Source organism: Microbulbifer mixtoriginis (SeqCode) (genome assembly GCF_052467515.1).
Window position 1 is genome coordinate 1,207,672 of sequence record NZ_CP174314.1, and the last position, 230,686, is coordinate 1,438,357.

The 230,686-nt window shown below is 49.8% G+C and carries 197 protein-coding genes, 4 tRNA genes and 3 pseudogenes (1 of these 204 cut by a window edge); 135 read left to right on the plus strand and 69 right to left on the minus strand.

The annotated features are described in order from the left end of the window. On the minus strand, positions 1-602 hold the 5' end (the start) of the coding sequence (locus tag ACJJIT_RS05135; RefSeq protein ID WP_444886835.1) for an ATP-binding protein. 775 nt of this gene lie to the left of the window's left edge; 602 of the gene's 1,377 nt are visible here — the first part of the coding sequence; its start codon is at positions 600-602; its stop codon lies beyond the left edge, outside the window. Positions 603-613: 11 nt separating this feature from the next. Continuing rightward, positions 614-1,318 carry a response regulator gene (locus ACJJIT_RS05140; RefSeq protein ID WP_444900186.1) on the minus strand — a complete coding sequence of 235 codons (705 nt, stop codon included), beginning with the start codon at positions 1,316-1,318 and terminating at the stop codon, positions 614-616. Between the two features lie 168 nt (positions 1,319-1,486). Between ACJJIT_RS05140 and ACJJIT_RS05145 the strand changes: the two genes are divergently transcribed. From ACJJIT_RS05145 to ACJJIT_RS05160, 4 genes are all read left to right on the plus strand, one after another. Then, positions 1,487-1,954: a Spy/CpxP family protein refolding chaperone gene (locus ACJJIT_RS05145; RefSeq protein ID WP_444900187.1), complete on the plus strand. Its 468-nt coding sequence runs from the start codon at positions 1,487-1,489 to the stop codon at positions 1,952-1,954. Positions 1,955-2,170: 216 nt separating this feature from the next. Beyond that, positions 2,171-2,722 carry a flavodoxin gene (locus ACJJIT_RS05150; protein ID WP_444900894.1) on the plus strand — a complete coding sequence of 184 codons (552 nt, stop codon included), beginning with the start codon at positions 2,171-2,173 and terminating at the stop codon, positions 2,720-2,722. 6 nt (positions 2,723-2,728) lie between these two features. Continuing rightward, positions 2,729-3,106 (plus strand): hypothetical protein, encoded by a 378-nt coding sequence (locus ACJJIT_RS05155; protein ID WP_444900188.1) that lies wholly within the window; start codon positions 2,729-2,731, stop codon positions 3,104-3,106. 389 nt (positions 3,107-3,495) lie between these two features. After that, on the plus strand, positions 3,496-5,289 hold the full coding sequence (locus tag ACJJIT_RS05160) for a hypothetical protein (protein ID WP_444900189.1): 1,794 nt from the start codon (positions 3,496-3,498) through the stop codon (positions 5,287-5,289). A gap of 80 nt (positions 5,290-5,369) precedes the next feature. On the opposite strand, the gene ACJJIT_RS05165 is transcribed toward ACJJIT_RS05160, so the two are convergent. The 8 genes from ACJJIT_RS05165 to map all read right to left on the minus strand — a co-directional run bounded on the left by ACJJIT_RS05165 (position 5,370) and on the right by map (position 15,680). Beyond that, the gene (locus ACJJIT_RS05165) at positions 5,370-7,430 is read right to left on the minus strand and encodes a prolyl oligopeptidase family serine peptidase (RefSeq protein ID WP_444900190.1); all 2,061 of its coding nucleotides are present in this window, start codon (positions 7,428-7,430) and stop codon (positions 5,370-5,372) included. Between the two features lie 138 nt (positions 7,431-7,568). Continuing rightward, positions 7,569-8,702, minus strand: coding sequence for a succinyl-diaminopimelate desuccinylase (dapE, locus tag ACJJIT_RS05170; protein WP_444900191.1), 1,134 nt, complete (start codon positions 8,700-8,702; stop codon positions 7,569-7,571). 90 nt (positions 8,703-8,792) lie between these two features. Next, complete coding sequence (gene dapD / locus ACJJIT_RS05175) at positions 8,793-9,824, minus strand: 2,3,4,5-tetrahydropyridine-2,6-dicarboxylate N-succinyltransferase (protein WP_444900192.1); 1,032 nt, start codon at positions 9,822-9,824, stop codon at positions 8,793-8,795. A 9-nt stretch (positions 9,825-9,833) separates the two neighbouring features. Next, positions 9,834-10,187, minus strand: a complete 354-nt coding sequence (locus ACJJIT_RS05180; RefSeq protein ID WP_444900193.1) for an ArsC family reductase — start codon at positions 10,185-10,187, stop codon at positions 9,834-9,836. 2 nt (positions 10,188-10,189) lie between these two features. Then, the gene (gene nth / locus ACJJIT_RS05185; protein WP_444900194.1) at positions 10,190-10,858 is read right to left on the minus strand and encodes an endonuclease III; all 669 of its coding nucleotides are present in this window, start codon (positions 10,856-10,858) and stop codon (positions 10,190-10,192) included. A 57-nt stretch (positions 10,859-10,915) separates the two neighbouring features. After that, the gene (dapC, locus tag ACJJIT_RS05190) at positions 10,916-12,094 is read right to left on the minus strand and encodes a succinyldiaminopimelate transaminase (RefSeq protein ID WP_444900195.1); all 1,179 of its coding nucleotides are present in this window, start codon (positions 12,092-12,094) and stop codon (positions 10,916-10,918) included. Positions 12,095-12,124: 30 nt separating this feature from the next. Beyond that, positions 12,125-14,830, minus strand: a complete 2,706-nt coding sequence (locus tag ACJJIT_RS05195) for a [protein-PII] uridylyltransferase (RefSeq protein ID WP_444886829.1) — start codon at positions 14,828-14,830, stop codon at positions 12,125-12,127. A 79-nt stretch (positions 14,831-14,909) separates the two neighbouring features. Then, on the minus strand, positions 14,910-15,680 hold the full coding sequence (map, locus tag ACJJIT_RS05200; protein WP_252082672.1) for a type I methionyl aminopeptidase: 771 nt from the start codon (positions 15,678-15,680) through the stop codon (positions 14,910-14,912). Between the two features lie 287 nt (positions 15,681-15,967). Between map and rpsB the strand changes: the two genes are divergently transcribed. The 16 genes and pseudogenes from rpsB to rnhB all read left to right on the plus strand — a co-directional run bounded on the left by rpsB (position 15,968) and on the right by rnhB (position 32,555). Beyond that, entirely contained in the window at positions 15,968-16,714 is a 747-nt protein-coding gene (gene rpsB, locus ACJJIT_RS05205) for a 30S ribosomal protein S2 (RefSeq protein ID WP_444900196.1), read from the plus strand. Between the two features lie 113 nt (positions 16,715-16,827). Continuing rightward, positions 16,828-17,691 (plus strand): translation elongation factor Ts, encoded by an 864-nt coding sequence (gene tsf / locus ACJJIT_RS05210; RefSeq protein WP_444900197.1) that lies wholly within the window; start codon positions 16,828-16,830, stop codon positions 17,689-17,691. Positions 17,692-17,853: 162 nt separating this feature from the next. Then, positions 17,854-18,591, plus strand: a complete 738-nt coding sequence (gene pyrH, locus ACJJIT_RS05215) for a UMP kinase (RefSeq protein ID WP_444900198.1) — start codon at positions 17,854-17,856, stop codon at positions 18,589-18,591. Then, a complete protein-coding gene (frr, locus tag ACJJIT_RS05220; RefSeq protein ID WP_444900199.1) occupies positions 18,588-19,145 on the plus strand; it encodes a ribosome recycling factor in 558 nt (185 codons plus the stop codon). The genes pyrH and frr overlap by 4 nt, the downstream gene beginning before the upstream one ends. Then, positions 19,145-19,900, plus strand: a complete 756-nt coding sequence (gene uppS / locus ACJJIT_RS05225) for a polyprenyl diphosphate synthase (RefSeq protein ID WP_444900200.1) — start codon at positions 19,145-19,147, stop codon at positions 19,898-19,900. The genes frr and uppS overlap by 1 nt, the downstream gene beginning before the upstream one ends. A 127-nt stretch (positions 19,901-20,027) precedes the next feature. Next, a complete protein-coding gene (locus ACJJIT_RS05230) occupies positions 20,028-20,873 on the plus strand; it encodes a phosphatidate cytidylyltransferase (protein ID WP_252082663.1) in 846 nt (281 codons plus the stop codon). Positions 20,874-20,981: 108 nt separating this feature from the next. Further along, positions 20,982-22,166 (plus strand): 1-deoxy-D-xylulose-5-phosphate reductoisomerase, encoded by a 1,185-nt coding sequence (gene ispC / locus ACJJIT_RS05235; RefSeq protein WP_444900201.1) that lies wholly within the window; start codon positions 20,982-20,984, stop codon positions 22,164-22,166. Positions 22,167-22,224: 58 nt separating this feature from the next. Then, on the plus strand, positions 22,225-23,580 hold the full coding sequence (gene rseP, locus ACJJIT_RS05240) for an RIP metalloprotease RseP (RefSeq protein ID WP_444900202.1): 1,356 nt from the start codon (positions 22,225-22,227) through the stop codon (positions 23,578-23,580). A gap of 112 nt (positions 23,581-23,692) precedes the next feature. Next, positions 23,693-24,970 (plus strand): annotated as a pseudogene (bamA, locus tag ACJJIT_RS05245) (outer membrane protein assembly factor BamA); the annotation flags it as partial. Between the two features lie 63 nt (positions 24,971-25,033). After that, on the plus strand, positions 25,034-27,586 hold the full coding sequence (gene bamA, locus ACJJIT_RS05250) for an outer membrane protein assembly factor BamA (RefSeq protein WP_444900203.1): 2,553 nt from the start codon (positions 25,034-25,036) through the stop codon (positions 27,584-27,586). Between the two features lie 70 nt (positions 27,587-27,656). After that, positions 27,657-28,172: an OmpH family outer membrane protein gene (locus tag ACJJIT_RS05255; protein ID WP_252082654.1), complete on the plus strand. Its 516-nt coding sequence runs from the start codon at positions 27,657-27,659 to the stop codon at positions 28,170-28,172. A gap of 12 nt (positions 28,173-28,184) precedes the next feature. Then, on the plus strand, positions 28,185-29,240 hold the full coding sequence (lpxD, locus tag ACJJIT_RS05260; RefSeq protein WP_444900204.1) for a UDP-3-O-(3-hydroxymyristoyl)glucosamine N-acyltransferase: 1,056 nt from the start codon (positions 28,185-28,187) through the stop codon (positions 29,238-29,240). Positions 29,241-29,325: 85 nt separating this feature from the next. Then, the gene (gene fabZ / locus ACJJIT_RS05265; RefSeq protein ID WP_444886822.1) at positions 29,326-29,763 is read left to right on the plus strand and encodes a 3-hydroxyacyl-ACP dehydratase FabZ; all 438 of its coding nucleotides are present in this window, start codon (positions 29,326-29,328) and stop codon (positions 29,761-29,763) included. A 115-nt stretch (positions 29,764-29,878) separates the two neighbouring features. Beyond that, positions 29,879-30,658, plus strand: a complete 780-nt coding sequence (gene lpxA, locus ACJJIT_RS05270; protein WP_444884183.1) for an acyl-ACP--UDP-N-acetylglucosamine O-acyltransferase — start codon at positions 29,879-29,881, stop codon at positions 30,656-30,658. Positions 30,659-30,772: 114 nt separating this feature from the next. Continuing rightward, positions 30,773-31,921: a lipid-A-disaccharide synthase gene (lpxB, locus tag ACJJIT_RS05275; protein WP_444900205.1), complete on the plus strand. Its 1,149-nt coding sequence runs from the start codon at positions 30,773-30,775 to the stop codon at positions 31,919-31,921. Positions 31,922-31,937: 16 nt separating this feature from the next. Beyond that, the gene (rnhB, locus tag ACJJIT_RS05280) at positions 31,938-32,555 is read left to right on the plus strand and encodes a ribonuclease HII (RefSeq protein ID WP_444900206.1); all 618 of its coding nucleotides are present in this window, start codon (positions 31,938-31,940) and stop codon (positions 32,553-32,555) included. Positions 32,556-32,578: 23 nt separating this feature from the next. Here rnhB and ACJJIT_RS05285 read toward each other — a convergent pair whose 3' ends face one another. Both ACJJIT_RS05285 and ACJJIT_RS05290 read right to left on the minus strand, forming a co-directional pair. Continuing rightward, entirely contained in the window at positions 32,579-33,853 is a 1,275-nt protein-coding gene (locus ACJJIT_RS05285; RefSeq protein WP_444889743.1) for an HlyC/CorC family transporter, read from the minus strand. Between the two features lie 218 nt (positions 33,854-34,071). Then, positions 34,072-34,872 (minus strand): cytochrome C assembly family protein, encoded by an 801-nt coding sequence (locus tag ACJJIT_RS05290; RefSeq protein WP_444889744.1) that lies wholly within the window; start codon positions 34,870-34,872, stop codon positions 34,072-34,074. Positions 34,873-35,077: 205 nt separating this feature from the next. On the opposite strand from ACJJIT_RS05290, the gene ffh reads away from it, so the two are divergent. The 6 genes from ffh (at position 35,078) to ACJJIT_RS05320 (ending at position 39,765) form a co-directional block, all read left to right on the plus strand. Further along, positions 35,078-36,496: a signal recognition particle protein gene (gene ffh / locus ACJJIT_RS05295; protein WP_444900207.1), complete on the plus strand. Its 1,419-nt coding sequence runs from the start codon at positions 35,078-35,080 to the stop codon at positions 36,494-36,496. A 155-nt stretch (positions 36,497-36,651) separates the two neighbouring features. Continuing rightward, positions 36,652-36,891 (plus strand): 30S ribosomal protein S16, encoded by a 240-nt coding sequence (gene rpsP / locus ACJJIT_RS05300; RefSeq protein WP_226648429.1) that lies wholly within the window; start codon positions 36,652-36,654, stop codon positions 36,889-36,891. A 22-nt stretch (positions 36,892-36,913) separates the two neighbouring features. Continuing rightward, positions 36,914-37,453 carry a ribosome maturation factor RimM gene (gene rimM / locus ACJJIT_RS05305; protein ID WP_444886821.1) on the plus strand — a complete coding sequence of 180 codons (540 nt, stop codon included), beginning with the start codon at positions 36,914-36,916 and terminating at the stop codon, positions 37,451-37,453. Between the two features lie 11 nt (positions 37,454-37,464). After that, positions 37,465-38,229, plus strand: a complete 765-nt coding sequence (gene trmD / locus ACJJIT_RS05310) for a tRNA (guanosine(37)-N1)-methyltransferase TrmD (protein ID WP_252082639.1) — start codon at positions 37,465-37,467, stop codon at positions 38,227-38,229. Positions 38,230-38,305: 76 nt separating this feature from the next. Then, on the plus strand, positions 38,306-38,662 hold the full coding sequence (rplS, locus tag ACJJIT_RS05315; RefSeq protein ID WP_286037023.1) for a 50S ribosomal protein L19: 357 nt from the start codon (positions 38,306-38,308) through the stop codon (positions 38,660-38,662). 350 nt (positions 38,663-39,012) lie between these two features. Continuing rightward, the gene (locus tag ACJJIT_RS05320; protein WP_252082637.1) at positions 39,013-39,765 is read left to right on the plus strand and encodes a DsbC family protein; all 753 of its coding nucleotides are present in this window, start codon (positions 39,013-39,015) and stop codon (positions 39,763-39,765) included. Positions 39,766-39,810: 45 nt separating this feature from the next. On the opposite strand, the gene aspA is transcribed toward ACJJIT_RS05320, so the two are convergent. The 3 genes from aspA to ACJJIT_RS05335 form a co-directional block, all read right to left on the minus strand. Beyond that, positions 39,811-41,277, minus strand: a complete 1,467-nt coding sequence (gene aspA, locus ACJJIT_RS05325; RefSeq protein WP_444900208.1) for an aspartate ammonia-lyase — start codon at positions 41,275-41,277, stop codon at positions 39,811-39,813. A gap of 129 nt (positions 41,278-41,406) precedes the next feature. Continuing rightward, positions 41,407-42,219 carry a helix-turn-helix domain-containing protein gene (locus ACJJIT_RS05330; protein ID WP_444900209.1) on the minus strand — a complete coding sequence of 271 codons (813 nt, stop codon included), beginning with the start codon at positions 42,217-42,219 and terminating at the stop codon, positions 41,407-41,409. A gap of 161 nt (positions 42,220-42,380) precedes the next feature. Then, entirely contained in the window at positions 42,381-43,391 is a 1,011-nt protein-coding gene (locus ACJJIT_RS05335) for an asparaginase (RefSeq protein WP_444900210.1), read from the minus strand. Positions 43,392-43,775: 384 nt separating this feature from the next. Between ACJJIT_RS05335 and ACJJIT_RS05340 the strand changes: the two genes are divergently transcribed. From ACJJIT_RS05340 to ACJJIT_RS05395, 12 genes are all read left to right on the plus strand, one after another. Then, on the plus strand, positions 43,776-45,098 hold the full coding sequence (locus ACJJIT_RS05340; RefSeq protein WP_444900895.1) for a homoserine dehydrogenase: 1,323 nt from the start codon (positions 43,776-43,778) through the stop codon (positions 45,096-45,098). Positions 45,099-45,190: 92 nt separating this feature from the next. Further along, entirely contained in the window at positions 45,191-46,603 is a 1,413-nt protein-coding gene (gene thrC, locus ACJJIT_RS05345; protein WP_444900211.1) for a threonine synthase, read from the plus strand. A 49-nt stretch (positions 46,604-46,652) separates the two neighbouring features. Further along, complete coding sequence (gene recJ, locus ACJJIT_RS05350; RefSeq protein ID WP_444900212.1) at positions 46,653-48,380, plus strand: single-stranded-DNA-specific exonuclease RecJ; 1,728 nt, start codon at positions 46,653-46,655, stop codon at positions 48,378-48,380. Positions 48,381-48,457: 77 nt separating this feature from the next. Next, entirely contained in the window at positions 48,458-49,369 is a 912-nt protein-coding gene (locus ACJJIT_RS05355) for a DMT family transporter (protein ID WP_444884194.1), read from the plus strand. Positions 49,370-49,378: 9 nt separating this feature from the next. Continuing rightward, positions 49,379-49,999, plus strand: a complete 621-nt coding sequence (locus tag ACJJIT_RS05360) for a LysE family translocator (protein WP_444900213.1) — start codon at positions 49,379-49,381, stop codon at positions 49,997-49,999. Positions 50,000-50,035: 36 nt separating this feature from the next. Next, positions 50,036-50,482, plus strand: a complete 447-nt coding sequence (locus tag ACJJIT_RS05365; RefSeq protein ID WP_444900214.1) for a hypothetical protein — start codon at positions 50,036-50,038, stop codon at positions 50,480-50,482. A 37-nt stretch (positions 50,483-50,519) separates the two neighbouring features. Next, a complete protein-coding gene (locus ACJJIT_RS05370) occupies positions 50,520-50,915 on the plus strand; it encodes a MerR family transcriptional regulator (RefSeq protein ID WP_444900215.1) in 396 nt (131 codons plus the stop codon). A gap of 100 nt (positions 50,916-51,015) precedes the next feature. After that, a protein-coding gene (gene prfB, locus ACJJIT_RS05375) for a peptide chain release factor 2 (protein ID WP_444900216.1) occupies positions 51,016-52,111 on the plus strand; the annotation gives its coding sequence in 2 pieces (ribosomal slippage) (positions 51,016-51,087 and positions 51,089-52,111; 1,095 coding nt in all). A gap of 72 nt (positions 52,112-52,183) precedes the next feature. Beyond that, positions 52,184-53,668: a lysine--tRNA ligase gene (gene lysS / locus ACJJIT_RS05380; protein ID WP_444886817.1), complete on the plus strand. Its 1,485-nt coding sequence runs from the start codon at positions 52,184-52,186 to the stop codon at positions 53,666-53,668. Positions 53,669-54,014: 346 nt separating this feature from the next. Further along, on the plus strand, positions 54,015-54,704 hold the full coding sequence (locus ACJJIT_RS05385) for a hypothetical protein (protein WP_444900217.1): 690 nt from the start codon (positions 54,015-54,017) through the stop codon (positions 54,702-54,704). A gap of 328 nt (positions 54,705-55,032) precedes the next feature. Next, on the plus strand, positions 55,033-55,353 hold the full coding sequence (locus ACJJIT_RS05390; RefSeq protein WP_444900218.1) for a hypothetical protein: 321 nt from the start codon (positions 55,033-55,035) through the stop codon (positions 55,351-55,353). A 570-nt stretch (positions 55,354-55,923) separates the two neighbouring features. Next, positions 55,924-56,352 carry an MAPEG family protein gene (locus ACJJIT_RS05395; RefSeq protein ID WP_444900219.1) on the plus strand — a complete coding sequence of 143 codons (429 nt, stop codon included), beginning with the start codon at positions 55,924-55,926 and terminating at the stop codon, positions 56,350-56,352. Between the two features lie 1,043 nt (positions 56,353-57,395). Here the strand turns inward: ACJJIT_RS05395 and ACJJIT_RS05400 are convergent. The 5 genes from ACJJIT_RS05400 to ACJJIT_RS05420 all read right to left on the minus strand — a co-directional run bounded on the left by ACJJIT_RS05400 (position 57,396) and on the right by ACJJIT_RS05420 (position 62,898). Then, on the minus strand, positions 57,396-58,748 hold the full coding sequence (locus ACJJIT_RS05400) for a HupE/UreJ family protein (RefSeq protein ID WP_444900220.1): 1,353 nt from the start codon (positions 58,746-58,748) through the stop codon (positions 57,396-57,398). 30 nt (positions 58,749-58,778) lie between these two features. Further along, positions 58,779-60,530, minus strand: coding sequence for a hypothetical protein (locus tag ACJJIT_RS05405; RefSeq protein ID WP_252082608.1), 1,752 nt, complete (start codon positions 60,528-60,530; stop codon positions 58,779-58,781). Between the two features lie 363 nt (positions 60,531-60,893). Beyond that, a complete protein-coding gene (locus ACJJIT_RS05410) occupies positions 60,894-61,505 on the minus strand; it encodes a TPM domain-containing protein (RefSeq protein WP_252082606.1) in 612 nt (203 codons plus the stop codon). Continuing rightward, positions 61,505-62,266 carry a TPM domain-containing protein gene (locus tag ACJJIT_RS05415; protein ID WP_444884204.1) on the minus strand — a complete coding sequence of 254 codons (762 nt, stop codon included), beginning with the start codon at positions 62,264-62,266 and terminating at the stop codon, positions 61,505-61,507. The genes ACJJIT_RS05410 and ACJJIT_RS05415 overlap by 1 nt, the downstream gene beginning before the upstream one ends. Before the next feature lie 17 nt (positions 62,267-62,283). Then, positions 62,284-62,898: a LemA family protein gene (locus tag ACJJIT_RS05420; RefSeq protein ID WP_444900221.1), complete on the minus strand. Its 615-nt coding sequence runs from the start codon at positions 62,896-62,898 to the stop codon at positions 62,284-62,286. A gap of 86 nt (positions 62,899-62,984) precedes the next feature. Between ACJJIT_RS05420 and ACJJIT_RS05425 the strand changes: the two genes are divergently transcribed. The 9 genes from ACJJIT_RS05425 (at position 62,985) to ACJJIT_RS05465 (ending at position 69,753) form a co-directional block, all read left to right on the plus strand. Next, positions 62,985-63,521 (plus strand): YaeQ family protein, encoded by a 537-nt coding sequence (locus ACJJIT_RS05425; protein WP_444900222.1) that lies wholly within the window; start codon positions 62,985-62,987, stop codon positions 63,519-63,521. Positions 63,522-63,535: 14 nt separating this feature from the next. Next, positions 63,536-64,018: a YajQ family cyclic di-GMP-binding protein gene (locus tag ACJJIT_RS05430; RefSeq protein ID WP_252082598.1), complete on the plus strand. Its 483-nt coding sequence runs from the start codon at positions 63,536-63,538 to the stop codon at positions 64,016-64,018. A gap of 11 nt (positions 64,019-64,029) precedes the next feature. After that, entirely contained in the window at positions 64,030-64,965 is a 936-nt protein-coding gene (locus ACJJIT_RS05435) for an esterase-like activity of phytase family protein (protein ID WP_444900223.1), read from the plus strand. Between the two features lie 353 nt (positions 64,966-65,318). Then, entirely contained in the window at positions 65,319-66,254 is a 936-nt protein-coding gene (locus tag ACJJIT_RS05440) for a hypothetical protein (RefSeq protein WP_444884208.1), read from the plus strand. Then, positions 66,255-66,845, plus strand: a complete 591-nt coding sequence (locus ACJJIT_RS05445) for a uracil-DNA glycosylase family protein (protein WP_444900224.1) — start codon at positions 66,255-66,257, stop codon at positions 66,843-66,845. It abuts the gene before it with no gap. Between the two features lie 2 nt (positions 66,846-66,847). Beyond that, positions 66,848-67,570, plus strand: coding sequence for a uracil-DNA glycosylase (gene ung / locus ACJJIT_RS05450; RefSeq protein WP_252082592.1), 723 nt, complete (start codon positions 66,848-66,850; stop codon positions 67,568-67,570). Between the two features lie 333 nt (positions 67,571-67,903). Then, complete coding sequence (locus tag ACJJIT_RS05455; RefSeq protein WP_444900225.1) at positions 67,904-68,410, plus strand: hypothetical protein; 507 nt, start codon at positions 67,904-67,906, stop codon at positions 68,408-68,410. Then, positions 68,368-69,309: an IS1595 family transposase gene (locus tag ACJJIT_RS05460; RefSeq protein WP_444900226.1), complete on the plus strand. Its 942-nt coding sequence runs from the start codon at positions 68,368-68,370 to the stop codon at positions 69,307-69,309. The genes ACJJIT_RS05455 and ACJJIT_RS05460 overlap by 43 nt, the downstream gene beginning before the upstream one ends. A 51-nt stretch (positions 69,310-69,360) precedes the next feature. Beyond that, positions 69,361-69,753 carry a hypothetical protein gene (locus tag ACJJIT_RS05465; protein WP_444900227.1) on the plus strand — a complete coding sequence of 131 codons (393 nt, stop codon included), beginning with the start codon at positions 69,361-69,363 and terminating at the stop codon, positions 69,751-69,753. Between the two features lie 260 nt (positions 69,754-70,013). On the opposite strand, the gene ACJJIT_RS05470 is transcribed toward ACJJIT_RS05465, so the two are convergent. Then, a complete protein-coding gene (locus tag ACJJIT_RS05470) occupies positions 70,014-70,934 on the minus strand; it encodes a LysR family transcriptional regulator (RefSeq protein ID WP_444900228.1) in 921 nt (306 codons plus the stop codon). Positions 70,935-71,018: 84 nt separating this feature from the next. Between ACJJIT_RS05470 and ACJJIT_RS05475 the strand changes: the two genes are divergently transcribed. Then, a complete protein-coding gene (locus tag ACJJIT_RS05475; RefSeq protein WP_444900229.1) occupies positions 71,019-71,348 on the plus strand; it encodes an SDR family NAD(P)-dependent oxidoreductase in 330 nt (109 codons plus the stop codon). A gap of 14 nt (positions 71,349-71,362) precedes the next feature. Continuing rightward, positions 71,363-71,755: an SDR family NAD(P)-dependent oxidoreductase gene (locus ACJJIT_RS05480; RefSeq protein ID WP_444900896.1), complete on the plus strand. Its 393-nt coding sequence runs from the start codon at positions 71,363-71,365 to the stop codon at positions 71,753-71,755. A 178-nt stretch (positions 71,756-71,933) separates the two neighbouring features. Here the strand turns inward: ACJJIT_RS05480 and ACJJIT_RS05485 are convergent, their stop codons facing one another. The 3 genes from ACJJIT_RS05485 to ygfZ all read right to left on the minus strand — a co-directional run bounded on the left by ACJJIT_RS05485 (position 71,934) and on the right by ygfZ (position 74,674). After that, on the minus strand, positions 71,934-72,497 hold the full coding sequence (locus ACJJIT_RS05485) for a hypothetical protein (protein ID WP_444900230.1): 564 nt from the start codon (positions 72,495-72,497) through the stop codon (positions 71,934-71,936). Positions 72,498-72,744: 247 nt separating this feature from the next. After that, positions 72,745-73,302, minus strand: a complete 558-nt coding sequence (locus ACJJIT_RS05490) for a hypothetical protein (RefSeq protein ID WP_444900231.1) — start codon at positions 73,300-73,302, stop codon at positions 72,745-72,747. A 331-nt stretch (positions 73,303-73,633) separates the two neighbouring features. Further along, positions 73,634-74,674, minus strand: coding sequence for a CAF17-like 4Fe-4S cluster assembly/insertion protein YgfZ (gene ygfZ, locus ACJJIT_RS05495; RefSeq protein ID WP_444900232.1), 1,041 nt, complete (start codon positions 74,672-74,674; stop codon positions 73,634-73,636). A gap of 114 nt (positions 74,675-74,788) precedes the next feature. Between ygfZ and ACJJIT_RS05500 the strand changes: the two genes are divergently transcribed. Together ACJJIT_RS05500 and ACJJIT_RS05505 are read left to right on the plus strand one after the other, a co-directional pair. Continuing rightward, positions 74,789-75,034, plus strand: a complete 246-nt coding sequence (locus ACJJIT_RS05500; RefSeq protein ID WP_444900233.1) for an FAD assembly factor SdhE — start codon at positions 74,789-74,791, stop codon at positions 75,032-75,034. Next, complete coding sequence (locus tag ACJJIT_RS05505) at positions 75,009-75,461, plus strand: protein YgfX (protein ID WP_444900234.1); 453 nt, start codon at positions 75,009-75,011, stop codon at positions 75,459-75,461. Before ACJJIT_RS05500 ends, ACJJIT_RS05505 begins: the two co-directional genes overlap by 26 nt. A gap of 29 nt (positions 75,462-75,490) precedes the next feature. On the opposite strand, the gene nadB is transcribed toward ACJJIT_RS05505, so the two are convergent. After that, positions 75,491-77,098 (minus strand): L-aspartate oxidase, encoded by a 1,608-nt coding sequence (nadB, locus tag ACJJIT_RS05510; protein ID WP_444900235.1) that lies wholly within the window; start codon positions 77,096-77,098, stop codon positions 75,491-75,493. Between the two features lie 178 nt (positions 77,099-77,276). Between nadB and rpoE the strand changes: the two genes are divergently transcribed. The 5 genes from rpoE (at position 77,277) to ycjG (ending at position 81,340) form a co-directional block, all read left to right on the plus strand. Continuing rightward, positions 77,277-77,891 (plus strand): RNA polymerase sigma factor RpoE, encoded by a 615-nt coding sequence (rpoE, locus tag ACJJIT_RS05515; protein WP_226647383.1) that lies wholly within the window; start codon positions 77,277-77,279, stop codon positions 77,889-77,891. Between the two features lie 117 nt (positions 77,892-78,008). Then, on the plus strand, positions 78,009-78,713 hold the full coding sequence (locus tag ACJJIT_RS05520) for a sigma-E factor negative regulatory protein (protein WP_252082571.1): 705 nt from the start codon (positions 78,009-78,011) through the stop codon (positions 78,711-78,713). Position 78,714: 1 nt separating this feature from the next. After that, positions 78,715-79,890, plus strand: a complete 1,176-nt coding sequence (locus tag ACJJIT_RS05525; protein ID WP_444900236.1) for a MucB/RseB C-terminal domain-containing protein — start codon at positions 78,715-78,717, stop codon at positions 79,888-79,890. A gap of 5 nt (positions 79,891-79,895) precedes the next feature. Continuing rightward, the gene (locus tag ACJJIT_RS05530) at positions 79,896-80,348 is read left to right on the plus strand and encodes a SoxR reducing system RseC family protein (protein ID WP_444900237.1); all 453 of its coding nucleotides are present in this window, start codon (positions 79,896-79,898) and stop codon (positions 80,346-80,348) included. 44 nt (positions 80,349-80,392) lie between these two features. Beyond that, on the plus strand, positions 80,393-81,340 hold the full coding sequence (gene ycjG, locus ACJJIT_RS05535) for an L-Ala-D/L-Glu epimerase (protein WP_444900238.1): 948 nt from the start codon (positions 80,393-80,395) through the stop codon (positions 81,338-81,340). Here the strand turns inward: ycjG and mpaA are convergent. Further along, the gene (gene mpaA / locus ACJJIT_RS05540; RefSeq protein ID WP_444900239.1) at positions 81,328-82,032 is read right to left on the minus strand and encodes a murein tripeptide amidase MpaA; all 705 of its coding nucleotides are present in this window, start codon (positions 82,030-82,032) and stop codon (positions 81,328-81,330) included. The two genes, ycjG and mpaA, sit on opposite strands and share 13 nt — an antisense overlap. 175 nt (positions 82,033-82,207) lie before the next feature. On the opposite strand from mpaA, the gene ACJJIT_RS05545 reads away from it, so the two are divergent. From ACJJIT_RS05545 to acpS, 8 genes are all read left to right on the plus strand, one after another. Beyond that, positions 82,208-83,602 carry a Do family serine endopeptidase gene (locus ACJJIT_RS05545; RefSeq protein WP_444900240.1) on the plus strand — a complete coding sequence of 465 codons (1,395 nt, stop codon included), beginning with the start codon at positions 82,208-82,210 and terminating at the stop codon, positions 83,600-83,602. A 133-nt stretch (positions 83,603-83,735) separates the two neighbouring features. Next, the gene (lepA, locus tag ACJJIT_RS05550) at positions 83,736-85,541 is read left to right on the plus strand and encodes a translation elongation factor 4 (protein WP_252082557.1); all 1,806 of its coding nucleotides are present in this window, start codon (positions 83,736-83,738) and stop codon (positions 85,539-85,541) included. Between the two features lie 43 nt (positions 85,542-85,584). Then, a complete protein-coding gene (lepB, locus tag ACJJIT_RS05555; RefSeq protein WP_252082555.1) occupies positions 85,585-86,352 on the plus strand; it encodes a signal peptidase I in 768 nt (255 codons plus the stop codon). Between the two features lie 48 nt (positions 86,353-86,400). Continuing rightward, complete coding sequence (locus ACJJIT_RS05560) at positions 86,401-86,841, plus strand: DUF4845 domain-containing protein (RefSeq protein WP_444900241.1); 441 nt, start codon at positions 86,401-86,403, stop codon at positions 86,839-86,841. Continuing rightward, positions 86,834-87,514: a ribonuclease III gene (gene rnc / locus ACJJIT_RS05565; RefSeq protein WP_444900242.1), complete on the plus strand. Its 681-nt coding sequence runs from the start codon at positions 86,834-86,836 to the stop codon at positions 87,512-87,514. The genes ACJJIT_RS05560 and rnc overlap by 8 nt, the downstream gene beginning before the upstream one ends. Positions 87,515-87,627: 113 nt before the next feature. Beyond that, entirely contained in the window at positions 87,628-88,527 is a 900-nt protein-coding gene (era, locus tag ACJJIT_RS05570; protein WP_444900243.1) for a GTPase Era, read from the plus strand. Positions 88,528-88,551: 24 nt separating this feature from the next. Next, positions 88,552-89,301: a DNA repair protein RecO gene (gene recO / locus ACJJIT_RS05575; RefSeq protein WP_444886797.1), complete on the plus strand. Its 750-nt coding sequence runs from the start codon at positions 88,552-88,554 to the stop codon at positions 89,299-89,301. Beyond that, on the plus strand, positions 89,298-89,687 hold the full coding sequence (gene acpS, locus ACJJIT_RS05580) for a holo-ACP synthase (RefSeq protein WP_252082544.1): 390 nt from the start codon (positions 89,298-89,300) through the stop codon (positions 89,685-89,687). Before recO ends, acpS begins: the two co-directional genes overlap by 4 nt. 35 nt (positions 89,688-89,722) lie before the next feature. On the opposite strand, the gene ACJJIT_RS05585 is transcribed toward acpS, so the two are convergent. Beyond that, positions 89,723-92,488: a response regulator gene (locus tag ACJJIT_RS05585; RefSeq protein ID WP_444900244.1), complete on the minus strand. Its 2,766-nt coding sequence runs from the start codon at positions 92,486-92,488 to the stop codon at positions 89,723-89,725. 288 nt (positions 92,489-92,776) lie between these two features. Between ACJJIT_RS05585 and cysM the strand changes: the two genes are divergently transcribed. From cysM to ACJJIT_RS05645, 12 genes are all read left to right on the plus strand, one after another. Beyond that, positions 92,777-93,667 (plus strand): cysteine synthase CysM, encoded by an 891-nt coding sequence (cysM, locus tag ACJJIT_RS05590; protein WP_444886795.1) that lies wholly within the window; start codon positions 92,777-92,779, stop codon positions 93,665-93,667. Between the two features lie 667 nt (positions 93,668-94,334). After that, on the plus strand, positions 94,335-96,581 hold the full coding sequence (gene relA / locus ACJJIT_RS05595) for a GTP diphosphokinase (protein ID WP_444900245.1): 2,247 nt from the start codon (positions 94,335-94,337) through the stop codon (positions 96,579-96,581). A 9-nt stretch (positions 96,582-96,590) separates the two neighbouring features. Next, a complete protein-coding gene (gene mazG, locus ACJJIT_RS05600) occupies positions 96,591-97,418 on the plus strand; it encodes a nucleoside triphosphate pyrophosphohydrolase (protein WP_444900246.1) in 828 nt (275 codons plus the stop codon). Positions 97,419-97,561: 143 nt separating this feature from the next. Continuing rightward, positions 97,562-98,215, plus strand: a complete 654-nt coding sequence (gene adk, locus ACJJIT_RS05605) for an adenylate kinase (RefSeq protein ID WP_444884231.1) — start codon at positions 97,562-97,564, stop codon at positions 98,213-98,215. A 167-nt stretch (positions 98,216-98,382) separates the two neighbouring features. After that, entirely contained in the window at positions 98,383-99,381 is a 999-nt protein-coding gene (gene hemH, locus ACJJIT_RS05610; protein ID WP_444884232.1) for a ferrochelatase, read from the plus strand. Between the two features lie 262 nt (positions 99,382-99,643). Continuing rightward, positions 99,644-100,450 carry a hypothetical protein gene (locus ACJJIT_RS05615; RefSeq protein ID WP_444900247.1) on the plus strand — a complete coding sequence of 269 codons (807 nt, stop codon included), beginning with the start codon at positions 99,644-99,646 and terminating at the stop codon, positions 100,448-100,450. A 165-nt stretch (positions 100,451-100,615) separates the two neighbouring features. After that, positions 100,616-101,314 carry a tRNA (adenosine(37)-N6)-threonylcarbamoyltransferase complex dimerization subunit type 1 TsaB gene (tsaB, locus tag ACJJIT_RS05620; protein ID WP_444900248.1) on the plus strand — a complete coding sequence of 233 codons (699 nt, stop codon included), beginning with the start codon at positions 100,616-100,618 and terminating at the stop codon, positions 101,312-101,314. A gap of 6 nt (positions 101,315-101,320) precedes the next feature. Continuing rightward, positions 101,321-102,118 (plus strand): undecaprenyl-diphosphate phosphatase, encoded by a 798-nt coding sequence (locus ACJJIT_RS05625; protein ID WP_444900249.1) that lies wholly within the window; start codon positions 101,321-101,323, stop codon positions 102,116-102,118. A 5-nt stretch (positions 102,119-102,123) separates the two neighbouring features. Then, positions 102,124-103,005 (plus strand): NAD(P)-dependent oxidoreductase, encoded by an 882-nt coding sequence (locus ACJJIT_RS05630; protein ID WP_444900250.1) that lies wholly within the window; start codon positions 102,124-102,126, stop codon positions 103,003-103,005. A gap of 84 nt (positions 103,006-103,089) precedes the next feature. Beyond that, positions 103,090-104,226 carry a tRNA-queuosine alpha-mannosyltransferase domain-containing protein gene (locus tag ACJJIT_RS05635; RefSeq protein WP_444900251.1) on the plus strand — a complete coding sequence of 379 codons (1,137 nt, stop codon included), beginning with the start codon at positions 103,090-103,092 and terminating at the stop codon, positions 104,224-104,226. A 141-nt stretch (positions 104,227-104,367) separates the two neighbouring features. After that, the gene (locus ACJJIT_RS05640; RefSeq protein WP_444900252.1) at positions 104,368-105,126 is read left to right on the plus strand and encodes a hypothetical protein; all 759 of its coding nucleotides are present in this window, start codon (positions 104,368-104,370) and stop codon (positions 105,124-105,126) included. 426 nt (positions 105,127-105,552) lie between these two features. Beyond that, a complete protein-coding gene (locus ACJJIT_RS05645; protein WP_444900253.1) occupies positions 105,553-106,512 on the plus strand; it encodes a DUF2279 domain-containing protein in 960 nt (319 codons plus the stop codon). Positions 106,513-106,603: 91 nt separating this feature from the next. Here the strand turns inward: ACJJIT_RS05645 and ACJJIT_RS05650 are convergent, their stop codons facing one another. Genes ACJJIT_RS05650 through ACJJIT_RS05660 form a run of 3 tightly spaced genes read right to left on the minus strand, consistent with a single transcriptional unit; the run spans position 106,604 to position 108,978 of the window. After that, the gene (locus ACJJIT_RS05650) at positions 106,604-107,539 is read right to left on the minus strand and encodes a TauD/TfdA family dioxygenase (RefSeq protein ID WP_444900254.1); all 936 of its coding nucleotides are present in this window, start codon (positions 107,537-107,539) and stop codon (positions 106,604-106,606) included. Further along, on the minus strand, positions 107,532-108,302 hold the full coding sequence (locus ACJJIT_RS05655; protein WP_444900255.1) for a class I SAM-dependent methyltransferase: 771 nt from the start codon (positions 108,300-108,302) through the stop codon (positions 107,532-107,534). The genes ACJJIT_RS05650 and ACJJIT_RS05655 overlap by 8 nt, the downstream gene beginning before the upstream one ends. Further along, the gene (locus ACJJIT_RS05660; RefSeq protein ID WP_444900256.1) at positions 108,280-108,978 is read right to left on the minus strand and encodes an iron-containing redox enzyme family protein; all 699 of its coding nucleotides are present in this window, start codon (positions 108,976-108,978) and stop codon (positions 108,280-108,282) included. Before ACJJIT_RS05660 ends, ACJJIT_RS05655 begins: the two co-directional genes overlap by 23 nt. 1,003 nt (positions 108,979-109,981) lie before the next feature. Between ACJJIT_RS05660 and ACJJIT_RS05665 the strand changes: the two genes are divergently transcribed. The 3 genes from ACJJIT_RS05665 to ACJJIT_RS05675 all read left to right on the plus strand — a co-directional run bounded on the left by ACJJIT_RS05665 (position 109,982) and on the right by ACJJIT_RS05675 (position 112,222). After that, a complete protein-coding gene (locus ACJJIT_RS05665) occupies positions 109,982-110,224 on the plus strand; it encodes a hypothetical protein (protein ID WP_252082508.1) in 243 nt (80 codons plus the stop codon). Positions 110,225-110,459: 235 nt separating this feature from the next. Further along, positions 110,460-111,809, plus strand: coding sequence for a 3-carboxy-cis,cis-muconate cycloisomerase (gene pcaB / locus ACJJIT_RS05670; RefSeq protein ID WP_444900257.1), 1,350 nt, complete (start codon positions 110,460-110,462; stop codon positions 111,807-111,809). Then, the gene (locus ACJJIT_RS05675) at positions 111,806-112,222 is read left to right on the plus strand and encodes a nuclear transport factor 2 family protein (RefSeq protein WP_444900258.1); all 417 of its coding nucleotides are present in this window, start codon (positions 111,806-111,808) and stop codon (positions 112,220-112,222) included. The genes pcaB and ACJJIT_RS05675 overlap by 4 nt, the downstream gene beginning before the upstream one ends. A gap of 63 nt (positions 112,223-112,285) precedes the next feature. Here ACJJIT_RS05675 and ACJJIT_RS05680 read toward each other — a convergent pair whose 3' ends face one another. Then, on the minus strand, positions 112,286-115,393 hold the full coding sequence (locus ACJJIT_RS05680) for a cellulose binding domain-containing protein (RefSeq protein ID WP_444900259.1): 3,108 nt from the start codon (positions 115,391-115,393) through the stop codon (positions 112,286-112,288). A 767-nt stretch (positions 115,394-116,160) separates the two neighbouring features. Here ACJJIT_RS05680 and ACJJIT_RS05685 point away from each other — a divergent pair. Next, the gene (locus ACJJIT_RS05685; protein WP_444900260.1) at positions 116,161-118,245 is read left to right on the plus strand and encodes a neutral/alkaline non-lysosomal ceramidase N-terminal domain-containing protein; all 2,085 of its coding nucleotides are present in this window, start codon (positions 116,161-116,163) and stop codon (positions 118,243-118,245) included. Positions 118,246-118,334: 89 nt separating this feature from the next. Here ACJJIT_RS05685 and ACJJIT_RS05690 read toward each other — a convergent pair whose 3' ends face one another. After that, positions 118,335-119,252 (minus strand): haloalkane dehalogenase, encoded by a 918-nt coding sequence (locus ACJJIT_RS05690; RefSeq protein WP_444900261.1) that lies wholly within the window; start codon positions 119,250-119,252, stop codon positions 118,335-118,337. 493 nt (positions 119,253-119,745) lie between these two features. Here ACJJIT_RS05690 and ACJJIT_RS05695 point away from each other — a divergent pair, with 493 nt between their 5' ends. Both ACJJIT_RS05695 and ACJJIT_RS05700 read left to right on the plus strand, forming a co-directional pair. Continuing rightward, the gene (locus ACJJIT_RS05695; protein ID WP_444886779.1) at positions 119,746-120,231 is read left to right on the plus strand and encodes a hotdog fold domain-containing protein; all 486 of its coding nucleotides are present in this window, start codon (positions 119,746-119,748) and stop codon (positions 120,229-120,231) included. A 242-nt stretch (positions 120,232-120,473) separates the two neighbouring features. After that, positions 120,474-120,956, plus strand: a complete 483-nt coding sequence (locus tag ACJJIT_RS05700) for a hypothetical protein (RefSeq protein ID WP_444900262.1) — start codon at positions 120,474-120,476, stop codon at positions 120,954-120,956. A 123-nt stretch (positions 120,957-121,079) separates the two neighbouring features. On the opposite strand, the gene ACJJIT_RS05705 is transcribed toward ACJJIT_RS05700, so the two are convergent. From ACJJIT_RS05705 to ACJJIT_RS05730, 6 genes are all read right to left on the minus strand, one after another. Beyond that, positions 121,080-121,589, minus strand: coding sequence for a 6-carboxytetrahydropterin synthase (locus tag ACJJIT_RS05705; protein ID WP_444900263.1), 510 nt, complete (start codon positions 121,587-121,589; stop codon positions 121,080-121,082). A gap of 269 nt (positions 121,590-121,858) precedes the next feature. Then, the gene (locus ACJJIT_RS05710) at positions 121,859-122,446 is read right to left on the minus strand and encodes an endonuclease dU (protein ID WP_444884251.1); all 588 of its coding nucleotides are present in this window, start codon (positions 122,444-122,446) and stop codon (positions 121,859-121,861) included. 3 nt (positions 122,447-122,449) lie between these two features. Further along, on the minus strand, positions 122,450-123,007 hold the full coding sequence (locus ACJJIT_RS05715) for a DUF1415 domain-containing protein (RefSeq protein WP_444900264.1): 558 nt from the start codon (positions 123,005-123,007) through the stop codon (positions 122,450-122,452). Positions 123,008-123,015: 8 nt separating this feature from the next. Beyond that, the gene (locus tag ACJJIT_RS05720) at positions 123,016-123,549 is read right to left on the minus strand and encodes a DUF2058 domain-containing protein (protein ID WP_252082489.1); all 534 of its coding nucleotides are present in this window, start codon (positions 123,547-123,549) and stop codon (positions 123,016-123,018) included. 144 nt (positions 123,550-123,693) lie between these two features. Continuing rightward, positions 123,694-124,788, minus strand: a complete 1,095-nt coding sequence (locus ACJJIT_RS05725; protein ID WP_252082487.1) for a PaaI family thioesterase — start codon at positions 124,786-124,788, stop codon at positions 123,694-123,696. A gap of 119 nt (positions 124,789-124,907) precedes the next feature. Continuing rightward, complete coding sequence (locus ACJJIT_RS05730) at positions 124,908-126,380, minus strand: alpha/beta hydrolase (protein WP_444900265.1); 1,473 nt, start codon at positions 126,378-126,380, stop codon at positions 124,908-124,910. Positions 126,381-127,165: 785 nt separating this feature from the next. On the opposite strand from ACJJIT_RS05730, the gene ACJJIT_RS05735 reads away from it, so the two are divergent. Further along, a complete protein-coding gene (locus ACJJIT_RS05735; protein ID WP_252082484.1) occupies positions 127,166-127,681 on the plus strand; it encodes an RNA polymerase sigma factor in 516 nt (171 codons plus the stop codon). Positions 127,682-128,290: 609 nt separating this feature from the next. Further along, entirely contained in the window at positions 128,291-131,302 is a 3,012-nt protein-coding gene (locus ACJJIT_RS05740; RefSeq protein WP_444900266.1) for a TonB-dependent receptor, read from the plus strand. Between the two features lie 317 nt (positions 131,303-131,619). Here the strand turns inward: ACJJIT_RS05740 and ACJJIT_RS05745 are convergent, their stop codons facing one another. Further along, a complete protein-coding gene (locus ACJJIT_RS05745) occupies positions 131,620-132,102 on the minus strand; it encodes a hypothetical protein (RefSeq protein WP_252082480.1) in 483 nt (160 codons plus the stop codon). 1,138 nt (positions 132,103-133,240) lie between these two features. Here ACJJIT_RS05745 and gndA point away from each other — a divergent pair. Beyond that, a complete protein-coding gene (gene gndA, locus ACJJIT_RS05750) occupies positions 133,241-134,761 on the plus strand; it encodes an NADP-dependent phosphogluconate dehydrogenase (RefSeq protein ID WP_252082477.1) in 1,521 nt (506 codons plus the stop codon). A 104-nt stretch (positions 134,762-134,865) separates the two neighbouring features. Here the strand turns inward: gndA and rdgC are convergent, their stop codons facing one another. The 5 genes from rdgC to ACJJIT_RS05775 form a co-directional block, all read right to left on the minus strand. Continuing rightward, positions 134,866-135,858, minus strand: a complete 993-nt coding sequence (gene rdgC, locus ACJJIT_RS05755; protein ID WP_444900267.1) for a recombination-associated protein RdgC — start codon at positions 135,856-135,858, stop codon at positions 134,866-134,868. Positions 135,859-136,552: 694 nt separating this feature from the next. Further along, positions 136,553-136,891, minus strand: a complete 339-nt coding sequence (locus ACJJIT_RS05760) for a hypothetical protein (RefSeq protein WP_444900268.1) — start codon at positions 136,889-136,891, stop codon at positions 136,553-136,555. Positions 136,892-136,901: 10 nt separating this feature from the next. Continuing rightward, a complete protein-coding gene (locus ACJJIT_RS05765; RefSeq protein ID WP_444900269.1) occupies positions 136,902-137,405 on the minus strand; it encodes a hypothetical protein in 504 nt (167 codons plus the stop codon). 90 nt (positions 137,406-137,495) lie between these two features. Continuing rightward, positions 137,496-138,596, minus strand: a complete 1,101-nt coding sequence (locus tag ACJJIT_RS05770; RefSeq protein WP_444900270.1) for a hypothetical protein — start codon at positions 138,594-138,596, stop codon at positions 137,496-137,498. A gap of 423 nt (positions 138,597-139,019) precedes the next feature. After that, complete coding sequence (locus ACJJIT_RS05775) at positions 139,020-139,418, minus strand: VOC family protein (RefSeq protein ID WP_444900271.1); 399 nt, start codon at positions 139,416-139,418, stop codon at positions 139,020-139,022. A gap of 463 nt (positions 139,419-139,881) precedes the next feature. On the opposite strand from ACJJIT_RS05775, the gene ACJJIT_RS05780 reads away from it, so the two are divergent. The 3 genes from ACJJIT_RS05780 to ACJJIT_RS05790 all read left to right on the plus strand — a co-directional run bounded on the left by ACJJIT_RS05780 (position 139,882) and on the right by ACJJIT_RS05790 (position 142,795). Then, positions 139,882-140,943, plus strand: a complete 1,062-nt coding sequence (locus ACJJIT_RS05780) for a linear amide C-N hydrolase (protein ID WP_444900272.1) — start codon at positions 139,882-139,884, stop codon at positions 140,941-140,943. A 74-nt stretch (positions 140,944-141,017) separates the two neighbouring features. Beyond that, complete coding sequence (locus tag ACJJIT_RS05785) at positions 141,018-141,890, plus strand: GNAT family N-acetyltransferase (protein ID WP_444900273.1); 873 nt, start codon at positions 141,018-141,020, stop codon at positions 141,888-141,890. Next, positions 141,890-142,795 (plus strand): polysaccharide deacetylase family protein, encoded by a 906-nt coding sequence (locus ACJJIT_RS05790; protein ID WP_444900274.1) that lies wholly within the window; start codon positions 141,890-141,892, stop codon positions 142,793-142,795. Before ACJJIT_RS05785 ends, ACJJIT_RS05790 begins: the two co-directional genes overlap by 1 nt. A 500-nt stretch (positions 142,796-143,295) precedes the next feature. On the opposite strand, the gene ACJJIT_RS05795 is transcribed toward ACJJIT_RS05790, so the two are convergent. The 3 genes from ACJJIT_RS05795 to ACJJIT_RS05805 all read right to left on the minus strand — a co-directional run bounded on the left by ACJJIT_RS05795 (position 143,296) and on the right by ACJJIT_RS05805 (position 147,661). Then, the gene (locus ACJJIT_RS05795) at positions 143,296-143,598 is read right to left on the minus strand and encodes a hypothetical protein (protein WP_444900275.1); all 303 of its coding nucleotides are present in this window, start codon (positions 143,596-143,598) and stop codon (positions 143,296-143,298) included. 506 nt (positions 143,599-144,104) lie between these two features. Beyond that, entirely contained in the window at positions 144,105-145,577 is a 1,473-nt protein-coding gene (locus ACJJIT_RS05800) for an aminoacyl-histidine dipeptidase (protein ID WP_444900276.1), read from the minus strand. Between the two features lie 116 nt (positions 145,578-145,693). After that, positions 145,694-147,661 (minus strand): VacB/RNase II family 3'-5' exoribonuclease, encoded by a 1,968-nt coding sequence (locus ACJJIT_RS05805; RefSeq protein WP_444900277.1) that lies wholly within the window; start codon positions 147,659-147,661, stop codon positions 145,694-145,696. A 350-nt stretch (positions 147,662-148,011) separates the two neighbouring features. On the opposite strand from ACJJIT_RS05805, the gene ACJJIT_RS05810 reads away from it, so the two are divergent. Both ACJJIT_RS05810 and ACJJIT_RS05815 read left to right on the plus strand, forming a co-directional pair. Then, a complete protein-coding gene (locus ACJJIT_RS05810; RefSeq protein WP_252082454.1) occupies positions 148,012-149,100 on the plus strand; it encodes a Glu/Leu/Phe/Val dehydrogenase dimerization domain-containing protein in 1,089 nt (362 codons plus the stop codon). A 250-nt stretch (positions 149,101-149,350) separates the two neighbouring features. Beyond that, positions 149,351-152,170: a M16 family metallopeptidase gene (locus tag ACJJIT_RS05815; protein WP_444900278.1), complete on the plus strand. Its 2,820-nt coding sequence runs from the start codon at positions 149,351-149,353 to the stop codon at positions 152,168-152,170. A gap of 135 nt (positions 152,171-152,305) precedes the next feature. Here ACJJIT_RS05815 and ACJJIT_RS05820 read toward each other — a convergent pair whose 3' ends face one another. After that, a complete protein-coding gene (locus tag ACJJIT_RS05820) occupies positions 152,306-152,917 on the minus strand; it encodes a glutathione S-transferase family protein (protein WP_252082433.1) in 612 nt (203 codons plus the stop codon). Positions 152,918-153,007: 90 nt separating this feature from the next. On the opposite strand from ACJJIT_RS05820, the gene ACJJIT_RS05825 reads away from it, so the two are divergent. Beyond that, positions 153,008-154,369 carry an amidohydrolase family protein gene (locus tag ACJJIT_RS05825; RefSeq protein WP_444900279.1) on the plus strand — a complete coding sequence of 454 codons (1,362 nt, stop codon included), beginning with the start codon at positions 153,008-153,010 and terminating at the stop codon, positions 154,367-154,369. A gap of 60 nt (positions 154,370-154,429) precedes the next feature. Here ACJJIT_RS05825 and ACJJIT_RS05830 read toward each other — a convergent pair whose 3' ends face one another. The 3 genes from ACJJIT_RS05830 to ACJJIT_RS05840 all read right to left on the minus strand — a co-directional run bounded on the left by ACJJIT_RS05830 (position 154,430) and on the right by ACJJIT_RS05840 (position 157,584). Further along, on the minus strand, positions 154,430-155,140 hold the full coding sequence (locus ACJJIT_RS05830; protein ID WP_444884270.1) for an SIMPL domain-containing protein: 711 nt from the start codon (positions 155,138-155,140) through the stop codon (positions 154,430-154,432). 400 nt (positions 155,141-155,540) lie between these two features. Continuing rightward, positions 155,541-156,287: an aspartate/glutamate racemase family protein gene (locus ACJJIT_RS05835; protein WP_444900280.1), complete on the minus strand. Its 747-nt coding sequence runs from the start codon at positions 156,285-156,287 to the stop codon at positions 155,541-155,543. Positions 156,288-156,387: 100 nt separating this feature from the next. Beyond that, positions 156,388-157,584, minus strand: a complete 1,197-nt coding sequence (locus ACJJIT_RS05840) for a hypothetical protein (RefSeq protein WP_444900281.1) — start codon at positions 157,582-157,584, stop codon at positions 156,388-156,390. Positions 157,585-157,659: 75 nt separating this feature from the next. Between ACJJIT_RS05840 and gloA the strand changes: the two genes are divergently transcribed. The 8 genes from gloA (at position 157,660) to ACJJIT_RS05880 (ending at position 167,004) form a co-directional block, all read left to right on the plus strand. Beyond that, complete coding sequence (gene gloA / locus ACJJIT_RS05845; protein WP_252082423.1) at positions 157,660-158,100, plus strand: lactoylglutathione lyase; 441 nt, start codon at positions 157,660-157,662, stop codon at positions 158,098-158,100. 60 nt (positions 158,101-158,160) lie between these two features. Beyond that, positions 158,161-159,267, plus strand: coding sequence for a hypothetical protein (locus tag ACJJIT_RS05850; RefSeq protein WP_444889820.1), 1,107 nt, complete (start codon positions 158,161-158,163; stop codon positions 159,265-159,267). After that, complete coding sequence (locus ACJJIT_RS05855) at positions 159,264-159,935, plus strand: GntR family transcriptional regulator (protein WP_444900282.1); 672 nt, start codon at positions 159,264-159,266, stop codon at positions 159,933-159,935. Before ACJJIT_RS05850 ends, ACJJIT_RS05855 begins: the two co-directional genes overlap by 4 nt. 350 nt (positions 159,936-160,285) lie before the next feature. Next, entirely contained in the window at positions 160,286-161,692 is a 1,407-nt protein-coding gene (locus tag ACJJIT_RS05860) for an aspartate aminotransferase family protein (RefSeq protein ID WP_444900283.1), read from the plus strand. 123 nt (positions 161,693-161,815) lie between these two features. After that, complete coding sequence (locus tag ACJJIT_RS05865) at positions 161,816-163,201, plus strand: glutamine synthetase family protein (protein ID WP_252082416.1); 1,386 nt, start codon at positions 161,816-161,818, stop codon at positions 163,199-163,201. Positions 163,202-163,802: 601 nt separating this feature from the next. Beyond that, a complete protein-coding gene (locus ACJJIT_RS05870; RefSeq protein ID WP_444900284.1) occupies positions 163,803-165,146 on the plus strand; it encodes a glycosyltransferase family 4 protein in 1,344 nt (447 codons plus the stop codon). Then, positions 165,146-165,898: a class I SAM-dependent methyltransferase gene (locus ACJJIT_RS05875; RefSeq protein ID WP_444884278.1), complete on the plus strand. Its 753-nt coding sequence runs from the start codon at positions 165,146-165,148 to the stop codon at positions 165,896-165,898. Before ACJJIT_RS05870 ends, ACJJIT_RS05875 begins: the two co-directional genes overlap by 1 nt. Then, positions 165,895-167,004, plus strand: a complete 1,110-nt coding sequence (locus ACJJIT_RS05880; RefSeq protein WP_444900285.1) for a prenyltransferase/squalene oxidase repeat-containing protein — start codon at positions 165,895-165,897, stop codon at positions 167,002-167,004. Before ACJJIT_RS05875 ends, ACJJIT_RS05880 begins: the two co-directional genes overlap by 4 nt. On the opposite strand, the gene ACJJIT_RS05885 is transcribed toward ACJJIT_RS05880, so the two are convergent. Continuing rightward, positions 166,939-167,556 (minus strand): class I SAM-dependent methyltransferase, encoded by a 618-nt coding sequence (locus ACJJIT_RS05885; protein WP_252082408.1) that lies wholly within the window; start codon positions 167,554-167,556, stop codon positions 166,939-166,941. The genes ACJJIT_RS05880 and ACJJIT_RS05885 overlap by 66 nt on opposite strands. Positions 167,557-167,663: 107 nt before the next feature. Here ACJJIT_RS05885 and ACJJIT_RS05890 point away from each other — a divergent pair, with 107 nt between their 5' ends. Both ACJJIT_RS05890 and ACJJIT_RS05895 read left to right on the plus strand, forming a co-directional pair. Continuing rightward, positions 167,664-168,386, plus strand: coding sequence for an acyltransferase (locus ACJJIT_RS05890; RefSeq protein WP_444900286.1), 723 nt, complete (start codon positions 167,664-167,666; stop codon positions 168,384-168,386). Between the two features lie 44 nt (positions 168,387-168,430). Continuing rightward, complete coding sequence (locus tag ACJJIT_RS05895) at positions 168,431-168,943, plus strand: shikimate kinase (protein ID WP_444900287.1); 513 nt, start codon at positions 168,431-168,433, stop codon at positions 168,941-168,943. A gap of 59 nt (positions 168,944-169,002) precedes the next feature. Here ACJJIT_RS05895 and ACJJIT_RS05900 read toward each other — a convergent pair whose 3' ends face one another. Then, a complete protein-coding gene (locus ACJJIT_RS05900; RefSeq protein ID WP_152452743.1) occupies positions 169,003-169,473 on the minus strand; it encodes an Lrp/AsnC family transcriptional regulator in 471 nt (156 codons plus the stop codon). 277 nt (positions 169,474-169,750) lie between these two features. Between ACJJIT_RS05900 and ACJJIT_RS05905 the strand changes: the two genes are divergently transcribed. After that, the gene (locus tag ACJJIT_RS05905; RefSeq protein ID WP_444900288.1) at positions 169,751-173,308 is read left to right on the plus strand and encodes an indolepyruvate ferredoxin oxidoreductase family protein; all 3,558 of its coding nucleotides are present in this window, start codon (positions 169,751-169,753) and stop codon (positions 173,306-173,308) included. Between the two features lie 50 nt (positions 173,309-173,358). Here ACJJIT_RS05905 and ACJJIT_RS05910 read toward each other — a convergent pair whose 3' ends face one another. Together ACJJIT_RS05910 and ACJJIT_RS05915 are read right to left on the minus strand one after the other, a co-directional pair. After that, entirely contained in the window at positions 173,359-174,669 is a 1,311-nt protein-coding gene (locus tag ACJJIT_RS05910; protein ID WP_444900289.1) for an OprO/OprP family phosphate-selective porin, read from the minus strand. A gap of 250 nt (positions 174,670-174,919) precedes the next feature. Then, on the minus strand, positions 174,920-175,810 hold the full coding sequence (locus ACJJIT_RS05915; RefSeq protein WP_444900290.1) for a TraB/GumN family protein: 891 nt from the start codon (positions 175,808-175,810) through the stop codon (positions 174,920-174,922). A gap of 186 nt (positions 175,811-175,996) precedes the next feature. Here ACJJIT_RS05915 and ACJJIT_RS05920 point away from each other — a divergent pair, with 186 nt between their 5' ends. Next, on the plus strand, positions 175,997-177,124 hold the full coding sequence (locus ACJJIT_RS05920; RefSeq protein ID WP_444900291.1) for a glycosyltransferase: 1,128 nt from the start codon (positions 175,997-175,999) through the stop codon (positions 177,122-177,124). Between the two features lie 6 nt (positions 177,125-177,130). On the opposite strand, the gene ACJJIT_RS05925 is transcribed toward ACJJIT_RS05920, so the two are convergent. Both ACJJIT_RS05925 and ACJJIT_RS05930 read right to left on the minus strand, forming a co-directional pair. Continuing rightward, entirely contained in the window at positions 177,131-177,715 is a 585-nt protein-coding gene (locus ACJJIT_RS05925) for an acyloxyacyl hydrolase (protein ID WP_444900292.1), read from the minus strand. 147 nt (positions 177,716-177,862) lie between these two features. Next, positions 177,863-179,011 (minus strand): sigma-70 family RNA polymerase sigma factor, encoded by a 1,149-nt coding sequence (locus ACJJIT_RS05930; RefSeq protein ID WP_252082396.1) that lies wholly within the window; start codon positions 179,009-179,011, stop codon positions 177,863-177,865. A gap of 794 nt (positions 179,012-179,805) precedes the next feature. Here ACJJIT_RS05930 and ACJJIT_RS05935 point away from each other — a divergent pair. Beyond that, a complete protein-coding gene (locus ACJJIT_RS05935; protein ID WP_444900293.1) occupies positions 179,806-180,114 on the plus strand; it encodes a hypothetical protein in 309 nt (102 codons plus the stop codon). 63 nt (positions 180,115-180,177) lie between these two features. Here ACJJIT_RS05935 and ACJJIT_RS05940 read toward each other — a convergent pair whose 3' ends face one another. The 4 genes from ACJJIT_RS05940 to ACJJIT_RS05955 all read right to left on the minus strand — a co-directional run bounded on the left by ACJJIT_RS05940 (position 180,178) and on the right by ACJJIT_RS05955 (position 183,926). Beyond that, positions 180,178-180,936, minus strand: coding sequence for a YciK family oxidoreductase (locus ACJJIT_RS05940; RefSeq protein ID WP_444889836.1), 759 nt, complete (start codon positions 180,934-180,936; stop codon positions 180,178-180,180). Positions 180,937-180,987: 51 nt separating this feature from the next. After that, positions 180,988-181,647, minus strand: coding sequence for an HAD family hydrolase (locus tag ACJJIT_RS05945; RefSeq protein WP_444900294.1), 660 nt, complete (start codon positions 181,645-181,647; stop codon positions 180,988-180,990). Between the two features lie 12 nt (positions 181,648-181,659). Beyond that, positions 181,660-182,361, minus strand: coding sequence for a bifunctional 2-polyprenyl-6-hydroxyphenol methylase/3-demethylubiquinol 3-O-methyltransferase UbiG (gene ubiG / locus ACJJIT_RS05950; protein WP_444900295.1), 702 nt, complete (start codon positions 182,359-182,361; stop codon positions 181,660-181,662). A 239-nt stretch (positions 182,362-182,600) separates the two neighbouring features. Continuing rightward, complete coding sequence (locus tag ACJJIT_RS05955; protein ID WP_444900897.1) at positions 182,601-183,926, minus strand: TRZ/ATZ family hydrolase; 1,326 nt, start codon at positions 183,924-183,926, stop codon at positions 182,601-182,603. A 187-nt stretch (positions 183,927-184,113) separates the two neighbouring features. Between ACJJIT_RS05955 and gyrA the strand changes: the two genes are divergently transcribed. The 13 genes from gyrA (at position 184,114) to ACJJIT_RS06020 (ending at position 200,271) form a co-directional block, all read left to right on the plus strand. Continuing rightward, complete coding sequence (gyrA, locus tag ACJJIT_RS05960; protein WP_252082387.1) at positions 184,114-186,675, plus strand: DNA gyrase subunit A; 2,562 nt, start codon at positions 184,114-184,116, stop codon at positions 186,673-186,675. A gap of 166 nt (positions 186,676-186,841) precedes the next feature. Beyond that, positions 186,842-187,921, plus strand: a complete 1,080-nt coding sequence (serC, locus tag ACJJIT_RS05965) for a 3-phosphoserine/phosphohydroxythreonine transaminase (RefSeq protein WP_444900296.1) — start codon at positions 186,842-186,844, stop codon at positions 187,919-187,921. A gap of 41 nt (positions 187,922-187,962) precedes the next feature. After that, positions 187,963-189,066 carry a prephenate dehydratase gene (pheA, locus tag ACJJIT_RS05970; protein ID WP_252082383.1) on the plus strand — a complete coding sequence of 368 codons (1,104 nt, stop codon included), beginning with the start codon at positions 187,963-187,965 and terminating at the stop codon, positions 189,064-189,066. Beyond that, positions 189,066-191,297 carry a bifunctional prephenate dehydrogenase/3-phosphoshikimate 1-carboxyvinyltransferase gene (locus ACJJIT_RS05975; RefSeq protein ID WP_444900297.1) on the plus strand — a complete coding sequence of 744 codons (2,232 nt, stop codon included), beginning with the start codon at positions 189,066-189,068 and terminating at the stop codon, positions 191,295-191,297. Before pheA ends, ACJJIT_RS05975 begins: the two co-directional genes overlap by 1 nt. A gap of 66 nt (positions 191,298-191,363) precedes the next feature. Further along, positions 191,364-192,053, plus strand: coding sequence for a (d)CMP kinase (gene cmk / locus ACJJIT_RS05980; protein ID WP_444900298.1), 690 nt, complete (start codon positions 191,364-191,366; stop codon positions 192,051-192,053). Positions 192,054-192,226: 173 nt separating this feature from the next. Beyond that, a complete protein-coding gene (gene rpsA / locus ACJJIT_RS05985; protein ID WP_252082377.1) occupies positions 192,227-193,906 on the plus strand; it encodes a 30S ribosomal protein S1 in 1,680 nt (559 codons plus the stop codon). A gap of 140 nt (positions 193,907-194,046) precedes the next feature. Further along, the gene (ihfB, locus tag ACJJIT_RS05990) at positions 194,047-194,355 is read left to right on the plus strand and encodes an integration host factor subunit beta (protein ID WP_252082375.1); all 309 of its coding nucleotides are present in this window, start codon (positions 194,047-194,049) and stop codon (positions 194,353-194,355) included. Between the two features lie 115 nt (positions 194,356-194,470). Then, positions 194,471-194,779, plus strand: coding sequence for a lipopolysaccharide assembly protein LapA domain-containing protein (locus ACJJIT_RS05995; RefSeq protein WP_252082373.1), 309 nt, complete (start codon positions 194,471-194,473; stop codon positions 194,777-194,779). A gap of 1 nt (position 194,780) precedes the next feature. After that, positions 194,781-195,971 carry a lipopolysaccharide assembly protein LapB gene (lapB, locus tag ACJJIT_RS06000; protein ID WP_444900299.1) on the plus strand — a complete coding sequence of 397 codons (1,191 nt, stop codon included), beginning with the start codon at positions 194,781-194,783 and terminating at the stop codon, positions 195,969-195,971. A 47-nt stretch (positions 195,972-196,018) separates the two neighbouring features. Then, positions 196,019-196,729 carry an orotidine-5'-phosphate decarboxylase gene (pyrF, locus tag ACJJIT_RS06005; RefSeq protein WP_444884297.1) on the plus strand — a complete coding sequence of 237 codons (711 nt, stop codon included), beginning with the start codon at positions 196,019-196,021 and terminating at the stop codon, positions 196,727-196,729. A gap of 141 nt (positions 196,730-196,870) precedes the next feature. Continuing rightward, on the plus strand, positions 196,871-197,173 hold the full coding sequence (locus tag ACJJIT_RS06010; RefSeq protein ID WP_252082368.1) for a ComEA family DNA-binding protein: 303 nt from the start codon (positions 196,871-196,873) through the stop codon (positions 197,171-197,173). 204 nt (positions 197,174-197,377) lie between these two features. Continuing rightward, complete coding sequence (locus ACJJIT_RS06015) at positions 197,378-198,256, plus strand: MraY family glycosyltransferase (RefSeq protein ID WP_444885900.1); 879 nt, start codon at positions 197,378-197,380, stop codon at positions 198,254-198,256. 65 nt (positions 198,257-198,321) lie between these two features. Continuing rightward, positions 198,322-200,271: a polysaccharide biosynthesis protein gene (locus tag ACJJIT_RS06020; protein WP_444900300.1), complete on the plus strand. Its 1,950-nt coding sequence runs from the start codon at positions 198,322-198,324 to the stop codon at positions 200,269-200,271. 166 nt (positions 200,272-200,437) lie between these two features. Here ACJJIT_RS06020 and ACJJIT_RS06025 read toward each other — a convergent pair. Next, positions 200,438-200,513, minus strand: a tRNA-Asn gene (locus tag ACJJIT_RS06025). Between the two features lie 46 nt (positions 200,514-200,559). Then, a tRNA-Asn gene (locus tag ACJJIT_RS06030) sits at positions 200,560-200,635 on the minus strand. Positions 200,636-200,876: 241 nt separating this feature from the next. Here ACJJIT_RS06030 and uvrB point away from each other — a divergent pair. From uvrB to tnpA, 15 genes are all read left to right on the plus strand, one after another. Continuing rightward, a complete protein-coding gene (gene uvrB / locus ACJJIT_RS06035) occupies positions 200,877-202,883 on the plus strand; it encodes an excinuclease ABC subunit UvrB (protein WP_444900301.1) in 2,007 nt (668 codons plus the stop codon). A gap of 150 nt (positions 202,884-203,033) precedes the next feature. Next, positions 203,034-203,110: transfer RNA gene (locus ACJJIT_RS06040), tRNA-Val, on the plus strand. Between the two features lie 107 nt (positions 203,111-203,217). Next, the gene (gene thrS, locus ACJJIT_RS06045) at positions 203,218-205,146 is read left to right on the plus strand and encodes a threonine--tRNA ligase (protein WP_252082365.1); all 1,929 of its coding nucleotides are present in this window, start codon (positions 203,218-203,220) and stop codon (positions 205,144-205,146) included. Between the two features lie 27 nt (positions 205,147-205,173). After that, entirely contained in the window at positions 205,174-205,713 is a 540-nt protein-coding gene (gene infC / locus ACJJIT_RS06050; protein ID WP_252086004.1) for a translation initiation factor IF-3, read from the plus strand. Between the two features lie 146 nt (positions 205,714-205,859). Beyond that, on the plus strand, positions 205,860-206,054 hold the full coding sequence (gene rpmI / locus ACJJIT_RS06055) for a 50S ribosomal protein L35 (protein WP_020413351.1): 195 nt from the start codon (positions 205,860-205,862) through the stop codon (positions 206,052-206,054). A 36-nt stretch (positions 206,055-206,090) separates the two neighbouring features. Next, on the plus strand, positions 206,091-206,450 hold the full coding sequence (gene rplT / locus ACJJIT_RS06060; protein ID WP_252082363.1) for a 50S ribosomal protein L20: 360 nt from the start codon (positions 206,091-206,093) through the stop codon (positions 206,448-206,450). Positions 206,451-206,654: 204 nt separating this feature from the next. Next, complete coding sequence (pheS, locus tag ACJJIT_RS06065) at positions 206,655-207,668, plus strand: phenylalanine--tRNA ligase subunit alpha (RefSeq protein WP_252082361.1); 1,014 nt, start codon at positions 206,655-206,657, stop codon at positions 207,666-207,668. 131 nt (positions 207,669-207,799) lie between these two features. Further along, a complete protein-coding gene (gene pheT, locus ACJJIT_RS06070; protein ID WP_444900302.1) occupies positions 207,800-210,175 on the plus strand; it encodes a phenylalanine--tRNA ligase subunit beta in 2,376 nt (791 codons plus the stop codon). 130 nt (positions 210,176-210,305) lie between these two features. Next, positions 210,306-210,611, plus strand: coding sequence for an integration host factor subunit alpha (gene ihfA / locus ACJJIT_RS06075; protein WP_108733837.1), 306 nt, complete (start codon positions 210,306-210,308; stop codon positions 210,609-210,611). Then, entirely contained in the window at positions 210,592-210,960 is a 369-nt protein-coding gene (locus tag ACJJIT_RS06080) for a MerR family transcriptional regulator (RefSeq protein ID WP_152452791.1), read from the plus strand. The genes ihfA and ACJJIT_RS06080 overlap by 20 nt, the downstream gene beginning before the upstream one ends. Before the next feature lie 114 nt (positions 210,961-211,074). Continuing rightward, positions 211,075-211,151 (plus strand) — tRNA-Pro (locus tag ACJJIT_RS06085). A gap of 937 nt (positions 211,152-212,088) precedes the next feature. Then, the gene (locus ACJJIT_RS06090) at positions 212,089-213,219 is read left to right on the plus strand and encodes a hypothetical protein (protein ID WP_444900303.1); all 1,131 of its coding nucleotides are present in this window, start codon (positions 212,089-212,091) and stop codon (positions 213,217-213,219) included. Further along, positions 213,216-214,004, plus strand: coding sequence for a hypothetical protein (locus tag ACJJIT_RS06095; protein WP_444900304.1), 789 nt, complete (start codon positions 213,216-213,218; stop codon positions 214,002-214,004). Before ACJJIT_RS06090 ends, ACJJIT_RS06095 begins: the two co-directional genes overlap by 4 nt. Before the next feature lie 1,368 nt (positions 214,005-215,372). After that, a complete protein-coding gene (gene csrA / locus ACJJIT_RS06100; protein ID WP_444900305.1) occupies positions 215,373-215,552 on the plus strand; it encodes a carbon storage regulator CsrA in 180 nt (59 codons plus the stop codon). Between the two features lie 446 nt (positions 215,553-215,998). Continuing rightward, on the plus strand, positions 215,999-216,202 hold the full coding sequence (gene tnpA, locus ACJJIT_RS06105) for an IS66 family insertion sequence element accessory protein TnpA (protein WP_444900898.1): 204 nt from the start codon (positions 215,999-216,001) through the stop codon (positions 216,200-216,202). Positions 216,203-216,225: 23 nt separating this feature from the next. On the opposite strand, the pseudogene ACJJIT_RS06110 reads toward tnpA, so the two are convergent. The 4 genes and pseudogenes from ACJJIT_RS06110 to ACJJIT_RS06125 all read right to left on the minus strand — a co-directional run. Further along, positions 216,226-216,369 (minus strand): annotated as a pseudogene (locus tag ACJJIT_RS06110) (YtoQ family protein); the annotation flags it as partial. Positions 216,370-216,510: 141 nt separating this feature from the next. Further along, positions 216,511-216,603, minus strand: a pseudogene (locus ACJJIT_RS06115) (hypothetical protein); the annotation flags it as partial. Between the two features lie 208 nt (positions 216,604-216,811). Then, positions 216,812-217,267: a nuclear transport factor 2 family protein gene (locus ACJJIT_RS06120; protein ID WP_444900306.1), complete on the minus strand. Its 456-nt coding sequence runs from the start codon at positions 217,265-217,267 to the stop codon at positions 216,812-216,814. Positions 217,268-218,645: 1,378 nt separating this feature from the next. Next, positions 218,646-219,233: a hypothetical protein gene (locus ACJJIT_RS06125; protein WP_252082349.1), complete on the minus strand. Its 588-nt coding sequence runs from the start codon at positions 219,231-219,233 to the stop codon at positions 218,646-218,648. 1,598 nt (positions 219,234-220,831) lie between these two features. On the opposite strand from ACJJIT_RS06125, the gene ACJJIT_RS06130 reads away from it, so the two are divergent. After that, positions 220,832-221,959 (plus strand): manganese-dependent inorganic pyrophosphatase, encoded by a 1,128-nt coding sequence (locus tag ACJJIT_RS06130; protein WP_444900307.1) that lies wholly within the window; start codon positions 220,832-220,834, stop codon positions 221,957-221,959. 730 nt (positions 221,960-222,689) lie between these two features. Here the strand turns inward: ACJJIT_RS06130 and ACJJIT_RS06135 are convergent. Beyond that, positions 222,690-223,094 carry a DUF1801 domain-containing protein gene (locus ACJJIT_RS06135; RefSeq protein WP_444900899.1) on the minus strand — a complete coding sequence of 135 codons (405 nt, stop codon included), beginning with the start codon at positions 223,092-223,094 and terminating at the stop codon, positions 222,690-222,692. An 815-nt stretch (positions 223,095-223,909) separates the two neighbouring features. Between ACJJIT_RS06135 and ACJJIT_RS06140 the strand changes: the two genes are divergently transcribed. Next, positions 223,910-225,727, plus strand: a complete 1,818-nt coding sequence (locus ACJJIT_RS06140; RefSeq protein WP_444900308.1) for a DUF885 domain-containing protein — start codon at positions 223,910-223,912, stop codon at positions 225,725-225,727. 171 nt (positions 225,728-225,898) lie between these two features. Here ACJJIT_RS06140 and ACJJIT_RS06145 read toward each other — a convergent pair whose 3' ends face one another. After that, entirely contained in the window at positions 225,899-227,476 is a 1,578-nt protein-coding gene (locus tag ACJJIT_RS06145; RefSeq protein ID WP_444900309.1) for a phytoene desaturase family protein, read from the minus strand. Positions 227,477-228,140: 664 nt separating this feature from the next. Between ACJJIT_RS06145 and ACJJIT_RS06150 the strand changes: the two genes are divergently transcribed. After that, complete coding sequence (locus ACJJIT_RS06150) at positions 228,141-229,424, plus strand: hypothetical protein (protein ID WP_444900310.1); 1,284 nt, start codon at positions 228,141-228,143, stop codon at positions 229,422-229,424. Positions 229,425-230,686 lie beyond the last annotated feature (1,262 nt).

Sequence of the window (230,686 nt, forward strand, 5' to 3'; positions counted from 1 at the left end):
CGGTAATCCAATCCTCCGGCGGCGACACGCTTGGTGGCGGCGCGCAGTTGTTCTAAAGGTCGGCTCAGGTAGCTGGCCAGCCAATAACAGGCAATGCCTGAGGCAATCATCGAGAGCAGCAGCATGGGCCAGAAGTTGCGCCAAAGGAATCGCAGTAGCAGCCCCTCTTTACTATCTCCGGCAACCAGGGCAATACGTAGAGGGTCGCCTGTGCGCAGTGGCAGGAAGAAGCCCACGGTAGGTTTGTTATCCACCAGCATATGGGCCTCGCGATTACGGTAGTCGAGGCTGTTGATCAGCGGCGCCATGTTCTGTGGCAACGGTCGCCCCAGCAGGTCGTTGCCTTCGCTATCTATTGCGTAAACCCGCCGCTTAACCTTCTTCGGAGCGCGTTCCAGCCAGTGCTGAAATTGCTCGGGCCCGTGGCGGCGAGCGATACGCATATTGCGCATGACCTCTCGAAACAGTGCGGGCCCCTCCCAGCGCTCTTCCTGGCGGGGGTCACCAAACTCGCCAAAATGGGTAATGTAAATGGCGGCAACCACCATCACCATGGCGGTGATCCATGCGCCAAAAAACATTTTCCAGAAGAGGCTGCGCATTTTGATACTACCTACTGCTTGGCCTGGGTGAGCATATAACCGGCGCCGCGTATATTGATAATCAGATCACGGCTGGCGCCTTTGTCCGCGAGTTTCTTGCGAATGTTGCTGACATGTACATCAATGGAGCGGTCGTAGGGCATCAGTTTACGCCCCAGGGCATTCTCGGTGAGTACCTCTTTGCCCACTACATCCCCAGCACTTTGCACTAACACCTTGAGCACAGAAAATTCGGCCCCTGTCAGGGATAGGGCCTGGTCACTCCAATAGGCCTGATGCTCGGTTGGTAGCAGGCGTAACGGGCCGCTGCTAAGGCTGTTGTCGTTATTTTCTACCTCAACCCGACCGCGACGCAAAATTGCGCGCAGGCGCGCCGCCAACTCGCGGGGATTACAGGGTTTGGGTAAGTAGTCGTCGGCACCCATTTCCAGGCCCACGATTCGGTCTACGGTGTCCCCTTTGGCGGTCAACATAATTACCGGCAGGGAGCGGCTGGTGGGAGAAGCCTCCTCGCGCAGCTTGCGCAGTACATCAAAGCCATTGTGCACCGGTAGCATCACATCTAACACCAGGGCATCAAAGTGCTGGCTCTGGGCCAACTCCAATCCGCGGCCACCGTCGTTGGCGGCAGTTACATCAAAGCCCTCTCCGGTGAGGTACTCCCTCAGCAGATCGGTTAATTCTGTGTCGTCGTCGATTAGAAGGATGCGGCTCATGATGTTCTCTCAATTGCTGTGGGGCCATTATATGCAAAGCGTTGGCGCTAGTTATCACAGCTCTGCAGGCTTTTTACCGTTCTTAACAAATGTTTACTGCGGTTTGCCCCTGTTTACACAGGCCCGACTTACTATGAAATCACTGAATACAAACGTGAGGACGGAGTGATGAAAAACTGGAAACTGGTGCTGAGTAGCCTGGCCCTGGCCGGAGTAATGGCTGCCCCTGTAGCTACTATGGCGTTTGGCGCAGAGGAAGGCCATCACAAGCGTGGATATGAGCATATGGCGCGCAAGCTGGAACTGACTGAGGGCCAGAAAGCGCAGTTGAAGGCTAACAGAGACAGCAATAGCGAAAGCAGGAATGCCCAGCGCCAGCAGTTACAAGAGCTGCGCAAGCAAATCCATGCCGCCCTGGAGAGCGGTGCAGACCAGGCCACCCTAGATCAGCTCGGGGCCGAATTGGGTAAGTTGCAGGTGCAAAAAATGCAGAACCACTTCCAACTGCGCCAACAGTTCGAAGCGATCCTCACGGATGAGCAGAAAGCTAAATTTGAAGAGTTGAAAGAGCAGCGCAAAGAGCGCCGCATGAAGTGGCGTGAAGAGCGCCTTGAGCGCCGCGCTACAGAGAGCTGATCTTCCCCAAATCGCAGACTCCTTGTGCGATCCACCGGGCGCACCCTTCCCCAGAGGCCCGGTCGGTTCATAACCCTTTGCCCCCACAATTATGGGGGCTTTTTTGTGTCGAGGTACAGCCTTGGCCAGCTTGCCGTGCCCCGCCTTTGCTGGGAGAATACGCCGCCCCGCCAATAGGTATCTAGTGTGGCCCGGATTGGGCGAAGAGGAATGACTGTGAGCAAAATCGGCTTGTTTTATGGCAGTGACGAAGGCAATACCGAATCTGTAGCCCTGCGCATCCGCGCCCGCATGGGTGAGGAGCGGGTGGACCTGTTTGATATAGCCGATGTCACACAGTTGGACATTGCCAACTACGAGCAGCTGATTTTTGGTATTCCCACATGGGATTTCGGCCAGATCCAATCCGACTGGGAGGAGTTCTGGGAGGATGTGCAGGAAATTGACTTCAGCGGCAAGACGGTGGCCCTGTTTGGCCTGGGCGATCAGTTCGGTTACGGCGATTACTTCCTGGATGCGATGGGCATGCTACATGATGTGATTGTCGGTCGAGGGGCGGCCATTGTCGGCTTGTGGTCGACAGAAGGCTATGAATTTGAGGCTTCCAAGGCGGAAATCGAGGGCGAAGGCAAATTTATGGGTCTTGCTATCGATGAAGACCAGCAGGAAGAGCTGACTGCCGAGCGTCTCAATCTCTGGTGCAAACAGATAGCCGGCGAGCTTAACCTTGAAGGCGGTGCCGCCAATGTCGTCGAGCTGGATGACTAAATCTTCATGCCACAGACGATCCCCTTTAAAGATTTCTGGCCCTGGCTGGCCGAGCATCCCAACTGCATTCTCCGAGCTGGTACTCCAGAGAGCGTCGTTTACGATGATGATGACTACTACTGGCGCTTTGCAGAGGAGGATACCCGTACACTGCTGGTACAAGTGATGCGCGGCAAACGCCCGGTAGCGGAATTTTTTATCGAGCCCTCACATATTGCTTCTGTACAAGTGGGCCCAGGGGAGAGAGGCGAGTTTAACTTCGATCTGATGACAGAAATCCACGGGCAGATGCAGGTCATTTATTATTTTGTGCTGTCACATGGCTTAGACGAGCCAGTGAGTTCAGTCGAGGAGCTCTCAGAAACTTCAGGGCAGCTCCATTAAAAGATCGTTTATCTGATCTTGGATTTGAAGTACCAGTTGATAAATCAACTGGTACTAAGGAGACCGGAGTGGTATTAACTTATTACAGGTTCACAGCTGGGTGTTTTTCTACTGACCCAACACCAATATGCTTATCAATAAAGGCTAAAAGATCTGTATAAGGTTTCATATTCTTCCCCTCAATGTAAAAAGTTATGGCCTTGTTATTATAAGCGAAAATAAGGTTTTTCTAGCTTTTCTTTTCTCTCAAGTGGTACCAAGTTTAAATCGGAGAGTGAGTCTTCAAGTTTATTCGAGGCCCCCGATCTCTTGAGGTTGCTTCTTTGTGGGTCGTTTAATGGGTAGTTTTAAATTTTATTTAACTTTAATAAGGCCTTTAAGGGATCTAAGTGAGCGCCAAAATATTTCACAAGTTCTTATTTTTTAAATCTTTTCCTGCATTTCTTTTCTTTCTTGTTTTCTTTTTTGGAGGGTGTTCTGTTTCTCAAAAATTAATAAGCTCGAATTGGTATGAGGTTGAGACCGAGCATTTTCGTATTGTCACCAATGGGAAGCCGGACAAGGTAGAGAAGTTGGCTGATGATCTTGAAAGACTTAGAGTAGCAGCCACAAAGCATATTAATTTTATTCCAGATCAGCAAAAGTTAACTGTGTATGCTCTTTCAGATAGATTGAGTTTTAAAGGAGTTACTGGTAGGGATGATACCCGGAGAGTTGTAGGTTTATTTCAAAATACCTCTCATGGTAGCTTTGCTTTAGTGAACCTATCTGGAAACCAATATTACCCTGGTAACCCGGCACGCCAGATTTTATTTCACGAATATATACATTTTCTTACTTATGGGCGTAACTCATCCAATCTTCCTTATTGGTTTAGTGAGGGTGTGGCGGAAGTCTTTTCAACTGTTAGTTTTCATGGGGAAGAATATGAGCTGGGGATGATACCAGTAAGTCGAGCAATTACTTTAAGTCATTTGGATGAGTTATCTTTAAAAGAACTCCTTACAGCAAAGAATGGCTCTTTAAATAATAATGAGAGAGAAGCCTTATATGCTAACGGTTGGATGTTGGCGCATAGGCTGCTTTTTGATCCGCATCGTGTTAAAGCTTTGCAGCGGTATTTAGAAGGATATAGTAAGAGCTCAAATGAAGCGCGACCACTTTGGGATGAGTTGGGTATGAGTTTTGAAGAGTTAGAATCTCAATATCTGCGGTTATCAAAGTCTGATTTTGGATACTATACAATGCGCATGCCTAAAATGAATATGGCTAATTTTGCTAAGAGCGTAAGGCAGCTTTCCCAAGAAGATGCAATTTTAGAGATTGCGCAATTTATGGCGGTTTCAGGGCAGAAGTCTAACAAATTAAAAGAATTCATTGATTATGCCAAAGAGCAGGGTGTTCATAGTTATCAGTTAAATTCAGCGATGGCCTCTGCAGAGTTTCAGAGTGGAGATTATCTTCGGGCAAGAGAGTGGTTAAGTTCTATTCCCGTTGAATTTCACGATGAAAAATGGTTCCTGGAAGTTCAGACACGCATAAGGCTAGCTGAAGAACTCTCAAAAGCAGAGAGTCTCAATTTAAGCGTAGTAGCCGATATACGAGATGAGTATATTAAGCTTGTTAATTCCCATGATGATGTGCCTGTTTATTGGTATGAACTTGCAATTGCAATGCAGGTACTAGGGTATCCAAGAGAAAGTTATCTAGAAATGCTGGAGCAGGCTTATTTACGTGCGCCAAGGCACACAGGTATAGCATGGTGGTATGCCCATGAGCTTTATGTTAGCCGTGAGAAAGAATATTTCTCTCAGGTTGTTAGCCCCCTAATGGTACAGCTATCCAATTTGGAAAGGGAGGCTCGCCTAAGTTCAATGCGCAGGGAAATTGAAAATGTTAGCAGCCCTCGTGTATCCGCTAAACCTGTGAAAGAAGGTCTGGGAGAAGGTATTACTAAATACCAGGGTATGTCAGGGGAAAAAGCCTTCGCGTTGGCTTTAGATTTTAGGGGGGCTTTTGTTGTGGGCTTTTCTGAGAAGAATGTTAATCAGGAATCTGCAAATGATGATGCCCTTAATCTCTGCGAGAAATCTCGGCAGCGTTATAAGGTTTATGGAAAATGCCGCCTTTATGCAGAGGGGAATAAAATTGTAGACTCAGGGGTGGCTAATAGGCAACTTTGATTCACCCTTAATTTTGTATTAGATGCATTGGTAGGAAAAGTGTGGGCTTTTTGCCCACATTTTTATTTTAAGATTATTGGCTATTTACTAGCTAAGTTCTCATTTACTCTTTCTCTATCCGACTTATGCTGATCAAACCAGTACAAAATAGAAGCCACTTTCGCAATCATCTGGCTGGGTCTTGCGGCAATACTGTGAGAGGCGCCTGGAATTCGTACCATTGCAGCTTCCACATCGTTCAACTTCAGTGCCTGGTAAAACTGCTCTGTTTCGGACATCGGTGTGCGGTAGTCCTCCTCTCCGGTAAGCAGCATGGTTGGCGTAGTGACATTGCCCACATAAGTTAGCGGCGAGCGGCGGCGATATTCCTCAGGTTTTTCCCAGGGCATACCCGAGAACCAGTATTTGGTAAAGAACCTGGAATAGTCGGCAGTCAAGACGAAACTCTCCCAGTTGATTACCGGCTTAGCGACAACTGCTGCGCGAAATCGATCGGTTTTTCCGATGATCCAGGCCGTTAGGGTGCCGCCGCCGCTGCCGCCGGTAACGAATAATTGCTCCTCATCGATATAACCTTGGTCGATTACTGCATCGACGCCGGCTATTAAATCGTCGTAATCCTGGCTCGGGTAATTGTGATGAATCAGGTTGGCAAATTCATGCCCGTAGCTGGTGGAGCCCCGTGGGTTTGTGTAGAGAACTACATAGCCGGCGGCGGCAAAAAGTTGCACCTCGGCGGCAAACCGGGGGCCATAGTTAGAGAAGGGCCCGCCGTGAATTTCCAACAGCAGGGGATATTTTTTCTTCGGGTCGAAATTGGGCGGGTAGGCGACCCAGCCCTGTATATCGCGGCCATCAAAACTGGACTTGTAATTGATCTCCTCCACGCGGGCCATATTGCGCAGCGGCATTACATCGTTATTGAGGCTGGTCAGCGCTTTTACTTTGCCATTGTTGGCCAAAGCCAGCTCTGCCGGATGTTGCGGATTAGTTTGCGTGTAAGCAATAGCTCCGCGTTTGGATGTGGCAAAGTGAGTGCCCGAGTAGGGCCGCCCCAGCGATAGACCGCCAGCATCACTGGCGACTACAGTGTCACTGCCACCAATTTTTTTAATGGCAATTTTTGTGGAGCCCTGATCGTCGTAGCTGTAAGCGATACGTTTGCTGTCGCCGAGCCAGTCGAAGCTGGAGATGCTGCGGTCTTTAGCGGTTTGGACTTTGCGGGACTTGCCGCTGTCGAGATCGATGATGCGCAGGCTGTGTTGTTGGTACCCGAGCCGTTGATCCTCAAATCCCAGGTAGGCAAGCTTTTTACCATCGGGGGAAATCTGCGGATGGTGATCGGGCCCGAATCTTTCGGTGATCTGCTCGATGTTGCCATCCTTGAGATTTACTCTATAAATTTCAGAGTTCATCAATTCGATCTCGTGATCGGGGTGGCGGTTTGCAGAAAAGTAAATGGCGTCGTTGTTTTTGCTCCAGGCGAGACTACTGCCGTGATCGAACTCACCGCTGGTAAGCTGACGCGGGGTGCCGCCCTCACGGGGGATGACAAATACCTGGGTGTGCCCCTGCTTTAGGTAACCCATGCCGTCCGCACGATAAATACTGCGGTCGATAAACTGGGGTGGTTTTGCCCACTCTGCGCCCTCGGGGGCACCGGGTAGTTCAACCGGGAGCGGTTTGCTCTCGGGCACAAACATGGTGAAGGCAATTTGTTTGCCGTCTCGTGACCACTGAATATTTGAAGGGGATTTTGGCAGGTGGGAGATCTGCAGATTTTGGCCGTTGTCGAGCCACAATAGGTGTATCTGGGGGCTGCCACTGCGGGAACTGATAAAGGCGATTGTTTTACCGTCCGGGGATAGGCGCGGCGAATAATCAGAGTAATCTCCTGAGGTCAGTGGGCGGTGGTCCTTGCCGTCGGCACTGATGCGCCATAGGTTTGCCCGCTTGTTGTCCGCCATTTTGTTCATGGAGTTGCGGACGTAGTAAATACTCTTTCCGTCGTTACTGAACTGAGGGTCGCTGGCATACTCGAGATTGAATACATCCTCATAGCTGAAGTTAGTGGGTTGCTCTTCAGCGAGGGCAGGACTGGCGATTAATATCGCCGCGGCTATTTTCAATAGTCTGTTCATTATCTGCGGGCTCCTCCATTTTGTTATCGGAAGGAGCATACCGCAGAGGCAGTTGGTTAGGAGGCGAATAAGCCGATCCGTGTATTTAGTGGGATAGTCCGTGCAATTAATAAATAATTATCATCTGGGGCAGTAAGCTCAGGTTAGAAGCTCCCTAAGTACTTCCCGATAGATTTCCTTAAGTATATCCAAATCGTCGGCTTTGACTCTCTCATCAACTTTGTGAATAGTGGCATTGATCGGCCCCAGTTCCACTACCTGCGCTCCTGTTGGAGCGATAAAACGGCCATCCGAAGTGCCCCCGGCCGTCGATAACTCTGTTTCCTTTCCTGTGATTTTTTGAATCGCTTGCTCTACAGCGTGGACCAGTGGACCCTCGGCAGTGAGGAAGGGGTGCCCGGACAAATTAAAGTTCGCTTCATATTTTAAGTTGTACTTATCCAGGATTGCTCGGGCACGGGCCTCCAGTTCTTCGGCGGTGGATTCTGTAGAAAAGCGCCAGTTACAGAGCAGATCCACCTCACCGGGAATCACATTGGTTGCTCCTGTGCCTCCGTTGATGTTGGAAACTTGGAAGCTGGTGGCTGGGAAAAATTGGTTGCCCTGATCCCACTCTTCTGCGGCCAGTTCAGCGAGAGCTGGGGCCAAATTGTGAATTGGGTTTTCCGCCAGATGTGGATAGGCCACATGTCCCTGCACACCGAAGACTTTTAATTCAAGGCCCAGGGAGCCGCGTCTTCCATTCTTGATAATATCGCCGACGCGCTCGCTGCTGGAGGGCTCACCGACAATACAGCAGTCTATTTTTTCTCCCTGCTTCTCAAGCCACTCAACGACTTTGACTGTGCCGTTGATTGCCGGTCCCTCTTCGTCGCTGGTGATCAAAAAGGCGATGCGACCTCTGTGATCAGAGTGTTGGTGGATAAACTCCTCGCAGGCCACCACCATTGCTGCCAGTGAACCCTTCATATCGGCCGCGCCGCGACCATACAGAAAGCCATCGTGGATTTTGGGTTCGAAGGGGGGGCTGCTCCAGTTTTCCTCCGGCCCGCTCGGCACGACATCGGTGTGACCGGCAAAGGCAAGCAGAGGGCCTTTGCTTTGCCCGTTGCGCACCGCCCAAAAATTATCGGTATCGCCACGGCGCAACTTTGTCACCTTGAACCCAATTTTTTCCAGCCGCTCAATCATCTGATCCATACAGCCTGCGTCCTCGGGGGTTACGGAGCGACGGCGGATAAGGTCAAAGGCCAGTTGCAGTGTGGGGGTCACGGAATAATCCTTTTAGTTGATCAGGTGCGTTGTTATCGGAATTTATGCAGGTGGAGAGCGGGCGGGGCCGGGGCCCCGCAGGGTCAGGTTTTAATTGCTGTGCAGAGCTGCATTCAACTCAATGGCACTCTTATTCGTTAAACATTCAACGGCGCCATTGGTGGAATTTCTGCGGAACAGGAGGTCGGATTTTCCGGCCAATTCGCGTGCTTTGATGTGTTCGACCAGTTTGCCGCTGTCGTCCAGTAGGGCCACTTTGGTCCCAGCGGTGATATATAAACCCGCTTCCACGGTGCAGCGATCCCCCAGGGGGATGCCGATACCGGCGTTGGCACCCAGCAGGCAGTTGTCGCCCACGGAAATCACTATGTTTCCGCCGCCGGAGAGAGTACCCATGGTGGAGCTGCTGCCACCCAGATCGGAGCCAGCACCGACAAAAACGCCGGCCGAGATGCGGCCTTCGATCATGCCTGGTCCCTCGGTGCCCGCGTTAAAGTTGACGAAGCCCTCGTGCATGATCGTGGTGCCCTCACCGAGATAGGCGCCGAGACGCACACGCGCGGTGTGGGCGATACGGACGCCCGTGGGCACCACGTAGTTGGTCATCTTGGGAAATTTGTCGACACAGGCAACTTCCAAGTGCTCTCCGTTCAGGCGCGCTTCCAGTTGGCGCTGTGGCAGTTCTTCCAGGTCGATCGCGCCCTGATTGGTCCAGGCCACATTGACCAGTTTGCCGAAGATACCTTCGAGATTCGTTTCGTGGGGTTTCACCAGCCGGTGGGAAAGCAAATGTAATTTTAAATAGGCTTCAGGTACTGTCTGTGGCGCCTCGTCGCTGGAAAGTACGGCCACTACCAGAGGTCGGTGGCTGTTGGCGAACTGCTGTAGGATCTCCGCCTGTTCGCCCGCCCCGGCGCTGTGCAGTTTTTCAGTGAGGCTGTGCAGCAGGGTCGCGTCGAGAGGCAGGCTGTGGTTGCCGCTTTCGATATGCAGAGTCTCGGTCACCGCTTTCGCTATTTCTGCACTGGGTTTGAACAGCGGTTTTGGATAGAAGACTTCCAGCCAGTCGCCCTTGCTATTGCAGGTGCCAACGCCAAATCCGATGCTGTAGATATCGCTCATATTTTTCTCCTAGTTGGCTTGGCCGGTAAGTGCGGCGAATTCTTGCTCTTTAAAACCGAAGTGGGTAGTGCCGCCTGAGGTGGTCACCGGGCGTTTGATCAGGGTGGGGGTCTCGATGGCCAGGGTCAAAGCGCTGGCGTTGTCCATTGTGTTTTTCTGCGCTTCGCTCAGGGCGCGCCAACTGGTGGAGCGGCGATTCAGTACTTCCTGCCAGCCAAATTTATTCAGCCAGGCTTTTAGGGGCACATTGTCCATGCCGTCTTCACGGAAATCGTGAAACTGATAGTCGACCCCATTCTTTTCCAGCCATTTGCGGGCTTTTTTTACGGTGTCGCAGTTTTTAATGCCGTACAGAGTAATCACAGTTACGCCTTTTTGGTTTTCTTGGGGTTTTTGCGGTTGGGATAGCAGGTGGTGCAGATTTCGCAGACTGTGCCGTCGCAGCCGCGTGCCGAGCAGTACTCGCGGCCATAAAAAATAATCTGCAGGTGCAATTTATTCCACTTTTCTCTGGGGAATAGCCTTTTTAGATCTTTCTCGGTCTGGGTGACATTTTTACCGCTGGTGAGTCCCCAGCGCTGCGCCAGGCGGTGAATATGGGTGTCCACAGGGAAGGCCGGGTGACCAAATGCCTGGGACATTACCACACTTGCGGTCTTGTGGCCGACGCCGGGCAGGGTTTCCAGGGCGGCCATATTTTCCGGCACTTTACTGTGGTATTCGTTGACGAGAATTTGTGACAGCTTGCTGATGGCTTTGGATTTTTGCGGTGATAAACCGCAGGGGCGGATAACCGCTTGAATTTCCTCCACGGGTACTAGAGCCATATCCTCCGGGTTGTCGGCCAACTGCCAGAGGGCGGGGGTGATCTGGTTTACGCGCTCATCGGTACACTGCGCTGAGAGTAGTACGGCGACTAACAAGGTGTAGGAGTCTTTGTGATCGAGCGGAATCGGGGTCTGCGGATAGAGTTCTTCCAGGCGCTGTAGAATAAAATCCACGCGCTCTTGCTTGAGTAAATTTTTTACTGCCATTCTCGTCTGTGCCTGGGGGGCTCCTGGGTTACGGTGTCTGTTGGATTAGTTCGTCTGTCAGGTTTGCTGGCAAAATTCCTTGATGCGCTCTGCAGCCTCTATGCATTCTTCCAATGTGGCCACCAGGGCCATGCGTACATACTCGCTGCCTGGATTTACTCCCTCGTTATTGCGGGCGAGGAAAGAGCCTGGCAAAACCGTGATATTTTGCTGGCGGTATAGCTCTCTGGCGAACTCCTCCCCGTTGCCGACTCGCGGCCACAGGTAAAAGCTGGCCTGTGGTTTTTGTACTTCTAAGCAGCCGTCGAGAATATCGAGCACCGCGTCGAACTTTTGTCGGTAGAGTGCGCGATTTTCGCGTACGTGCTCTTCATCCTGCCAGGCGGCAATAGAGGCGTATTGGTTGGGTAGCGGCATTGCGCAGCCGTGGTAGGTGCGATAGAGCAGGAACTTGTCCAGCAGCTGAGCGTCGCCGGCGACAAACCCGGAGCGCAGTCCCGCCAAATTGGAGCGCTTCGACAGGCTGTGAAAAACCACGCAGCGGTGATAGTTGCTGCGGCCCATTTGCTCGCAGGCTTGCAGCAGCCCGGCCGGTGGTTCGCTCTCGTCGAAATAGAGTTCCGAGTAGCACTCATCTGAGGCGATGGTGAAGTTGAAGCGGTCTGCAAGCTCGATGAGTGATTGTAAATCGTCGATCCCTAGCAGGGCGCCTGTGGGATTGCCCGGTGAGCACAGGTAGAGCAGTTCACACTGCTGCCACACCGATTCGGGCACCGAGCCGAAGTCTGGTTTAAAACTATTGTCGGCGAGGCAGTTGATAAAGTGCGGCTCGGCGCCGGCGAGCAGGGCCGCCCCCTCGTAAATCTGGTAGAAGGGGTTGGGCATCAGTACTTCACTGCCCGGCGTGACCGTGGCCTGTGCGAAGGCGAATAACGCTTCGCGGGTGCCGTTTACTGGCAGCACCTGGGAATCGGCACTCACCTGTTTGAGTTGGAAGCGGGCGCACAGCCAGTCGGCAATTGCCTGGCGCAGGGGTTCAAGGCCTATGGTGAGCGGGTAGGCGGAGATTTTATCCAGGTGCGCGACTAGCGCTCTCTGTACGAATTTGGGCGGCTCGTGTTTCGGTTCGCCGATGGAGAGGGCGATATGGGGTTTGTTCGCCGGCTGCAGGCCCGCTTTCAGTGCCTGTAACTTGGAAAAAGGGTAGGGCTGCAGCTTGTCCAGGTTTGGATTCATGGCGTTCTTATCCGCTCGTCATTGGTGATATTACGGCGCTGTGTGGTCATCCAGCTCCCGGCAAATGGCCTGCTCCAGAGCGCGGTTGGTCTCGGCATTGCAGAGCGCGCGCCCCTCGGCGTCGGTGATATGGAAAATATCCTCCACCCGCTCCCCGAGAGTGGAGATCTTGGCATTGTGCAGGCGCAGATCGTGTGTGACAAAGGTGCGTGCAATCAGGGCCAGCAGGCCCGGTCTATCAGCACTGGTAATTTCCAGCGTGCTGTACTGATCTCCCGGTTCTGTGGATAGGTGCGCGCGGCTCTCCAGTGAAAACATCTTTAGGCGCCTCGGCGTGCGCCGTTGGATCACCTTGGAGTAATCCTCCACCAGTTCCAGCTCCTCTTGTAGGGTTTCGCGAATTTGCTGCAGGCGCTGGGGTTCGTCGAGCAGGGGCTGTCCAGATTCGTCCAGTACATAAAAAGTGTCTAGGGTGTAACCTGAAGCCGAGCTGTAAAGGCGCGCGTCGTGCACGTTCAGGTTGAGCATATCGAGTCCGGTGACTGCGGCGGCGAACACATTGGCGCGGTCGGGGGTATAGACGAAAACCTGGGTGGCGCCATCGTGCTCACCGGGGCCCGAGTTGCGCGTTAGTACCAGGGTGTCGCTCGGCAGCAGCGGGCTGTTGCTGTGCAGCTCATGGATGGCCGCGGTGTGCCAAACGATGTTGTCGGCGCTCTCGCGTACAAAGTAGTCCTCGCCCATTTGCGCCCAGATATTTTCTATGGAGGCCTCTGGCAGACCGAGGGCGCTCAGCTTTTCCAGTGCCAGGCTGCGGGTCTCCTCGATGATTTCCTCCCGGTCGACGGGATTCTCCAAACCACGGCGCAGGGCGTGTTGGGTGGCCTGGTAGAGCTGGCGCATCAGGCTGGCGCGCCAGCTGTTCCAAAGCTCTGGGTTGGTGGCGTTGATATCGGCTACTGTGAGGGCGTAGAGGTAATCCAGGTGTTCGCGGTCGCCCACCTCGCGGGCGAAGGCATGCACCACCTCCGGGTCGCTGATGTCCTGTTTTTGAGATACCTGGCTCATCAATAGATGCTTTTCCACCAGCCAGCACACCAGGCGGCGGTCGCGTGCCGGCAGTTGGTGGCGTTGGCAGAATTCGGCGGCGTCCACCACGCCCAACTTCGAGTGGTCGCCGCCGCGACCCTTGGCGATATCGTGGTAGAGACCGGCAATATACAGCAGCTCGGGCTGGCGCAACCGCTCGAGGATCTCCGCGGCGATCGGGAATTTCTCCCGTGCTTCGGGGCCGCGAAAACTGCGCATATTGCGCACCACCTGCAAGGTGTGAGCGTCCACAGTGTAGATATGGAAGAGATCGTGCTGCATTTGCCCGGTAACGCGGCCGAATTCTGGCAGGTAGCGCCCGAGAATACCGTAGCGGGTCATGCGCGACAGCTGTGTGGAGAGTCCGCGCGCAGAACGCAGCAGTTCCATAAACAACTCGCTGTTGGCGGAGTCCGCGCGAAAGCGCTCATCGATCAAGTGGCGGTGCTCCCGGATCAGGCGGATAGTTGAGGCACGCACCCGGGTAATCTGCGGGTGCCTGGCCATCAACACAAAGATTTCCAATAGTGCAGAGGGGTGCTGATTAAACACCTGCGGATAGGCGGCTTCAATCGCGCCGCCGCGCAGTTGGAAGCGCTCATTGATGGGGGTGACAGCCTGTTCACCCCCTTGTTGGATCACCTCGCCCAAATACTGCAGCAATACATCGTTAAGCTCGCGTAGGGCCATTACGATGCGATAGTAGTTGTGCATAAATTGCTCAACTGCCAGCTGGGTGTCGCTGTCTTCATAGCCAAATTGTTTGGCTAGCTCCCTCTGGTAGTCGAACAGCAGTCGCTCCTCGGCGCGCCCGGCGAGGAGGTGAAGGCCGTAGCGCACACGCCAAAGGAAACTTTCGCCGGACTGCAGGATGGCGAATTCTTCCTCAGTGAAAAAGGCTTTGCCCTGCAACTGTCTGAGCGTGCGTACGCGAAAAAAGTACTTCGCGACCCAAGAGATAGTCTGGATATCGCGCAGCCCGCCGGGTGCGTTTTTGATGTTGGGCTCGAGAATATATTCCGCTGCCTGCTGGCGGTTGTGGCGCTCATCCTGTTCCGCCAGTTTGGCTTTGAAGAAGTCCTCGGTGGGCCAGAGCTTGCCCCCCTCCATCCCGGCCGCAAGCCGTTCGCCGGGTTTGCTATCACCCACCACAGTACGGGACTCGGTGAGATTGGTGATGACGGTGATGTCCTCGGCGGCCAGCGCTAGGCACTCTTTTACGTTGCGCACTGAGTGACCGATCTCCAAGCCCAAATCCCAGAGGAAAGTAATGAGGCGCTCTATGTTGTCGACTGTTTCATCATCGGCCCGTTCTTCGGTGAGGATCAACAGGTCGATATCGGAATGGGGGTGTAGCTCCCCGCGCCCATAGCCTCCGACGGCCAGCAAGCTGGCGCCCGGTCTCCAGCTGTACTGATGCCAGGCGTAGTGCAACAGGCAGTCGATGAATAAGGCGCGCTCATGCACGAGGGTGGCCACATCTTCCCCCTCGCGAAAACGTTCAGCCATCTGGTGCTCGGCAGCGCCAATCGCATCTTTAAATACTTGCAAGGGCGGTTTTTCACGGGAAGCCAAGTCCCGGCGAAAGCGGGTTTGATCGAAGAAGAACAGGGGGCGCTCGAAGTAAGGGATATTGGCCGGCTGCATGACTGAAGTCCGTTTGGCAGTGTCCCGCCGCGCGGCAGCGGGACTGTGCATCTTTAATTGGAGCGGGGAGAGTTTGCGATTAAAACTTTTCCTCACCGCGTGCGGTCAGTACCTCAACCCCGTTGCTGGTGACCACCATGGTGTGCTCCCACTGCGCCGATAGGCGGCGGTCCTTGGTGACTGCCGTCCAGCCGTCGCCGAGAACGCGGGTTGCGGCTTTGCCGGCATTGATCATCGGCTCAATAGTGAAGGTCATGCCCTCCTGCAAAACTTCGCCAGTTCCGGGCTGGCCGTAGTGCAATATCTGAGGTTCTTCGTGGAAGACATCGCCGATACCGTGACCGCAGAAGTCGCGTACGACGGAGTAGTAATTCTTTTCGGCATGCTGCTGGATCACATGGCCAATATCACCGAGGCTGGTACCCGGGCGCACTATCTCAATAGCCTTGTACATGCATTCTTGGGTTACGCGCACCAGTCGCTCGGCGTGTGCAGCGGGCTTGCCGACAAAGAACATCTTGCTGGTGTCGCCGTACCATCCATCCTTGATCACGGTGACGTCAATATTAATGATGTCGCCCTTTTTGAGGACTTTGCTTTCAGAGGGTATTCCGTGGCAGACCACTTCATTGACCGAGGTGCAAATGGACTTTGGGAAGCCTCGATAGCCGAGGCAGGCGGGAATGGCTTTCTGCACATTGACAATATGGTCGTGGCAGCGGCGGTCCAGTTCTTCCGTTGTGACACCAGGGACCACATATTCGCCAATCATTTCCAGGACCTCTGCGGCGAGGCGGCCCGCGGTGCGCATTTTGGCAATTTGTTCCGGCGTCTTTATGGCTGAGGTCATGCGTGTCCTTAAGTCTATCTGTGAAGGCGGGCATTGTAGCGGATTGCCGGTGGTGGGGCATAGCGTCAGGGCTTGACACTATTCAGCGAGCGAATCGGCGCACTCATTCGCACCATATTTGTCCGCGTCCTTCACTCAGCTGTGCGATTGTGGTATAAAGCGCGCCGCTCCGGAATGCTTCCGGGGTGAAAATGCCGCACACGCATCGACACATGTGTCTGGGTGCCTCGATAGGGGTTGACGCATGGGATGTGTGGAGGACTAACCCGTATATATAGAGGTTTATTATGCCGCAAGTAAGCATGCGCGATATGCTGCAGGCTGGTGTTCACTTTGGCCACCAGACCCGCTACTGGAACCCGAAGATGGGTCAATTCATCTTTGGTGCCCGCAACAAGATTCACATCATCAACCTGGAGCACACTGTACCGGCCTTCAACGAAGCCCTGCAGGTGATCAAGGGGATGGCTGCTCAAAAGAAAAAGATTCTGTTCGTTGGCACCAAGCGTGCTGCACAGAAATCTATCAAAGAGCAGGCTGAGCGCTGTGGCCAGCCCTTCGTCAGCAATCGCTGGCTGGGCGGTATGCTCACCAACTACAAAACCATCCGCGCGTCCATCAAGCGTTTCCGTGAGCTGGAAGCCCAGTCTCAAGATGGCACTTTCGAAAAGCTGACCAAAAAAGAAGCTCTGATGCGCACCCGCATGATGGAAAAGCTTGACCGCTCCATCGGTGGTATCAAAGACATGGGCGGCCTGCCCGACGCGATTTTCGTAATCGACGTTGAGCACGAGCGCATCGCCATCCAGGAAGCTAACAAGCTTGGTATTCCGGTAATCGGTGTTGTCGATACCAATAGCGATCCCGCTGGTGTTGACTATGTAATTCCCGGTAACGACGACGCTATCCGTGCAATCAAGCTGTACACCACTGTTGCAGCTGACGCGGTGCTCGCCGGTGCAGTGGAAGCTGGTAGCGCGGTGAACAAAGACGAGTACGTCGAAGCTAGCGATGACGAAGCTGCTGCAGAGTAATTTGCAGGGCTAAGTGGTGTAACGGAGTAGCGTTACATTGCGAACTTAAAAAGGGGCCCGAATTACGGCCCCTTTTTTCTAATTTTTAGTGACAGAACCCCGAGGAAAAAATCATGGCGATTACCGCGTCAATGGTAAAAGAACTGCGCGAGCGTACTGGCCTGCCGATGATGGAGTGTAAGAAAGCACTTACCGCAGCGGATGGCGATATCGAGAAAGCGATCGAAGACCTGCGCAAAGCCTCCGGCCTGAAGGCTGCTAAAAAAGCTGGCCGCACCGCTGCAGACGGCGTTGTCGCTGCAAAAGTAGCCGAGGACGGCAGCTACGGTGTGTTGGTTGAAGTGAACTCTGAGACTGACTTCGTTGCCCGCGATGAAAACTTCCAGGCTTTTGTTGCCAAGGTGGTCGATAAGGCATTTGCTGAGCGTCAGCAGGACGTAGCCGCCCTGATGGAAGGTGATCTGGAAACTGCTCGCGAAGCACTGGTTCAGAAAATCGGTGAGAACATCGGTGTGCGTCGAATCCAGCTGGTTGAGGCTCCGGTTGTAGGTGCCTACGTACACTCCAATAATCGTATCGCCGCCCTGGTAGCTCTGAGCGCTGGTGAGGTTGAGCTGGCGAAAGACGTTGCTATGCACGTAACCGCGGTAAACCCCCAGGTGAATAAGCCTGAAGATATGCCTGCTGATGTTCTGGAAAAAGAGAAGGACATCATCAAGGCGCAGCCGGATATGGAAGGCAAGCCCGCTGAGATCGTTGAGAAAATGATGGGTGGCCGTATCAAGAAGTTCCTGAAAGAGAACAGCTTGGTCGAGCAGCCTTTCGTTAAGAATCCTGACGTGAGCATTGGCAAGCTGGTTAAAGATGCCGGCGCTGACGTAACTTCTTTCGTTCGTTTTGAAGTGGGCGAAGGTATCGAGAAAGAAGAGGTGGACTTCGCTGCAGAAGTGGCTGCACAGGTTAAGTCCTCTTCTTAATTGATAATAGTGGGTGCCCTGTGCGCTCACTCGCGGTGGGGTGCCTTCGCTGGAGCCTATGTGCTTACAGCGGGGCGCCCCTCTGTGTAAATGACTGAAAGTGTTGTAATGTTCGGCGGCAATACTTGGCCACTAAACAGGTACATTTGAGAGGACCGAAGAATGCCCGGTATTAAAGACCGCAAATATAAAAGAATTCTGTTGAAACTCAGCGGCGAAGAGCTGATGGGTGATCAGGGTTTTGGTATCAGCCCTAAAGTGCTGGACAAAATGGCCCTGGAGATTGGCCAGCTGGTAGGTATCGGCGTTCAGGTTGGATTAGTTGTGGGCGGCGGCAATTTGTTTCGCGGCGCGGCCCTGAGTGCAGCCGGACTCGATCGCGTGACCGGCGATCATATGGGAATGCTGGCTACGGTAATGAATGCCCTGGCCCTGCGAGATGCACTCGAAAGGTCCAATATCTCCTCGCGGGTCATGTCCTCTATTCAGATGAGCGGAATTGTGGACCACTATGACCGCCGCGCGGCCATTCGCTACTTGGAGCGCGGTGAGGTACTGATTTTTGCCGCGGGGACAGGCAACCCATTTTTTACCACAGATTCTGCAGCCTGCCTGCGCGGTATTGAAATTGAGGCTGAGTTGGTGCTAAAAGCCACCAAGGTAGACGGTGTTTACTCGGCTGATCCGGTACTGGACCCTACCGCAACCCGCTATGACCAGCTGACTTATGACGAAGTGCTCGATAAAAAACTTGGCGTGATGGATTTGACTGCGATCTGCCTCTGCCGCGAGCACAATATGCCCGTTCGGGTGTTCCGTATGGATAAAACCGGTGCGCTGCTCAATATTGTCGTGGGCGGCGAGGAAGGCACGCTAATCGAAGAGGAAGTGACATCGTGATTGAAGATATCAAAAAAGACGCTAAGGCTCGCATGAGCAAGGCGCTCGACGCACTGGCCAATAATTTCAATAAGATTCGCACCGGCCGTGCGCATCCGAGTATTCTCGACGGTATTCATGTTTCCTATTACGGTTCAGATACTCCACTATCTCAGGTTGCCAATGTCACAGTTGAGGATGCGCGCACCTTATCGGTGACTCCCTGGGAGAAAAACCTGGTTCCAGACATCGAAAAGGCGATTATGAAATCGGATCTGGGCCTCAACCCAAGCACAGCGGGTGCGGTTATTCGTATACCGATGCCTATGCTGACCGAAGAGACTCGCAAGAATTTTATTCGTCAGGCTCGCGGTGAGGCTGAGACTGCGCGTGTGTCTATCCGAAATATTCGTCGCGATGCGCTGGCTGAGGTGAAATCTTTGGTCAAGGACAAGGAGATCTCCGAGGACGATGAGCGTCGTGCAGGTGATGATGTTCAGAAAATTACAGATCAGTTTGTAGCGGATGTCGATAAGGCGCTCACAGCTAAAGAAAAAGATCTGATGGAAATTTAATGGGTAATAGTGGTACCAGCTTGAGCTCCTCAGTCCCCCGACATATCGCCATTATTATGGATGGTAATGGGCGCTGGGCCGCCCGCAGAGGGCTCTCGCCCTCGGCTGGGCACAAGGCTGGAGTTGAGCGCATACGCGATCTCCTGTCTACGTGTAGGAGTCGCGGTGTAGAGGTGCTGACATTGTTCGCTTTTTCCAGCGAAAATTGGCAGCGCCCTCCTAAGGAAGTGGAGCTGCTAATGACGCTGTTTCATTCCTATCTGCGCAAAGAAGCTAGGCGTATGCGTGATGAAGGCGTGCGCCTGAGAGTGGTAGGGCGCAGGGATCGTTTTTCGCCTCGCTTGCAGCGCGCCATTGCGGAAGCGGAAGAGATTACCCGAGGCTGTACTCAGGGCGACCTGGTTATTGCTGCGGACTATGGCGGTCGCTGGGATATTGCCCAGGCGGCAAAGCAGCTTGCCGAAGAGGTGGTCAATGGCCAGCGGTCCCTTGACTCCATTGATGAGGATGCGGTTGAAAGCCATATACAGCTCGCGGATTTGCCATCGGTGGATCTATTGATAAGATCCAGTGGCGAGCAGCGTATTAGTAACTTTATTCTCTGGCAGGCCGCCTATAGCGAGTTATTTTTTACCGATACGCTCTGGCCGGATTTTGATGAAAGCGCCCTTGATGAGGCGATAAAAGCATTTCAACAGCGCGACCGGCGATTCGGTGGGCGCGCTGAAGGTGATGGCACGGCTGTGCAGGCCTGACGGGGATCGGGCCAAATGCGCGGCCATTTTTTTGTCCGCGAATAAATTTTAGGAATATTACACCGGGGCGTTCAGGCTTGCTGTGCGATAGTAGGCTGAGTGTAGGTCCAGATGAAAGGGGTTTTCGGTGCTTAAACAAAGAATAATTACTGCGCTGGTATTGCTGGTACTTTTCGCTGGAGTTTTGTTCCTGCTACCAATTCAATGGTACACACTGATTTTCGTAGCGGTGATTTTGCTTGGTGGTTGGGAGTGGGCCAATCTTTCCAACCTCAATCGCGCACTGCGTTTTGTCTTTCTCGCCGCACTGGGCGGAACCCTGGTATTCACCGCGGAATATGTTTTTTCCATGGATTTCGGATCCCCGGATATTGATCGGGCTCGTCAAATCCTAGCAGTAGCCTGCGGTTGGTGGGCGCTCGCTTTTCACTGGGTCCAGAGCTACCCCGCCAGTGCCTCGCTGTGGGGCAATCGTTGGGTACGTGGCCTGATTGGGCTAGTGGTTCTGGTGCCCAGCTGGTTGTCGTTGGTGGTTTTACGTGGGCTCGACCACGGGGCCTGGCTGGTATTGTATGTCGTCGCTATTGTTGTCGCTGCCGATGTGGGCGCTTATTTTGTCGGGCGCAAGTTCGGAAAGCGCAAGTTGGCCCGCGAAGTGAGTCCCGGCAAATCCTGGGAGGGTTTTTTTGGCGGTTTGGGAGCCTGCTTGATACTCGCACTGGTTACTTCCTATCTGTTTGATCTTCCTCTGAAAAATACTGTGCTGTTCTCTTTTGGTGTACTGGTAACTGCGCTTGCCTCAGTCATTGGCGACCTGCTGGAGAGTATGTTCAAGCGGCACCGGGGTATCAAAGACAGTAGTCATATTCTGCCAGGGCATGGCGGTGTTATGGATCGGCTGGATAGTCTCACTGCGGCTTTGCCGGTTTTCACCATGGCGGCCCTCGCTAGTGAGCTGCCTAAGTACTTATAACGGGTACGCCACACTTCAATTTATATCCAGTGCTTGTGACCAGCGCCGCCATTGTCTGTCGGTGCTTTGGTCGAGGTACAAGAAGTTTCGTAGGTAAGTCGAGCACTTATGCAAAGGCAATCTCCACAAGTCGTCACTGTCCTAGGTTCTACGGGCTCTATTGGTGTAAGCACTCTCGATGTGCTTTCCCGCCACCCCCAGCGCTATACCATCTATGCCCTGACAGCTCGCGAGCGTATCGCTGAGCTGGCCCAGCAGTGTCGTCAATATAACCCTCGCTTTGCGGTGGTGGCTGGTGAAGAGGGGGCCGATCAATTGCGCAGTATGCTGGGGGAGGAAGTTTCTACTGAAGTCCTTTGGGGTTTGGAAGGGCTATGCCAAGTTGCTTCTGCGAATGAAGTGGATGTGGTTATGGCGGCAATTGTCGGTGCAGCTGGGCTGCGTCCAACTTTAGCAGCAGTTGAAGCTGGGAAGAAAGTGTTGCTTGCGAATAAAGAGGCTCTGGTGATGGCCGGCCCAGTTTTCCTGCAAGCTTTGCGTGCAGGAGGTGCCCAATTACTTCCAATTGACAGCGAGCACAATGCCATTTTCCAGTGTCTGCCCCAGCCGTTTGGCAGCTTGGAGGGGGCGGGAGTGGAAAAAATCTTGCTAACCGGTTCCGGCGGCCCTTTCCGCACACGCCTAGCCGGTGATTTACATCGAGTGACCCCCGAGGAAGCTTGCGCACACCCCAATTGGTCGATGGGACGGAAAATTTCAGTAGATTCGGCCACCATGATGAATAAGGGGTTGGAGTTTATTGAAGCCTGTTATTTGTTCAGCGCCAGCCCAGAGCAAATAGAAGTGGTCGTGCACCCACAGAGTATTGTGCATTCCATGGTGCAATATCGGGATGGCTCCCTGTTGGCACAGATGGGTAATCCAGATATGCGCACCCCCATCGCTCACGCACTGGCCTTTCCCACCCGCATAGATGCTGGGGTTCCTGCACTCGACCTGATAGCGCAGGGCCGCCTGGATTTTGAAGCGCCAAATTATCAGCGATTCCCCTGCCTGCGTCTGGCACGCGAAGCTATGAATGCCGGCGGCAGTGCTCCCACGGTATTGAATGCGGCCAATGAGGTGGCTGTAGAGGCGTTTTTACAAGGACGGTTGGCATTTACTAGTATTGCTGCGGCTATAGAAAAAGTAATGAATAGCACTCCCACCGTTGAACTGACAGGGCTGGACGTAGTCGAAGCCATTGATCTCAATGCGCGGGAGCTGGCCCAACAAGCTGTTGGGGCCCTTTAATTTTGCTGCTGGGCATATAATGCCGGTGTTTGCGCATGAAAAGAGACTGTAACTGAGTATGGATCTGATTCAGACGGTAATCTGGGCCTTGGTAGCCCTCGGTATACTGGTTTCCTTCCACGAGTTTGGACACTTTCTCGTAGCACGGCTCTGTGGGGTCAAGGTGCTGCGCTTTTCTGTCGGCTTTGGCCGCCGCCTTTTCTCTCGCTATGACCGGCACGGCACTGAGTTTGCTATCTCAGCAATTCCCCTTGGTGGCTATGTCAAAATGCTAGATGAGCGGGAGGGGCCTGTCGCCGCTCACGAGCTGAATCAGGCATTTAACCGAAAGAGTGTTTGGGCGCGTATGGCGATTGCTGCAGCGGGCCCCGCAGCTAACTTCCTGTTGGCAATTGTACTGTTTTGGATTGTCTTTATGGGGGGCACGGCGGGTCCGGTGCCTGTCGTAGATTCCGTCAAGCCTGGAAGTATTGCTGAAGCTGCGGGATTGGAGTCCGGGCAGGAAATTATCGCGGTGGATGGCGAAGCTACACCCACTTGGCAAGCCCTCAACTGGCGCTTAGCTAACCGTTTGGGGGACAGTGGCTCTATAGAATTCTCAGTGCGCTACCCGGACTCTAACCTCGAATATCATATGGCGGCTGATATCGACCGTTGGCTCGCAGGGCAGGAAGTCCCTGACCCATTGGGGGAGATTGGCCTTGGTCTCTGGACGCCGCCCATTAGTATGACGTTGCATAAGGTTGTGGAGGCTAGCGCTGCTAGTGCAGCGGGGCTGCGTGCGGGCGATAAGATTGTGGCTACCGACGGGCGAATTTTTTCCGGTTGGGAAGAGTGGAGTCAGTATGTGCGCGCTCGTGCAGGCGAGCCCCTTCAGGTGGAAGTTGAACGACAGGGGCAACGGTTGACCCTGCCGGTTACGCCGGCGCAAGTGACGCTCGACAGTGGTGAGCGTGTCGGCCAGATCGGAGTACAGCCCGTCACCGAGCGCTGGCCCGAGGATCGCGTACGAGTTTTCCACTACGGTGTAGCTGGCGCTCTTTCTCAGGGAGTGCAAGAGACTTGGGACAAAACACTGTTCACTCTGAACAGCTTGAAGAAATTGATTTTTGGTCAACTTTCGACCAAAAACTTGAGTGGCCCCATCACCATTGCTAAAGTGGCGGGTACTTCCGCAGAGAGGGGGTGGCAGTCTTTCCTGTCGCTTTTAGCTCTGCTTAGTATCAGTCTCGGTGTACTCAATCTGTTACCCATTCCGGTACTCGATGGTGGTCACCTTCTCTACTACGGTATTGAGGCGGTCAAGGGTTCTCCTGTGTCTGAGAGAGTGCAGGTGATCGGTTTACAAGTAGGTATGGCCTTAGTGCTTTGTATTATGGGGTTGGCTCTTTATAACGATATTTTACGTTTGTAGCCTCCTGGAGTGCATTTTCCTATGGCGTTTGGAGTGAATAGATTTTTAGAGTGAGCGCGGTGCCGGTTACCTTGGGAACCTCTGCTCCTATCAGAAGCGGTTCGGAATTAGTATGAAATATTGGCTGTTAGCGATATCCCTGGGCTTGGTGCTGCCTCTCAGCGCTTTAGCTCAGTCATTCGTTCTCAGCGATATTCGTGTAGAAGGTTTGCAGCGTGTTTCTGCAGGCACCGTTTTTTCAGCTCTTCCGGTGCGTGTTGGCGATGAAATTGAGCTTGCGGATATTCAGGGGGCGACCCGAGAACTGTTTCAAACCGGTTATTTTGAGGATATTCAGATCGGTCGTGAAAGTAGCGTTTTAGTTGTTAACGTAAGAGAGCGGCCAGCCATATCTAAGATAGATATATCAGGAAACAAGGCGATTGCCTCGGAAGATCTGCTAAAGGCGCTGAAGGATTACGGTCTGGCCGAGGGACAGATTTTAAAGCGCTCGACCCTCAAAGGGTTGACCCGGGAGTTTGAGCGCCAGTATGTGGCACAGGGGCGCTATGGCGCTAGCGTCCAAGCAGAAGTTAAAGAGTTACCACGCAATCAGGTTGAATTGAAGGTTATTGTCGAGGAAGGGACCGTTGCTGCGATTAAACATATCAACATCGTAGGGAATCGCGTCTTTTCAGATCAAGAGCTCGGAGAAATTTTTGAGCTTAAAACCACTGGCTGGCTCTCTTGGTTGCGCAGTGATGATAAGTACTCCCGTGAGAAGCTCACTGGTGACCTGGAGCGTCTTGAATCTTATTATCTCGATCGCGGATATCTCGACTTCCAGATCGACTCTACCCAAGTATCTCTTGGGCCGGACAAGAAGAGTGTTTTCATCACTGTTAACGTGATTGAGGGTGATGTTTACACTGTTAGTGAAGTAGAACTTGCTGGAGACCCAGTCGTTCCAGAGGAAGAAATTAAGCGCTTGCTGCTAGTGCGTGAAGGGCAGACGTTCTCCCAGGTCAGGATGACAACGACTTCAGACTATATTTCCAAGCGTTTGGGCAACAAGGGTTACGCTTTTGCCGAAGTAAACGGTATTCCAGAAGCCAATAAAGAAGAGAACACGGTAAAAATCACTTTCTTTATTGACCCTGGCAAGCGCACCTACGTTAGGCGTATTACTTTTCGTGGAAACACTCGCACGGCAGATGAAGTCTTGCGGCGAGAGTTGCACCAAATGGAGTCCGCTTTAGCTTCTTCGGCTCTTATTGAGCAATCTAAAGTTCGCCTTGAGCGACTTGGTTACTTGAAGGTGGTGAAAGTTGAAACGGTCAAGGTACCCGGGAACTCAGAACGGGTTGATGTCGATTACAAGGTAGAGGGGCAACCCTCAGGTTCCGGGGGAGCTGGGCGCTGAATAAAGCGCTGTAACTCCTGGATTGCGAATAAAAACACTCGGAATTAGTAGATGAAAGATTTCCTCAAAGCGGCCTCCCTCGGCCTGATGTTGCCTTTAAGTGCAATAGCGCAGTCGTTCGTGGTCAATGATATCCGCGTGGAAGGATTGCAACGCGTCTCTGCCGGTACAGTCTTCTCTGCCCTTCCCGTGCGAGTGGGTGATGAAATTGAATCCGTGGAAATCCAGAGCGCTACCCGGGCACTGTTCCGCACCGGCTACTTTGAAGATATCCAAATCGGCCGTGAAAATGGTGTTCTGGTGGTCACTGTTCGCGAGCGTCCAGCAATTTCCAAGATTGAGATCAGCGGTAATAAGGCCATCGCCACCGAAGATTTGCTCAAGGGCATGAAGGATAACGGTTTATCCGAGGGGCAGATCTTTAAGCGTGCAACTCTGGAGGGGCTCGCCCAGGAGCTTGAGCGCCAATATGTGGCACAGGGGCGCTATGGTGCAAGTGTTAAGACCGAAGTGAAAGAATTGCCACGCAACCAGGTCGAGCTGCGGGTTATCGTCGACGAGGGCTCGGTTGCGGCTATCAAGCACATCAATGTTGTGGGTAACGAGGCATTTTCCGACGAAGAATTGGCAGAAATTTTCGAGCTGCAGACCACAGGTTGGTTGTCCTGGCTGCGCAGCGATGACAAATATTCCCGTGAGAAACTCACTGGTGACCTGGAGCGCCTAGAGTCCTACTATCTCGACCGCGGCTATCTGGATTTTCAAATAGAATCCACTCAGGTTTCCCTTAGCCCAGACAAGCAGAGTGTTTTTATCACAGTCAATGTGAGAGAGGGGAATGTTTACACCGTCAGTGAGGTGGATCTCGCCGGCGACCCGGTGGTTTCGGAAGAGGAAATCAAGCGCTTACTGTTGGTGCGTGAAGGGCAGACTTTCTCCCAGATTCGGATGACCACCACGTCTGACTATATTACCAAGCGTCTGGGCAATGAAGGTTATACCTTTGCCGAGGTGAATGGCATTCCCGAACCCAATAAAGAAGAGAATACGGTAAAAATTACCTTCTTTATCAACCCGGGTAAGCGCGCCTATGTGCGCCGAATCAATTTCCGTGGTAACACCCGTACTGCCGATGAGGTGTTGCGCCGTGAAATGCGTCAGATGGAATCTGCCTCAGCCTCCTCCGCGAGAATTGAGCAATCCAAGGTGCGCCTGGAACGCCTCGGTTACTTTAAAGAGGTGGAAGTAGAAACTGCAGAGGTGCCTGGTACTTCCGACCAGATCGATGTGGAATATACCGTAGAGGAGCAACCTTCAGGCTCTATTGGCGGCACTATCGGCTGGGCACAGAGTAGCGGCTTGGTACTCGGCGGTAATATCCAGGAAAATAACTGGCTGGGTACCGGCAAGCAGGTAGGTATAGGTTTAAACGTGTCTACCTACCAGACTGCACTGAACTTTTCCTATCTTGACCCTTACTTTACGCCTGACGGTGTGAGCCGCGGGTTTAACGTTTTTTATAGGGAAAATGACTACTCTGAGGTCAACCTGTCGGACTACAATACGACTAGTTATGGTGGTGGTGTTAGCTTCGGCTACCCGGTTTCAGAAATTTCCCGTGTGGGACTGAATGTTAATTTCAGTCATTTGGAGCTCTCAGCCTCGAGTGGTTCTGTACAGGAAATCCAATCCAGCCCATCTCTTTTGGATGACACCTCTCGTGAGGGGGTGACACTCACTAATGCTGAGACGATTGTTGCAGATCTCAATGATGGAGTGGCCAATGATCTTGCAATGATGATTGATCAGAATCAGTTTAATACTTCAGCGGATGGTTTTATCGATCGTTACGGTGATGCGTTTAATAACCTGGCTTTGACAGCTTCTTATGCCCGCTCCACTTTGAACCGCGGTATATTGGCGACTCGCGGGGCATCCCAGAATCTCTCCGCGGAATTTACCGTGCCCGGCAGTGATCTTGAATACTACAAATTTATTTATACTGGTCAGTATTTCCGCCCCCTAACGAAGAGTTTGACGCTACGTCTGCGTACGCGCCTGGGTTACGGGGATGGCTACGGCGATCTCGATCAACTGCCTTTCTTTGAAAATTTCTATGCCGGTGGTTTTGGCTCTGTGCGCGGTTTCAAGCGTAATACACTGGGCCCCCGTTCAACTCCGGCTGAGTTTTATACTCGTCTCCCCTGTGCGACTGATGGTGAGATCATCACGGAGTACTGTTATCAGACAGATGAAAATGGAAACCTGGATATCCGTCAGAATGGGGATGCCGACCCCTTTGGTGGCAATATCTTAGTAGAAGGTAGTGCGGAGGTTATTTTCCCGCTGCCGTTTATCAAAGATCAGCGCTCTCTGCAGTCTGCCTTCTTTGTTGATGCAGGTAACGTCTTTGATACCAGTTGTGATGAAACCCAGATCAACTGTTACGATGTGGACTTCGGTAAAATGAATGTTTCCGCGGGCATTGGCTTGACATGGGTTACCGGTTTTGGACCATTGACTTTCAGTTTGGCTAAAGCCTTGAAGGAAAACGAGGATGATGAGACGGAAGTGTTCCAGTTTACCCTGGGTAATAGCTTTTAACTTTATCGAATATAAATGGATTGAGTGCAGCTGCTGCGCATAAAAAATAAAACCAATTGGAGAGACTAAAGTGCTTAAGAATGTAAAGATTTTCGCAATCCTGCTGGCTGGTATAACCCTGTCTGGCGCCGCCATGGCGCAGACTAAGGTTGCGGTATTTAACCTGCAGGCTGCGATTATGAGCACCGATGTGGCCAAGACCAAGGTCAATTCATTGAAGACCAGTTCCGAGTACTCCAAGCTGCAAAGTAGTGCCGAGTCTATTCGTTCAGAATTGCAAAAAATGGCAGAAGATGCGCAGAAAAACAGCGTTACCTGGTCCGATGAGCAGAAAACAGAATATCAGCGTAAGATGAACTTCAAGCGTTCAGACTTTGAAACTACTGTTAAAAAACTGCGCGCAATGGAGGCTCAGGTAGGCCAGGAAATTCAAACTTCTCTGGGGCCCAAGGCTAAAACAGCGCTGGAAGCGATCATTAAAGAGCAAAACCTGGACTTAGTGTTGGATGCCTCTACCGCTTACTTTGCAAATCCTTCGGTCAATCTGACTGAGGCTGTCGTAAAGCGTATGAATGCTGATAAGTAATCGATAGTCTGTATGAGTGACAATTTGTCGTTAACCCAGCTTGCAAATGCTCTGGGTGCTGAGCTGCGTCTGGCCCCCGGGGTAGACGCAGAATATGTAATTTCTGGTCTTAGCACTTTGCAAGATGCTGGGCCCGAGCAGTTGACCTTCCTGGCAAACCCTAATTATCGCCGCTTCCTCAAGACCACGTCAGCGGGCGCTGTATTGGTGACTGCCGAGTTTGTTGAGGAGACACCTGTTAGCGCACTTTGTGTGGATAACCCTTACTTGGCTTTTGCCAGGGCGAGTGCTTTGTTCAATACGGCTCCAACGATTGAGGCGGGTATTCACCCGAGCGCTGTAGTTCATCCAGACGCAGAAGTGGCCTCTAGTGCCTCTATTGCAGCTGGTGCGGTGATAGAGGCGTTTGCGAAAATTGGACCTCGGGCATCGGTTGGCGCCAACTGCTTTGTGGGAGAGGGCAGTACCCTTGGAGAAGGGAGCTGCCTTTATGCGGGTGCAATACTGCATCACGGTTGTCAGGTCGGGCGCGATGTTATCATCCACAGTCACGCGGTTATTGGTGCAGACGGCTTTGGTTTTGCGCTGCATCAGCGTGAATGGATTAAGATTTATCAGCTGGGTGGCGTGCAGGTTGGCGATGAGGTTGAGATAGGCGCCAATACTTGTGTGGATCGTGGGGCACTTGGTGACACTGTGATTGGTTGTGGTGTCAAGATCGACAATTTGGTCCAAATCGCGCACAATGTGCAGATTGGTGACTACTCAGCCATTGCTGCATGCACAGGAATTGCGGGCAGCGCAGTAATCGGTAAGCACTGTGCTTTGGGTGGCAGCTCCCGTATTGCCGGGCATGTAACCATTGCCGATGGCTGCCAAGTTACCGCTAATACTTTTGTGACCAAATCCATCGACAAGCCGGGAATTTACTCCGGCGCTTTACCCTTTGCCGATAGTCAGTCCTGGCGTCGCAACGCGGTGCGCTTCGGGCAGTTGGATAAGGTGGCACGAAGGGTGAAAGATTTGGAGAAGCAACTTAAAGCCCTGTCCCCCGATCGGGATAAATAGCTCACAGCTGCTTTAAGAAAAACAATTTTGATTTGATGTTTTCGGGGCGTTTAACGCCCCGAAGTGGTTTCTGGGGGCATTTGGAATGATGGATGTAACTGAGATTCGCGAGTACCTGCCACATCGCTATCCGTTTTTATTGGTCGATCGTGTCGTTGAACTCGAGGAAGGGAAGTTTATTAAGGGGTATAAAAATATCTCTATTAATGAGGAGCTGTTTAACGGTCACTTTCCACAGATGCCGATTTTCCCCGGTGTTATGATCGTTGAGGCTATGGCCCAGGTTTCAGGAATTCTTGGCTTCAAAACATTTGGCAAGAAGCCCGAGGATGGCTACCTGTACCTGTTTGGCGGTGTCGACAAGGCGCGCTTTAAGCGTCAGGTGGTCCCTGGGGACAGGCTGGACCTGATGTCCGAAGCAGTTTCAGTGCGCCGTAATATCTGGAAGTTTTCCTGTAAAGCCAGTGTCGATGGTGAGCTTGCGGCCTCTGCAGATCTTCTGTGTGCGGTGAAGCAGGTTTAATGCGCTTATTCGTCACTTGACGTGGCTGCTAAGGTGCTTTTGATAACTCTTCCAGTTGTTGTTTATTTGAAGTTGTAGTGTCCGAAGTGTCGCTACCTGAGGAGTAGATTCCAGAATGCAGACAAATATCCACCCCACAGCTATTATCGATCCGACGGCGGTTATCGGTTCCGGGGTGAGTATCGGAGCCTATTCCATAGTTGGCGCCGATGTGGAACTCGGTGATGGCTGTGAAATTGCTTCACATGTTGTATTGAGTGGGCCCACTAAGCTCGGAAAAAATAACCGTATTTACCAGTTTGCCTCGATAGGTCAAGATACGCCGGACAAAAAATATCAAGGCGAGCAGACCACCCTGGTAATTGGCGATAACAATGTTATTCGTGAGGGCGTAACCATCCACCGGGGCACTGTGCAGGATCGTGGGGAAACCACTATCGGCAGTGATAACCTGATTATGGCCTATGCCCACATTGGTCATGACAGTGTTGTCGGTAATCACACCATTCTCGTTAATAATGTGGGGCTCGCCGGCCACGTAATAGTAAAAGATTGGGCAATCCTCAGCGGGTACAGTCTTGTACATCAGCATTGCACCATTGGTGAGCACGCTTTCCTAGGGATGGGCGCAGCGATCGGCAAAGATGTGCCGGCTTATGTCATGGTGGCTGGGAATCCGGCAGAGGCCAAGACTATTAATGCGGAGGGGTTGCGTCGTAGAGGTTTTTCCCGCGAGGATATCTCTCTAATCAACAAGGCATACAAAACGGTCTACCGGCGTGGCCTCACTCTGCAAGAGGCTGTCCAGGCCCTTACGGAACTGCGTGAACAGTCCCCTGTAATTCAGCCTTGGATTGATTCCCTGCAGACCTCCTCTCGCGGAATTGTCCGCTAAGCACAACCATTTGCGGGAAGTGCTGTTATTGTGCACTTCCTGATTTAGTCTTTTCATATCTTAATCGGTATCTATGAAAATTGAGCCATTTCCACTCTGGGGGAATTGTTAGGCGTGTCAGAAAATAATAAGCCGGTTCGTATTGGTATTGTTGTCGGTGAGGCCTCTGGAGATATCCTCGGTGCAGGTCTTATCGACTCCCTGCAAAAGCGCCTCCCGGGAATTCAGTTTGAAGGGATTGCCGGTCCGCGTATGCAGGCTTTGGGGGCGAAATCCCTTTTTCCAATGGAGCGCCTCTCGGTGATGGGATTGGTTGAGCCGCTAAAACGACTGCCAGAATTATTAAAAATTCGCCGCACTCTGCGCGAGCACTTCACTGAAAATCCGCCGGACCTTTTTATCGGTATCGACTCACCAGATTTTAACTTGCCTTTGGAGGAGTCCCTCAAGGCCGAAGGGGTTCGCACTGTGCATTATGTCAGCCCTTCAGTGTGGGCGTGGCGGCAGGGGCGAATAAAAAAGATTGCTCGTGCTATTGACCATATGCTCACCTTGCTGCCTTTTGAGGCTGCTTTTTATCGTGAAAACCATGTGCCGGTGACTTTTGTTGGGCATCCGTTAGCGGATGATATTCCTCTGCAGGTTAGCAATGTTGCAGAGCGCAAAGAGCTGGGTCTCACAGTTGATGACCGTGTTATTGCGCTGTTACCGGGTAGCCGAGGTGGGGAAGTGCGTTTGCTTGGGCCACTATTTTTGCAGACGGCTCGCTGGTGTTACCAGCGCCATCCCGATCTCAAATTTGTATTGCCGGCAGCAAATGAGCAGCGTTTAGCCGAATTGCGGGAGCAGCTAAAGGATTTTCCGGAACTGCCTGTCACGATATTGGAGGGAGATTCACACAAGGCGCTCAGTGTGTCGGATGCTGTGTTAATAGCTTCAGGAACGGCAACGTTAGAAACCATGCTACTGAAAAAGCCTATGGTGGTTGCCTATAAACTGGGCAAAATTACTTACGCTATCGTCTCCCGTATGCTGCACACGCCCTGGGTTTCTCTGCCCAACTTGCTGGCACAAAGGGAGCTGGTGCCGGAAATCCTGCAGAGTGATGCGACCCCGGAGAATCTCGGAGCGGCGTTGATGCGCTATTTTGAAGATCCACTACTGGGTGATCAGTTGCAGCGCGAATTTGACGATCTTCACCAGCAATTGCGTCGAAATGCCTCTGAGCGGGCAGCCGATGCTATCTGTGCTCTTTTGAAGTAATCGGGTTTTATAAACCATGAGTGTTAAAAAAGAATTACCGCCGTACATCTGTCCTTACAAAGGTGATCTTCTCGCTGGAGTCGATGAAGTTGGCCGCGGCCCATTGGCTGGAGATGTAGTGGCGGCTGCAGTAATTCTCGATCCAGCAGAGCCCATTTTGGGGCTGGCTGACTCCAAAAAACTTAGTGAGAAAAAACGAGAGTCGCTCTTTGAGGAAATTTGTGAGCGTGCGCTGAGTTTTTCTATTGCCCGTGCGACCGTCGAAGAAATTGATCAGATCAATATTCTGCAGGCGAGTTTATTGGCAATGCGCCGTGCAGTGGAGCAGTTGCCACTACAGCCTGAGTTTGTGTTAGTAGATGGTAATAAAAGACCGGACTGGTCTTATCCCTGCGATACTGTGATTAAGGGGGATGGTCGCGTTGCCGCCATTGCTGCGGCCTCAATTTTGGCCAAAGTGACCCGTGATCGAGAGATGGTGGAGTTGGATGCACACTATCCAGGTTATGGACTGGCCGGCCACAAAGGTTATCCAACTAAAGCTCATATGCAGGCCCTGGAAGAATTGGGCCCCAGCCCATTGCACCGGGTAAGTTTTGCCCCGGTAAGGAAGCTCTTAGAGGATATTGCTTAAGCTCAAGGTTGTAGAGCGCTTGACTAGCGCTCAATTTTTTTGATCCTGGCTCTGATAATCATTTTGTCGGAAACCTCTTCAATTTCCACTTGGTAATTATTGAGGATAAATAAACTGATATTACCATCTGGGATGCTTTCAAGGTGCTCCATAAGGAGACCGTTGAAGGTCTTTGGGCCGTCGGTGGTCAGGTCCCAATTTAGCGTGCGGTTGATATCTCGGATAGAGGTTCCACCCTCGATCATATACCAGCCGCCTTCCATGGCGACAATTTCCTCATCGTCGCTGGGAACTGGGCTCGCGGTGAAGTCGCCGACAATTTCCTCCAGTAGATCTTCTAGAGTTACTATCCCCATAACCTCCCCATATTCATCCACAACCAAGCCCATGCGGCGCTTGGTTTTCTGGAAGTTCATTAGCAGGGTGGGTAGTGGGGTGGCCTCGGGAACAAAGTAAGGTTCACCGGTAAAGGACTTGAGGCGTTCAGCTGTGAGCTTGTCTGGGCCGTCTCGCAGTATTTGTGCCGCGCGACGCAGGTGCAAAATACCCACTACCTGATTGATATCTCCCCGGTATACCGGCAGGCGGGTGTAAGTACTCTCTGCCAGTTGTTGGAGAATCTGATCGGCGCTGTTTTCCAGGTCGATTCCCAAGACCTCGTTGCGCGGGATCATAATGTCTTCCACTGTGGCCTGATCCAGGTCCAGCACATTGAGAAGCATGCCTTTGTGCTTGCTGGGAAGCAGGGCGCCAGATTCGAACACCACTGTTCTAAGTTCCTCGGGCGCTAGGTGTTCCGCCTCATTGCCAGCAGTTGCTTCAACGCCTACCAGGCGCGCAAGTCCATTGGATATGCTGCCGACGAGTAATACAAACGGTGTCAGAAGCCATTGTAGTGGGCGTAAAACTAGCGATGCAGGAAATGCCACTCTCTCCGGGTGAAGAGCGGCAATGGTTTTTGGGGTGACTTCCGCAAAAATAAGAATAACGATAGTGAGAGCGCCGGTAGCGTAGAAGAGGCCGGCATCGCCGTACAGTTGAGTAAAGACAGCACCGGCAATCACTGAGGCCAGGATATTGACCAGATTATTGCCAATCAGGATAACGCCGATCAGCTTGTCCGGCCGGGCAAGCAGTTCCATGGCCCGCTTGGCGCCGCGGTGGCCGCTCTTGGCCTGGTGGCGCAGGCGGTAGCGGTTCAGCGCCATCATGCTGGTTTCGGAGCTGGAAAAGAAAGCCGATATCACAATCAGCAGGGCAAGCAGGCTAAACAGCAGGCCCGGGGGCATCTCGTTCAAGGGAGAACTCTTTTTATTTCTGAGCGGAGATATTGAAACAGAACGGCCACCTCCGCAAGTTATCCGGTCACTTATAACCCAAAATAAACCTGGTAAAGGCTATAGGGGCGGTTGAGGAGATCAAGGGGTGTTCGGTCTCCTGCCTAAAATGGCACCTGCGAGTGAATGTCAGTGCCGTTTGCTTATAATCGACTTTAAACGGCTCCTCTTTAGTATTTTTAGCCGCGCTGAAGGATAACCTCAATAACCAACTTGCTACCAAAGTAGGCCAGCATTAGTGCGGCAAAGGCACACAGAGTCCAACGCACGGCAGTGTTACCGCGCCAACCCCACTGCCAATGCCCCCAAAGAAGAATACTGTAAAGCACCCAGGCGAGCAGGGAGAGCACTGTCTTGTGTAGGGGGCCCTGCTCAAAAAGGTTACCCACAAAGATAAATCCGGTAATCAGGGAGGCAGTTAACAGTAATTGGCCGAAAGCGATTAACCCAAAGAGTAATGACTCCATGCTTTGCAGGGGGGGGAGCAGGCGCATGGCACCCACTGGCCGATGGTTGTGCAGCTGCTGGTTCAGATAATAAAGGTATATGGCCTGTAGGGTTGCAAGAGTAAGTAGGGAGTAGGCGGAGATTGATAGCAGCGCGTGTATGGCAATCCCAGAAGATAACTGTTGGTGTGGCGCAACGCCTCCCCAGGTGTGGGACGCGGTCAGTTCGGTGAGTGCTCCTAACGGGGCAAAAATCAGTATCAACAGGGTTAGTGGTCGATTCACCGCTAGGATAAGCAGCAATAAGTTCACCACCCAGGTGATTAATGACAGCATTGCTAGCAGATCAAAGCGATAGCCTGCTGAGGAAAACAGTGTCTGCGCAAGGGATATTGCGTGGGTGGCCAGGGCTCCGGCGAGCAGGCCCAGGAGCAGTTTACGATTGGGCTGTTGGGCGCGGGCAAGGGCCCTGGCCGCGACAATGGTGGTAGCTATATATAGCGCGATGGCCGTCCAGTGGGCGAATGCCGCCATTGGTTAGATCCGTATCTTCTAAGCAGTGGAGGAGGAGTGTGTCACAGCACGCTTTAACAGGGAAGATCTGGTGATATTTCGGCTGTGACGGGACCTGAGCTATACTGCCGCGCCTCAGAGTGGGAGTTGGAGATACTCCCCAAAAAAATTTCGCGGCCCTCCGCACCGGGGTCCTGTCCGCAATCGGAGAAATCGAGACGAATTTATGTTCGATAACCTGAGTGACCGCTTATCGGCGGCCCTAAAAAAAGTCACCGGCAAGGCCCGCCTGACCGATGACAATATCCGCGATACCCTGCGTGAAGTGCGCAAAGCGCTGCTTGAGGCGGATGTCGCTCTGCCTGTCGTGAAGGCCTTTGTGCAGCAAGTGCGCACAGCCGCTGTTGGGCAGAAGGTTAGCAAGGCCCTGAACCCGGGGCAGCAGTTCGTCAAGATTGTTCAGGATGAGCTGGTTAAGGTGATGGGTGCTGCTGCAGAGCCGCTCAACCTTGCAGTTCAGCCCCCCGCTGTGATTTTGATGGCGGGCCTTCAGGGGGCCGGTAAAACCACCAGTGTTGCCAAGCTAGCCAAATACTTGCAGGAGCGGGAAAAGAAGAAAGTTATGGTGGTGAGTGCGGACGTGTATCGCCCCGCAGCCATCAAGCAGCTGGAAACTCTGGCAGGTGAAGTGGGCGCGCTGTTCCATGCTTCAACTCCTGATCAGAAGCCCCTGGATATTGCCAAGGGTGCAGTGGATGCGGCGCGCAAGCAATTTGCCGATGTACTGATTGTCGATACCGCGGGTCGTCTGCATGTTGACAGTCAGCTGATGGATGAAATCCGCGAGCTGCACAGTGAGTTGGATCCCGCAGAAACCCTGTTTGTTATCGACGCAATGATCGGTCAGGATGCGGTAAATACCGCCAGCGCCTTCAATGAGGCCCTGCCACTGACCGGGGTTATTCTGACTAAGGCAGATGGTGATGCACGCGGTGGTGCGGCACTCTCTGTGCGCCATGTTACTGGCAAGCCGATCAAGTTTATCGGTGTTGGTGAAAAAACCGACGCCCTGGAAACCTTCCACCCGGATCGTATCGCCTCCCGTATCCTGGGTATGGGCGACATTCTGTCTCTGATTGAAGAAGCAGAGCAGAAGATCGATAAAGAGAAAGCCGAAAAGCTGGTTAAGAAGGTCCAGAAGGGTAAAGGCTTTGACCTGGAAGACTTGCGCGATCAGTTGCAGCAAATGCAAAACATGGGTGGCTTTGGCTCCCTGTTGGAGAAAATGCCCGGCATGGGTGGTGTGGCGCAGGCCGCACAACAGGCCGACATGGGTAAAGAATTTAAGCGTATGGACGCCCTGATTTCCTCCATGACACCGGCCGAACGCCGCAATCCTGACCTTCTTAACGGTTCGCGCAAGCGCCGTATCGTCGCCGGCTCCGGCACCCAGCTACAAGACTTGAATCGCCTGCTCAAGCAGCACAAGCAGATGGGCAAGATGATGAAGAAGCTCAAAGGCGGCGGCATGGGCAAGATGATGCGCGGCCTCGGTGGAATGACCGGGGGTGGTGGTCTGCCCGGAGGTCTCGGTGGAATGGGCGGTATGTCCGGTGGCCTGCCCCCCGGATTCAAGAAAAAGTAAGGGTTTTCGGGGCTCTGAGGGCCCTAGGAATCGCTATACAAATCTCTGGCGGTACATTAGAATACGCCGCCTTTCAGCCGGGTGAGCTGCCGGCAGAGATGTTTGGGTGACAGCTTATTGCTGTCGCCAAGTGTTAAAAAATACAGGAAAGTTACATGGTAACCATTCGTTTGGCTCGTGGCGGTGCTAAAAAACGCCCGTTCTATCACCTGACCGTAACCGACAGCCGCAAGTCTCGCGACGGTCGATTCATTGAGCGTGTTGGCTTCTTCAACCCGGTTGCCCGTGGCCAGGAAGAGCGTCTGCGCATTGATCGTGAGCGTGTTGACTACTGGCTGGGTCACGGTGCTCAGGTTTCTGATCGCGTCAGCAAGCTGCTGAAAGAATCTGCTTAATTTGCGCGTAAGTGGTGCTCCTGTGACAGATAACGGAAAACCTTCCGAAGAGTTGGTCACGGTTGGGCGTGTTACTACCGTTTATGGTGTGCGCGGTTGGGTCAAGGTTCACTCCTATACCGAGCCGATGGACAACATCCTGCAGTTCCCTAATTGGCGCTTGCAGGGGCCGAAAGGTTGGGAAGCTCTCGAAATTGACGCTGGTAAGCGTCACGGTAAGGGCTTAATAGTACATGTGAAAGGCATTGATGACCGCGATTTGGCGGCTCGACTTTGCCAGCGCGATATAGCTGTAGCTCGTGAACTGATGCCTGAGCTTGAGCGGGGTGAGTATTACTGGCACCAGCTCGAGGGATTAAAGGTTGTCAGCCATTTCGATGGCGAAGATCACGACTTTGGTATTGTCGCTCGCATGATGGAAACTGGCGCCAACGATGTAATGGTGGTGCGCGGTGGAGCGGATAAGCGCGAGCGCTTGATTCCCTATCTGCCGGATCAGTTTATAACCAATATTGACCTGGAAGCCGGTGTAATAACCGTCGACTGGGACCCAGCTTTTTAAGGCGCTGAGCGATGACTAAAAAAATCGCTCTGGTAAGCATTTTTCCGGAGATGTTTGCTGCATTGACCGAGTATGGTGTCAGCGGTCGGGCCGTCAAAGATGGCCTGTTGGAAGTACGCTGCTGGAACCCTCGGGATTTCACCAGTGACAAGCATCGCACTGTGGATGATCGCCCTTATGGCGGTGGTCCCGGAATGGTGATGATGGCTGAACCCCTTTATCAGTCCCTGCAGGCCGCGCGCGCCTGGGCTGGGGAAGAGGGCGAAGCTGTGCGCACTATCTACCTGTCTCCGCAGGGACAGCAACTGGATCAGCGCGGGGTCGAAAACCTCTCTGGCGCTGGCAATCTGGTTTTGCTGGCTGGGCGTTACGAAGGGGTAGATGAGCGTATCGTCGAATCAATGATCGACGAGGAGTGGTCCATTGGTGACTATGTCCTAAGTGGTGGTGAACTGGCTGCTATGGTGTTGGTGGACACCATTACACGCCTGATTCCCGGCGCGCTAGGGCACGACCAGTCGGCGGTTGAGGATTCATTCTCCTCGGGTCTGCTCGACTGTCCCCACTATACCCGGCCCGAACAGTACCGGGGTGTGGCGGTACCGGAAGTGTTGCTCTCGGGCAATCACGAAAGAATACGCCGCTGGCGCCTGAAGCAGGCACTGGCGCGCACACAGCAGCGTCGACCCGACCTTTTGGATGGGCTGGAGCTGAACAAGGAGCAGAAGCAACTGTTGGAAGAAATTCAACAGGAGCGGAAATCCGATAAAACTTGATGCCGGATTCGCCGGGAGGCGGGAGTAGTTCGGTGAACTAGCTGAGAAGCTACATAAACTCTTTATTTGGGAGCAAATCCAAATGACTAACAAAATTATCCAGCAGCTGGAGCAGGAACAGCTGAAGAGCGAAGTACCTCCCTTCGCGCCGGGCGACACTGTAATCGTTCAAGTGAAAGTAAAAGAAGGTAACCGCGAGCGTCTGCAGGCGTTCGAAGGTGTGGTAATCGGCAAGCGCAACCGCGGCCTGAACTCCTCCTTTACCGTGCGTAAAATCTCCCACGGTGTTGGTGTTGAGCGTACTTTCCAGACTCACAGCCCGCTGGTTGACAGCATCAAGGTTAAGCGTCGTGGTGACGTACGCCAGGCTAAACTCTACTACCTGCGCAGCCTGACTGGTAAAGCCGCACGTATTAAAGAGAAGCTTAACTAAGCACCTCTCATACAGCTCGCAGAAAAGCCGGGGTTATTCTCCGGCTTTTTTGTATCCGTAGTCTTCCCTTTATGGCCAGTCATGTGCCAAGCCCGAAAGGCTGAATCGCTCATGGAAGTGCATTTGAACTTCTGGCCTCACGCTTCTCCCCTTGTCCCCGACAGTTACGCTATCTACCCCTGTATCCTTTAGATCAGCGCACAACTTGGGAGTTTGTACGTAGTGTCCAGTGCCTGAATATGTTAAAACGCGCCATGTGGATCTGAAATGGCATATAGCTGCCATACTGGCTGGAACTGAAGGCCGACGTTTGAGTCGAACCTCATTGAGAATTTAAGGAGCAATCGGTAATGATGCTTATCAAGAAGCCGCTGGCGCTCGCTGGAGTGCTGCTCGGTCTGCTTGGCCCAGCGGCCCTTGCAGAGGTCGACGCAAACGTTGCGAAGACAATCAAAGCCCGCCTTGAGGCAAGTAACCCCAAGCCTACCTATGGTGAAGTGCGTGAGACCCCAATTGAAGGGCTCTACGAAGTAGAGCTTGACGGTGGCAGCAGTACTCTGTTCGTCTCAGCCGATGGCAACCATTTTATTCTGGGGGACCTGTTCCAGGCTAAGACTGGCGGAGGCTTTGCGAACCTCTCTGAAGGGCGCCGAGCAACTCGCCGGGCCAAGGTGATGGAAACCCAAAGCATCGACGATATGATCGTCTTCTCGCCCAAAGGCGAGACCAAAGCGCGTATCTATGTTTTCACCGATGTCGACTGTGGCTATTGCCGTAAGTTGCACCAGGATGTTCCTGAGCTGAACAAGCGCGGGATCGAAGTAAGATATTTGGCATTCCCGCGCGGCGGCCTGCAATCTCTGGGTTATCGCAAGCTCGCTACTGCCTGGTGTGCCGATGACACCAATAAAACGCTCACCGCATTGAAGAACCGCGAAAACGTGCCTTTGCAGGTCTGCAATAACAACCCGGTTGCCGCCCAATATAAATTGGGTAACGAGGTGATCGATGTACGCGGCACGCCCACTATTGTGATGGAGGATGGCAGGGTTGTGCCCGGTTATCTGCCTCCAGCCACTCTAATCAAAGAGCTGGGTATTTAACATCAGCGGAAGAAAGCGGCCTCTCTAAAGCGGCCGCTTTTTTATCTAAGCCGGGCTCTTCAATGCTACTTTACGTGGCTGAGTCATATTCTCTGGAGCGAGAATATCATTTAACTCCTCCTCACTTAGTAACCCCTCATCCAAAATCAACTGCTTGACGCTCGCGCCCGTCATCAATGCTTGCTGGGCAATACGAGTGGCATTTTCGTAGCCGATAAACGGATTTACCGCGGTGATCAGGCCGATACTGTTTTCTACCAACTGCTGGCAATGCTCTTCATTCGCGCTGATGCCATTGACACAGCGTTGAGCCAAGGTATGCATAGCTTGGGTCATTAGGCGCATAGACTGTAGCAAGTTGAAGGCGATAACTGGTTCCATGACATTTAACTGCAGCTGGCCCGATTCCGCTGCCAAGGTGATTGTCAGGTCGTTACCGATTACTTGGTAGGCCACCTGGTTGACCACCTCGGGAATTACTGGATTTACCTTGCCAGGCATAATGGAGGAGCCAGGCTGCATCGGTGGCAGATTGATTTCGTTGAGGCCTGCGCGAGGGCCGCTGGAGAGAAGGCGTAGGTCGCTGCAGATCTTTGAAATTTTTACTGCGATACGTTTCATTACCCCGGAAAACATGACGAAGGCACCCATATCAGAGGTGGCCTCTACCAGATTTTCCGCACAGACAAAATCGATGCTGGAAATTTCAGACAGTGCCGATACAACCAGTTGACGATATTGCGGGTCGGTATTAATGCCTGTGCCGATTGCGGTGCCGCCCATATTGATTTCTTTAAACAGGGCTACCAGCTCTTTAACCCGAGCGACATCTTCACGAATGGTTGCAGCAAAAGCGGCAAACTCCTGCCCCAGGGTCATGGGTACTGCATCCTGTAGCTGGGTGCGGCCCATTTTAATAACCTGTGCAAATTCCTTGGCTTTGCCATCAAATTCGATACACAGCTCCTCCATAGACTGCACCAGGTCATTGTAGCTGAGCAGGACTGCTAGGTTGATGGAGGAGGGGTAAACATCGTTGGTGGATTGCGATAGGTTTACATGGTTGTTGGGGTGAGCGTTTTTGTATTCGCCCTTATTGTGGCCGAGCAATTCCAGCGCGCGATTGGCAATTACTTCATTCGCGTTCATATTGGTGGAGGTGCCGGCACCGCCTTGAATCATGTCCACCAGGAATTGATCGTGCAGCTTGCCTTCAATAATTTCATCGCAGGCTTTGGCAATTGCCGCTTCCAGGTTCTTTTCTAAGTAGCCGAGTTCGCAGTTGGCATGAGCCGCAGCCTTCTTCACCATGGCCAGCGCTTTGACCAAGTTAGGGAAGTGGTTGAGGGTGATACCAGTAATTTGGAAGTTTTCCAGGGCGCGCAGGGTCTGAATGCCAAAATAGACATCGGCCGGTACTTCGCGCTCTCCGAGCAAATCTTTTTCGGTGCGGTATTCATTACTGGTAGTGAATACCGGCATGGGTTTTAGGGTGTGGAAATCGTTTGTCATGGTACTTCTGCTTTCTCTTCATCTGCATAAGGGCAAGTGCACCAATAACCAGAATTAACCTGGGTTACGGGGTGCCCGTGGTTGTTATCATTTGGGCCTCTTGGTTGGGCCTTTAATAGAAATTCATGCTTAAAGTGGAGTGGCAAAAAAACTCTGTGGACCTTCAGTGTTTGAGGCTCGGATATTTTCGCGAATACTGCGATTGATTTCATCGGAATCCGGGCCAAATACCCCACACAGTTTTAGTGCGTTTTTGATGCTGATATTACGTCCGAGAGATTCCAGCAATACTTTTGTACATACGGGTTCGCGCCGGTCACTGGCAGAGGCACCCAGCTTGAGGCCGGATAGATAACTCACTCGGCTTTTATAGGTGGGATAGAGGATTGTCTGGGCGATTTCGTTGCGTGTCAGCGCTTCATAGCCAATCAAAAATATACGCTCCGAGAGAAAAAGCAGCATGCCTTTGTAGCGGGATTTGTACCACTCCTCCCTATCTGGATAGCGCATGCGCTCGAAGCGCTGGAAATAATATCCTTCCCCATCGGACTCGACATGCAGCAGGCTGCGAATAATATGATCTGGAAAAGTCATCGAGTAGTGATATTCAAAGTAAAAGCCCAGGTATTTATCTGCGCGCCCTTGTGACTCCCGCATTAGCAAGTCAATATCCATAGAGTAGGGGCGGGAGGGTTCGATAGTCGTAGCGGTGCGGCGTACCCGAACAATTTGCTCAAACTGTTCGGCGGGCATCAGAATTTCATGGGGTTCAACACCAAAGAAGTGGCAGATTTTACTGAGAGTGTACTGTGAGGGCTGAGTATTACCACTGAGGTATTTATTAAATTGTGCTCGGTTCACACCCATGCGCCGACACACCTCGGCGATGGAGCGATAGAAACTGCACAACAAGCGTAAGTTTTGTGAAAAATTATTGCTCATCAAGGAGTATCTACTTCTGGTCTAAATGCCCAGTATTTTCCTCTAAACTAATACCTGGCCACATTTGGTCGCCCGATAAAAAGCCGTCGGGATTTATATCTACAACGATAGGCTGGCAGAATTTCTTCTGCGCATTGCTCAATAAACCCCGTTTGATTTTGTTAGGGGGTGCATTCCCCGCATAAGGGGGTTTCCATTAAGTCTTTAACTTCACAGTTGGTATAGTTCATGGCTAGCAGATGATTCAATTTGGCATAGCAGGCTTCGCTGGTCATATCCAGGCCACCGATCACACCGGCGCGCAGTAGTGCGGAGCCGGCAGCGTACTTGCCGAGATCCACATGGTTTTCCAGGCATTGTGATACCGCCACACAAATAATTCCCAGCTCTGTAGCTCTGGTAAGCTGCTCGGTAAATGCCTGATTGTCGGTGGGGGCATTGCCGGTACCGTAGGTTTCAATCACTATACCGCGTGGGCGTGCTTCAATAACTTTACTGAGAAACAGCGGAGTAATTCCGGGGAATAGTTTCACTAATACAACGCTGCCATCGGCGTTATTGGGGATTTCAAACTGCGGTGTGTCTCCGTGCATCAATAAAGCATTAGGATCGATATGCACCTGGATACCCACTTCGCCGAGGCTCGGATAATTGGGACTGGAGAAGGCATCCAGTGAGCCGGAGCTAACTTTTACCGCACGGTTGCCGCGCAACAGCTTGCCGTTAAAGTAGAGGCAGACCTCACCGATACTATCTGAACCGCTCAACAGCAAGGCGGCGATTAAATTGTTATAGGCGTCGCTGCGCATTTCCCGCAAGGGGATCTGAGAGCCGGTTACCACTACCGGTTTGGCCAGTCCCTGCAGGGCGAAGGACAGCGCAGAGGCGGTATAAGCCATAGTATCGGTGCCGTGCAGCACAACAAAGCCTGTGTAGTGGCTATTATAGTTGTCGCGTATCAGGGCGGCGATGCGGTACCAGTCCTGGGGTTGCATATTGGCGCTGTCGAGGAGCGGGTCGAGGGCCTGGAAATCATAGCTCGGCAGTTGGCCGATCACATCCTGTAGCAGGCGCTGCAGGGCACCTTCAAGATCGGCGTCCGGCACATAGCCGGATTCACTGCGGCGCATTCCCAGGGTTCCGCCAGTATAAAGAATAAGGGTTTTTTTCATCACTCGACCGCTATCTGAGTCCGTTTTTCAGTGCGCCCATTTTTTGGAAAAGGCGCGGTGGATGCAATTTCGCAGGTTGCTGGTACCTGATGCTAGTAGATGCACTTATAGCATCTACTGAGGATGGTTCCTATTTCAAGGAGTTCTTTTGGGTGACAAAAGTTTCGTTTACCCCATCGTTGAGGGTGGAGTCTGGCTGGCGCAATTTTATTGACTTTTTTGCTTCCAGCTCGGTAAGGTTATCGATATTTTGTTAATTTTATTTGTTTTTATTGCGTCTTCTCCTGGTGTGGCATTTTAGGTTGGGGTGCATTGCCGGGGGCCTACGCGCGGAGGGAATTTGTGAGCGCAACAATTGAAGACGTCGCAGAGGCGGCGGATCAGATGCCTGCGGTAGAGCCGCAGCGTGCAGTGCGTATTGGTGTTTGCGGTTTGGGCACGGTGGGCAGCGGAACAATCAATGTCCTGGCGCGCAATGGAAACGAAGTGGCCGCGCGTTGTGGCCGTTCGGTAGTGATTGAGCAGGTCGGGGCCCGCCGCGACAACCCCGATTGCGATACCAGCGAGCTGGATGTTACCCGCGATATCTTCGATGTCGCCAACAACCCCAATGTTGATATTTTGGTGGAGCTGATTGGCGGCACCACGGTAGCGCGCGAGCTGGTCCTGGTGGCAATTGAAAACGGCAAGCATGTGGTAACCGCCAACAAGGCTCTGATCGCCGAGCACGGTAATGAGCTGTTTGAACTGGCCGTACAAAAGGGGGTCACCATTGCCTATGAAGCGGCCGTGGCCGGTGGCATCCCTATTATTAAATCTCTGCGCGAAGGTTTAGTGGGCAACCGTATCGAGTGGCTCGCCGGTATTATTAATGGCACAGGAAATTATATCCTCACTGAAATGCGCGAGAAGGGGCGTAGCTTTGATGAGGCTCTGGTTCAGGCGCAGGCTTTGGGATATGCAGAAGCAGACCCGACCTTCGATGTAGAAGGCATCGATGCTGCGCACAAGCTGGTAATTATGGCTTCCCTGGCTTTCACTATCCCGCTTGCCTTCGACAAGGTTTATACCGAGGGTATCAGCCGCATTTGTCCGGAGGATATCCGCTATGCCGATGAACTCGGCTATCGCATTAAACATCTGGGCATCGCGCGCCGCACAGAGCAGGGGGTGGAACTGAGGGTACATCCAACCTTGATTCCCCAGCGTCGCCTGATCGCCAATGTAAATGGTGTGATGAATGCGGTGCTGGTCAACGGCGATGCGGTGGGGCCAACGCTGTATTACGGCGCAGGCGCCGGTGCCGAAGCTACAGCCTCGGCAGTGATTGCCGATATTGTCGATGTGGCGCGCACCCTGGATGCCAAGCCGGATCAGCGGGTACCGGCTGCCGGGGTGGCCTTGGCAGAGCAGGGCGATACCCTGGTGTTGCCAGAGGAAGACGTGGTCACCAGCTATTACCTGCGTATTTCCGCTCATGATAAGCCGGGTGTTATGTCCAAGGTGGCAACTATTTGTAGCGATCAGGGCATCAGCATTGAGGCCCTAATTCAGCACGAGCCGGTCGATGGGGAAGAGTTGGTCCCAGTGGTGATTCTCACCAGCCGTGCCAGGGAGGCCTGCCTGCGCGAAGCGGTTGCGCAAATTGAGGCCCTGGATACGGTTGAAGGGGAAGTGGTGCGTATTCGCGTGGAGAGCCTCGGTTAACCCCTTTCCCACTATTGCTAGATGGCGCCTTTCTCTATGTACAGGCGCCAGTTTTCTTTATTGCCCACGAGATCCAAGAGCGAAACAACACCGTGAAATTTGTCAGCACCCGCGGCCGCGCGCCGTCTCTCTCTTTTGCCGATACTGTCCTCACCGGGCTCGCCAGCGATGGCGGTCTCTATGTGCCCGAGTCACTGCCGCACTTTTCCAGCAAGGATATTGCGGCTATGGCAGGTATGGATTACCAGCGGTTGGCTTTTGAAATTATCCGGCCGTTTGTGGGAGAGGATCTCAGTGAGCGGGAGCTGCGCAATATTATCGAGCGCTCCTATGGTTTGGGGCAGGGTCAGTTTCGTCACAGGGCGGTAGCGCCTTTGGTACAGACCGATACCAATGAGTGGATTCTTGAGCTTTTCCACGGCCCGACTTTGGCCTTTAAAGATTTTGCCCTGCAGTTTCTCGGTCAGTTGTTCGACCACCTGCTGAAAAAGCGTGGTGAGCGCGTGGTGGTGATGGGGGCGACTTCCGGGGATACCGGTTCGGCGGCGATTGAAGGCTGCCGCCACTGCGACAATATCGATATTTTTATTTTGCACCCCCACAATCGGGTCTCAGAAGTACAGCGCCGGCAGATGACCACAGTGCTGTCAGACAATGTGTTCAATATCGCCATGGAAGGTAATTTCGACGATTGCCAGAATATGGTGAAGGCCAGCTTCGCCAACCAGTCTTTTTTACCCGATGGGCGCCGTTTAGTGGCGGTGAACTCCATTAATTGGGCGCGCATTATGGCGCAGATTGTCTACTACTTTTACGCGGCCTTGCGCCTGGGCGCACCAGATAAGACAGTAAATTTCTCCGTGCCCACCGGCAACTTCGGCGATATTTTTGCCGGTTACCTGGCGAAGCAGATGGGTTTGCCAATCGACCAGTTGGTGATCGCTACCAATGCCAACGATATCCTGCACCGCTGCATCAGCGATAACGATCACACGCCCAAACCGCTGATACACAGCCTGTCGCCCAGCATGGATATCATGGTGTCGAGCAATTTTGAGCGCCTGCTGTTTGATCTCTACGGCCGCGATGGTGCCGCAGTGGCGGAGTTGCTGGCAGATCGCAGTGTACCTATGCACTTGAGCGAATCGGCCCTGGCGCAGGCCCAAAAGACATTTTCCAGCTATAGGGTCGACGATGCGCGTACTATTGAGGTGATTCGTGAGCAGTACCTGGCGACCGGCTATTTGCTCGATCCCCATACCGCTATTGGTGTCGAGGCCGCAAGAAGGGTGCGCCGCTCCGCCGAGCAGCCAATGGTTTGCTTATCCACCGCACACCCGGCAAAATTCCCCGATGCTGTGGCGCAGGCACTGCCACAAACCGAAATTCCCCTGCCGGCCCATATGCAGGACCTCTGGCAACGCGAAGAGCGATTCAAGGTGCTGCCCAACGACTTGTCCCAGGTGCACGATTATATGGCGACCATGCTGTCCGAAGGGCACTAGCTGGCGCAGCGAGGGACTTGGCGGCCGGATTAAAAATAGCTGAGAGAGAATGAATACAACAATTCAGCGGCGGCCAGTGGATTTTTCCACTGGCCGTTTTGCTTCTGAAACCCCCAAAATTTTGCAGAGGGTACTGCTAGGTCGCGGTATCGTCAGCGAGGAGGCCCTGGACCACAGTCTCGCCAAGCTGCAGCAACCCCAGTCGATGCGGGGGCTGGATACAGCGGTGACACTGCTGGTGGAAGCCGTGCGGGCGCAGCAAAAAATCTTGATCGTCGGTGACTTCGATGCCGATGGTGCCACCAGCAGCACGCTCGCCGTGCTGGCACTGGGGGCCATGGGTGCGCCGGGCGTGGACTTCCTGGTGCCGAACCGCTTTGATTTTGGTTACGGCCTCACCCCGGAAATCGTAGAGGTGGCCAAGGATTACGCCCCGGATATGCTGATCACCGTGGATAACGGCATCAGCAGCATTGATGGGGTGGCGGCGGCCAAGGCCGCAGGCATGACAGTGATCGTAACCGATCACCACCTGCCCGGCAGTGAGCTGCCGGATGCCGATGCCATTGTGAACCCGAACCAGCCGAACTGTGATTTCCCCAGTAAGAATCTCGCCGGTGTGGGAGTTATCTTTTACCTGTTGAGTCGTCTGCGCAGTGCCCTGCAGGAATGCGGTTGGTTTGCGCAGAGCGGTATCGCTCCGCCGAATATGGCTGAATATCTCGATTTGGTGGCGCTCGGCACTGTCGCTGACCTGGTGCCGCTGGATCACAACAACCGCATTCTGGTGCACCAGGGTATCGCCCGTATTCGTTCCGGGCGCTGCCGACCCGGTATTTCCGCTTTATTAGAGGTGGCCGGGCGAGACCAACGCAGGCTTTCCACCACCGATATTGGTTTTATCCTGGGGCCGCGTATCAATGCGGCCGGGCGCCTGGATGATATTGGCACAGGCATCCGCTGCCTCCTGACCCGCGATCCCAGTGAAGCCCGTGAGTTGGCGGGGGAGCTGGATATGCTCAACCGGGACCGCAAGGCCATAGAGCAGGGTATGCAGCGGGAAGCTCTAGCGGCGTTGGAAGAACTGCAGCTGGAGGGGGAAATTCCCTGGAGCCTGTGTCTCTACGATGCCAATTGGCATCAAGGGGTGGTGGGTATTCTTGCCAGTCGTATCAAGGAGAAATTCCACCGCCCGGTAATTGCCTTTGCCGAAGGGGATAACGGCCTGGTAAAAGGCTCGGCGCGTTCCATACCCGGTTTGCATATCCGCGATGCCCTGAGCGATGTGGCCGCAGCTAATCCTGAGCTGATCAGTAAATTCGGCGGTCATGCCATGGCCGCAGGGTTGAGTCTGCCTGCACAAAACCTCGATGCTTTCCGGGCGGAGTTTGAACGAGTGGTGCGCGAGCGCCTGGATGAGAATCAATTGCAGGCCGTGATCGATTCCGATGGTGAATTGGATATTGCAGACTACACCCTGCAAACCGCGGCCCTGTTGCGTGCCTGTGCCCCCTGGGGGCAGGCGTTTCCCGAGCCGGTCTTCGATGGCGAGTTTCTATTGCTTCAGCAACGCATTGTCGGCGAGCGGCACCTGAAAATGGTGGTCGCTCCGCTGCAGGCGCCACAGCTGGCCCTTGATGCCATTGCTTTTAATATAGATACAGACCAGTGGCCGCAGCCCACCGAGCGAGTGCGCCTGGCTTACAAGTTAGACGTCAATGAATTTCGTGGGCGCGAATCCCTGCAATTAATGGTGAGCCTGCTGGAGGCTATATAGGAGCACCTTTCGGAAAGTTGTGAATTGCTTGGAGCTTGTTCACAGCAGTAATAAAAAGTGGTTGGAAGTAAAAAGTAGTGAAACGTAAACAAGTCCAGGCCGAAGTCCTACTGTTATTAGCCGCTCTTTTCTGGGGCGTCGCCTTTGTGCCACAAAAGATCGCCATGGCAGATATTGAGCCGTTGGCGTTCAATGCCTGGCGCTTTATCCTCGGCGGCCTGATTTTAGTGCCCATCGTTTATTGGCTATCTTCTCGCAGAGATGCCCAACCTGGCGAGGCGAACGGACATACCGTTAGCCACCGCTGGAGAGCCTGTTTACCCGGCGGTGCTCTACTCGGTTTTTGGTTGTTCCTAGGTGCGGCGCTGCAACAGATCAGCCTGCTTTACACCACTGCTGGCCGCGCTGGTTTTATCACCGGGTTTTACCTCTTGTTGGTGCCGGTTATCGGTTTGTCCCTCGGGCATAAAACCAATCGCTGGACTTGGGGCGGTATTGGCCTGGCTTTATTTGGCCTCTACTGGCTGGCGGACTTCAGTGAAGAGTCTCAGTTAGTTGGCGACCTGATGGTATTTGCCAGTGCTTTTGTCTTTGCCATTCAGGTGCTCTCTGCGGACCGCTTGGTGAAACGCTACGATGCACTGCGTCTGGCCTGTATTCAGTTTCTGGTCTGTGGTTTGTTGTCGGCCCTGGCGTCGCTCTTCACCGAGCAGGCAACGATACAGTCCGCTGTGGATGCGGCCTGGCCGATCGCCTACATGATGATTTTCTCCACTGCGCTGGCATTTACTTTCCAGTTGCTGGCTCAGCGCCATGCGGCACCATCCCACGCCACGGTGATTATGAGCCTGGAGGCGGTGTTTGCTCTAGCGGCAGGCTGGTTATTCCTTAATGAGATGCTTAACACCACAGAATTGATTGGCTGTGGCCTGATGCTGGCTGGGATGCTGGTAAGCCATTATGGGAACCACAGTGGTACCCATCACTAGGAAAATACAATGGAATTGTCTGTACTCGCGCTTTTTGTCCCCGCCAGCTTTTTTGCCTCGGTAACCCCGGGACTGTGCATGATGCTGGCCCTAAGCCTTGGTATTACGGTGGGGGTGCGCCACACCCTGTGGATGATGGTTGGCGAGCTGGTAGGAGTAGCGCTAGTGGCCTTGGCTACGGTGCTCGGTGCGGCGGTGGTAATGGTGCAGTATCCCACTGTATTTCAGCTATTTAAATACTGCGGTGGCGCCTACCTCGCCTGGATGGGCATACAGATGTGGCGTTCCCGGGGGCAGCTGGCTTCTCTTGATGCGGCACAGGGGTGCGCCCGGCCCTCCGCAAAAGCGCTGATTGTTCAGGGGTTTATTACTGCGGTTGCAAATCCTAAGGGGTGGGCCTTCTTTATTGCTCTGTTGCCGCCCTTTATCAACCAAAGCAAGCCCTTGGCACCGCAGCTTTCTATGTTGATCGCCACCATACTGTTGCTGGAAACCTTGTGTTTGCTGATTTACGCTGGGGGTGGTCAGGCCCTCAGTCGCCTGCTGGAACGCGCTGAAAATGTACGTTTAATTAACCGTATTTCCGGTACTTTGATGTTACTGGTGGGAGCCTGGCTGGCGCTGTCTTAGGCTGGGTGGCCATTGCTTTATGGAGGAAGTGTGATGGTGAAAATAAAATTGTCTGCTTTGCTGGTGCTAACTTTACTGGCTATGGCAGCCTGCGGTGGAGCCAAGGAGGAAAAGGCTATGGAAAATCAGGTAGAGAATACCCCGGGCTCCAGTCAGCCAGAGGTGACGTCCAACCCTCCCGCAACTAGGTCGGGTGAACTGGTTTGGGTCTATCGCAAGAGTGGCCGCAAGCAGTGCGAGGGCGGTGGCATGACTTTACAGCAGAGTCAGGCCAAGTTACGGGAAAATGGTTTGATGGTGCAGGAATCCCGCTGCGGTGTGCGCACAGATCGAATGTTTCCGGCTGTCTGTGGTGCGCCCACAGGGGATATATTGTTGCACTTGATCAGTATGGACGCTCTGGATGCCGCCCTGGAGCTGGGTTACGACCCTGCCGAAAAGATGCAGTATCAATTTTCCCAGTGCCGGGATAACAGTGCCTAAGGGTAAACTCTAGTGGTCAATAGGTTGGGAGTTGGCAGTGAATATTTCTCAGGCGGCACAGCATTCGGGGCTCAGTAGTAAGGCCCTGCGCCACTATGAATCGATCGGTTTGGTGTCTCCCGCGCGCAAGGCCAATGGCTACCGCTATTACACCGAGGACAATCTGGAGACCTTGCGCTTTATCCAGCGCGCTCGCGCCTGCGGCTTCTCCATAGAGGAGGTACGCACTCTGTTGGGGCTTAAGGGTAATCCCGAGCGACACAGCCGCGAAACCAAGCAGTTGGTGCACGAAAAACTCTCCATGCTGGAAACCCAGTTGCGCGATATGTTGGCAATGCGTGAAACCCTACATTCGTTTATCGACAGTTGTGCCGGTGATGACTCACCGGACTGCGCGATTTTGCAGCAGTTATCCGGCCAGTTTGGCAAATAGGGATTTTGCGCAATTTACAGCGGCTGGCTGACTGGAAGGACCCCCGCGCGCTGCGGTAGAATGCGCGCCGCTTTTTATTTTGTCCGGACACCGAAAGTTCATGGAAATCAATCCCCTCCTCAATCAATTAAAAGACCTCGAAGAGCGCACTGACGTTCTTAGGGGGTATCTTTGACTACGCCAGCAAGAAAGAACGTCTTACCGAAGTAGAGCTGGAGCTGGCTGAGCCGAGCGTTTGGGACGACCCCAACCGCGCACAGGAACTGGGGCGCGAGCGCTCTTCCCTGGAAACGGTGGTTAATACCATCGAAAACCTCGACTCCGGCATTGCCGATTGCCGCGAACTGTTGGAAATGGCAGTCGAGGAAAATGATGAGGACTCCGTAGGGGAGGTCTCCACTGAGATCGAAGGTCTCCAGCAGCAGCTGGGGATTCTGGAATTCCGCCGTATGTTCTCCGGCGAGAATGACGAGAACAATGCCTACCTGGATATTCAGGCTGGCTCCGGCGGTACCGAGGCCCAGGACTGGGCGGAAATGATCCTGCGTATGTACCTGCGCTGGGGTGAAGCCCACGGCTTCAAGACCACCCTGGAAGAGGTCTCCGCGGGGGAAGTAGCCGGTATCAAGAGTGCCACTGTGCATTTCGCCGGCGACCATGCCTTCGGATGGCTGCGCACAGAAACCGGTGTACACCGCCTGGTGCGCAAATCGCCGTTTGATTCCGGCAACCGTCGTCACACTTCTTTCAGCTCGGTATTTGTGTCACCGGAAATCGATGACAATATCGAAATTGAAATCGACAAGTCCCAGGTGCGTGAAGACACCTACCGCGCGTCCGGCGCCGGTGGTCAGCACGTGAACAAAACCGATTCTGCGGTGCGTTTGACCCACACAGAATCCGGTATCGTCGTGCAGTGCCAGAGCGAGCGCTCCCAGCACCAGAACCGCGATAAAGCCTGGAAAATGCTGCGCGCAAAAATGTACGAGCAGGAAATGCTCAAGCGCAACGCAGAGAAGCAGGCCATGGAAGACAGCAAGGCCGACATCGGTTGGGGCAGCCAGATCCGCTCTTACGTGTTGGACGACCAGCGTATCAAGGACCTGCGCACCAATGTCCAGACCAGCAACTGCCAGGCAGTACTGGACGGAGACCTGGACCAATTTATCGAAGCCAGCCTAAAAGCCGGCCTCTGATTTAAAGTCTCCACTCTCACCGCGCCCCTCGTCGATGAGGGGCAATATCAATCACAAAACTGATAGATCACCATGACTGATATCCAGCAAGACGAAAACAAACTGATCGCCGAGCGCCGCACCAAGCTTTCCGCTCTGCGCGAGAAGGGCAATGCTTTCCCCAACAGTTTTCGCCGCGAGAACCTCGCTGCCGACCTGCAAGCTGAGTTCGGCGATAAACAGAAAGAGGAGCTGGAAGAACTGGGTAAACGGGCGTGCGTAGCGGGGCGAATCCTGGCGAAACGCGGACCCTTTATGGTGATCCAGGATGTGTCTGACCGTATCCAGCTCTATGCCGATAAAGCGGCACAAAAAGATATTAAAGAGCGCTTCGGTGCCTGGGATATCGGCGATATCGTCGGCGTAAAAGGCACACTGCACAAATCCGGAAAGGGCGATCTCTACGTCAACTGTGAAGAGTACAGCCTGCTGACCAAAGCGCTGCGCCCGCTGCCGGAAAAGTTCCACGGCATCGCCGACCAGGAAATGCGTTATCGCCAGCGCTATGTGGACCTGATCGCCACGCCGGAAGCCCGCGAAGTGTTCCGCGTGCGCTCTAAAGTGATCGAGTACATTCGCGACTTCCTCAACGGCCAGCAGTTTATGGAAGTGGAAACGCCGATGTTGCAGGTTATTCCCGGTGGTGCCAGTGCGCGTCCGTTCGTTACCCACCACAATGCGCTGGATATCGATATGTACCTGCGTATTGCCCCGGAGCTGTACCTGAAGCGTCTGGTTGTGGGTGGTTTTGAGCGGGTTTACGAGATCAACCGCAACTTCCGCAACGAGGGTCTGTCCACGCGCCACAACCCCGAATTCACCATGCTTGAGTTTTACCAGGCGTACGCGGACTACAACGACCTGATGGATCTCACCGAGAAGATGCTGCGCGGTATCTGTGAAGATGTACTGGGCTCCACCACTGTGGAATACCAGGACAGCAGCTACGACTTCTCCAAGCCGTTCGCGCGTTTGTCTGTGTTCGACTCCATCCTGCACTACAACCCGGAACTGACTGCGGCTGATATCGACAATATCGAATCCGCCCGCGCGGTAGCCGAGAAGCTGGAAATCCCGCTGAAAGATAGCTGGGGCCTGGGTAAGGTACAGATCGAGATCTTCGAGAAGACTGTAGAGCACCGTCTCGACCAGCCGACCTTTATCACTGAGTACCCAACCGAAGTGTCTCCGTTGGCTCGTCGCAACGATGACAATCCGTTTGTCACCGACCGCTTTGAATTCTTCGTTGGCGGCCGCGAGATTGCCAATGGTTTCTCCGAGTTGAACGACGCGGAAGATCAGGCTGAACGCTTCAAAGCCCAGGTTGCGGAGAAAGATGCCGGTGACGACGAAGCCATGCACTACGACGCCGACTATATCCGCGCGCTGGAATACGGCCTGCCGCCCACCGCTGGCGAGGGCATCGGTATCGACCGTCTGGTAATGCTGTTTACCAACTCTCCGTCGATTCGCGACGTACTGCTGTTCCCGCATATGCGCCCTGAAGCGAACGACTAAGCGAACAAAAACGTAAACCCTGCGCACTATCCCAAGTGCCTACAGCTGCCGCGCCATTTCCGGCGCGGTGCTTTCCCTTCGGTCAATTCCCCGCCTGGCTATCGCTATCTATTCTTAATGGATGCTTATTGAGATTGAACCTCGGTAAAACCATTAAATGGAGATGCTCTTGTCAGTAATAAGGGCGGTGGCAATTATTTCTGGATTAATAGCGCTTTTTTTTTCGTGTGCAATTTCAGCCCAATATTCGCCTCAGAGCCGCCCCCCTGCGACAACCGTAGATGACTGGCGCTTTGCGGCCACCCCCTACATTTTTCTGCCACTTCGCACCAAAGGAAAGGCCACAGTGGCGGATACCACTGTGGATGTAGATCTGAACTTAAGAAAAACCCTAGAGCTCCTGAATGCGGCTTTTTCTGTACGTTTAGAAGCTTGGAGAGGACGCTTTGGCCTGGTTTCGGACCTCTATTATGTACACCTCAATTTAAATGAGGGCACAACGATTGCGCCACCCCGAAATCCCCAGTTGGATATAGATGTTGATATCGATGTGAATGTGGATGTTCATCAGGCGTGGGTGGCTGCATTTGGCGCTTACCGGGTACTGCAAGGCCATTTTGGCGAAAGCGAGCGGCGCTATTTTTGGGATATAGGCGTGGGTGTACGTTGGAATCGCCTGAGGCAGGAAGTGAAAGCCCGCGTGGGTATTGATATCGGCAGAATGCCAGAAATCCAAAATCGTTTGGGCGGCCGCAAAAGTTGGTGGGAGCCGACTATTGGTACCCGTGTGGGCTTTGCTGTGAATGACTGCCTGACCCTGGGGGCGCGTACCGAAATCGGCGGTTTTGGAGCTGGTGGTGATGATTTGCAGTGGAATCTATTGGCAGGATTAGACTGGCGCGCCTGGAAAACCACCTCTTTGCGCCTGGGCTACCAATATTACAGTATTAATTATTCCGATCGACTTTCTGATGGTCGCTTTGCCTATGATATTACCCAGCATGGACCCTATCTAGCGGTGACCTGGCGCTGGTAAATAGAATAGTTTTTTGTTTCTGCGCTGAGCTTGGTTTCCCTTTATAAATACCTCTTATTAGTGATTAATATCTGTTAAAAAATTTTCCCGTGATCAATTTTTTAAAGTGGGCGCTGGTAATGGGGTGAAAATATAACAAATGATTCTATTTGGTTCTAACGTTCTATTTTGTGGTTGATTGACTTTCTGGAAATTTTAAGCCAGGAGCGAATTTCCATTTTAAATGGCAGCTATGACAATGATGGTTGAAATTATCATTTTATGAGTCTGCAAGGATATATGGAATTATAGTGTGTAAAGCTGTTAGAGATAATGCAGGCGCGTTTTTATGTTGTGGCAGTTCTATCAATATCATCAGAGCTCCTTTAATTTGGAAGATATTGATAGTAGAGGTCGGTACGATATAGATGAAGAGCATCCAAGTGATGTGATGTCTGGCAATGAAGAATGTGATGCATATATTATTCTGATTGAAAGTGGGGTTGCTGATTTTGTAGCTATGGAGCAAGCCGAAATTATTGGTGTCGAAATACCGAAATTATCTGATATCTTTATTCTTCCAAAATATCGCAGTCAAGGGGTGGCAAGTAAAGTAGTTAGGGCTTTGTGCTTAAGGAAACCAGTCGGTGATATGTGGCGCAGTCTATAAGGAGGGAGATTTTCACTTTAGTTTTAAGAGGTTTTTTTCAAAATTAATGTAGCAAAAGTCAGTAAGTTTTAGTCCTCTGAAACTCCAGGGTTTTATGAATGTGCGGTAACAAACATCTAATAAATAGATGTGTTTTTTTAAATGTAAGTTTTTATTGTGTAGCAATATTTTGATAAAGTTAATTTGCTGTACGTGATAAATGGAGTTGGGGGTTTGGTTTCTGCGGGGTGAATGATAGGATTGTTGAAATGTTGCTTATTGCGCTTGAGTTGATAGGGTCTGAGGCCGGTACCCTTGCTGTGTTAGATGTTTGATGAAAGTTAGGTGTAATAGAAAAATATCGATGAATATAGAGGTCAATCCCTGGGTTTTTAAGAAAGTTAGACGTTACTGTTGTTGAATTGCAGTTGGATGGTTGAGGGAGTTCGTATCTGCTATTGCATGTTGAGTTGGGTTAAATTTGATAGTTTAGGCTTGGTGGGCGAGGTAATATAATTTAATCTTCGTAATTTTGCTTCGTAAAGGTCCAGTGCATTATTGGAAAATAAAAATTTAACTATTGGAAATAAGATGAATTCAACGGTTCAATTAATTCAACCGGTGGTGGCTTTGCTGGTTTGGTCAATGGTTATGTGGTTTTGGATGTACGCAACAAGATTGCCGGCGATTGCATCTATGAAAATGAAGTTGGATTCTGAAGTGCCATCCGGAGTCCAGATGTCACAGCTTCCGGCAAGGGTTAGATGGAAGGCGGATAATTATAATCATTTAATGGAGCAGCCTACTCTATTTTACGCAGTAGTTTTCTCATTGGCTTTTCTAGGCACAGCCACGGAGTTTATCGTTTATACTGCTTGGGCATATGTGGGTTTAAGAGTGATTCATAGCCTTGTTCAGGCTTTGGTGAATAAAATAGAATTTCGCTTTGTTGTCTTCGCTTTATCCAATATTCCCTTGGTAATACTAATATGTAAAGCAGCGATTCAAGCCTTTAAGTAGTGGTTAAATAAAAGCAAAGCTATTCGTTATGTTTTGGTACTTGTTATTGATTGAGGTGGTATTGCCTTGGCGAGGATAATCTGATTTGGTGTGTGGCCACTGGCCTCGTTTTGCTGTCGAAGAAAGAGTGCTTTACCAACCCATCTGCTAAGGATCATCATGTCCCCCGAGATTGAATGTTTGTAAGTTGTAAATGGAGGGAGGCATCTTTTTGGCTACTAGTATTTGTTCTAGATTGACCTAGCCTAAGAGCAGGCCTTCTTGTTTGTGCGGTAGGTGGTTTTAATTATGAGTAACTAAGGGGCGGTTGCATCCCCATTTTTTTCTGTGTAAGTTTCTTGTTATTCGTTTTTAGCCATGTTTAATGGAAATAGTATTGTCGATTAATGGGTGGGCAAATAATACAAGGAGCTGCTCTTCTAGGGTATAGGTTTGGCAGTCATGCATACTGAGAGATCTCCGGAGGGGCTTTAGCGAAGTGGATTTATTTATCCCGGTTTATCCCGTGCAAAATACATGAAAATCTGTAAATGTTTCCAGTGTTGGAAGGCATTTAGGCGTCCGTGCAGAATCCCTGATTCAATTGGGTAAATGCAATCTGTCTCGAAAAATGCTCCAAGTTATTTATGAGAGGATTTTAATTTATGATTATATCGGTGATTTTCTCCTATAGGCTAAAAGATACCACTCGTTCTGAGATGACCATATGTTATATGGATGCTATTTTTATTCTGCTCTAAGCAGGGTGTGGTCGAATTTGTTTTCGGCTATTAGGCAGGGGGGAGGTGGCTAATAGTGTGCAGAATGCACTCCGCTGGTGAGTTTAATAAGATCCCTTGTGGGCGAATAGCGATGGTTATTAAAAATAATACCTTTTTGTTCGCCTGTTCCATTGAATCTATAGGGGTGGTTGTCTTTCGGTTTCTGGTTACAAAACCAGTAAATAGAGTGCTGCTTGAATTGTGGCTGTCTTTAACTTTAAATCGTTAGATTTATTGTTCGATTTAATGCCGCTTATAACTTCCTCTCTGGAAAATCATGAATTAGATTTTACTGTTGCTGATTGTAATATTGGTTCTGGGTTGGTTTTCTTGCTGTATTACGTTCACCAATTCATAACCCCTCTCAAAAGTCCAGAGTAAGGCAATGGCGCAGCATATAGTGGCAATTGTGTAGCGTAGGTTAGACTCCCAGTTTTTCTGTCGACGTCTGGCCAAATAAAGCAGAGGCCAGACTGCTAAAATTATTAAAATTTGACCAGCTTCTACGCCGAGATTAAAGGCTAACAAGCTCTGCCAAATATTAGGTGAGTTGATGTTGAGTATTTCGTGTAATACAAAGGAAAATCCCAGTCCATGCAATAAGCCCAGCATCAAGGAGGTCAAAAAAATTGTACGCTCGCTGGATATAGAGGCGATCGATTTTTGTCTCATTGCAAGCCAGGCAATATAGATTATGGAAATGGCAATTCCGGTTTCAATCAGTGGGACAAACCAGACAGTGCTAGGAATAAAACCAAAGAAACCTACGGATAGGGTAATGCTGTGGCCGATAGTGAAGGCCGTGACACGCCAGAATAATAAGGGGAGAGCGAGGGCACCAAGACTAAGACAAAGTACAAAAAGCACATGATCTAGCCCCTGAATAATATGTACCATACCCTCCTTTAGAAAGGTATTGATGGCATCTATACTGGAATAACGGATTTGAATAGGCTCTTGCATTAGCCCCCTGGAGCGGAAAATCTGGATTTTTCCAGGGTTATAACTGAGGATTAAATTTGCAGTATTTTCTTGATCGGGAAGCCCTGGATTCAGGGAGCTAAAGAGTTGATATTCTTCCAGCGGTTGCTGAGTAGGGTAATGGATGTGGATATCAATCAGTGTGTCACTGACATGGAGTGAGTTGTTAAGTGCCATCTGTGCAAAGTTATTAGAAAGGGCTCGTTTTGCCTCTGTAAGCGTGGCAAAAGCTGGCTCGTTGCCAATAGGATAAAGGCGTACTGACTTTACATACCCTTTAAGCTCCTGATCAGTAGAGAGGATATGTGTCGCTGCTGCGGCAATATTGCCCACCCCCTCAGGGTCGATCGTGAATTGTTCGACATCCACATAGTGAACCAGCCGATCATTTTCCAGGCTGTTACGAGTATATGGTACTTGATATGGAATTTTCCCCGAGTAGGGATCAATACCATGTTGCGCCTTATCCGCCAGTAAATAGGAAAGAGGCAATCTCATATAGAGGCTGGCTCCATTGACGGTGTGCTCAATATGTAGAATTCTTATATTTAGATTTAGTGAAAAGTGGGCTTCAGTGATTTGAGATATTACAGATAGGTGGAGAGCCAGAGCAAAAGAAAGGAGGTTAATTAAATTTGAGATATTTTTTTTCATGGCACTTGGTTACCAACTCTAGCGGCAAGTTTATCGTATAGATAGTGGTGTAAAGGCGGATATCTTCCAATACTTGTCTGATTGGGTTATTTCTATACTTGCACGAGTTTCTCGCGGTAATTGCTCCATATGTCCCCAGCTGTAATCTTCAATCATTGAATGCCACTTCCCAACAATTCTGAAAGTTTTATTTCCGTTCAGGATCATTTGATCTGCGTGCTCAATTTCCAGGTCACGGATAGATCTAATAGAACCCTTATTGCCACTGTTGGTTAGAGGTTGGTAAACTTGTGACAAGTTTGCGACGGTAAAATCAAATTTTTCGCTGCTTACTAGATTGGCAAGCTGGTCGTTTAATTTTTCACTTTGAGGTTCTTCATAGGCAGCGGAAAGGCGATCAAGTATTGTCTCGGTAATTTCTTTTATTTCTTGCTTGTTTATGGTGCCGGGCAGGGGGATGCGCAGTTCACTTGGAAGGGTGTAATAAATGGGTACGGCACAAATAATCACAATGCCGTAAAAGAGTATCGGATGTTTGTTTTTTGTCTCAACCTTTTTGCTTCGCAAGGTGAGAATGAAAAATACTGCAAAGCAGAAGGAGAAAAGCACCGCCATGGGTATGGCCGCTATGGTATTCTCAATGGGGATTGGATCACTATTGGGAGCACGGTAATCATATAAATAATTGCGCCATTGAATGTCGGGAAAGTCCGGCATAACATGTGTTGGGAAAGGACCAGCCGGATCTTGTATGAGTGTGGGAACTGATTTGATAGACTCTGTAAAGAGGTTCCAGTCAATAGTAACACTTTGTGGTAGCTCCTTAACATGATATTTTTCCCGGTAACCGATCAGTAATGAACCTATCTCGATCCGCTCATGCTCTCCTATTGTGGTAAAGCCTGTATCGTTTGCCTTGAGAAAAACTGTTTCCGTGCTGATAGGTTCAACCAGCGTTTGGTTGATGCTAGTGGGATTTTTTTTCTGTAGGAATTTCTCTGTAGTTGCTCTTAACTCTTTTCTTCGCTTGGCTGTAAGGGGCTTCCAGGCATCAAAGGGTTGGTCGGTCCATTGTAATAAATCTCTTGGGCGCAATAAAATTTCGTGGCGAACCTGACGAGGTTCCACGTAGAGGAAAGATCTAAGGGGATAGCGATTGTGCCGATTTATAGCTTGGTTTTCAAAGCGAGTATTCCAAGGATCTCCCCAATCAATTTTCAGCTTTTCTATTTGAGACAAATATTGAAAACTGCTTACTGAAGTGTGGCCGTGTTGACTGGTAAATCCTATTGTGGCTAAGACAGCCCCATCGGAATCCAGTGGTGGACGTATTTCCAGATTGCTCAAGCCTTTTATTGGAAACTCGATATCTGCCAACAGTATGGTTTTGTCGGCTGGAAAATTCGGCCTTAGCAGGCCTGTCCTTGGATCTATTCTTCCCGCAAAAGGTGAGTTTCTCGGTTTTCTCTCGGCAATTCTGACAGAGGTTATAGTCGGCTCAATTTTACCCTCTGGGGAGTGCACCTCAATGGCGATCTCTTTTTGTGCAAGAGCAAGTCTAGCTATTTCATAAATACTCTTTGTGGGTGGTATTCCCGGCCAAAACGCGTTCGCATCAGCTGCAGAAACCTCTAGGCTGATGTAAAGATTGTTATTGAGTATCTCTATTTCTGCAATATTTGGTGCAGTCTCCGCACCGGTGAGATTGATATAATCGGCGCAGATAGTGGAGGACAGTGAAGCCGATATAAATAGCCAAATTGTAATTAAGATCTTTCTCATTGGGTTTTCTAATTTTTTGGTTGTGAGGGATCATCGTAGTTACAGGCGTAACTAGTATTTGGCGCTGGACTTTTTTGTGAGCTGGATGCTTTCATACGGATATAGAGGTTTTTATTTGACATTTTTCAAACTTAATATTAATTGACAAGCCCTGTTAAATTGGCGTAGCTGACTTTGTTTTTATCTGGTTTATTTTTCACTTTTAATGGTTTTTGAAAGTGCATAATCACCATAAGCTTTAATTTTTCATAGGGATTATTGCTCCTTTACAGCAGCTTAGTAGAAGGAGTTGTTAAAGCGTAGGTATAGAAGTATTGTGGCGTTAAAATCACGTCTGAAGGGTAAGTAGGGCTGTAAATTAGGTTAGTTAATTAGAATCAGGTGGTTGGGTAACTCATCTTTCACAGCACTACAGGGGGCTGCATCTTTTAATAAGTCTCCACATTGTGAAATACAGAGTAACAGTGCTTCCCCAGCCTTACCGCGCTTAATTTCCCGTACAAATTGCTCGATAATAACCTGCCAGTTGTCGTTGGATACATGCTGAGCCAAGCCGCGATCTGCCAGAATTTCTACATAGTGCTCCGCTTCACAAATAAAAATCAACAGACCCAGTCGGTCTTTGGTGCTATGCAGCTCTTGTTCAAGAAATTGACGGCGGGCTAGGTTAGAGGCGCGCCAGTATTTGATCTTTTTGGGTACAAGGCGCATGGTTATCGGCCGCCAGCGAAACAGTACTGCCAGCGCGATAAAGAGAACCCACTGTAGCAGAAAGGCTTGCTGAAAGCTGAGCCACCAGGGTAGGAATTGGAATAGTGGCGATAACAGCAGGGTCAAGAAGGCAGCCCAAAGGGTGGAGATATACAAATAGTTATCGGCTTCCCGCGCGACAATAGCTACCAACTCCGCGTCGGTTTGGGTCTCCACTTCTTTGATGGCCTCCGCCACCTGGCGTTGATAGCTATTACTAAGCATTACCATCCTCCCGAAGCACCTCCTCCGCCAAATCCGCCACCTCCTCCACTAAATCCACCGCCTGTACCAGTCCCGGATAAGCCTCCTCTAGGGTGCCCCGCGCCAAAGCCTCCGCTACCATAGTAGCCGCCAAAGCGACCGCGTTTATAATTACGCCCATGAATTGGTGAGCTAAGGACCGAGCTACCAAACAGATGCAGCATTACCAGTAAGAGAAATAGCCCAACTACAAAGGCCAGGCGTCGGCCCTCCTTGGTCTCGATCGGTTCGGCCACATATTCGTTCTTGGTGGCGGCAATAATTGAGTTCACGCCGGCATTAATACCACCGGCATAACTCCCTTTCTGGAATTCCGGCAGAACCTTGGTTTGAATAATATTGGCAGATAGCGCATCGGTGAGAGCACCTTCGAGGCCGTAGCCAACCTCAATTCGGAGCTTGCGCTCTTTGGGAGCTATCAAGAAGAGAATCCCATTGTTTTTCTTCTTGTGGCCCAGCTTCCACTCTCTTGCCAGTTGATTGGCGTATTCCTCTATGGTGATACCCTGGAGCTCTGGGAGGGTGGCCACCACCAGTTGGTTACTGCTCTCAGATTCGTATTGCTGAATCAATTCTGTAAGTTTGTATCTCTCTTCGGCAGTTAGTAGCTCAGCTTTATCCACCACCCTCCCGGATAGAGGAGGGAGCTGTACCTCGGCCCATAGAGCCAAAGCCAGTAATGCTGTAATGAGCGTCAACAAGGTCAGAAGGGAGCGTGTCATAAGGGTTTCCCGGCGGCCTACTGGAAATTGACTTCCGGAGCCTTCTCGGCCTCTTCGCTAGTGGCCTGGAAGGTCTCCCTCAAGGACATATCTCGATATAGGAGTGCGTGCCAAATACGACCGGGAAAAGTGCGAATCTCACGGTTGTAGCGCTGCACTGCCTGGATATAATCCCGGCGCGAGACGCTGATGCGGTTTTCGGTGCCTTCTAGCTGGGATTGCAAGCTGAGAAAGTTTTGATTGGCTTTGAGGTTGGGGTAGCGTTCGACCACAAGCAGCAGCCGTGACAAGGCGCTGGAGAGTTGTGTCTGTGCGGCTTCGAACTGTTGTAATTTGGCCGGATCGTTGAGCAGGTTGCTGTCCAGCTGAAGTGAGTTCACCTTGGCGCGCGCCTCGGTTACGGCCTGAAGGGTTTCTCGCTCATGCCCGGCATAGGCTTGAACGGTTTTCACCAGGTTAGGCACTAGGTCTGCGCGACGCTGGTACTGGTTATCCACCTGAGCCCAGGCGGCTTTTACCTGTTCGTCATAGGTGGGGATATTGTTTACGCCGCAGCCACTGATGAGACTTGCCATCAGACACAGCATGGTGCAGCGCCAAATTGGCAGGCTGTTGCCGGTAGCAGAGGTCATGCGGAATATCCTTATTCTTCCGTAAACCAACCAAGAATAGTCCGCCTCAGTTGTAGTGCTGAAGGTGGCGTAGAGATGGAGCCGAAATGGCACTAAAAGCAACAATTTTCAAAGCCAAGGTGCAAATAGCCGATATGGACCGTGACTACTACGCGGAACACCAGCTGACCTTGGCGCGCCACCCTTCAGAAACAGATGAGCGTATGATGGTGCGCTTATTGGCGTTTGCACACAATGCATCCGATTTATTGGAGTTTACCCGAGGCCTCTCATCTGATGAGGAGGCGGATTTATGGCAAAAGAGCCTCAGTGGAGAAATCGACCTATGGATAGAAGTGGGTCTTCCAGCCGAGGAGCGCTTGCGCAAGGCCTGTAACCGTGCCGGGCGGGTTTTGGTATACAGTTACGGGCGTCGTGCCGCACCGATCTGGTGGCAAAAGCTGGAGAATCAGCTCGAACGTTTTGACAACCTTAGAATTTTCCATCTCGCTGCGGACACGACTGAGCAATTGGCGCAGATGGTTGAGCGCAATATGGATTTCAGTATCACCATTCAAGACGGCCATATTTGGTTGGCCGATAACGATCACAATACGGAGATTACTCCGCAAATCTGGAAATAGGAGCCGAGAATTTAATGCCTTCTTTTGACATTGTATCTGAAGTCGACAAGCACCAGCTGACTAACGCAGTGGATCAGGTAAACCGCACTGTTACCAATCGCTTTGACTTTAAAGGCGTGGATGCGGAAGTGGAGATGAGCGATTTCTCTCTGGTGGTCCGTGCCGAGGTAGATATGCAAGTAGACCAAATGGTGGATATGCTGCGTGGTGCCCTGATTAAGTGTGATATCGATCCGCTGGCTATGGATGTAGGTGAAAAAGAGCAGTCTGGTAAGCTGGTTAAAGTGGGAGTGACCCTAAAGAATGGCCTGGACAAAGAATTGTCAAAAAAAATCGTTAAGCTGATCAAAGATGAAAAGCTCAAGGTGCAAGCGGCTATTCAGGGTGAACAGGTGCGGGTTACCGGGAAAAAGCGCGATGATCTGCAACAGGTAATTGCCTTACTTCGTGGTAAGGAACTGGAACAGCCACTGCAATTTAATAACTTCCGCGATTAAATGGTTACACAGTGATCAAAAATTATCTCTCTGGCATTGCTATCGTGCTGTTCTCCCCCTTGCTGGCGGCAGTGGAGATTTCCCCCGCCAAGCTGCAAGCCAGCTATTGGGTGGATAATAGCGAAGGTCTGGATATTTCTGGCCTAAGCTTTTGTACTGGCAAGTTGCTGGCAGTTTCCGATAAGAATTCTAGAGAGGTTTACTCATTAGAGCTCAGCGAAGGTTCCGCCGATCTGGTGTCCTTTTTGCGTTTGAGCGGTCTAGGAGTGCCGGAACGTGACGAGCCTGTTAATGTCTGGGAGAGCTTTAAAGCGTTTTTCCGCCCCGCAGAAGATCTGGACTTTGAGGGCGTTAGTTGTGGTGAGAATCAGATCTTTCTGGTTAGTGAGCATTACAATCGCATTGCCGTGGTGGACCCAGAGGGGAATGCGCGCTGGCAAGAGCATATCTGGTCGGGTGAAGCCAAATCTCAAGGTTTCTTACAAAAGAGCAACGCTTCCAGTGAGGGCCTGGTAAAAGCTGGCGATACTTTCTGGGTGGCGATGGAGCGTGAGCCAAGGGGCCTGTTGAAGCTGGATTCAGATGGAGAAGCCAGCGCATTCACTTTGCCTCAGGTAGAAGGTTTAAATTTTGCTGATCGCTCTGAGGATTTAGCCGGCCTGGACTTCTTTAACGGCGCCCTCTATACCTTGGAGCGCAATGCGCACGCAGTTTGTCGCAGAGTATTGCCCAGTCTACGGGCGGAGTGGTGTCTAGATTATCGCTCGCTTGAAGAGTCTCCAGAGCGTGTTTATGAGGAAACCCGCTATGGAAAAGGTGAGGGATTGGCTGTGGGCGAGAAGGGCATTTTTGTGGTGCTGGACAATAACAATGTTGGCCGTGCGCAAGAGCCTGAAGATAAGCGCGCGTTACTGCTACACCTTGCAATGCCGGAAATGGCAAATTAATTGCAGATCTATTGGCACTATGCCGATAAATTTCGGCGTCACGTTTATTGCGCTCGGCGTCGAACTCTTTTCATTTCCTCTCCTTTTATTTGCCAACTTTTGGCTTGGGTTTAGTCTGCCTCCTAAATCGGGTATCGTATTATCCTCCTTGTAGCGCAAAAATTGTCGATGGGTATTATGGTGGCTATGCTATTTCCTAGTGATTAGCGATCTAGAGTATGTTGGCAGCGGCTTTATGGAGAGAGACTTTTCCATTTCTCTGAAAGGTAAACGGTGAATTAGAAGATCTAAGAATGCGCCAAATCACTAATTATCCTTTTAGTTCATTCATTTCTCGATGGATTGGAAAAATCGTGATCAAGCGAATTTTATTTTTCTTTATCAGTTTGTTGGTGCCTTCAGCGATGGCTGCTGACATTATTCCCGCTAAAAAAGTACAGCATTATTGGGTAAATGCCAGCGCAGGGTTGAGCCTCTCTGGTTTAACTTTTTGTGATGGCAGACTTCTTACTATCTCAGATAAAAAGTCAGAGAAAGTTTATCAGATCGTTTTAAAGGGTGTTCATGCCAAGCTGGAGCCCTTTGTCACACTCTCTGGTTTGAATGTTCCAAAGAAAGATCGGCCGACAAACGTATGGTACTTTTTATTGGATCTTACCCGACCGGCAGCGGCAATGGATTTTGAAGCTATCAGCTGTGTAGATAATAATTTGTATTTATTGAGTGAGCGCTACAACCGCATTGCCGAAGTTGATATGCAGGGGCAGGGCCGTTGGCTGGAAAATATGTGGTCGACCACAGCTAAGGCTCAGGGCTATATGCAGGGGTACAATCTATCAGGCGTAGGCTTACAGAAAGTTGGCGATGATTTTTGGATGGTGCTAGAGCGTGATCCCCGTGCTTTAGTTAAGCTTGGCCCTAAGGGGGGAGTGCAAATTTTTACACCGCCGGCTGTAGAGGGGCTAAATTTTCGCGGACAATCAGAGAACCTGGCGGGTTTGTCCTATTATGATGGCGCGCTGTTTACTCTGGAGCCCAATGCGTCTGCGGTATGTCGGAGAGAATTACCTAGCTTGAAGGCGCAGTGGTGCCTGGATTATTGGGAGCAAGAAAACTCCTCTGAATTGGGCTATGAAGTATCCCGCACTGGGGGCAAAGGCGATGGGTTGGCAGTGGGCGATACGGGCATTTTTATAGTGTTTGACAACGACAATATCAGCCGTATACATGACCCTCAAGATCGCAGGGCGCTTCTGTTACATCTAGCTTATCCCGAAGGGGCGCAATAGGTGGTCGTCGAGAAGTTACCAACCTTATTGGAGGAGATACGCGCTTGTCGTCTATGTGAGGATCACCTGCCACTGGGAGCTAATCCGGTGCTGCGAGCGGCAGAATCTGCTCGTTTGTTGATCATTGGTCAGGCGCCGGGAACTAAGGTTCATGCCACTAGTATCCCATGGAATGACCCCTCTGGTGATCGTCTGCGCGAGTGGCTGTCGATCGATAGGGATATCTTTTACGATGAATCCCAGATTGCCATTATTCCCATGGGCTTCTGTTATCCGGGGCGAGGTAAGGGAGGAGATTTGCCACCGCGCCCGGAGTGTGCTGTCACCTGGCATAAGCGCTTGCTGCAACAGCTACCTCACTTGCAACTCACGCTGTTGGTGGGACAATACGCCCAGCGACACTACCTGCCGCATTGGTATGGCAATATTACAGAGAATGTGCGCCATTACCGCGATGCCCTGCCCGCAGGGTATTTCCCTTTGCCCCACCCGAGCCCGCGCAACACACTTTGGCTGCGGCAAAGACCTTGGTTTGAAGAGGCTGTGGTGCCCGAGTTGCAAAAGTACGTAAAAAAGATTCTGAAGGTTTGATAATGCCGGTTCCGGAAAAAGTTAAGATTCACCCCTCCTGGTACGATGTGCTGAGCGAGGAATTCAAAAAGCCTTATATGGCGGAACTACGTCAGTTTCTGCGGGGAGAAAAAGAGGCTGGTAAGCGCATCTATCCACCTGGTGGGCAGATCTTTAATGCTTTCAACTCCACCCCATTTGATCAGGTGAAAGTGGTGATTTTGGGGCAGGACCCCTATCACGGGATAGGCCAGGCGCACGGTTTATGCTTTTCTGTGATGCCCGGCGTACGAATCCCGCCATCGTTACAAAATATTTACAAAGAATTGCACTCTGATATGGGGATACTTCCAGCGCACCACGGCTGCCTACAGCCCTGGGCAGAGCAAGGAGTGCTGCTACTCAATGCCACCCTCACTGTAGAGGACAGTAAAGCTGGTGCCCATCAGGGGCGCGGTTGGGAGCAGTTTACCGATGCCGCTATCCATAAGCTGGCAGAGCAGCGTGAAGGCCTAGTGTTTATACTCTGGGGTAGTTACGCACAGAAGAAAGGCGGTTTTATTGATCGTAATAAGCACCTGGTACTACGCGCCCCTCATCCATCCCCTCTCTCAGCGCATCGTGGTTTTTTTGGCACTAAGCCGTTCTCTCAAGCTAACCACTGGTTGCAGCAGCGAGGTGAAAAGCCCATTGAATGGGCCCTGCCAGAAGAAAATCAGTTAAAAAGAGTTGCTGTAGAAGTTTAATAGCTGCCCCCCTTCGATAAAAATCATCTCTAAAAATAAAAACCCAGCTTACGATCGTTAAGGGTAGGCTGGGCATATTAGGTCAATTAATCTAAGCAATATTTATAAGTGTTTAAGGTTATTCCTAGTAAAGTCTTGGTGCTGGTGTATTTAAGTGCCTGAAAGGTTCTCTCGCACAGATGGGGGTTATCTGCTTTTTTATAAACTGTCTATAATGATTTTGGCTGAAATGTTGCAGTTTTTTATCAGGGCTTATGAGAAGTTTAATCTCATATGTATGGCTAGTGCTGCGTGAAAGCTTTATGAGTCTGACGACTTAATTGGGGGGAGCCAATGCCGCTAATGCTGACGGACTTAGTCGATTCTATTTTGGATTTTCTCTCAGCGCCATTTGTGGAGGCCTTCCTCACTACAATTTTTATTGGTACTGGGGCGGCTCTAAAGAAAAAAATTGATACGAGTGCTTTTAGAAAGTTATGGGCTGATTTTTTTGGTGAGTCTGACTCTGAAATTCATGTGGTGCTTCCTCTAATAAAACAAAAAACACTTTTTTCTGATTTTGCCAATAGGCAAAGCCAGATTCCGGATAATGTGTTGTTTTTGCCTTATGATGAGGCTGTTGGGATGCAGCTTCTAAAAGAAGCTATTGAAAAAGCCTTTCCAAGGAAAAAAGTAATATGTCATGACTCTAGAAACTTCACTGGTGATCAAAAAAGTTTCCTAATTACCACTCTTGCTAAGTCAAGTTTAGCTGTATATAAATACAGCTATCTCGTTGATCTGCAAGGGGATGCACCATGGCTCGCAACAAGGTACAGTTTCAGAAGGGGATTAGTTTGATCCAATTCCTCAAAATGTACGGCAGCGAGGAACAGTGCTTCGATGCGCTGTCGCGATGGCGTTGGCCCAATGGCTTTAGTTGTCCTCACTGCGGACATGACAAGCATTGCGACCTCGCTTATCGCAAGCTTAAGCAATGTAACCGGTGTCGACGTCAGACATCGATTACCTCCCGTACGATTTTTGACTCTACGAAGCTCCCCCTCACCACCTGGTTTCTCGGTATCTTCCTGATTACTCAGGATAAGAAGGGTATTTCCTGTATGGAGCTATCTCGACATCTGGGCATCTCTTACAACGCAGCATGGCGTATGAAGCAGAAACTCATGCAAGTGATGATGGAGCGAGACCAGCGATACAAACTGTCCGGTTTTATTGAACTAGATGATGCCTATCTTGGTGGTGAGCGTACTGGATGCAAGCCGGGGCGCGGAGCCAAGGGTAAAACTCCCTTTGTAGCTGCCGTTGAAACAACCAAGGAGGGATGCCCAACCCGTATTAAGCTCTCAATTATCAAGGGCTTCAAAAGCAGTGAAATTTCAACCTGGAGTAAAAAGTCCCTTTGTAGTGGCAGCACAGTCATCTCAGATGGCCTTCCATGCTTCAATGCCATTAAGGAGGCCGGTTGTGTGCATGACAAAATTGTTTGTGGTGGTGGCCGAGCTTCTGTTGAAGAGCCTGAGTTCTATTGGGTAAATACGGTACTTGGTAATTTAAAGAGTGCGCTGCGTAGTACTTACCATTCTATTAGGCCGAAATATGCACAGCGCTATTTGGCAGAATTTCAATATCGCTTTAATCGGAGGTTTGATTTATCGGCACTCATTCCAAGACTGGTTTACGTCTCTCTTCGGACGCCGCCGATGCCGGAAAGGTTGCTAAAAATTGGCTTAGCATAAGTGGTAATTAGGAAAAGTTTTATTTGTATTGGGGGGGCAGCTGTAAATTCTGTGAGTCGTGATTTGTTGCTTACCAGGAAGTTAGATGCAAAATTCAAGATGGATTTTTTTGGTCGATCTGCTTTTGATGAGGTTGATGAGAGTGTTTATAGGTCGAATACATTAAAAGGATCAATTACCGAAGATTACGGATTTATCTTTTTTGCAGAAAATCCTTACCATAAAAATAGCTGTATATGCTTAGTTTTTGGTATATGGTCTCATGGGACTTATTCGGCTGTGCAGGCTTTGTGCCAGAAGGGGAAACCTTTAAAAGAGTTAGTCAGACACCTTAAAAACAATAAATCTTTATTTGCTGTCACAAAATCTACGGTTAGGGGGTTGGTGACAGGCTTTCCAACGGTGGAGAAGGTGAGAAGTATAGAGTCTTCCTGCCAGATCTAGGTATGTTGCATTTGGTTGATTTTGTTACTTGTTTTTAGCGAGGTAGGGTTACTGGGTGTTTCCCTGAGAAATCCTAAATGCAAAGAACTTTGCCTTTTGGGATTATGATTTTGGGCGGAGCCCTTTAAGGGCTTTTGTTGTTTTAATGTTACTTGAGATAAGGTTAAAAATTCAGCCTCGAATACTCTTAGGGAATACTCTGATGGCGATAAAGGTGAGGGGCGATTGGCGGTTGACCGTATAGGTTTCCCTTCATGCTGCTAGATGCTCCAATTAAATAAACTTTTTTCCTCTTTAAGAAAGTCTAACAATGCAGCGAGTTTCTTGGGTTTATTGAGTCCCTGGCGGTAAACGGCATGAATGTCCATTGGTGGAACATGCCAGTCTGGAAGAATATTAACGAGTGAGCCTTTGCCTAACTCTTCCATAATATTGTTGATTGGTAATTGCGCAATTCCCAGCCCATTGACTGCCGCATTTTTCAGGGCTGAAATATTAGCACAAAAGAAATTCCCATTAACGGGTAAAGTCATTGTCGATTGTTTAGAGGTTAGCGCCCACTCGGTATCTCCAGGGTTAAATTGAAATCTCAGGCAGTTATGGCTTATTAGGTCGCTGGGCTGCTGTGGTTTTCCCTGTGTGGTGAGATATTCAGGGCTGGCTACGAGAATTCGCGTTGAACTGCCAAGCTTTCTGGAAATCAGGCGCTCATCATGTATGTCGCCAACACGAAACGCGAGGTCAATGCCTTGGGAGAAGAGGTCTTCAAAGTCGTAAGTGAGGTTTAGGGAGACGGTAATTTTTGGCCAGCGCTTCAAAAAAGTGGGTAAAACTCTCTTGGAGAGAAATTCACCCAGGGCTGGCGGGGCTGAGATTCGCAATAAGCCTTGGACCTGCTGATCCATTACCAGCACATCATTTTGCATGGTTTTAAAGTCTTCTATCAAATGCAGAGCCCGGTCATAGGCAATAGCCCCCACTTCTGTCAGTGCAACACGCCGGGTGGTACGATCCAATAGTTTGGCTTTCAGGTGGGATTCCAGTCTTGAAACCTCCTTACTAACCGTTGACTTAGGAAGTTCTAGCTGATCTGCAGCCAGCGATAGGTTTAATGCCCTACAGACATGGACAAAAACAGATAAAGTTCTAAGGCTGATTGTTCCCAATTCACGAACATTCATTTTATTTTTATATAATTGTTTCTATTTCCTCGAATAATAGAATGCTCCTGTGTTTGAAGCAACCTAACTCACAGGAGATTTACCATGTCTAACGATCGAATTGCATTGATCACCGGTTCAAATCGAGGAATTGGTCTTGAGGCTGCCAAGCAGCTTTCTAACCAGGGAGTCAAAGTAATCCTGTCTGGTCGAGATAAAGCGAAATTGGAGGCCGTTCAAGCTACTTGGAATGGTGAGGTGGCACCAATTGATATTATTGAGCTGGATATTACCAAAGCTGAAGATAGGGCACGAGCTGCTCAAAAGATTGCGGAGCAATATGGTCGGCTGGATATTCTGGTGAATAATGCCGGTGTTATCGTTGAGGGGAGTGGGGCCAGAACAATAGTGAAACAGTTTCGCAGGAGGATCTGAACACCACTTTTAGCATTAACGTATTCGCTCAAATTGGTCTAACGCAAGATCTTCTGCCACTGCTAAAGAAGAGTAAAGCTGGCCGTATCGTGAACGTGAGTAGTATTCTGGGTTCTTTAGCTGTGAATGCTGACCAGAACTCTGGTTGGAGTGCAGTGAAGCCCTTCGCTTACAATGCGTCAAAGGCTGCGCTTAATATGTTTACAGTTTCTTTGAGCCAAAGTCTTGCAGATACTGGTATTAAGGTAAACAGCGCACACCCAGGTTGGGTTAAAACCGATTTGGGTACCAGCGCGGCGCCAATGGATGTGACCGAAGGGGCGAGAACTGTTGTGGAGCTTGCCTTGATTGATAGTGACGGCCCTAACGGTCAATTTATTCACCTTGGTGAAGAGCAGCCCTGGTAAATAGTTGAAGTTACAGCTGGGTAGTTCCCATAGATCCCGTATCTATCAATTGAAAAATAGGTATGGGGTCTTTGGTTCTTCAAATAGCTGTTGATTTTACTGTGAAGCAGATTCCTTAAGATCTTGGATCTACTAAAAAATAATTTTTCATGAATTATCCAGAGGCTTCCCGGTGTGGTTAACGGCGCCTCCTTGCACGCTCGCTATGAGGCTGGCTGGCTTCTTTCTTTTCAACGGACTTCCATAAAGGCCGCATTAAGAGCCTGGCAAAGGCGAAGCCGACAAAAAACAAATTACATATGTAAGCAAGAAAATACGGCCCAAACTCTCTTTCAAAAACTATCCCGGCTGCATTTAGAGTGCTTATGATGACAATGGAAGAAGCTATGCCAAAAAGTCCGTAGTAGGTGAATTTCATTATGGGGGAGACAAACTTAAAATGTCTTTTCTTCCACAGATAAGCAATAAACCCCATGGTGGCTATTCCCATAAGGCTGCTGCTGATAGACCAGACATGCTTAGCCTCGACATGAAAATTTAAAAGAATAAGTGAAAAAGCGGAGAGTAAGGCGCTACACAAGCTGATATAGACAATCATGGCGAGAGAGACGACATGCCCTCTGGAGATACTTTCCATTTTTCTTGACTGAAAAGTTGCAACCATAGCTGCAAAACCTGCCAGGATAATGGAGACTTCGATAATATGTAGCAGTTGTTCAATTTGTCCCGGCAGTGTATCCATCTTCCGCTGTTGCCCTGGGCAGAGATGTTATGTTGTGAGGGGGTTATCGGTGTGTAAAGGATAGTTTATGTTTTTTAGTAGCTTGCAGACTTTATAGGGTTTTATTCGTTTCTGTTACATGCCGAAATTTTCTATTGAGGGCTCTTGGTAAGGTAGGTACTTCTCGGTGGATGAAGTACGCTTGGTTGTTAAGGGCAATTTATATGTCCTTGAGAGTCGGGTGTGATTCTTATCTGTTTTGGTAGAGCTACCTTGTACCGGCTTGACTCTTTCTTGCATGTTGTTGTTCGTTTTCTATTACTACTGCCCATAGAGGTCGCATAAGCAGTCTAGTGAAGGCATAACCAACAATAAACAAATTAAAAACAAATGATAGGAAGTAGGGTCCGTATTCTTTGTTAAAGCCAAGTCCAAAGGCATTTAAGAGGTTGATAATTACCATGCACCCTGCGCCTCCAAAGAGCGCAAAGTAAATAATTTTCGCTACTTTGGAAACTGTCCTAAGGCGCTTTTTTATCCATAAATAAGTAATGGAGAAAGCGGTAGCCAAACTCATGGCAAAGCTGCTTGCAGACCATAAGGTTTGATCACTAATGCCAAAGTTTGCAAGTATTAGGGTGAAAGCGGCGAGGAGAGCATTAACTAGACTGATATAAATTATCATGGCGAGGGAGACAATTCTTCCCTTGGTGATTCTCCTGGTTTTCTTTGGCTGAAGGGTGCCTACGATTGCCGCGAAACCTGCCAGTACAACACAGGATTCAAGAGTAACGATAATCTGGCTCATCTCTTTCAGTGGAGTCATCCCTTTGCCTGTGTAAGTTTTGGGTATAGCAGAATAAGATTAGCGGAAAAAGGCAAAATATTTTTGTGGAAATAGCTGTAATTATTTGGTGTAAAAGTTACATGTCGTATTAGAAAAGCGCTTATTAATTAGTGGCCTGAATGTAAAAGCGGCGACGGGGAATATCACTTTGTGAATATTTTGCCTAATATCTGAGTGGATTATCAGGCCTATGGAGGCAATGGTTATAAATATTGCCTAAAGGCAGTGTGGGTCGGTGTTTCCTGCCTGAGACCGGTATGAACTGTATACCGGTCTATCTGCCAAAAGTGAATCAGCTGGGTAATTAGCTTTATGCTAAGGGGTCGGCATCAGCATCGTAGGGTAAATCTTGAATCTCCAGGGCGCGGCCATCTTTCAACTTTAAGGTTTCGCCGGCGGCAATTTTGGCAATTGTCAGTACGGCGAGCAATTCTATGCCTTCTTCGCTGTGGCAGGCTTCAACCAGATTGCCGATGCTTTGTTGTCCGTCGGCAAAGATTTCCAGTCCACTGGTTGGAAGATCACCACCCTCACATTTTGCACGGTACAGACGACGCTTGGCAGCACCACGGAACTGCATGCGGGCGACAACTTCCTGGCCGGTATAACATCCCTTTTTAAAACTCACACCGCCAAGTAGGTGCAGGTTAGTCATTTGTGGGATAAACATCTCAGAAGTGGTGGCATCAACCTGGGGGATGCCGGCTTCGATCTGCCCCTTTTGCCACTGGTCGTAACCTGTGGCTTCACTATGGGGAGAGAGTTTTTGCCAGAGTTGTTGTGTTTTATCGCTGGGGCTAAGCAGAGCCAATTGGAACTCATTGACCGATTGGGCGATACAGCGCTCGCCACTGAAATCGAAAGTCACTACCTGGCCTGGAGAAGGGGCCTCGAAGCCCAGTAGTTGTGCCGCCTGTTCCGCAACACCCTCTCCCTGTAGGCCTAGCCAATGGGAGTCATCGCTGATGTCGCTAAGTTCCGCCTTGAAAAATACGGCGTACTTCGCCAGCGCCTGCCGGGCGATTGGGGCGAGATTGCGGGGTAGGCGGAGTATAAATTCGCTCTGGGAGAGTTTAAGGGCACTAAAGGCACTGATCATGCGTCCCTTGGGGTTGCAGTGAGCACCCAGTGTGCTGTGCCCGTCGGGTAGATTTACAAGGTCGCAAGTGAGCTGGCCTTGCAGAAACTTCTGACTATCGGGGCCTACTACTGAAACGGCGCCCACGGGGCCGAGGTCGATAAGGTGTAAGCCCTGGCGGTCATCATTGCTGGTAAGGGGGAAGTGGGCCCTGCCGCCTTCCCAAATGGCGCCTTCGCTACTGAGAAAATCCTGCCACTGTTGCTGGTCCATAGTGTTGCCACCTCCGGTTGTCTTGGTGGCATTAATTGGGGATTACAGCGCCCTTTTTCAAGTTTGCTCAGCTAGCAGGTATACTGCGCACTTTAATCTGGTTGGAAATGAAGTATGGATCGCAACCGCCTGTTTTGGGCCAGCCGCCGCGGCATGTTGGAGTTAGATCTGGTGCTGCTGCCGTTTCTGGACAATATATACGAGACCCTGGAGCCCGATGATCAACAGCGTTATGTGCGACTGATGGACGAGCAGGACCAGGATCTGTTTGCCTGGTTCATGCGCCGTGAAGATCCGGCCGACCCGGAGCTATTGCGCATAGTACAGATCATCCGTGACAACACCGGTTTACAGCAGTAGACCGCCGCCTCAAATTTTTGAGCGCAGCGCACGCTTGAGCTGCGTGGTTGCGCGATCGCCTTTCCTTCTTCTCTTTTTATTGCTTGCCACAGGGCAGGCGGTAATGCTGTTGTGGTTGAGTGACCTCCCTTCCTGGCTTTTCTGGTCGGCACTGCTGCTTGTGTGCCTCTATACCTTTTTAGAAAAACGTCGCCTGGAGCGGATGTGCGGGATCTTATCAACCCGAGACCGTCGCTGGTTTTGGCGTGCTGAAAGTGGAGTGGAACGAGAATTTGAGTTTTGTGGTGAGCTGGTAGTGTGGCAGTGGTTGCTGGTAATCCGCGGACGTGATCAGATGGGCGCCTCTCTTTGCTTGGTTTTGGCGCGGGACGCGCTCGATCGGGACGACTGGCGCAGATTGCAAGTGGCTTTGCGCTATTCGCGCTAGGGTGGGCTCTGCCCACCCATCCCCTGTGTTCAGATAAATTGCCTCTGATTGGCGTAGTTTTCCGGTACCAGCACCGTATCCATGGCCAGCTCTCTGAGATCTGGATAATCGAGAGAGTAGTGCAGGCCCCGGCTCTCGCGGCGGTCCAGAGCCGAGCGGATGATCAAATCGGAAACCAAGGCCAGATTGCGTAGTTCCACTAGATCATTCGTGATGCGGTAATTGGCATAAAACTCGCGAATTTCCCGCTGCAGGAGTTTTACTCTGTGCTGAGCGCGCAACAGGCGCTTGCGGGTGCGCACGATTCCCACGTAGTCCCACATAAAGCGCCGCAGCTCATCCCAGTTGTGGGATATCACAACGTCTTCATCAGAGTCCGTAACTCGCGAGGCGTCCCACTCCGGCGCCTTGCGCGGTGCTTGCACCGAGTCAAGATGTTCGTCGATGTGTAAGGCCGCAGAACGGGCGTATACCAGGCATTCCAATAGGGAGTTACTAGCCAGGCGATTGGCGCCATGAAGGCCGGTAAAAGTGGTTTCCCCGATGGCATAGAGTTGGTCCAGGTCGGTGCAACCGTGTTTATCTACCATAATTCCACCGCAGGTATAGTGGGCGGCAGGCACCACCGGGATGGGCTCTTTGGTGATATCTATGCCGTATTTCAGGCAGTTGCTATACACGGTGGGGAAGTGCTCACGTACAAAGGTGGAATCTTTGTGGGAGATATCCAAATAGAGGCAGTCGGCACCAAGGCGTTTCATTTCGTGGTCAATGGCACGGGCGACGATGTCCCTGGGGGCTAGTTCACCGCGCTTATCAAAGCGTTCCATAAAGCGGCTGCCATCGGGCAGTTTCAACTGTGCTCCCTCGCCGCGCAGGGCTTCTGTAACCAGCAAGGCTTTAGCCTTGGGGTGGTAGAGGCAGGTGGGGTGGAATTGGTTGAATTCCATATTGGCCACCCGGCAGCCGGCGCGCCAAGCCATGGCAATGCCGTCGCCGCTGGCACCATCTGGATTACTGGTATACAGATAGGCCTTGCTGGCACCACCGGTGGCGAGGATCACCGCCTTGGCCTGCAATAGCTCGACTTCTTCAGTATTTTTATTCAGCACATAGGCGCCAGCACAGCGAAAACGCCCTTTCTCGGGGTCCGGTTGGCGTATTAAATCAATGGCGACGTGATGTTCAAAGCAGTCAATATTGGGGCTGTTGAGTACTTTCACCAGCAAGGTGCTATGTACGGCTTTGCCCGTGGCGTCGGCGCTGTGAATGATACGGCGATGGCTGTGCCCACCTTCTTTTGTCAGGTGGTAGACCTCGCCCTCGCGGGTGAAACTCACGCCCTGGTCAATCAGCCAGCGAATGGCTGCGGTGCTCTCTTCTACCGTGAAGCGCACAGACGATGGGTGGCAGAGTCCGGCACCCGCGTCTAATGTGTCTGCAATATGTGACTCCACCGAATCCATATCGTCTAACACTGCCGCGATGCCCCCCTGGGCGAACCAGGTGGAACCGTCCTGCAGACGCTGCTTGGAAAGCAAGGCTACGCGGTATTTGGCGGAGAGATGCAGGGCCAGGGTGAGGCCAGCGGCGCCGCTGCCGATGACGAGAACGTCGTAGTTTACCGGGGCATTCATAGATTTCATTTATCTTTAAGGGTCGCGTAGTATAGCGCCTCCTGATTATTCGTCGATTTGACGTGGAACTTATGTCCTATTGTCAGTGTCTTCAACACAGTAAAAGAAACGCCTGCGCCGGCAGCCCCTCAGTAAATCGTTGTGGTGCCCGCAGTGTGGCTGGATATGGGAGTTGGGGATGACAGCGCATCAGGCGTCAACGAGTGACCGTGAGCTGGTGGAGCGGGTTCAAAAGGGAGATAAACGCGCTTTTGACCTGTTAGTACTCAAGTATCAACACAAAATTGTTGCTGTGGTCAGCAGATTTATCAAGGACCACAGTGAGGTACAGGATGTCACTCAGGAGGCTTTTATTAAGGCCTACAGGGCGCTCGCCAATTTCCGTGGCGACAGCGCTTTTTACACATGGATGTACCGGATTGCGATTAATACCGCTAAAAATCATTTGGTTTCCCGTAGCCGCAGGCCCCCGTCTTCCGATGTGGATCTTGAGGATGCCGAGTTCTACTCCGGCGCCGATCTGTTGCGGGATAACGAAACACCTGAGAACCAGATGTTTCGTGACCAGCTTGAATCTGCGGTGCATCGCGCCATTCGCGCACTGCCAGAGGATCTGCGTTCAGCGGTTACGCTGAGAGAGCTAGAGGGACTGAGCTATGAGGAGATCGCCGAGGTAATGGGATGCCCGGTAGGCACAGTGCGTTCGAGAATTTTTCGTGCACGGGAAGCTATTGACCGGACAGTCCAGGCCGTGATGGCCGGTGAGCCGGAAACACTGGGTGACCGGGGTTAAAATTGCGGAAAATTTTCCCAACTGGGGAAACCAACCGCCGAGAGCCCGGTCTTATCTCATACCAACTATGGTGCGTGTGGGCACCGAATAAATGATTGCACAAGAGGGTTAACCCCTATGTCCCACGGGAATCATCAGGAACGTCTCAACGAGTCGCTCTCGGCGCTTATGGATGGCGAAGTCAGCGAGTTGGAGTTGCAGCGGCTGTTAAAAGCCTCTTCGGCTTCTGAAGAGTTGGGTGAGCGCTGGTCACGCTACCAACTTGCGGCGAGTGTAATGCGCCGCGAACAGGTTGCCCCTGTGAACAGCAGTCTCGCTGCAAACATCTCTGCGGCAATTGATCTCGAAGAGCCCTTGTCGCAAACGGGGAGTGGTGGTGCCGTGGCGGCCAATGGGTTGATCAATAACCGTTGGTGGCGTCCGCTTTCACGCGGTGCGGTAGCGGCCACTGTAGCATTTGCTGCAATCCTTGGGGTTCAACAGATTACCGATACACAGCAGAGTCCAGTACAGGGTCAGGGTGTGGAATTGATGGCGGAGGTTGAGCGCCCGGCACAGCCGGTAGTGCAATCTGCCCCGCAGCCGTCCGGTTTTTATGTGCCGGCACCATCTACTCGCTCAGTAAGCACAGCCACTCCGAGCTTTGTACCCGAGCAGCGTGGTGTGGTTGGCCAGCAGGTGATTCAGCAGGTGCCTACACCGGAGCTGATGCGCCATCTGAACCGCGTAATGATGCAACACTCAGAACAGGCCGCGCATGTCGGCAGCCAGGGCATGGTGCCTTTTGCCCGCGCGACCTACGGCGAACAAGTTGGTATGTAGCGTGACGAAAGCCGTTTTCAGGGGGAGTCTTATCCGTATTGGAATTCGCAGGGCCAGTAACCTCTTACTGGCCACCTCACTGCTGGCGCCACTGGCGATCGCCCAGGAGACAGCCAGCGCCGATAATGCTATCCAACCCAGTGCGCCGAGTATCGTAAACCTCGATATGGCCAGCACCCAGGCGGCAGCTTCTGCTGCTGAGGTGACAAACCCGAGCAGTGAACAGGATGCCCTGACTACCGCCAACTCGGAACCTCCGGCTGTCGACCCCACAGTGCTCTCTGCGGAAGCTCTGACCAGTCCTGGTGCTGTGTCGGTAGCGGTTGCCGGTAATGAGGTAGAGCAGTGGTTGGCCAAGCTTGCCAAGGCGGTTGCCGAGCTGGAATACAGCGGGCTGGTCACCTTTGAGCACGCCGGCATGCTTGAAACCCTGCAGGTGGTACACGCGGTCCGCGACGGAGAACAGGTAGAGCGTGTGCGCTACCTCAGTGGCGAGCCGCGAGAATTGATCAGCCACGGTAGCAGCAGCAATTGTGACTACGGTGTTTCGCCCAGTGCTCGGGCTACCCTATGGAATGCGGTGGGACAGCAACAAGTTCAGCGCGCCTACCAGTTTATTTTGCGTGGCGAGGAGCGTATTGCCGATCGCGATGCAGTAGTGATCGAGGCCAGGCCGCGGGATCGCTACCGGCTCGGGCTGGTGGTCAGCTTAGACCGGGAAACCGGCCTGCCCCTTAAAACTATGTTGGTGAGCACCCAGGGCCGAGTGTTGGAGCGCTACCAGTTTGTACAGCTAGACTTGTCGCCGGTAGAGGATGGTGCCCTGGAGGCGGTCTCCAATAATGCGCGACGGGTTGATAATCGAACTAGCTGCGAATCCTCCCAGAGTCGCTGGCAAGTGCGCTGGCTGCCGGAAGGTTTCAAGGTGGTATCGGTAAAACCCCTTTCCGATGGCGATATGATGGTCTTTAGTGATGGGCTAGGCGTATTTACCGTGTTTGTGCAACGCCTTGGACCTGAGCTAAAGGATTTTAAAGGCAGAGCCATACGCGGTGCGACAGTGGCCTATATGGACCGAATGGAAGTCAATGGCGTCGCTTATACCGTTACTGTCGTTGGGGAAATCCCCGATGCCACGGCGCGCAGAGTAGCCAGTTCTATTGCTGAAAAAGGCTGAATGCCGTGCTTGAAGAGCGCGGCCGTATTGTCGCCATAGAATCCGACGCTGTCTGGGTTGAAACAATCCAGCGCAGCGCCTGCAATGGTTGTGAGGCCAAGTCTGGCTGCGGCACTGGTCTACTTGGTGACTTTTTTTCTTCTTCCACGCGAGTGAGAGCAGTTCTTAACGGCTACCCGGCCGATAAAATTTCCCTGAATGATACCGCCGTAATCGGCATTACTGAGAGTGCCCTGACCAGCAGTACCCTGCTGGTTTATTTGTTACCCCTGGTTTCCCTGGTGCTTGTCGCACTATTGGGGGACTATCTTTTCGCTGAGGCTGGCGCCGTTATAGGCGCGCTAATGGGCCTGCTGGGCGGTGCTCTCGGCGTGCGTTGGTACAGTCGCCGCCAAGCTGCCAATCCCACTTTTACCCCGGTGCTGTTGCGCATAGAGCCCAGCAGCGGGCATTCATAACTGAATCTAAACTGATAACTCCAAGGTTTAATCGGAGTCTTTCCATGTTGGCCCGCTGCTATATAGAGCGCTGGCCCCTGCGCACGGCCTTTGTTATCTCCCGCGGAGCTCGCACTGAAGCAGAAGTCGTCGTTGTAGAGGTAAAGCTGGAAGGCCGCGTGGGTATTGGAGAGTGCACCCCTTATGCCCGCTATGGCGAAAGCCCTGAATCGGTTGTGCAGCAGCTGGAACCCTTGCTTTCCGAGCTGGCTGCCGGTTTGAAGCGAAGTGCTTTGGCGTCGCGATTGCCTGCTGGCGCCGCGCGCAATGCCCTCGACTGCGCGCTGGCTGACTGGGAGGCGAAGTACAATAATGTGCCCTTTGCCGGCCCCGATTCCCTGTCCACCGTACAGACTTTGGTGATCGACAGCCCGGAGGCCATGGCTATGGCCGCGGACAATGCGGTATCCCATGGAGTGCAAGTATTAAAGCTCAAGCTGGATGATCATCTGGTCTGTGAGCGGGTGGCGGCCGTGCGTGCCGCTGCGCCCAGTGCCCAGTTGGTGATTGATGCCAATGAAGCCTGGCAGAGCATCACTCTGATCGAGCGCTGTCAGCAGTTGGCCGAGTTGGGGGTTGCCATGCTGGAGCAACCCTTGCCTGCGGACGACGATAAATTTCTCACCACATTTCCCCATCCACTTCCTATCTGTGCCGATGAGAGCTGCCATACCCGAGCTGACCTGCCGCGTCTGAAGGGGCGCTATGAGATGGTCAATATTAAGCTCGATAAGACCGGGGGGATTCGTGAGGCTGAGGCTCTGGCGAAGGAGGCATCCGCGCAGGGTTTTGAGCTGATGCTCGGTTGTATGTTGTGTACCTCGCGGGCAATACGTGCGGCTTGGCCTCTGGGGTCAAAGGCGCGCTATCTGGATTTGGATGGCCCTACCTGGCTGGCGAGAGATGCCGAGCCCCCACTGCGCTTTACTGCTGGCAGGGTTTATTGGTCGTAAGTAATCAGGTCGATCAGTATATCCAGATATTTTTCACTGGCTGCATCAGCGGAGATTGGTGGAAACTCCACGGTGATACAGGGCAGGGCGCGCTCGGCGCACCAGGTACCGAAAGAACCCGGTGTTTGGTAGCCTAGCTGTTCGACCAGAGGCAGCTGCATACCTTCGGCCAACCAGGCTCCCAGTGTAGTTTTGTCGGGGTCTTCCACGCAGCCCAGGGGCTCGTGGATGGATACCGTCCAAGGGGGCGCCAGTTTGGTAATCAACTGGGATAACGCGGAAGTTTCGCTCTCGGAGGCGGGCCTGTTGCCGGTACCGAGTTGGACATCGCGGGCATCTGCTGTGCTATTCCAGCGGTAAACATTGCCGCCGCCGTCCCAGTTCTCTGTGGCAAAGTTGCGGTTCAGATCCACGCCGTGTGCATTGCAGCGGGTACCCAACTGGCAACCATCGGGATTTACCGCCAGTATCACATGGTGTTTGAGTTGGTTCGTCGCCAGTGAGCGCAATGCACAAGAGAGTGCTACCACTGCTGCGACTTCATCGCCGTGGGTGCCGGCCATCACCAGGCCCGGTTTGTGGCCGGATTGAGCGGGAAAATAAAAAAGTGGTGCGCCCAGGGCACTGTATCCGTACAGTTCTTTGGGGAGGTGGAATTGGCCTCGCTGTGGGCGTGGGCGCAGTTTGGACATCGCTGGCCTTTACACAGATTTACATTAGGCGGCAGAACTTTCGTGGCTATACAGCCACTAAATCGTTACTGAATGTCCCTAAAGGGGCCGGAGCCATTCCGTCGAGGCATGCCCTGGAAGGGATTCAAATTCCAATGGTTTCATATTAGAAGGGAACACTAGGGGTAACAAACCTATGGTTAAACGCTGTACACAATATCTCTTGGTACTCTGTCTCTTGGTTTCCGGCGCTGCTAGTGCGCGCGGACTGCCAGAGCTTACCGAATTGATAGAGGAAAACTCTCCTGCGGTGGTTAAGATCAACACGGTGGATCGCAGCCGAGTGGCTCGCGGCAACAGTTCGCCGCAGTATCAGCAGGAAATCCCCGATATTTTCCGTCACCTGATCGAGCCACGCCGTCGTCAGCGCCCAGTGGCCAGCATGGGCTCAGGTTTCATCATTTCTGAAGATGGTTATATCGTGACCAACAACCATGTGGTCGATGGTGCAGATGAGGTGAGAGTTACGCTAACCGATCGCCGCGAGTACGAGGCGAAGGTGATAGGCACCGATGAGCGCTCGGATCTTGCCCTGCTTAAGATCGAAGCCGATGACCTGTCGGCAGTGCGCTGGGGGGACTCAGAGGAGCTGCAGGTGGGTGAATGGGTGGTCGCGATCGGCTCGCCATTCGGCCTCGACTACTCCGCCAGTGCCGGTATCGTGAGTGCTATGGGGCGCAGTATTCCCAATGAGAGTCGTGAAAACTATGTGCCATTCATTCAGACCGATGTAGCCATCAACCCTGGTAACTCCGGTGGGCCGTTGTTTAATCTCGATGGGCGGGTAGTGGGGATCAATTCCCAGATTTATACCCGTAGCGGCGGATCCATAGGCCTGTCTTTCGCTATCCCAGCGAGCCTGGCCCAGGATGTGGTTGCCCAGTTGAAAGAGAAGGGTCGTGTGGATCGCGGCTGGCTCGGCGTTGGTATCCGCAATGTGGACCGTGATATGGCTGAAGCCATGGGGCTCGGTAAACCTTCTGGTGCGCTAGTGGAGCAGGTGAGTCCAGGTACTCCTGCGGCTGAGGCCGGTATTAAACCTGGAGATGTAATTATCCGTTTTGATGGTCGCAAGATTGGTGTACATGGAGACCTGCCACATGTAGTAGGTCAGGTTCGCCCCGGCACCGAGGTTCCTGTAGAGCTGATGCGCAAGGGCAGAACCGAAAAGCTACAAGTGGTTGTTGGCTCCCTGCCGGGTTCTGATGAAGAGCGCAGCCAGGCGTCCAATCAGCCGGCATCCAGAATGGGTGGCCCCCTGGGTGTGGTTGTCGAGGAAATCCCGGAGGGTATGAAGCAGCGCTGGAATGTAGATACTGGCGTGCTTGTGCGCCAGGTTATTCCCGGCAAGCCAGGTGCTAAGGCGGGTCTGCGTAGCGGTGATATCATCGCCCAGCTGGGCTTTGAGGAAGTGACTGATATCAGCGACTACGAAACGGTGGTCGATGACCTACCCAAAGATGAGCTGTTGCCGATCCGCTTTTTCCGAGCTGGCCAGTCAACTTTCCGCACAATTAAGATCGAAAGCTAAGTACAAGAGGCAAATGGTGGCCCATTGGGTCACCTGCCTCTCACCTCTGCTCGGGAGTTCTGTTAGACTTGCGCCACACAGCTGGCAGCTCCGCCAGCTAATCATTTGATTTTTCAAGGGTTTTTATTCCGCAGTGGCCACAGATCTCTCACATATCCGCAATTTCTCCATTATTGCCCATATCGACCACGGGAAATCTACCCTGGCGGACCGCTTTATTCAGGATTGCGGTGGGCTCTCAGACCGCGAAATGGAAGCTCAGGTGCTCGACAGCATGGAGTTGGAGCGCGAGCGCGGTATTACCATCAAGGCGCAGAGTGTAACGCTCGACTACAAAGCGCGGGATGGTAAGACCTACCAGTTGAACTTTATCGATACCCCGGGACACGTGGACTTCTCCTACGAGGTATCCCGCTCCCTGGCAGCCTGTGAAGGGGCGCTGTTGGTAGTGGATGCCGCACAAGGTGTCGAGGCCCAGTCAGTGGCCAACTGTTATACGGCGATTGAGCAGGGCCTGGAGGTTATCCCGGTACTAAACAAGATGGACTTGCCCCAAGCGGACCCGGATAAAGTCGCTGAGGAAATTGAGGAAATCATCGGCATCGATGCAGCTGATGCGACCCGTTGCAGCGCCAAGTCCGGTCTGGGGGTAGAGGATGTCCTTGAGGATCTGGTGCGTCAGGTTCCACCACCCGAGGGTGATGTGGATGCGCCGCTACAGGCCCTGATCATCGACTCCTGGTTCGATAGCTATTTGGGCGTTGTGTCCCTGGTACGAGTGGTGCAGGGCACCCTGAAAACCAAAGACAAGATTGTCACCAAGTCGATTGGCCGCCCCCATGTGGTGGACAACGTCGGTATCTTTACCCCCAAGCGCAAAGAAACTGGTGTGTTGCGTGCCGGTGAAGTGGGTTTTGTTGTGGCTGGCATCAAGGATATCCATGGCGCGCCAGTGGGCGATACCCTGACCCACGCTAAGGGTGCCGATGAAATCGAAATGCTGCCGGGCTTCCAGAAGGTCAAACCACAGGTTTACGCGGGTTTGTTCCCGGTTAGCTCCGATGATTACGAAGGCTTCCGCGATGCGCTGGAGAAGCTTTCTCTTAACGATGCCTCTTTGTTCTATGAGCCTGAGACCTCTGATGCGCTCGGCTTTGGTTTCCGCTGCGGCTTCCTCGGTATGCTGCACATGGAGATTATCCAGGAGCGTTTGGAGCGCGAGTATGATCTCGACTTGATCACCACCGCGCCAACTGTGGTGTATGAGGTTGAGCAGACCGACGGCGAAGTGGTGATGGTGGATAACCCATCGCGCCTGCCGGATGTGGGTAACATTGAGGAGATGCGTGAGCCTATTGCCGAGGTGAATATCCTGGTGCCGCAGGAATATCTGGGCAACGTGATTACTCTCTGCGTGGAGAAGCGCGGTATTCAGAAAGATATGCAGTACGTGGGTTCCCAGGTATCCCTGCGCTATGAGCTACCCATGAGTGAAGTGGTGATGGATTTCTTCGACCGCCTCAAGTCGGTGAGCCGTGGCTTTGCTTCCCTGGATTACAGCTTTGTACGCTTCGAAGCGGCAAAACTGGTGCGTCTGGATATCCTCATTAACGGGGATCGAGTCGATGCCCTGGCGCTCATCGTGCACCGTGAGAATGCCCAGCAGAAGGGGCGTGCCATGGCGGAAAAAATGAAAGAATTGATTCCCCGGCAGATGTTCGATGTGGCAATTCAGGCGGCTATTGGTGGCCAAGTGGTGGCCCGTACCACCGTAAAGGCTCTACGCAAGAATGTGACTGCAAAATGTTATGGTGGCGATGTCACCCGTAAGAAAAAACTGCTTGAAAAGCAGAAAGCGGGTAAGCGCCGTATGAAACAGCTCGGTCGAGTGGAAGTGCCACAAGAGGCCTTCCTGGCCGTGCTGAAGGTGGATCAATAGCGGCTAGGCCCGCTATTGGCTTCAAGGAAAATAGAGATACATAATGGATATTAATTTACCTCTGATTCTGCTCTGGTTAGTCGTTATCAGTGGCGGTATCTGGCTGGTAGACAGCCTGTTTTTTGCCCGTCGCCGCAAAAAAGAAGGCGGGGGCAAGCAAGAGGATCCAGTGGTTGTGGAGTACGCAAAGTCGTTCTTCCCAATCCTGGCAATCGTTTTTGTGTTGCGCTCTTTTATTGTCGAGCCTTTCCAGATTCCCTCTGGCTCCATGATCCCAACCCTTCAGGTTGGTGATTTTATTCTGGTCAATAAGTATGAGTACGGCTTGCGCTTGCCGGTCTCCCGTAAAAAAGTAGTAGATATCGGCGAACCTCAGCGCGGCGACGTGATGGTGTTTTTCCCACCGCACATGAATGATACCTACTTTATCAAGCGGGTTATTGGCCTTCCCGGTGATAAAATTGAGCTGAAAAACAATGTGCTCTATGTCAACGGTGAGCTGGCACCGCAGGAGCTGATTCAGGCGATGCCCCCGGTAAATCCGAGACAGGAAATATTGTGGGAAAATCTCTATGGCAAGCGCCATTTAATGCAAAAAAATATCCCTGCCAGCCAGTACGGTAACTTTAGTGGTGTAGTCCCGGAAGGCCATTACTTTATGATGGGCGACAACCGCGATAACAGCCTCGATAGCCGTGCATGGGGCTTTGTCCCTGAGCGTGATGTAGTGGGTAAAGCTTTTGCTATTTGGATGCACTGGGACAACTGGCTCAGTTTGCCCAGCTTTAAACGTGTAGGCTCTATCCAATAACGAAAATGGCCGGCGTTGTGCCGGCGATATGGATTGAGGGCAAAGGTAATGAGTAGTGTTATCCGGGTTTCACTAAAGCGTCAGCGCGGCATGAGTTACTGGGGTTGGTTGTTGGTTATTGCGGTGTTGGGCTTTGCCCTTACCTGTGTTTCTAAAATGGCCCCAGCCTACGTGGATGCGCGTTATGTGAGTGAGGCCCTGAGAACTCTGGGTGAGAGCCCGGAGCTGGAAAATATGTCGACCGGCCAGATCAAGAAAGAGCTGGGCCGTTTCTTTCTGATCAACAATGTGCGCGGAGAGCCCACTAAAGCATTGCAGGTGGTGCGTGGGGCGAAAAGTACTGTGGTCAGTATTAATTACGAGTTGCGCCAGCCGCTGATTTATAACGTGGATGTCGTGATGAAATTTAACAAACAGCTCAATACGGCCAAGCCTGAGCTTTGTTGTGATCCTTTGATAGATCTGGAGCAATTCCGCAAACGTGACTGACCTTTTACTGGAGCGCCTCTGCCAGCGCCTTGGCCATAAATTTGAACAAAACACTCTTTTGGAGTTGGCGCTTACACACCGATCCCACGGCAGCCGTAACAACGAGCGTTTGGAATTTCTCGGCGATTCCATTCTCGGCTTTACTATTGGTGCCGCACTCTATGAGCAATTTCCTCAGGGGCGCGAGGGTCAGCTGAGCCGTTTGCGCGCGCAACTGGTCAGTGGTGAAACCCTAGCCAAGCTGGCGCGAGAGCTGGATATTGGCGACTGCTTGCGCCTGGGCGAGGGGGAGATGAAAAGCGGCGGCTTTCGCCGTGCCTCTATCCTGGCTGATGCGGTGGAGGCCCTGATCGGTGCTATCTATCTTGATGCCGGTCTGGAGGCAGCGCGCGCTAGAGTGCTGGCATGGTTTGCACCACGGCTGCAGGAACTGTCACTGGAGACGGTGAAAGACCCCAAAACCCGCTTGCAGGAATGGCTGCAGGCCCGTAAAAAGCCACTGCCTGTGTATTCAGTCGTGGATGTGTCCGGTGCTGAGCACGCCCAGCACTTTATCGTAGAATGCCGGGTTAGTGGTTTGGCCCAGCCGGTTCGCGGCGAGGCCAATAGTCGCCGCGCCGCAGAGAAAACTGCTGCGATAGAGGCTTATAAGCGCCTCACTGGGCAGGACTAACCTTACAATTAGAGCGCAGCGGTTTATCGCCCGGCTCGGACAGATAGCCCCTGTGTGCGGGGGCGAGCAGAGCCCGGTTTCGCTGGGCACTTCAACCCTTTCGGAGAAACTTCTTGAGCGAACAACCCTCTCGCTGCGGCTATGTAGCGATCGTCGGCCGCCCCAATGTGGGAAAGTCCACGCTGCTTAACCATTTGCTGGGCCAGAAGCTGGCAATTACTTCACGCAAGCCCCAGACAACCCGCCACAACATGCTCGGTATTAAAACCGATGGCTCCAATCAGATTATTTTTGTGGACACACCCGGCCTGCATTCGGATCAGGAAAAGGCCATCAACCGCTATATGAACCGCGCCGCATCCAGTGCAGCGCGGGATGTAGATGTGGTGGTGTTTGTCGTGGAGCGCACCCGCTGGAGTGAGGGAGACCAGCTGGTGGCCGACAAGTTGCGCGGTCTCAAGTGTCCGCTGATTATCGCCGTCAATAAAGTCGATCAGCTGGAGGATAAGAGTGATCTGCTGCCTCAGCTGCAGGCTTTGGCGGAACAGCACCCTAAGGCTGAAATTGTGCCGATCTCGGCACTGCGCAACGTCAACCTCGATTCCTTAGAAGAGGTAATCCTCAAGCATTTGCCAGAGGGGCAACACTTCTTCCCAGAGGATCAAGTTACTGATCGCAGCTCACGCTTCCTCGCCGCAGAGATTGTGCGTGAAAAAATTATGCGTCAGCTGGGTGCGGAAGTGCCCTACCAGGTCACTGTTGAGGTTGAGGAGTTCAAACAGGAAGGGAAGATTCTGCATATCAGCGCGGCGATCCTGGTGGAGAGATCGGGGCAGAAGCGCATTATCATCGGCAATAAGGGTGAGCGTATCAAGCAGATTGGCAGCCAGGCTCGTGAAGATATGGAGCGCCTATTCGATAGCAAGATAATGCTGAATTTGTGGGTTAAGGTGAAGTCCGGCTGGTCTGATGACGAGCGTGCCCTACGCAGTCTCGGCTATCGGGACGAGTAACCCTCTTCCCCTGACTCGTCCGCCATGAAGACACCACCGCCGGCGCAGCCGGCGTACATTCTCCACTCCAGGCCCTATCGCGACTCCAGCCTGATTCTTGAGTTATTCACTCCAAACCATGGCCGTATTGGTTGTGTTGCCCGCGGTGCGCGGAGGGACAAGCAGCGGCGCCAGCAGGCGCTGCAACCTTTTACGCCTCTATTAGTTACTCTGCTCGGTGCTGGATCCCTGAAAACCCTCGGGCCCGTGGAGAATGTTGGAGTTCCACTCTGGCTTAAGGGACGTGCTGTCTATGGCGGGCTCTACGCCAATGAGTTGATGGTGCGCTTGCTACCGGAGGGCGAGGCGCACATAGGTCTGTTTGCCACCTATCAGCGTCTATTGCAGGAGCTATCAGATCTGGGCGGTACGGACAGTGCAGAGTTGGAAGGACCACTGCGCAGTTTCGAATTACAGCTGCTCGCGGAGTTGGGTAGTTGCCCACCGTTGGATTATTGTGTGCAGAGTCAGGGCGTTGTGAGTGAGGCCGGCAGCTACAGGTTGGAATTGGAGGTGGGCTTTGTGCCGGTGCACAGGCAGGGTGCCACTGCTCTGCGTGAGCGGGAGTTTTTTGGTTCAGAGCTGCTGGGGATACTGCGGGCTAAAGAGTCTGGCAAGTGGCCGGCAGAAGTATTGGGCCCGGCAAAGCGTTTAACCCGTATTTTGTTGCGCACATTACTGGGGGAGAAGCCCTTGCAGAGCCGCGAGTTATTTAAACAGGTTTACGGGAAATGATTGTTAGCATCGGTACCGACATTTGCAATTACAGCCGTATCGAGTCAGTTTGGCGCCGCCATGGTGATCGTTTCGTGGAGCGTATATTGAGTGGTGGCGAACGCTGCGATTTTGCCGATCTTGCCGAGGCCAATAGAGCGGCCTATTTGTGCAAGCGCTTTGCAGCTAAAGAAGCGGTGGGTAAAGCCCTAGGTACTGGTATTGGAGAAGGTGTTTCCTGGCAGGATATTGAAGTGCGCCGGCGCCAGGGTGCAGCTCCGCAGGTGCTGCTGCGGGGTGGAGCGCAGAGGCGGGCTCAGGCGATGGGAGTGGAGGTGATACACCTCTCCCTTTCCGATGAAAAGGACGCAGCTCTAGCGTTCGTGATTTTTGAAGCTCGCAGTTAGGCCGGAGCATCTCCCCGGCCTTTATTTATTGCGAGTTAGGCAACCTCCAACCCAAACAGTGTGTCGAGATCCTGCTCGGAGGCCCATTCTCGCAGGGCGCGAATTTCCCTGAGTGCTCTATCCAATTTGCGGCGGTCGAGCTGGGGATTCTCCTGATTTTGCTGGATACGTAACTCCTCCTGTAACACACAAGTGGCCTCTCGTAGGCGTGATACGCCACAATAACAGCAGCCGCCGTGCATGCGGTGGGTCAACTCAAACATGCCTTTTATGTCGCCTAGACCCTGTAGTCGCTCCAGTTCCCGTTCATCGGTTATCAACCCATCCACGAGCATTTGCAGCATATCCCTGGCCAGTTTTGCATCGCCATTTGCCAGATTTAGACTCTCGCCGATATCCACCAGGCGCATCTGGTTTGGGCTCAACTTTTCTACCACTTGTGGAGTGATAATTTTGAGCCAGCGTTTAATCATATGGGACAACTGGGCTTCGCTCACTGGTTTGCTCAGGTAGTCGTCTAGCCCAGCGGACAGTAGCCTCGCCTTCTCCTCGGCTCCCACATGGGCAGTGAGTGCAATAATGGGCGTGCGGCGGCCGGTTTCTCGTTCGCGGATGCAGCGGGTGACTTCAATACCGTCCATACCGGGCATCTGGATATCCATAAAGACCAGGTCGAACGTGCTTTGCTGCCAATGTAGTAAGGCTTCCTCTCCACTGGCGGCGATCACCACTTCTACACCCTGGGCGCGCAGTAACTCGCCGACCAGGCGCCGGTTAGCGGCGTGATCATCCACGGCCAGGACACGCGGTGGCGCAGGCCAGGGGAGGGCGGGTACGGCACCATTACTGGGGCGAGGCTGGCTCTGTTGGGGGACGGCTCTTTTCAGTGCGCGAAGCAGGTTCTCGCGGGTTACCGGCTTGCCAAGGAAAGTTAAGGTGCGGGTGCGCAGCTGCTCATAGCAGCGGCGCAGCTCTGCTGGGGCACCGAGTACGATTACCCGGCATTGATAGGCATCGACCAGGGACTGTACCTTCATGCTGAAGCTGTCGAAGTCTCCCTTGGCGATGGCGGTATCGATAATCACCGCATCTGGCAGCGCATCGTGCCGCCACATTTGTTCAATTGCTGGCTGCAGAGTATCGGTATCGGCAAGTTCAATGGGTTCAACCTGCCACTGTTTGAGCAGTTGAGCAACCTGGGAGCGGGTCAATTCGTTGGGGTCGGCAATCAGAATGCGGCAGTCTGGGAAAAGCACCCGTGGCGGGATGCCGCGGTTGCGTTCGGGCACCAGGGTCAGCTCCACCCAGCAGGTGCTGGCACCATTCGCAGCTACTTCCATACCCGTGCAACCGCGCATGCGTTCGACGAGGCTGCGAGCGATAGAGATACCGAGACCGTTGGCGCTGATCTGCTGCGAATGTTGTGGTGTTTTGGCGTTGAGAATTTGTTCCAGCTCGCGGCGGCCGGGCTCATCAATGCGATTGCCAAGGTCGGTAACACTGATTCGCAATACCAGTTCAGAGTCCTTATTGCTCTGTACAATGAGGCGTACCGGGATATTACCATTCTCGGAACTGCGCACGGCGTTACCGAGCAAGTTGGTAAATATTTGCTTTGTACGCAGAGGGTCGCCCACCAGGGTGACAGGCAATTGTGGGTCAATCAGTGGCACCAGTTCCAGGTGGTGCTCATAGGCATAAGGGGCAAGGATTTGTAGGGTCTCCTCAAACAGCTGCCCCAGGTCCATAGGGATATGGTCGAGCACCAAATTGCCGGACTCGATTCGAGAAAAATCCAGGATATCGTTAATTGTGGTGAGCAGGTTTTCTGAGGAGCGCAGAATGGTTTGCAGGTAGTCCTGTTGTAGCTCATCGATCTCGGTTTTAAGCAATAAATTAGTAAACCCGATAATGCCGTTTAGTGGTGTGCGGATTTCATGGCTGGTATTGGCAAGGAAGGTCGACTTGATACGGCTCGCCTCCTGGGCCCTTTTGCGTGCCAGGTCCAATTCGATATTTTGCTCTTCCATACTGTCGAGAGACTGGCGTAGATCGTCCATGCTTTGCAGCATGTTCGATTTATAATCCCGCTGGTAATTGGCTAGACTCTCACCCATCTCGTTAATCTGATTGGCCAGTTGTGCGAGTTCGCGGTTCTCTATCTCGTGAATGCGGCGGTCAAACTCACCACGCCCCATGGCTTGTAACACCTGTCCCATGCGTACCAGGCTGTGAGCAAAACGCTCAGATAAAATCACCGACCAGGCTAGGGCGGCCAAGGTGCAAATAATTAAGCCCACCAAGCCCACGAGTAATACTTGGTAGGTGCCCACAAGAAAATAGGGCCGGTGTAGCTCGATACTAATCCAGCAGGTGGTGATGTCCCCCTTTAATGGCTGCAATACCTGTAGGGTTTCATCATCTTCAAAAATAAAAGCTTCGCGCTGATTGAGTTGGTGGTTTGTAAGCGGAGTGCGTGGTCGTGGGCCCACACTGGCCAGAAGCCCCAGCCCAGTGGATCTATCCAGTGAGATTTTTTTACTTTCCTCAGTGGAATAAATATGCACCGAGCGCACCATGTCCTTTTCCAGCATCAGTGCCAACAGGCTCTTGCGTAACCATTCCATACGCAGATCAAAAGGGTGGCCGCCACTCATTTCAATCAACTCGGCCAGTTGCTCGGCACTTGCCCGTCCGTGGCTGAGTAAGAGCTGGCGGCGATCGTGCATTTGTTGCAGTGTGAACACCAGGGCCAGAGTCATGGCCAAAATCAGCGCTGGCGCAACCGTGAAGCGAAACATAGTTGAACGCAACGAGCGGAGCTCTGAAGGAGCCGGCATGGAAGGGTCGGTATTATTTGGGGCCATGAGAAATCAAGGGTCTTGTGCGATTATTTTTTCCCCATTTTACCCCTATGCGAGAGGAGGCGCACTCCTATACGGGCTGCTCTGGGTAAATGTTTTCTGCTTTGCGATTTTTTTATATTTGTAATAACTCGACTATATAGTCCACCAAAATAGTCGGTATTTAGCCCGAGAGGGAGCATCGGGTACACTGTGCGGCCGCAATATGTCTGGACTCAAGGTACTATGGATTACCCAACGATTGCTGACTGCGTAGGTAATACGCCACTGATCAAGCTGCAACGCCTCCCCGGTGATACCAGCAATACGATTTTGCTCAAGCTGGAAGGTAATAATCCGGCCGGTTCGGTAAAAGATCGCCCGGCTCTATCAATGATCAACCATGCCGAGGCAAGAGGGCAGATTAAACCAGGGGATACCTTGATAGAAGCTACCAGCGGCAATACGGGTATCGCACTGGCAATGGCAGCTGCCATTAAAGGTTATCGTATGATCCTGATTATGCCGGACAGTGCTACCGCAGAACGTAAGGCCTCTATGACTGCATACGGTGCCGAGCTGATTTTGGTCAGCGCGGAGGAGGGAATGGAAGGTGCTCGGGATCTGGCTCTTCAAATGCAGACCGAAGGTCGTGGCCTTGTGCTCAATCAATTTGCCAATACGGATAATCCTCTGGCCCATTACGAGGGTACCGGACCCGAAATTTGGCAGCAGACCGCTGGGGAAATTACTCATTTTGTCTCTTCTATGGGGACCACAGGTACCATAATGGGCTGCGGCCGCTTTCTGAAAGAGCAGAAGCCGGAGGTTCAGATTGTGGGTCTGCAGCCAACCGATGGTTCCAGTATTCCCGGAATTCGCCGATGGCCACAGGCTTACCTACCAAAAATTTTTGTCCCGGAGGAAGTGGATCTCGTTATCGATATGGATCAGCGGGAAGCGGAGGAAATGACACGTAGGCTGGCGCGTGAAGAGGGCATCTTCTGTGGTGTTTCTTCCGGCGGAGCGGTTGCCGGAGCACTGCGCCTTTCCAGTCAAGTGGAGAATGCGATAATTGTGGCAATCATCTGTGACCGCGGTGATCGCTATTTATCCTCGGGATTGTTCAATCAGTAAGGCTGGGAAAAAAGGCACAGTCGGGTGTGCAGATTTTTTGTTGCCCCCGACTTTAGTGTGAATTTTTATATGCCTGCCAATCTATCTGCGTATATTTGATATTTTCTCTCTCCGACTTTTATTTTTTTGATGCTCTGATTTTAAGCGTGTCCTCAGTTTAAGATTGTCAGTGCGTAGATTGTTTTATTAAAACAAAGACTATTACTTAGCGGTGGGCGGCAGGTGAGGGCTTAAAACTCTCTTTATGTGGCTAATGAATAGGCTTTCACTAAAAAGGCTGTAATAGAAGCTGATTTTCTCAGTTTTCCAGTGTCACCGCAGAAATGTCGAAAATGAGCGGGTCTCTTTGTAAAAGCCTTTCAACCCGGCAAGCCTTCCTTTAGTCGCATTCTCCTCGGTAAAAATTCTCGCTACTCAATGTAATTGACCAATTGGTATTGTCGTTTGCAGTTTCCAGTATCAAGCCATATCCACTGGGGTGAGTTATCGCTAAATTTCACGCAGCTTGTTGAAAACATAAAGAAAATCGTGGACTTTAGTCTGACCAAACCTATGATAGAAGCGTCCCTAATTTGGGAAGTTATTCTTTTTGCTTGGTTTTGCCATCATGCAAGCCATCGAGCAATGCTAGTAAGCTTACAAATTCCTGTTTCGGCCCGGTTAAAACATGGTTCAAGTCAGAAAACATCATTCCTTTGGAGGTGAGAGAGAGCACGACCTGGAAGCCTGGTTGCGCCATGTGCAAAAACTGGCTGGGCTGGATGGGGCTGCCATAGTGACCTTGCGCCGTGCAGCAGAAGTAAGTGCTGAAGCTGAACAACAGGCTATTGCCGCGGAAAATATTTGGGCAGAGGGTGCCAGCAGTTTTGCCACCGGCCTTGAAATGGCGGAAATCCTGGCGGACTTGCAAATTGATTCTGAAGCACTGGTGGCTGCAGTGCTCTACCGAGCAGTGCGAGAGAAGCGCCTCGCGCTAAAAAGCGTTGAAGAGGAGTTTGGGTCGGTTGTAGCCAAGCTTATTCGCGGGGTACTGCGCATGGCGGCGATTCGCAGTCGCAGTGCCGATACTGGTGAGGAAAGCAAAAGCGGTGCGGTAGAGGAACACTCGGAAAATATTCGCCGTATGTTGGTGGCGCTCGTTGATGATGTTCGCGTTGCGCTGATCAAACTTGCCGAGCGGACCTGTGCAATTCGTGCGGCCAAGAATGCTGAGCCCACAAAGCGCCAACGGGTCGCTCGCGAGGTGGCCGATGTCTATGCACCACTGGCGCATCGCCTCGGTATAGGGCATATCAAGTGGGAGTTGGAGGACTTGTCCTTCCGTTACCTTGAGCCTGAAGACTATAAACAGATAGCGCGTCTTTTAGATGAAAAGCGGATGGCGCGACAAGAATACATCGATGAGGTGCTGGAGCTTCTTCGCACAGAACTGGCGCGGGCGGATATAGAGGGTGATGTCTATGGCCGCGCAAAGCATATCTACAGTATCTGGCGCAAGATGCGCCGCAAGAATATCGGCTTCTCTCAGGTTTATGACATTCGTGCTGTACGCATTCTGGTGCCTACCGTGCGGGATTGTTACGCCGTGTTGGGGATTGTACATAACCTCTGGCGCAATATTCCCAACGAGTTTGATGACTATATTGCCTCTCCGAAGGAGAATGGCTACCGCTCCCTGCACACTGCGGTGATCGGCCCCGAACGCAAGGTGCTGGAAGTGCAAATCCGTACTTTTGCCATGCACGAGGAGGCTGAATATGGGGTCTGTGCACACTGGCGGTATAAGGGCACTGACCTGAAAACAGAGAGCCAAGATAGCTATGAGCAAAAGATCTCTTGGCTGCGGCAAGTGCTCGACTGGCATGAAGAGGTGGGGGGTAATCCCTTACAAGAAGATCTTCAGACCGGGGAAGGGGATTCCCGTATCTATGTTTTTACTCCCGATGGCCATGTAGTCGATTTGCCCCGCGGAGCCACACCGCTGGATTTCGCCTATAAAATCCACACCGAGATTGGTCATCGTTGTCGCGGCGCTAAGGTGGATGGTCGCATAGTGCCATTAAACCACGAACTGGAAACTGCCAATCAGGTGGAGATTCTCACTGGTAAACGTGAAGCCCCCAGTCGCGATTGGCTTTCGTCCGGTATGGGCTATATAACAACCTCGCGGGCGCGGGCCAAGATTATCCACTGGTTTAAGCAGCAGGCCCGGGATCAAAATATTGCCGATGGTCGCAGTATTTTAGATGGTGAGTTTAAACAGCTCGCTCTGAGTGATTTTAATTTTGAGCAGCTTGCCGCCAAGCTGAATATGCACTCGTTGGATGATCTCTACGCGGCAGTGGGAGCTGGGGATATCGGTGTGGGGCAGGTGCTGAATACCGCCCAGCGTATGGTAAAGGTCGACAATGCGGAGCGTGTGCCTTCACTTACTGCCCCGGTGGCCACGGGGGCGGGCAAAGCCGATGTTTATATCGAAGGGGTTGGCAATTTACTGACGCATATTGCGGGTTGTTGTAACCCTGTTCCCGGTGATGAAATTATGGGTTACATCACTCTTGGTCGCGGGGTATCGATACATCGTAAAGACTGCACGAATATGCTGCGTATGCAGGCAGAGGAGTCTGAGCGAGTACTAGAAGTTAATTGGGCGGCAAAACCGAGGGAGCTCTATGCGGTGGAAATCGTTATCGAAGCCTATGATCGCCTGGGGCTGTTGCGCGATGTCACCGCTATGCTCGATAGTCAGAAAATCAATATTACGGCGATGCAGACACACAGTAATAGGCATAAGCATACTGTAGAGATGGTACTTACCGCCGAGATTCATAATTTTGAAGAGTTGAGTTACGTGTTGCACCGTATTAATCGCCTGCCCAATGTCGCATCGGCGAAGCGGCGTATGCTGCGTTGAGGGGGACCCATGCAAGACCATTACTCGGTGGAGGACTTGCTTCACCTAATGTCCCAGTTGCGCAACCCAAACGGTGGTTGCCCCTGGGATCTGAAACAGACATTTTCCAGTATTGTTCCTTCAACGATTGAAGAGGCCTATGAAGTGGCCGAGGCAATTGAGCTTGAAGATTTCGAACATCTACATGAAGAGCTTGGGGACTTATTGTTCCAGGTGATCTTCTATTCCCAGCTCGGCCGTGAGCAGGGGCATTTCGACTTTTCCCGTATTGTGGACACCTTGGTACGCAAGTTGGTGCGACGCCATCCTCATGTATTCCCCAGCGGAGAGCTCTATGGCGAGAATGGCTCCTCTGCAATGGATGAAGCGCAAGTAAAGCAAAACTGGGAAGCCATTAAAGCTGAAGAGCGCAACGCAAAGGGTGAGAGTGGAGTCCTGGCTGGTGTTACCGCGGGCTTACCTGCCCTGACACGTGCGGCCAAATTGCAAAAGCGTGCCTCACAGGTGGGTTTTGATTGGCCAGATATTACCGGTGTGCTGGACAAAATAGAGGAAGAGGTCACCGAATTGCGCGAGGCTATTGCAACCGGTGATCGTGAGCATGCTGGGGAGGAGCTCGGCGACCTGTTGTTCTCCTGTGTAAACGCGGCCAGGCATTTGAAAGTTGATCCTGAGTCTGCACTGCGACAGTGTAATCGTAAGTTCGAGCGTCGTTTTGGCGCTGTTGAGGCAGCCCTCAGGACAGATGGACGTGGGCCAGAAGATGCCAGCCTGCAAGAGCTTGATCGACTCTGGGAGCGCGCGAAAGACATAGAAAGACAGGATTCAGACAGATAAGTAGCCGTATTGACCGCAGTTTATTCTGCGGTAATGGCGGTACTACAGTCATAATCTTGCCCAATTTGGGGTGGACGTGTAAGGTAGCGCTCTTTTGGCGCGGCGGCTCTTAGTGCGTCGATAGTTTTGGAGGCTTACTGAACATGCGAATTATTCTCTTGGGGGCACCGGGGGCCGGTAAAGGCACTCAGGCACAATTCATAACAGAGAAGTTCGGCATTCCGCAGATCTCCACCGGCGATATGCTTCGCGCTGCGGTGAAAGCGGGCACACCTCTCGGCTTGCAGGCAAAAGACATTATGGAGGCCGGCAAACTGGTTTCCGACGACCTGATTATTGCCCTGGTGAAAGAGCGCATCGCTGAGGCAGATTGTGCAAATGGATTCCTTTTCGATGGTTTCCCCCGCACTATTCCCCAAGCGCAAGCACTGCTGGATGCCGATGTGCATATCGATCATGTGCTGGAAATTGCCGTGGACGATGAAGAAATCGTCAAGCGCTTGTCTGGGCGTCGCGTGCACGAGGGTTCAGGCCGCGTCTATCACGTTGTGTACAACCCGCCCAAGAGCGAAGGTGTGGATGATGTGACTGGTGAGGCACTGGTACAGCGCAGTGATGATACAGAAGAGACCGTGCGCAAGCGTTTGGCGGTTTATCACGAGCAGACAGCGCCGCTGGTTGGCTTCTACCGAGAGCTGGAAGTGCGCTCCCCTGAAGCAGCTCCGAAATACAGCAAAGTGATGGGAGTTGGCAGCATGGATGAGATCCGCGATAAGGTCATCGAAGCATTGAGCTGATCGCACTGAATATTGTTAAAGAAAGCCCCCTCTTGGGGGCTTTTTTGTATCTTCTCCGATGGTTTCCTTTTTAGTTTCGCAAGTGCTTACCTTGTAGTTGACTGACCAATCATTAAGATGGCCGGCAGGTTATTCCTGGCAAAATTGTATTTCAGACGGGTCTTTGTATGTCCACAGCGATAGTTTTGATGAATCTGGGTACCCCTGCGCAGCCCACGCCGTCCGCCGTAAGAGATTTCTTGCGAGACTTTCTCTCCGACCCCAGGGTAGTGGAAATACCCCGACCACTGTGGCTTACAATACTAAACGGTTTGATATTACCTTTTCGCCCTAAGAGAATTGCTCCGGCTTATGCAGAAATCTGGAATTGCAGCGCGGACGATGCGCAAGTTGAAGGTTCACCACTTCTCTACTATACCCGCCATCAAGCGCAGCTACTGCAAAAGCATTTAAAGGATAAAGGGCGGGATATCGCGGTAGAGTATGCCATGACTTACGGTGAGCCGCGCCTCGATAAAGTTATTGAAAGCTTGCGATCAAAAGGCTATGAGTCCTTTGTTGTTTTCCCTTTATATCCGCAGTATTCGGCTACCACTACTGCTGCAATATATGATCAAGTGGCGCAAATTTTCCGAAAGAGTCGTGATATTCCGGATATTTCCCTGGTTCGTGATTATTACCACAACCCTTTATATATTAAATCTCTCGCCAACTCTGTCAGGGAGCACTGGCAGAAACACGGTCAGGCTGAAAAATTAATGCTTTCTTTTCATGGCATCCCCAAAGCAAATGTTGATAAAGGGGACCCCTATTTACGCCATTGTCAGGAAACCGCGAGGCTGCTTGCGGAAGAATTACAAATTTCCCCGGAGCGTTGGCAAGTTACTTTTCAGTCACGCTTTGGTAAGGCTGAGTGGTTGCAACCTTATACCGATAAAACTCTGATTGAATGGGGCAAAGGCGGTATCAAGAGTGTTGATGTGATTTGCCCAGCATTTTCGGCCGATTGTTTAGAGACATTGGAAGAAATTTCGGTAGAGAATCGCGCTAATTTTATCGAAGCGGGTGGAAGTGAATACCATTATATTCCCGCGCTAAATTTACGTGCGGATCATATCGAAGCTCTTGCTGCGGTTGTTGAAGATAAGTTGCCAGGCCCAAAATAATTTTTACTTTTAGGTGTTTTGCCTCTTCAAAAGGCAATTTGTTAAGGAAAAGAGACTTATTTGCTGAAAAATTTCTCATTTTTCGCTTTTTTACTTGCAATGCCGTGTATTTTTATTAACTTTGATAAAGTTGTATTGAAATAGGCAGCGCACCGCTCTGTATAAGCAATAAAATAACCCCCGGGTTTTATTCGATAGCTAACAGGCCGCGTTGCCAGCACACTTTTGGAAGTACTTCTTCTTTTTAATGAGGAGACAAGGGATGGCAAGAGTAGTAAAAAAGAGTACACGTGCTAAAAAGGCAACTACATCGACCAAAGCGTCGCCGGTAGTCGTAAAAGCACAGAAAGCCGTGGATGCAGCAAGTAAGTCGCTGGATGCACAAATGGATCGTGTGGCAAAAGCAAAAGCGCGGGCACAAAAAAGTAGTACGGCAGCGGCCAAGGCTTCCTTGACCAGCGCCAATGGTAAAGCAAAAGATTTACGCGCCAAGCTGGCGATGGCAAAAATGGAGCTTGCCAAGGCCAAGACCATGGATGCCGTGCGTCATGCAGAAGAAGCGGCTAAGGAGAAGGTGGCCACCCTTTCTGAAAGCCTTTCTGCCAAGGCAGATAAAGACCTGGCGGCGGCATTGAAGGCGTTCGAAGCGCGCTGGATGAAGTCTCGTGTTAAGGCTCATGCCAAGAAGATCAAAGCCGCCGAGAAAAAAGCTGAGGCTAAGATAAAAGCTGCAGCAAAGAAGGCTGCGACAAAAGCCAAGGAGCTAGAGAAGAAAGCAGCTGCGAAGCTAAAAGCTGATGCTCAAAAAGCTAAAAAGGCGGCGACTAAAAAGACTACTACGGCCAAGAAAGTAGGCCGCCCCAAAAAGGCTGCTTCTGAAACTAAAGCCACCAAGCGTGTAGGGCGCCCCAAGAAGGCCACCTCCGCAGCAAAGCCAGCGAAAAGAGTAGGGCGTCCGAAGAAGTCTGCTAGTAAAGCGGAGGCGGCCAAGAAAACGCCAACTCGTCGAGGGCGCCCACCTAAGGCCGGTGCCGCTCGCCGTGGTCGACCACCCAAGAGTGCGGCTTAATTAAACCTCCTCTAGTTCACAGCATGCCTTAGTGGCATGGCTCACTCTTCATCAACCCCGGTTAATACCGGGGTTTTCTCTTTCCTCAATATCGCTAATCTACATGACTAGACCTTGTGACCGTGCCACAATTCACTCCCTTCGATAACCCGGTTTGAAATAGTTGTGAAGATTCTTGCCCTGGATACCACGTCTGGTGCCTGCTCAGTGGCACTTTATAGTAATGGCCAGATTACCGAACGCTTTGTGCAAGCAGAGCGAGACCATACACGGCGCCTGCTACCAATGGTGGATGAGGTATTGGCTGAGGCCCAGTTGAGCCTTCCCGACCTGGATGCCCTTGCTGTAAGCAGGGGGCCCGGCTCATTTACGGGTCTGCGTATCGCTATCAGTTGTGTACAGGGGCTGGCCTTTTCCGCCGATAAGCCAGTAGTGCCGGTTTCCAGCCTTGCCGCTTTGGCCTTGGGGGCCAGAAGGGCGCACCCGCAGTGGGGAGGAGCTCCTATTGTCGCTATGCTCGACGCTCGTATGCAGCAGGTGTACTGGGGTATTTACGGCACCGAGATGCCTAATGACAGCTTGATACCTGAGGCAGTACAGAATCCAGAGCAGGTTCTACTGTCATTGAGTGAGGCCAAGCTGACAAACACATATTACGGTGCCGGTCCCGGTTGGCACTATGAGGCATTAGGCAAGGCTCGAGCGGCAGAGCTGGATCTGAATGCCTTAATCCATGCACGGGATATTGCTGAGCTAGCGGTTCCTCTCTATCGAGCTGGTGCAATGGTATCTGCTGAAGCTTTGGAGCCCGTTTATCTTCGCAATGAAGTTACCTGGCAAAAACGTCAAAAAATTCGATCCTGATAATTCATGGAAATATTTCAGATTGTTGTACTGGCCCTGATCCAGGGCTTGACTGAATTTCTCCCTATTTCAAGCTCGGCACACCTGATCTTGCCTGCAGAAGTTTTAGGGTGGCAGGATCAAGGGCTTGCTTTCGATGTGGCTGTACATTTTGGCTCACTGATCGCGGTAGTCACCTATTTTCGAAAAGATATTTGGCTACTCCTGCGTGATGGTTTAGAGGGGCTTAAATCGAGGCAATTTAGCGATGAAGGACGTTTGGCTTGGCTGATTGTGCTGGCTACGATTCCTGTCGGTTTGGTAGGATTAATTTTTAAAGGCTATATAGAAACGCATTTACGCTCAGCAGCAGTTATAGCTGCCACCACCATCGGTTTTGGTCTGTTGCTTTGGTGGGCTGATGTGCGTGGAGCCAGGGTGCAAACCCTAACGCAACTTAACTGGAAAAAAGCACTAGTTATTGGTGGTGCGCAAGTATTGGCGCTTATTCCAGGTACTTCCCGCTCGGGTATTACCATGACCGCAGGGCTGATGCTCGGCATGAAGCGCGAAGCTGCTGCGCGCTTCTCTTTCTTGTTATCCATACCGGCGATAGCCCTGCCGGCCATGTTACTGACCTATGATTTACTCGCCCTAGAGTCGGTACCCTGGGGGGATATTTTATTGGGTACTTTGCTTTCTTTTATTAGTGCCTATCTATGTATTCATTTTTTCCTGCAATTTATTAGTCGCATCGGCATGGCGCCATTTGCGATTTACCGCCTGATTTTAGGGGCGGCTCTTATTTGGATGATATGGGGGTAATCAATATGGCAACGGTAGCGTTTATTGGCTTGGGAGTAATGGGTTACCCAATGGCGGGTTACCTGGCAAAAGCGGGTCACTCAGTGCGGGTATATAACCGCACCGCCAGCCGTGCAGAAAAATGGCTGGGCGAGTATGAGGGGGAGAGCTTCGAAACACCCGCTGAGGCCGCAAAAGGTGCAGAGGTGGTGTTTGCCTGTGTGGGTAATGATAACGATTTGCGTCAGGTAGTTGCTGGAGAGCAGGGCGCCTTCGCCACTATGGAAAAGGGCACCCTGTTCGTCGATCATACTACTGCCTCGGCAGATGTCGCGCGTGAACTGGCAGGAATTGGCAAAGAGAAAGGTATCGGCTTTCTCGATGCCCCGGTATCTGGTGGCCAGGCCGGTGCGGAAAATGGGGTTCTCACCGTAATGGTTGGTGGTGAAGAGACAGATTTTGAACGTGTAAAGCCGTTGATAGACACTTTTGCCCGTGCTGTTACCTTATTGGGCCCGGTAGGCAGTGGCCAGCTTTGTAAAATGGTCAACCAAATCTGCATTGCCGGTGTGGTGCAGGGGCTGGCAGAGGGGCTGCATTTTGCTAAAGCGGCAGGGCTGGATGCCGAACAGGTCGTGGATGTAATTTCCAAGGGCGCGGCACAAAGCTGGCAGATGGAAAACCGCTCAAAAACTATGCTGGCCGGTAAATATGATCACGGCTTTGCCGTGGACTGGATGCGGAAGGACTTGGCCATCGTTTTACAGGAAGCCCAGCATAATGGCGCTCTGTTACCGGTGACGGCACTGGTGGATCAGTTTTATAGTGAGGTACAAGCGATCGGCGGTGCTCGCTGGGATACCTCTAGTCTGTTTGCTCGTCTGATGAATGTGCGCTCTTTCGACTGACTTTACCTCCTCTCAAGCCTATAACGGAGCTGGATACTTCTGTTTCCAGCTCTGTATTTCCGTTCCTTGTTGTTTTAGATTCCCATGAAAGTTTTATTGCTCTCGGCCTATGATGCCGACAGTCACAAGCGTTGGCGTAAAGGCCTGGTTGCTGCCTTTCCCGAGTGGCAGTGGACAGTCTTGACACTGCCCCCGCGCTATTTCAGCTGGCGTATACGTGGCAACAGCCTTTCTTGGGCCAGGGGGGAGACGGCACAAATACTAAAGCAACAGTGGGACCTAATTGTCGCCACGTCTATGACCGATCTCAGTGCGTTGCGCGGCTTAGTGCCTGAGATAGTGGGGGTGCCCACAGTGGTCTACTTCCACGAGAATCAGTTTGCCTATCCAGTCAGTTCAGGTGCGTTCCAATCTATAGAGCCACAGCTACTCAATATCTATACCGCTCTAGCCGGTGACCTGTTGCTGTTTAATTCGGAATACAACCGCCGCACCCTGATTGAAGGCGCAGCCAAGCTTTTAAAGCGCTTCCCGGACCATGTGCCGGTGGGAATTTGTGAAGAAATTACAAGTAAGTCGAAGGTGCTGCCAGTACCACTAGAGGATGCACTCTTTACTCAAGAGTACACACAAGCTGATTTTTGCTGGGGTCACCGCTGGGGGCAGGGTTATCAGGGAGAAGTAAGCGAGGATACGCTAATCATCAGTTGGGCCGCCCGCTGGGAATATGACAAAGGTGCAGACCGCCTGCTGCAAATTCTTCGGGGCCTAAAAGAGAAAAAGGTAAAATTCTTACTCAACCTGATGGGTCAATCTTTCCGTAATAGCCCAAAAGAGTTTGAGCAGATACAGCGGAAGTTTAGTGAGAATCTGCTGGTGGTGGGGTACGTGGAGAGTGAATCTCTATACCGACAAACCTTGCATAACAGCCATGTATTTCTATCTACCGCTTATCATGAATTTCAGGGGTTGGCAGTAATGGAAGCCGCCGTAGCAGGTTGTACGCCATTAGTGCCTGATGAACAGTGCTACCCGGAGTTTTATCCTGAGTGGTTTCGTTATTCTGAGGTTGAGGATGCGATTTGCAAGCTAAAAAATTTAGCCGCGATTGCCAATTTTGGTACAAGCAGGCAGGTCGATTTAAAAAGGTTATCTTGGGGGAGGATTAAGAACGAGTATTATCATTCGCTTTCTGAAGAAAGACTTTACATAGATAAATGAGAAATCAATCTTCAATATATGGTTGTAGATATTTGAGATAGACATTAAAGCTTTCAAGTAGCGTGATTATCTCGGCGCAATCTGCGCTAATTACTGATTGAGATGCTATGCTTATCGCTTTAGGTTTTGGAGCGCTATAAGGTGACTTCAGGTTTTTTTATCAGGTTAGGATTTTTTTTTATATTCGCAGTAATAGTTGTGGCGAATTCTGTTGCGGAAACTATTGAGGAGAAACGAAGTAGGGCTGAGAAATTAATCCAACGGCTTGAAAATAAATATCTTAGTAATGAAGTTCCTGCCATTCTCCAAAAACTGGAAAAGAATGAGTTGTCAATGTCAGTTATAAACGCTTTTGCACTGGAGCAGCGTTTGATTATTCAATCTGACCTTCGCAATAACGCACTCTCCTTGCATCGATTCGGTGATTCTTCAAGTAAGGTGAGTAACAAATTTTTTTATCGTTTAGTTGTTAATGAGATGTCAGCCAGTGAGCAATTACCGGCTCTAATTCAGGCGCTTAATATCTCGGAAAGTCAAATTGCCAGGTATCGTCCACTAGCTGGAGCACAGGCGTATCCAGCTTATACAACATGGCTGGCAAATTATGCGCAACCTGCAGAGATTGCGGCAGCTCTTTTAATCAACTTTCAAAGTTTTGGTAAAAATGTCGGCCGTATGGCAAAAGCACTTAAACAACATAGGGGATTGTCTGATAGTCAGTTGGAGTTCTTAATCAATTTTAGCACTTTACCTTCTGATTTTAGAGAGCAGGCTATAGCTATAGTGGCACAAGGCTTAGCTTCCGGAGTAAGTGAGTCGGATATTGAAACTCGCGTAAGGCTTATTCAAGCCTATGAGAGTAATTTTTGGAGTGCACTTTCAAGTATTGATAGGAAGTAAATTTATAAGATGCAATGTTGTTGCACGTTGATCTTTACTAATCTTAAATTTTTAGCGCCAATGCTTGGCGGTTAGTCGATTATTCATATTAAATAAATTACATTACCTTTATAAATGCTTTACCCTCATGGGGCGGTGTTTATATGCTGATGCATTGTCTTGAAATGAGTTGTTCCAGTAATAAAATCAGTTGATTCAATATGCTCTGCCCCACTTTTTTGGCGCAATAATCACCTTTAGGTCTGTTTCTGGACCTTGTCTATATTTATTCCTATGCTTAATGATTGGTATATGTAGAGATAATAAGGAAGGTTGAGCTATCAAGTTTGGCTTTATTGCTAAGGTAGCTTGCTTTGTCATACAACACTTACCCTTGAATGTGATAAAAGTTTAAGTCGGATTTTCCTATTAAAGGAATAAATGGAAATGATGAATCGTGTAAAAGCTCAGAGAATTTCTTTGGTCATGCTTTTTGTTATATGGAGCTTTGAGGGGTTAGCTAAAGAGGTGACCAGCCCTGTAGACCTTTATTCAGTGTCTTTAGAAGAATCACAAAGATTTGGTTGTGTACAGCAGTATCCGGTGGCTGATTCTAGATGGCATGGCTTTAAACTGCCTAAATTCAAGCAGCATCTTTCTACCATTCCATTTGAGGCTGCAGGGGTAGCTGTTTCCACTTTAGCGATTGGTTTAGTGGATTGGGACTGGGGATCTAGTAGTTTTGGTACAACTAGTGAGGGTTTCTTTGAGGATGATACTGCCAATGGTGGTATGGATAAGCTCGGTCATGTCTATGGGAGCTATCTTCTCAGTGAATTCTTTACAGATGCCATTCACTGCAAGGCTGATAATGCTGTAGGGGCGGAGGCTAGTGCAGTTACTCTAGCTTGGTTGAGTATGTTATTTGTGGAGTTAGGCGATGGTTACTCTAAGGAGCATGGCTTTGCCTGGGAGGACGTTGTTGCCAATACTGCAGGGGTAGGAATCTCTTACCTAAGACGGAATATCCCCGGGCTTAGGGAAAAGCTGGATTTTCGTCTAGAATATCTTCCATCGGGTAATCGCTCTGGCTTTAAGCCACACTCAGATTACTCGGGGCAAAAATATCTACTGGCCTTAAAGTTAAGTGGTTTTGGCTTATCACGGAGAAATCCTCTTAATTATCTGGAGTTACATGGGGGTTACTTTGCTCGGGGTTTCACTTTGAAAGAAAAAGAACGAGACGACCCTTTGCGTAGAGAGCTCTATGTTGGAGTTGGAGTAAATATAGGGGAGCTGCTTTTTGGCAGATCTGGAGTTAGAGAGAGTACTGGAGGCCGATTTGGGCGAAAGTTTTTTGAATATATTCAGCTTCCTCATACTTATGTTGCTAGTGAGAATGATTAAAGCGGATCCGACTTTATAATTACTTACCCAGTAGATTTATGTACCTAATTGCCAGGCCCCCGGAGAAGATTCTCCTGGAGCCTGTAAGCACTTAATCTATCCACACCCTTGTATATATACGTTTTTGCTCGGGTGTGTCTATAAATTCATCGCGATCGTGCAAGACTCTAGTATTGTCAATAAAAATCATATCGCCAGAATTCATATAAAAGCTAACAACATTTTCTTTGTTGTTTAGTTCTCCATCAAGAAGATCCAGTGCTTGAAGTACCTCTGCCGTTAAGGGATTATTGACTCGTTGATGGCCTTTCTCTATCCAGTAGCGCATATAGCGGATAGAAATTTTGCCATTGGCATAGCTGAAAATCGGGAAATGATTGTTCAGAATATTCTGGATATCTTTATCGCTCCCTGGTGTGACAAGATCTCGAATGTAATTCTTGTAGAGCAGCTCTAGCTTTTTAGGTGCCTGTTTCTTGAGATTTTGATGTACCTGGGCTGCAGAAACTACTTTAGATTTACCACCTTGAATCGCGGGGGTAATACAGCAGAGCCCTAAAATATTTGGTTGTATGGCTCGTTGTGAGCTATCTGTATGTACACCAGTTGCTGCGTTAGTTTGTGAAACAGGAATGGCTTCGTCTTTATAGCTTTTGCCCGTATCTAAAATGCCGTAGAGTCTACCGTAGGTATCAATAGTCTGCCCCATTGCCAGGCTGATTTTGAGAAACAGAAGATTTAGTGTTGTTTGATCAAAGCCTTTTACTCCTCGAATCCAAGTAACACCATTGCCTTCATGGATTTCACTTTTGATTTTTTGGGCGAGCTGATCAAATTGAGGAGTGGCAACAGAATCTGCTTGCAAAGCCCGAATAGGGTTGTCCTGCTCTTTAGACCATTCTTGCAGGGCTTTGATTTCATTTGGCCAGTCATTAGGCCAATTAAATTTCCAGTTGGGTTTAGCTTCCAACTCTGCGGCTGTCCATGCCTGTGCACGGATAGTCTCCTCAGGTGCTATATCAATCATTTACCTTCACCTTAAATAACACATGCAGTGGATAGCCTTTTAGTGGACCAAAAAATTCAGGGTCAAATGCCAGATGTTCATCCGTTACAGCTAATTCTTTGACTTCGGGTAGGCTGTTAAAGCCGGCTTTAGCAAGGGCTTCGAAGTAGTGTGCAAAGGTTTTATGTACACAGCGAACAGAGACCGGTACACCATCTCTACGCCAGATTTTCCCCTCAAAGGTCTTATTTATACCGTCGAGATAAGATTTTTCACCATGTTCAAAGTAAAACGGTGGGCTTTCTTCCCTCATAAAGGGGAGGCATGGATGGGGTACGGTAAAGACAAAAGTACCACCTGCTACCAGCAAAGAACGTACTTTACTCATTACCTGAGTCATTTCTTCGATAGTCAGGTAATTGAAAAGGAATACGGCAATGGCCTTGTCGAATCTGGTTTGTGGAAATTGATTAAATGAAACTGCATTGCCCACGGTATAAGTTGCATTAGATAGCTTGAGTTCCTTAGCCATCGATTGTGCTTGAGCTATCATTTCAGCAGAAGAGTCAACTCCAAAAATTGACTTGACACCAGCCTCTATCAGCATGCGTGATACATAGCCCTCTCCACAGCCAAAGTCCAGGATATCTTGGTCTTTGATTTTGCCCAGAGCCTCTAAAACACGAGGTCTTGCCGTGAAGTCGCTCAACAGTATTTTTTCTGATCTAAGCCAATTCGTGGCTTGTGCATTATAAATTGATTCAGTTGATATAGATTGGTTCATCCTGAGCCACTCCTGATACTTGTGTGGTTGTCGAGTTATAATTGTTGTCGATGATTTTTGTATTGTTGTATGCTCGTGCAAGCATGCCATCCCAAAAAGCAGCTCTTAAATTCAGAGCCTTAGTTGCACCCTGGCGAAGACGCCTCCTTCCTTCCTCTGTCTCGGCAAAAGTTAATGCGATCTGGTTGAGACTCTCAGCATGATCATCGTCGATTAGAGTGTGAACGGAAAAGAAGCAGTAGTCCTTGGGCTGAATGTCAGGTAAATGCTTCAACCCCTTTTCAATATATGGATAAATTGTACTCACTACATGCTCTGTTCCTATCCCTAAAGCTCCTATTGCTTCCTCGGTAGAGCCATAAAGTAATACCATTGAAAGCATGTCATACCAGATGATTGCATCATCCGAAAGAGGTGTTTCTTGTTTACCCTGTGTGACCTTTTCTTTAAAGCGGGTAAAAAGATCAGCATGGGGGATATTTTTTATCCACCTTGGATCTATTCCATGGTGATTTAGTATTCGGAGTTCATCTTCCTCATAATTACCAGATTCTTCGTTCAGGTTTTCCAAGAGTATATTTCGGTGCTCCGGAATGGTCAGCTTGGAGATGGCTGCACTTAATAAGTTAATAAATCGGGATGTGTATAGGCTGTATTGTTGTGCAAAATCAGCCACAACGTAAGGAAAATTTGGCAGGGATGCCTCGCTAAATTGTATTAAATAGCTATGATTTACAGCCCTATGGTTAAGTGCTTCCTCGGATAGATCTTCCAGCCAAACTCGGCTTGTGTTGCTCGTTTTAATGTTAAAATTCCTTTTCTAGATGTTGATGGTATAGCTTGTTTGCTTTTCAGGTTGTCAATGCACATCCTGTGCCCACTAGCTTTAAGTTTATTGTTTTTTGATAGAATTTCAGTATACGAAGTTGGATTTTTATTGGCAATTGTTAAATTGTAATTGATTTCCCATGGGCGCTTCTTATTTTATGGTTTTTTGTTAGCTGTGATTCTTGGTGATTAGGTCTCTATACCTATTTGGAGGTATTTGCTTTTTTTAAGAGAGAGTTGATGCAGGTTTAGTGTTTGTTTTGTTTTCTTTTGAATGGTTAATAATTTTTTTGTGCTCAAAAATATTTCAAAAGCATGCCTTTTATTTTGTGCTTTATAGTTTTTGATTTCCTGTCTTGAGATGCGGGTGATTGATCTCAATCAATGATTTCAATATCTTATTGGGTTAAAGAGAGTTGCTCTTGTGTTGGTCGATGTGTGAGAAGGGTATAGTTGTCGCACTTGTAAGCCTCACAGGCAATGTTTTTGTGTGATCTAAGTGCTTTAACGCTGCTGTCTTTAGGATTTCCAAAAAAGGGCTTTCTCCTGGTTAGTAGGCGTTGATACTAATTTATTTTCGCCTGTTCGAGTTGATTTCTTTGTAGTTGCAAAAAAGGATTTAGTGGCGGCTTGCTCTAGGTGGTTATAGAGTACATAGTTTATTTTTTCAGTCAGTAACATTAAAGATTATTTAAGAATTTGTGGGTATTTGTAGTCAGGTTCTTGAGGGGATGTTCTTATAGAACCAATTACACTAATAGGAATGGTTCGACATAACTATAGTAGATTTCATGAATTTTCATGTTTTATATGCCAAAATTATAGTTCCTTGAGCGGTAATTGGACCAATGATGAAATTGGAAGAAGATGTAGTTGATGCAATTGAAAGTGGCCAAATGATTCAAGCTATGAAGCTTCTGCGTGAATACAAGAATATTAATCTTAAAGAAGCAAGAATTATTGTTAACACCTATGTACGTGAAAAAAACATACAGTCATCACCTGCAGAATTACCTGGTCGGGCGGGATTAATTGGGCTTCTTCTCCTGTTGGCTATTACCGGATACTTAGCATTTGGCCTAGGTGCTGGTTAGCGCCGAATATCTCAACTTTGCTTCAATTTGATTACATAGTTTCTTAATTTGACCCGGTTAAGTTTACCAGCTATGGATCATACCAATGTTTCTGAAAGTTGGGACTATTGTCTACTCTTTAAAGAAAATGTGGCATATGCACACTGATGCTTGTATTTGCCTCATTTTATGCTCTTCTTGATTATTACACTTTGCTTTAAAGCGCTGCTGTTACCTGTTATTTGGGAGGTTAACAATGGCTGCAACTCTTATAGACTCGCAGGTCTTTTTTGGTCTCTTTAGCACTCCTGCCATGAGTGAGATCTTTTCTGACCGGCAAAGAGTTCAGTACTGCTTGGATGTAGAGGCTGCCTTGGCCAGGGTACAGGCGAGACTTGATATCATTCCAAAAGAGGCAGCAGATGAGATTTGCCAACATTGTCGTGCTGAAGAAATTGACCTTGAGCAGTTAAGATCCCAGACAGAGTTAATTGGCTACCCGGTATTTGGAGTTGTACAGCAGTTAGTTGAGCGTTGTAACGGTGGTCTAGGGCAGTGGTGCCATTGGGGCACAACAACTCAGGACATTACCGACACCGCTACTGTATTGCAGATTCGTGCAGCATTAATGCTTGTGGAGACGGAAGTAGATGAAATCGCCGGTGCGCTGGCCTCTCTAGCCGAGGATTACCGGGATACGCCAATGGTTGCGAGAAGCAACCTTCAACAAGCTGTACCAATTACCTTTGGCTATAAAGCAGCTGTGTGGTTAGCGGGTTTTCATCGGCACCAGCAACGGCTTGCAGAAATTAAGAAACGAGTCCTAGTCGGGGAATTTGGTGGTGCTGCGGGAAACCTAGCCTCCTTGGGAGATCAAGGCCTAGCGGTGCAGGCTGGACTTATGAAGGAGCTTAATCTCGCTATACCTGTTATCGCCTGGCATACCATGCGTGACCGGATAGCTGAAGTCGCCTGTCTATTGGGGTTAATCACCGGCACTCTGAGTAAGATAGCCCTAGATATCAAACTGATGGCACAGACAGAAGTCGGGGAGGTCACGGAGCCCTTCACTGCGGGGCGCGGTGCTTCTAGCACTATGCCGCAAAAGCACAACCCAGTTTCCTCAGTATATATGAGTGGAATAGTGCCCATTGTGCGACAACAGGTGGCGGCGTTACTCAATGCTATGGAGGAAGATCACGAGCGTGCGACGGGAACCTGGGAGATTGAGTGGGTGGTTCTTCCTGAAATCTTTTGTTTATCCGCTGCGGCATTGGCACAGGCGAAGTTCGCGTTGCGGGGTCTCAATGTACACCCAGATAATATGATGCGAAATTTACAGATGACTGGAGGTTTGGTTTCTTCTGAAGCGGTGATGATGGGGCTAGGCCCAAAGATTGGCCGTGAGAAAGCTCACGATCTTGTTTACAAAATTTGCTGTCAAGCAATGGAAACTGATCGACCATTTGCGGATCTATTAAAGGAGAATAATGAGGTTTCTAAGGCCTTAACCGATAATGAAGTGGATAAGCTGCTTGATCCCAATAATTACCTTGGGCTTTGTGGTGAGATGGTGGATCGAACTTTGGCTAGGCAAGATAAATGATGAAGAAATCTGTAGATATTAAAGAGACCGAGCAGCTCTGTTACCAATATCTATCTGCCATGGAGCGGGGGGACTTGGATACACTTCTTTCACTGTTTTCGGAACATGCTTTGGTCTATTCGCCAATTTTTGGGAAATGCTCAGTAGAGAGTTTTTATTCCTATATTTTTCAGTCAATTAGTGATCGTGCTATGAAACTGAATAATATACTTTCGGGTGTGTTAAAGACTAACCAAGTTGCATTACATCTTAGCTATACCCGGTCAGTAGAAGGAAGAGGTCCGGCCACAATTGATGTGGTAGACCTCTTCGATTTAACGGAAGATTTCAGTACTTTTATGGCTGTAACAATTATTTATGATACCGCACCAATCCATGGGGACTTTACATCTTGCAAAAATGCTCCGCAATAAATCACTTCTTTTTTAATGGATTACTAGAATTTTTTAGAACTCCTTTCTAATAGCTAATAGAGGCTATTTCACTGATACAGCAGCAAAAGCTTGCAGTAATCCAGTTTTTGGTGTGCTATTAGGGGTAGGACAGTTAAAATTTTCTGAGTGCCCATAGTTATAGCCATACAGCAAGTTGCAGGCCATAACTTTATGTCCGGCTGTTGTTGGGTGTACAGAATCACCTGTCGGTACAATATTGCCCTGATCAACAAGAAGAATCTTTACCGGAGGAGTGATGCTAGCAATAGTACTCTTGATTTTCCTGTTGTAATAGTCTGTACAATGGTTGGAAGGGTCCTGACCATCCAAATTCGTTCTACGGGGAATAGTGGAAATTACAAAGGCAATTTTATTATCCGGTATACCCATTGCACTTAGGTGGCTGTATATTTTGCCCACCAACGTTGTTTTATCTCGAGTATTATTGCTAGAGATAATGCTTTTCACTACTTCGTCTAGGCGCTTAGCCGTTAGGCTCCCAGCCTTCGGAGCCGCACTACATTGGGTAGCGCCATTCCGGTTGAGATGGGTGATATCGTTTGTGCCCAGCTGGATAGGCACAATAATAGCATCTGATGCCGCCAGATTTAGGTTTAATGGGCAGGCTTGGTTGTCTAACCACCCTGCGCTGTTACCACTTTCACGACACATTTCAGTAACGACAGAATTAAAGTAGGCAATAGCATCTGCGCAGCTGGCAGAGCTATAACCTGCTGGAATTTGATGGCCTGTAGGATTAAGAAAGCACTGCATATCGCTCGTACTTGCTCCAGGAATTCCGGTATGCCAGTAATTTCCAGTCTTCTTCTCTACTCCATTGGGTCCGGTTGGGCCACTCACAGTACCAATAGTTTCTACGGGTTGACCATTATAGCTAATGGTCAGGCTGCCGTTATTATCGCTACTGCTTAGTGGAAAGCTGGATTTCCCATCAGAGGCCTCGACGATTTGCTGCCAGATTTGTGAGCGGAACCCCATTGAGTTGTAGGGCAGGGTGGTCATACCATAGGTGATTGAATCCCCGATAAACCAAAGTTTGATTTTACCGGCACCATCCTGAGAGGAGCTTCCGCGATCGTCGGGTTGGTTTCCGGCTACGGGGGGAGTTGCTGGATTGCCGGTGTCAACCTGGGATGAACCGCTGGCTTGGCAGGTGGCAGTAAGAGTTGGCTGACTATTGGTTCCGCTATACTCGCCATTAAATCCAAAGGCACGTGCCTCTCCTGGTGGAATAACATCCTGGCCGCTAGCAGTTACCGAGCCAGAGTGGTCAACCACCTCAGCATTCCAAAAGTGGGTTACTTTTTGGTTGCCCGGCCATTGCCATTTTATTTGCCAAGCATCCAGTGGCTGATCCCCGGTATTGCGTATGACAACATTGGCCATAAATCCATTACCCCAGTCATTTTGAATGGCGTATTCCACCGTACATTGACCTGAGGCTTGGGGTTGTTCTGCGGGTGTTGGCTCAGTTCCAGTATTAGTGCCGTTCCCAGTGTTCGTACCTGATGTGGGCTCAGTGGTGTTGTCAGGTTTAGTAGCAGTAGAGGATTCAAACCATTTTAGGGCAAAAGCGCGGAATTCAGACTCTGAGGGTAAAGCCCCCTGCTTGGTGTGATAGTTATTTAGATAGCTCTTGGCATCAGTGTAAAAATTCTTGTGGGTTTGATAAATCTCCTTTTTATTGCCATTGTTATCAATCAACCAGTAACCGACAAATTCTTTAATCCAGCTATCGTATTCGTTCCCGTACATCTGCCAGTAAAGAATAAAGGGAGAGCCCCACTCAAGAGAGGTTTTAATTACATTGCGAGACAACATATCTTGCGCTTCACCAGAGCGGGTGCCCCAGTCTTTAAACCAAGATTCACCGTAACCGTATTCACCGATAAACACCCGCTTTTCGAAGGGCAGGCCAGTTTTTTGCGGCAGTTTTGACTCAATAAAGTCCAGTGCTTTGGTTAGCTCGGCGTGTAGGGTGGCAAAATCAGAATGTTTCTCTTTGGTAGTCAGATCATAGGCTGAGTAGGAAACGAGGTCGACATTGGTGTGTGGTAACACGGCGTTGGTGATGCGCTCTTTACCCTGCATTGCGGATTCAACCCGATTCACCTCTACATAGTGATATAAGTTGACGTTGGAGTGGGGAATATTGGCCTTGGCATCTTCAATGGCTTTTTGGCGAATATTGAGCCAGTCGATCAATCCCTGAATACGCAGCGGATCAATCTTCACTTGGTTGTCGTCCCGTGTTCCATCGGCTTTTTGCACGAGGTTCCAGTCGCCCTCCCAATGACCGATCATAAACGTTTTACCTGAGCCGCTGTATTTCGTTAACAGATACTCGGCCATCGCATAAATCTTATCGTACTGCCAGGTGAGCTCTTCCTGAGACATGCCTTTATTGTCCATCCAAGATCCGGAGTCCTCCACCCAGAACATATAGTGGGAGAAGTCCATATCAAGCACCTCTCGGTAAGCGGGTACTTCTTCCAGCATACGTTTGAACTGGTAGTCAAGGCCCAAGCCGTTAAGCTCATCGTACAAGCCGGTAGACAGGGCGATCTTAAGTAGGTTGGACCCCATTGCGCGGATGGCTTTAGCGGATTCGACTAGAGAGCCTTCGCCTGTGAAACTGTACTTAGGGCTGATAGTCTGGGTGCCCAAAATATAGTTGTAGCTCTCTATTGCTGATAAGGGCGGGTTGGTTTTCGGTGGCTCTGATGTTGTCGGTGGAGGGGTTTGCTGATTCTGACAACTGGCATTGATTTTGGAGGGGACTTGTGTTCCTCCAGAGTAGACGATATTAAAGCCAAAAGAGCGAGCCTCACCCACAGGAATATTGGCAAAGTCACCTGTACCTTCCGCTGTTGCAGTATTGCCATTTTGGGAAATTCTGGCATTCCAGGAGCCGTCAATTACCTGGTCTCCGGGCCATTGCCAATTAAGGTTCCATCCATTAATAGGCTCTGTGCCAGTATTGCGGACCACTACAGAGGCCATATAGCCCTTATCCCATTGACTTTGGACAACCATATTGACCTTACAGTTGGTTGCGGCCATGGAGAGAGGTGTGATGCCGAGTAAGAATAGGGAGGTGAAACCCGCTTTGAGTAATTTAATACGCATTTGCTAACCACTGCTTATTCATTATTTGCAACTCATCTTAGGGCCCTTTCTGGGCAATAAAGTTTCTTTCTGGAATATCTGGATTTTCGTGACTAAATAGCCAAGGTATATTTTTCTCTATTTTATCCCATTTGTAGGTCATTTTATCCGGAAAAGACCTGGCCATACTTTGATCCCCTTCCCAGCATTCCTCAGTGATTGTTTACTGGAAGCCTATGAATTTTATCGGTTATTTTTTTCATTACGCCCTTTATCGCCATGGTAGATGAGCGGCTGATCAGGTGTTTGTTAGAACGCGCGAGTCATCTTTTTATTGTTGTGCTTTATAAGATGAATAGTGCTGTCAGTTGGCGCAAACAGAAATAATTAATTGTTATTTCTGTTTTTTATTGGGTTGGTATTACTTTGAAATTTATCATGTCAGATTTATTTTGGCGGCCGTTGAGTTCTGTTAACCACACTGACTGGGATAATTAGAGTATGCTGGCACCCGCGTGCCTTTACAGAATAATAAACGCCTGGTGCGATCAAGGACATCGACCCTGCCGATCATTCTTCGCAGTTTCTAGAGTGCTAAGGCAGCGGTATCAGGAATAGAAAACCGTTGTGAGTAGTTGGTAATTACTCACAGGCATCCACTGGTTCGGCCAGTTTTTATCACACAATATCAAGCTGATTTTTTCGGAAGGGACTGGTTTCTTGGCGCCTTGAAATCAAGGATAGAGGGCCTTTGAAAGGACTTTTCGTATAAAAATTATGGAGAAAAAATGAAGACAAAAATAATTCGATGGTATACCACATTTTTTATACTGCTTGGATTCTCCCCCCTGGCTCTCAGTGCAGAGTGGCTGTTAGGTACGGGTAAATACGATATCACTGGGCCAGCCGCCGATGTTGGTATGGTTGGTTATGGAGAAACCAGTCAGACAACCAAAGGAATTCATAGCCGCTTGTGGTCCCGTGCTTTTGTAATTGCCAATCCTCATGATAGTCAGCGTCTGGTATTTGTTTCCGCCGATTTACAGAGTATTACCCAAGGTGTTAAACAGGGTGTGGTTGCCAAGCTCAAGAGTAGGTATGGCAACGACCGCTTTACAGATGAAAATGTGATGCTCACGGCCACCCACACCCACGTAGGCCCTGGAGGTTATGATCACTATGTGATGCTCAATATGAGTGCACTGGGTTATGCGGAAGATAACTATAACGCGATCGTAGAAGGTATCTACCAATCTATTGTTATGGCAAATAGCAGTTTGGCAGAGGGCGACATTTACCTGGAGCAAGGTACCTTGCTCAACACGAGTGTCAACCGCAACCCGGAGCCCTACGCGCAAAATCCGGATACGGGCAATTACCAATACGATACCAACAAAACTATGACGCAGCTCAAGCTGGTTAATGCGAATAATAAAGCATTGGGTATTATTAACTGGTTTGCGCTACACAATGTTTCACTCGGTACCGGTCAACGTCAGTTGAGTAGTGATCACAAGGGGGCTGCCAGTTATTTATTTGAGCAATGGGCTTCAAATCAGACAGATTCGACAGGAAATCTTGTTGCGGCCTTTGCCAATAGCAATCTAGGTGACGCTTCTCCCAATATTTGTGGCCCAGGGAATGGTTGTGGCTCCAGTGAATATGAGAGTCTTGAGTTGGCTGCAGAAAAACAGGCAAACAAAGCGAAGTCTCTTTACAGTACCTCGAACAATAAATTATTGAACAATCTTGATTATCGCCATCAATACATATATTTCCCCGGTTATACCGTAGCCGGGGAATATACTGGCGAAGGGCAGCAAAATATTTGCGAAGGTGCCGTGGGCTGGTCATTCACAGCTGGCTCTTCCTGGGATGGTCCCAGTGGGATTGATGGTATTTTCGAGGGGATGTCAGTTGAAAACGAAGGCATTGAGTGGGATCGCAGCGAAAGCCTATTCGAATCAGTGATCAGAGGTTTCCCGCTCTTTGGGTTAATGAACGCTTTCTCTGCGGCTGCAGTTTATAAGGATACACAGGATGATCCTTGCCAATATCCCAAACCCACTTTTGTTGAGCGTAAAGTAGTAGGGCAGCAGCTGTATACCCCTTATCTGCCATTTCAGATGTTTCGCATTGGGTCCCTGGTCCTAGTGGCCGCGCCGAGTGAAATGACCACTATGGCTGGTCGCCGCCTGGAAGAAAAGGTATTGGCCTCAATGCAGGGGCACGGTGTTACCAGGGTAGTTATTGCCGGTTTGGCCAATGCTTATACCGGTTATGTGACCACTCATGAAGAATTTGACAGACAACACTATGAGGGGGGGCACACGATCTATGGGCCCAATACCTTGGCGGCTTATCAACAGATTTATACAGATATGGCCAACGCCATGAATAATAATCTGGCGGTGGATGCAGGGCCGACACCAACAGATTTATCGAATGACCAAATTATTCATGTCATTGGTGTCGTCTACGATGATAAGCGCCTATGGGAATCCTTCGGCCAGGTTTGGAATGATGTACGTAGCAACTATTCTGTTGGTGATACTGTCTCCGCGAGTTTTCGCTCCGGTCATCCCCGTAACGATTTCAGAACGGGAGATACCTTTATAGAGATTCAACGTAAGGTAAATGGCAACTGGGAAACCTATCTTACTGACAATGACTTGGATACTCGCTTTATCTGGACAAGGGATACTGCGGTAGACTGCCTGGCCTGCTCCTTTGCTGAAGGGCAGTGGGTAATTGGTGAGGATACTCCTGCGGGTACTTATCGCATAAAACACAAGGGAAACTGGAAAAGTGGCTGGACAGGGAAGGTTAGCAGCTACTCAGGCAAGTCGAGCAGTTTTACTGTCAATAACTGAGTTGTGTTGATCAAATTATTCGACTAGTAAATCAGGCCGTTAATTCGGCCTGATTTAGATGCAATGAACACTAATTTTTTAACTCTTATCTATTGGGCAGGTTTTTGTAGCTGAAAATGAGATAGGGCTTTTTCAGCAATTTCCTTGCCATATTCCTGTACGAAGTGACCAGCCTCTTCAAGCTTGAGAGGCGGAGGACAATTTTTGATAGTCCCCCTAAGCATTTCCATTACTTTTTCACCGAGTACGGCATCCCTCATTCCAATTGCCATAAAGCTATCGCCTTCCCAGGTCTTGGACCAGAAATTTCTGGCCTCTAGCCCCAGTTCTACACCCTCCATGTCGGGATCAACGGGAACAATTGAGGGGAAGCGACGAACACCGGCCTTATAGCGGTTATCGGGAAAGGGAGCATCATAAGCCACTATATCAAATAGATTGATTTCCGATCTGGCATCAGTGGCAATTAAGCCGCCTACCGGTATCTCTGGAACACTGACAGAAAAATTTCTCCATTGATAAAAACCTTCCGAAGCGCCATCCCCCGCTGCAATCGCAGTATTCATTACCAGTAATCGTGTAAATCTTTCCGGCATATCCATTGGCAGAGTGAGGCCTAGAAGTCCACCCCAGTCCTGGCATACCAAAGTGATATTTTTTAGGTCTAGGTGTTCAATAAGTTGTATCAGGCTGTTGCGATGAAAATTAAAGGTGTAAGTATTGTCATCTGTTGGTTTATCGGAACGACCAAAACCAAAGAGATCAGGAGCAATAACCCGGTGCCCAGCTTCTATGAATACTGGAATCATTTTTCGGTACAGATAGCTCCAGGTTGGTTCCCCATGTAGGCAAAGAAATGTTGTTTCTGCATCAGAGGTGCCTTCATCAATGTAGGCCATACGCATTGAATCGTATCCATCCAGAGTATCGATGTATTTTGGTTGATAGGGAAAGCCTGGCAGAAGGGAAAAGCGCTCTTCGGGAGTTCTTAATCGCTCAATAGGCATTGGTAAGCCTCTTTTATTAAATGTTAGTATTTAGACTTTTATGATTTTAACTTACGAAATTAAACAATAACCAGTATACAAGTTAAAGGTGGTTTTTAGGTTTTTTTGATTTTGCTGTAGATTTATAGGTAAAATTTCTTCAAGTATTACATATTGTCGATAAGGAATGGTTCTCACAATTCACAAGCCATAGATAGATATTTAAGCTCCGGTAAATGTGTTTTTAGATTTTCGACTTTTACTTTCTATTTAAATGCTAATTTCAGTGCAGGGTTGGCATGCATGGTTAAACTGTGGATGAGAGCCTACACAGGCTTGAGTACAGGTCATCTTCCGCTTCCTTTGTCTTTGGGCAACCCCTAGGCGCACTTGAGGGTCAATTACCCTGATAGTTCTGATTACCTGATTTAGAGAAGAGATGTTGTATAGTGCCCTCGTTAACAAGCCCCTTAGCAAAGGGCTTATCAGTAAACGGTTAAGGTAGTGAGACAAGATGGAGTATCAGTCCTCGAAGAGTGCAGTTTTGCAGCTTTGGAAGAAGTTTGGTGGTTCGGCGTTTGGGCGTTGGACAGTTTCGAAGGTGGTCGCTTTCAAAGCACCTTACTTTAGGTCTATTAAGCCCTGCTTTGCTGAGGTATCACCGGGGCGTGTAGAAGTATTGCTGAAGAAACGTTGGGGAGTGACAAACCATATAGGCACAGTGCATGCGATTGCGATGTGTAATGCTGCCGAACTAGCCGGCGGGGTCTGCTTGGATGTTTCTCTGGATCGCCGCTTTCGTTGGATACCCGTGGGGATGGAAGTTAAGTACCTGAAAATGGCAAAAACCAACCTGCGTGCGGTTTGTGAGTATCCAGATTTTGCATCTATTCAGGTTGGTGATGTGGTTATGCCCGTGGGTGTCTTCGATGCTAACGGTGAGGAAGTGTTTCACGCGGACATCACCATGCGTGTATCTCAGCGCCCCACAAACAAGTAAAGGCTGCGGTTGGCAAATGGGGTTAGGTTTTTAGACTGTCACAAATCGCGGAAATTGACCGAAATTGAGGGCAGGTAGTCCTCATAGTCCTTTTCTGAGTATCTGAAATATAACAGTCTTGGCCTAGATCACTGCTTATAATCTATACAGTCAATTGAACCTCGTAAGTGGGTGTACGGAGGCCGTGAACGTCGTAAAATAGTTCACTTGTAAGAGTAATCGATCGACTGGCTGGAGGAGTTATGGGTTTAATTTGGGATATGAGTCATTCGATATCCGCCTTTGAAGCGGTAGAGGGGGATAATACTGAGTATGAAATATATAATGCGGAAAGTCAGGCATTAAGCAGTGAGGGTATTTATCAGGATCTTGCCGAAAGCCTTGAGCTGGCTATTTCCAAGCTAAGTAAAAATGTAAATGATAGTTCTCGTTACTTCCTTATTCAGTGGGAACCCATCAGCTCGCAATTAACCCTGACCGTCACGGATGACCAAAGAAAGAATGATGCCCAGGCTGTTGTTCGCTGTCACTTCACTGCGCTGGAAAAGCAATTTCAAGAATCTCAGTTTAAAACTGATGACGACAAACAATCCGCTATAGCTGCATTTTCTGAAGATTTACACTTTTGGTGCAAGGAGTTTCTTTCAACGGACCAAGGGTTTAGCCAGTTTTCTTTAGTCGCTCTTTTTACCTCTGGCTCGAGGGATAGCGCTGTTATTCTGTAGATTGCAGTACCTTTTAATATTCAGGGCTACTTTCATTAAAAACCAGTGAAAATAGCCTTGAAATGTACCCGAGTGGTCCACTCTAAGTGAAACTTGTTTTGCTATCAGTATCCACTATTTTAATTACAGATCTACAGAGAACTCTGTATACCAATTGTTGGTTTCCCAGACTTTGATCTTTTCGAAATTAATATCTAGGTCTGAGCTATTGGCGGCAACTCTTTGATGAATGGCACCATGCCAAGCTTTAGCGAGGTTTTCGGAGCTTGGTTTAAAGGGTGTTATACACAATTTCCCAATTTTGGAGTTCGCTTGAATAAATTGTGCCTTTTTTTGTTGTTGATGGATTATGCCCATGTATTCTATGGAGTTAATAATTTCCTTTAAAAAGGGGTCTTGATAATCAATAATCGTAGCATGATCGCAGAGATCCTGAATCTCAGCTTTAAATATTTTTTTCAGGAATGACATGTCGGTGGGAGGATCTTGGTATTTTGCTCTGCATGTACATTCCACTCGATACCTGTAACCAACAAAGCCTTCTTCCAGCTTATTATCCTCTATATAGGCGTAATTTACTTTCTTGGTGATATTGAGGTCAAGGCAGTAGGTGATATTGAAGTATTGAGGCATTGGAGTGATCCTGATTTACTCAGATTACTATTGCTTGCTGCTGAGTATAATAGATATTTTGAGATATCTTGGGAGGGTTGATCAATAGGGAGGAGAAGAGCTGAGCAGAAAGATCGATAAAAGAATTCCTAACAGCCTATTTTGAGATACAGGTCGCCGATAATAGTTTGGTATCCAATGAAAGATGTCCTCACTCTTAGCCTTAATTGGATTGTGGAAAGAATAAATTCAAAGGTGCCAAGGATAAGAAAATACATTAAAGAGATGTTTCAGGCTCTGTTCCCACTTTGTCCAGTCATTACTGCTGCGCCTATCATATGCGCTAAACGCAGGGCTTCAGGCACATTGCCGTTATCAGTAGCTTGCTCAAGTATCTGGGCGGCAATGTTCGGGACACAGCCCTGTACCTGAAAGTAAAAATTACGGTGAGAATAAACCTTGCCTGCTTTAAGTAGAATCTCCCTGCGTAGTGAATAATCAGGGAAGTTTTTCAGGGCTTTATTAATGGCTGACATATCCGGTGGTTTACGCATTACCGCGATACAGGGGCGCTTCAAGGATTCAGCCAGTTTGGGGAGATCTATGATATTAAAGCCTCCAACGGCGACGCCATCAATCAGTACCACGTTAATCTGGGGGTAAAACTTGCTGCTTTGCAATATTTGCGTGATAACTTCAGTAGCATCCATGCCGTCTTTTTGTACCTCACCCCAGAGCATGCCTTCAAAGCGGGTATCGGTACATATTATCCCGCTGATGTTTACAGGTGAGCCCCGCTCTTTTTGGAAAGGGGCATCGTCAAAGCCAATAATGCGGAGTTTCTTCTTTAGGCGAAGAAGTTCTGCGATGGGCTTCATCGTTTATTTTTTCAGCTGCTGGAAAAGGTAAGGAAAGAGTTTTAGCTTCTCCTCCTGAGTAAGAGACTCTACCCGTTGGATATTATTTTCCGGAATAGCTTCCGGGTTTGGGTAAAGATCAATCATTTTGGCTAGGTTTTCTTCCCGCAGCAGGTGCAAAATCGGGTAGGGTGCCCGATTGGTGAGGTTCTCGGCATCCTCTGGGGCAGTACCTGCGAATTGATACTCCGGGTGGAAGCTGGCCATCTGATAGATACCTTCGTAATGGTTGCGCTTCAGTAGCCATTCGGCCTGATCGAGGAATTGATTGTAGTCAGCAAAATCCTTTAGGTAATTTGGAATAATCAGCAGGGTAGTCAGGAGTTCGTTTTCCGGCGTACTGTCGAGTCGTTGAAGCTCAGCAAGGAGGTCTGCCAGTAAAGCATCCTCGTTGTTTGCCTTACAGACCTTATAACGAATCTGGCCTGCGCGTAGTGGTTTGCGCGCAAAAGGGCAGAGGTTTAGGCCCACCACAACATCGGTGAGCCATTGTTCCACTGTCTGTGTAACTTGTTGCTCCATGTACCGGCTTACCACATCAGGTCGTCGGGGATCTGGAAGTCGGCGTAGGGGTCGTCTTCGTCCACCGAGGTCGAAGTTTCGGTAGGTTTGACAATGATTTCGGTATTGCGCTCGGCAATTTTGTCGGCGATCACTCTGGGTACCAGTTCAAACTGTTCACCCTGGGCGACAATCACCAACCGGCCGGCAATGAGATGATCCCGCAGGATTTCACTGACATAGATAGTTTTGATTTTTTTATCAAAGGTAAAGTTATAGGCGGTTTCACCTGAGTAGGGCTGGCGGTTGTTGTTCACCAGTTGCTTGATTTGTGCTGCGATGGCCTTCTGTTGAGCCGCAGCGTCACGTTCGGCATTCAGGGCGCGATCCCGTGCAGCCTTATCCGCACGCGCTTGCTGCGCGGCTAACTTTGTTTCATCTACCTGTGGTTGTGAAGATTTCTTTGCAACTTTCTGTTGCTTGCGCTTTTCCTTACCGATCTGTTTGGCTTTTTTCTTGTCGACGAGTCCTGCTTGTAACAGCTGGTCTTGCAGTGAGGCCATAGTATGTTTCCTGCAATAGTAATTGGATTGTGCCACCAGTAAGTTTGGTGGCTACTTGGTCAAAGTGTAATTGGGGACTTACCCCTTTCATAGATGTGGGGCATTTTACCTGAAGATAGCCGCGGTGCTGGCAGGGAATTTGATTTAAGGGGTCCAGGGCTTACCAGAGGTAGCGGTAGCAATGATCTCATCGGGCTCTTTACCATCGCTCAACATTTGTGCACCCCCTGGAATCATTAGTGCTGAGCCCGTGGCAATTGCCACGCGTTTGCCGCTGGGGGTATCGATATTACAAGAGGAAACCCGTAGCTGGCGGCCGCGGTGAAGAACTTGCGCCTCGAGGATCAGGTCCCCACTGTTGAGCTTGGCCGGTCTGGCAAAGCGGATATGCATATCTAAGGTGGCAAATATACTGCCCGCCGGTAAGGTGGAATATACGGCCGCCCCCATAGTGAAGTCCGCCGCCCAGGCGAGCAGTCCTCCGTAGATAGACAGGGTGCCGTTAGAGAACCAGGGGGATGAGGGCATGGTAGAAATACAGCGGCCGTTCTCGATTTCGATGGCGCGGTAACCGGTGAGCAACCATACGGGGTGAATGCGGCCCTCATTGATGGTAGTTCGCTGAAGCTCAATAGGTACCTGTTCCGGCAGATGCCCCATATCACAGAAATAGGGCTTAGGTGGCGGTCTGAGATAGGGGTCTGGGGGATCGGTTGGTCCCAGGTCTGGCAGAGGTAGCTCCTGATCGGGATTGACTGGGAAGTCTGCAATTAGGCAGCGGGTACTTCCATAGGCGAGGGTTCTGCCATCTTGATCGTTGATCTGAATGCTGGAGAGCCCCACCTGGCTACCGGAATGCACAGTCGTGGCCCGGCCAACAATATTCTGAGTATTACTGGTAATTGGCCGGATAAAACACATATTCAACTCAGAAGTGCTAAGTACTTTACCGGCCGGGAGAGTCGTCCAAATTGCAGAGGCGAGGGGCGCGTCGGCGAACATCGCGTAGATACCACCCCAGTAGACCCCGGTGCCGTCTGCCAGCCAGGGAGTGATGGGCATTGAGTAAGTGGCTTTGCCCAACCCTGCTTCCGTTGGCTGCATACCTGTGAGCCGCCAAAAGGGCGGTCCCGGCAAGCTTCCACGAATATATCGTTTGAAAGTCTGTAGACCGGGTTGTTGCAACGCTCGCAGGTCGCAGATGGCACCACGATGAACTTCGTCGGTGATATTGGTCATCCCCCGCCTCCAATTTCATCTATTGAAAGATTAATGTGCAAGGGCTGGGTAAACGAGGGAATATGGGCTGGATATGGCAGCAGGCACTATTGACCTGCCGCTATCTGGGTGGGCAAGCCTTATTGTGGTGAAAAATCTGGTAAATCCACCGTAAGAGTGGTTTTTTCGATTGGGCGCTCCTCCATGAACGAGTTGATGGTGTCTTGTATCGCTGGGGATGCCATAAATAAATTGTGACCGGCATTTTCTACTGTTACCAGTGTGGCATTACTAAGTCCTGTCATTGCCTCATGCTGGCTCTCTATGTAAGTTCTGCCATCAAGAGTGCCACTGAATAGCAAAATGGGAATATTGCTATGGGGGTTGCTGCGAAAAGCATCACCCAGGTCCAACTGCTCAGCCAAACCATCGTAGTGATAGGAAAAGTTGAGATAGTCACTTAACAGGGCGGTTTTTGCTTGCTCCTTCACTTCAGACTTTCGCTGTGTGCTTATACCTGAGGCTATATCTATTGCCGTTGGCATGGCACTCAGGGAAATTGGAGAGCCTGGACTCAAGAATCCATCGGGAAAGTAGCGCCTGGGAACTCGATCGAAAGCCGGAACATGCCCCAAATCAAGAGTTCGATAGAAGCCTAACAAGTGGGCGACACTTTTGGGGTCGGCAATAAAAGCGGAGGCAATTTGTTGCATGTCTCTACGCTGAAGCAGGTACTCCAGAGTGTGGCCTTCCCGCTGAGGGATCTGGATTTTGACTGGGGCCCGCTCCAGCTTTGTGTGCACTCTATCGAAAAGAACCTTGATGTCAGGGTAGGCCACTTTGGCTGCGGGTTGCTGGTCCAGGGCGAGTTGCAGTCGATCTAAATAAGAACCCGTTCGCACGGGTAATTTAACAGTTTGATCCAGGCCTTCAGCACTGGAAAGGATCACTCTGTCTATGGAGTCTTCTATCTCCCTTATTGCCGCTAGAGCAAGGTGGCTGCCGTAAGAAGTGCCCCATAACACAATCTTCTCTACCCCCAGATGTTGTTGCAGGGCCTCCAGGTCGCGAGCGTTTTCCAGGGTGTTGTAACCGGCTAGATCGACCCCCTTTTGATGCCAGAATGCTAGGCATTCACGCAGAGCTTCGCGATGATATTCGATGTATTGGCTATCAGTTGTTTTTTTCAGGGCGGGAACAACCTGCCGAGATTCACAGTGAGGCAGATCGTTGGAGCGGCCGGTGCCACGCTGGTCCAGGGCGATCACATCGCCGTACTCCCGCAAAGCCATAAACATATCAAAACGATAGTTGACGGCCATGATGCCCGATCCACCAGGGCCACCGGCAAGATAAATAATCGGCGGGCCCGGCTTTTTTCCGGTTGCCGGAAAGCGTACATAGTGAAGTTTCAGCGAGCGGCTTTCTGGATTATTACGATTCTCTATTGCCTCAAAGAAGCCCTTATAGCCGTCTGCAGTCTGCTTATTCCAGGTCGTGAAAGTAAATGCCTCTTCATTAACAGGGGATTTGGCATGGGTGGTTGTTGTACCAACAAGGAAACTTAAAAGTAGAAAGACCTTTAAAAAATGGAGATTGAAAGTAAAACTCATTGGCTACAATCCTTCCCTAGAGTGACTTTTTTGTATTTTTATACTTGAAAAATCTTGATTGAGCCAGCTGATGGTAAAAGAGGTGGGTCTCTTACCTTTGCTGAAATGATTGAAACCCTTTCATATTCGTAAGCTTGGAGCTTTCAGTCTTGAATGTTATTGAGATTATGAATTGTCATTCAATTCAACCTCTTGCTTCAAACGATAGTCCTATGGCTTGATTTCATAACTCTTTACTCTCCGAAGGGTATGCATTTGTACCATTTTGCGATTTGCTTGGTTGGCGCTATCTATATGTGAGGACGGCTTTGCATAGAATGATTGGCAATTCTGAGTTGATGAGCATTGGGAATCTCTCGTTGGAACAAGGTGGGGGCGGCACAGTTTGCTTGAAAGGTCCTCGATTGGTAGATTAACTTCGATTAATTTTGTTGGTACTCAGGTTGAGGATAAGAAGTGGGAAAATAGTTCTGGAGATTATTTGATTTTTTGCTCTCAGTTATAAAAAGGCGTTTCATTTTGCTCAAATAGTCCTTTCAAGCATTTATCAAAAAATTTTGTGAGGTTATTCTGTTAACTCTCCTTAACGTGGTTGTTTTTAATCTTCTTTCGTTGTGACCAAGTAGTTTTTATGTTTTGCTTGGCCTGATTTTTAGGGGGGGTTGTTACAGATAAATAACAAGAATAAATTTCTGGATTTCGTGGATTTTGCATTGGTTGTTTGTCTAATCTTTTCTGTGTCTGGGGAGCACTAAATATCATTTGAATCACATGTGTGTTTCACTATGGATAATTTTTATCAAAAAGATATTTCAGCTTGGGTGGATAAGTATCGCCCAGGATTAAAACGATACTTTTCTTCTCGAGTAGCTTCAGCTGATGTTGATGACTTAGTGCAAGAGGTTTTTGCTCAATTACACTGGCACCTTAATCAGTCCGATATAGAGATAGAAAATCCAAGAAACTATATCTATACGGTAGCTAAAAATCTGTTGGTTAGTCACAGTCGGTACCACAAGTCTCGATGTCGAGCCTTCCATGAGTCACTTTCCCTTGATTATGAAATTCCCGATGTTATTACACCGGAGCGTACAGTAATAGGTATGCAGGATTGTCGGTGCGTCTTAAAAGCAATTCTGGGGCTGCCACCACGTGCAGGGGCGGCATTTAAATTTCACCGTTTTGAGGGGTTGACTTATCAGGATATTGCCGAACGCATGGGAATCTCCAAGGAATCTGTAAAGGAACTTATCCAGCGCGCATTAATTAGGGTTAGGCGGGCAGTGGAGGAGGTTTCATAACCTGTTTTTCTTGGATATTTAATCAGGCTATCATCCAATTAAAGATTGGTTAAGTACAAGTATTTTAAATTGCAGGTTAAGTCTATCTGTGCAAATTTTAGAATCTAGTACTTGAATTTACGCCTATTCACCTAAGCATATTGATGTTTGCCTCTCAAATAGAAAACTTCTCTACTTTTATTGTCTCCTTCATCTTCAGATGGTTTTTGCAGATTTAAAGATTTTCTAAAAAGCTATATTTATCCCCAATTGTAAATCCGCTTGCACTTACTTGAACTACACTCGAAAAGACCTTTTGGAGGCTAGTCTTTTTTATTTATGAAAGGTGAGATCTTCCTGCTTGAAATAAGTTGCCCTTTTTAGTGAGTGTAACGCTGAGAAGACGGATTTTGTAACTTTTGGTCACCGCTATTGTTTGGTTGTGTTAATTGTTGTTTTATTTAATCTCCTTGATTTCTGGGGGCGAATATTTAGTAAATGTGGATCTGAAAAATCTGGGGTTAGATCCCCCCGACTGTGCTGTAAATGCGTCTTAAACCTAGTTAGGCCTGAGATAAGGTGGTGTTTGGCTGACAGAAAAACAGAGAAAATATAATAGAGAGAATCAGAATGATGATGAGCCTGCGTAAGCAAAAAAATTTGATTGCACAAGCGATTCGTGCCACCAATCCGCTCAATCAAACAACGCCCTGGTACAGCGCTGCAATAGCCTGTCTGGTGATGTCTACCGTTTCCACTGCGGCCCTAGCCCAGGAGGAACAGGATACGGAAAGAAGTAGCCGCTCCAAACAGCCGATCGAGGAAGTGACGGTAACGGCCCAGAAAATTGAGGAGAGTATCCAAGATGTTCCTATTGCAGTTTCGGCACTCTCTGGGGATAGCATGGATGCCTTGAAGATCGAACGTGGTGAGGAACTACTACGGGCGATACCGAATGTAAATTTCTCCAAATCAAATTTTAGTACCTATAACTTTTCCATTCGCGGCGTTGGCACTAAGGCCGTTTCTGCCGCCACAGATCCTGCAGTGGCAGTGAGTTTTAATAATGCTCCATTGATTCGTAACAGGTTGTTTGAGCAGGAGTTTTTTGATGTTGAGCGGGTGGAAGTGCTACGCGGACCACAAGGCACATTGTATGGTCGTAATGCCACAGCTGGTGTGGTTAATATGTTGCCGGTTATGCCAGAGGATGAATTTTCCTCTGAAATTAAAGCGGAGATAGGTAGTTATAATTCGAAGCGTACTAGCGGTATGTTTAATTTACCCATTGGGGAAACCATGGGGTTACGCCTCTCCGGTGCTATGACCAAGCGCGATGGATTTGATACTAATACCTATACAGACAATGACGTTAATGATCGTGATCTTTATTCCACTCGGGCAATTTTTGAGTGGGATCCATCAGAAACATTTAGCGCCAATCTAATTTGGCAGCATTTTGAGGAGGATGATAAGCGTTCACGAACAGGGAAGCAGCTCTGTACGACAGATCCAGGCGTTTCAATGATTGGAGATGTTGAAGTACCAGAAAATTTCACAGGTTTTTTTAGTCAAGGTTGTTTACCCGGCTCAATCTATAGTGATGAAGCATATGGTACAACCAATGCTAAGGGGCTTGCATTTGTTGTTGCTCCACAAGCACTTCTTCAAGGCTATTATCCGGTAATGAAGGAATTTCTTCCAAATCCTTATGCCAATGCTGAGCAGTCCAGGGATTTGCGTGAAATTGCTACCAGTTTTGATCCTGTGTTTCGCGCTGAGAATGACTTGGTACAGTTAAATTTTGCATGGGAAATGAGTGATACTCTTACATTTTATTCCCAGTCGACTTATGCCAAGGACGACTATTACTCTTCCCAAGATTACAACCGGTATGTGTCAGACTCGATTTTTAGTGATTCTACTGAATATGGATTGGATCCTGGCCCTACGCCTGATGGGATCTACACCGATCCACAGTTAGGTCCTTCGGATGGCGTCTTGGCAGTGGATATCAGCCGATCTGATAACAAACAGTGGAGTCAAGAATTCAGATTGCAAACATCCTTTGATGGCCCTTGGAATTTTGTTGTGGGAGCTAATTATCTAGATTTTAAAACTCAGGATGATTATTTTGTATTTAATAATATGTTCTCCCTGATTGCCGAGCATGTATATAATGGCGTTGATGATCCTGAGGCTGGTTTGGGTACAGAGAATTGCACGGACCCTCAGAACATTGAGGGTTTTCAAGATTGTATGTATGTGGATTACAACTCATTAGAGAATATTGATGAGGAAGGTCATAATTATTTCCTCAGTCGAAATCTAGTGGAAACCCGATCCTGGGCTATTTTTGGTGAAACCTACTGGCAAATTAATAATGATGTAAAGCTTACCACTGGTCTACGCTACACGAATGATCGCAAGCGTTCCACACCGGTACCCAGTCAGTTATTACTGGGAACAGAAACTGATAATGATACCGGTGAGATCGTTCCTGGCCCTGCCTCTGGGGGGCTGGTTTATAAAGGGTATCCGGAGGGTGATGCCGTTACTCAAAGCTGGAAGGAGTACACTGGGCGCGCTGTACTAGACTGGCGTACAGATACGCCCTTTACCGATGAAACTATGCTTTATCTCTCCTTTGCCCACGGTTACAAAGGGGGCGGCACCAATCCCCCTCGCGCAGATATTGATCCCAACGTTGTGCAATACCAACCTTTAGATGAAACTTTTAAACCTGAATTTGTTAATGCAATTGAAATTGGAACAAAGAATGTTTTACTTGATGGCAGTTTAACTCTCAACGCTAATGCTTTTTACTATGACTATAGCGACTATCAAGTTTCCCAAATTGTTGACCGTATTTCGTTAAACGAAAACTTTGATGCAGAGAGTATGGGGATTGAGTTGGAACTAGCATGGCAGCTTACAGACAACACTCGGCTAGATATGAATATGGGTTACCTAAAGACCCGTATTGCAGATGGTGAAGAGTCTATTGATGTAATGAACCGTACTCAAGGACATGAGGATTGGTTAGTGGTTCGCCCAAGTCTTCAAGTTCCTTCTAACTGCGTTGCGCCGAAAGATGTGGTGGAGGCGACATTTGCAATACCATACCCATTAATGCTTTGGGCTTTATGTGATACTACGGGTAGATGGGGTTCTTTCACACCGGAAATAGAGTCTAGCCAGTATTTCCATGAGTGGTTAAATATCGACCCCTATAACCCGCTCACTGATGCACCGAATGGAGCGAGAGGCTTTGCCGCCGATTTAAGTGGCAATGAACTGCCAAATGCCCCACGGTTCACAGTAAATTTGGGAGTGGAGCATACAATTCCTATTGAAGATTGGGACCTAACTTTGCGAACTGACTATTATCGTCAATCAGAGAGTTATGCAAGGGTTTACAATACAGAATATGACCGTTTAAAGGCCTGGAGTAACCTCAATGCTTCAGTCAGTTTGAGTCATCCTAACTCAGAATTGTATATGCAGCTCTATGTGAAGAATATATTTGATGATGCACCGATCACAGACATGTTTACTAATAGTGATGATTCAGGTCTCACCACAAATGTATTTACTTTAGAGCCTCGTATTGTTGGGTTCAGTATAAGTAAAGGGTTTTAAACTCTGAGATTATGGCTGATTGACAGATTTAAATGTTAATTGCCTCTTTAAGGGCACCTTGATCTGTTGGATAGGTTCTTCTGACAAATTGAGGTGCGTTTTTAAATGTAAACTTGCTATTTGTTAATTTGCCAGTTTTTTGAATATTTCTTCATGAATTTTTAGCCGATTGCTAAAGCTTAGGTTCTTTGGCTGGAGATGGGTGAGTTGAGGGTAGTTAGGTTAGGCGGGTGTTTTGTTATAGGTCAATTAATTGTATAAGGGGCACCATCATTATTGCTGATAGTACCCCGTGCGTCTAAATTATAGGGGGTTATCTAGGGTACAGTGAATGATGATTGTGGATTGGTAGATACAACGCCATTTATAACACAGGGAGATCCTGATCCAGTACTAGGTATTTGGGCATCATTAAAGGTAATTTTGCCTGTTGACTGGTCGAAACTTCCATTCAAATCTCCCGCGCAATTACCTGATACAGCTGCTACGTTTACATTTTTTAGGGTTACAGTATTGTTTGCATGTCCTACAAGGGCATATGGTAGCCCGCTAAAAGAAATAGTGCCGCAAATGTTAAGGAAACCTCCCGAGAGGGCCAGGCTTCCAACCGAGGCATCTGCTCCTGTAGAGTCGACACTTCCAGAAAGTTTACATTGAAGCAGGATACCTTTCTCTACTTCGAGGTTACCATCACTCGCTAGGGCGATTGCACCTGGGGGAGACCAGGTTTCTGCATTCGCCAGCCCGGCTATCCCAAAAGAGGCTAAACAGATAGAAGCAGCGGTAAGGATCTTTTTCATAATAATCGTGTTCCTAATATTTCTGTTAATTATTAATGCAGGCACATTACTTGATGCTTGGTCAATTTATATGCGCTACCTTTTGAAGCGTTCATCATCGCTGGAAAGTGATGAAACTTAGTTGACCTAAATAATAGGAGCCGACCCAGTTCCAACCCCTTCCATTTATAAAGACGAGTTGGGACGACCGTTGGGGGGATGTCTAGCCCAAATAGACGCAGATTTATTTGTGGGGCGTATTTCCTATCCTCAAACTCAATCTATTAATAGGTTGGTTTTATTTATGAATCGCGTGGGGGTAGGTTGGCGTACATAAGAAAAAGGTATTATATTGTTGATAGTGACATTTGCAGATTTATATTATTTTTGTTCTGTTGATCTTTATTAAGATTTTTGATGTGTTTTGAGTTGTGCAAAGATACAGGAGTTTAGGGTTTGTTCTCTCATTAAATTGAATGAGTTAAAAGTGCTTATATAGCTTTTGGTTTGTCAGTTTTCTTAACTTTATTTCAATTCTTATTTCATGTTTGTATATAAAATGGTTCCTGGTGGGGTGTTATGACTGCTAATAACAACACACTATCGGTGGCTGGGTTCCTGGTTATGGGAAGGTTTTGTTGATTGTAATTTTTCCATTGGGTCGATTTAATCTATCGATGTATTCCCAGTCCTGAGCAGTTAAGAAAATATCGACTATTTATAGCCTTTCGTTAGTATGATTTTCACTTGAGTTGGGAATTAAAGGAAATATATTTGAAAATATCTAAATAGTTAGAAACCCGATGAAAAGCGTGAGGCTTCCAGTAAATGTCTTGTTGTGGATTGAATTAGCATCAACGGACAGCGTGTAATTTTGCATAGGTCTTTTTGTAGTGCTTTAAATATCTAAATTAACTCGGGCAGGCTTTTGTGGGGCATACTGAGCGTGTATTTGGCATTAAAGGATAAAAGCTATCACGTTACTGGCTAATTTGAGGAAGTCCTTGGCGAAGGGATAACCTGTACCAGTTTCTACTTTACAAGCCGTTTTTACTATGGCTGGGGACGGTTTTGTTTGGTTTTTGCACTCCCTGCCCTGGACTCATATTGTTATACTCCGCGCCCTTGAAAGCCCCCCTATCTTATGACGGAGAATTTGATGTCTGATTCACAGTGCGACATTGGCTTTATTGGCGCTGGTGTGATGGGTAAGAACCTGATCTTGAACTTGGCTGATAATGGCTATCGGGTCTGTGCCTTCGATTTGGATCACAATCGGCTCAATGCACTGCTAGAACAGGATAAAAAGGAACGTGGTGATCGGCCTGCGCGCGTGGAAACCTGTAACTCATACACTGAGTTGTTGGCTAAGGTCAAAGCGCCGCACTTGATCATTCTTTCTGTACCTGCAGGGGCGCCAGTAGATGATGTTTGTTGCAAACTGTTGGATGCTGGCCTCAAGGCTGATGATATTGTTGTGGACACGGGTAACAGCCTTTGGACTGACTCCGTAGAGCGTGCCAAGCGCTATGAAGGTAAGCTGATCTTCTTTACAACGGCAGTATCCGGTGGTGAGGTTGGTGCGCGATTTGGGCCGTCTCTGATGCCCAGTGGCGATCGCTACGCCTGGAGCCGTATCGAGCCCGTTTGGCACGCGATTTCGGCCAAAGTGGACAAGGCCAGTGGCCAGCCTATAGAGCGCTTTGAGCCGGGTAATCCGGTGAAAGAGGGTGAGCCCTGCGCGGCTTATATCGGCCCTATTGGTTCTGGGCACTATGTAAAAATGGTGCATAACGGCATCGAGTACGCGGATATGCAAATGATCTGCGAGGCTTACCATGTGATGCGCAGTGCCTTGGCGATGTCACCGGCGGAGATTGCCGAAGTGTTCCGTGAGTGGAATCGAGGTCCGTTAAACAGCTACCTGATTAATATCAGTGCTGAAGTGCTTTCCACCCTAGATTCTGTTACCGAACAACCGCTGGTGGATGTGATTTTGGATCGTGCGGGTCAGAAGGGGACCGGCCTTTGGACGGCTATCAGCAGTCTTGAAGTAGGCTGTCCTGCGCCGAGTATTGCCGAGGCGGTTTACGCCCGCTCCCTATCTACTCGCAAAATTTTGCGCACCCGCGCCGCGCAGAAACTCAAGGGCCCAGTTCTCACCCAGGTAGCGGCAGAGCAGCGTGAGGAGGTGATCCAACAGCTGCATGATGCCCTTTACTGCGCCAAGATCTGTGTTTACGCCCAAGGTTTTGACCTGATGAAACTGGCTGCGCGGGAGCAGGGCTGGCAGCTGAACTTCTCGGAAATTGCGAGAATCTGGCGTGCCGGCTGTATAATCCGTGCGGTATTCCTGCAATCGATTAGTGACGCCTACGATCGAGACTCCAAACTCTCTAATTTGTTATTAGATGACTTCTTTACCCAGCAGATCGCCGATCACCAGGCTAACTGGCGCCAGGCAGTGGCGAGTGCAACTCTCAATGGCATTCCGGTACCGGCGCTGTCTTCAGCTCTGAGCTATTACGACGCTTTCCGCTCAGAGTCCCTACCAGCCAACTTGCTGCAAGGGCAGCGGGACTTCTTCGGTGCGCACACCTTTTCACGGGTAGATCAGCCCGAGCAGCGCAAATACCATGTGTTGTGGGGTGAGCCGGGCCGACCAGTCGTGGAGATCTGAGCTTCAGAAAGCGACACTTTGACCTTGGGCGGGGCTTTCGTCCCGCTCCGGGTCAGGTTATTGTTCACTGCTCCATTCATTTCTTTTGCAGTAAAACAGGGCTATCAGAAGACCACTTCTTCTACTCCTCGCGCCAGCTCTTTAGCTTCAGAGCGGGAGGCTTTAGCGACCATCTCCTCTACGCTGGCAGATTCGGTATTAACGCCACCAAAGGCATTGAGTAGATCCTTGATTAGGGCTGAAATTTCCAGTGCCATTACTGCGAAATCTGCATCGAAGCGCTGCGCCGCACTTTCGGCATCGGTGTTATCTGCCTTTTCCAGCAACTCATCGCTAAACTTTACCCGTTTCACGGAGAGTTGGTCGTCCACCAGGAAATCGACCCCGCCGCGCCAAATCAGCCCCAACTTGTGTACCTGCAGGCCAGCAACCAAGTGGTTGTGAATTTCCTCGGCGCATAGGTCTTGGTTTTTGCAGCGGATCACACTGCCGCTGTCCTTTGGGTCGCGCAGTTCGCATTCGTGTCCGAAATCAAATTGAGCGGGGGCCTCGGGAGCGGTGAGCCAGTGGGTCATTGTTTGTTGTGGCAGGTTTTTGGCTGATAGAGGGACTACCGCGAGGCTGCTAATGGCTTCGCGTAGATTTTCCAATAACTCTTCAGCGGCGGAGGCAGAGGAAGCATCAACCACTACCCAGCCCTCCTGTGGGGCGATATAGGCGAAGTGCAAGCGGGACCGTGCAAAAGCCTTGGGGCGCATTTCCAGCAGTACCTCATCTTTGAGGTTTTGACGTTCCTTGCGGCCCACCTGTCGGGCCTCTTTTTCTGAAATGGCCTGGGCCAGTTCTTCTACTTTCTCATTGATAACGGCTGCTGGTAGAACTTTTTCTTGCTTCTTGGCGCAGACCATCAGGTAGCCATTGGTGGCATGTACCAATTGATTGCCGTGTCTGCCCAGGGGAGAGACCCAACCGTAGCGGACACTGTCCTGGCTACCGCAAGGCACAAATGCCTGGGCTTCCAGTAGCTCGTTTAGTTTTTCGGCATCCAGAGAGAATTCTTTGGTTAAGCGGTAAATACGAAGGTTCTTAAACCACATACATCAGGCCATTTGGTGTTCAGTTGCGTGTGCGGACGTTAATTATGCGGAAACTGGGGCGCGGCAGCTAGTGAGCTGTTTCCAAATGACGAATTGGTTGTTTTTTGTCCGAAATTTGGCGGGGGAGGATAGAATGTGCAGCATCAATGCCTGCAGAGATTGTAGGTTATTGTTCTTTCAGTAGGATGGTCGTAACGGGGCCGTTTTCTCTGTGAAAGCCTTTGTGGCTGAGCTGCAATAGTTTGAGTGCAGTTGCAGACACTTGGTTCTGTTAAAGGGTAGGGTCATCGAAGAACTCCCCTAACCGTTTAAAAGTAGGGGGCAGGGTTGCAGCCAGATTTTATCTGAGCCGGGCACACTACGCCAGTAGTCCAACCTTAATCCCATATTTCAGCTAGGCCAATTATTATTCTCTGTTTGCTAATGTGTCTTTAAGCCGCTGGGCGCATATCGATATTAACCTTGAAGAGGAAGAAGTAAGCGGATTGACTTATCTTTAGCAAAGGATTACTTCGATATTTTCCGGATGGCTACTTGAATTGTTCGCGGAGTCTGAAGCTGATTTAGAGGGGCAGTGTGGCGGTAATGAAGAATGCTATTTCCGTAAAACTGCTTGAAATATAAAAACAATTACATCATGGCATTCCCCACAGTCAGTCCGTGACATTTGTGGGGCTATATAATTACTGAATGCTCAGGAAGCGATTTTTAATGAAATACCTGTGCAGGCTTCCAATGCGGTCCAAATTACTCCCACGACGGCATTCCAGATTTTTTCTATGGTTACAGCAAGAAGGCCGCGGAGGGTTCTGGCAAAATTCAAAGCCATATCCTCGATAGAATCAAGAAAGTAATCTCTCAAGTCCTCACCAATTTCGTTTTCCATGATGGCTTTGGCAATCAATTTTGCCTGAAGGGCTAGAGCGGATAACTGGCGCTCTGAGAAGCCACGGATTTCTGTGATGTCATGCTCAATAACGGTAGAGGTTGCATCTTTAATATCTGAGATCAATTGGGTTACGTCCAGTGACATGGCAAAGTCCTCAGCGGTTTAAGAAGGATTCGTAAGTTAAAGCCTGGTCCATAGAGATTACAACTTCATTCTTGAAAAGCGCCACAATGGTAGAGCGAAGCCCCTTGTCTTCGTCTTCTTTGCGCATTCGATTAAGGCTGCTAGAGATTTTTTTTAGTGAATTGACACTGGGTGGCTGCTCATTGAAAACGATATCTGCTCCTGTAGAACTAAAATAGTTGTTGATTTTCTTGAGTGTATCTTTATTGGGCATTGGCCGGGTGTTGGATTGCATCGCCAAGGCGTCAATCTTGCCAATTAATGCATGGTAGTTTTGGTCTCTTTTAGCATAGGAGTCTTTATCTGTACCATGAGAAACTGAGGAAAAGAACTGCATGAGTTCTGCATTTACCTCAGTGAGATCTGAATAGAGTTCCGCATCATATCTTGGAGCTAGCTGGGAGCAACTGCTGATGGCTAGTGCCAGAACTATGTATAACAGAGCGGATGCTACCTTGGGTGGGGTGGACAACATCTGTACTCTCCTTGCTGTTGACGTTTATGGATATTCTGATTGTTACTTCAAGTAAGCGATAGTTGGATGGCTACTATCGCTCAACTTTCATTAAGCTGGTTCTAAGGCTACTTCATTTTTACAAACTTTAGCGGAGTCCTGCCGTTCAAAATATGACAATAGAAATCTGACTGCTTCCTGATTGTCGAAATAGCGGGAATGTACTTTAGCCGCGATTTTATCTGGAAAAGTGCCATAAGAACCGATTACCCTCTCATAGCAATTATGAGCTTCAGGTACGGCTGAGCCGCTGGCAAACCAGTCGGAGTGGGATTTGATATCAATCCATTCAATCAGATCATCGCGCTGGGATAACTCTAGAACTTCGTTTTGTAGCCATGGGGCCTGTTTACCCAGAACTTCGATTAATGAGCCCATGGTTAGAATTCGCACTGGCGTGCCAAAGGAGGGAAGGTCTGCAAAGAGATCCACAGTAACTACGCTACCAAAGCTATGCCCGACTATTGTAACTGATTCATAGTTTTCTAAGGCTAGGCTGCTTTGCAGTTGCTCGCGCACACGTCTGATAATCTCAAAGCGCACAGCGGGTTTACCTCTGGCCGCGGGCTCATTAGTTAGATAGCGCTTACAAAAATCTGAGATATCAACCAGTAGTGATACGGGCATGAGAGCGACAATCGCTGTTGCCACTGCCCAAATACGCCAGCCACCAATATATTCAACAGATCTTTTCAATTCCTCTACCAGAGGGAAGAATGGGTTATCAGCGGCAGGTTCAATAGCTTCAACAAATAGTATAATGGTACCTATGTACCAAACTATAAAGGCTAGTGCTGACAGGGTTAGCCCAAAGGTGAGGTATTTGCGCCGCAGTACTCCTTTCCAAATATGTAAATTAGCGAGCCAGAACCAGATAAGTGAAAAGCCCCTGGCGAGGCGAGTTTTTAATGTCTGTTGGGTAATACTGGGTACCAGGTCGTTCCAATAAGCTTCAACCAGGTCTAGTTCCATCTCCTGCCCTGCGGAGGTAGCTCGCAAACGCTGAACGCCCGGGGGAATAGTGGGCGCTGCTATGGGGGTGAGTGGTATACGTTCACTCGCGGCAATAAGCCCCTCTGTAAACTCGGACAATTGTGCAGTACTGGTGACACGGGTAAGTCCTGGTACCAGCATTATCAAGTTTCTTTTCATGGTACTTCCAAATGATAGCGTTGAGCCTTGGGCTGCTTCATTCTTTGAGTTAGTGCCCGTAGTTCAGTGGCCTGAAGGGGCCAATATGTTTTGAGTGTTATTATGTTAAGAAACAGACTTCCTTTTATTCTTTGGCGCACCAGTTTTGGACTGGTTATGCACACTCCGATGCTGAAAATTTGACCTGTAATTAGCTCGGGTTAGATCAAGAGGTATAAAAGTATGGGACTTGGTACATGTAGAGCGAGTCTTGCCCGATTTATATGTGATAGAGAAAGAGAAGTAAACAGTAAGTTTTGTAATAGTATGGCTTCTATACTAACGAATGAATGAGGCGCAGATAGTGAGTTCGGAGAGATTTAAATTGAACCCCTGCCACCGTAGTTGGGTGCTAGCAGTGGCAAGTTTGGTAGAAAAAGCAGTTTAATCAACCACTTCTGTTTGCAGCTGGACAAGTATAAACTCATTGCCATACAGGTCTTCAAAATGGGCAAACTCGGCGTTGGAATCTGAGGTCCTAGGCTTAGTAAATTTTACTCCATTATTTATTAGGCGCTTATATTCATTATCAAAATCCTCTGTATAAATAACTGCACAGGGTTGACCCGCCGTCTGCCTGCCAACCTGATCCAATTGACTATTGGAGGAGGCTTGTAAGAGCCAAATGCCCATGTCTTTCTGTTCGGGTAGGCGAAGGTGAACGAATCTTAATGGCGGAGCCTCTGAATCAATAAAAACTTCGAAACCAAGTTTGTCGCGGTAAAAATTAATAGCTTCTTCGTAGTCACGAACAAGAATAACCAATCTTCCTATAGTGTTCATAAAATCCCGTCTTTGCTGATTGAATGTTGATAGAAGGGCTTGATATTAACTAGCTTTATTGTACTGAATAATACTGCAGTCAGAATTTGATTAAATCACAGCGTAGAATTATATGACAGAAATACTCCTATCGTGCCTAAATACAAGGGATTCTAATTAGATGTATCAAACGGTTGTTGTTCACGTTATCAGATAGTGAGATTCAGGATCGCTTTAAGGCTTGTGGACGATCTTCATAATGAATTTTTAAGCGTCTTTTTATGAGATCAGGGTTAAGTGGAAATATTCAGTTAAATCGCTTTCGTCTCTTTCCACATGTTGTCGTTTATTGCTGGCAGCTAAAGCTAGACTTGGCCATTAAAGATGACTTGATCGTTATTGAAATAGGGTTGATTAGTGGTTGATCGGTGTGGCTTTAAAAATTTAAAAGGAAATTAATGGCATGTATATCAGGGAAAAGATGATGGACAATAAATTTGTTCGCGGTTTACTTGGTACAGCTTTGATCTTGTTTGTTGGGTTGAGCCAAAGCAATGCCAGTGCCTGCACTAGAATTTTTTATGAGGCTGGTGATGGTTCTTATATTACAGGGAGAAGTATGGACTGGAGTGATACCACCGCTGCAATGGACTTTTGGTTGTTCCCAAAAGGGATGCAGAGAAATGGAGGTGTTGGTCAACAGTCGATAACTTGGACTTCGAAGTACGGTTCGGTAGTAATAAGTATTTATGAGGCGGCAACTTCTGATGGCCTTAATGAGGCAGGCTTGGCTGGGAATCTACTTTATCTGGCTGAGGCTGAATATGGAAACCCTCAAAAGCGTGGAAAACCGACTATTTCAGTTGGAGCCTGGCTTCAATATATGCTGGACAATTATGCAACTGTTGAAGAAGTGGTTGCAGCGATGGAGGCAGATCCATTTACTGTGATAGGAGCTGATTTGCCTGATGGTAAGCCCGCTACAGCGCATATTTCAATCTCCGATCCCAGTGGGGATTCTGCGATATTCGAGTATATCAATGGAGCACTACAGGTCCATCATGGCAAGCAATATAAGGTCATGACCAATTCTCCGATATATAGCCAACAACTGGCGATTAATACTTATTGGAGCCAAATTGGTGGTGAGAATTTTCTGCCTGGTACCATAACTGCAGCAGATCGTTTTGTCCGTGCTAGTTTTGCCCTTGAGTCATCACCAAATTTTAAAGATCATCGAAAGGCAGTTGCCTCAGTCTTCTCACAAATACGCGCTGTGAGTGTGCCACTGGGGATGAGTGATCCAGGGAAACCCAATATTGCCTCGACCCTGTGGCGTTCAGTGATAGATCAAAAGAGAATGCGATATTACTTTGACTCAGTGATAAACCCTTCGGTGGTTTGGTTGGATTTTAGTAGTTTAGATTTTAAAAGTGGGGCGAAGGTTTTATCCATGAAGCTGGATACCCCGAGTGATATTGGTGGTGAAATATCTTCGCAGCTTAAGCCGGCAACTCCCTTTAAATTTCTTGCACCAAAGAGTTAACCGGATTTAAAAAGTCACATTTAACTAGATTATAAATGAAGTTGATCTCAGTCTCTTTATAAATAGGGGTGGATATGAAAGATACGATGACTATACGTAATATGCAGCGCCCTGAAGTCGATGTTTTGGTAAATTGGGCAGCTCAAGAGGGCTGGAATCCAGGATTGCATGATGCTGAAACTTTTTGGCAAACGGACTCTAAAGCATTTATCGCTGCACTGGTTCAGGACAAAATGATAGGCGGTGGTGCTATTACCTCGTATGAGGGAATATATGGCTTTATGGGCTTCTTTATTGTGAAGCCAGAGTACAGAGGATTGGGGCTTGGTCGTAAACTTTGGTATTTCCGTCGTCAACGAATGCTTGAAAGGTTAAGCCCAGGAGCTTCAGTGGGGCTGGATGCTGCATTCCAGATGCAGGGTTTTTATGGGGAAGGCGGCTTTAAATTCTCTCATCGCAACTTGCGTTTTAGTATGGCCGTGCCTTTAAAAGTGGCTTCAAATGGTAGTGGAAATTTTGAAATATTACCTCTTGCAGAGATTCCTTTCGATCAGCTTCTTCAATATGACATGACCTGCTTCCCTGCAGGAAGGGAAAAATTCTTGCGTACTTGGCTGAATCAAGAAGGGGCTCAGGCTTTGGGAGTATTGCAATCGGGAACGTTGAAAGGTTATGGGGTAATTCGCCGCTGTGGTGAAGGTTGTAAAGTGGGCCCTTTATTTGCCAATAACGGTCAGTTGGCTGAAGCGCTATTAATTGAATTGACAAAGTTTTCTTCAAGAGGGGCTGTATTTTTGGACGTGCCGGAAAATAATCAAGAAGCCATAGCTTTAGTTAAAAAATATAATATGAAAGAGGTATTTGGTTGTGCGCGTATGTACCTAGGCTCTAAGCCCGATATTGCTCATGAGCGTATTTTCGGTGTAACAACCTTTGAGCTGGGTTGATGATTGAGCGTGACTTAGAAGGCTATGCAGGGCAGCCTCCGGATCCAAAATGGCCGAATGGGGCCAGAATAGCCGTTCAATTTGTACTGAATATAGAGGAGGGCGCTGAATCTTGTGTTTTAAACGGGGATGATCAATCGGAAGCTTACTTACATGAACTCTTCGGTAGGGAGCCGCGTTTAGGGGAAAGAGACCTCAGTGTTGAGAGTATGTATGAGTATGGTAGCCGGGCTGGCGTGTGGCGTATCCTCAATATCTTCAACTCGAACAAACTCCCACTAACGGCCTTCGCCTGTGGGTTGGCACTGGAATTAAACCCAAGTGTGGCACAGGCATTGGTAGCCGCAGGTCATGAAATAGCAGGGCATGGATATCGCTGGTTAGATTATCGCCATATTGATGAAGCCGTTGAGCGAGAGCATATACGAGCAACCCATAAGTGCATTGAAAGACTAACTGGAGAGAGAGAAGTTGGTTGGTATATCGGTCGCACTAGTGCTAATACCCGCAAACTTCTAGGGGAAGTTTCCCAGGTCCTCTATAGTTCTGACTCCTACAGTGATGACTTGCCATACTGGAGTTATACCCCAAAGCCTAGGCTAATCATTCCCTATAGTCTTGTGAATAATGATGTTCGATATCTTTTCCCAAATGGCTGCGCTTCGGCAGAAGATTTTTTTCAAATTTTAAAAGATGCGTTTGATCTTCTCTGGCTAGAAGGGGAGAGTCAGGCGAAAATGTTAACGGTTGGTTTACATGGCCGAATCAGTGGCCACCCCGCTCGTGCAATGGCTTTACTCCAATTTATTGACTATATCCAAAATCATGAAAAAGTTTGGATTTGTAGAAGGTCAGATATTGCCAAACATTGGATTTCTCAGCATCCCTCAGCGGGGGGGGAGTAGTTAACCTTATTAAGCTCATTGTGTTGTCGAGGTCAATAGGATTTTTCAACTGTCATAGGAAATGTTGTTGATTTATAAGAGGCTGGCAGCTATTGATACTTCATGGGACTGCCAGCGGCTTTTATTCTCTGTTTTTACTTAAATACCATTGCTAATACTGACTGCTGGAGACTGAAATATTTCCGTTTTTCCTCTGCTCAATCATGGTAAATGGAAGCACTATTGTGTCAGTTGCGGTGGAAAAGAGGCTGTCTTCGAGATACACGCCGAGAAGTAAGTCGACATTTATTGATTCACTGTCTGAATGCATTTTACATATATTGTAGGAAAGACCCCTGTAGACTCTCGGGATGGATTCACAGTTGGATTTTTGCCGTTTTAAATTTGCAGAAATTTCACGGTCTGTGCTGGAGAGGGTGGTGAAAGTCCCACAGCCCGTTAACTTAAGAGAGCAAATTGCTAGACTGGTAGTTTTCATTAATATCGTTCCCTGTGAATGTTTAGAATTGATAGCCGAAATGTAGTTTTAGCTCGGTCCCATCTCTGAATGAGCCATCTTTATTAGTTTTTAGGTAGGATTTTCCCAAACTGATACCACCTAAGAGGCTGGCCTCGTCATATCTATTGAAGAAGTAAGTGTAAGATCCTGCGATAAAGCTTTCATAACGTCCTTTATATTTGAATTCAGATAATGACTTATTGTTCGGCGATGCACTGAGAAGGTTTGAATTTTCATAAATATAATGTTCCCAATCTAGCTCTTTTGTTCTTATAAGTAAGCCGAGGGAGTGTTTTGGGTTCAAGCTTCTTTCCCATCCAAGGGTTATTCCATACTCTACATCAAGGTTGTCGGCCAGCCCTCCTCCGATATAAAAAGTGTCGGCCCCATAGGTGTTTGAGTACTAGATACCTAAAAGGCCTCCATATTGTGTACCTACACCAAAGCTAAGGTGGTTATTCAGATTTGCAGAGGCGAATGCGAAGGATGGGAAAAGAATACAGGCAAAAATCACACTTTTCATAGTTCTTCCATGTTGTGTTAAAGCGATTCTATTGACCTAAGGCATTCAAGGGAAGTTCCGTAGTGGTTTCTAGAGTAAGAATTTTTATAAAGGCGCTGAGCACTCTTTGGAAAATAAAAAATATTTTATTAATTGATGAGACAAAAAAGTAAATTAGATTGAGAAAGAAGACTGCTGACTTGATTTTTACTTGTTGGGGGTCGCCTGCCCACTCAGATGATTTGTAGTGGGCAGGCAATAAAAAAGGATGATACTGTTAAAGATAGCTCTATAGGTTGATCGTTAAGCTAGCTACGGGCAGGAATGGCCTGCACAACTTTAATAAAATAATCCCAGAAGTTAGCCACACTCTGAATATGCACTCGCTCTTCGGGTGAGTGGGCGCGTCGGATAGTGGGGCCGAATGAGACCATGTCCCAGTTGGGGTATGGCTTGGCTAAAAGACCGCATTCCAGGCCGGCGTGGATGACTTTTACTTCTGCATGTTCCCCAGTCATTTCCTTGTACACTTCCCGCATCATGGCAAGTAGTGGTGAGGCTGGGTTTGGCGTCCAGCCGGGATAGGCATTGCCCAGTTTGGTTTTTGCACCGGTCAGCTCGAATATGGCGGCTACGTCGAGTCCATGGTGGTCTCGGGCGCTGTCGGAGAGGCTGCGTACCAGGCATTGCATCTTTACTTGATGTTGGCCGTTTTCTTCAACAGTTACCACACGAGCCAAGTTGTTGGATGTATCGGCAATACCATCCAGTGCGGTGCTCATGCGTTCTACACCGTTGGGGCAGGCGCGAATAGCACGGATTAATTTCAGCTGGCTCGCTTCATCCATAACGCTGCTCGGTGCTTCGGCTGCTTCCAAGCAAATCTCCAGCGATGCTTCATTGTCGAATTCGCGTGCAATTTGCGCGCTCTCTTGCTCAACAATTTCCTGTAATTGTTTCTGTGCGTTATTCGGTACAACTAGTGTGCTGAAAGATTCCCGAGGGATGGCATTGCGCAAGCTGCCACCATCGAGGCTGGCAATGCGCAATTGGGGAATGCTTCGCTGAGCGGTATCAATAACACGATTGGCAATTTTATTGGCGTTACCGCGACCTTTGTCAATGTCCAGGCCGGAGTGCCCACCGCGTAGACCGCGTACAGTGAGTTTGAAAGCCTGAGCATCAGCCATCAGAGGCTCGGCGGTGTAGGGTAAGGCGGCATTAACGTCCACTCCACCAGCACAGCCGATGTAGAGTTCTCCCTCATCTTCGGTATCGAGATTTAACAGCAGGTCTGCTTCGAAATAACCTGGCTTAAGATTTTTCGCTCCGGTCATACCCGCTTCTTCATCAATAGTCAGCAGTGCTTCCAGGGCTGGGTGCGGGATATCTGTAGATTCCATCAGGGCGAGGATGGCAGCTACACCGATGCCGTTATCGGCCCCCAGGGTGGTGCCTTCTGCGGTTACCCACTCACCATCGATATAGGGTTTGATGGGGTCCGTCAGAAAATCGTGATCAGTATCGGCATTTTTCTGCGGCACCATATCCACATGGCTTTGCAGTGCCAGTGTCTGGCGGTTTTCCATGCCGGGGGTAGCCGGCTTCTTGATAATGACATTGCCAATTTCGTCGAGCTGAACTTCTAAGCCGCGATTCTTGGCAAATTCCACAATGTGTTCGACAACGCGGTCTTCATGCTTGGATGGGCGGGGAATTTCACAGAGTTTGGCAAAGTGTTGCCATAGCGGTTTAGGGTTCAGCTCAGCAATATTGCTCATTGGTGGCCTCGGGCATTGTTATGGGTTGGTTTTATGCTCTGCGTTTAAATTGGCGCAGCTAGGGCATAACAGTAAAGAGCCCGGCGGGTGCCGGGCTCTTTGGGGTTCTACTTGGCTTATTTCTCTATAGCCATTTCGTTTGCTGAAGTTTCAGGTAAGAGCTCCAGGGAGATGCGGCGTTTATCGACATCTACAGAGGAAACTTTAACGCTGATAGTTTGTTCCAGCTGGTAGCTCTGTTCGTTGTAGGTAAGGGTAAGGTGCTTGCCGTCAAAATTCGGCAGGTTCTTTTTATCCCCATTTAGGCGAACAAATCCATCAATACCAAATTCGTCCAGGCGCACACCGAGACCGGCGCCATTGACCAGGGTGATCTTGCCGCTGAACGCCTGTCCAACCTTGTCCTGCATAAATTGGGCATAAAGCCATTGCTCGAGCGCACGATTGGCCTGGCGGCCGCGGGTCAGGCTGTCCTGCAGGGCTTCGATCTGTTCGTCACCAAGCGCCGCAGCAGGGCCGTCTTGTTGGGCGGCACGCAGTACCCGATGGTTATGCAGGTCGTTGTATTTACGAATGGGGGAGGTCGCAGTGGCGTAGGCTTCAAGGCCCAGACCTAGGTGCGCTCCCGCTTTGTTGTCGAGTTGGCCGGGGCGCAGCATGCGCTTCAGAACCGACAACAGGTTTTGCATCTGTGCATCGCCATGGCTTTCCAGATACTTAACCAGGGCTAGGTAATTTGGCAATTCGCCGAGGTCTTGCTCTGCATGCTCCGGTAGTAACTCTTTGAGTAGGCTACGTACCTCACCCATGCGTTCCTCGCGAAAACCCAGGTGTACCGAGAAGCAGCCCTGTTGCAGCTCAGCCAGTTTGCCGCCAATGCTGATATTTGTGGCGAGCATGGCTTCTTCCACCATGCGCTGAGCAATATTGCGCTCCTGCTTTTCGATACGAGCGATCTTGCGCTTGTCGTCGAGGTGAATCTCGTAATCGGGGCGGTCTTCCATCGCCAGGGAGTGATTTGCGCGATAGGCAGAGCGAGCTTCAAAAACGGCAGCCAGGTTGCGCAAACTCTGTTTTTGCTCTTCTGGTACGGCGGATTCGTCGCCCTCAATGAACTGGCTCACTTGGATGTAGCTCAGCTTGTGCTGGGAGCGAATCGCAGCAAATTCATAGCGGCTCTCGCCCAGGCTGCCATCAGTGTTGATATCAATATGAACCACCAGGGCCGGGCGCAGTTCTCCGGGTACCAGGGAGAATAGGTTTTCACACAGGTTTCGCGGCAGCATGGGTAGGGTTTCACCGGGCAGGTATTGGCTGTGAGCGCGCTCGAACGCCTCTTTGTCCAGGGGGCTGCCGGTTTCTATCACACTGGAGGGGTCGGCTATGGCGATATGCAGGGTCCAGCCTTCGTTGCGGGTGGTGACGGCGAGGGCGTCGTCCATATCGCGGGTACTTTCCGCATCGATTGTGGCAAAGCCCAGTTCAGACAGATCCTGGCGCTCGGAGATCACTTCGGCGAGTTGAGCGCTGATTTCTTGCGCCTGGGCCTGCGCAGGCTGGCCAAACTGCTCAGGCAATTTGAATTGCGCTACTACATAAGCATGCTCAATACCGGGGATATCGGGCTTGCCAATGACCGTTTCCACTTTTGCCTGGGCGCGGCCATCTTTGAACGGGTGTCGATTGATTTTACAAGCGATAAACTCTCCGGGCTGTGCTTTACCGCGGGCCTTGGGAGGCAGGAAAATCCAGCGCGACAAGCCGTTCTGGCTGGGCTGGATAAAGTGCCCCTGGCCCCGCTGCACATATTGCCCAACCAGATAGTCGAGTTGGCTTTCGATCAGGGTATCCAGCTCAGCGCTGAGCTTGCCTTTTTTCTCTTCCGTGAGGCTGACTCGGACACGATCACCAGGGAAAACCCGTTCCATCTCATTGGGAGGTAAAAAAGCCTCGCGTCCATCTTCTAGCTCCACAAAGCCAAATTTGCCGTTGCTGCCGCGAACCCGGCCCTCGGCAAACTCCTTACTGGAGCGAATATCTGTTTTCAGTTGTGAAAGTTGTTTCAGAGCGTCGGCATTCAGCATCGAGTTGATCTCTCGGGGGTCGATTTAGGCGCGGATTCTACCAGACCAGAATGAAGCGGGTAACAGGGGGCTAAAGAAGGAGAAATCATATCCGTTTGATTAAGCGCAAAGATGCCGGGTTGAAGGGGCAGTCAAGATCGATGACTGTATGGCCCAGTATATTTCCGTAGGGGCCGCTGTCCTAAAAAAAAATAATTCGTATGAGGATTTAGCTATTACAGTGCTGTTCTGTGCAAAATATGCAAACTTTATCTGCCGAAGCTAGATATAATCTTACCCCTAAATAAAAACAGATAAGGGCTGTGGTTGTTCCCCAGCTGTAGAACCGGCCTTCCGGAGAGGAACAGTTAATGAGTATTTTTTCCCATTCCGCCTACGATAAGCACGAACAAGTGGCGTTTTACCAAGATGCTAAGAGTGGTCTCAAAGCAATTATCGCGGTACACAATACGAATTTAGGTCCCTCCCTGGGTGGTTGCCGCATGTGGCCATACGCCGATGACGGCGAGGCTCTGAATGATGTTCTGCGTCTTTCACGAGGCATGACCTACAAGTCTGCTATGGCTGGCTTGAAGCTGGGTGGCGGAAAATCTGTCATTATTGGCGATCCGCGTAAGGAAAAGACTCCCGAGCTGCTGCGCGCCATGGGTGAGTTCATCAATACCCTGGGCGGCCGCTATATTACCGCAGAGGATTCCGGCACCAGTGTTGCCGACATGAGCGTAATTGGCGAGACCACCGAGTATGTGTCCGGTCTGTTCGCGGGTTCTGAATTCGGCGGTGACCCCTCTCCCTCCACTGCATATGGAGTGTTTGTCGGCCTTAAGGCTGCTGTCGAACACCGCTGGGGCAAAACCGACCTTACGGGTCTGAAGGTCTCTATTCAGGGGGTGGGCAACGTGGGCTTCCGCCTGGGTAAACTACTGAAAGACGCTGGTGCAGAACTGTTTGTGACCGATATCTTCCAGGACAATATCGACCGTGCGGTAACTGAGCTGGGTGCTATTGCCGTGACCGCAGATGAGATCTTTGATCTGGATGTGGATCTGTTTGCTCCCTGCGCTATGGGTGCCATCCTCAATGATGACACCATTTCCCGCCTGAAGGTGGGTGCTGTGGCCGGTGCAGCCAATAACCAGCTGGCCGAGGAGCGCCATGCAGCGGCTCTGCGCGAGAAAGGCATTCTGTATGCGCCAGACTATGTGATCAACGCCGGTGGCATTATTGATGTTTACTACCAGCAAAAAGGTGACTACGACGCCGCAGAGGTGAAGGCCCATATCGAAGAAATCGGCAGCACCATGAAAGAAGTGTTTGTGCGTGCAGACGAGACTGGCGAGACCACAGCGCATGTGGCCGACCGTATTGCTGAAGAACGCTTCGGACACCACTCTGTGACTGGTGATACGGAGAACAAATCCGGCACCGTGGCAGCATAACTTAATTCGGCACGGGAGATGTGCCGATGACCTGATCCCTGGCGATTGGCATCATCGCTTCTCTCTGTGATGTATTTATTTGGGCACTTTAGTGCCCATTTTTTTGTCTCAAGATTGATGTAGTGACCTGGTGCCTCATTCTGGTGTCAGGTTTTTGGTTCGTTACTGCGGAAGGCGAGCCGGTAAATGGATTGGATACTGGCCTAAACTTGCCATCCTGAATCCGCGGTTATTACTAGGGAGTGACAATATGGACTTGCGTCCAGTGTTCTTCAGTGTCGTTATCGCTACTGCTGGTCTTGCCGGCTGTAATCAGTCTACCGATGATACCCCCCACGCTCTTTCCGTGGACAAGGAAGCCGCAGCCAGCAGTAAAGATGCGGCTACGGATCAGAAAGCATTCGTACCGCCTCCTCAACTGGATATTCCCTTTCACAAGGAAGTTTTGCCTAACGGACTGACCGTTATTGTGCACGAGGATCGCAAGGCCCCGGTTGTCTCTACCAACATCTGGTACAAGGTGGGCTCCAAGGATGAGCCGAAGGGTAAAACCGGCTTTGCGCACTTATTTGAACACCTTATGTTCAATGGCAGTGAGAACTTTACCGGCGAATACTTTGAACCCTTTCAGCGCTCCGGTGCTACCGATATGAACGGCACCACGAGTAACGATCGCACCAATTACTTTGCCACAGTTCCCAAGGGAGCTCTGGATATGGCTCTGTGGATGGAGTCTGACCGGATGGGCCACTTCCAAGGCGCTATTACCCAGGAGGTGCTGGATGAGCAGCGCGGGGTGGTTAAAAACGAGAAACGCCAGGGAGAGAATGCGCCCTACGGCAAAGCTTTTGACATTATTGCCAAAAGTACCTTCCCTGCGGATCACCCCTATTCATGGACACCTATAGGTTCCATGGAAGACCTGGATAATGCCAGCCTTGAAGATGTAAAGAAGTGGTTTGCAGATCACTATCAACCGGCCAACGCCACCCTGGTTATTGCCGGTGATATCAGTGTTGATGAGGCGATGGCTAAGGCGCGCAAATATTTTGCTGATATTCCCAGTACTAAAGTGCAACCTCGAATCAAAAACTGGGAGTTACCCACCCAGGTGAAAAAGCGCGAAGTTGTTCACGACCAGGTACCGCAAACCCGTATTTACAAGGTTTGGAATGTCCCCGCCATTGGTAGTGAGGAAGAGCATGCCCTGGAGCTGATGACTTCGCTGCTGGCAAATCGTAAAAACTCCCTTTTATATCGTCGATTGGTTCGGGATGAAAAAGTAGCGACCAGTGTGAGTGCTTTTTATTACGGTCGCCAGTTGGCAGGTCAGCTGATTATTGTGGTGGATGTAAAGCCGGGGCAGCCTGTCGATAAAGTGGAAAAACTCTTAGATAAGGAGTTGCAGCAGTTTGCTAAAAACGGCGTCAGCGCAGAAGAGTTGCGCCGGGTTAAGCAGGGTGAATTCGCCAGCCTGGTAAAAGGATTGGAAAAAACCGGTGGCTTTGGTGGTAAGAGCGATATCCTTGCCCGTTCGGAATTTTACTATGACGATCCCGGCGCACTTCTGAAAGGTGTTGAAGAGTATGCCAAGGTTTCCGCTCGTGAGGTGCAGGATGTAGCAGAGCAGTGGCTGAAAGATGACTCTTACACTTTGATTATCCAACCTCAGCAGCAGTTCACCGCAGCCACCGAGGGGGCAGACCGCAGTAAGCTGCCGGAGGTGGATAAAAATGTAGAGCTGGAATTACCTAAGCAGCAGAACTTTACCCTGAAAAATGGTCTTCGGGTTGTTTTGGCTGAGCGCCACGATACGCCGGTTGTGTTGATGAATCTGCAATTTCGCAGTGGCGCCTCAGCAGACAAAAGTAAACCCGGGCTCGCTTCAGTCGCGGCACAAATGTTGAATGAGGGCGCCGGCAATCTCGATAGCCTGGAGTTTAGCGCCAGAGCCGAGGAGCTAGGGGTGAGTATTGGTGGTGGCAGTGGTTTGGATTACAACTCCATCAGCATGAGTGCCCTTAAGTCACAGTTGAAACCCTCACTGGAGTTATTTTCCAAGGTGGTTACCGAGCCCCGTTTCCCCGAGTCCGATCTCGAGCGGGTAAAGTCCAATCGCCTGGATGCTATCGCCCAGGAAAAGGCACAACCCCAGGGATTGGCACTGCGTGAGTTGCCGCCACTGCTCTTTGGTAACGAGCATCCCTATGGCGCCCCCTTGACCGGCTCTGGCACACCTGAAGGCATTAAGTCGATCACTCGCGAAGATCTGGTGAACTTCCAGAATACCTGGGTGCGTCCCGATAACGCCACTCTCACCATTGTTGGTGATGTAACAGAAAAAGAGATCGAACCGCTGCTGAATGAAACTCTGGGTGGCTGGAAAGCGCCTAAAGAGGAGTTGCCACAAATTGATGTGGCCAAGGTGGCGCGCCCGGAAAAGGCCAGGGTTTACCTCCTGGATCGTCCAGGCGCCCAGCAAAGTTTCATTATGGCTGGATTGGTGATGCCGCCTTGGCAGCCGCAGGGTGCTGAAGCTTTTGATGCGATGGCCAATACGATCGCTGGTAAGTTTACCTCGCGGGTTAATATGAACCTGCGTGAAGACAAGCATTGGTCTTACGGCGCCCGAGCGGTTTCCATGGATACGGAAGGTCAGCGGCCCTACATTCTGTTTGCCCCAGTGCAGACCGATAAAACAGCCCCGGCCATCAAGGAATTAATCAAAGAATATCAGGAGTATTTGACTGACCGCCCCATTACCGAGAAGGAGTTGGAGGACTATCGAAACGATGAAGTGCTAAAACAGAGCGCACGCTTCCAAACCAAAGGGCAGTTATTGTCCAGTATCAACTGGCAGGTGGAAAAAGGCTTGCCGGAAGATTACATTGCCGATTATCCCCAAAGGGTGGCCGCTTTGAATAAGGAGCAGGTAGAGTCCTCTGCGCAAGAGTTTCTTGCACCAGATCAATTTACCTGGGTCATTGTTGGCGATCTGGAAAAGATTAAGGGAGAGGTTGAAGCCCTGGATATTGGTCCTGTAGAGGTACTACCCGCAAAAGATCAATAAAAAATTGATGTCATACTAAAAACGCCCCGGTTTCTTATAAACCGGGGCGTTTTTTATGGGCGTTTAGTGGTTTTTTTCAAAACCTGATACCCTCCACTGGGCAGGCTATTCCGAATAGTTTTTCAGAAATTTACCTCAGGCCTTGAAGCTTGGGCGCTGCTTGAGTTGCTCACGCCAGCGGATCAGGTGGGGGTGTTTTTCGGCATCCGGACGCAGATTCTGTACTTTGCCAAAATCGAGACTGCACACCATGCTGATATCGGCTACTGAGAAATAATTTCCAACCAGAAATTCATGATCAGAGAGGTGGTCGTTTAGGGCCCCCATAAATTTTATCGCGCGTTTGCCCGAATCCTCGCCGAATTCAGGATAGACGTTCATGCGGTCCTTGAAAAAGCCAGAAACGTGTTGGAAGCACATTCCTACTGGAAACATTAAGTTGAAGTCGGCACGGCGATTCCACATTTCCACTAGGGCTTTTTCTTTTGCATCGCGGCCAAAGAGTGCCGGCTCCGGGTGTAGTTCTTCGAAGTATCGTTGAATCGCTACGGACTCAGAGATATAAGCGCCATCATCCAGTTCCAATACGGGAACTTTCTTGTTGATATCTTTACTGCGATATTCGGGGCTGAGGTTTTCGCCCTTGGTAATATCTACATGGGTAAATTCCACTTCGATGCCTTTTTCCGCAAGATACATGCGAACTCGACGACAATTGGGGGCGCTTGCAAACTCATAGATCTTCATAGGGCTTCCTCTCGCCTCGGCGATTGCGTTAAATTGAGCAGCTGTCCATAAAAACATTACAAATCTAAAAGAGACTTACTGGTGACGACAATGACCACAAGTTCCAAGAGAGGCTGCTTCTTTCGCCGCACAGTCACGGCGCTGACTGTTTTTGCGAGTCTGTTTTGCCAGCAGGCTACTGCTGAAGAGCTCGCTATTTATGCGGGGAAACTCTTCAATAGCAGTAATGGAAAACTGTTAGAGAATCGCACCATTCATATTGTGGATGGCCGTATTGAGTCGGTACAAAAAGGGTTTGCCAAGCGGGAGCGGGAAATTCTTGTCGACTTGCGCAATTACACTGTGCTTCCAGGATTGATGGATATGCACAGCCACCTCACTTATGAGTTTGGTCCTCGTGCTTATACGGAATCTTATACCTGGAATCCGGCAGACTTTGCGCTACGCGGTGTCGATGCGGCCAGCCGTACCTTGCAGGCGGGCTTTACCACCATCCGCAATCTGGGTGATCACGATAATGTCACCGTCAGTCTGCGGCGAGCGATTGAAGCAGGCACTATTGAGGGACCGAGGATTTACACTGCGGGAAAATCTATCGCAACCACCGGTGGTCACGCCGATCCCACGAATGGTCGCCGCCATGACTTAGTAGGGAATCCCAGCCCGGCCGATGGTGTTGTGGATGGGCCTATTTCCGCGCGCAAGGCGATTCGTCAGCGCTATAAGGATGGTGCAGACCTCATCAAAATCACTGCTACTGGCGGGGTGCTGAGTGTTGCCAAAAGTGGGCAAAATCCACAATTTATGCAGGATGAGTTGGAGGCAATTGTTGCCACTGCCAAAGATTATGGCTTTACCGTGGCGGTACATGCCCATGGTAAGGAAGGCATGATTCGAGCTATTCGCGCCGGTGTGAACTCCATTGAGCACGGCACTTACATGGATGAAGAGGTGATGGATCTCATGCGTAGGAACAACACTTGGTTTGTTCCGACTTTGATGGCCGGAGAGTGGGTAACTGAGAAATCTGCGATTGATGGCTTTTTACCCGAAATTGTTCGTCCCAAGGCCGCCACTATGGGGCCTCTAATGCAAGAGACTTTTTCCAAGGCTTATAAACGTGGAGTTAAAATTGCCTTTGGGACTGATACCGGTGTGACCCGGCATGGAGAGAATGCACGGGAATTTGTCTTGATGGTGCAGGGGGGAATGACTCCTGCTGACGCCATCCGCTCTGCAACCTGGAATGCCGCACAATTACTACAGATTCAAGACGAGCTTGGCAGTATCAGCGAGGGCAAACTCGCGGACATCATTGCGGTTGCAGGAAACCCTCTGGAGGATATCTCCGAATTGCAACGGGTGCAGTTTGTCATGAAGGAAGGCAAGGTTTTCAAATACCCCAGTGAGCCGGCAGTGGAGGTATTTCTGGAGCATGAGGGGAATGGTTGACAGTTGTGAGTAGAATACCGGCACCGCATAGAGTTGCGGGGCCGGCATAGAAGCAATTGATTATTTCAGTTCGAAGACCAGGTCCAAATTGACAGCTACGGTAGTCTCACCAGGGGCAATAGGGGTTGAAGCACTGTCTTTCATTGACTCCATCTGGCCCCTTAACATCATAGGGCGGGGCATACCGCCGCTACCCTGTTCAGAAATACTCACGATTCGACGAACCTTCATGCCCAGTGCTTTAGCGTAAATAGTCGCGCGCTCCTGGGCATCCAATAGGGCTTTTTCGCGAGCCTCAGCTTTTACTGGTTCTGGCTCGCCAATCTCAAAGCTGGGACCGTTAATTTGGTTGGCCCCGGCGGCGGTGAGGTCGTCCAGTACGCCTCCCAGCTCACCCAATTTGCGCACTTTGATGTTGAGGGTATTTCGCGCAGTATAGCCGACGATTTTGGGCTTCTGATCTCTCTGATAATGGTAGCGGGGAGAAAGACTGACGCCGCTGGTTTGAATATCTTTCTTGGCAATGCCGGCCTTCTTAATCGCTTTCATTAGCGTAGCCATTTGTTCGGCATTATCTTGCATGGCTTGCTTACTGTCGTCTGCCTCGGTTACCACGCCTACAGACAAATTGGCAACATCGGGAGCCTGACGTGCCTCACCTTGAGCCGCAATAGAGACCAGGGTTCCCCGTTCGGAGGGAGCCTGCCCATTTCCGCAAGCGGCGATAAGCAGAGTAAGTACTGTGATTGTCGAGAATTTTACTAACTTCATGATTTTTCCTTATCAATCGCTATGGATTTGGCATCACTCCGATGCATTAGGCGCCAAATACTATCAGTGCCTTTCTGAACCGTAGCTGAGCAAGAAGGTCAGCATAACGGATCATCGGGGAGCTGTAGACAAGCTGCTTGGCAATATTGGCTTGCCACTTGGCCGGGAAAGTGCTGCCAACTTAATCAGAGCTAAATTTCTTCTGATAAGTTTCATCTTTCTTGGTAGAAAACAAAACTCAGGAGAAGAAGCTATCGACGTCTGTTAGAAACACGTAGCTGCATTCGTTTTTAGGATGCTTAATCGCAGGCTGTATCTGGCTGGCTAAATCCAAGCTCCGTAATTCTTTGAGCCAGAGCTATCGGGAGAGTAGAGATTATAAGGAAGTCTTGGAAGAAGCTCAGTCAGTGTGCTCTATTCGCCTGGAGAGGCTATCGGGAAGGCCCAATGTGTCTTTCGCGGGCGGACGGGCGAAACCACCTGCGCGGGCAATACCTGGGTTGAGCCGTACAAGACCCTCTGCCTGCACGACAGCGGCAGGGACTGGATCGACCACAGGAATCGGCAGTCTGCGAGAAATCTTTGTGGCAAGACCGGCGAGCGGTCCTCCAGCGAGGATGGCGACATCTGCCCGGTCAGTATATGCAGCTTCTTCTACGAGCTGAACCAAGCTCTCGCTAAGCTCTTCCTGTACAGTTTCGATTGATTGGAAACACTCGCTAGGTAGGCGAATGCCGGTGAAGCGATTTTCGAGACCGGCACGCAGCACACCATCACGAAACCAGTCCGCCAAACTATCGCTAAATGTGACTATCGAGAAGCGCTGGCCAAGTGCACAAGCGGTCAGCATTGCCGCCTCGGCAACACCGATCACGGGAATGTCGAATAACTGGCGCGCACCAATGAGACCTGGGTCCCCGAATGCAGAGATGATGACTGCGTCTACCTGTGTGTGGTGTTCAGCAATTGTCTCGAGGATATCACTAGCGATAATTTCGGCCTCGACCCGGCTCGAAATATAAGGAAAGCCGATCTTGGCGGTGGTCGCTACGATTTTGGTGCGCGGAGATGCAACCCTTTGTGCGGCGCCCGCCATTAGTGACGTCATAGATTCTGTGGTATTTGGGTTGAGGAGAAGCAGCTTCATGATTAGGTCCGGACTCTCCCGTTTTTAAGATTACATCGTCCGCAAAAGTATGGATCAAAGTATTGATCAATAGAGGCTGCCGGCTGCCTTAGCCTGTTAATCAGCATAACAGCGCCTCCGAATTTATTTGGGGAGAGTCAAAAACCTGCTGATAAGTTTCATTTTCATCATGGTAGATAGCAAAGCCCAGGCGCAGCAGATGTTGGCGCCTGTCGCAAAGGACTGCTCGGGCTTTCAGCTCTTTTTGTAGCTTTTCTGAGTTTTCTGTTGTGCCGCAATCGAACGTGAAAAAGTGGCCATGGCCCTCCTTCAGGTCGTGGTGAATTAGGCGCTCCCGGTTGAGTAGCGGGTGGCTGTTTTTGTCCATTGTGTTCAGGAAGCGGCTTTGGGCATTGAGGACATAGCGGTGGATTTTATCTACGGTGATACCTTCGTGTCGGAATAGATCGAAAATGGAAAGACCCTTGTACAGGCAGGAATAATCCATAGTTGCCCCGGCAAATCTCAGCCAGTTGTCCGCATAGCTGACATGGCCACGGCGATTTTCAGGCTCCGCAATTTCGGCAAACCAGCCGGTATTTAGTGGTCGTAGGGAGCAGTTGCGAGGAATGCTCATAAAACACAGCCCTTCGCCGGCACCCAGGTACTTATACGAGCCGGCAGTAAAAAATGCTTTGTCAGCAATACCGCTCAGGTCGATTGGGCGGGCAAAAAATCCATGATAACCGTCGACTACAAACTGGGTTTGGGTTGGCTTCTGCTCGACGATTCGCAATAGGTCGGGGAATACCACGCCAGAATCGAAAAACACCAGGCTGGCATAAGCCAGTTGGTAGTCTCCCGTATGCAGTTCCTGCTCAAAGCGCTCTGCCAGGGTGGAGAAGGGGTGTTTGGGTATACGGGTTACTTGTATGTTGGGCAATTCTTCCAGCCGCTGCAGCTGGCGGGTGAAGCTGTAAAATTCTCCATCTGTAGTGAGGATATGCAGGGGTTCAGTGATGGGAAAGGCACTAAGTAGCCGGTAGACAAGCTCGTGGGTATTGGGGGCAATAGCTATTTGAGAAGCGTCGGGGAGGTTTAGTGTTCGCGCGACGGCACTTTGCCAGGCGGGTATTTTTTCCTGGAAAATAGGTCCCCACTTGTCATCGGCGAGCAGTGCCGCATCCTGCCAGTATTGTTGGACTGCCTCCAATGTCACATCGGGCCAGTAATGATGGGAGTGACAGGCCATGTGCAGCATGGAGGATGGGCTGCCGCTGGGTGCTTGAGAAAATGCACGATAGAATTTTTTATACATTTGCTTTTCGCCAGGCGAAGCTGAATTATTTATTATTCCGCGATTGTAGATCCTGGCAACAGGAAGGAGTAGAGGGTGAGATACCTGCACACAATGGTCCGCGTGGCCAACCTGGAAGAATCCTTAAAGTTTTACTGTGAGAAGTTGGGCTTGCAATTGGTGCATCGCAAAGATTATGACAAAGGGCGTTTCACCCTGGTATATCTTGCGGCCCCTGAGGATGTCGATAGTGCTCGCCAGCATAAAGCGCCCACGCTGGAACTCACTTACAACTGGGATTCGGAGTCCTATAGTGGCGGGCGAAACTTCGGCCACCTGGCTTATGGAGTGAATGATATCTACGCCGTCTGCCAGAGAATGATGGATGCGGGGGTTACGATCAATCGTCCCCCTCGCGATGGCCATATGGCCTTTTTCCGTTCGCCGGACGGTATCTCAATTGAACTGTTACAAAATGGCGAGCCCCTGGAACCGAGGGAACCCTGGAAGTCGATGGAGAACAGCGGCGAGTGGTAATTGGCCCTGGCAAGGCTCTCATTTGACTTTGGCTTTTAGGTAAATTGATAAGGAATTTATGTGAAGAACCGCAGTTGCATTTTACTGGCCGGCGCCAAAGCGGCGCGTAGGGTTCGCGAGGAGGGATTACATCAAGGGCAGTTCTCAACCTTGGTGGGAGCTTCTGGGGGCCCCAAGTGGCTGGTTATCAGTCAGCTGGATCGGGTTCTTATGGGGGCTTTTTTCAAAGGTCGCAGTGAGCCTATTGCGACGCTGGGTTCATCAATCGGCAGTTTTCGCAATATGTGCTACGCCATGGAGAATCCTTTGGCGGCGCTGGAACGTCTGGAATATGGATATATTCACCAGAGCTACGGCGATACCAAGCCTACCCCGGCTGAGATTACGGCGACGGGTGGCGCGATTCTACAGGAAGTGTTAGGGGAAAGTGGTGCGCGCGAGGTGGTGGAGAATCCCTTGTGGCAGAGTCACTTCGTGACAGCGCGTGGGCGTGGCCCCCTGGCAAGTGAAAAGCGAGCCATTCTGGCCCCGGCGCTCTTTACGTCTGCGTTGGTCAATGCGGTTTCCAGACATAGCCTTAAAGCCTTCTGGGAGCGCGTAGTGTTTCACTCCCGGGCCCAGGCCACTGTGAAGTTTGGCAATCTGAGTACGGCGAATGCCCCCCTCACTCCGGAGAATGTCCGTGAGGTGGTGCTCGCCAGTGGCTCTATACCACTGGTAATGGCGGGTGTGCGCAACCCGGCTGGCGCACCCTTGGGAAATTATCGCGATGGCGGGATTACAGACTACCACTTTGATTTGCGCTTCAGTCATCCACGTGGATTAGTGCTCTACCCGCATTTCTTCCCGTTTATGGTGCCCGGTTGGTTCGACAAGGGGTTGTCCTGGCGACGTGTGCGTGGCGATGCCATGATGTCGACACTACTGATCGCACCGTCGCCGGGGTTTGTGGAGCGGTTACCATTTGGCAAGATCCCGGATCGCAACGACTTTTATAAGATGCCCTCGGATGAGCGTGTGCGCTATTGGAAAAAAGTGGTGGAAATGAGCCGGCAGGTGGCAGACGACTTTTATGAAATCTGGCAGACCGGCCGGGTAGCAGATCATCTTATCGAAGTGGGTTCCGATGATTTGCCCCACAAGTTGCAACAGGTTGGGGCCGCATGAAGATGGCACCGGAATTTAGCCCTCCGCAGGAGGAGTTTCGCACTACCCAGGAACGAGTGTACTTTCAGGTGCGAGATGCCATTTTACGCGGCAAGTTTTTGCCGGGGCACCCGGTCACTATCCGGGGTTTGGCGGCGGACTTGAATTGCAGCCCGATGCCTGTTCGTGAGGCCTTGCGGCGCCTGACCTCGGAGCGAGCACTAGAGCTGTCTGATACCCGCCGTGTCACTGTGCCCACTATGACGCCAGAAAAGCTCGCAGAGATTTGTGCGGCACGGGTTGCGCTGGAGTGTCAGGCCGCAGAGCAGGCGCTGCCCTTTGTAGGGCAGGGGGCTCTTGAGCGGTTACGACAGCTAGATGCTCGAGTCACTAAAGCGCTCAGAGAGAAGGATATCGAGGAGTATGTAACGGCCAATCTCGATTTCCACTTTACCCTCTATCGCCTGGGGCATCCCCATATCATCCTCTCGCTGATAGAGAGCCTATGGCTGCAAACAGCTCCCCTGCAGCACCTGGTGTTCCAGCGCTTCGGTGTACAAGAGTTGCCGGACCGTCACGAGGACCTGCTTGGTGCGATTGCCGATGGCGATGTGGCGCGAGTGCGCCTTGCTATTCGTCAGGATATTGAGGAGGGGCTCGGCTCAATTCCCGCCGAAGAATTACTCTAGGGCTTGGGCCAGCGCTTTTACAATCATATTCATAGGAGCCCAGCCCAGCCCAGCCCAGCCCAACAAGCCCGACCTTTTTAGCCATCTTGATAGGTCACTGTGAGAGTCTTCACGTATCCCTGTTGTAAGGGTTCTTGTTGCCGCAATTTCAGGTCAGGATTTTCTCCTAGCTAAGGGTAACTGCGGTTTTGGACCCTATCGTTACCCTGAGACATAGATAGATCTTGCGCTTCCGTCAGTCTCGCCACTAGAATGTGATCACAAATTTTGGAAGCAATACCCTGTCCGGCAAGGCGCGTTAATGGGCTCCGGAGGGTAGGTGATCAATTGCGGGATGACTCATTCGATGCATGCGGGCTCTCGTCCGGTGCTGTGGAGAGCCCCCAGAGCAAAGCCAGGAGCGAAATATGAACAAAAGTGAGCTGCAACAACACGACCGCGAGCACCTGCTGCACCCCTTTACCGACTTCAATGACTTGGGGCAACAGGGCACCCGGGTGATCACCAGTGCTGAAGGCGCTTATATCACCGATATCGATGGTAATCGTCTACTGGATGGCATGTCTGGTTTGTGGTGCTGCAACCTGGGTTATAGTCGCAAGGAAATTAGCGATGCAATCTATGGGCAGCTGAATACCCTGCCGTTCTATAACAGTTTCTTCCAGTGCACTACCGTGCCATCTATCGAGCTGGCAGATGCCCTGGCAGAAGTAACTCCCGCCAGTATGAGCAATGTGTTCTTCACCGGCTCCGGTTCTGAGGCGAATGACACCAATTTGCGCCTGATTCGCCGTTTCTGGGATCTCCAGGACAAGCCCGAGAAGCGCATTGTGATTTCCCGCAAAAATGGTTATCACGGTTCCACCATCGCCGGTGCCAGCCTGGGTGGCATGAGCGGTATGCACAAACAGTTCCAGCCGCTGGATTACATAGAACACGTACAGCAGCCTTACTGGTTTGCCGAGGGCGGGGAAATGTCCCCAGAGGAGTTCGGTATTCAAGCCGCGCGCAGCCTCGATGAAAAAATCCAGGAGCTGGGCCCTGAGAAAGTGGCCGCCTTTATTGCCGAACCTATCCAGGGTGCAGGTGGTGTGGTCATCCCGCCGGAAACCTACTGGCCAGAAGTGAAGAAAGTATTGGATCAATACGACATTCTGTTGGTGATGGATGAGGTGATATTCGGCTTCGGGCGCACTGGTGAATGGTTTGGTGCAGATTATTACGGCCTCAAGCCGGACCTGATGACTTTCGCCAAAGCGGTGACCAATGGTTATTTCCCTCTCGGCGGTACCATGGTAGGTGATCGCGTTGCTGATGTGATCAAGAGCAAGGGCGGGGAATTTACTCACGGCTACACCTACTCTGCGCACCCCGCGGCCTGTATGGCAGGCCTGGCCACTATTAATATCCTGCGCAATGAGAAGATTATCGAGAATGTGCGTGATGTGACTGGCCCTTATCTTGCCAAACGTTGGGCAGAGTTGGCAGAGCACCCCATCGTTGGTGAGGCGCGCAGCCTGGGTATGGTCGGCGCTTTGGAGCTGGTGAAAGACAAGGCCAGCCGCGCCCGCTTTGATGATGACTGCACTGCCGGTGGCGTATGTCGTGATCTGAGTATCAAGCACGGTTTGGTCATGCGTGCCGTGGGTGATGCCATGGTGATTGCACCGCCACTGATTATTACCACTGAGCAGGTGGATGAGCTTGTGGAAAAAGCGCATCGCGCACTTGACGACACCGCTAAAGCTCTAGCGTAAACTCGGGGTCTAGCCCCTTTTTTGGAAGCGGCGCAAGGCTGTCACCCACTATCCGTCAACGGAGAATGCAGGTGACCGCCCTGGGCCGCTTCTGCGGTTTGACAGGATTACCTCAGGCAACTTATGTCACAAGAAAAAGAATTTACTGCCCAACCAGAACTGTTGGAGCAGTCGCGCAAATTCCTGGCAGAACACACGGACCTAAAGTGGATTGAAGGCTTTATGTTCGATATCAATGGTGTCCCCCGCGGCAAATGGCTACCAGCAGAAGCGGCGGAGAAGCTGCTGAAGGGAAGCCTGCAAATGCCGCGTAGCGCTGTCAGCCTGGATATCTGGGGGCGGGATATTGAAGATAGCCCTCTGGTGTTTGCCAGTGGTGACAGTGATGGTGTTTGTCTGCCGGTATCGCCGATCAGTCTGGCGCCCTGGCACCGGGAGGTAACAGCACAGCTGCATATGCAGTTGCACGAGGCGGATGGTTCTTCGCTCTATGCCGATCCACGTGCCCAGCTGCAGCGGGTGGTGGATCGCCTGCAGAAGCTCGGTTATACCGCAGTCTGTGCCACCGAATTGGAATTCTATTTGTTGCGCGATGACGTTGATCACTTGGCGCGCCCGCGCCCAGTCAGCGACAACGATGCTGAACTGGTGCCCTCTACCGATGTATATGATTTGTCTGAGCTGAACGCGCAGCGTCACTTTTTTGCCGATGTGCGTGCCGCTTGTGAGGAGCAGGGTATTCCAGCTGATTCAGTGCTCTCAGAGTGTGCGCCCGGTCAGTTTGAAATCAATCTGTTGCACAGTGCCGATCCTGTCAAGGTGGCGGATCAAACTCTGCTATTCAAGCGCCTGCTGAAAGGCGTGGCGCGCAGTCACGGCTTCCGTGTAAGCACTATGGCTAAACCCTTTGGGGATCAGGCTGGCAACGGTATGCACGTGCATATGAGTTTGATTGATAGCCATGGTAAAAATGTTTTTGATGATGGCAGTGAAGAGGGCTCCGAGCTGCTGCGTCAGGCAGCTGCAGGTATGTTGGCAACCGCCAATGATGCGATGGCATTCTTTGCGCCACACAGCAATTCCTACCGCCGCTTCCAAGAGAGTTCTCACGCGCCGCTGAATTTGTGCTGGGGCTACGACAACCGCACCACCACTTTGCGAGTACCAGCCAGTAATCCCGAGGCTCGTCGTATCGAACACCGCATTGCCGGTGCCGATGTGAATCCCTACTTGGTGTTGGCGGGTATTTTGGCCGGTGTCTGCCACGGAATTGAGAACCAGTTACAGGCTCCCGATCCAGTTGAAGGCGATGCCTATCAGGTGCAAAGCGAGCAACTGATTAATACCTGGAGTGGGGCACTGAAGCGCTTTGATAAGAGTGCTTTGTGGAGAGAATATCTCGATCCTCGGTTTGTCGAACTTTTCCTTATGCTGAAGCGTCAGGAGATGGCGGAGATTGGCGCTCGAGTTACCGATGTGGAATACCAAAGTTATTTGCATCGGGTTTAATCACGGTTTCTCGTGTACCGGCGGCATAAATACTGAACGGCTTTTACGACAGGAATGCCGGCAGGAATACAGGAGAGATCGATACTCTGCTATACCTAAATTTAAGTGCGTAACGTACTTGAAACTCTCCTCCTGAAAGTGTGTTCGAGAAACCTGGCCCGCCTTTTGGCGGGCATTTTTTTGCCGGTCAAAAATAAATACATAGGCTATTTTCTCAGCTCTTTTGCCAAAAAACTCTTGTCACACTTTTCTTTCTATTCATCCTGCCTCTGATGGCTGGGCTGAGAGTAAACCTGGCGCAGGCAAAAATATTTTTAAATGGGGTATGTGCAGCGCAGAGATCTGGTGTAGTTCATCGGCCGATAATGTAATTGATAGAAGTTCGCCGCGTACTTTATTTGGCTTCAGAAGCCACGCGGAAGGGCAGACTGGCCAAGAGAGTGGATTACTTCTGCCTAGCAGTCATTTCCCCGCCAGTGTATTCTTCCGCTTTATCAGCGTAGAGCCCCGGATTGGTCGATTGCTATAGCCAGGCTTCACAGCAGGGCGCTGCCTTTTTGATTAATGAGTGTGGGTCTCAGAACAAGCAGATGGGGAATCTATGACCGCCTTGGGAAATTGTGCAGACGGTCCAATGGCTAGCGAGACACGGCCACTAAAAATATGTCTACTGGGATATCGCAGTCATCCGCACAGTGGTGGCCAGGGAATTTATCTCCGTTACTTGAGTAAGGCTCTGGTTGATGCCGGCCATTCGGTCGATGTGATATCCGGCCAGCCCTACCCAGAGCTGGATGAGCGGGTGAACTTGATCAAGATGCCCGGACTCAATCTCTATGAAGTAGAAAAACCCAGCCGTGCCCTTAGACCAAAACATCTGCTCTCTTGGGCAGACTTCTTTGAATGGCTGAGTAAACTGACCGGCGGTTTTGCCGAGCCATATACTTTTGGTCGTCGCGTGCGTAAATACTTACGTCAGCATGGTCACCAATACGACATAGTTCACGATAACCAATCGCTTTGCTATGGGCTGTTGGATATCGAGCGCAGCGGCCTCCCAGTTGTTGCCACTATTCACCATCCCATTACCCGCGATCGCCAGCTAGCCCTGGATGCGGCGCCGGACTGGCGCTTTCGTTTGTTGGTGCGACGCTGGCACAACTTCCTGAATATGCAAATCAAGGTTTCGAGGAAATTGCGCCATATTGTCACGGTATCGCGCCAGTCAGAGCGGGACATCATCGAACAATTCGGGGTGGCGCCGGAGCAAATACACCTGATCTATAACGGTATCGACACAGAGATCTTCAGCCCCGATAACAAGGTGCAACGCCAACCCTTGCGTATTATGACGACTTCTTCGGCGGACCAGCCGCTCAAAGGGCTTGGAGTCTTACTGCAGGCCATGGCCGGATTGCGTGAGCGCTTTCCTGAGCTGGAGCTATTGGTTGTTGGCCGTTTGCGCAAAGGCGGCGCTACCGAAAAGCTGTTGCAGAAGTTGAAACTGCAAGATGCTGTGCAGTTTGTTTCTGGGATTTCCAATGAAGAACTGGTGAACCACTACCGCAGTGCAACAGTAGTGGCCTGCCCATCACTGTATGAAGGGTTTGGCTTGCCTGCGGGTGAGGCGATGGCCTGTGGGGCCCCGGTGGTTTCCAGTGATGGAGGCGCGCTGCCAGAAGTTGTCGGCGACGCCGGCATCGTCGTCCCGGCCGGTGACAGTAATGCGCTGGCGGAGGCCCTTGGTCGTGTTCTGGCGGATAAATCTTTGCAAGCGGATATGGGCGCTCAAGGCAGGGTGCGTATTGAAAACAAGTTCTGTTGGAGTTTGGCGGCATCGAACCTGGTGGCTTACTACCGGGAAATACTTGGCGAGTCTGTCGTGCAACAGCAGAACGAAACGGGCTTAGTCGATACAGATGTTAGCGGTGCGGAGGCTGCTTAATGATTACTGTAGATCCGCAACACCTGAACCTTCGCCCGGGACAAAAAGTTTTGGATCTGGGCTGTGGCGAGGGGCGTCACTCCATTCATTTGATGATCACTGATGAGGTGGATGTATACGGCATCGATCTGTGCCTAGATGATGTGTGTACCGCCAATGAGCGGGCAGAGCCTTTTAATAATTCTGAACACGCCAAAGGGCGCCTGTTACTTGGGGTTGCCAATGGTTTGCAGCTGCCGTTTGCCGACGCCACATTCGATGTGGTGATCTGCTCCGAGGTATTGGAGCACATTCATGAGTACAAAGCGGTTCTCGCAGAAATTGACCGCGTATTGAAGCCCTCAGGTATCTTTGCCGCTACTGTGCCGGCGTATTTTCCCGAGTGGGTCTGCTGGCAGCTTAGCGATGCGTATCATCAGGTGGAGGGGGGGCATATTCGTATTTTCCGTGAGCGAGAGCTGCGTCAGAGTATTGAAGCCCTGGGACATCGCCATTTCGCTCGGCACAAGGCGCACGCACTGCACGCGCCCTATTGGTGGTTGAAATGTCTGTTTTGGGATAAGCCAGATAACCGCTTGGTGAAAGCTTACCATCGCTTGTTAGTGTGGGACTTGATGAAGCGGCCCGCACTCACGCGTGTGGCTGAAAAGCTGTTGAATCCTCTTTTGGGGAAAAGTGTCGCGCTCTATTTTGTGAAAGCGGAGCAGCGGGCGCCTGAGCCCCTGGGTTTGGCAGGGGAGGTGAACCCATGAGTGAAACGATATTGCCCCCCAAAAAGAGTACAAGCCTTTTCCCCGTAGGTTTTGTGCGTGATAGCGCAGCCTATATCCTTTCCCAGCAATTACCCGATGGCTCAATCCCCTGGTTTAAAGGGCACTATGCCGATCCTTGGGATCATGTTGAGGCGGCCATGGGATTGGCTATCGCCGGAGAATTTGGTGCCGCGGAGAAAGCCTATCGCTGGTTGGCGGATATTCAATTGCCGGATGGCAGCTGGTGGGCGGCTTATAAAGATGGAGAGATCGATAACGGTGAGCGTCGGGAGACGAATTTTGTCGCCTACGTAGCCACTGGGGTCTGGCACTATTTCCTGATCAGTGGTGACAAAGGTTTTCTACAGCAGTACTGGTCGATGGTTGAGCGCGCTATCGATTTTGTCCTGGGTCTTCAGACCGAACACGGTGAAATTCACTGGGCCGTGGATGCCGGGGGACAGCCCAAAGAGGATGCCCTGATTACCGGCTGTGCCTCAGTTTTTAAAAGCCTTGAGTGTGCGATCAATATTGCCAGTGTGTTGGGGGTGGCTCGACCGGAATGGGTGCGGGGGCGCACGGCATTAGGTGAGGCCCTACAGAGTAAGCCCGAGCGTTTTGACCGTACCTGGGAGAGCAAGGCGCGTTTTTCCATGGATTGGTTTTACCCTGTGCTCACTGGCGCATTTACAGGCGAAGCTGCGCGTGCACGACTACAGCAGCGCTGGGATGAGTTTGTGGTGGCCGGTTTGGGTTGCCGTTGTGTCAATGATGAGCCCTGGGTGACCGTGGCGGAATCCTGCGAGTTGACTATGGCCCTATTGGCCTCGGGGCAGCGGGCACGTGCGGAGATCATTTATCGCGGCCTGCACCGTTGGCAGGACAGCGATGGTGGCTACTGGACAGGGTATGTCTATCGAGACCAGGCGGTTTGGCCCGAGGAGAAAACCACCTGGACTGTGGGTGCGATGTTGCTTGCGGCAGATGCACTCGCCGACCTGACGCCGGCAAGCGGTTTGTTTACCTCGGTGTGTCTGCCTTCAGATACGGCGCAGGATGCCCAGGGTGTCGACAGTTTCGACCAGCTCGAATTGAGCGGAAGCTAGAGCGAGCTTGTAAATGTCATAGGGGGCTTGGCCGCCATCGGCGGGGTCGGGGAATATATCGTGAATGGCCAGGTAGCCGCCTGGCACAATATGCCTGGACCAGCTGCGGTAGTCGGTCAGTGCCGCTTCAAGGGAGTGGCCTCCGTCGATAAATACCAGGCCCAGTGGGGTATTCCAGTGGCGCGCGGCCACCGAGGAGGGAGCTACCACGGGCACAACCCAGTCTTCCAGTTCGGCCGCTCTCATATTGGCTCGAAAGGTTCGGAAGCTGTCCATTAGGTTGGCTTTTTGGTCAAACAAATCGGGATCGTGGTATTCCTCACCCGGTTGATGCTCCTCGGAGCCGCGGTGGTGATCCACGGCAAACACGACACTGTCGGTTAGTTTGCAGGCTGAGGCTAAGTAGATTGTGGACTTACCGCAGTAGCTGCCTACTTCGAGGCAGGGGCCGAGGCTGCTGGTCTCAGCGGCAAGATGATAGAGCGCTTCGCCCTCGTGGGCAGCGAGGAACCCCTTGATGGCTCTGATATCGATGGGCAAATGAATGGACATATTTTACTGCTTGCTATTTTACTTGGCCCAAACACTAAACCGGCGCTTGCACAAAAGCAATTGCGATTTTTTGTGGGCAGTTTGCCCCATCAAGTAGATATTTAATTATGCGCAAGGATCATAGGCCTTATTGGTTAAAGCGCCTGCAGTTGCGTTGGCGCAATTGGCGCACGCACTATTTTTTACTTCCTCAATTTGATGCGGTAGGTGTTGACCCTGAGGTGATGGACCCTTCTTCAGTACATGTTTTTGGAGGGAATGTTCGCCTGGGTAATTATCCCCATTTAATTTCTAATGCGGAAAAGTGCATTCGCTTTACTACCTTTGGGCACAAGGGGCGCGAGGCTTTTATTACCATTGGGAACTATGTGCTGATTTCTCCCGGAGTGCGGATATCGGCTGCGCAGTCCATAGAAATTGGCGATGCCTGTATGATCGCCGCTAATGTTTATATTTCTGATTCCGATTGGCATGGCCTCTATAATCGTACCAGGCCTTTTCGTTGCACTGCGCCGGTGCGTCTTGGGAATAATGTTTGGATTGGCGATAGTGCGACTATTTGTAAAGGCGTAAGCATTGGTGATAATTCCGTTGTCGGCGCGGGTAGTGTGGTCACCAAGGATGTGCCAGCCAATACAGTGGTAGCAGGGAATCCAGCCAAGCCGATAAAAACCATTAGCCCCAAACGGAGAATGATTACCCGCGAGGCGCTTTTTGCCGATGCTTTCCGCCAGGCTCACAATATGGATGAGCTGGATAAATATATGCTGCAAGGTAATAGCCTATTTGGCTGGCTGCGCGCTGTATTTTTCCCTCGCCGCGGCGATTAACGTTGATCACTGCTTCGCTCTGATTTTTGCGAACAGGTAAAAAGATGAAAAAAAGAAAAAGTATTGTTCTGATTGGCATGCCGGGTGCAGGTAAAAGTACTTTGGGTGTGTTGCTGGCCAAAGAGCTGGCCCTGGATTTTGTTGATACAGATGTTTTGATTCAGGCGCGGGAGGGGAAAACACTACAGGAAATTATGGCGGACAGTGACTACCTCAATTTACGGGCTATAGAGGGGGAGGTCATAGCCGCAGCGCAGCTGCCCAAGCATGTGGTTTCCACTGGGGGGAGCGCGGTCTACAGTGCTGAGGGAATGGCTAATCTGCGTGCGCAGGGCACAGTCGTGTTTTTGGAATGTTCCGCAGATGAACTTCGCCGGAGAATCCACAATTATGAAAGTCGTGGGATAGCCAAAGCACCGGAGCAAAGTTTTGAAAGTTTATTTGAGGAGCGCCAGATCCTCTACCGCAAATATGCGGATATTACTTTGTGCTGTGATGGTTTGAATCTGCAACAGGCATTGGATCAATTAATGCAAAAGCTGCGGGCGTTGGCTTGATAGGTTTTTTGAGCCCCATATACTATGGGGCTCTGGTATTGCCTCTGCCTCTTATTCTGCTAGAGCGGCAACTGAGTGGTATATTTCACTTGTTTAAGGGCGAAGGTGGAATTCACCGAGGCGACATTGGGCAGGTGCACCAGTGAGCGTTTTAACAGTTGCTCGTAATGCTCAACACTGTCCACTACTACACGTAGAACATAGTCCTTGTCGCCACTGGTTGAATAGCATTCGACCACTTCCTGAACATCCTGTACCGCAGTCTCGAAATTATTCAGGGACTCTTCATCGTGGTTGTGGATGGTCACGTAACAATATACTGTGACTCCCAGGTCCAATTTACGCGGGTCCAGCAGGGTGACTCGGCCGCGAATAATACCCTCTGCCTCCAGCCTTTTGATACGGCGCCAGCAGGGGGTGTGGGAAAGACCGACTTTGTCTCCGAGCTCCGCCATGGAATAATCGGCGTTCTCCTGCAGCGCTCGCAGAATCTTGCGGTCGAAATCATCCAGGTCTGTCGAACGCTTCATAAAGACTCCTATCCTATAAAAAATTGCTCGATCGAGATTTTCATCACAAATTTACGCACATTTACGTAAATAAAGCAATGCTCTGTTGCGCTTAACGCACTAGTATGACCTGACCAATCCGTTTCAGCCTGAGCGCTTTTTGTGATTACCCGCCAGAGAGTTTTGCAGGGTGCCGAAAAATTGATCAGCTAACTACCGAGACGGAGCAATTCGGAAGAATAATGACTTATAGCTCGAACTGGGTTTCGAGAAGAATAAATGACCGGAAACTAGGTGTATGACTGAAAAAGTAGCCAGTCCCCAGCGCGCGGTGGACTCCCAGGGGAAAAAACAAATCTCACTGGATGATCGCTTTACCACCCTCAAAGGCCGTGTGCTTCTTTCGGGGATCCAGGCGCTGGTGCGTCTGCCCATTGACCAGATGCGGATGGACCAAGCTCGCGGTTTAAATACCGCAACTTTTATCTCCGGTTACCGCGGCTCTCCCCTCGGTGGTTATGACTTGCAGCTCTCAAGGGCCAAAAAGTTACTGGATCAGCACAATATTCGATTCCAGCCGGGCGTGAATGAGGAGCTGGCCGCGACGGCCGTGTGGGGCTCCCAGCAGGTTGGCCTATTCGATGGCGCTCAAGTCGATGGCGTTTGTGGTATCTGGTATGGCAAGACTCCGGGCGTGGATCGCTCATGTGATGCCTTCCGTCACGCCAATGCTGCGGGTTCCTCGCCAAAGGGTGGTGCTCTTATTGTCGCTGGGGATGATCACGGCTGTAAGTCCTCTTCCTACCCGGGGCAGTCGGAATTTGCTTTCGTGGATATGCATCTTCCAGTCTTGAATCCTGCAACTGTGCAGGAGGTCTTGGATTACGGCCACTATGGCCTGGAGTTGTCCCGTTTCAGTGGCTGCTGGGTGGCAATGATCACTCTGGCAGAGAATATGGATAGTTCTGCTACCGTGGAAGTCGATCCCCAGCGGGTGCAGTTCAATTATCCTGAGATCGAGCGCCCCGCAGGTGGCCTGAATATCCGCAAGCAGGATAACCCCCTCGAACAGGAAGAGCGCCTGTGGCGCTATAAGCGCCCGGCGGCTCTGGCCTTTGCTCGGGCGAACAAGCTGAACAAGGTAGTGCTGGAAAACTCTAATGCCACTCTTGGTATCGTCACTACCGGTAAGGCTCACCTGGACTTGATGCAGGCCTTCGAGGACATGGGGATTAATGAGGAAAAAGCCCGTCAATTGGGCATTCGTATCCTCAAAGTGGGGATGACCTATCCCCTCGATGTACCTGGAATTCAGGAGTTTGCCCGCGGCTTAGATACTCTACTGGTGCTGGAGGAGAAGCGTAGTCTGATGGAGGTGCAGCTGAAAGAGGAGCTGTACAACGTCCATCTCAAAGACCCCAATTTCCCGCGTATTCTCGGGAAAGTAGATGAACACGATCAACCGCTGATGCCCGCCTATGGTGAGCTATCTCCGGCCATTATTTCCCAGGTGCTTGGTCTGATTTTGGATCAGGATAAGCTGGGTGAACGCGGGCGACATCGCTTGATGCGCCTTAATGCCCTGGCCCAGCGCATCGCGCAACAGGCGGGTTCCAATGTTTCTCGCCTACCCATGTTTTGTGCCGGCTGCCCGCACAACCGTTCCACCAAAGTGCCTGAGGGCAGTCGCGCCCTTGCCGGAATCGGCTGCCACTATATGGCCCAGTGGCTGGACCGTGAGACGTTCACCTTTACTCAAATGGGCGCCGAAGGAGTCAACTGGGTGGGGCAGGCGCCTTTCACCGATGAAAAGCATGTATTTGTGAACCTGGGGGATGGTACTTATTTCCACTCGGGGGTCCTCGCAATTCGCGCTTCTGTCGCCGCTAAGGTAAATATCACCTACAAAATCCTGTTCAACGATGCCGTCGCCATGACAGGTGGCCAGCCTCATGATGGAGAGTTGGCGCCGGATATGATTTGCCGCCAAGTGCTGGCCGAGGGTGTGCAGAAGGTTGTTCTGGTGATGGACAACCCAGACAAATATCAGGGCGCCCTGAGCTTCCCTTCCGAGGTAGAGATTCTCCATCGGGATTATATGCCGGCGGTCATGGAGGAGTTGCGTGAGGTGGAAGGGTGTACGGTCATTATTTACGACCAGACCTGTGCTACTGAATTGCGCCGTAAGCGCAAGCGCGGCTTACTACCCCAGGCTGAGGGGCGCCCCTTTATTAATGAGTTGGTGTGTGAAGGCTGTGGCGACTGTGTGCAGCAATCCAGCTGTATTGCCGTGGAAAAGGTTTCTACCGCTTTGGGGGACAAGCGCCGTGTTAACCAGACCGGTTGTAATCAGGATCTCTCCTGTATCAATGGCTTCTGTCCCTCGTTTGTGACGGTAAAAGGTGGGCGCTTGGCTAAAGGTGCGGGCGTTGGCGATGTCTTGCGCACAGAGGCAGAAAAGCTGCCTGCACCAAAGCTGCCGGGTCTGGATGAGCCCTTTAATTTCCTGGTGACAGGAGTGGGTGGTACCGGGGTGGTGACTATTGGTGCTCTGTTGGCGATGGCGGCCCATATAGAAGGCAAAGCCTGCAGTACCCTGGATCAGACCGGCCTCGCGCAAAAAGGCGGCGCGGTGTATTCCCATATTCGTTTTGCAGCCCACCCAGAAGCATTGCAAGCGGTGCGAATCTCCGATGGTCGCGCCGATGCACTGATGGCCTGTGATTTGATCGCTGCGGGAAATCTCGCCGCCTGTTTGGCCAAGCTGGATGAAACCCACAGTCGTGCGGTGGTGAATACCCACCTGAGCCCCACCGCTGCCACCGTTTTGGGGCGTGAGGATGCTCACTCTCCGCAAGCCGTTCTCGATACCCTAAGTAACGCGGTTAACGCGCTGGATTCTGTTGAGGCCCACCGTCTGACCAAATCTGCACTTGGAGATACTCTGGCGGCCAATATATTTATGTTGGGCTTTGCTTGGCAAAAAGGCCTATTGCCACTTTCCCAGGCGTCGCTGTTGCAGGCAATTGAGCTGAATGGCGTGGCAGTGGAGGGCAATCTGCAGGGCTTTGCTGCCGGGCGTCTTGCTGCCGCAGACCGCAAAGCTCTAAACCGGTTGCTTGCTCACGATCGAGCGCCTGTACAGCTACCCAAAGGTCTGGATGAAATTGTTGCCCACCGGGTTGAGCATCTGACTGGCTATCAAAATGTAGAGTTGGCTAAACGCTACCAAGTTTTGGTGGATAAAGTTAAAGCGGCGGAAACCCTTAAGGTACCAGGGCGCCAAGCGGTCGCCGAGGTGGTGGCGCAAAATTATGCCAAGCTACTTGCTTACAAGGATGAGTATGAGGTTGCGCGCCTCTACACTGATGGGCGCTTTACTCAATCCTTGCAGGAGAATTTTAGCGGAGACTTTGTCCTCGAATTCAACTTGGCGCCGCCATTACTGGCCCGTTTCGACAAAGTGTTGGGGCGTCCTCGCAAAATGAAGTTTGGTGGTTGGATGCACAAAGCATTCGGAGCCTTGGCCAAATTAAAGTTCTTGCGCGGTACTGCTCTGGATATTTTCGGCTATACCGCTGAGCGACGTATGGAGCGGTCTTTAATCACTGAGTATGAGCAATTGGTTGAGAAAGTGGTGGGGCAGTTGAACGAACAAAACCACCAGGCGGCTATTGAATTGCTCAGTTATCCTGAGGTTATTAAAGGTTACGGGCAGATCAAAGAGGCTAATGTATTGGAGGCGCAACGCCAGAGAGAGCAGGCGCTAAGTCGTTTTGAGAATCCTGTTGGTAAAACCGGCCAAGCTAGAGAGGTTGAAATTTTCGACCCCACCAAAGCTCAGCAAGTGGGCTAACGCTCCGCTCCTACTAAAGCCCCGGTGGGTTTTCACCGGGGTTGTTCTGCTTACCAGAACCCCTGCATACGAATAGCAAGCTGCTTGGTTTGATCGCCGGTAAATTTATCATCCCCGAGAGTCACGTTCAGCATCAGGCGCACTTTGGGATTAAAATAGTAATTAAACCCAAAAACAAAATTACTTACCTTCATGCCGGGAATATCCCGGTTTTCGATGGTATCGTAGCGTGCGGTAATCTCGAAGGCGCTCTCTGGTGGAGTAGGTTTGATAGATCTGAAAACTCCACTTTTCTCATCATAGGGTTTGTGCTGGCCAGTGATCGCCCAACTTCCCACGATATACCAAGTGCGTACATCTTGGTCTCCGATAAAACAACCGGTATATGGGTCACAAAAAAAACGAGGCGGCGCACCAAAGAACTCAAAAAATGTAAATTCGGATAAATAGAAATCTCCGGAAAAATTCCCAAGAGCGTATTCAGACTGGGCGTAAAAAGGCCCATAGGCGCCAGCGAGTTCTAATCCCAGAATCCACACATCTCCACCAGGGTCGCCCTGATAAAATTCATCATCGCCAAAATCACCGAAGAAAAATTCACCACCACCGGGGCTCAGTGCAACCAGTTGTTCTGGGCCGCGACGCCCTGCGTATTCGACTAGTGCCTCGCGCGGTGGCGTGTCTTCATTGGCGTCTTCATAGCTGAATGAAGCGCCCAGATGTACAGTACTGTCGAAGTTACTGATTGGGGCCCAGGTAAATCGGGTGGCGGCACCAATACCCTCGTTGCGTGGATCACCGGGGTTGCGCAGATTAAAAAGGGTGACCCCATAGGTATGACAGCACCAATGGGTATGCCAGCCAATTCCCTGTTGCCTGCCGCGGTTGTCGTAAATACCAGCGGATGAGGCAAAGGATCTCTCCATCATGGTGATTTGATTGGAGGAAGTGAGTTGGTTCATCGAGCGGCTGGGTTTAAAGTTTCCTATGCGGAGACTACCATCAAAGACTTTAGTGCCCAGGTATACAGTCCTTAATCCTCCTGTTCCAGAGGAGGCAAAGTCTCTTTCCAGTTCGTATTCCCATTTCCACAATTTTCCTCGCATTTTTAGTCGTACTCGACGAAAATCTGTAGTGTTTACGGGTTCTTCAAGTTCTGTATCAAACAAGATGGTGTCATAGTAGTTTTTATCTTTGTCAAAAAAATATGTGTCAAAGTGAATGCGGCCGCCGAGTTCTGCAGAAAAATTTTCATCCTTGGACGTAATTTTTAGCCCCCCTTCAGTTTTGGCCTTATCAGCAGTGGCGAAGGGAGATAAAAGTACACAGGTTAGGGCGAAATACAGGGCGTAGTATTTCATGCAGTGTCCTTAGAGGCGGCTGTATCTTTAGCTGCGTATTGTTGCAGTTTAGCAAGTTGGCTTGATGATTTTTCGGTTTTCTGGGGTAGGGTTTACTTATAAAGAGAAGGTCTTGGGGTATGGCCGAGTTAGGGGTGGGTGTTCTTAAGTAAGCCCGTGAAACACCTGCAGCTGTGTATACTTCTACAAGTGTTTCTTGGGTGGAAATGAAGCGGGTTGTAGCTCGATTGTTTTCCTGATAGGTGAAAGTTTAGATGCGCTCCAGCTTATAGCCTTTTTGCTTCATCAGCTCAGCAATGCTGCCTTGGCCGACTAAATGGCCGGCGCCGACAACAACAAAGAGTTTCTGATACTTCGGCGCTTTTAAGATTATTTTGTTCGCCATTTTCTCGTTGCGCTGAAAAAACAATTTCTCATAAAGCGGCTGATACTCGGGATTTTCTTCAAGGCCATCGAGAATAATCAGGCGATTGAGAGCTTTGTCGTCTCCGGCTTTCCATGCACTGGTGAGCTTTGGCAAAAAGGTAGAGATATCTTCCAGCTGCTCAAGCGTCTGCTGGAGTAAAAGGGCGGGATTATCCAGGCCATTTAATAGCTGGAATTGCTGCAGGACCCCCTCCAGCTCCAATACCGGTTTGCCGTCCTTTTTAGCCTTACTTAGGAAGTGGCGATCGATACCCAGTTCCGGGTTGAGACCCTGGGCCTGCATTTCGATCATACTCATGGAAATCATGGCGATGGCTGGGCGCTGGCGAATAAACATAGCCTCCGGCATGTTGCGTTTGTGCATCCAGGCTTGTAATTTCTTGTACAAATCTGCAGGGAGGTCATCACGCAGGCTGCGTTCTCCCTGATAAACAGACTCCATCATAATTTTCTGCTGTATCAACATATCGCTTTCGGCGGCGAGGATATCAGCTTCAACAGCAACGGCATCACTTTGGGCATAGGCACGCTCTATCTGGGAGCGCATTGGGTAATAGTCTTCTGTGGCCAGGTGGATAGATCCCAGCAGGTAGACAGTTTTATCCTCCTTGGTGGCTTTCCAGAAAATACCTTGATCTGTTTCGGCTGCAGAGGCTGTGCCAACAAATAATATAAGAACAAGAGCGATTGACCGTGTGAAGTAGCGTTGGAACATTACTTTTCCCTGAATGTGTTGAGGCGAATCATGTTAGCACTCGAGAAGCCCGTCTGATACCAAGTGACTGCGTAGGTAAATTGGCCTTGCCAGAGGGGTTTGTTGCAAATCTGTGTGGAATCTACTGGGAAATTACTTCTGTGAGGGTCAAAATACTCTCTTTGTTCCACTTTTGCGGTAGATGTTTTGAGAATTGTACAAATCTGGCCTGAATTGGAGCCTGGAGATAGAGGTAAGGCTGCGCTGGATTTCATTCAGGAGTTGGCTCGGCAGGACGCAAAACCAATTGTGATCTCAGCCGGGGGGGCCTTGGTAGCGCGCCTCGAACTGCATGATGTCCAACATATCCCATTGCCTTTGAACAAGAAGCCTTTTTGGGCTATGGCCCTTGTGCGCCGCTTACGCAGTGTCCTACAGAATTTAAATGCCGATGTGGTCCATGTCCATGGGCGTTTAACCGCCCAGGTGGTCTGGCGAGCTTGGGATGGTATGGATGTCAATACACGCCCCAGTTTGGTCACTCATGTCGATGGTTATTATTCGCCCAGTCGAAGGGATGTAGGGTTGGTTTCCGGGCCATGTGTGATCGCATCATCCGATGGAATTGCCAGCCACCTGAAAGCGCATCTTGGGGAAAAATTGGTTAATCCTACCCATATCGTGCACTGGGGCATTAGCTCTCGGGAGTTCGATCGCAGTAAACCTGTATCAGGCCAATGGCATCTGCGTTTCCTGAATAGCTATCCGCAACTGGAGGGAAAAAATTGGTGGCTGTATTCGGGCCCCTTGTCTGAAAAGGGTGAGCTGAAGGTGTTTTTGCACGCTCTGGCACGGGCCGTAACTAGCCGGGAGGATTTATTGGGGTTGGTGGTAGGGGCATCAAAGGGTGGTGATTTACACCATATCCGCAAGTTGGAGCAACTGGCTCAAGAGTTGGGGCTGGAAGGGAAAGTACTTTTTCTGGGAGAGAGAAAGGATTTACGGGAGCTCTATGCCTCCTCTCAATTGACTTTCAGTTTGGCCAGCCCTGGTGAGCCTAGCGGCCAAAGTGCTATGCAGGCTTTGGCGATGGGGTGTTCTGTGGTTGCCTATAAAGATACTTGTGCTGGAGAGGTACTGGAAGGCTGCTTCCCAAAGGGAGTTGTTGAGCGGGGAGATTCGCAAGCTTTATGTGATGTGGGTCTGGCTTTAATGGAGCAGCAGGATAAAGTGGAGTTAAATGGTTTTTTTCATGAAGAAATCGTTAAAAAGACCATAAATATCTATCGGGATTTAGTTGGCTCTTCCATCCGGGCAGAGGCTGATTATGTTTGAGGTTGATTAAAAATTAAAGTGCCCATTAAATGAGGCAAAATCAAAACCGGGATTGGGGATATTCGTATAGGCATTGGAAAAGTGGCTATAGCGCAGCGATAGTGTATGGCCGCTACTGAAGCGATAGCCCAGAGCAAAATGTAAGGCAAAATTTACCTTGGTGCTGAGTCGAATATCACCAAACTCCTGCTGGCTTAAATAAGAAGCGCCGACACCCGCCTCGCCAAAGCTACCGAGGGGTTCACTGCGCGGATACCAACGCAGCACCGGTTTGATTTCAAGAATATTTTGCTGTTGGGTTTTATTGAGGTGTTCCAGGCGGATATAGGAATAACTGCCTTGTACCCACCACTGCCAGGAATTATTGGCATTGTTGAAAGAGGTGAACAGGTAGGAATAGTTGATACCGCCTACTTTGGCGGCTGAAATCGAGTCTCTCTGCATCAGGACATTTCCTAGCCCCTTTCCTGCGCTGATAATAATTTCCTGCTCGGCGATAGTGGCAGGGGCTCCGGGGAGAATCCAGGCGAGCAAAAGTGTACAGCCCAATGCTGTGTTGCCGCTTACACCATTTTTGGAATATTTACGCATGGGTTGTGAGGATCATAGTTGCAAGAGCTGTAACTAAGACTAGTGGGAAAGTGATTGAAGGCAAGCACGCTACCTATCGACCGCCACCGGCTTCCTCAAGTTTGGCAGGGGCTGAGATCAGCCCCAGGCCGCGGAGTTTTTGGACGGTTATCGCCACTGACGTTTCAGTTGACGAATGGCATCGGAGTGCAGTTGGCGGGCGCGTTCCTGACTGAGCCCAAGCTGTTCGCCGATAACTCTGAAAGAGCAATCCTTGTCTGAAATCAGTCCATAGCGCAGGTTCAATACCGTCCTTTGCCTAGCTGGCAGGCGGTCGACAGCTTCGCGTAGTCGCTCTGCCAGCTCTTGGTTGGTGACCAATTCATCGGTATTGTAAAGTTCGTCGGCGGGAGCGTAATCCAAGCGGGTACTGCTCTGGTCGTCTGCGACAGGGTCGTCCAGTGAGCCTGTTGGGCCGGGTAGCTTGAGCAAGCTTTGAATTCGTTCCAGGTCAAGCCCCGTGTGCCTGGCTAGATTTTCATCGGATGCGGGCTGGCCTAATGCGCGTACCTCGCCGATGGCACGGTAAATTGTGCGTAAGTCATCCTGCACATTGGCTGGCTGGCGAACCAAGTCTTCATTGCGCCGCATAGCCAGTTGTATTTCCTGCTGAATCCACCAGTAGGCGTAGGTTGAAAATCGGTAGCCCATTTGCGGCTTGAAGCGCTCTATGGCCTTCATTAAGCCGACGTTCCCCTCCTGAATCAGATCAATAAAAGGGACCGAGGGATTGCGAAAGCGCTTGGCAATAGCGATTACCAGGCGTAAATTGCACTGAATCAGCTTTTTTCTTTGTTCCTGAAAGCGTCTCAGAAGCCCACCGAGTTTGCTTCTTTCTCGTCGGGTGAGTTCTTCGAGTGACAGTAACATCTCCGTGCGAGCAATTATCAGGCCGTGGTCATAGGCACCGGTACTCCCCCGCTGCTCCACGCCTTCACTACGCAATTGCACAAGCTCGGTTCCGCACTGCTGTAATTTCTCAATTAGGGTATCTTCGAGATCCCGTAGTAGGCAGGTGGTGCTGTGTTCCTCCTCGGGGGTAAGCAGCTCAAGTCTGTACAGGTGCTTGAGATAGCTTTGCATTGGGGTGCTGCCACTTTCGCTGAGCGATTCCCCAACTGAATGGATCTCTTCGATATCGGGTTCGGCATCTTCTGCCTGACCGCGATTTTCCGCATTGGAGCAGGAATCGGAGAGGGCGTTGTCTGTATCCTTCAGCCAGTCTTCATCCCTTGAGTAAAAGTTTTCTCGGGACAAGTGCTTAAACCTTCTGTTGACTGCGTGAACGATATGCTTTGTTCAGTCTCTCCAGGCGCTCTTGGCGCCCTTTTCACCTTAACGATAGATGAAAGTTGAATTTTGCGCCCAATAAAGGCTGACTGATGGGTTTTTGTGGGAGGGGCTGGGCGCAGCAAACGTCTAGTTAATAAAAGATAAATTACTTTAGGCGCTTAACTCGCATTTTCTTTCCGCCATTGGCGGGTATCATAAAAAAGGATCCAATCATCGCGCGTTCTACGATAACGAGATCGCCGGCCTTCCAGAATACACGCCCTGTATCATTTTGCTTCCAGATCTGGCTGTTCTCCAGATTGAGAATCCTTCTATTATGGGTGCCCTCTTGAATCACATCGATTCTCGCCTCTACAGGCTCTGGAGCTTCTTTGATTTGCTTTAACTCCTGGCCAAAATCTTGTTCGGCTTGCTTCTCAATGGAGCTGCTTTCCTAGTGAATCTGTATAAACACCGGGGTAAGAATCGTTAAAAGGGAGATTAGAAAAATTTGAGTCAAGACTATTTATTACGTTTTTGCTGGTTGTTGGCTTTAATTTGCCTGAGCACCTGGCAATGGACAATTGGATTTGTGCGTCTCAGCACGCTTTTAGTGGAACCTACATGGAAAAATACCCTTGATTAAGACGGGTCATCCTGACGTTCTTCAGTGTTTAGGTGGGCTCGTCTGTAATAGCAGCCTTGTCTTAGGGGATTTTCGAGTGCTTAGCTATTAGTTGGGTTAAAAATATAGGCAAAAACTATCCAGGAGCGGAAAAATGAAAAGTCTTATCACTCCCGCAGTTTTATTGGCCACACTAGGCTGTCTCAGTTTGGAGGGGTTGCGACTCTTTTTTGCAGGGGAGGCCTTTGCCGCGACGAGCGTTGTTACTTTGTCTCAGGAGCAGCAGGGTAAAAACATAGAGCAAAACTTTTCTGGAAATGGTGCTCGGAAGGGTGAAATGCTCGATGGCAGTGAGATGTTGGAATTTGAAGGGGATATCTTTGCCGATGTGCCTGAGCATGCGGCAACCGATAAGGGTGTCGGGCAGAGAGATTCATTGGGAGAGAAATCCCCAAGTAAGTAATGCAAGGGTATCCTTCTTAGTAAAAAACCGGGTTTTACCCGGTTTTTTACTATTTACATGGGTTCAGCGTTTTTGAGCGCTAAAGTGTTTGCCGCTTTGACTGCGGCTGTCATCGCCCATTAAGTAGAGGTAGGTGGGCATAATTTCTTCTGGTGCCGCCACAGACTTGGGGTTTTCTGCCGGATAGGCTGTTGCGCGCATTGGGGTGCGAGTTGCGCCTGGGTTGAGGCTATTCACCCGTACATTGGATACACCATCCAATTCATCGGCCAATACCTGCATAAGGCCTTCTGTTGCGAACTTTGATACAGAGTAGGCACCCCAATAAGCCCTTCCCTTTAGGCCTACGCTGGAACTGGTGAATACCACTGATCCGGCTTCGGATTTTTCTAGTAATGGCAGTAGTGTTTTGGTGAGCCCAAATACGGCATTAACATTGACCTGCATAACCTGTTGCCAGGCGGAGAAATTGTAATTTGCCAGAGGGGTGCGCTGCCCGAGGAGGCTGGCATTGTGAAGTAGCCCATCGAGACGGCCAAACTCCTGTTCAATGGCCTCGGCAAAACTTTCAAAGTGCTCTATTTTGGCTTCATTGAGGTCCATTGGGAAAATGGCCGGCTGCGGTCCTCCTGCGGCCTCAATCTCGTCATAGACCATTTCGAGTTTTGGAGTGGTGCGTCCCAGTAAGATTACAGTGGCTCCGTGTGCGGCGAAAGTCTTTGCTGCAACTTTGCCAATACCGTCACCAGCGCCGGTAACAAGTATGATTTTATCTTTTAGTAGGTTTGATGGAGCGACATAGTCGCCGGCATATTCAGACATGAAACATCCTGATGCTGGCGCCCAGCATCGGGCCGGGCATGGTTTCGAAGGTTAAATATAATGTTGCTGGAGTAGGGGCCAGATTTCATCCACTGAGCTGACCAGGTGATCGGCACCCCAGTTAGCGGGATCGTCGGAGGCATCAATATATCCGTATGCGCAAGCAATGGTGGGCATGCCCGCACGCTGGCCAGCAATGATATCTCGCTGATGATCCCCTATATAAACGGCATCCGTTGGAGTGCAGCCTATTTTGCTGCAGGCGAGCAGTATGGCTTCAGGGTCCGGCTTGGACTTGCTCACATGATCCGGGCAAATCACAGTGGAGGCTGGCGGCAGGTGTTCGAATGCTCGCATAAGGGGCACAGTAAACGCTTCGGGCTTGTTGGTAACGATACCCCAGGGGATTTCATTTTGTGCCAGCGTATCAAGCAGTGGCTCTATGCCGGGAAAAGGTACGGTCTGCTCTGCGAGGTGTGCCAGGTAAAGATCCAGTAGGCGCTGCAAAAGGCTGGAAAATTCAGGATCGCCTTCCTGCTTGCCAAACCCCAGGGTGACCAGTGCTCGCGAGCCGCTAGAGACGGTGCCACGGATAACCTGATCGGGCAGGGGAGGGAGTTGCTCCTGGTGGCGCAACTGATTGAGCACGACAATAAAGTCTGGTGCGGTGTCGAGGAGTGTGCCATCCAGATCAAATAAAACTGCTTTCATTCTATGGTTCGCTTATTCGGGTTTGCTGGCATACATCAGGTAATTGACGTCGACGTCGCGGGGGTTCAGTTTATAGGTGCGAGATACCGGGTTGTAGGTCATGCCGGTGATATCGCGTAACTCCAGATCCGCCTCGCGCAGCCAGGCACCCATTTCCGAAGGTCGGATAAATTTGCTGTATTCGTGGGTGCCTTTGGGTAGTAAGCGTAGGATATATTCCGCTCCCACCACCCCGAAAAGCCAGCCTTTAGGGGTGCGGTTGATCGTCGAAAAAAACAGGTGCCCGCCGGGTTTGACCAAGTTGGCACAGGCGCGGATTACCGAGGCAGGATCGGGTACATGCTCGAGCATTTCCAGGCAGGTGACAACGTCGTAACTTCCAGGGGCTTCCTCGGCAAGTGCTTCCACTGTAATACGTCGATAATCTACCGATACGCCACTTTCCAGGGCGTGTAGCTTGGCGACATTGAGAGGGGCTTCGCCCATATCAATACCGGTTACCGTCGCGCCTCGCTGAGCCATTGCCTCGGCTAGAATGCCACCGCCACAACCGACATCCAACAGTTTTTTACCAGCCACCGAGGCGTATCTATCGATATAATTAGCACGCAATGGGTTAATTTCGTGAAGGGGTTTAAATTCACCTTCTTTGTCCCACCAGCGGCTGGCGAGTTGTTCGAATTTGGCGATTTCCGCGGGATCTACATTACTCATGAAATTCTCTGCATACTCCGTCGCTATCAACCCGCAAATAAATTTGTGCCGGGTTAGTTCAGCACTGAGGTGCTGTCGCCGGCTATTAGCCGGTCCTAGTCCGCGAATACGAGGAGGTCGAATGACTACTTCCGTACTTCACGGGCGGCAATAAATGACGAAGAGAGTCAATTTAAATGCCCGGTTAATCGTTAATTACTGGCTGCTTATAGCAGTTGAATTACCGTAACCAATTACGCCTAGCGTGAATGGCCGGCGATTCTATCACGCCATAATTGCGCCCGCTGGATTACCTCTGCTTCATTCAAGGTCAACAGCTGGCGTTCCTCCAGCAGTTGTTTGCCGGCAACCCAGACATCGCTGACATTGTGCCCACCGCTGGCATAAATTAACTGTGATACAGGGTCATGCACTGGTTGCTGTTCGAGGCCGGATAGATCGATCGCGGCAATATCGGCGCTCTTGCCGATTTCCAGGCTGCCAGTCTTCTCTTCAATTCCCAGGGCGCGGGCACCATTGATGGTGGCCATCGCCAGTGCCTGGTGAGCGGGAAGCGCAGTGGCCTTGCCGCTTACGGCTTTGGCGAGCAGGGCGGCGGTACTGGCCTCGGCAAAAAGGTCCTGACTATTGTTACTCGCGGCTCCATCGGTGCCCAGTGATACATTGATACCGGCGTCGAGCATCTCGACCGTGGGGCAGAAGCCGGAGGCCAGTTTGAGGTTGGAGGATGGGCAATGGGCCACATGCGCACCACTGGTTTTTAACAACTCTATGTCCCGTTCATTGGTTGCTACCATGTGCACACAGAGCGTTTGTGGGCTCATCAGGCCTAGCCGCTGTAGTCGTTCGGTGGGGCGTTCACCATTTTGTTTCAACGCAGTTTCCACTTCTTGGTAAGTCTCATGCAGATGGATCTGCACGGGAATTTGCGCCTCGGCGGAACACACGGCGATTTTTTCCAGGGTCTGATCGCCAACTGTATAAGGGGCGTGTGGTGCAAACATCACCTCAATGCGTTCATGGGCGCGGTAGTTGTCGCGCAGTGCCAAGCCTTTGTGCAAGGCCTCTTCGGCGTGGCGGCTCCAAGGGGTGGGTACGTCTAATATCGGGAAGGCGATGTGAGCGCGGATGCCGGTTTCCCGAGCGGCGATTGCTACGGCTTCTGGGTAGAAGTACTGATCTGAGAAGGTGGTAGTGCCCGAGCGCAACATTTCAGCAATAGCGTGGCGGCTGCCATCTGCGACAAACTCCGGCCCCACCCAGCGTTGTTCCGCTGGCCAGATATGTTTCTCCAGCCACTCCTTGAGGGGGCGGTCATCAGCATAACCCCGCAATAGTGTCATGGGCGCGTGATTGTGAGTATTGATCAGTCCGGGAATCAGGGCGTGATGTCCAAGTTCTACTTCCCGCTTTGCTTTAAAGCGTATCTTGGCTTCTGCCGATGGCATCAGAGCGGTAATTTGTCCGCCTTCAACAGCGAGTGAGCAGTTCTCGTACACTTTTTGTTCGGGGACTACCGGAATAATCCAGCGCGCATGAATCAGGGTATCTATTGCTTGGGGCATGGGAGGTAAGTGGCGACGGTTAAGATAGGGATTTACTTTAGCGGCAGAGTCTGCCCGCGGCAACAGCTGTAGGCGAGGCTCGGAAGTGCGTGGGGACTGCCATCCAAAGGCGTCAAACTGTGCTAGAATCGCCCGCTTATCCGGGCTCAGTATCCATGCCCGCGCTATAAAAGGAACGCCGTAAGCCATGGGCGAATTAGCCAAAGAAATCTCTCCGATTAATATCGAAGAAGAACTAAAGCAGTCTTATCTCGACTACGCCATGAGCGTGATCGTCGGGCGCGCACTGCCGGATGTACGCGATGGCCTCAAGCCGGTACACCGTCGTGTGCTCTTCGCTATGAGCGAGCTTAAAAACGACTGGAACAAACCTTATAAAAAGTCAGCGCGTGTCGTTGGCGATGTGATTGGTAAATATCACCCGCACGGAGATACTGCGGTCTACGACACCATTGTGCGTATGGCTCAGCCGTTCTCTATGCGCTACACACTGGTGGATGGCCAGGGTAACTTCGGTTCTATCGACGGTGATAGCCCGGCCGCCATGCGTTATACCGAAATTCGCATGGATAAGCTGGCCCACGAGCTGCTATCCGACCTCGATAAAGAAACGGTCAATTTTGTCGACAACTACGATGGCTCCGAGCAGATGCCGGAGGTACTGCCTTCCCGAGTACCGAACCTGCTGGTAAACGGTTCCTCCGGTATTGCCGTGGGCATGGCCACCAATATTCCTCCTCACAATTTGGGGGAAGTTGTTAATGCCTGCCTGGCGCTGATCGCTAATCCCGAGCTGTCTGTCGATGACTTGATGGAGCATATTCCCGGGCCGGACTTCCCCACTGGCGCAACCATTAATGGCCGTGCCGGTATCTTGCTAGCCTACCGCACTGGTCGCGGACGCATCTATGTGCGTGCCAAGGCGGACGTTGTTCGCGATGACAAGAGCAATCGCGAAACGATCATCATTACTGAGATTCCCTTCCAGCTGAACAAAGCGCGCCTGATTGAGCGAATTGCCGAGCTGGTGAAAGAGAAGAAGATTGAGGGTATCTCTGAGCTGCGCGATGAATCCGATAAAGACGGCTTGCGTGTAGTGATTGAGCTTAAGCGCGGTGAGCTGGGTGATGTGGTCCTGAATAACCTCTATTCCCAGACCCAGCTGGAGAGCGTGTTCGGCATCAATATGGTAGCTCTGGTTGATGGCCAGCCCAAGGTGCTGAACCTGAAAGAGTTGCTTGAGCACTTTGTACGTCACCGCCAGGAAGTGGTTACCCGCCGTACGGTTTACCTACTGCGTAAAGCACGCGAGCGCGGCCACATTCTGGAAGGCCTGGCAATTGCTATCGCCAATATTGATCCGGTCATTGAACTGATAAAATCCTCCGCAACGCCGGCGGAAGCCCGTGAGGCGCTGCTAGCCAAGGGTTGGCCGGTGGGCAACGTACAGCAGTTCCTGGAGCGCGCTGGCGCCGATGCCTGCCGCCCAGATGACCTGCCTAAAGAATTTGGCCTGCGCGATAACGCTTACTATTTGTCCCCGGCTCAGGCTCAGGCCATTCTCGAACTGCGCCTGCACCGCCTCACTGGTATGGAGCACGACAAACTGCTGGCGGAATACCAGGACCGCTTGGAGCAGATCGCTGAGTATCTGCATATCCTCGGCAGTTTTGAGCGCTTGATGGAAGTGATTCGCGAGGAGCTGGAGCAGCTGTCAAAAGACTTTGGCGATGAGCGTCGCACCGATATTGTTGCCTCCCGTCAGGATTTGACCGTAGAAGATCTGATCACCCCGGAAGACAAGGTGGTGACCATTTCCCACGGTGGCTATGCCAAGAGCCAGCCTCTGACCGATTACCAAGCCCAGCGTCGTGGTGGTATGGGTAAGTCGGCCACTCAGGTGAAAGATGAAGACTTCGTCGAGCACCTGCTGATCGCCAACTCCCATGACACTATCTTGTGCTTCTCTAACAAGGGCAAGGTGTATTGGCTCAAGGTCTATGAAGTGCCGACTGCTGGCCGCGCCTCCCGTGGCCGCCCGGTGGTCAATATGCTGCCCCTCGAAGAGGGTGAGCGCATTAGTAGTCTGATGCCAGTGTCTGAATACGATGAGGATCACTTTATTTTCTTCACCACGGCCAATGGCACCGTGAAGAAGACTCCACTGACGGCCTTTGCCCGTCCGCGCAGCGTTGGTTTGCGCGCAATTGAGCTGGAGGAGGGCGATCGTCTCGTCGCTACAGCGGTAACCGATGGTGAGCGCGATGTGTTGCTGCTCACTAGTGCTGGTAAAGCAGCCCGCTTCTCCGAAGCCAATGTGCGCTCTATGGGGCGCGTGTCTCGCGGTGTGCGTGGTATCCGCATGCAGGAGGGGCAGGAAGTGATCGCCATGGTAATCCCTGAAGAGGGAGGCTCCGTGATGATGGCGACTGAAAACGGCTACGGTAAGCGCACCGCGATCAGCGAGTTCCCCACGAAAGGTCGAGGTACCCAGGGGGTTATCGCAATCGCCGAAAGCGAGCGTAACGGCGCTCTGGTCGGAGCCTGTCAGGTCCACCCGGGTGAGGAAATGATGTTAATTTCCGATCAGGGTACTCTGGTGCGCACCCGAGTCGATGAGGTTTCGGTGCTGGGGCGCAATACCCAGGGTGTGCGTGTCATTCGACTCAAGAGCGGTGAAAAACTGGTGGGCCTCGGGCGCATCGAGGAGACGGAAGAAGAGGGTGAAGATAACGGTGGGGCCGAGTGACCCACCCCAAACTACCAACAGAAAGGCTGCGATTATCGCGGCCTTTCTTGCCTCTGGCACCCTAAGAAATGCTTAAAAGCGTGATATCCATCTCCCAAGATGGTGTTTTGTGCGTCGGCATATCTAGTTGAATTTGAAACCATTTTTAGTTTGTGGAAATCAGGTCATGAGGAAATACAATTTCTGCGCTGGTCCAGCGGCTCTGCCGGAACCGGTCTTACAGCAAGCACAGTTGGAGCTGATGGACTGGCGCGGTCTGGGTTGTTCAGTAATGGAAGTTAGCCACCGCTCGCCGGAATTTGTTGAGGTGGCTGAGCGCGCGGAGCAGGACTTGCGCGATCTGCTCCAGGTGCCGGATAACTATAAGGTGCTGTTTCTGCAGGGGGGCGCTACCGGGCAGTTTAGCGCGATACCCTGGAACTTGTTTGGCGCCGGCTCTAAGCAGGCAGATTTTATCCACTCGGGACAATGGGCCGCAAAAGCGATTAAAGAGGCCCGGCGCTATGGTGATGTGAATGTGGTCGCCACTAGCGAGGACCGCAATTTCAGTTATGTGCCAGCGCAGAATAGCTGGCAGCAGAGCGAGGGTGCGGCCTATCTTCATTACACGCCCAACGAGACTATTGGCGGTATCGAGTTTGATTATGTTCCAGAAGTGGACTGCCCTCTGGTTGCGGATATGTCATCAAATATCCTTTCCTGCCCGATCGACGTGGAGAAGTTCGGTGTAATTTATGCCGGCGCGCAAAAAAATATCGGGCCCTCGGGAATTGTGGTCGCCTTAGTGCGCGATGATCTCCTGGATCGGGCGATGAAAGATATTCCGCGCAGTTTGAGCTGGAAAGTGGCAGCCGATGCCGGTTCAATGGATAACACACCGCCCACATTTGCCTGGTACCTTTCCGGCCTGGTTTTCCAGTGGCTTAAGGCGCAAGGCGGGGTTGAAGCTATGGCCCAACAGGCCGCTAAAAAATCCTCGTTACTCTATGAGTTTCTCGATGGCAGTGATTTCTTTTCCAGCCCGGTGGAAAAGTCCAGTCGCTCGCGGATGAATGTCCCATTTGTGCTGGCCGATGAGCGCCTCGATAAACCGTTTTTACAAGAGGCTGAAGCAGCTGGGCTGCTGAGTTTGAAGGGGCATCGCTCTGTGGGTGGCATGCGCGCATCCCTTTACAACGCGGTGCCTTTTGAGGCGGTGGTGGCATTAGTGGCCTTTATGGCAGACTTTGAGGCCCGCAAAGGCTAGAGAGCAGACAATTATTAACTTCAGGAGAAAGTAGAAAGCGGATGACAGAGGAAACCGTGGGAGGCGACCAGCGCCTGCTGGAGCTGCGCAATCGTATTGATAGTATTGATTCAGAGATCGCGCGATTAATCAGCGAGCGAGCCAGTTGTGCACTGGAAGTGGCTGAAGTAAAGAAAGCGACAGGTGAGGATGCGCTCTACTATCGTCCTGAGCGTGAGGCGCAGGTACTGCGTCGCGCTATGGAGCGCAATGACGGTCCCCTGACGGATGAAGAAATGGCAAGGCTGTTTCGTGAGATTATGTCTGCCTGCCTTGCTTTGGAGGAGCCGGTCAAAGTGGCTTATCTCGGGCCAGAAGGTACCTTTACCCAGCAGGCGGCCCTGAAGCATTTTGGCAATTCTGCGCAGAGTCGTCCGCTGGCGGCCATTGATGAGGTCTTTCGCGAGGTGGAAGCCGGTGCTGTAAATTACGGTGTAGTGCCCGTGGAAAATTCCACCGAGGGTGTGATTAATCATACCCTGGACAACTTTATGAACTCCAACCTCAGTATCTGTGGTGAGGTGGAGCTGCGAATTCACCATCATCTAATGATTTCTGACGTGACCCGCCCTGAATCGATCACGCGGATTTACTCCCATGCCCAGAGTCTGGCCCAGTGCCGAAAATGGCTGGATGCACATTACCCCAACGTGGAGAGGGTGGCGGTTTCCAGTAATGCGGATGCGGCCAGGCGTGTTAAAGGGGAGTGGAACGCTGCAGCAATCGCTGGCGATATGGCTGCCGAATTATATGGTCTCAAAGTGCTCTCAGAGAAAATCGAGGACCGTCCGGATAACTCTACGCGCTTCTTAATCATTGGTACCCAGCGGGTGCCCGCCAGCGGTGATGACAAAACCTCCCTGATGGTCTCTATGCGCAATGAGCCGGGTGCGCTGCACGATTTGCTGGAGCCATTTCGCCGTTATGGAATCGATCTCACCAGGGTGGAAACCCGCCCGTCTCAGTCTGGGAATTGGACCTATGTATTTTTCGTGGATTTCAAGGGGCACCGGAATACAGATGATATTGCGGAGGCACTCAAAGAGGTTGGCGCCTGTGCCTCGGACCTGAAAGTGCTCGGGTCCTACCCGCGCGGTGTTCTGTGATGGAGAAGTCTCATATAGGTCGCTTATTGGTGGTTGGCGTCGGCCTTATTGGCGGTAGCTTCGCGTTGTCCCTAAAGGCGGCGAGTGCCTGCCGTGAGGTGATCGGTGTCGCACTCCAAGAGGAAGTCTGTGAAGAGGCAAAGAAGCTAGGCGTGGTCGATCGTGCCTATACCAGTCTGCCGGAAGCGCTCGACTTGTTGGAGGAGGGAGACCTGGTTTTTATCGCTGTGCCAACCTTGGCGGTGGAGTCGGTGTTTGCGCAGTTGAAGGACAATCTGCCCGAAGGTGTAACGGTTACCGATGCTGCCAGTGTTAAGGGAAGTGTGCAGCGCTCGGCGGAAAAGGTCTGGGGCAGGGTGCCGAACTTCCTGGTGCTGGGGCACCCGATTGCTGGCTCTGAGAAGAGCGGGGTCAGTGCTGCACGAGAAGACCTTTATCGCGATCACCGTGTCATCCTCACTCCAGCTCCTGATACCGATGTCGATCGCCTGCGCTTGGTGGCTCAGGCTTGGCAGGCTGCAGGATCTGAGGTGCTGACAATGTCGGTAGAAGAGCATGATGAGGTGCTGGCTGCAACCAGTCATCTACCTCATGTAATCGCCTTCAGCCTAGTGGATACCTTGGCCCACGACGCCGAGAATGAAAATATCTTTCGCTATGCTGCTGGAGGTTTTCGCGATTTTACCCGTATTGCCTCCAGCGACCCGGTGATGTGGCGGGACATTATGTTGGCCAACCGGGATGCCATTTTACAGTCGATCGATCTCTACAGTCTCAACCTCTCCTCCCTGCGCAGTGCCATTGCCTCCGGTGATAGCTCGGCGTTGATGGGAGTTTTTACCCGCGCTAAAGCGGCGCGGGATCACTTTACAAAAATGTTGGCAAAACAAGCGTATTCAGAACCTATGCAAGCTAAGGAAGTAACTTTTATTGCCCAGCCGGGTGGCACAGTGAGTGGCAAACTCCGTGTTCCTGGAGATAAATCCATGTCTCACCGTTCAATTATGCTGGGCTCCCTGGCTGAAGGTGTGACAGAGGTGGAGGGATTCCTCGAGGGGGAGGATGCCCTTGCTACTCTGCAGGCTTTCCGCGATATGGGGGTGGTGATTGAGGGGCCGTACAAGGGCCGAGTGACAATACACGGGGTGGGACTTCATGGCTTAAAGGCACCGCCTGGCCCCTTATATCTGGGCAACTCCGGAACCTCTATGCGCCTGCTTGCTGGTTTGCTGGCGGGGCAGGGCTTCGACGTTACCCTAGCCGGCGATGAGTCCCTCTCTAAGCGCCCTATGAATCGAGTTGCCAACCCATTGCGAGAGATGGGCGCGGCTATTGAGACTGGCCCTGAGGGTCGTCCGCCGTTATTGATCAAAGGCGGCAAGCCTCTGTCAGGGATCAATTACCGGTTGCCAATGGCAAGTGCCCAGGTGAAGTCTGCGGTACTACTAGCAGGCCTTTATGCAGAAGGTGAGACCAGTACCGAAGAACCGGCCCCCACTCGAGATCATACCGAGCGTATGCTGCAGGGCTTTGGTTATGCGGTGGAGCGAAATGGCGCCTGTGCGACCTTGCGTGGTAGTGGGGGGCTTAAGGCTTGCCGTATTGATGTGCCGGCGGATATTTCCTCTGCGGCTTTCTTTATGGTGGCTGCGGCTATTTCCCCGGGAGCCGATGTGATGCTGGAACATGTGGGCATCAATCCCACCCGCGACGGGGTTATCAATATCTTGCGGGCCATGGGTGGCGATATAGAGCTTTTAAATAAGCGTACTGTAGGGGGGGAGCCGGTTGCGGATATTCGGATTCGCTATGCACCTTTAAAGGGGATTGCCATTCCAGAGGGTCAGGTGCCACTGGCTATCGATGAATTTCCCGCACTTTTTATTGCTGCCGCTTGTGCCCAGGGGCAGACGGTATTGACCGGCGCCGAAGAGTTGCGTGTGAAGGAGAGTGATCGCATTCAGGCAATGGCTAACGGCCTTTCTGCCTTAGGGGTGAGCGCGGAGCCTACCGCGGATGGAATTGTAATCGATGGTTCTCCTGAAGATGCTGTATTTTCAGGCGGCACTGTGGATAGTTTGGGGGATCACCGTATTGCGATGGCTTTTGCGGTGGCATCGTTGCGCGCAAAGGATACAATTCGCATCCTCCACTGCGCTAATGTGGCGACCTCCTTCCCAAATTTTGCCGAGCTGGCCGTCGTTGCAGGTCTAAAGCTGCAGTTGGCATGACCTAAGGTATGAGTTAAGGAGGGGCCGGTTTGCGCGGCTTACAATGAAGTTGAGTTGTACAAAAATATGAATGAAACGAACAAGCTGCCACCGGTCGTCACAATTGATGGCCCCAGTGGTTCTGGTAAGGGGACTATTGCAAAGTTGTTGGCGGATAGGCTGGGCTTTGTTCTTTTGGATTCTGGTGCTCTCTATCGGGCTGCAGCTTTGGCGGCTCTGGAAAAAGGGGTGGATCTGGCCGATGAGGATTCGCTGACCCAGGTTGCCAGAGATTTGGATGTTCGCTTTCTGATCAGTGATGGTTGTCTGCAGGTCCTGCTGGAAGGGCGCGAAGTCAGCCATGAAATTCGTATGGAGCGGGTGAGTATGGCGGCCTCTACTGTCGCTGCCATTCCTGGGGTGCGCGCCGCACTGTTGCAGCGCCAGCGTGATTTTCGACTACAGCCTGGATTGGTTGCTGATGGCCGCGATATGGGCACGACCGTATTTCCCGATGCACCAGTCAAAGTCTATTTGACCGCCAGTGCAGAAGAGCGCGCCAGAAGGCGCGAGGCTCAGTTGCGGGAGAGGGGGGTTTCTGTTAGCCTCCGCGACCTGCTGGAGGACATCCGTGCCCGTGATGCACAGGATATGAACCGAAAAGCCTCACCCCTGGCTCCTGCGAAAGATGCGATAGAGCTCGATAGTACTGGGGTGACAATTGAAGAGGTTCTCAGCGAAGTACTGGCACTGGTGCAGAGGCGAATCGCGCCCTGAACCACCGAAGTCAGTAGTAGATAGTTTTTAACGATAACGGCCGGGTTTTGCCAGAATTGCCCGGCCGTTGTTGTAATCCGACCCGCGTTCTGGCATCGCGGTTGGGGTCTTGGCTGGCGGTTGACTAAACTCAACAGTTACCAACGGCTGGACCCAGCACTATAGGTAATGTAATGAGCGAGAGCTTTGCTGATCTATTTGAAGAGAGCCTGAAAAGCGTTGAAATGGCACCGGGCGCTATTGTTACTGGTGTTGTAATTGACGTAGACAAAGACTGGGTAACCGTTCACGCGGGCCTGAAGTCTGAAGGCGTTATCCCTGCTGCACAGTTCGCCAATGATAAAGGCGAAGTTGAGCTGCAGGTGGGCGACGAAGTACAGGTTGCCCTGGAAGCTGTAGAAGACGGTTTCGGTGAAACCCGTCTGTCCCGTGAAAAAGCCAAGCGCGCTGAAGCCTGGAAAATCCTCGACGCAGCTCATGCAGCTGATGAAGTGGTTAAAGGTGTTATCAGCGGCAAGGTTAAGGGTGGCTTTACTGTCGATGTTGCCAATATCCGCGCATTCCTGCCCGGCTCTCTGGTCGATGTTCGCCCGGTTCGCGACACCGCGCACCTGGAAGGTAAAGAGCTCGAGTTCAAGGTTATCAAGCTGGATGCCAAACGTAACAACGTAGTGGTTTCCCGTCGCGCCGTGATGGAAGCTGCAACCTCTGAAGAGCGTGAAGCGCTGCTGGAAAGCCTGCAAGAAGGCATGAGCATTAAAGGTATCGTTAAGAATCTGACCGACTACGGTGCTTTCGTAGATCTGGGCGGTATCGACGGCCTGCTGCACATCACCGATATGGCTTGGAAGCGCATCAAGCATCCAAGCGAGATCGTGAACGTTGGCGACGAGATCGAAGTAAAAGTACTGAAGTTCGACCGCGAGCGCAGCCGTGTATCCCTGGGCCTGAAGCAACTGGGTGAAGATCCTTGGGTATCCATCAAGCAGCGTTACCCAGAGAACAGCCGCGTGAAGGCGGTTGTAACCAACCTGACCGACTACGGCTGCTTCGCCGAGCTGGAAGAAGGTGTCGAGGGTCTGGTACACGTTTCCGAAATGGATTGGACCAACAAGAACATCCACCCGTCCAAAGTTGTCCAGGTTGGCGACGAGGTAGAGGTGATGATCCTGGATATCGACGAAGAGCGTCGTCGTATCTCCCTGGGTATCAAGCAGTGCCAGGAAAATCCGTGGGATGCCTTCGCGCGTAAATTCGCTAAGGGCGACAAGATCTCCGGTAAGATCAAGTCCATCACTGACTTCGGTATCTTCATCGGTCTCGACGGCAGCATCGACGGTCTGGTTCACCTGTCCGATATCTCCTGGAACGAAGCTGGCGAAGAAGCTGTTCGCAAGTTCAAGAAAGGCGACGAAATCGAGACTGTTATCCTGGGCATCGATTCCGAGCGCGAGCGCATCTCTCTGGGTATCAAGCAACTGGAGTCCGATCCGTTCTCCGACTACGTATCCACTAGCGATCGCGGCAGCATCGTCAATGGTATCGTGAAGGAAGTAGACGCTAAGCAAGCGGTAATCACCCTGGCGGATGAAGTTGAAGGCATTCTGCGTGCTTCTGAAATCAGCCGCGACAAGGTTGAAGACGCTCGCAACGTTCTGAAAGAAGGCGAAGAAGTAGAAGCTAAGATCACCAGCGTGGATCGCAAGAACCGCGTGATCAGCCTGTCTATCAAAGCCAAAGATCAGGACGACGAGAAGCAAGCCATCAAGGATCACAGCAAGAAGCAGTCTGAGCAGGTTCAGCCCGCTACTATCGGTGACCTGATCAAGGCACAGATGAGCAACAAAGATTAATAGTCTTTAAGTGTTCATTGCTCCAAGTTTAGTGCTTGGAGTGACCCGAAAGCCGGACTGGGGTTGCCCAGTCCGGCTTTCTATTAGATGATTGGCGCTCTACTCCAGAAAATCAATGACTTACAAAGGTTGCGGAGCGCATGACCAAGTCCGAACTGATCGAAAGGATTGCGTTGAGGTTGGATCAGCTGCCAGTTAAGGATGTAGAGCTGGCGGTGAAGGTGATGTTGGATACTATGTCTGACTCCCTGTCGCAGGGTGAGCGTATTGAGATACGTGGTTTTGGTAGCTTTTCCCTACACTACCGAGCGCCGCGCACTGGGCGTAACCCCAAGACGGGGGATGCTGTGGCGTTAGCGGGTAAGTATGTACCCCATTTCAAACCGGGGAAAGAGTTGCGCGACAGAGTCAATCGCAGTATGCATGATGTGGTTGGGATCGAAGTATGATTGCATCTTAGGGCTTGCGGGATCAGAGGGGCAGGGCTCCTCGAGTGGCAGTACCGTTCGCCAGAAAATTCTATTGGCTATTAGAGTCACCCTTTAGTGGAACGTGGAGGTTCCCTTGTCATTTCTGCGCTGGCTGATGCACTTTATTTTCGGTCTTCTGGCCCTGGTATGCGTTGCTCTCGGAATCTATTTCGCGGTGGAAAACTCCCAGGTAATCTCCCCGGTTATTGCAGGCTACTCATTGCAGTCAGGCAGCGTTGGTGTTTGGCTTATCTGCATGTTGCTGCTGGGTGTCCTGCTCGGATTTCTCGCCAGCCTTTTGCCAATTTTTTCCCAGCGTCGCCGTGTGCGAGGTCTTAACAAGCAGCTGAAAAAGATGGAGCGCGAACTCCAGGCTGTTCATCATAAGGCTACCGGAGACTGACTTGCTGGACTTAGCCTATTTCTTCTTTTTACTGGCTGCCGTTGCAATCGGTTGGGTGCTGGGTCGAGGCGGTACCAGGAAAAAACCTGACTTTAGTGAGCAGGAGCAATCCCTCGCCCGCTCCTATGCTCAGGGGCTCAACTATTTGCTCAGCGAGCATCCCGATGACACTATTGAGAAGTTTATTGATTCTCTTGAGGTAAGCCCGGTCACTTTCGATACACACCTGGCCTTGGGGAATCTCTTGCGTAGGCGAGGGGAGTACGACCAGGCTATTAGAGTGCATCAGAACCTGCTGGCGCGCCCTAGTCTATCAAGGCAGAGCCAGCACAAGGCCCAATTTGAGCTGGCTTGCGACTATATTGCTGCTGGTTGGTTGGATAGAGCCGAGCGACTATTACAAGAGCTGGTTGAGACTTCACAGGAGCTGCGTGCAACCAGCCTCGAGCACTTGATAGAAGTCTATAGGGATGAGAGAGAGTGGGCTAAGGCTATTCATGCAGTAAATCTACTGCATGGCCGCCGCTTTAAGCGGCTGTCAGCGGACTGGGCTCCTGTGCAGGCACACTTTTGCTGTGAGTTGGCTGAGGAGGCTATTACCGGCAAAGACTATTTGAGTGCGCGAAAGCATCTCGACGCGGCTTTAGGGTATGATCGAAGTTCGGTCAGGGCTTGCCTGTTGTGGGCACGACTCGAATATTTGCTCGGCAAGCAGCGAGATGCCATTAAAGTATTGCAGCGGATCCCCAAGCAAAGTCCAGACTATATCCCGGAGATTCTAGAGCTGTTAGTCACCTGCTACGTGGAGCTTAATGATGGGAAGGGGTTGGACCGCTATCTTGAGTCGCTTCTCAAAGAGCATCCTTCAAATAGTGTGTTGATTGCCCTGACTAGCAGAATTCAGGAGCAGGATAGCGAAGCTGCCGCTGCAGCTTTTATGGGAAAGCAGCTTGCTCTGCGTCCTTCTTTGCGAGGGCTTGGCCGCTTTCTGGACTTATATATAGGTACTGCGCAGGGTAGATCGAGGGAAAATCTATCCCTGCTGAAAGCGCTTGTCGATCAGTTGATCGCTAGTCGCCCACACTACCGGTGTAGCAACTGTGGTTTTTCTGGTAACCAGTTGCATTGGTTGTGCCCCAGTTGTAAGCACTGGGATTCTGTCCGATCAGTCAAAGGGATCGAGGGTGAGTGATCAGCTCCCTCGGCCACCGTATAACCTAATCCTTAAGAGGTATTTCTTTGCAGTCTCAAGTCTCCTCCCCAGTTATTGTTGCTCTTGACTATGACAGCGCTGATGCCGCGCTCTCCATGGCTGACCAGTTAGATCCGTTGCTTTGTCGGGTAAAGGTTGGCAAGGAGCTTTTCACTATTGCTGGGCCCGATCTGGTTCGTGCCCTTGTGGGCCGCGGGTTTGAGGTGTTTCTAGACCTGAAATTTCATGATATTCCCAACACTGTCGCTGCGGCGGTTAAGGCGGCTGCGCGCATGGGGGTCTGGATGGTGAATGTGCATGCTAGTGGTGGAGAGCGCATGATGAGAGCGGCTGTAGATGCTCTGAGTGAATTTGGTGCTCGCAAGCCATTGTTGATTGGAGTTACTGTATTGACCAGTACCACCCCGGAAGAGCTGGCTGCCACTGGGGTTGCTAAACCGCTTCAGGAGCAGGTGCTAAATCTGGCTACACAAGCACAGTCTTGTGGTCTCGATGGCGTGGTCTGCTCTGCCCGTGAGGCTGAAGCGTTAAAAGCGGCTTGCGGCCCCGACTTTGAGCTGGTGACTCCGGGAATTCGTCCTGCGGGCAGTGATGCCGGCGATCAGCGACGGACTCTCACCCCTTCTGAGGCGCTGGATCAAGGTGCTGACCTCTTGGTGATAGGTCGACCTATTACTGCAGCAAAGAACCCCATGGTCGCCCTTCAAGATATATTGACTGAAATTGCAGGAAATTAAGGTTTGTTTGCCTAGACCGGGTGTGATGTAGTGTAATAGCCCTCGGGCAAAGTGTTGTTTGACCTGTTGGTATCATGTCCCGGCTTGGGGAGGTAGAGCTGTCCCAATGTGAAACTAGAACCCTTTCACTGGGAGTCGAACATGATTAAAACTCATTCATTACTTTCTTTGCTGTTAGCTATTGCACTTTCATTTCTTTCCTCATCAGTAGTATTTGCCGATGGAGCTGAGAGTGAGCAGCAAGTTGCCTTTGAGGTCAATGTAAACAGTGCATCTGCTGAGGAGCTTGCTGGCAAGCTTCTTGGAGTTGGTGAGGCTAAGGCGCAGTTGATTATCGAGTATCGGGAACAATATGGACCCTTTACATCCTTGGATCAGCTTCTAAATGTCAAAGGGATTGGGGCGGCCACCCTGGATAAGAATCGTGAGCGCATTCGGTTGTAGCTGCTTCTGACTAGCGGTGGATTAAGGTCTTCTTTGCTGAGTGGGTAAGGGGTCTATGTCTACCTATTTGCTTAATCGGGTTAGAGAGAGGGTTCTATCACCCCCTCAGCTGTGAATTTGGCGTCAGCACTTATTTGAGTTTTTAGTGTTGGCGCTATCTCACGCCAATCGTAGAGCATTGAGGAGAGAGGTTTAGTGGATCCGATGTCAGCTTGGTGGCTTCCCTTGCTAGTTGGAGGGGCTCTGAGTTATGGCGTGACGCTTGTCTTGCTGTTGCGCATGCGAAATTTGGCTTTAGATGTTCCTAATCACCGTTCAATGCACAGCGCTCCAATTCCGCGCACAGGCGGATGGGCACTGTTGGCGGGCTGCGGACTGGGCATAGCTGTAGGGCCTGCTTCCCTCCCGTTACCGGTTTATATGTCTTTTGTGTTGCTCCTTGCCGTATCTGCCATGGATGATATTAGGCATGTGGCGGCGAAGGTACGTTTAGCTTTCCAGTTGATTGCTGCTTTGATGGTTGTCCTTGCGCTACCTATAGGGCTGGAGTGGTGGTGGCTTCCCCTTTTTGTGTTGGGCGGGGCCTGGATGATCAATCTATACAACTTTATGGATGGTATAGATGGATTTGCTGGCAGTATGACCGTGATCGGCTTCTCATCTCTTTGTCTGGCATTCCTCTTGGTGGAAGACTGGGAGTTGGCAGGGGTGTGTGTCTTATTCGTTGTGTGCGCATTAATTTTCTTGCGCTTTAACTGGCCTCCTGCGCAAATTTTCTTGGGAGATGCAGGGTCGACGTGCATTGGCTTGGCGGCGTTTACCTTAAGCTTATTTGGATGGCAGAGAGGGGCCTTTGAGTTATGGTTTCCAATCATTGTTTTTAGCCCTTTTTGGGTGGATGCCAGTATTACATTGTTGCGGCGAATGGCTAGCGGGCAGCGTTGGTGGGAGGCGCATCGAGAACATTTTTATCAACGCTTGGCTATTCGTATCGGGGTGGCAAAAGCGCTCTACCTGCAGCTGATTCTGATGATCGCAGCCTCTGCCCTGGCGTTCACTTTTTCTGCTTTCGCGGCAACTTGATTTCAACGGTCGCTTTTAATTGGCGCCACGGATTGGTTGATTTTTATGTATGGGGTAATCCTGTGATGGGAATTTGGCGAAAGCTGGAGAGGGCTAGGAAGCCGGTTTTGATGTTGCTGTTTGACTTGGCAATGCTGAGTGCTGCCTTTTTTATGGCGATGGCAATTCGATTGAATGGATTAGCTGAAGCCGTAACACTCCCAATGCTGGGTTGCTTGATTATTACGATCTGCTCTAGCAGTTTAATATTTCTAAAGCTCGGTCTTTACCGCACAGTTATCCGCTATATGGGGCAGAAAGCGGTTATTGCTGTGCTCCAGGGAGTTACCGCATCCTCAATTCTGCTTGCGGTTGCTTCTTATTTGACGACCGCAGGTGTCCCCCGCTCGGTTCCCGTAATTTACTGGTGTTTCGCGTTGATAGCAGTGGGGGGGTCTCGGTGGCTCGTCCGAATTTACTATCAAATGGCGTTGGAAATTCATAAAACGCGAGTGGCAATTTATGGGGCTGGTACTGCTGGTCTGCAAGTTTACAAGGCCCTGCTTCACGGTGAAGTCTACAAGCCGGTTGCCTTTTTTGATGATAATACCTCGAAGCAAAAGACCCTGATAGATGGTGTTATGGTCTACTCCCCTTCAAGCATACTTGATGTGGTCGCTGAGCATGATATTGCTGAAGTATTGCTGGCGATGCCTGGTGTTCCAAAGCGCCGGCGCCGAGAAATAGCGAGAGGGCTCCGTGATCAGGGGTTGGTAGTCAAAGCTATTCCTGGTGTGGAGGAGCTGGTTGATGCAGCAGGCCGTACCGAAGATATGTCCCAAACCTATGAGAATGTATTGGGCAGGGCCCCGGTGGAGCCTGAGAAGGCTTTGATAGCTGGTTCCATTAGCGGCAAAGTAGTGCTGGTGACGGGTGCTGGCGGCTCTATTGGATCGGAGCTTTGCAGGCAGATTGCCCAGTGGGGCCCGGCTCATTTGGTGCTGGTGGAATCTTCAGAGTATGCGCTTTATCAAATGGAGCGCGAGCTTCGTCAGCAGCAACAGGATGAGGGGTATCAACTTCGGGTGACCGCGCTGCTTGGCGATGTTCGGGATAGAGTCCGGATGGCGGATATCATCAAGGGTTTCTCGGTTAATACCATTTATCATGCCGCTGCTTATAAGCATGTCCCCCTGGTTGAGCAAAATGTTGTTCTGGGGGCGGACAATAATGTGCTGGGCACGTTGTCGGTTCTGGAGGCTACGGAGGGCTCTAAGGTGGAGCAGTTTGTGCTGATCTCCACCGATAAGGCTGTACGCCCTACGAACGTAATGGGGGCTACCAAGCGTTTCGCGGAGTTGGTGTGCCAGGATTATGGGCGTCGCTCTACTCAAATGCGGGTTTGCATGGTGCGCTTTGGTAATGTGTTGGGGTCTTCGGGTTCGGTGATACCCCTGTTTACGGATCAGATTAATGCGGGCGGTCCTGTAACTGTAACCCATCCAAAAGTGACGCGTTACTTTATGACCATTCCTGAAGCGGCTCAGCTTGTATTGCAGGCAGGCAATATGGGGCGCAATGGCGATGTATTCGTTCTGGATATGGGGGAACCAGTCCTTATATATGACCTTGCTGAGCGGCTAATTAGGGTTATGGGGCACTCTGTGAAGGATGATAAAAATCCTGATGGGGATATTGAGATTCAAGTGACAGGTTTGCGTCCTGGGGAAAAGCTCTATGAAGAGCTGCTACTCGGTGACAATGTATTGGGCACTGATCACTCAATGATAATGCGTGCGGAAGAAGAGTTTTTGGAGTCTGGGGTCTTGCAGCGGTTGATTGCAGGGTTGAGGCAGGCTTGCGTAGAACATCATTGTGAAAGGGTTCATCAGATTTTGTCTGAGGCGGTAAGTGGTTACACCTCAAAGCAAGGTTTGGTCGATGCTGTTTGGTCCCGGTCTCGCACTGTGAAGCCCCAGATAAAAATGGCCACGGTAGAGCGTCTTCCTGTTACCAGTGAGGGCGGCTTGCACTAGCTTGCCAGGTAAGCTGTTAGATGAGCTCCTGATTTTGGGGGCTTGTAAGTCCTAGAGTGGAATATAGGTAGAAGCTATTCTGCCCATGGGGTGAGGGAAGTGCGGTGAAGTATGAAGAAAGTGAATAAGAAAAACCCCGCATAGCATGCTATGCGGGGTTTTTGTTTGGCTCCGCCTGCTGGGCTCGAACCAGCGACCCAATGATTAACAGTCATTTGCTCTACCAACTGAGCTAAGGCGGAATTTAATCTAACTTATAGAGCGCAAATTAAGCTGCGCTTTGAAATTTGGCTCCGCCTGCTGGGCTCGAACCAGCGACCCAATGATTAACAGTCATTTGCTCTACCAACTGAGCTAAGGCGGAATATCTTTTCGGCTGTGCCGTTGAGATGGCGCGTATATTATAGAGCACTCCTGGCGAGGTCAACCCCTTTTTTGATCTTTAACTAATTGATTTGTCAGGAAATTATTTATTTGACCTGTACGCAAAATGCCTCAGGTCTGGGTGGGGCGGGGTAGGACGCTATTCTCTTGTATTTGAGGGTGGTATGACGACAGCCTACAATCCGCTGTTGCATGAACGATTGAGTGGTTGAGGGAAGTGTATGGAGTCGCGACCTTTTAAGGTGGAATCTAAGTATCAGCCGGCCGGGGATCAGCCGCTGGCGATCGAGCAGTTATCCGAGGGCATAGATGACGGCTTGAGTCATCAAACACTGCTAGGGGTTACCGGCTCAGGTAAGACCTTCACGATGGCGAATATTATCGAGCGCTTGCAGCGCCCGGCGATAGTGATGGCTCACAACAAAACGTTGGCAGCTCAGCTCTATGGAGAGTTCAAAGAGTTTTTCCCCAAGAATGCCGTCGAATACTTTGTTTCTTATTATGACTACTATCAGCCCGAGGCCTATGTTCCCTCCTCGGATACTTTTATTGAGAAAGATGCATCGGTAAATGAGCATATTGAACAGATGCGCCTTTCCGCCACCAAGGCACTGATAGAGCGGCGTGATGTTGTGGTCGTTGCCACGGTATCGGCTATTTACGGTCTGGGTGATCCTGATAAATACCTAAAAATGGTATTGCACTTGGATCGTGGCGACCTGGTGGATCAGCGCACAATTTTACGCAGGTTGGCGGAGTTGCAATACACGCGCAATGATGCTGATTTTCGCCGCGCAACTTATCGTGTGCGCGGCGATATTATTGATATCTACCCGGCCGACTCCGATTTGGAGGCGGTACGCCTGTCTCTGTTTGATGAAGAGATTGAAGAGATCACCTTGTTTGACCCTCTTACTGGAGAGCAGTTTAAGAAAGTTCCTCGGGTTACCATCTTCCCCAAGAGTCACTACGTTACCCCGCGTGAGACCATTGTCAGCGCTATTGATGAAATCAAAGATGAGCTGCGAGTACGTCTGGAGCAGTTGCGCGGTAATAACAAGTTATTGGAGGCGCAAAGGTTGGAGCAGCGCACCCGCTACGACCTGGAAATGATGCAGGAGTTAGGATACTGCAATGGTGTGGAGAACTATTCCCGCTATCTCTCCGGCCGCAATGCTGGTCAGCCACCGCCCACGCTATTCGACTACCTGCCAAACGATGCACTGCTGTTTATCGATGAAAGCCACGTAACCGTGCCACAAATCGGCGGCATGTACCGCGGGGATAGATCGCGCAAAGAAACCCTGGTGGAGTATGGTTTTCGCCTGCCTTCTGCCCTGGATAATCGCCCCCTCAAGTTTGAGGAGTGGGAGCACCTGGCCCCGCAAGCGGTATTTGTTTCGGCAACGCCTGGACCCTACGAAGCCGATCACGCGGGGCAGGTGGTGGAGCAGGTGGTGCGGCCCACAGGACTTGTTGACCCGGAAGTGGAAATCCGCCCGGCTCAGACCCAGGTTGACGATGCGCTCTCTGAAATTCACCGCTGCGCGGAAGCGGATCAGCGAGTGCTGATTACCGTGTTGACAAAGCGGATGGCAGAGGACCTGACTGAGTATCTGGCGGAGAATGGGGTGCGGGTACGCTACCTGCATTCCGATATTGATACCGTTGAGCGGGTGGAGATTATCCGTGATCTTCGTATTGGTGAGTTTGATGTGTTGGTGGGTATTAACTTGCTGCGAGAAGGGCTGGATATGCCTGAGGTGTCTCTGGTGGCGATCTTCGATGCTGACAAGGAGGGTTTCCTGCGCTCTGATCGCTCCCTGATCCAGACTATTGGGCGTGCGGCGCGCAACCTTGAGGGGCGGGCTATTTTATATGCGGACAAAGTAACCGGCTCCATGGAGCGCGCGCTGGAAGAGACCCGTCGACGCCGGGAAAAACAAATTGCTTTCAATAAAGAGCATGGCATTACACCGAAAGGGATTCGCAAAAGCGTTGCGGATATTCTTGAGGGCGCTGTGGCGCCCGGTGTGCCCAAAAGTAAGCGTAAGGTGGCAGAAGGGAAGGGTACCTATAAGGTTGATGACAAACCGATGTCCGATAAGCAGCGCTGGGCGCGAGTTGCTGAGCTGGAGAACCAGATGTATGAGCACGCCAAAAACCTGGAGTTTGAATCTGCAGCGAAGCTGCGAGATGAGATTGCCCACCTGAAGGAGGCGGAATAGTTTAGTTGAGGGCGGCTTTTTCGGCTGCCCTCACCGCCACGATAACTTAAAAAAACTCTGCAAAAAGTTCAGTAAGTTGTTGAAAACACTAAAAAGCGGTGCTAAAGTTCGCGCTCTTCGCAGCACTGGGTTCCCCCGCTGCAGAGTTCTAGACCCGTAGCTCAGTTGGTTAGAGCGCTGCCTTGACATGGCAGAGGTCAGCGGTTCAAATCCGCTCGGGTCTACCATCTTCAAAAGGATGGTTACCCATCTGAATTAATAGTTCCATGAATCACTTCATGGATAGTTTCATGCGGTCTTTGGTAGGGATCGCCACTGAGAGAAAGGACAAACAATGCTCGTTGTTACTCTCCCCGATGGTTCTCGTCGAGAATTTTCCGCTCCGGTTTCCGTGCATGACGTTGCCGCAGATATCGGTCCTGGCTTGGCCAAGGCTGCACTTGCTGGCGTAGTCGACGGCAAAGAGGTTGATACCAGCTATGTCATCGATCGCGATGTCAATCTGGCCATTATCACCGACCGCCAGCCCGAAGGCCTGGAAGTCATTCGCCACTCCGCTGCACACTTACTGGCACAAGCCGTTAAGCAGCTGTACCCGACGGCCCAGGTCACTATTGGCCCGGTTATCGAAGATGGCTTCTATTATGACTTTGCCTACGAGCGCCAATTTACGCCGGAAGACCTGGAAAAGATCGAAGAGCGTATGGAAGTGCTGGCCAAGGAAGATATTACAGTTAGCCGCCGACTGATGCCCCGTAAAGAAGCGGTGCAGTACTTCCGCGATATGGGCGAAGAGTACAAGGCCGAGATTATCGACAGCATCCCCAGCGATGAAGATATTTCTTTGTACCGCCAGGGCGATTTTGAAGATCTGTGTCGCGGCCCCCACGTGCCCTCCACTGGCAGACTGAAGGCGTTCAAGCTGACCAAGGTGGCTGGTGCTTACTGGCGCGGCGATTCCAGCAACGAGATGTTGACCCGTGTTTACGGCACCGCCTGGGCCAACAAGAAAGAATTAAAAGCTTACCTGCGTCGCATTGAAGAGGCAGAGAAGCGCGACCACCGCAAGCTGGCCAAGAAATACGATCTCTTCCATATCCAGGAAGAGGCACCCGGTATGGTGTTCTGGCACCCAAATGGCTGGACTATTTACAGTACTGTCGAGCAGTACATGCGCCGCCGTCAGCGCGAGTTTGGTTACAAAGAAATCAAAACCCCACAGCTGGTGGATTTCAGTCTATGGCAGAAGTCTGGTCATGCGGATAAGTTTGCCGATGACATGTTTACGCTCACCAGTGAAGAGCGCCAGTTTGCCATCAAACCTATGAACTGCCCCTGTCACGTGCAGGTGTTCAATCAAGGTTTGCGGAGTTATCGCGACCTGCCGCTGCGTTTGGCGGAGTTTGGCTCCTGCCACCGTAGTGAGCCCTCCGGTTCCCTGCACGGTCTGATGCGCGTGCGCGGCTTCGTACAGGATGATGGCCATATCTTCTGTAGTGAAGATCAGATCCAGTCAGAGGTTTCTGACTTTATGGATCTGCTGCACTCCGTGTACAAAGACTTCGGCTTTAATGATGTTATTTACCGCCTCTCCACTCGCCCGGAGAAGCGTGTAGGTTCCGATGAAAGCTGGGATAAGGCAGAGAAAGCCCTGGCCGATGCGCTGGATGCCGCGGGCCTGCCGTGGGAAGAGCTGCCAGGTGAAGGCGCCTTCTACGGACCCAAGATCGAATTCTCCCTGAAAGACTGTCTCGGCCGGGTATGGCAGTGCGGTACCATTCAGGTGGACTTCTCTATGCCGGGCCGTCTGGATGCGCAATATGTCGCCGAAGATGGTTCGCGTCAGTCCCCGGTGATGTTGCACCGTGCAGCCCTGGGTTCCTTCGAGCGCTTTATCGGAATTCTGATCGAGCATTACGAAGGCGCGTTCCCCACCTGGCTGGCACCACAGCAGGTGGCGATCATGAATATTACCGATCGTCAGGCCGATTACTGTCGTGACTTGGAGGCCCGCCTTGGTTCGCTGCAATACCGCGCCAGTGCTGACTTGAGAAACGAGAAGATCGGCTTTAAAATCCGCGAGCACACGCTCCAGCGTGTCCCTTATCTGCTGGTCATTGGCGATAAGGAAGTAGAGAGCCAGACGGTTGCCGTGCGCACCCGCAGCGGTGAGGATCTGGGAAGCATGACTTATGAGTCTTTCCTTGAGATTCTCGAGCAGGACGTCAGTCGCCGCGGCCGTTTGTCCGAAGATAATGCATAACAACTTGGCAACTGGGAGACCATAGCTATTAAACGAGACACTAAGGGACGGTCCAAAAAGGCCCGCATAAACGATCAGATTGAAGCGTCAGAAATCCGCCTGATTGGCGCTGATGGCGAACAGGTAGGCATTGTCTCCCTGAATGAAGCGCTGGAAGCTGCACAGCAGGCTAGCTTGGATCTCGTTGAAATTGCCCCGGACTCCACGCCGATAGTCTGTAAGATCATGGACTACGGCAAGCACGTATTCGAAGCTAAGAAAGCTAAGAATGCCGCCAAGAAGAAGCAGAAGCAGCAGCAGATCAAGGAAATGAAATTCCGCCCGGGCACCGATATCGGTGACTACCAGATCAAGCTGCGCAACCTCATCCGCTTCCTAGAGGCGGGTGACAAGGCCAAAGTATCCCTGCGCTTCCGTGGTCGTGAAATGGCTCACCAGGAGCTGGGTATGGAAATGATGCAGCGCATCGAAAAAGACCTGGAAGAGCTGGCCATTGTAGAGCAGCGACCCAAAATGGAAGGTCGCCAGATGCTGATGGTTCTCGCTCCCAGCAAAAAGAAAAAGTGAGGTTTGGGGAAGCAATTCCCGGAACCTCCTTTGAGAAGTGATTGGGCGACGGCTGCCTCCTCACTCTCACCGTGCCGATGGCTCAGGTTGTCGGCAGATACTAAAGGTGCCTGTTATGCAGGCGAATATTCACTTTGGAGTACAAAATGCCGAAAGCAAAGACTCACAGTGGCGCTGCCAAGCGCTTCAAGAAGACGGCTGCGGGCTATAAGCACAAGCACGCTAACAAGAGCCACATCCTCACCAAGATGACCACCAAGCGTAAGCGTCAGCTGCGTGGCACCCAGACTATGAACAAGTCTGATGCCGGTCTGGTCGATCGTATGCTGCGCGCCAAGTAATTGGCCCAAATCGCAAAGGTTTAAGAGGATAGAGTTATGGCCCGTGTAAAACGTGGTGTAGAGGCGCGTCGTCGTCACAAGAAGATTCTGAAGCAGGCTAAAGGTTACTACGGTGCGCGTTCGCGCGTATTCCGCGTTGCCAAGCAGGCAGTTATTAAAGCTGGTCAGTACGCATACCGTGACCGTCGCGTTAAGAAGCGTAACTTCCGCGCTCTGTGGATTACCCGTATTAACGCCCAGTCCCGTGCAGAAGGCCTGAGCTACAGCCGCCTGATCGCAGGTCTTAAGAAAGCGGAAATCGCACTGGATCGCCGTGTACTGGCTGATCTGGCTGTTTACGATAAAGCCGCTTTTGCTGCCGTAGTTGAAAAAGCTAAGGCAGCCCTGGCAGCGTAAGCTGTCACTTCAGTTGTAAAACTGAATACTTAAAATAGGGAAGGGCTGTAGCGGCCCTTCCCTATTTTTTTATGGGGTTTCCGCTATTTTTTACCGGTGGCGGTGCCAGGGGAACCCCCGCGGTGCAAATGCACCGGTTAAAACAAGCACAAAACTAGGGCCAATCGGCCTCAATCGAAGTTGGATTCAAACGGGAACAGTTCGATGCAAGATTTGCAGTCCCTCACCGAGCAGGCAATGGAGCTGGTGGAGAAGGCCGATGGCCTCGCCGCACTGGATCAGGTGCGTGTTGATTACCTGGGCAAAAAGGGCCAGCTGACGGCACTGCTGAAAGGCCTGGGCAAGCTGTCTGCTGAGGAGCGCCCGGCTGCGGGTGCCAAGATCAATGAAGCCAAGCAGCAAGTGCAGGAAAAAATTAATGCGCGCCGCACTATGCTGGAGCAGGCCGCCATCAATGCCAAGCTGGCTGAAGAGACCATTGATGTCACCCTGCCAGGGCGTGGTGAAGAGCAAGGCAATGCTCACCCCATCACCCGCACCTTAAAGCGTGTAGAAGATTTCTTTGCGGGCATCGGATTTACAGTTGAGAACGGCCCGGAAGTCGAGCAGGACTATTACAACTTCGAAGCCCTGAATATTCCCGCGCACCACCCAGCGCGCGCGATGCACGACACTTTCTACGTGGACCCCACCACAGTACTGAGAACACACACCTCTTCCGTGCAGATCCGCACCATGGAGAAAAAGTCTCCGCCGCTGCGCATTATCTGCCCCGGCCGCGTATACCGTTGCGACTCCGATGTGACCCACTCGCCCATGTTCCATCAGGTGGAAGGCCTGGTAATCGGCGAGAACATCAGCTTTGCGCATCTGAAAGGCACCATCGACCAATTCCTGCGTGCTTTCTTCGAAGCGGAAGTGCCTGTGCGTTTCCGTCCGTCTTATTTCCCATTCACCGAGCCGTCTGCAGAAGCGGATATCCAGTGCACCGCCTGTGGTGGTGAAGGTTGCCGCGTATGTTCCGGCACCGGCTGGCTGGAAATTCTCGGTTGCGGCATGGTGCACCCGAACGTGTTTGCCGCCTGCGATATCGACAGTGAAAAATACTCCGGCTTTGCCTTCGGTATTGGTATCGAGCGCCTCGCCATGCTGCGTTACGGCGTTAACGATCTGCGCTTGTTCTTCGATAACGATCTGCGCTTCTTGAAACAGTTCTAGCCCAGTGAGAGCGCGAATGGCCGAGGCGGTTCGCAGTAGCAATCGAATTGTGGAGGCCCGGGTGGCGAAATAAATACCCCGGGCGAAATGCGCACCAAGTTGCGCTGACGGAATACAGAAAGAGATCAACTATGAAAATCAGCAACTCCTGGTTGCGGGAATGGGTAAACCCGAAACTCACCACACAGGAACTGGCCGATCAAATCACCATGGCCGGCCTGGAAGTGGATGGCATAGAAAAAGTAGCGGGTGATTTTTCCGGAGTGGTTGTGGGTGAGATTGTCGCCTGTGAACAGCACCCGGATGCCGACAAACTGCGCGTGTGTAAAGTGGCCGGCCACCCCGACGGTGAAATGCAGGTGGTGTGCGGTGCTCCCAACGCGCGCATCGGAATCAAAATTCCTTTTGCCCTGGTAGGCGCCAAATTGCCGGGCGATTTCAAAATCAAAAAAGCCAAGCTCCGTGGTGTAGAGAGCTTCGGTATGCTCTGCGCACAGACCGAACTGGAACTGGGCGAAGACAACGACGGTATCTGGGAACTGCCGGAAGACGCACCCACCGGTACCGATCTGCGCGAATACTTGCAGCTCGATGACGAAACCATCGAAGTGGATCTCACCCCGAACCGTTCCGACTGCCTCGGTGTTGCCGGTATCGCTCGCGAAGTGGGCGTACTGAATCGTTGCGCCGTTCAGGGCCCGGAAGTTGCTTCGGTACCCCAGCAAATCGAGGAGAGCCTGCCCGTATCCCTGCTGGCGGAAGCGGCCTGCCCGCGCTACGTAGGTCGTGTCATTCGCAATATCGATATCAAAGCCGTAACACCTCTGTGGATGCAAGAGCGTCTGCGTCGCAGCGGCCTGCGCAGTATCGATCCGGTAGTAGACGTGACCAACTACGTCCTATTGGAGCTGGGCCAACCCATGCATGCCTTCGACCTGGAGAAACTCTCCGGCGGTATCAAGGTGCGTATGGCAGAAGCCGGTGAAGAGCTGACCCTGCTGGACGGCCAGGCAGTGAAGCTACAGGAAGGCACTTTGGTGATTGCCGACGAAGAAAAGCCACTGGCCATGGCCGGTATTATGGGTGGCTTGGATTCTTCCGTTACCGAAGGCACCCAACATATCTTCCTGGAGAGCGCCTTCTTCAGCCCGCTGGCGATAGCCGGTAAAGCCCGATCCTACGGCCTTCACACCGATTCCTCTCACCGCTTTGAGCGCGGCGTAGACTACCACCTGCAAGAGAAAGCGGTTGAGCGTGCCACCCAACTGCTACTGGATATCGTTGGTGGTGAGCCAGGCCCGGTACACGTGCGCGAGCTGACTGAAACCATGCCCGCCGAGCGCCATATTACCCTGCGCCGTGCCAAGGTAGAGTTGGGCCTGGGTATCAAGCTGGCCGATGACGAGATCGTCGATATTCTTACCCGCCTGGGTCTGGAAAAAATCGACCAGAATGACGAAGGCTGGACCTTCCTCGCCCCCAGCTTCCGTTTCGATATCGCCATCGAAGCCGATCTGCTGGAAGAGCTGGCCCGTGTTTACGGTTACAACCGTATCCCCAGCGAGAGCTTTACTGCCGAGCTGGAAATTGCCCCGCGCCCGGAGAGCACCATTGCCCAGGACAATCTGGAGCAGACCCTACTGAGCCGCGGCTACTACGAAGCGATCACTTTCAGCTTTATCGATAGCGACAGCGCTGCCCTGTTTGACCCGGAAGCTGACCCAGTGGCCCTGCAAAACCCGATCAGCGCAGAGCTGGCGGTGATGCGTACCACCTTATTGCCGGGCCTGTGCAAAGCCTTGCAGTACAACCTCAATCGCCAGCAAAACCGCGTGCGCCTGTTTGAGACTGGCCTGCGCTTTGTACCTGGCGCGGAGCTGCACCAGGAGCAGATGATCGCTGGTCTCGCCTATGGTAACCGCTTTGCAGAAAACTGGACGGGCAGCAAAGACAGCGTGGATTTCTTCGATGTGAAAGCCGACGTGGAAGCCCTGCTGGCCCGCACCGGCGTCGCCGATGAATTCCGCTTTGTCGCCGGCCAACACTCCGCCCTGCACCCCGGTCAAACCGCCAAAATACTGCGTGGCGACCGCGAAGTAGGGGTTATCGGTGCCCTGCACCCGCAGCTGCAGAAGAAGCTGGATCTGGCCAAGCCGGCCTTCGTATTCGAACTCAGCCTGGAAGCGATCGGCCAGGGTAAAGCCCCGGCATTCCGCCCGCTGTCCAAGTTCCCGGAAGTGCGGCGCGACTTGGCCCTGCTGATCGACGCGGATGTTCCCGCCGCCAATCTGGTAGAGGCCGCCACCGAGGCCGCCGGTGAAACCTTGACGGACCTCAAGATATTTGACGTCTACCAGGGCAAAGGTATTGATTTAAATAGAAAAAGTGTCGCTTTGGGGTTGACGTTTCAGCATTCGTCGCGCACCCTTAATGACGAAGAAATCAATGCCGCTGTAGATGCGGTGGTCGGTAAATTAGAAGAAAAATATAACGCTAGTCTGCGCTAACAGGGCATGATGCTCTCGGTGTGCAGACTGAATTGCACCCCGAGAGCGTCTGCTTCCGGGTTGAAAGCCGCCGCGGTTTGGGCCGCTTCCGATCTGGAGTCGACGCCTCTGAATCAATTGGTAGGATCCAATGACAGAGGCACTGACCAAGGCCGGGCTCGCCGAGAAGTTGTACGAGGAGCTGGGCTTTAATAAGCGCGAAGCAAAAGAGATCGTCGAGTATTTCTTCGAGGAAATCCGCAATGCGCTGGAAAGCAACGAGCAGGTCAAGCTCTCGGGCTTTGGCAATTTCGACTTGCGTGATAAAAGCCAGCGCCCCGGTCGCAACCCCAAGACCGGCGAGGAAATCCCCATCTCAGCCCGCAGGGTAGTCACCTTCAAACCAGGGCAAAAACTCAAGACACGAGTAGAGGAACATGCTGGAACCGAGCAATAATGCTCAGCTACCTGCAATCCCCGGTAAGCGCTATTTCACCATTGGTGAAGTGAGCGAGCTGTGTGCCGTGAAGCCCCATGTACTGCGCTACTGGGAGCAGGAATTCCCACAGCTGAAGCCCGTTAAACGCCGCGGCAACCGCCGTTACTACCAGCACCAGGACGTTATTATGGTGCGCCAGATTCGTGCGCTACTCTATGAAGAGGGCTATACCATTGGAGGAGCCCGCCAGCAGATAGAGACCGGTAGTGAAAGGGCAGAAGTGGTGCAGTTACAGCAGGTGCTACCGGAAGTGATAGCGGAACTCAAAGATGTAGTGGCCTTGCTGGATGGGAGAAAGAATTTCTAAAAAACTGTAAACCTGGGCTTGCAATCCAGCCGCACTCAGGTATGATTCACGCCACATCGAGACACGATGTCTTTAAAAATCAATCACTTAGCGAAGTGAGCGATTTTTCAAAATCGGAGCGTAGCGCAGCCTGGTAGCGCACCACACTGGGGGTGTGGTGGTCGTCGGTTCAAATCCGGCCGCTCCGACCATACATATCGTTGCATATAGCAACGGCCAAGAAACCCGCTTTTTAGCGGGTTTTTTTGTGTCTTCGGCTTGAATATTTCACCATAAAAAAGGCAACAACAGCTCCGGCCTGGTTGCATAGTCTAGAAAGTTCAAGAGGAGGTATGTAGGTTGCTCAGCCATTACGTAGCGTCGTCGCGACTAGAGGGGTGATGCTTTTCAGTTGCACACTCTATAAGTTCCCAATATTAAACATTGATGAAGCTACCTAGTGTTTTTTGTAGAGATTTTCGTTTTAGTCGATGAAATTGCTCAACAATTTTCAATTGGCAGGAATTATAAAAGCTAAAATAATTTAAACCTCCTATATTTATTAAAACCCATCATTTAGCTGAAAGATAAGAGGCCTACAAACTTTATAGAGCTGGATGGTTTTTATTCATAATTGTATTAATGTACCATTTCCATAATTGCTTTAGGCGGATTTTTAGGTCTTAGTCAAGCTGTAGATTTAGGGGCGAGTAGCTTTAAATCTTTCAATTTCTTACGCTGAAATTCAGACCATTAAGCTGAATGGAGGTAATTGGGGTGTTCATTTAAAGCGCTCCGAGATATGTGGTTAGTAAAATTAATTTATTTATATGAAAGTTATAGGAAATAATTAACGGTTTAGTTTAGATGCATGTTTCTAATGCTGCCTTTTTTAGAGTATGATTGAATGAGTTTACGAACTAAGTCGCCTGAAATAAGGTTAGAGCTTAAAGCTATGGCTGCAGCCAGGAGTAACCTTTAGGTTTGCGCCACAAAGAAAATTAAAGGAATCTATAATCGTTAAAATGGAGTTAATTTTTAGTTATTCTAACAGCTTTTAAAGCTGTTTAACTTAATATGTTTTTTTGAAGAATATAATTAAATTGATTTGTTTCAAATGTTTAATGTGTCTTTGTGGGGTGTTAGAAGTTGAGTTCTTTAACTTTATATAGAGTGGATTCTGGGCGTCGATATTGGGTTGTTCGATCTGGGAATGGGGGAATTTATAATCCACATTTTCGTAAATATAGTATTGTAGCTATTGGGCATGCCGACGAGGTAGAGCTTTCTGGTAAGTTAGGGAATGTGGCTAACCCGAGGAAAGGCTTGTCTGCTGAGGAAAAGGAGATTATAGGGAATGGTTGCCATAACCGCATGTTGAGCTCGAAGAAGATGACTGGCAGTCAAATTGGCAATGTTTATGGACAGATAAAAAGATTTCTACATGAAATTCAGATAAATGATATCGTTATAACGGTTGACTCTCATCATGTAATGGCTGGAAGAGTTTTATCTGATGTTTATTATGATGAAAATCATATGATAATTGGTGGAGATGACCCTTCAGAAAGGCGTAGTATATGTGAGTATAAATTACGAAGAAAAGTTGTATGGGGTAGTAAGCAATATAAGGATGCTGTACCTTTTGTTTTAGCTAATAGTTTAAGAAATTCCTCAACTGTCTTCGAAGTTAGCTCTGGTACTAAAGCATCAATACTAAATCATTGGCTCACTCCTTTGCATATTAAAGGTGATACACTACATCTCTCGTCTCGTATAGAGGCAAAGAGAGCGATTGGTAATCGACCTGTTACTCGCTTCTCGTCAATCTTAGATCAGCTGGAAATTTTATCAAAGAATATTTCTGATTGTCTTGAGAGCGGGGAGAATATTTCTGTCGACAAATTTGAAATATATAAAAATAAAATTTGTGACTATGAATACGTATTAACTACTCAGCAAGCATTCATGTCGCCTGGGGATCACTTTATTCAATTAAGCGGAAGAGAGTGTCAGCTCAAAGTCTTTGCGTTGCTTTTTGCAAGTCTTTTCGGAGTGAGTGTTGTATTTGCAGATGATGGTCTAAATGATATTTCTGAAAAAGATAGGCGTGAAATTTCACTGATAAGTGCAAAAATAAATGAATCGGAAAATTTTGATGAGGTTAAGGGTGAGCTTGAGCTGAAATTAAAAGGTCAGGACAAAAAAGTTCTTAATGCCAAGAGAGATATTGATGATATTTTCCCGAAAATTGAAAAAGCAGAGACTGTTCCTATATGAGTGGCCGTTTTTTTGGGGGGCTGTCAAATTTGTTTTACGGGGGGATAACTTTGCTTTTTTCTCTTCTTGTAAATCTCGCGAAGCCATTTAGAGAGAATTGGCCCGAGAAGTTGCACTATTTGTTCCTTTCTGCTGCTATCGCTGTAGGCGGCTGGTGGGCTTTATATACTTACAAAGCGTTCGAGCAAAAAGAGAGGGCTTTAAAGGACTTAGAGAACGTAAAGAAGGAGTTGCTTCAAAAAGAAGCTGAAATAACAAAGAAAAAGGCTGAAGTTCAGGAGATTGAAAAGCGTCTTGAGGGTAATTTCTCCAGTGATATTACTATCGATTCAAACGTTGTTTTTTTAAATGACAGGAAATATGGGCTAATTGTTGATGTAACAATAAAGAACGTGGGTACTAAAGATGTGATTCTGAATTTTGACAATAATCCCTTAACAGTCTCAAAACTCAATTTTGATGGGGATAGGGTTGTGGCTGAAAAAACTTATAATCCGCAATATTATAAGAGTATATCCGATTCACCTAAAGAGATAAGCAGCAAGGTGTTTCCTGCCCAAGCTATCCTGATAGGGGCATCAAAAAAAGTCACTTTTTTCACGGAAGTCTTTGATCCAGGAATATATTATATTACCTTTGAGGCTAACATGGCTGGCGAACAAAAACTTCGCCATGAAAATAATAATTATTTGTGGTTTGCTTCTAAGTATATTCAAGTTGAAGCCGCTTGTTGTGAGAATGGGTATAAGTTTGCTGAAAAATCTAAACTCATTAACAGAAATTAGAATTTAAAAGCTAGTCTTGACTGGCATATCTGCATGTTGAAAAAAATAAAAAATAGGTGCAAGTTTGTGGGCGATTGAAGCCGTATGCTAAAATCGCTTAAGGGTTGATGGAGGAGCCAATTACATGACAAGCATTAGTCCTTGAGGCTCTTCATCTCTGATATAGAAGTAAGGAGAGTAATAGTTTTGAGATTTAATCAGGCTTTAGGAAACTTTGTTTCTGGATAAAAGTCGGTATTTGTGGAGTGTCTGGAGTAAAGCTTGATTAGCAGGGAGTAGCTGATAAGAATAATCGGCAGTCGCCTACGCCGTGTAACCTACTTTAGTTGAGCTGGCTATAGGCTTGCTGTACCACCTTCACTGATCCCACCAAGTCTCTAAAGTGACTCTCAAAATTTCGGTTGAGATAGAGCCAGTGATTGAGAGAGATACTAAGTCGATCTAGGGGAGGTGGCGTATTTTCGGTAATACAGCCTGGTTTTCTGGAATCTAAATGACTGGCCACTCCAGTCCACCAGCTCCAATTGTACGGTTGGTTTTAACCCAGAAATAACCAAGCAATAGCACTAATGTTGGGAGGTGGCTTGCAAGATGGTAACTCCACGTTGAACTCAATATTTATCCCTACAACGGAACCCCGCTCTTCCTGTATTTAACAAAGGAGTGCGGATACGAGTATAAAACTAATGAGCCAATTAAATCATTAGTGAACTTTTACATTTCCCGGTTTTGCCTTTAGTTAGCTATGTGATTGAGAGTGTTTCTCTTTAATCTTTTCAAAAAATCATGGAGTAAATTTCAATGTGAATTGATCTTTCCAATGGTTGATTGAGATTTTCTCAGTAAAAAATAACTAAAATATAGGCGCGAAAATAATCCTATTGGAATTTATTCAGTTTGTTTCAATCCCAAAGCTGCGTAAAATCGATAGATATTTTTGGTATTTTGGCCGTAATTTAGCGAGCCGATTAAAAAGGCTTCAGAAGTTTAAAAGATTTTGAAAGCTTCAAGAGTGCCGAGAATTTTCTAAAAGACCCATACCCTCAAAGGAGACCGGTAGCGTGACGTAAGAGTAAGTAAAAGGCGCTGACCCAAGGTGCTAGGAACACCCGGGGCCAGCTAACCAAATTGATAAGTACACTATCAAAATGGCTATATGGATAATACGCTAGAAACCCGCTCGTCTTCAATAAAGTGGAGTGCATTCAGCGGCTTGGGGCCTGTTCCCAAGCTCTGGAAGCCTAGCGCCCGCCTTTTCCTCTTCTCTGCCTACCGCCCCCGCGCACCACCCCACATTTCCTCCAAACGTTAAACCCATGCTTCCCCACCCCGGAAGCGCCCAAACTTTGACCATTGAAGGAAATAAGTATGTTGATCTTAAAGCGACGGACAGGTGAACTTCTAAGGATTGGAGCAAATGTCTCAGTCACAGTGCTGGAGGTTAAAGGTAATCAAGTGAAGATAGGCATAAGTGCACCCAGGTCACTGCCCATCCACCGTGAAGAAATCTATGTGCGGATCCAAAAGCAGCTGAAAGTGAAGGCCTGAAAGCGCTTAAAGCGGCAGCCAGGAGGGATAATCTTGCCTCTCTGGTGTACCCGTATTGAAAAGACTAGAGGGGTTATATAGGAAATTGTCCATTGTTATTTAGCGGAGTGAACTAGTAGCCAAATTGGGCCCCAGATTACCAGACAACAATAGCCCGTGAACCCAGTAGAAAAAAGTCAAAGCGATCCAACGTGCTACTGAGTACGCTTGTTTGGGATTTTAAATTTCCACAATGAAAGATTAAGCTAGTGATAGGTGATCCTGAACGCATTGTAGGAAGCCTATATTTCCTCATCAAATTTGGAGAGCTTGATTTGCAAGGAGTTGTCACTATTGTAAGCGGTACATGAGCCACATTATTTAATTTGCCCTGGCAGGCTGGCACGATGCCCCCTCAATCAACTTCGGAGAAAAGCGCCATGAATCAGTAGCAGTGACAAAGCTATATCGCGGTCTACGAGAAAAGCTCTCAATCCAAGTGCGCCAATGTTCGTAATCACAATCTAAACTACAGCCAGTTCCTCTATTGGTACCGCAAGCTATCTGAACAAACTTCGGTTTCTAATATCCCTGACTTTGTTCCCGTGAATATCAAGTTCCCCACAGTCATTACGGGAAATCTGGGTATATTGGATTCTCTAATGGCATAAAGCTGAAGTTGATACCTGTGTAGTGAGTCAACCTGGCCAGGTGTTTGTGCCCAGGCTTGAGCGGCACCATCATCCTCTTTTAACGCATGTACCAGGGATTGATCATGCAGAGTAATATAGGATTTACCAAGCGCTGCGCAGTATCCAGCATCGAACGCTGCATTCCATTTTTTATATTTTTATCAAAGCTGATAATAGCCCGGTCACAATTTTCAATGTGGTGTTTAATCCGTATCGCGTTGACCTAGGCAGACTTATGATCTCGACAGAAGGAGTTAGCTTCCACGCCATGACCATCGCCAGCTGTATCACGGGCATAGTGATTGGTCACGGCAGATTTCCAGTCCCTGCTTATTGTAGCCTTCAATTATCTGGGCTCTCCAGTCAGAGTGGATTAGCCCAGAGAGATATACTTTCTGTTTTTAGTTTAGTTACTTAATAGTGCTCAACAATAGAGTTTGATACTTAGGAAATGACTTACAGTAGGAATTTGACTTGAGAGGAGGGGGCTATTGATTGAGTCAATTAGGATATATCAATGCGTCATTAGCGCTGAAGTATAAGACCAAAATCCCTTTTGGCTCTTACTTATTGGTGGTTAAGGTAGCCTTATTGCTTAAACACTACATTTTCTGGCACTTTTCCAGATGGCAGTCTTGTAGAGTGCAATTGTGAGATCAGCCACTTTCCTTTCACTTTCTTTAGAATAGCGCTTTCGAGCCAATAAACATCCTGGCTCTCATTCTTTTTAGCAAAATTGGCCTTATTCCAATAGTTGATTGTGACTAGATCTGGCTTCTCATCAAAGTCAATAATGCTAAAGTAATTGGTTCTAACTGTATCTGATGGCTTTGCTACCTTAATTAGATCTTCAATCGTCCATACTTCACCATGTTCGAGCAAGAGAAAAGATTCAGTTACGGTGCCCCTCATACGCTCATGCTCTACATCGGATAGGTAATTTAGAAGGTTCTCGATAGTTTTGAATGCTTCAGGCTTCTCTTGTGCCTGTGCATTACCGATTGTCAAAACAAACAACATCAATGTAAAAACAATATTTCGCATAAGTTATTTTCCTGGTTTTTAGAGGTTAATTATTAGTAACGGAAGTGTTGATTTTACAACATTTACTTCATCAAATGTCTAAACTCCTTAAGGTGAGGGAGGCTATAAATGTTAGGCGAGTTCCGATCGCTGCAGATTTTCGTTGATACCGTCTATTTTTTCAGCAAAAATTTGTATATTGGGATCTCAGAGCTCCACTACAAGTGTTCTCCAGCCACATTAAACCTAGGATACAGCTCGAGTAAGGATTGTTGCTGAATTCTGTTGAGCTGATGTTCCTCAATGATAACGCCGAGATCATAGAAGCGACGCCCATAGTCGCGTATTCCCAATCAATGGCATAAAGCCGCCCGGTCTTTTCAGTGATGAGATTTCCAGTGCTTAAAATAATTATGGCAAAGAAAGAACCTACTACTTAGCTGTTCCGCGGCAGCAATATGGGAAGAAATTGTTTGGTAAAGCTGTACTAGTGTGGGGTAGAAATTTGCATGTTCATTAATCGAGCTCCAATAATGATCAGCTTTAAAGGATATATCCAAGTGGGCATCAATTTCGGGGAGGCTGCAGATTTCATTAAGTAAATTGGCAACCTATTCCAGAGCATTGGCATCACTTCTATTCCAGGGTCGACCTTCAACAAAGCGGGTAATTTGGTATTGATATACTAGGCCACTGTAAACTAAAGGAGCGCATAGCCCGGCGCTACTTGAACTCACAAGGACGTAGGCCTCTGCGTGTCGGTTTAAATCTGGAGCACCGCTGTATTGAGAATTGATACGTAGAAGTAATAGCTCTTGGTTTGCCTTGAGTGGGAATGTTTGGTTCGTTTGCCCCTGTAAGCCGTCTGACCACAATGGATTTGGATGGGCTCCATAGGGCCAGTCCTGGGGAAGCATAACGTAGAACTAATATCTTTGCCGGCTGATTAATTGATTGAAGCTGAATCTTATCAAATATTGTAGGCCGTTCTAGAGGCACGTAATAGTGATGAACTTAATTTCAAAAGTAAAATTTGGGTGAGTCGTGTGTTTTAAATTGCGAGTCTTGATTGAAAATAGAGACTGGAGGTTTATTCTTGTGATAAGCAATATTCTTCAAGGTATGATTCTTTGAGGGGAAATTGATTCATGAAGTTTGTAGTTATGGTCCGCTTTGCAGCCCTCAATTAAAATAGGGTGTGTCAGATTTGTCCTGAATTAATACAACTAAAACTGCCTAATGCTAGGCGTGCCCAATTCAAAGCCGGAATCCGGCACTATTACAGCTGGCGATCTGTTCTCCAGATCGCCGAAAGAAATAATCTGTCTATAACTGACTGGCTCACGCAGAGTTTTGAATATCCTTGCAGATGCCCACTTCACTTTTTAGTCGATAACTATTAAGAAAAGGTGACTGCACGCTCATTCAGATCATAATACTGAGTATTAACCTTAATCTTTACAGAGCTACCGGTAGCATCAAACCAGCCGAGATACCCGGTAACCTCTAGGCTTTTATGGGTAGTGGCCATCGCCTCACGTAAACGCTGGGCCCAGGGCCTTAACTTCTCACCATCATAACCTGAGCCACAAGCGCAGAGATGTAGATCGACAAAATTGCCAGGCAAACCCTCTTTAACCAGAGTGCCCGCTAGCTGCGTGGGGGTATAAGTTTTCCATACTCCACCCTGCCACGACTCTACTCCTCTATCGAAAACTTTTGCTTGTTTATTCTTGCCACTATTGCGTTGTGCACCAATTTGCTTGCCATCGCCACCGCCGGTACCATGAGCAACAATATAAAGAGTGTCTCCAGATTTGAGGCTACTAAGACACTTATCTATCCAGCGGTACATAGACTTACCAATACCAGATGTTACCTTGTTGGCAAGAATTTGATTCTTCGGAATATCCCATGCACTCGCCATATTCTCCGCGAACTCTAGCATTTCATCACTGTTTACCGGGAGGTAAATGTACTTTGCCATTTTTTACACCTTGTTATTATTACAATGCCAAAATTATAAGACCAAGCCTTGCAGAGTGAATTATTCAGGGCACCCAAAAATTGGAGAAAAGTCTCAGTTTTGCGACAAGCATCGGTTCAGGTGGCTATTCATATCTGATTAGGAAATAAAGGGAGGTGAAATGTTAAGAGCTTGTATTTGGGCTTTAGAAAACCTCACTTTGTGGTAAGAAGTAAGAAATCGTAGTGTTAATAGATTCGAGCAGGGTTAAATTAGCAAAGAGGAAACTCCGGTAGTGGATAAAACCATGTACCCTATGTTTATTGAGCTTGCTGCATTGATCCTGCCAAGCCCTTAAAACGACTTTTAAAGTTCCAGTTGATATATTGTCTATTCTTGGAAGATATACCAAGCCGCTCAAGGATAGGAGGTATGTTTTGACAATATAACTTCGTTTATGGGAAATCAATACTATCCACTCCAGGCCACTAGCACCAAATAATGATCCAACTGAAAGGGCTAGCCTATTCGGTATATTCAAACGCTCACCGTCAACAAACGTAAATAGCCTGTTGATTTGCTTATTCGAGATTGCTGCACGAATGCATAGTTGAATCAAAGTATAATCAGGGTGTTTAGGCGTATTTGTGATATTGGCCCTGATCGTGTTTAGGTCTACATAGCCCATACTGGCCGCGATAACGCTTTTATCCAATAAAGCCCAGGATTTAAATAAGTGGCCTGTAACGCTGTCTTCAGGATTAGCTGGGATTCATTTAAGAGATGTATAAAACAGCTTACATTGATTAAATTTTCTGCCATAGAAGGATAACGCTTTGTAGCTTTAGCGATTCACAGTGATCGAGTGCGCTGCCCTGGGTTGTCGTTGTGCCAAGTTCGAGGCCTTAAATAGCTCCAGGTAGAGAAGAATCACTTCGATATCTGGTCAGGTCAGCCTTTTTGTCGATATAAAGTACGATATGGTAATGATTACTCATTAGGGTATAGGCTACGTTACTAAGTGTAAAATCCGATGCTAACTTATTCATAGGCGTTTCAATTCATTGGTACTAGGCGTAGGGGTAAATGCATTGATAAGAGGGGGTTACACCAAGAAATATCTGGATGATTCTGGACCGAGACCTTGGTTGTTCTCATATTGGTATGAATAAATATTAGGTGTTTTATTAAATTTCATCAGTAGGGTTGGCGGTTTAGGCTTTATATTTGGTGAGTGTTGAGAAGTGTCCTTAGGTTATTTGGCGTCAATAATAAAAGTGAGTGAAGTAGCTAGAGTTTCGAGGGAATACGTTTATTTGTATCCGCATGCGACAAATAGTGCCAGTAAAGTTAAGCTGTAGCTGGCTTGTCCGCTGTATGACTATACCTTGTCTATAGTTCGAACTGCTTACCTCTTTACTCAGAGGGCTTTGATAGTTTATCGATCCGCTTAAGATACAGTGAGTGAGTGAGTGAGTGAGTGAGTGAGTGAGTGAGTGAGTGAGTGAGTGAGTGAGTGAGTGAGTGAGTGAGTGAATGTGATGGATGGACGTTAGTCATGCCATCGGCTATTTTAAGTTTTCTATTATTCTGTTAGCAAATGACTGTGGAGGATGCCGGTGAGATTTCTAATCTCATGCCTGTCAATACTAAGTGATCACCGCCCAATAGACTTCCCCGGTCTGCTTTCGAGAGCCTTGTTTTTTTCACTCAGTTGGGTTGTTGGCGCTTCATTAGGTGCGCAGGAAATCAGTTCCTCAGACCTGGGGCAAGATACGCCTACTACAGATGTTGCTGCTGATTATCTGAGGAAGGAGTTAAAAGGCACCCAGAATTTGGTTTGGACCGGACATAAAATACCCGATACTGATTCCGTTAGCGGGAGCTTGCTCTCAGCCTTCATTTATGGTGGTAAGCCAGCAATTCCCAGTAAAATCAATCCGGAGACTCGCTTCGCCATTGAACAATGTGGTGCTGAGGAGCCCGAAATAATTGAGAATTTCTCAGGAAAGACTGTTGGATTGGTGGATTTTAACCAAGGCACTCAATTGCCAACTGGCATTGATCCAGACTTAATCGTAGCAATAATCGACCATCATGCGATTGGTGGATCGCCAATTAATATTCCAAATGTAATCAGTATAGAGACTAGGCCATGGGGATCGAGCGCAACAATTTTAACTGATCATGCTCAGAAGTTTGCTATTGAATTACCAGTTCATCTGGCGTGTATGGGGTTGGCTGCAATTCTTTCGGATACGGTTAACTTGACATCACCTACCACAACCGAGTACGACAAAGTCTATGTAAAAAAATTGGCAAAGAGAGCTGGTATAGATGATGTAGATAAGTTTGCAGAGCGGATGTTGCTAGAGAAATCAGATCTGGGTGGGTTTTCCGCCAAGGATATTGTTTTACTTGATTTTAAAGATTTTGAGTTCGGAGGAAAAAAAGTTGGCATTGGTGTTGCTGAAACACTGACAGCTCAGCAGTTAATCAACAGAAGGTATGAACTGAAGTCTGCCATGGGCGAGATAAAAAAAGAGAAAGGTATCGATCACTTGATCTTCGCAATTGTCGACACTCGTAAAAATAAATCTTATCTACTTTGGAGTGATACCTCAGACAAAGATCTTATTATCTCCGCTTTTGGGGACCAGGTAGTAGATGACATGGTTGTTGCTAAAGGGGTGATCTCGCGAAAACGCCAAATTGGCCCAGCAATTCAAAGAGCTTTAGAGAATTGAAAGATTGACTGATTTATTGAGTTCTCTGAAAAGATTATATTCCTGCGATGCCCATTTTGGGCGAGGATCAAATTAGGTGTAATCATTATCAAGAAAAACAGATACCAAGAAAGTTGGAATAAAGCTGGCCTATACCAGATGTGAGGCTTTACTACGATTCAAATAATGGAACTCCTTTGACTTCACTGACGAAACGATGACTTGATCATCAACGATGATCGTGATTGAAATAGTTACAGGCCAGCGAACACAGCGAGAGCCTTTTGAGCCGTACTCAACTAGATAAAATAAGCTGTGTGAGAGATGACACTTCATCTGTTACAGCCGATAAAATATTGCAATGAATTTTTACCGTTTCGTTTTAAATAAAGGGGTGGAGGATAAGACTAATGAAAAATTTAAAGCGTTAATAAATTTTTACTTGCCTCAGGGTAATCATCCCCGTTGCGTCATGAAGAACTTTTTTTATAAATCTTTCGTAAAAGTAAAGGTGAGATTCTATGTGGATACTATCCGAGCGTTATCTACATTGTTCAAAAGCTGCACGAGTAAATAAAAAATTGTTAATTACTTTTGGTTTTCTTTAGTAGGTTATTATTCAGTTTAAGCCCAAAAGGCTGGGGTTGAACTCCGGTGTTTTTATGTGTTGGAATTTCAATTTGGCGACAAAACCATAAAATCGAGTATTAATCTCAAGCTATACTATGTTTAGCAACATGCGTACCCTTACTCATATTATGCGTAATAACTTCCTTTTTCGTTTGACAATATTCTTGTAATCCCACTGAATTACCTTTGATTTTTTTAGCCAGCGTTTTAGATCAGTTGTATTTATCTGCATTGCCTCTGTATAACGAATAGAAGCATCTTTAAATTTTCCTGTCCCTGGTTCGAGTTTAGGTTCGTCAAAGTCTATACCGCTCCAGAACATCAGGCGAATACAGTCTTTGAGTTTACTGTATCCTACAATTGGATTGCCCTCTAAAAAACATACAGGGTGGCCATGCCAAATCTTACTTTCAGCTTTTGTCAGGCCTTTATCAATTAGCTGTCGTAAAGTATCGCATATCAGCAGCTCTTTAGCGACCTGTGCTGAATTAAAATCATCGATCGTTTCATATTCATGGTTATCAATCTTTCAACCTCGTCGAGCTTTAATGCCGGTTTCAGGTATGTCTAGAGTAGCGGTGTTGAGGTATTTTTTATAAGTGGGATATACATATTAAAAAAATGTTAGATGGTATCATCCTTAAGCGTCTATTCTAGCATCTAGAGCTTGGTTTAGAGGGTGAAATCTGAACCAATGTTGAGCAGTCGTTATCTATCATCTGTCAAGGGTAAAATTATTTGGCCCTTGTATCACCTGATTCTTGGTGTCTTAAGTCCCAAAACAGATCGCTACACTTATCGAGATTACCGGAGTCACAAATATACGGGGCTTGGTACAGGGTGCATCAATCCACAAAGTAAATAAAGAGCCAGTTGCTCCACGCTTGATACAATCCCAAGGTAATATGGTATCTATCGCAATAGATCAAACAAAACCTATTTTCTAAATCTAGGGAGAGTGAATTTTCTAGGCGATGATGGCATTAGGAATATTCGAATTGTAGTTGGTGATGGTACCAGTAATAGTTTTCGCTGACCAATCACGATAGTTCTCTAATTTTTGACCTCCAGCAGTTCTTGAGTGATTTGTTAGCAGAATAGCGTGGTGATATGGTGGTTTTCGCAGCTTGAATCGAAAGGATGGTGGAAGATTCTCACTTGGTAATATTTGAGCTACTTTGGTCTTCAGGCCTCTCTGAAAGTCATTGTTCTGTCATGATCTATCTACAATGTGCATCTTATCGCTTTATTCGGTTTGTTTGACGCATTATCTAGATCTAATGGTTGTGCTTTGTTTAAGGGCATAGTGAAAATAGTGGCACAAATTAGGAGGATCTAATAATGATAAAAACAACAGCCAAGTGGGTTGGCGGGATACTATTGCTTGGGATGGTTGCAATCTCGGTCTTTGCCGTCAATGCAATTTATTTTAAACCATGGTCTATCAATGTATATTTTGAGCGAGCCTTTATAAAAATTCAAAGTACCAGCCCGGAAACACTCTCAATTTTCCGCATACTGGAACGGTTTGGGATTGATGGTCATAATGCCCATCTTGATGATGTTTCTGAAAAGATGAAGCAACATGAGATACAGATAGTTAAGGATGAACTATCTACTTTAAGGAGCTATGATAGATCTAGCCTCAATGACCGGCAGGCAATTTCCTATGATATTCTGGAGTACTACCTGGAAAATCTAGTAGAAGGGGAACGCTGGAAACATCATAATTATCCTCTCAATCAAGTGTTTGGTGTGCAAAATACTCTTCCGGAGTTTCTTGTTGAGTTGCATCAAATTAATAATGTTAAAGAAGCGGATTATTATCTTTCTCGTTTGAGTGAAGTGGATAGAAAATTTTCTCAAGTATTGGAGGGGCTGAAGATCCGTGAACAAAAAAAGATCCTGCCCCCGCGTTTTGTAGTTGATCGTGTGTTAAGCGAAATGCAAGGGTTTATTAACGTCCCGGTGCATGAAAACATACTATATACCTCTCTGGAAGAGCGCCTGGGTAATCTTGAAACTCTACCAGCTCAAGAGCGTACACGTATTCTTAATAGAGGAAAGAAATTAATTGAAACAGATGTCTATCCTGCGTACGCAAGCCTGATCGCCTACTATCGGGAGTTGCAGTATAAAGTCACAAAAAATAATGGCGTTTGGGATCTTCCGGAAGGGGATGAATTTTATGCCTATCAAATACGTACTCATACCACTACAAATCTGACTCCCGATGAACTGCACAATACGGGCTTAATGGAAGTAGAACGCATAGAAGATGAAATGAAGCAGATTTTTGCTTCTGTAGGTCTTGATACGGGAAGCATTAATACCCGTTTCTCCGCTATAAATAATGATCCTCGGTTTCTTTATGAAAATTCAGATAAGGGACGTGAGCAGATTATCAAAGACTATCAATTGATTATCGATGAGATTAACGCAGGTATTGACGATTATTTCAATATAAAGCCAACTGCGGGTGTTGAAGTTAAGCGAATTGCGGAGTTCAAAGAACAAGGCGCACCTAAGGCATACTATATGCCACCGGCAATTGATGGGTCTCGCGGAGGGGTGTTTTATGTAAACCTGCGCGAAGTCCATGAAACAAAGAAATTTACCATGCGAACCTTGGCTTATCATGAGGCAATTCCAGGGCATCATTTTCAAGAGGCAATTGCAAAAGATTTAGAGGGATTGCCAACTTTTCTTAAAGCCGTATCAAATACAGCTTATGCGGATGGCTGGGCTCTTTATACAGAGAAGCTAGCCAAGGAGATTGGTTTTCAAGATGATCCCTATGATGATCTTGGGCGATTACAAGATGAGATGCTTCGTGCTGTTCGTTTAGTGGTAGATACCGGTATACATCACAAGCGCTGGAGTCGAGAAGAAGCAATTGAATATATGGTGAAAACGACCGGTTTTCCGAGAACTGAAGTCACCACTGAGGTTGAGCGCTACTTTGTGATGCCGGGTCAGGCTGTAGCTTATAAAACTGGTATGTTGAAGATATTGGAGTTGCGAGAACGTGCTCGTCAAAAGTTAGGGAATAAATTTGATATACGTGAATTCCATGATGTGGTGCTAACTAATGGTGCCGTACCGCTGATGGTGTTAGAGCAACTTGTTGACCGCTGGATTGCTACTAAGAAAGTCTAAGAGTTAATAAAAAGGCATTTCAAGCAGTATCATTTGCTATTTAGAGTGAGCTCGCGTTAATTGTAATAGCGATCAACAAGTTCATTGTAGCGCCTGAAAGGGGGTTGAGTTCGACTCATACCCCACTACTGAATCCAAACAGATAATGGCCTGCTTTCTGCGGGTCATTTTTTATTTATCCCTTAAAATCTCCATCGCAGCATTATGCCCAGGCATTCCAGTAACGCCACCTCCCGGGTGACTACCGGAACCGCAGAGATACAGGCCCTGAATCGGCGTGCGGTAATCCGCAAAGCCCATAAAAGGGCGGTTGCTCCACAGTTGGTCCAGGCCTAAGGCACCATGGAAGATATCGCCACCCATCAGACCAAACTTGCGTTCTAAATCCAGAGGTGAGTGAATTTGCTGAGCGATGATGGAGTCTCGGAAATTGGGAGCATAATTAGTGATAGTATCGATAACGGTTTGTGCTGCCTGCTCGCGATAGTCATCCCAGCTTTTAGCGCCCGGCAGTTCTGGAGCAAATTGTTGGCAGAATAGGCTGGCCACATGTTGGCCCTCGGGGGCCAGGGAGGAATCGATGGTGGAGGGGATCAATATCTCTACTATGGGTTGCTTTGACCAGCCGTATTGAGCCGCATCTATATAGGCCTGCTCCAGGTAATCCATGGAAGGGCCAATGACGATTCCCGACTTGTGGTGCGGTTGTACGTGAGTACCGGGTTTGCATGTAAAGTCTGGCAGTTCAGACAGTGCGACATTCATACGGAAGGTGCCGGACCCCACTCTAAAACCACGTACCCTGCGGTGAAATTCCGGCTCCAGATGTTGTTCGTCAATCATCTGGGAATAGAGCAGTTTAGGGCCGACATTGGCGATTACTTTACTAGCTGCAATGGTTTCCCCGCTACTTAGCCGTGCCCCGGTAGCGCGACCACCATCGATAAGCACCTCTTTGACTTCAGCATCTGTGCGAATAGTGACCCCAAGCTGCTCTGCCTCTTTACGCATGGCTTGAGTGATAGCACCCATACCACCCATAGCATGGCCCCAAGCGCCTTTCTCACCGTTTACCTCGCCAAACACATGGTGCAAGAGCACATAGGCGGAACCGGGAGTGCTTGGAGCGGCATAGTTACCGACAATAGAGTCAAAGGCGAACGCAGCTTTTACATGGTCATTTTCGAACCAGGCATCCAGCACGTTGGTAGCACTCTTGGTGAACAGGTCCAGAGCGTCTCGGCGTGATACCATGCTTAACCTTTTCGCTCTAAGCCCAAATCCACCAGCGCGAACCAGGTCTATAAGACCACCACCCACGTTGGGAGGAGCGCGCAGTAGCTCTTCGCGTAAAATATCCGCAACGGTTTCCAGCATGGCATAAAAGTTAGGTAAGGTAGCTGCGTCTCTCTCAGAGAAACGTGCTACCTCTGCCTGTGTATCTGCAAGATTCTTATGGAAGGAAAGACTATTGGCTTCTGAAAGTGGGAAGAAGTTTGATTGCGGCCGTAATTTGATTTCCAGGCCATGCTCTCGTAGATGGAGGTCTTCGATGATCTTGGGGTTAAGCAGACTCACGGTGTAGCTTGCCACAGAGTTTTGGAAGCCTGGGTAGAATTCTTCAGTAACCGCAGCACCACCAACAATCGACCGGCGCTCAAGAATCGTTACATTTTTTCCAGCTTTAGCCAAATAGCAGGCACAGACAAGGCCATTATGGCCACCGCCTATAATCAAAAAATCCTTCATTATTATTCTCTGAGTAGGAAAAGGTTAGGATCAATTGTCGTCAAAAACCGCAGAAAAATAAAGAGTCCAAAATCAGATTATTATCGATACCATTTTGTCTATTGCTAGATCTAAAGTTTTAAAGATAAATTAAGGTGGGAGAAATGCTTGTACAAAACTCTTTATTATTATCGCTTTAGTGCAAAATTAGTGTTTACTGCATCCTTGATTAAAACTATGCGGCTTCAAAAAAACTGTCCAGTTAAATATACTGAGCTCAAGGAGCCTAAAGGGGAGCACCCGTAGTATTATTGGTGAGGCGTTAATCTATATCACTTCTTATTAGATTTTCTCTGAAATTAATTTGTGTACTGCCGTCATGTACGCAGATATTCTGGGAGGCGTATTGGCAACTATCTATAACGAAGGTTTATATCGGGTTTTTAAATAACCCTGTCCTTTTGGTAGGCTGAAGCCAAGTTGAGTTTAACTCAATACACGAGAAGTATGAGTTCAGTTTCGTAGATTAATTTCCTGGTTGATGCTAAAAAGTAAAAAAATATTGCAGCCATTAAGTGTGAAATGTATGAACAAAATCACTTTTCAATGCTAAATTTTCTTTGTTATTACCTCCTATAGGAATTACTTTAGTTAGCATAGACATGCCTTATAGAGATGATATTTCGTGTCCAGTGAAAACCTTTCCAGAGTGTTAGGTGCTCAAGAAGCAATATTCACAGAATTAGCCAGGAGGACCTGTGGAGGTACTTTAGTTATTTCCTTCATTAAAGTTCTTACACCACTAAGCGTTGAGCAATTAAAGTCTGGATTTGCATCGATTCATAAAATTTATCCTCTATTACAAGCACGTGTGGAGTCTGGAGAGCAACTTCGCTGGCGTTGCGATGTATCATTCGATTCTATCCCTTTCGAAGTTGTGAAATTAGATGGGCCTCTTGATTTTGAAGAGGAGTTTACGCGTAGAGGCGAGGCTGGACTTGATGTTGAAAAATGTACTTATACGCTCTCGTTCTATATAAATTCCCAGGATAAAGTTGACTGGATATCCCTGGTAAGCAGCCATGCAGCCCTGGATGGCCGGTCAGTAATGACTCTTTTTTGTGTTTTAGATATATATTTTAGGGAGCCTGAGACATTTAAATTAGGAAGGCAACCCTTGTATGAAGCGGTTGAGAGTTACTTTCGCTCCTCCAAATACTTCGCAAGACAGGAGTCATGTAACGCTAAAGATGATTTATTTAAATGGCCAGTTGAAGAGTCAGCCTTTGCTGCAGAGCGTGAGGGGCACGCTATTTATAGACAATTTCCTATGGAGGATCTTTCAAGTATTGTAAAGCAGGGGAAGAGCTACAAAGTTAGACCTAGTGCACTTTTTTGTGCTGTTGCTATTAAGGCCTCAAAAATTTTACCTAATCATAGGGACTGGATTAAAATTCTCTTACCTTTAGATGTTCGAGATTTATGTGGATCGGAAATCGGTTTAAGCGCAGTGGGTGCATTTTCTGCAGTAACCACTTTAGAAGTAATACCTAATATTGATACTAGTAATATTTGGCAGCTAGCAAGATACTTGCAAATTGAGCTTGATCGCCAAGCCGCGGAGGGAGAATCATGTAAGTTCGCCTTTCCTAAAGATTATATCCTAGGGGATATTATTGGTTGGGCTCAAGAGTATGAAAATAATAAACCAGTTTTTTCTGAAGGGTTATGTATTTCAAATGTTGGAAGCATGAAAGCTTTGGGCACGCACATGAAATCTTTTGAAATTGTAACAGCTATTCCTTTCCAGACACATGGTGCTCATCCAATATCACTGTTAACCTATTCAACGGTTAGGAACTCAGTATTTATTTTCTCTTACTGCTCTCCCCTTACTAAGAAAGATAATGTTTTAAACTTCGCGGAAAAATTTATCAATGCGCTTAGGGATCTTGTCAATAATACTTAAATAAATTAAAGTCTACAGTCTGCTCAACTAGAAGAGCTCTGATTGAATAGGTCACATTATATTTTACATGTGAAGTAATTTTTAGGAAGTCTGGTTGCTTTATTTAGATTTCTGTCTCTAATAATAATTTGTAACCAAGGTATGGCTTTGCAGGGCATCTAAGTCTTTAAATTCATAATGGTGTATACGAATCATCCTGAAAAATCGGTGTAACAATCTCCGAACGGCATAATTCCGGTATTAAAGATTTTTCGAAGGGTTGTGGCCATTCGCGAAATACTGCTTATAACCTATGTACCCTTACAACCCCTAAAATATTTTTCAATCTGCTCGAACCTCTACTTGGGTTTTTTGAATGATTTTATTCCGATGGGGTATTGTTTGTCTTCCTGCTGGGGTATGTATGATTTATACATTAAGTCAGATTTGGCGAATCATAGTATAAGTTAAAACTCGTGGGGGAATTTTGAATGTTCCCACTTTATATAAGGAGCTGAAATTTGGGTGTTTACTTATTAACGACCGGGCCAGAGAGACGCTGCTTGTGTATCCACTGAGAGTTGTATTGTCACTGAATGCATTTTTTAAAATACTAGAGATCCGATTTATTGGTATCCACTTTCATAAAAAAAATAGAAGAAACGTTAACCTAAACAACGGAATACAAAAAAATTCAGGTATATTGGAGTAAAGTTGGATGTTGATTTATAGGGCCCTGGCGGGCTAACACATAGTGCCGATACAATAGCTGCCAATAAGTACAGATTTAAATTTCTGTATGAGCCGGTAAACCCTAACTAGGTAGATTTTGGCTCCACCAGTATATAAAAATACGATGAATTAGAATCTAAAGATGTAAAGTGGCACACCGTAAAGAAACCAAGGTGCTTTAAGCGTAAGTAAAATCGTGTAAGAAAGGCAGAATAAGGGGGGAGTAAAGGGAGATTTTTGGCGCCAAAGTAAGAAATTATTTCGCCATTAAGAAATACTGAACACATGGATATTTTCGGTTTTGCCAGCTTATTAATTGTGGAAAGTCTGCGGTTCACGGTGTTAGCCACTTCCCGAAAAAGGTAGATTTGGTTCAATACAAAAGAGGGAAATACATGTTAAAGCCTGGTTTCGAATAATGAAGTGTAGACTCTTTATTGCGTAAAATTTCACACTTATTTAGAGGGTAAATACTCATAAGCATTCTGGAATCATTGGTATGAATGCTTATGTTAAATATGGATTTCATTGCTAATAATAATCGTGGCCTT

Excerpts from the sequence above, each read along its gene's own strand:
- ACJJIT_RS05140 (WP_444900186.1), bottom strand. The coding sequence starts at position 1,318 with ATGAGCCGCATCCTTCTAATCGACGACGACACAGAATTAACCGATCTG.
- ACJJIT_RS05145 (WP_444900187.1), top strand. The coding sequence starts at position 1,487 with ATGAAAAACTGGAAACTGGTGCTGAGTAGCCTGGCCCTGGCCGGAGTA.
- ACJJIT_RS05155 (WP_444900188.1), top strand. The coding sequence starts at position 2,729 with ATGCCACAGACGATCCCCTTTAAAGATTTCTGGCCCTGGCTGGCCGAG.
- ACJJIT_RS05165 (WP_444900190.1), bottom strand. The coding sequence starts at position 7,430 with ATGAACAGACTATTGAAAATAGCCGCGGCGATATTAATCGCCAGTCCT.
- dapD (WP_444900192.1), bottom strand. The coding sequence starts at position 9,824 with ATGAGCGATATCTACAGCATCGGATTTGGCGTTGGCACCTGCAATAGC.
- nth (WP_444900194.1), bottom strand. The coding sequence starts at position 10,858 with ATGGCAGTAAAAAATTTACTCAAGCAAGAGCGCGTGGATTTTATTCTA.
- dapC (WP_444900195.1), bottom strand. The coding sequence starts at position 12,094 with ATGAATCCAAACCTGGACAAGCTGCAGCCCTACCCTTTTTCCAAGTTA.
- ACJJIT_RS05195 (WP_444886829.1), bottom strand. The coding sequence starts at position 14,830 with ATGCAGCCGGCCAATATCCCTTACTTCGAGCGCCCCCTGTTCTTCTTC.
- map (WP_252082672.1), bottom strand. The coding sequence starts at position 15,680 with ATGACCTCAGCCATAAAGACGCCGGAACAAATTGCCAAAATGCGCACC.
- rpsB (WP_444900196.1), top strand. The coding sequence starts at position 15,968 with ATGCCGCAAGTAAGCATGCGCGATATGCTGCAGGCTGGTGTTCACTTT.
- tsf (WP_444900197.1), top strand. The coding sequence starts at position 16,828 with ATGGCGATTACCGCGTCAATGGTAAAAGAACTGCGCGAGCGTACTGGC.
- pyrH (WP_444900198.1), top strand. The coding sequence starts at position 17,854 with ATGCCCGGTATTAAAGACCGCAAATATAAAAGAATTCTGTTGAAACTC.
- uppS (WP_444900200.1), top strand. The coding sequence starts at position 19,145 with ATGGGTAATAGTGGTACCAGCTTGAGCTCCTCAGTCCCCCGACATATC.
- ispC (WP_444900201.1), top strand. The coding sequence starts at position 20,982 with ATGCAAAGGCAATCTCCACAAGTCGTCACTGTCCTAGGTTCTACGGGC.
- rseP (WP_444900202.1), top strand. The coding sequence starts at position 22,225 with ATGGATCTGATTCAGACGGTAATCTGGGCCTTGGTAGCCCTCGGTATA.
- bamA (WP_444900203.1), top strand. The coding sequence starts at position 25,034 with ATGAAAGATTTCCTCAAAGCGGCCTCCCTCGGCCTGATGTTGCCTTTA.
- lpxD (WP_444900204.1), top strand. The coding sequence starts at position 28,185 with ATGAGTGACAATTTGTCGTTAACCCAGCTTGCAAATGCTCTGGGTGCT.
- fabZ (WP_444886822.1), top strand. The coding sequence starts at position 29,326 with ATGATGGATGTAACTGAGATTCGCGAGTACCTGCCACATCGCTATCCG.
- lpxA (WP_444884183.1), top strand. The coding sequence starts at position 29,879 with ATGCAGACAAATATCCACCCCACAGCTATTATCGATCCGACGGCGGTT.
- rnhB (WP_444900206.1), top strand. The coding sequence starts at position 31,938 with ATGAGTGTTAAAAAAGAATTACCGCCGTACATCTGTCCTTACAAAGGT.
- ACJJIT_RS05290 (WP_444889744.1), bottom strand. The coding sequence starts at position 34,872 with ATGGCGGCATTCGCCCACTGGACGGCCATCGCGCTATATATAGCTACC.
- ffh (WP_444900207.1), top strand. The coding sequence starts at position 35,078 with ATGTTCGATAACCTGAGTGACCGCTTATCGGCGGCCCTAAAAAAAGTC.
- rpsP (WP_226648429.1), top strand. The coding sequence starts at position 36,652 with ATGGTAACCATTCGTTTGGCTCGTGGCGGTGCTAAAAAACGCCCGTTC.
- trmD (WP_252082639.1), top strand. The coding sequence starts at position 37,465 with ATGACTAAAAAAATCGCTCTGGTAAGCATTTTTCCGGAGATGTTTGCT.
- ACJJIT_RS05320 (WP_252082637.1), top strand. The coding sequence starts at position 39,013 with ATGATGCTTATCAAGAAGCCGCTGGCGCTCGCTGGAGTGCTGCTCGGT.
- aspA (WP_444900208.1), bottom strand. The coding sequence starts at position 41,277 with ATGACAAACGATTTCCACACCCTAAAACCCATGCCGGTATTCACTACC.
- ACJJIT_RS05330 (WP_444900209.1), bottom strand. The coding sequence starts at position 42,219 with ATGAGCAATAATTTTTCACAAAACTTACGCTTGTTGTGCAGTTTCTAT.
- ACJJIT_RS05335 (WP_444900210.1), bottom strand. The coding sequence starts at position 43,391 with ATGAAAAAAACCCTTATTCTTTATACTGGCGGAACCCTGGGAATGCGC.
- ACJJIT_RS05340 (WP_444900895.1), top strand. The coding sequence starts at position 43,776 with ATGCCTGCGGTAGAGCCGCAGCGTGCAGTGCGTATTGGTGTTTGCGGT.
- recJ (WP_444900212.1), top strand. The coding sequence starts at position 46,653 with ATGAATACAACAATTCAGCGGCGGCCAGTGGATTTTTCCACTGGCCGT.
- ACJJIT_RS05360 (WP_444900213.1), top strand. The coding sequence starts at position 49,379 with ATGGAATTGTCTGTACTCGCGCTTTTTGTCCCCGCCAGCTTTTTTGCC.
- lysS (WP_444886817.1), top strand. The coding sequence starts at position 52,184 with ATGACTGATATCCAGCAAGACGAAAACAAACTGATCGCCGAGCGCCGC.
- ACJJIT_RS05390 (WP_444900218.1), top strand. The coding sequence starts at position 55,033 with ATGTTGTGGCAGTTCTATCAATATCATCAGAGCTCCTTTAATTTGGAA.
- ACJJIT_RS05395 (WP_444900219.1), top strand. The coding sequence starts at position 55,924 with ATGAATTCAACGGTTCAATTAATTCAACCGGTGGTGGCTTTGCTGGTT.
- ACJJIT_RS05400 (WP_444900220.1), bottom strand. The coding sequence starts at position 58,748 with ATGAAAAAAAATATCTCAAATTTAATTAACCTCCTTTCTTTTGCTCTG.
- ACJJIT_RS05405 (WP_252082608.1), bottom strand. The coding sequence starts at position 60,530 with ATGAGAAAGATCTTAATTACAATTTGGCTATTTATATCGGCTTCACTG.
- ACJJIT_RS05410 (WP_252082606.1), bottom strand. The coding sequence starts at position 61,505 with ATGCTTAGTAATAGCTATCAACGCCAGGTGGCGGAGGCCATCAAAGAA.
- ACJJIT_RS05415 (WP_444884204.1), bottom strand. The coding sequence starts at position 62,266 with ATGACACGCTCCCTTCTGACCTTGTTGACGCTCATTACAGCATTACTG.
- ACJJIT_RS05420 (WP_444900221.1), bottom strand. The coding sequence starts at position 62,898 with ATGACCTCTGCTACCGGCAACAGCCTGCCAATTTGGCGCTGCACCATG.
- ACJJIT_RS05425 (WP_444900222.1), top strand. The coding sequence starts at position 62,985 with ATGGCACTAAAAGCAACAATTTTCAAAGCCAAGGTGCAAATAGCCGAT.
- ACJJIT_RS05430 (WP_252082598.1), top strand. The coding sequence starts at position 63,536 with ATGCCTTCTTTTGACATTGTATCTGAAGTCGACAAGCACCAGCTGACT.
- ung (WP_252082592.1), top strand. The coding sequence starts at position 66,848 with ATGCCGGTTCCGGAAAAAGTTAAGATTCACCCCTCCTGGTACGATGTG.
- ACJJIT_RS05455 (WP_444900225.1), top strand. The coding sequence starts at position 67,904 with ATGCCGCTAATGCTGACGGACTTAGTCGATTCTATTTTGGATTTTCTC.
- ACJJIT_RS05460 (WP_444900226.1), top strand. The coding sequence starts at position 68,368 with ATGGCTCGCAACAAGGTACAGTTTCAGAAGGGGATTAGTTTGATCCAA.
- ACJJIT_RS05470 (WP_444900228.1), bottom strand. The coding sequence starts at position 70,934 with ATGAATGTTCGTGAATTGGGAACAATCAGCCTTAGAACTTTATCTGTT.
- ACJJIT_RS05475 (WP_444900229.1), top strand. The coding sequence starts at position 71,019 with ATGTCTAACGATCGAATTGCATTGATCACCGGTTCAAATCGAGGAATT.
- ACJJIT_RS05485 (WP_444900230.1), bottom strand. The coding sequence starts at position 72,497 with ATGGATACACTGCCGGGACAAATTGAACAACTGCTACATATTATCGAA.
- ACJJIT_RS05490 (WP_444900231.1), bottom strand. The coding sequence starts at position 73,302 with ATGACTCCACTGAAAGAGATGAGCCAGATTATCGTTACTCTTGAATCC.
- ygfZ (WP_444900232.1), bottom strand. The coding sequence starts at position 74,674 with ATGGACCAGCAACAGTGGCAGGATTTTCTCAGTAGCGAAGGCGCCATT.
- ACJJIT_RS05500 (WP_444900233.1), top strand. The coding sequence starts at position 74,789 with ATGGATCGCAACCGCCTGTTTTGGGCCAGCCGCCGCGGCATGTTGGAG.
- nadB (WP_444900235.1), bottom strand. The coding sequence starts at position 77,098 with ATGAATGCCCCGGTAAACTACGACGTTCTCGTCATCGGCAGCGGCGCC.
- rpoE (WP_226647383.1), top strand. The coding sequence starts at position 77,277 with ATGACAGCGCATCAGGCGTCAACGAGTGACCGTGAGCTGGTGGAGCGG.
- ACJJIT_RS05520 (WP_252082571.1), top strand. The coding sequence starts at position 78,009 with ATGTCCCACGGGAATCATCAGGAACGTCTCAACGAGTCGCTCTCGGCG.
- ycjG (WP_444900238.1), top strand. The coding sequence starts at position 80,393 with ATGTTGGCCCGCTGCTATATAGAGCGCTGGCCCCTGCGCACGGCCTTT.
- mpaA (WP_444900239.1), bottom strand. The coding sequence starts at position 82,032 with ATGTCCAAACTGCGCCCACGCCCACAGCGAGGCCAATTCCACCTCCCC.
- ACJJIT_RS05545 (WP_444900240.1), top strand. The coding sequence starts at position 82,208 with ATGGTTAAACGCTGTACACAATATCTCTTGGTACTCTGTCTCTTGGTT.
- lepB (WP_252082555.1), top strand. The coding sequence starts at position 85,585 with ATGGATATTAATTTACCTCTGATTCTGCTCTGGTTAGTCGTTATCAGT.
- ACJJIT_RS05560 (WP_444900241.1), top strand. The coding sequence starts at position 86,401 with ATGAGTAGTGTTATCCGGGTTTCACTAAAGCGTCAGCGCGGCATGAGT.
- recO (WP_444886797.1), top strand. The coding sequence starts at position 88,552 with ATGAAGACACCACCGCCGGCGCAGCCGGCGTACATTCTCCACTCCAGG.
- acpS (WP_252082544.1), top strand. The coding sequence starts at position 89,298 with ATGATTGTTAGCATCGGTACCGACATTTGCAATTACAGCCGTATCGAG.
- ACJJIT_RS05585 (WP_444900244.1), bottom strand. The coding sequence starts at position 92,488 with ATGTTTCGCTTCACGGTTGCGCCAGCGCTGATTTTGGCCATGACTCTG.
- cysM (WP_444886795.1), top strand. The coding sequence starts at position 92,777 with ATGGATTACCCAACGATTGCTGACTGCGTAGGTAATACGCCACTGATC.
- relA (WP_444900245.1), top strand. The coding sequence starts at position 94,335 with ATGGTTCAAGTCAGAAAACATCATTCCTTTGGAGGTGAGAGAGAGCAC.
- mazG (WP_444900246.1), top strand. The coding sequence starts at position 96,591 with ATGCAAGACCATTACTCGGTGGAGGACTTGCTTCACCTAATGTCCCAG.
- adk (WP_444884231.1), top strand. The coding sequence starts at position 97,562 with ATGCGAATTATTCTCTTGGGGGCACCGGGGGCCGGTAAAGGCACTCAG.
- hemH (WP_444884232.1), top strand. The coding sequence starts at position 98,383 with ATGTCCACAGCGATAGTTTTGATGAATCTGGGTACCCCTGCGCAGCCC.
- ACJJIT_RS05615 (WP_444900247.1), top strand. The coding sequence starts at position 99,644 with ATGGCAAGAGTAGTAAAAAAGAGTACACGTGCTAAAAAGGCAACTACA.
- ACJJIT_RS05625 (WP_444900249.1), top strand. The coding sequence starts at position 101,321 with ATGGAAATATTTCAGATTGTTGTACTGGCCCTGATCCAGGGCTTGACT.
- ACJJIT_RS05630 (WP_444900250.1), top strand. The coding sequence starts at position 102,124 with ATGGCAACGGTAGCGTTTATTGGCTTGGGAGTAATGGGTTACCCAATG.
- ACJJIT_RS05635 (WP_444900251.1), top strand. The coding sequence starts at position 103,090 with ATGAAAGTTTTATTGCTCTCGGCCTATGATGCCGACAGTCACAAGCGT.
- ACJJIT_RS05645 (WP_444900253.1), top strand. The coding sequence starts at position 105,553 with ATGATGAATCGTGTAAAAGCTCAGAGAATTTCTTTGGTCATGCTTTTT.
- ACJJIT_RS05650 (WP_444900254.1), bottom strand. The coding sequence starts at position 107,539 with ATGATTGATATAGCACCTGAGGAGACTATCCGTGCACAGGCATGGACA.
- ACJJIT_RS05655 (WP_444900255.1), bottom strand. The coding sequence starts at position 108,302 with ATGAACCAATCTATATCAACTGAATCAATTTATAATGCACAAGCCACG.
- ACJJIT_RS05665 (WP_252082508.1), top strand. The coding sequence starts at position 109,982 with ATGAAATTGGAAGAAGATGTAGTTGATGCAATTGAAAGTGGCCAAATG.
- pcaB (WP_444900257.1), top strand. The coding sequence starts at position 110,460 with ATGGCTGCAACTCTTATAGACTCGCAGGTCTTTTTTGGTCTCTTTAGC.
- ACJJIT_RS05675 (WP_444900258.1), top strand. The coding sequence starts at position 111,806 with ATGATGAAGAAATCTGTAGATATTAAAGAGACCGAGCAGCTCTGTTAC.
- ACJJIT_RS05680 (WP_444900259.1), bottom strand. The coding sequence starts at position 115,393 with ATGCGTATTAAATTACTCAAAGCGGGTTTCACCTCCCTATTCTTACTC.
- ACJJIT_RS05685 (WP_444900260.1), top strand. The coding sequence starts at position 116,161 with ATGAAGACAAAAATAATTCGATGGTATACCACATTTTTTATACTGCTT.
- ACJJIT_RS05690 (WP_444900261.1), bottom strand. The coding sequence starts at position 119,252 with ATGCCTATTGAGCGATTAAGAACTCCCGAAGAGCGCTTTTCCCTTCTG.
- ACJJIT_RS05695 (WP_444886779.1), top strand. The coding sequence starts at position 119,746 with ATGGAGTATCAGTCCTCGAAGAGTGCAGTTTTGCAGCTTTGGAAGAAG.
- ACJJIT_RS05700 (WP_444900262.1), top strand. The coding sequence starts at position 120,474 with ATGGGTTTAATTTGGGATATGAGTCATTCGATATCCGCCTTTGAAGCG.
- ACJJIT_RS05705 (WP_444900263.1), bottom strand. The coding sequence starts at position 121,589 with ATGCCTCAATACTTCAATATCACCTACTGCCTTGACCTCAATATCACC.
- ACJJIT_RS05710 (WP_444884251.1), bottom strand. The coding sequence starts at position 122,446 with ATGAAGCCCATCGCAGAACTTCTTCGCCTAAAGAAGAAACTCCGCATT.
- ACJJIT_RS05715 (WP_444900264.1), bottom strand. The coding sequence starts at position 123,007 with ATGGAGCAACAAGTTACACAGACAGTGGAACAATGGCTCACCGATGTT.
- ACJJIT_RS05720 (WP_252082489.1), bottom strand. The coding sequence starts at position 123,549 with ATGGCCTCACTGCAAGACCAGCTGTTACAAGCAGGACTCGTCGACAAG.
- ACJJIT_RS05725 (WP_252082487.1), bottom strand. The coding sequence starts at position 124,788 with ATGACCAATATCACCGACGAAGTTCATCGTGGTGCCATCTGCGACCTG.
- ACJJIT_RS05730 (WP_444900265.1), bottom strand. The coding sequence starts at position 126,380 with ATGAGTTTTACTTTCAATCTCCATTTTTTAAAGGTCTTTCTACTTTTA.
- ACJJIT_RS05735 (WP_252082484.1), top strand. The coding sequence starts at position 127,166 with ATGGATAATTTTTATCAAAAAGATATTTCAGCTTGGGTGGATAAGTAT.
- ACJJIT_RS05740 (WP_444900266.1), top strand. The coding sequence starts at position 128,291 with ATGATGATGAGCCTGCGTAAGCAAAAAAATTTGATTGCACAAGCGATT.
- ACJJIT_RS05745 (WP_252082480.1), bottom strand. The coding sequence starts at position 132,102 with ATGAAAAAGATCCTTACCGCTGCTTCTATCTGTTTAGCCTCTTTTGGG.
- gndA (WP_252082477.1), top strand. The coding sequence starts at position 133,241 with ATGTCTGATTCACAGTGCGACATTGGCTTTATTGGCGCTGGTGTGATG.
- rdgC (WP_444900267.1), bottom strand. The coding sequence starts at position 135,858 with ATGTGGTTTAAGAACCTTCGTATTTACCGCTTAACCAAAGAATTCTCT.
- ACJJIT_RS05760 (WP_444900268.1), bottom strand. The coding sequence starts at position 136,891 with ATGTCACTGGACGTAACCCAATTGATCTCAGATATTAAAGATGCAACC.
- ACJJIT_RS05765 (WP_444900269.1), bottom strand. The coding sequence starts at position 137,405 with ATGTTGTCCACCCCACCCAAGGTAGCATCCGCTCTGTTATACATAGTT.
- ACJJIT_RS05770 (WP_444900270.1), bottom strand. The coding sequence starts at position 138,596 with ATGAAAAGAAACTTGATAATGCTGGTACCAGGACTTACCCGTGTCACC.
- ACJJIT_RS05775 (WP_444900271.1), bottom strand. The coding sequence starts at position 139,418 with ATGAACACTATAGGAAGATTGGTTATTCTTGTTCGTGACTACGAAGAA.
- ACJJIT_RS05780 (WP_444900272.1), top strand. The coding sequence starts at position 139,882 with ATGGACAATAAATTTGTTCGCGGTTTACTTGGTACAGCTTTGATCTTG.
- ACJJIT_RS05785 (WP_444900273.1), top strand. The coding sequence starts at position 141,018 with ATGAAAGATACGATGACTATACGTAATATGCAGCGCCCTGAAGTCGAT.
- ACJJIT_RS05790 (WP_444900274.1), top strand. The coding sequence starts at position 141,890 with ATGATTGAGCGTGACTTAGAAGGCTATGCAGGGCAGCCTCCGGATCCA.
- ACJJIT_RS05800 (WP_444900276.1), bottom strand. The coding sequence starts at position 145,577 with ATGAGCAATATTGCTGAGCTGAACCCTAAACCGCTATGGCAACACTTT.
- ACJJIT_RS05805 (WP_444900277.1), bottom strand. The coding sequence starts at position 147,661 with ATGCTGAATGCCGACGCTCTGAAACAACTTTCACAACTGAAAACAGAT.
- ACJJIT_RS05810 (WP_252082454.1), top strand. The coding sequence starts at position 148,012 with ATGAGTATTTTTTCCCATTCCGCCTACGATAAGCACGAACAAGTGGCG.
- ACJJIT_RS05815 (WP_444900278.1), top strand. The coding sequence starts at position 149,351 with ATGGACTTGCGTCCAGTGTTCTTCAGTGTCGTTATCGCTACTGCTGGT.
- ACJJIT_RS05820 (WP_252082433.1), bottom strand. The coding sequence starts at position 152,917 with ATGAAGATCTATGAGTTTGCAAGCGCCCCCAATTGTCGTCGAGTTCGC.
- ACJJIT_RS05825 (WP_444900279.1), top strand. The coding sequence starts at position 153,008 with ATGACCACAAGTTCCAAGAGAGGCTGCTTCTTTCGCCGCACAGTCACG.
- ACJJIT_RS05830 (WP_444884270.1), bottom strand. The coding sequence starts at position 155,140 with ATGAAGTTAGTAAAATTCTCGACAATCACAGTACTTACTCTGCTTATC.
- ACJJIT_RS05835 (WP_444900280.1), bottom strand. The coding sequence starts at position 156,287 with ATGAAGCTGCTTCTCCTCAACCCAAATACCACAGAATCTATGACGTCA.
- ACJJIT_RS05840 (WP_444900281.1), bottom strand. The coding sequence starts at position 157,584 with ATGTATAAAAAATTCTATCGTGCATTTTCTCAAGCACCCAGCGGCAGC.
- ACJJIT_RS05855 (WP_444900282.1), top strand. The coding sequence starts at position 159,264 with ATGAAGATGGCACCGGAATTTAGCCCTCCGCAGGAGGAGTTTCGCACT.
- ACJJIT_RS05860 (WP_444900283.1), top strand. The coding sequence starts at position 160,286 with ATGCGGGCTCTCGTCCGGTGCTGTGGAGAGCCCCCAGAGCAAAGCCAG.
- ACJJIT_RS05865 (WP_252082416.1), top strand. The coding sequence starts at position 161,816 with ATGTCACAAGAAAAAGAATTTACTGCCCAACCAGAACTGTTGGAGCAG.
- ACJJIT_RS05870 (WP_444900284.1), top strand. The coding sequence starts at position 163,803 with ATGACCGCCTTGGGAAATTGTGCAGACGGTCCAATGGCTAGCGAGACA.
- ACJJIT_RS05875 (WP_444884278.1), top strand. The coding sequence starts at position 165,146 with ATGATTACTGTAGATCCGCAACACCTGAACCTTCGCCCGGGACAAAAA.
- ACJJIT_RS05880 (WP_444900285.1), top strand. The coding sequence starts at position 165,895 with ATGAGTGAAACGATATTGCCCCCCAAAAAGAGTACAAGCCTTTTCCCC.
- ACJJIT_RS05885 (WP_252082408.1), bottom strand. The coding sequence starts at position 167,556 with ATGTCCATTCATTTGCCCATCGATATCAGAGCCATCAAGGGGTTCCTC.
- ACJJIT_RS05890 (WP_444900286.1), top strand. The coding sequence starts at position 167,664 with ATGCGCAAGGATCATAGGCCTTATTGGTTAAAGCGCCTGCAGTTGCGT.
- ACJJIT_RS05895 (WP_444900287.1), top strand. The coding sequence starts at position 168,431 with ATGAAAAAAAGAAAAAGTATTGTTCTGATTGGCATGCCGGGTGCAGGT.
- ACJJIT_RS05900 (WP_152452743.1), bottom strand. The coding sequence starts at position 169,473 with ATGAAGCGTTCGACAGACCTGGATGATTTCGACCGCAAGATTCTGCGA.
- ACJJIT_RS05905 (WP_444900288.1), top strand. The coding sequence starts at position 169,751 with ATGACTGAAAAAGTAGCCAGTCCCCAGCGCGCGGTGGACTCCCAGGGG.
- ACJJIT_RS05910 (WP_444900289.1), bottom strand. The coding sequence starts at position 174,669 with ATGAAATACTACGCCCTGTATTTCGCCCTAACCTGTGTACTTTTATCT.
- ACJJIT_RS05915 (WP_444900290.1), bottom strand. The coding sequence starts at position 175,810 with ATGTTCCAACGCTACTTCACACGGTCAATCGCTCTTGTTCTTATATTA.
- ACJJIT_RS05925 (WP_444900292.1), bottom strand. The coding sequence starts at position 177,715 with ATGCGTAAATATTCCAAAAATGGTGTAAGCGGCAACACAGCATTGGGC.
- ACJJIT_RS05935 (WP_444900293.1), top strand. The coding sequence starts at position 179,806 with ATGAAAAGTCTTATCACTCCCGCAGTTTTATTGGCCACACTAGGCTGT.
- ACJJIT_RS05940 (WP_444889836.1), bottom strand. The coding sequence starts at position 180,936 with ATGTCTGAATATGCCGGCGACTATGTCGCTCCATCAAACCTACTAAAA.
- ACJJIT_RS05945 (WP_444900294.1), bottom strand. The coding sequence starts at position 181,647 with ATGAAAGCAGTTTTATTTGATCTGGATGGCACACTCCTCGACACCGCA.
- ubiG (WP_444900295.1), bottom strand. The coding sequence starts at position 182,361 with ATGAGTAATGTAGATCCCGCGGAAATCGCCAAATTCGAACAACTCGCC.
- ACJJIT_RS05955 (WP_444900897.1), bottom strand. The coding sequence starts at position 183,926 with ATGCCCCAAGCAATAGATACCCTGATTCATGCGCGCTGGATTATTCCG.
- gyrA (WP_252082387.1), top strand. The coding sequence starts at position 184,114 with ATGGGCGAATTAGCCAAAGAAATCTCTCCGATTAATATCGAAGAAGAA.
- serC (WP_444900296.1), top strand. The coding sequence starts at position 186,842 with ATGAGGAAATACAATTTCTGCGCTGGTCCAGCGGCTCTGCCGGAACCG.
- pheA (WP_252082383.1), top strand. The coding sequence starts at position 187,963 with ATGACAGAGGAAACCGTGGGAGGCGACCAGCGCCTGCTGGAGCTGCGC.
- ACJJIT_RS05975 (WP_444900297.1), top strand. The coding sequence starts at position 189,066 with ATGGAGAAGTCTCATATAGGTCGCTTATTGGTGGTTGGCGTCGGCCTT.
- cmk (WP_444900298.1), top strand. The coding sequence starts at position 191,364 with ATGAATGAAACGAACAAGCTGCCACCGGTCGTCACAATTGATGGCCCC.
- rpsA (WP_252082377.1), top strand. The coding sequence starts at position 192,227 with ATGAGCGAGAGCTTTGCTGATCTATTTGAAGAGAGCCTGAAAAGCGTT.
- ihfB (WP_252082375.1), top strand. The coding sequence starts at position 194,047 with ATGACCAAGTCCGAACTGATCGAAAGGATTGCGTTGAGGTTGGATCAG.
- ACJJIT_RS06010 (WP_252082368.1), top strand. The coding sequence starts at position 196,871 with ATGATTAAAACTCATTCATTACTTTCTTTGCTGTTAGCTATTGCACTT.
- ACJJIT_RS06015 (WP_444885900.1), top strand. The coding sequence starts at position 197,378 with ATGTCAGCTTGGTGGCTTCCCTTGCTAGTTGGAGGGGCTCTGAGTTAT.
- ACJJIT_RS06020 (WP_444900300.1), top strand. The coding sequence starts at position 198,322 with ATGGGAATTTGGCGAAAGCTGGAGAGGGCTAGGAAGCCGGTTTTGATG.
- uvrB (WP_444900301.1), top strand. The coding sequence starts at position 200,877 with ATGGAGTCGCGACCTTTTAAGGTGGAATCTAAGTATCAGCCGGCCGGG.
- thrS (WP_252082365.1), top strand. The coding sequence starts at position 203,218 with ATGCTCGTTGTTACTCTCCCCGATGGTTCTCGTCGAGAATTTTCCGCT.
- rpmI (WP_020413351.1), top strand. The coding sequence starts at position 205,860 with ATGCCGAAAGCAAAGACTCACAGTGGCGCTGCCAAGCGCTTCAAGAAG.
- rplT (WP_252082363.1), top strand. The coding sequence starts at position 206,091 with ATGGCCCGTGTAAAACGTGGTGTAGAGGCGCGTCGTCGTCACAAGAAG.
- pheS (WP_252082361.1), top strand. The coding sequence starts at position 206,655 with ATGCAAGATTTGCAGTCCCTCACCGAGCAGGCAATGGAGCTGGTGGAG.
- pheT (WP_444900302.1), top strand. The coding sequence starts at position 207,800 with ATGAAAATCAGCAACTCCTGGTTGCGGGAATGGGTAAACCCGAAACTC.
- ihfA (WP_108733837.1), top strand. The coding sequence starts at position 210,306 with ATGACAGAGGCACTGACCAAGGCCGGGCTCGCCGAGAAGTTGTACGAG.
- ACJJIT_RS06080 (WP_152452791.1), top strand. The coding sequence starts at position 210,592 with ATGCTGGAACCGAGCAATAATGCTCAGCTACCTGCAATCCCCGGTAAG.
- ACJJIT_RS06095 (WP_444900304.1), top strand. The coding sequence starts at position 213,216 with ATGAGTGGCCGTTTTTTTGGGGGGCTGTCAAATTTGTTTTACGGGGGG.
- csrA (WP_444900305.1), top strand. The coding sequence starts at position 215,373 with ATGTTGATCTTAAAGCGACGGACAGGTGAACTTCTAAGGATTGGAGCA.
- ACJJIT_RS06120 (WP_444900306.1), bottom strand. The coding sequence starts at position 217,267 with ATGCGAAATATTGTTTTTACATTGATGTTGTTTGTTTTGACAATCGGT.
- ACJJIT_RS06125 (WP_252082349.1), bottom strand. The coding sequence starts at position 219,233 with ATGGCAAAGTACATTTACCTCCCGGTAAACAGTGATGAAATGCTAGAG.
- ACJJIT_RS06140 (WP_444900308.1), top strand. The coding sequence starts at position 223,910 with ATGATAAAAACAACAGCCAAGTGGGTTGGCGGGATACTATTGCTTGGG.
- ACJJIT_RS06145 (WP_444900309.1), bottom strand. The coding sequence starts at position 227,476 with ATGAAGGATTTTTTGATTATAGGCGGTGGCCATAATGGCCTTGTCTGT.